This window comes from Clostridium carnis (genome assembly GCF_054657435.1).
Genome location: NZ_BAAHYS010000001.1, coordinates 576,715 through 807,400 on the forward strand (window position 1 = coordinate 576,715; position 230,686 = coordinate 807,400).

The window sequence follows — 230,686 nt, forward strand, 5'->3', positions numbered from 1 at the left end:
AAGTTTCCTACTGCTAATAACATTTTATGAAAGTCTTCGCCTAAAATTTCTTCTGCTTCAAATAACTCTTTTGCTTCATATGCTAATTTTTTAGCTAAATCTCTTGCTTTATAAGATAATTCTCTTATTTTTTCTATGTCATTTTTATTTTGTGCCTTTTCTAACTCTTTTCTTAATCCAAATAATTGTAATGGAATTAATGGGTACATCTTCTTTTCTTTAAGTTCTTTCTCTGTATATTCCCAGTACTTCATTACATCTACTTTATATATTATTTCTTGATTATCTGGAAATACTATTTTTAGATTTAAGGTATCTTTTATTTTTTTATTCTCTTCAAAAAATATTACCTTTTGTTTTGGAAAATATATAGTTCTTATTTCATTTTTTTCACTTAACTCTTTACTATTTCTTAGTTGTTCCTTACCTTTTCTAAATCCATACTCAAACATTCTAACTATCATAGTATTATCGTTTTTTGTTTGAAATTCAATATGATAACTTACTTTATCATTATATGTATTAAGCATGTCAAAGAACATATCTCCTCTTAGTATTCCTAAGTCATCTTCAACAAACTCATTATTGCTTACTATTAACTCTACTTCATTTACATCAAAGTTTTCTCCAAATATCCCATTAAGTAATTTAATTAAAACTTTATTAGAAGTTGAAAATAAAAACTTTAGTACTTCATCTAACTTAACTTTTTCTTTTGATATTTCCAAAACTTCACCTTCTTTCGTATATTTAAATTATATCCTAAAAATATAATTTTTAAAATATTCTTTTTAAAACTATAACTACCATTACCTGTATATATTACATCTATAATCTATTTACTTAGATTAAATATATATAATCTAAAAAAGTTTAAAATTTTAACAAAAATTTAAATTTTATATAATTTATGGTATAATTTTGACTATATACTTAACATTATAAAACCAATTTAATAAATCTTAACATACGCAAACTTAATACTACTAATATAAAGAGACAGGGGTGATACTATGGTTTTGCATAGCGATTATAAAAGAATTATATTAGAACTAACAGAGGAGGAGCTTATACTCCATAGATTCTTTTTTAAAACAAAAATTAAAATAGAAAATATAAGAAGTGCTTATGTATCTGAGAATCAACTTTCAATTTTATGTAATAATAATAAAATATACATTATTTCTATTGCTAACTTATTATGGAGTGATAGAGAGAAGCTTTTTGTAATTATAAATAAAATAACTAAAGAAAATATATTATTTCCTTCTAATTTTATGTCTAATTGGTTTTGGATAGTTATATTTTTTAATAGTATATTTACTACTATTAGAAATCTATTTAATTCAAATAAATATCTATATCTTAATATATTACTTATAATCTCCTTTATAGTAATAATTTATCTTTTTATAAAAGATTCTTCAAATTTAAAAAATTTATTTTATAATTTAGATAAAGACGGATTTGAAGTTATACGTAAAAAAGATAAAGAAATATTATTTATAAATAGAAGTGACATAGAAATTACAAATAAAAATCTTTCAGAGAATTATCCTTATCATCTTTTTAAATTAAACTTTAAAGCTAATAATAAACATTACTCAGTTTATATTAATAAAAATATTAAATTTCCTTCAAGATATGAGGAAGCTGCATTACAACTTGAAAATATGATAAAAAGTAAACTTACTGAAAAATCATTTGATTTTAAGTAAATATATTACTATTTATAGTACTTAATATAGAAATATTTATTATTTTCAATATAAAGAAGAAGGACAAGCTAAACTTACCCTTCTTCTTTATATTTTGTTATTAATAACTTTTTCAAATATAATCTAAAATAACTATTGTCTTTTCTATTATATAAATAAATTTACATTTGATTCATCTGCTTCTCCAAGATAGTATCCTACTCCACCATAGCTTACTCCATCTATTAATTCTTCTTTCTTAATTCCCATAACATCCATGGACATTGTACAAACTACTATTTCTACTCCATTTTTTATAGCGGCTTCCATTAAATCTTCTAATGATTGAATATTTTTATCTTTCATGACTCCTCTAATCATTTTAGAGCCCATTCCACCCATATTCATTTTAGATAAACCTAATCTTTTACTTCCTCTTGGCATCATAACACCAAAAGCTTTTTCTATAATATTTTTTGAAGTCTTGACTTTTTCTGGTTTTCTTAAAATATTTAATCCCCAAAATGTGAAAAACATTGTTACTTTTTTCCCCATACTTGCCGCACCATTTGCAATTATAAATGATGCAATAGCTTTATCTAAGTCTCCACTAAAAACTACCATAGTTTGACCATTAGAAGTAGAACATGACTTTGTATTTAATATTGCTGTTTCATTTTCTATTTCATCACTACTTTTTTTTATTGTAGCTTCTATTATACCTTTACTTTTTTCTACTGATAAAAGCTTATTATTAGTTTTCTTAGTCCAAGCTTCAATATCTCTACAAAAACCTTCATCTGATACTTTAACCTTTAATACTTCTCCATTATTCATATTATCCATTGTAGCTTTTACTTGCATTAAAGGTCCTGGACAGGAAAGTCCTGTTGCATTTAACTCTCTTATTTTATCTGCTGCTACTTCTTCTAATGCCATATTATCACCATTTCCATTATTATCATCATTATTATTTTCTTCTAAAATCTTAGCTTTATAATCCCAGTTTACATAAGATTTATATCCACCATTTAAGTTTTTAACCTTATATCCATATGACATTAATAATCTTGCTGCAATATATCCTCTTATTCCAACAGCACAGTAAATTAATATTTCTTTATCTTTATCTAACTTTTCTAGATTTTCTCTTAAATCATTTACTGGAATATTCATTGATTTATCTATTTTTCCAAGATCAACTTCTTGTTTATCTCTTACATCTAAAAGTATTTGCTTAGATGGATTAAAGTCTTTTAAATCCTCTATGTTTATAACTTCTACTAATCCTTTGTTTTGGTTTTGAGCAATAAATCCTGCCATATTAGCTGGTGATTTTGCAGATAAAAATGGTGGTGCATATGCAAGTTCTAGTTCTGCTAAATCTTCCATTGTTCCTCCAAATTTAATTGATGTAGCAATTACATCTATAAATTTATCAACACCTTCATATCCTAAAGCTTGAGCTCCTAAAACTTTTCCTTCTACATCATATAAAACCTTAATAGTTAATGGAGTTGCATTTGGATAATATCCTGCATGATTCATTGGATGAAGATATACTTTATTAAATTTAATTCCATATCTGTTTAATGTTCTTTCATTATTTCCTGTAGAAGCTGCAGTCATATCAAAAACTTTAATAATTGAAGTTCCAAGTGTTCCTTTATATTCAGAATCAATTCCATAAATATTATCTGCAACAATTCTTCCTTGTCTATTAGCAGGACCTGCTAATGGAATATATGCTTCCTTTCCATTTACATAATCTTTAACAGAAACTGCATCACCTACTGCAAATACTCCTTCTTTATTTGTTCTCATATGATTATCTACAAGTATATGTCCTCTTTCTCCAAGCTCTACCCCTGATTCTTTTATAAAGCTTGTATCAGGTGTTACTCCTATTGCAGATATAACCATATCAACTTGAAGATTTTTCTTACTTTCTAACAAAACTTTTATTCCTAAGTTATTATCTTCAAAGCCATAAACTTTATCATTTAATATTATACTTACTCCATTAGAGTTCATTTCCTTTTCTACTAATGCTGAAAACTCTGAATCTAAAGGTGCAAGTATATGAGGTGCTGCTTCTACTAAAGTAACATTAACTCCTCTTTCTTTTAAATTTTCAGCCATTTCTATTCCTATAAATCCGCCACCAATTACTACTGCACTTTTTACCTTTCCTGCATCTACATAAGATTTAACTTTATCTATATCTGGAACATTTCTTATAGAAAATATTTTATTACTATCTATTCCCTTTAAGTTAGGAGTTATTGGTTTTGCTCCTGGAGAAAGTACTAAATAATCATAGCTTTCTTCATATTCACCATCAGATAAAGACTTTACTTTAACTGTTTTATTATCAGTATCTATTTTAACAACTTCACTATTTACTCTTACATCTATATTAAATCTTGCTTTCATTTTTTCTGGAGTTTGAAGTAATAATGCATCTCTTTCCTTAATTACTTCTCCAACATAATATGGTAATCCACAATTTGCAAAAGATATATATTGACCCTTTTCAAATACAACAATATCTATATTTTCATCTAATCTTCTAAGTCTAGCTGCTGCTGATGCACCACCTGCAACCCCTCCAACAATTAAAACCTTCTTTTTCATTATAGATTCCTCCTTAAATGATTTATATTATTATTTCTTATTTCTATAACTTTAATACAACTATTAATCACTATATTCAAATTTAACGATATTAATCTTTTAAAATAAAGTGGCCAAGCCACTTTATAAATTAATATACTTAAATTAATAACTATTTTTTTATTTAGCTTTACTTTAAAATTGCATTTATAATTGCTTCTACTCTTTTATCTGCAATTTCATATACAACTTCTAAGCCATTTCTTTCACCTTTTATTATTCCAACACTTCTTAGCTTTTGTAGATGTTGTGAAATTGTAGATTGAGGCATTTCTAAACAATTTTGCATATTTGTAACATTACAGCCACCTTTTTCTAAAAGACCTCTTACAATACATAGTCTAACTGGATGAGCCAACACTTTTAAAAGTTCAGCTGCTTCTTCATATTGTTTATAGTTGTTATCCATATTATCACCTCGATACTCTTCACAATATTACTATATTCAAATTTTACGATATAGTTCGAAATTAGTCAATATTTTTTTACTTCACATAATTATTTTAATTCTTATATGTTAATACTTTTATAAATCTAAATTCTTTATTTTTATCTTTCCTCTTCCAAGCTCTAAAATTTCTTTTTTTTCTAAAGACTTTAAGCTTCTGCTTACAACTTCTCTTGATGACCCTATATCTGCTGCTATTTTTTCATGAGTTGTATATATTATTTTAGCTCCATTAGAATCTGTAATTTTAGTTTTTAAATAATTAATAAGCCTACTTTCAATACTATCAAAAGTTATTTTCTCAATTCCATCTACAACATTTTCAAACTTTTTATATAGGTTTTTAAATAAGTATTTTAAGAAACTAGGATTATTTAATATATATTTTTTAAATAAATCCATAGGTAAAATAGCTACTTTAGTATTTTCTTCTACATCAGCAAAAAAACTTCCTTCACTTTCTGTTAAAATACATTGAATTGTATTAAAGCAATTATCTCCCTTTTTTAGCCTATATAAACTTAATTCTTTTCCATAATCACCTATTCTATAAACTCTTATAGTTCCTGATAATATAAAAGAAAATCCTAAACAACTTTCTCTTGTATTAAATATACTTTCTCCCATTTTATATTCATTTATAAAAATTCTACTTAACAAGATATCTAATATTTCACTATCTAATTCTTTTAGAAATGGATAATTTTCTATTAAAACTTCTTTAAACTCCATAAACTATCCCCCTACTTTAATTCTATTATTTTAGTTTATGTTTTTATAAGTTAATTGCTATTATAAATTATTAAACTAAAAAAAGTAAAGCTATTTATATTTTAGCTTTACTTTTTTCATCTATCAATATTAAATTCCTAATAAATTATCTATTTGTTCTTTATCAAAGCCTACAACAATTTTACCATTAATATCTATTACAGGTACTCCCATTTGTCCACTTTTCTTAACCATTTCAAAGGCTGCTGATCTATCTAATCCTACATTTACTTCTTCATATTGCACCTTATTTTTACTTAAATAAGTTTTAACTTTTGTACACCATGGGCAAGAATTTGTTGTATATACTTTAACATTATTCATAATAAAATCCTCCTAGTAAATCTTTAAATTTCTTCTTCTTTAATATTAATATACTCTTATACTAGGTTTTTTACTGTAACAATGTTACAAAGATTTATTTTTGTTAGCCACTAATAAGAAGTTTTTTATCTCTTCTATATTAAGAGGTTTTGCAAAATAATAACCTTGAAAAAAATCACAATTAATTTCTTTTAAAGCATTATATTGTTCTAAAGTTTCTACCCCTTCAATAATAACTTTCATATTTAAAACATCAGCTATTTCTTTTATACTTTTTATAATTTTATAATCTTCATTAGTAGCTTTATCTATAAATAATTTATCAATTTTTAGAATATTGAATTTAAATCTTTTTAAATAACTAAATGAAGCATATCCACTTCCAAAGTCATCTAATGCTGTATGTATTCCTAAATTGCGTATCTTCTCTAAGTTGTCAATTACTATATAATTGTTTTCTAAAAACGCTAATTCTGTTACTTCTAAGCATATTAAATTGAAATCAATTTCATATTTTTTAATAATCATCTCTATATTTGATGCAAAGTTCTTTTCCATAAGTTGAATTGGAGAAATATTAATGCTTATTTGTAATCCTTTTTTATAATTATTACATATCTCTCTATACTTAATACATACTTCTTGAATAACCCAATATCCTATAAATATAATATCTCCGGTTTCTTCTGCATATTTTATAAAATCTAATGGTGACAAAGTACCATAGTTTTTACTTTTCCATCTTATTAATGATTCTAATTTACAAACATTTCCCTTGCTATCCATTACTGGCTGATAATATAATTCAAATTCATTATTTTTTAAAGCACTTCTAAGATTTAACTTTATATCTTCTATTTTTTTTATACTTTTATAAAAGTCTTCATGAAAAAATAATAATTCTTCTAAAGCTTTATTTCCCTTATTTTTATACATCATAAAGTCACTTTTCTTTATTAATTCATCAACATGATCTCCATCTTTAGGGTATATTGCAACACCTACTGAAAAGCTTACTTTAATACTTTTCCCATCTATTTGAATTGGTGTTTTAAAAGCTTCTAACATATTATTTTCATAAAATTCTTTAAGTTCCTCTTCTCCTTTATAATCAGTATATATAATTATAAATTCATCTCCCGAATATCTAGTAATAATTCCTTTATCCTTTATTGTATTTTTCATTATATTACTAAATTCCCTTAAAAGAGTATCTCCTGCTAAATGCCCTAAAAGATCATTTACTTCTTTAAACTTATTTAAATCTATAAATAATAATGCAAATTCTTTATTTTTTATAATTAACTCATCTGTTATATTTACTAGTTTTTTTCTATTAGGAAGATTGGTTAAATCATCATAAAATATATGTTTATTAATTCTACTATCAAAGGATTTACTTAATGCATTTGAAATAATTTCAAGTTCTTTAAATTCATCTTTACCATCTAACTCAAAATCTTTTTCTTCTAAATTTTTAAATAAGTGTTTAAATTTTTCTAAACCTCTTCCTATTGGCTTAAAAATTCTTTCTGTCATTAATAATAATGCTAGTGTTAATAATACTCCAAAAAACAAATAAAAAAATATTTGTTTTTCTAATATATTATAAAAACTTTTATAATATATACTAGACTTTTTATCAAATCTAAAAAGTATATCTAATCCCTCATCTAACTTTATATAATATTCATCTTTTTTTATTGATTCTATATCGGTAATTACTTCGTTACTTGAATAGTAAGCTCCATTATCTATTTTTATAAAGGTTTTCAAATTTCCTAAGTAAAATCCTGAATCAATTTCACTAAGCAAGTTATCTACTAATATGTCTACTATAGCAATTCCTATTGCTCTTCCATCCTTTGGAGAGTATATAACAGTAGCTATAGATATAGTTTGTTTCCCTGTATCAAAATCATTATGTATAGAAGAAGTTATAATCTTATCCTGTATATTAAAATATTCATCCTTAAACCAAGGTCTTTTTTTCAAATCAAAGTTTTTACTTATTTTATTATTATTAAAAAGGTACTTTCCACTTATGCTAGCAATTTTTATATTATTAATATAATCAAACTTATTTAATAAGCCTTCTGCCATATTTATTTCTGATTGAACTTTTTCAATTTCTTCTGATTCTAAGTCCTCATATTTAGAATTAGAATCTAATATATCAATTACTATTTCATTTTTAGCAACTTCTTTTGTTGTTGTTTTTATCCCATCTATAATTACTTTTAACTCATCAACTAATTCATTAGACTGTATTCTTGATGTATATTTTAAATTTTGGTCAAAATCATAATATAAAAATTGTATATTAACAGAAAATAAAACTAACATAAAAATTAATATTATTGCTGTTAGTTTTATCTTAATTTTTTTTAGTGAATTCACAGCCATGCCTCCTGTAAAATTTTCTTTTACTCCTCACTTTATACCTTTAACTTATTCTAAATAAACTTTAAATAAATTTCAACTAATAACCCTTATCAATGTTTGCTAAAAGGCTATATTAACTTTTCTATATTCTAGTTTTACATATTAATTATTAAATATATGAAAGTCTTTTTGGATTTTAATTAAAGATTTTTCACATAATCGTATATAAAGTGAATAATTTAACAATTTTAACAAATATAAAAAAAGACCTTTGAAATTAATAATTATCTTCAAAAGTCTTTTAAATTCATTCTAATCAATTTATTTAAATCTAAAGCTTACTCTAAAATTAATTTAGGATTGAAATTTATAAAATCACATGCTGTCATTATATATTCTATTCCATCTTTTTCACCATTTAATACATTTGCTAATGATGGTCCATGAAGATGACCATAAATTACTTTTTCTACTTTATATTCTTTAAACAACTCTGTAAAAGCTGAATTTTCTTGTTTTTCATTAGTTGGTGGATAATGTATCATAACAATAATTTTCTTAAATCCTGCTGCCTTTGCAGCATCTAATGATAGTCTTAATCTAATAAGTTCTCTATCATGTATCTTCTTATCTTTTGCTGTAAATCTTTCTGTTCCTTCACATATCCATCCTCTTGATCCACAAATAGCATAATCTTTATATGTATAAAAATTATTTTGTAGGAACTTAGTATTTTCATACATTTTATTTAATTTAGATATACTTCCCCACCAATAATCGTGGTTTCCTTTTGATATTATCTTTTTACCTGGAAGAGCCTCAATCCAATCTAAGTCTATTTTGCTTTCTTCTGCTCTCATTGACCAAGAAATATCTCCAGCTATTAAAATCATATCCTCTTCATTTATTTTTTCTATCCAATTATTTTTTATTTTTTCATCATGCTTAAGCCATTTTTCTCCAAAAATATCCATTGGTTTATCTGTTGTAAAAGCAAGATGAAGATCTGAAATAGCATATAAAGCCATCTATCTACTCACCTTTCTACAATTCTATCTAAATCTGTAATGTAGGCAATAACATGTGCAACTGCTTCATAAAGCTCTGATGGTATTGAATCTCCTACATCAACATTTAAAAGTAACTCTGTCAATTCCTTATTATACACTATTGGAACTTCATTTTCCTCTGCTTTTTCAATTATCTTATCTGCAATGTGTCCCATACCACTTGCAGTAACTATAGGTGCCACTAGATTTGCTTCATATTTAATTGCTGCAGCCTTTTTTCTATGGTTCACCTTTCTTCACCTCAAATCACTTCTTATACCTTAATATCTATAGATGAATTATTGTCTCCAAAAAACTCTCTACAGCTTGTTAAAGAAACTTCTTCTTCCTTTTTTATTACTTTTATATTAGTAATAAATCCTAATGATTGTATATTATTTGAAAGCTTTTCCTTTGCCATATTTACTATTTTAACAGAAGATTCTTCACATTTTAAGTCTATATCCATTCTTTTATCTAATACTTTTATATATCCATCAATTGTTCCTAAATTAGATGTCTTTACTGTAACTACCATTTTTACATTTGTGCTATCTATTTTTTTGCCATCTTTTCTATTGTCTTTTACTATAAGTTTACATGGATACTCCTTCTCCTTAATATTTAATGGAATATCTGTATAGTAATATTCTTGACTTATTTTATTAAATAATTTTATTTCATTTATATTATTTTTAATAACATCTACTATTTTATCAAAGGCTGGATTTTCTGAATTAAGCTTTGATAATATTTCCTTTACTACTTCTTTTCCTTCATTTTGCTTTGATATAAACATTTCTTTTACTAATTCTTGAGTACTTAAACCTTCTTTTATTATAGGCTTATTTATATCTTTAGTTTGAATTTCATTAAACTGATTTTTTATTAGTTCCTTTTCTACTTTATTTAACACTTCTTTATTATTAGAATTATTATTTGTTGATACTTCTTTATTTAAGCTTTTATTTTCTATATTAGCTTCTTTATCTAAAACTTTCCCCTCTTGTTTTAGAGTTTCATCTGGTTGCTTTGAAGCTTCACCTTCCTGTATTTTTAAATTAACTATATCCTTTAACTTCAAATATTCATCTTCTGTTAGTGAAATATTTTTCCCTGTAATTGTGGTTAATATTTTTTCCACTTCACTTTTTGGAAAATCTATAGCTTCAAATATACCTTTGCTTTCATTACGACTTTTATTTACATATTCATTAAAATCATCTACTACATCTTTATAACCTAATGAACTTACATCTTTACTTATATCTTTAATTAAGTTAATAAAATCTTCTGGCTTTATACTATTAATATCATTAAAGGCTTTTTCGAATTCTAAACTGGTAAATTCAGTTCTTCTGCTATTTAATATCTCCTTTAAAGTAATATTAACTTGATCTTCCCCCTTGCCTACAATAGACTTTAAAAGTGCTAACATACTAACCTTTGCACCCTTTGTATCTTGCTTTTCGTATATATCCTTTGCTATATTTCCATTTATATTATTGCTATTTTCCTTTGTAATAACTTCTGTTTCTTTACCATTTATATTAGTTTCTATAGTCTTTATATTTATATCTAGCTTATCCTCTTTAATATTTCCCTCAAACTTCATCCCTTTAGAAATTTTATTAAGAATATCTTCTAGCTTCCCACCATCTTTAAATATATTTTTATATCCCTCAACGTTTTCTTTAGTAAACTCTATATTATTTTCTAAAAATAATAATATATCTTCTTTAGATAAACTTTTAAACTCTTGGAAAAAAGACTTTAAATTATTAGAAATATTTTCTCCTTTTTCAGAAGACACATCTATTCCCTTACTATCTAAATATTTTTGAACAAATTCATCTATTTCCTTTGGATTTGCTTGTATTTTATTTAAAAACTGTATTAAACTCTTTACCTCTTTTATATTTTCCCTTGTAAGAGGTATATCATACTTAAGCATTTCTTTAAGTAATTCTCCATCACCTTTACTTAAGCCCTCATTAGATATTATTTCATTAAATTCGCCTTCTTGTATCTGACTTTCTGAAACATTCTTTGAAATAACTTTAAGTTTTAACTTTCCATTTTCAAAGCCATCAACTTGAAATCTTTGAAGCCCTTTTTCTAAAGAATCTATATCACCTTCAATTTCAGCATCAAATTCCCATCCATCTAAAAGTTTTATTGTAGCTTCATTTCCATCACCTTTTTTTACAACTTTTCCTGAAAATTTTTCTCCTACATCAAAAGCTAATTTACTTGTTACTTTTTTACTATTTATATTATAGGAATTATTTACATTCCAAATTCCTGGCATAATCTCACCTCTTATCTATACATTATTAATAATGTCGGATACTTTATATAAATTCTTTAATGGATATATCACTTTGCACCTTTGGAAACATATTGGAAATAACTATATAATCTTTAGAAATCTTTATTCTATAAAATATAACTATATTAATTAAAGGAGTTTTAAAATGAGCAAAAAATTTTTTATGTCACTACTTTGTTTAATTATTTTTATATTTTCAACTACATTAATATCCTGTGAAAATTCTTCAAAAAAAATAACTATATCTGATGATACTAAAAGCGAAATTATAGTTGAAGAAAATGAAATCAATAAAAACTTTAATTCTGGTGAAAAATCTCTTAATGAAGGTAACTTTGATGAAGCTAAATCTTATTTTAATAAAGCTATTTCACTAGATAAATTAAATAAAGATATTTATTTAAAGATAAAAGATAAATATCTATCTTTTAATAGGTTTGACGATGCATACTTTGTAATAAAAACAGCTTTAACGAATAATGTAGATGCTGAAAATATGAAATTAGTCTTAGAAGAAATTTCCGCTAACTTTGATGTAATAAAACTTAATACTTCTATTTATCAAAATTCTAGCTATATACTACCTACTGAAGTAAATACTTCTATAAACGGAGTTCAAATGTCACTACCTATATATTGGGATAACTCAAATGTTAATTCAACTACAGCAGGTACTTTTATATATAAAGGTTTAAATGAAGAATATGGTAGAAAAGTAGAAATGGAAATAACAGTTTTAGAAAATATCTATGATAAACAAATTGGATATATTAAAGATATTTATGAATCTAATGGAAAATTATATATGGATGTAGATTTAGTTGAATTTTACTTTGGACAAGAAGCTCTTAATGAGGCTATTAAAGATAATAATGCTGGAATAGATGAAAATGGTAAATACTTCTTGATGGATCCTTACTATATAAGAAATAGATACAGCAAAATAACCACTTACGAAATATCCTCTAATTGTTCCTTTGCATTATGTAGACGTGATGTTAAGGCTGATGTAAACAGCATTGAAAGTTCTTCTATAACAAGGTCTGTTTCTGTTACCTATGATGTATTTTTTGATTATCTTTCTAAAAGTAAAAATAATCAAGTACAACCTCTATTATCTTGGATAGAACTTAAAAATGGTTCTGCTTACTCTATATATAAGCAATATACACCTTAATAAATTATATTGAGGAAAAATATATAATTCATTTTCCTCAATATCTTACATAAAATTAATTATATATTATCTTTATTAAGGAGGTTTATATGGGTGATAAAATACTTATTATCGAAGATGATAAATCCATAAATGATATATTATTTCATACTTTAAAATCTGAGGGTTATAGTCCTTACAGTTCATTTTCCCTAGAGGAAGCTAACTTATTTTTAAAATCTAATTTACCTAATTTGATATTGCTAGATTTAAACTTACCTGATGGAAATGGATTTGATTTTTGCAAATATATAAATAGTAATTTTACTATACCAGTTATAATTCTTACAGCAAAATCTGATATATTTGATAAAGTTCTAGGGCTTGAATTAGGTGCTGATGATTATATTACTAAACCCTTTCATATTAAAGAGGTTTTAAGCAGAATAAAAGCTGTATTTAGAAGAATTGAAAAATCCACTTCAGATAATAATAAAGACTTTATAAATATAAATCCATCTATAAAAATTAATTTTAACAATAGAACTGTATTAAAAAATAATGAAATTATACAATTAAAACCTAAAGAATATGATTTACTTGAATTCTTTGCTCAAAATAGGAATAAAGTGTTTTCAAGAGAACAGCTTATAGATAATATTTGGGAACTTTCTTATGACGGTGATATACGAACTATTGATATTCACATAAGAAGGCTTAGAAGTAAATTAGATTCAAATAAAGAAACTCCTATAATAGAAACAGTATTTGGAATTGGATATATGATGAGGTAATTATGAAAATTAAATTTAAGTTTACTTTAATTATTACTATTACTTTGATTTTATTTGCAGCTTCTTTAAATATTTCTGTAAGAAAAATTTTAAAGAATAATATGGAAAATTCAATTACTACTTCACTAAAAGAAGTAATGAAAAGTACTCGAGAATCTATTAAATATACTTTATCTCAAAAAAGCTATAGTACCAATTCTAATGGTCTAGCTCAAGATAGTAACTATTTAATAGAATATCTATCATTAAATTATGATATTAAACTACAAATAGGTGATACAGAGGGTAATATACTTTCATCAAACTTAAAAGAAAGTAATAGTGAGTTTATAGATAACTTATCTGAAATTCAAGCTGGTAAAACTATAGTTAATATAAAATATAATAAAAATTACGTAACTTGTATGCTTTCTTATCCAATAATAATAAATGAATCATTTATTGGAATTATAAACTTAACTAAGGATTATAGCTTAATTTATTTAGAATATAGAAATTTAATAAACCTATTAACATATATAGAAATTGCTTTAATAATAATTATTTTTTTAATATCCTATATGTTAATAAATAAAATAGTTAAACCAATAACATCTTTAACAATCGCTTCAAAAAAAGTTGGAGAAGGTAATTATGATGTTAATATAAGCTATAAAGGCAATGATGAAATTTCAATTTTATCAAAAGAGTTTATAAATATGAAAACTAAAATTCAAACTCAAATTTTAGATATAGAAAATGAAAAAGAGAAGGTAGAAAAATTAGCCTTGAGTAGAAAATTCTTTTTTGATACTGTTGCGCATGAACTTAAAACCCCTTTAACTTCTATTATTGGCTATTCAGAAATGATAATAGATAATGTAGTTAATGATGAAGCTTTTAAAAATCGTGCTATTAATAGAATATACTCTGAAAGTGAAAGACTAAATAATTTAGTTCTAGAACTAATAAATATTTCAAAGGGGCTATCCTATATAGATGAAGATTTAGTAGAAATAGATATGTCCTCTATTATTACTCAAACTTGCTTAGATATGAGTATAAAAGCTCAAAAATATAATCTAAAAATTTCTTATATTCTAGAAAATGGATTAATTTTAGGTAAAATTAATAAAATAAAAGAAGTTTTAATAAATATTTTAGATAATGCAATAAAATACTCTAACAAAAGTTCTACTATAATCGTTAACTCATATTATATAGATAATTTTTATGTTATAGACATAATAAATTCCTCTAAGAGAATTCCAAATGAAATTTATAAACATATATTTGAACCATTTGTAAAATCTGATACTCCTAACAGTGAATATAGTACAGGTCTTGGGCTATATTTATGTAATGAAATTATAAGTAATCATAACGGAATAATAACTTTAGATAATGGTGAAGAAATAATTACAACAATTAAACTTCCATTTATTAATAAATAAAAAGTATTAGCTGTTAATTTTCTTTCTATGTTAAGACATATTATTGAAAATCAATATCTAATACTTTTATAATACTTTTAATTTATTAAGATTTTTTCTTTAATGCAATTATACAACCTATAATTACAATAATTGCTCCAAAACTTTGAATTATATTTATAGATTCTCCAAGCACTATATAACCAACAATAGCTGTTGATAATGGAATCATTAACTGAATAATATTAAATCTAACAACTCCTTGTTTTTGCACTATATAAAAGGCCATTAACATTCCTGTTAGCATTCCATACATTCCAGCTAAAATCAGTCCTATAATTAATCCATTTGAAACTTCATTTAATTGAACTATTTTTCCACTTTGTACTGCTATTATCATATAAATTATTCCTGATAAAGTTGCAGTTGAAGCACTTATAATTATACTATGTAATTCTTTTGCTACACTTTTTACTACTAAGTTTTGAATAGATTGAATTAAAATTGCTATTGTTAAAAATATTGCCCCTAGAATAAAATCCGCTGAACTTTGTCCACTCTTTGAGTTTGCTCCATTTAAAACAAATATTAATGAACCTGATATAGCAATTATACTTCCCAATATAAAATTCTTATTTTTTATACGACATCTTTCATCTTTATAAAAAATTCCTGCCATAATAGCAGCTACAGGCATTGCTAATATTCCGAATATACTTCCTGATAATGCTGTAGTTAACTTAATTCCATTAATAAAAAAATACATATTGCTTGTCATAAAACAAGCTAATATTAATAACTTAAAAATTATCTTAGGCTTTTCTATTATCTTTTTAACTTCATCTCTGTACTTAAAAATACAAATTACAATAAATAATATTCCACCTGATAAAAATCTAACAGCATTATTATTTATAGTATCAAAATTCATACTCATATATCTCATTATTGGAAATCCAAATCCCATAAGTACAATATATAAGGCTGCTATTAGTTGATTTTCACTGCTTTTAATATTTTTGCTCATAAAACTTCTCCTAAATTCTCAAATGTATACTAATTATATTCTATAAAAACAAAATTTAAAACCTTTTCAAGTAAAAACCTACAAATTTTAACAATATTCTTATATGAAATTATATATTCTTATAATAAATTTCATAAATAAAAATATCCCTAGTAAATAATTACTTTATTTACTAGGGATTAATTTAGATAAAATGTATATTACTCAACAACTATCTTGTTGTAGTTTTTCTTTCCTCTTTTAATTAAAGCTGAACCATCTTCTAAGTCTGATTCTTCTAGAGTTCTTGTTACTTCTGTAACTTTTTCCCCATTTAGTGATAATCCACCTTGTTGAATTAATCTTCTTCCTTCAGCTTTTGATGGTACTATTTTATTTTCTGCCATTATATCTAAAATAGTAGAGCCTAACTTTTCTTTGCTTATTGTAACAGTTGGAACATTACTCATATCTACTCCACCTGCAAATAAAGCTTCTGCTGCTGTTTTAGCTTTTAATGCTTCTTCTTCTCCATGAACTAATTTAGTTACTTCAAAAGCAAGTAATTTTTTAGCTTCATTTATAGCTGAGCCTTCTACAGCACATATCTTTCTTACTTCATCCATTGGTACAAATGTTAATAAAGCTAAACATTTTTCTACATCTGCATCATCAACATTTCTCCAGTATTGATAGAAATCAAAAGGACTTACCTTATTTGGATCAAGCCATAAAGCTCCTCCAACAGTTTTACCCATTTTTTGTCCTTGGCTATTAGTTAATAATGTGCAAGTCATAGCCATTGCTTGACCTTGAGCTTTTCTTCTAACTAATTCAACACCTGCAATCATATTTGACCATTGGTCATCTCCACCAAGTTCCATTTTACAGTTGTATTTTTGATTTAGTACATAGAAATCGTATCCTTGCATTAACATGTAGTTAAATTCTAAGAATGAAAGTCCTTTTTCTAATCTTTGCTTAAAACATTCAGCTGAAAGCATTCTATTTACTGAAAAATGAACTCCAACCTCTCTTAAAAAATCTACATAATTTAAATCTAGTAACCAATCTGCATTATTTACTAATATTGCTTTATCATCTGAGAAATCTATAAATTTCTCCATTTGTTTCTTTATTGAATCAACATTATGCTGAATTTGTTCCTTTGTTAACATTGATCTCATATCAGTTTTACCTGATGGATCTCCTACCATGGCTGTTCCACCACCAAGTAGTGCTATTGGTCTATGACCAGCTCTTTGCATATGTGCCATAAACATCATTGCAATAAAGTGTCCAACATGTAAGCTATCTGCTGTTGGGTCAAAGCCTATATAAAAAGTTATTTTCTCCTTTTCTAGCAATTCTCTTGTCTCATCTTCATGAGTAAATTGCTTTATGTATCCACGATCTAATAACTCGTCTAAAACATTAGCCATTCTACGTAACCTCCTATTTTTTTTACTCTTTATAGTATAACTTCAAATATTAATATTATCAACCATTTAAAGAAATTGCTAAGAAAGTTTCCACAAAATTTGCAATATTCATATTAACGAAGATGTCCACCACCGCTTACTCTTAATATTTCACCTGTTATAAAGGAACTTTCATCTTTCATTAAGAACATTACTGCATTTGTAACATCTTCTACATAACCTATTCTTTTTAATGGATAATTTGCTACTAATGCCATTCTAACATCATCTTTTTCTGGTTCTCTTCTTGTCATTGGAGTATCTATATATGATGGTGCAACTGCATTTACTCTTATATTTGGAGCTAATTCTAATGCAAGATTTTTAGTTAATTGACATATAGCTGCCTTTGCTGGTGAATATCCAATACATTTTGAAACTGCTTTAGTTCCAAGGCTTGAACTCATAGTTACTATTGAGCCTTCTTTTAAGTATTCTAAAGCTGCCTTTATTGTATTATAAGTTCCCATTACATTAACGCTAAATAATTCCTCAAATCTCTCTTCTGAAGTATTATATATATCTTCTGCTACTCCACATACCCCTGCACTTGTTAATAATCCATCTAATTTAGTTATTTTATTTTTTTCTAATATTTCCTTAAGCTTAACTTTTAAATTAGAACTTTCTCTAACATCTGCTTTAAAATATATAAACTTTTCATGATTATATCCTGGTTTTTCTTCTAATCCACAACCTATTACAATATTTCCACACTCTATAAGTTTTTTAGTCACATCTTCCCCTATTCCACTTGATGCTCCTGAAATTAAATATACTTTACTCATATAAATCCACCTTATTTAATATAAATTATATTTTTATCTAAAACTTAAGGATGTCTTATATAAAATAAGTACATCCTTAAAATTAATTTATTTACTTATAAGTTATTCTTAGTAAGCTCCTACATTGCTAATAACATCTTTAGCATTAATATCTTTTTCTAAAAGACCTTTTTCTTTTGCCCAATCCATAACTTTTTGAACCTTTTCTTCTGCTGGAAGGTAGTTCTTTTTAAATTGAGGTATTACTATTTTACCTCTCATATCTTCTGCATATCCAACTGTTTTAACTAAGATATCTTCATATTCCTTAATATCTGTGCTATTTAAGTAATCAACAGCTTTATCATAAGCCTTATAATATGACTTTATTTCATTTCTCTTTTTATCTATAGAATCTTGTAGAAAAGCTGTTACAGCTATCATAGCTTCATCATTAGATACTGTGCTTATTTCAACTCCACCGTCAGCAATTGCTACATCATTAAATGGCATTGCTAAAAGAGCTGCATCTATTTGATTATTTCTTAATGCTTCTAATCTTGCAGGCATAGCAGGTATAGCTACCTTTTCAACTTTTACTGAATTAGCTTTTGCTATATCATCAACTAAATAATCTATCATAGTTTTTTCTGATATTCCTACTTTTTTACCATTTAAATCTGCCATTGTTTTAACACCTGAATCTTTTCCAGCAACTATTTTCCAAGCTCCTGTAGTAGTTCCAGTTATTTTCATATCAACTCCTGAGTTTTGATAAAGTGAAATTGCAACTTCATCACAAAGAACTCCATCTACTTTTCCAGCTTGAAGTGCTGCATCTCTATCTTTTGCTGCTGTGAATATTTGTACATCCACATCTAGCCCTTCTTCTTTAAAATATCCTTTTTCATTAGCTATTACTATTGGAAGTGTATCTATAGATCCCATTACACCTATTGTTAATTTCTTATTTGATACTTCCTCTTTTTTAGCTGTTTCTTTAGGCGCACAAGCTGTTAAAGAAGCAACTAATAAAGCTGATAGTAAAACTGATAATTTTTTAAGTTTCATCTTTCCATCTCCTATTTCTATATATGTTAATATTTTGTCAACATTTGAGATTATATCATTATTTTTTGTTTTTTTCCATTTATAAATAAATTTTTTTGAATTTTTTATTAATTTAATTCAATTTATATTATAAAAACTACTTTCTCCAACTACAAAGTAAGGCTTCTAATAAATCAATAATTAAAAATAAAACTAGCCCTATAAAGCTAAGTACAACTATACCAGAGTATAAATCTATATAGCTTATTCTTGCCCAGGCATCTTGAATGTAATATCCTACTCCAAAACTAGTTCCAAAATTTTCTGCAAAGAATAATACTGATAATGCAGTACCTATAGATAATCTTAAATTAGTTAATATTTCTGGCATAATAGCTGGCACTGTAACATTTAAAAATATCTGTATTTTTGATGCTCCAAGGCTTATTAAAGGATTATAGCTTTCTTTTGGTATATTTAATATTGCATCTCTTACAGCTATAATTACTTGAAAAACTGTAATAAGAACAATTAAAGTTATTTTTGAACCATTTCCAAGTCCAAAAAGTATCATTACAACTGGTAATAAAGCCATCTTTGGAATTGGATATGTAAAATAAATTAAAGGATTTAATATTTTATTCCATACTTTAGAGTACCCCATTATAAGTCCTAAAATTCCTCCAATTATAATTGAAATAATTAAACCTAATCCTATTCTATTTATACTAGCTGCAATATGAAGATTAATATCCTTTTCTATAAGTTTAGGTAAGCTTCTATAAATCTCCATTGGTGCTGGAAGTGCTTTTGTATCTAGCATTAGTGAAGCTATTTGCCATAGTACATTAAATATAATAAATCCAAATATAAAGCTTCCAAACTTTTTTAATATCTTCATTATGCTTCCCACCCCTTCTTTATAAGTTCTCTTATATTTTTAGATAGCTCCTTATAATTTTCACCTTCTCTAAAATCCTTTTTATTAAATAAAGGGTTATCTATTTTTTCTATAATCGTCCCTGGGTGGTTTGACATTACTATTATTTTTTTACCCATATAAATAGCTTCTTCTACACTATGTGTTATAAAAACAGTAGTTGTTTTATATTTATTCCACATATCTAAAAATAACTCTTGCGCCTCTTCTCTTATAATTGTGTCTAAGGCTGAAAAAGGCTCGTCCATAAGAAGTACATCTGGATTCATAATAAAAGCCTTAGCTGTTGCTACTCTTTGTCTTTGTCCACCACTTAGTTCATTTGGATATCTATGTTTAAGTGATGATATATTAAGTTTATCAAATATATATTCAATTCTATTTTTAATATTATTATCTACTTTTCTTTTTTTTATCTTTAAAGGAAGCATACAGTTTTCCATACAAGTTTTCCATGGTAACAGTCCTGAATTTTGAGGAATAAGTCCTATTACTTTATTATAAGGTGTTAGTTTTTCTTTATCTAAAAGTACTTCCCCCTTGTAATCTTTAATTATTCCTGCAAGTACATTTAAAAATGTTGATTTACCACATCCTGATGGTCCTATAACTGCATATATATCACCATTTTCGATATCTATATTTATAGGTCCTAATGCATTTACTTCTTCACCTTTTCCGTTATATGTTACTGCTAAGTTTTTTATTTCTAGCAAAAAATCACCTCCTAAACTAAGTTATTTATCTTCCCATTTTTCAAAAAGTTTATTTTCAATGTTTAAATAATCTAATATCTTACCAACAACAAAGTTTACTAAATCCTCCATTGTTTCTGGGTGATGATAAAAACCTGGCATAGCTGGAATTATTGTAGCTCCTACCTTTGATAATTTAAGCATATTTTCTAAGTGTATAGTATTAAAAGGAGTTTCTCTTGGTACTATTACAAGGTTTCTTCCTTCCTTTAAAGCTACGTCTGCTGCTCTACAAAGAAGATTTTTTGATAATCCATTAGCAATTTCAGCTAAAGTTCCCATTGAACATGGTGCTATTATTACTGCATCATATTTATTTGAGCCACTTGCTACACCTGAGAATAAGTTTTTATTATTTTCAAGCTTAACATTATTAAACTTTTCTTTTAAAGAACTTATCCATGTTTCTAAGTCTAAACCTAGCTCATAGTTAAATACTTGTTTTCCAGTATCAGTACTAACTATATTAGTTTGTATTCCTGCTAAAACAAGCTCTTCTATTAATCTTTTAGCATAAATACTTCCACTTGCTCCTGTAATACCAACTACAATTTTATTAGACATAATAATAAACTCCTTTCTTTTTTATTTAAATTAAAGCATCTATAAGTCCAGTAATTAAAAATACTATACTTATAACTTGATTTACATTATAAGATGCTAATTTTACATTAGTTAAGTTATTTTCTGAAACTAATTTATGTTGAATTATAAATAATATTGATATTATAAATAATCCTCCAAAGTATATTACTCCAAGGTCTTTACTTAAGATACCAACTACAAATAAACAAGCTAAAGCTATTACATGAAATACTCTTGATATTAAAAGAGCATTTTTAACTCCAAATCTTGCTGGAATTGAATGTATTACATTTTTAGTATCGAAGTCATAATCTTGGGCACCATAAATAATATCGAAGCCAGCTACCCACAAGGTATTAGCAGCTCCCATAACTAATGGTAGTAATGTAATTTTTCCTGTAACAGCAAGCCATGCTCCAACTGGAGCTGCTGCTGATGTTATTCCAAGAACTAAATGACAACTCCAAGTAAATCTTTTTGTATATGAGTAAATAGTCATTAAAAATAATGCTATTGGAGATAATATTAAGCATATTGGATTTAACTTCCATGCTGCAAAAACCATTACTGCAAAACAAATTATAGTAAATACTATAATCTCATTTTTATTCATTAATCCTTGAGGTAATTGTCTTGTTGCTGTTCTTGGATTTTTAGCATCTATTTCTGCATCTATAACTCTATTTATAGCATTTGCTCCTGTACGAGCTCCCATAAAGGCTACTATTATCCAAAATATGGTATAAAAAGATAGTTTTCCTTCTCCTGCTAATAGCATTGATATTAATGCAAAGGAAAGTGAAAATATAGTATGGGAAAACATAACTAAGGTTCCATAGTCAGTTACTTTCTTTTTTATTTTATTAAAGTCCATATTCTTCCCACTTTCTACTAACTTTTTCTTTTATATCTTCTGACATTTCTATATCATCTGGCCATTCTCTATCATGTCCTTCACTCTTCCACTTTTTAGTTGCATCTATTCCTATTCTACTTCCATAGAAAGGTATATTAGCTGCATGATCTAAAGCATCTAAAGGTCCTTCTGATATTACTAAGTCTCTTTTTGCATCTATATTATTAAATACTTTCCAAGCTACTGTTGAAACATCTTGTGGATCTATATTTTCATCAACAACTATAATCATCTTTGTGTACATCATTTGTCCCATACCCCAAAGTGAGTTCATTATCTTTTTTGCATGACCTGGGAATCTCTTTTTAATAGATACAATTACACAACTGTGGAATACTCCTTCTAGTGGGAAGTTTATATCTATTATTTCTGGATTCATCATTTTAAGAAGAGGCAAGAATATTCTCTCTGTTGCTTTTCCCATATAACAATCTTCCATTGGTGGCTTACCAACTATAGTTGTTGGATAAACTGGATTTTTCTTATGAGTTATACAAGTTACATGGAATACTGGATAATCATCTGCTAATGAATAATATCCTGTATGATCTCCAAATGGCCCTTCTCTTCTTAAATCTTCATTTACATCTACATATCCTTCTATTACAAACTCTGCATCTGCTGGTACATAAATATCATTTGTAATAGACTTAACCATTTTTATAGGTGCTTTTCTTAAAAATCCTGCAAACATCATTTCATCTATCATCTTTGGAAGTGGTGCTGTTGCTGCATAAGTTATAGCTGGATCACATCCTAAAACTACTGATATAGGCATTTTCCCACCAAGCTTTTTATAACTTTCATATATTTCTCTTCCATCTTTATGCCAATGCCAATGCATTCCTGTAGTGTTTTTATCATAAACCTGCATTCTATACATTCCCATGTTTTGTATTCCTGTTTCAGGATCTTTAGTTGTTACTAATGGAAGTGTTATAAACTTTCCTCCATCATCTGGCCAACATTTTAAAACTGGAAGTTCATTTAAATCTGGATCATGATTTATAACTTCTTGGCAGGCTCCCTTAGTTGGTAACTTTATTGGAAATACAGTTGCCATTCTACTTAACCTTGGAAGTGACTTAAACTTATTCATAAGTCCCATATAATTAGCCATATCCATAAATTCTTCTATATCATTTCCAATATCATTTAGCTTTTCTACACCTAGTGCCATTGACATTCTTTCATATGTACCCATTGCATTAATTAATACTGGATATTTTGATCCCTTTACATTTTCAAAAAGTAAAGCTGGACCATAGCTTTTTGATACTCTATCAGTTATTTCAGTTATTTCTAAAACTGAATCTACCTCTGTAGTTATTCTTTTTAATTCACCTTTATTTTCAAGTTCTTTAATAAAGGTTTGTAGGTCTTTATATGACATAAAAATTCCCCTTACTATGTAAATTTTCTTTGTATTAAGCATATTTTGTTAATTACCTTTAATACAGTACTTTCAATTCTACTACTTTTTTTTCTTTGTTTCAATAAAGTATTCCTCAAGGTTTTACAAAATGTCTACATATATTAATTCCAATTTCCCTCATAATTTCCATATATATTTTAGCAATAAGAAAATATTTGTATAAATTTTATCAAAGTGCTATTATATCAATTGACTCTTAACATCTATTACATTATAACTTTAGAATATTCTGTATTAGTGGTTGTAGAGATATTATAAAATTAAACAATTAGAAAAATTAGTGAGGTTGCTATAAATGACTATTACAAAAAGTTTTAAAAACCATAAGATCCACTGTACTTATATAAAAATGGGTACTGATTATAATATATCAATTTTTGGTGGTGATAAACCGCATATTGGTGCAGTAGCTCTTGGAATTCCAAGACCAAGTTTATCTAATCCTAATAAAATTAGTTCCTCTGTTTCTATATTAACTATTACTGGTCATAAAGAGGATGAAATAGCAAGAAGAGCTGCTAAGGTTCTTTCACAAAAACTTAATGTAACTGTAGTTGTAAGCTGTGGAATTCATATAGATAACTTAACATTTGAGGATTTAAACTCTATAACATTAATTGTAGATGAGATATTATCAGAGTTTTAAATTATTATTTATAGATATAATATTATTAAAGGTTTTTTTACTATAACTTGGAGGTTTTATAATGAGTAGATATTTTAATGGACAAGAAGTTGAATTACTAGCTCCTGCTGGTACTTTCGAAATATTTAAAGATATTATAAAAAGTGGTGCTGATGCCGTTTATTTTGGCGGTAAAAAGCTTAATATGCGTATGCATAGAAAAGATTATAATCTTACAAATGAAGAAATAATTGAAGCTATTTCTATTGCTCACTCTTTAGGTAAAAAGGTTTATATTACAGTTAATAACCTTTTAAGCAATGATGAAGTGGAAGAAGCTAAAGAATATTTAAAATTTTTAGAAACTGCTAAACCAGATGCTTTAATAGTTCAAGATTTTAGTATTTTAGAACTAATAAAAGATTTAAACTTAAATTTGACTGTCCACTCTTCTGTAATGATGAATGTACATAATTTAGAAACTATTAATGCTTTAAAGGAACTTGGTGTTACAAGAGTAGTTACTTCAAGAGATATAGATTTAAATTTAATTAAATTACTTCATTCTAAAACTGATATGGAATTTGAATACTTTGCTCATGGCGATATGTGTGTAGCTCATGGTGCTCAATGTCTTTATAGCGGAATGTTATTTGGTAAAAGCGGTAGTAGAGGTAGATGTATGAAGCCTTGCCGTTGGCATTATGAAATGAAAAAAGATGGATTAGTTTATAAAACAACCTATCCTATGGCTGTTAAAGATATGTATATGTATGAGCATTTACCTGAAATGATCGAAGCTGGAGTTGTTTCTTTTAAAATTGAAGGAAGAATGAGAGATTCTGACTATTTAGTTAAGCTTATAAATCAATATAGTAATGCTATAGATAGATATATAGATGATCCTATTAATTATGATAGAAAGCTTCATTCTGAAGATATATTTGAAAATCGTAAGAGAGATTTATCTACAGCTTATGCCTTTGGAAATCCAGGACTTAAAAATATAAATACTCGTTACGAAGGAACTGGAAAATTCTATAGTACTGGTAAAGTATTTAGTACTCCTATAGAAGAAATAGAAATAAGTTATGATAGAATTAATTTAGTAAAAGATGATTTAGCTTCAAACTCTACTATAACTTCTTCTCCTAAACTTGCTATAAAGGTTAACTCAACTGAGCAAGCTTTAGCTGCAATAGAAGAAGGTGTAGATGCTGTTTATCTTTCTGGTGATGTGTTTATTCCAAATAAACCTTTTGGTAAAAATGATATATTAAATATAACTAAAAATAAAAAGAATACAAAGGTTTATTTAGGTTTACCTAGAATGATGTTTGAAGAAGATTTTTCAAAGTACACACATTTACTTAAATCAACTAATTTAAATATAGATGGAATATTAGCTACAAATCTTGGTGCTGCTTATAGATTTAAGTCTCTAGGGTTACCTATTATTGGAGATTACTCTATGAATATATATAATTCTGAAGCAACAAGCTTTTATAAAAAACAAGGAATTTCTATGGCTACTATTTCAGCAGAAACTCCAGCTAAGGATACAAAAGCTGCAATAGAAAAATCTAAAATTCCTGTTGAAGTAATTGTTCATGGTTCACCTGTTGTAATGTTTATGAGTCATGATTTATATGAAAATACTGAAGTTTTAGAAGCCTCTGGAAAAGAAGATAATAAGTATGTTAAAAATGAAGTTTTAGTTTTAGTAGATGAAAAAGGAACTGAACATCCTATTTATAAAGATAATACTGGAAAAAATCATATGATGTTAGCTAAAGAACTTTGCTATTTACCATTTTTAAAGGAATTCTCTTCTTTAGGTGTTGAAAGCTTTAGAATAGAAGGATGTCATTATGATATAGATACTTTAAGAGTTGTTGTAAAAGCATATAAGGAAGCTTTAAATAACTTAGATAAATGTGATGAAATATTTAATAATTTAAAATATAAAAATGCTGGTTTCACTTTAGGTGCATTCCAATTTAATTAAGGAGGAAATTATGAGTAACTTTATAGGACCTGAGAAAATAATAGAAAAGAAAAAAGAATATTTAATGCCTTGCTCTTATCACTTTTATAAAAATCCTCCACAAATAGTAAAAGGTGAAATGCAATATCTTTTTGATTCTAATGGAAAAAAATATTTAGACTTTTTTGCTGGAGTTTCTGTAATGAACTGTGGTCATTGTAATCCTGAAATATTAAAAGCAACTATAAAGCAAATGCAAACTTTACAACACACAACAAGTATTTACTTAAATCAACCTGTTGTAGATTTAGCAGAAAAACTTTCAAAAATATTACCTGGAAATATTACTCGTTCATTTTTCTGTTGTACTGGTTCTGAAGCAAATGAAGGTGCTATTCTTTTAGCAAGATTATATACAGGTAAAAATGATATATTATGTTTAACAAATGGTCTTCATGGAAGAACATTCTTAACTATGAGTGCTACTGCAATACCAATGTGGAGAAGCGATCCAAATCTTGATATATCAGTTACTATAGTTAAAAATTCCTTTGATAAAGAACTTTCTCTTGAAGAAGCTTCTGAAAACTCATTAAAGTCTATTGAAGATGCTATAAATGAAAAAGGTGCAGATAAAATTGCTGCATTAATTGCAGAACCAATTCAAGGTAATGGTGGAATAATAACTCCTCCGCTTTGGTACTTTAAAAAGCTTAAAGCATTACTTGAAAAAAATAATATCTTATTAATTATAGATGAAGTTCAAACTGGTTTTGCAAGAACTGGTAAAATGTTTGCTATAGAAAACTTTGATGTAGTTCCAGATATAATAACAGTTGCAAAAGCTTTAGGAAATGGTATGCCAATATCTGCTTTTTGTACTAATGATAAAATTGCAGCATCCTTTACTAAGCCATCTGCTTCAACTTTAGGTGGTAATCCTGTTTGTTCTGCTACTGCAATGGCTGTTTTAGACTATATAGAAAATAATAACCTTGTTTTAAAATCGAAAGTACTTGGAGATAAATTAAAAAATGAACTTCTTAAACTAAAAGAAAAATATCCAATTATTCATGATGTAAGAGGCCTTGGACTTATGCTTGGAGCTGAACTTACATTAGAAAATGGTGAAGCTGCAAGTGAGGAAACTGATTTAATATTAGAATCACTTAAAGATAAAGGAATACTAGTAGGTAAAAATGGAATAGGTAGAAACGTACTAGCATTCCAACCACCACTTGTTATTGCTGAAAATGATATTGACTTCCTAATAGGAGGATTAGATTCTGCCCTTAGTGAATTGTACTTATAATTCGAGATGCTATAAAGCTGAGTTAGACTTTTAAAAAATCTAACTCAGCTTATTTTTTAAATTCACTTAGTGGCTCCATTTGATATACTAATTAAGCAACATACTCTTTTATAAAGTCTGGTAGTTCTTCTCTGTCATCACAATTTAGGTTAATAAATAAATTCACTTTAAACTTATGTGAGAATTCCTTTAAGCGGCCAAATAGATGTGTAGCTTCATTAATGGAACAGTTTGCAATATTTGATAGACCATCTATATATATATTTTCTATATCATAGTTTTGAGAAATAACTCCACAAATTAATCCATAAAAACTTTCACAATCATTAATTCCTAGTTCTTTAGTATCTATAAATCTTATATCTCTTCTTAACTGTCTCATTGGTCGTGAATCATCATCAATATAAACAGATACTCCTTTTACTTCATTTAAATGATTGTTTGCAAGCTCTATTAATCTTTTAGTTTTTCCTGCACCTCTACTTGCACAAAAAATTTGAATCATTGGACCCACACTCCTCTTTAATAGAATTTTTTATTCCCTTGATTTATATATATTCTTTTGTTTTGAAAATATTTACAAATATTCTTATTTATTTTATTCTTTAGTCTCTTGTCATTTACTTTAATATTTTAAATATTTCCTTATTTTAATATAATTTTCTAAAGAAAAAAGGAGATGTCGCATTAAGATGCTACAATATATAGTGTTTTATAAATTTAAATATAACACTATATATTGTAGTATTTATTCTTAGGACGACAGCCCCTTACTTATTTATCTAAATAAATGTGAACTAATAACTTTATTTCTTCCTGCATGTTTTGCATTATATAACAGTTTATCAGCCACTTTTATTACTTTGTCTAAATTCTCTCCATCTTCAGGATAAAAGCTTAAACCAAAGCTTGCTGTTATACTTTTACTTATATCTTCCTTTGATATTATACTCTCCGAAATAGCTTTTCTTATTTTATCTATTTCTACATATACGTTTTCAAAAGATTCAACATTGTTTATATATAATATAAATTCTTCTCCACCATATCTAGCAATAATGTCTTTAGACTTTAACATTGACCTTATTAAGTTCGCTGTATTTTTTAAGGCTAAATCTCCAAATTGATGGCCATAGGTATCATTAGTTTCTTTAAAATTATCTAAGTCAATCATAACTAATGCATATTTTTCGTTTGCTTTTTCCATAATTCTTTTTTCTGCAACTTCAAAAAAAGTCTTCCTATTATATATTCCAATTAAAGCATCACGTCTTGCTGCTTTTTCTATCTTTCTATATAAAATGGAGTTTTCTATTGCTATTGCTATTTGACTTGCTATAGAATTTAAAAAGATTTCATGGAATTCTGTTAAAAAATTATATAATGTATGATCAGCTATTATATATCCAATAAACCTATCTCTTACCTTTATTGGAACTCCCATTCTTGAATGAATTTCTTTATAACTATCATCGCTTTTTACAATTGGCTCCTTTGAATTTATTATAAAGGTTTTATGTTTATTTATATATTTTTTACATTGATCTGTAAGAACTATGCTTTCTCTACTTCCATTTGTTGCTTTTATTACGAATTTACTACCCTCAAATAAGTATATAGTTGATTGAGTTACTCCTAGAATTCCTATAATCATATCATTTATCATTGGAATAATATTACTACTACTTAAATTAGAATTTACATAGTTACTTATTAATATTACATTAGAAAGCATATCTAGATTCTTTTCAAACTGAATATTCTCAGCACTTAACTCTTGAATTTTTTCTTCAGTTAATTTTTGATATCTTTGAAAAGTTTCTTTTAATTTGTTATACTTTTCCATATAATCGTCCATACTTCCCCCTATTGACAATCTACTCGTATGAATCGAATTCACCCATTTTACTCTCTCATATTCTCGCATATAAATTTTATATAATCTATACCATAATATTACTTTATTTCCTTTTAAATTTCAATAGATTGTTCTTTAAAGATTATTTCAATAACTTTTATAAACTATCCCTTATAACCCCTGTTCCTTCTATTAATAAATCTACATTTACTTCTAAATTGGTTATTCCAATAGGACTTGAAATATCCTCCTTAGGATAATGAATATCTACTAACCTTTCTATCCCAAATACATCTAAATTTTCTTCTTTATACTTTTTAAATATATAGTCAAGATGTCCTTGTATTTCTTTTTCCTTTATTTCTTTTATGTACTTTAAAAGTTCTCTATCTACAATTAATCTTTCTTGACTTTCTGCTACTGATACTTTCATTTCTATATTTTTTATTAGCTTTATTTCATTGCCATCATATTTTAAATCGCTTTGTGTTTTATTTGATAGTATTTCTAATGTTATAAATGTGTTTTGTGATTGTGGGTTTGGTAACTCTAAAGTTCCACCATTAACATTATCCATTAAAATATTGTAACTTAATGCATCACTAGTTGATATTTTCTCAACAAGAGCATTATTTTTTAAAATAGCCCCTCCTCCTATTTCAACTTTTTTATCTAAAGCATCTTTTCTTATTTCTATAACGCCTATAACTTCTGTATTACTTCCCATTAGTGAATTACTTAAATAATCATTTACATTTGCTTGCATAGCTCTAGGGTTTCTTTTATTTCTATGAACAAGTTCCTCTAAATATAACCCTAAATATTCTTCATCACTAGAAGTAACCTTTAATAATTCTTCAACATCTCCTGAATATAAGAACATATCGGGTTTTACTTGAAATTGTTGATTATTATTTATTAAATCTATATATTTTTTTATTCCTTTTCTTCCTGCTTTTTCTGTAAATATATATGCTCTATTTTGAGAATAATTTATTTCAAAACTTGATGCCATATTAATATCCTTTAAAGCTTCTAATGCTGTTTTACCAACACCTTTATAAATTATTCTTCGCCCTTTATCTGAGCTTTCATTTGTACTTCTATATGGCTTAACACAATCTAAATATACAACAGCGTTTCCAAAATCATCTGTGTCAAAGATTATGCTTGTTGCAAATGTTACTTTATTTATATCTTTATAATTAAAGCATCCACCAAGAAGTAATGGAATTAAAAATATAATAAAACATTTAGTTAGTTTCTTTATCTTCATCCTTTTTACCTCTTTTAATTATATTTTGTGAAATTCTATTTAATTTCCCTCTTAGAACTACATCTTTAAATTTATATTCACTAATTGTTCCAATTGGAAATAAAAATGGATATCCTACTGATTCAAGTTCTGCAAGTTGAACTGTTAAAAGTATTGCACCACATAAAAAACCTGGTATTCCAAAGGCTGCTGAAAAAATAACAAGTATTATAGCCCAAAATGATACTGCTCCATAAAGCTTAGGTATTAAGAAATATGCAAGGGTACTTAAAGCTACTATAATTATTGTTATTCTTGAAGCTATACCAGCTCCTACTACAGCATCACCTAAAATTAAGGCTGCAACTATACTCATTGCTCCTCCTATTGGCTGTGGCAATCTAAGCCCTGCTTCTTTTATAAATTGGAAAGCAAGCATCATTACTATTACTTCTAAAAATGTTGGAAATGGTACTCCTGCTCTTGATACTGCAAGTCTAAACATAAACATAGATGGTATCATTGCAAAATGATACGTCATTATAGCAACATATAGTGCTGGTACAAATGCAGCAATAAAAAATGCTGACCATCTTAACATACGGTTAAAATTTGTATAATATCTATTTACATAATAATCATCTGGCATTTGAAAGTTTTCTAGGAAAAAATAAGGTACTGTTATAACAAATGGTGTTCCATCTACTATAACTCCAACTCTGCCTTCTAAAAGCTTAGCACTAACTTCATCTGGCTTTTCTGTATATCCAACTGTATCAAAGAAGCTATTTTGTTTTTTTAAAGCATCTTCTATATAGTTTGTATCTAATATAAACCTTATATCTAGATTTTTAACCTTTTCTTTTATTTCATCTACTAAATTTGAAGGAGCAATTCCATCTATATAACATACTGCAACAGCAGTTTTAGATTTTTCTCCTACGACTATAGCCTCAAATTTTAAATCTGGATTTTTTATTCTTCTTCTTATTAACGCTACATTATTTACTATAAGCTCGTTAAAACCTTCTCTTGGTCCTTTTAAAACTGATTCCGTTTCTGGTGTACCAACACTTCTTACTGGAAATCCCTTTGCTTCTACATATAAGATTTCTTTAAATCCTTCAAATATAACAATTGGATCTCCTGATAATATATGCATTACTGCATCATCATTATCCTTTGCTATGCCAGCTGCATTTATATCTAATGCATTTTCTAAGACTTCTTGAAGAGAGTTTATTGATCCCTTATTTGGATATAACTCACCAAAGCCTCTTAATGGTAGAACTACGTATTCACTTATCATTTCGCTATTACACAAATCATCTATAAATACTAGTGTAGCTTTACCAAGTACCGTTTGAATAGACCTATATTTTACATCAAAAGAATTTTTAAGTTTTTCTTTTACATATTCTAAATTATTCATATACATCACCTAAAGATATTATCTCTTAAAATTTTGTTTAATATTCATTAATTTGCTAATACTATCTTTATGTAATAGAAAATTAAACGGGGTGAAGAAATGAACAAATTATCTAGTAAACATTTTATATTATTTATAATAGGCGTAACCTTTATCTCTTTAAAAACTTATCCATCAATATTTATTGAATTAGGGGGAAGAGATACTTGGATTGCAGCATTAGTAGCATCCATTGCCTTTACTGCATACGCTTTATTTGTAGTAAATGTTTGTAAAACTACTAACACATATGATTTTTGCAAAATAGTTACTAATTCTTTTTCAGGTATCTTAGGTAAGTTTTTACTTATGATATTTTGTATTAATTTATTTTTAACATCTATTGAATCTTGTGCTGTAGAAGCTAACGCTCTACACTCAACTATATTTTTAGATACTCCTGTGTGGTATGCTTTAATATTCTTCCTTATACCATCTTTATTTTTACTAAATAAAAAGCTACGAACTATTCTAATTTTTATTTTAGTTGGAGTATTTACTTTATTATTAAATTCAATAGTGCTTTTTGTATTAACTCAAAGGTATCAAGAAATAAATAATTTGCTTCCTGTTTTAGGAAAGGGTATAAATAATGACTTGATTTTTTCAGCTTTATTAATATTAGGTTCCCTTTCATCCTTTGTAATAGTACTTCCTTTTATGAAGCACGTAAAAAAATATCAACATATAAAATCTCATAGCTTTTATGCATGCATTATAACTTGTGCTATTGTTATTTTATCTATATTAGGGGTAATTACTGCCTTTGGACCAATTAGATCTTCTAACATATTTTATCCAGAATTTGTATTAAGCCAAAGAATTGAAGTTGCTGGTTTTCTTGAATTTGGAGAAATGTTTTTTATAGTTCAAATAGTTTTAGGCTTCTTTATTAAGTACATTTTATCAACTTACAGCATACTACTTATATGTGAAAATATTATTACTAATAAAAAACTATTTATTGGTATATATACATTTTTAGTATTTGTATTATCTAATTTTCTTGGACGCAATAATTATATACTTTATGATATTTTAAAATATGCTCAAGTAATTAATCTTATATGCTATTTTCTTATTCCTTTCATTATATTTATAACTTACTATATTAAAAATAATAAGAAGAATAATAGCAATAATGTTATATAAAAGTAAGAAAATTAATTAAATATAAATAATTAAATTAATTTCAAGTAAATGATTGCAATAATTTTTTTTTATGTTATAATAAACATGAAAATTTAAATATATAGGTAAAATTTCGATACTGATTCCTTTCCCTTAAAATTCAAAGGTCTAAGGTAAGAAAGTTATCAAGTTTAATCCCTATGAATTTTAAGGAGGATTTTAAAATGGAAGATAAGAAAATCATTTGTAAAGATTGCGGTAAGGAATTTGTTTTCACAGTTGGAGAACAAGAATTCTACAAAGAAAAAGGATTCGATAACGAACCAGTAAGATGCATCGATTGCAGAAGAGCTAGAAAAGCACAAAACAACAGAAGATAATTTCTGTTATTTTTAAAAGCTAACCCTAAGGTTAGCTTTTTTGTTTTTTTATATTATTTATCTTTCTTATTTTTCTTATCTTTCTTATCTCTCTTATTTTTCTTAAGAAATTATATTAAAACTATCTAAATTATAGCTAACTTAATCATTTTCTAAAAGCTACGTATGTTTACTTAAAGAATAAAAAATAATTGAATTAGGCAAACTATAGTTTGAGAAAGGTGGTGAAAACCGTTGTCTATTTAAAGTATTAACAATATAAAAATAAATTAAGTAAGAGTTTTAGATTTATGACAGCGGTTATTTAGTGAAATATTTAAATGTTATTTTAGCATTATTAGTAGCTTTTTTTATTATAGGAGTAATATTCAAATTTTCTATTACCTCTATAAATGTTATTTTAATTATTTCTATGCTTTTAGTTTTAGTAGATATATTTTCTCCAAATAAAAGTAAGATAAGATAATTACATTAATTTAAATATCATTTTGAACCAAGCAGTAGCATTACCTTATGTTGACATAAAAACTAGTAAAATTTATAATTAAATGTATACGTTAAATTGATTATAATTTTTACTAATGCACATATGAAAGGAGTGCTTATACGTGGAAAATACTATAGAAAACAAAAAGGTTATCTTTAGTGGAATTCAACCATCTGGAGAACTTACTTTAGGCAATTATTTAGGAGCTATAAAAAATTGGGTATCTCTTCAAGATGAATTCGATTGTTATTTTTGTGTAGTTGACTTACATGCTATAACTGTTAGACAAGAACCTAAAGACTTAAGAAAAAGAACACTTGAAGTTCTTGCTATTTATATAGCTTCCGGAATAGTTCCTGAAAAAAATACTTTATTTATTCAATCTCATGTTCCTGCTCATAGTGAATGTGCATGGCTTTTAACATGTAACACATATATGGGTGAACTTAGTAGAATGACTCAATATAAAGATAAATCTCAAAGATATGGTGATTCTATCTGTGCTGGATTATTTACTTATCCTGTACTTATGGCAGCTGATATACTTTTATATAATACTGATTTAGTTCCTGTTGGCCAAGATCAAAAGCAACATCTAGAATTATCAAGAGATATTGCAAATAGATTTAATAATACTTACAGTCCAACATTTAAGGTACCAGATCCTTATATTCCTAAGGTTGGAGCTAAAGTAATGAGTCTTCAAGATCCAACTAAGAAAATGTCAAAATCAGATGATAATGCAAATTCATATATATTAATTATGGATCCACCAGAAGTTATTAGAAAGAAGGTTTCTAGAGCTGTTACTGATAGTATTGGTGTTATAAACTACTGCGCTGAACAGCCAGGAGTTAAGAACTTAATTGATATTATTTGTGCAATAAAAGGTTCTACGCCTTCAGAGTTAGTTGAGTTCTATAAAGGAAAAGGCTATGCAGATCTTAAAAAGGATGCTGCTGAAGCTATAATAGAAGAGCTTGCTCCTGTTCAAGCAAAAGTTAATGAACTTCTTTCTAACAAGAAATATCTTGAAGAAATATATAAGTCTGGTGCAGATAAAGCAAATTATGTTGCAAATAAGGTTCTTAGAAAGATGCAAAAGAAAATTGGTTTAATACCAAGATAAAATAAAAGCAAGGCTTTATGCCTTGCTTTTTTATTAATCTAATATAGTAAGTTCTGTTTCTTTATCAAATAAATGAATAGCGCTTGTTTTTAGTGCAAAGTTTGCTTCTGAGCCTGATTTTAACTTAGTGCTTCCATTAACTCTTGCAGTCATTGAAACACCATCTTTTGTAATATAGATATAACTTTCAGCTCCCATTAATTCTGTAACTTCTACCTTTGCCTTAATAACACATTCTGGATGAGCTTTTATAAATGCTTCATCATCATCCATATCTTCTGGTCTTATCCCCATAACTATAGTTTTACCTACATATCCCTTATCTCTTGCTACCTTAGCCTTTTCTTCTGGAAGTAAGATAGATTCATTACCAAATTCTAATCTCATTTCTCCATTTTTATCAACTACCTTAACATCCATAAAGTTCATTTGAGGACTTCCTATAAAGCCTGCAACGAATATGTTTGCTGGATGATCATAAATAGTTTGTGGGCTAGCAACTTGTTGTACTAAACCATTTTTCATAACAACTATTCTTGTACCCATTGTCATAGCTTCTGTTTGGTCATGTGTTACATATATAAATGTTGTTTGTAACTTATTGTGTAGCTTTGCTATTTCAGTTCTCATTTGAACTCTTAGTTTAGCATCAAGGTTTGATAAAGGTTCGTCCATTAAGAATACTTTAGGTTCTCTTACTATCGCTCTTCCTAATGCAACTCTTTGTCTTTGACCTCCTGATAAAGCCTTTGGTTTTCTTTCTAATAAATGTTCTATATCAAGTATTTTTGCTGCTTCTCTAACTTTTTGATCTATTTCTTGCTTTGGCATCTTTCTAAGTTTTAATCCAAATGACATGTTTTCATATACAGTCATATGTGGATATAATGCGTAGTTTTGGAATACCATCGCTATATCTCTATCCTTTGGTGCAACATCATTAACTAGCTTTTCGTCTATATATAATTCACCTTTTGATATTTCTTCAAGTCCCGCTATCATTCTTAATGTTGTTGACTTACCACATCCAGATGGTCCTACGAATACTATAAATTCCTTATCCTCTATTTCTAAATTAAAATCGCTAACTGCAGTTACATCTCCTGAATATATTTTGTAAATGTGTTTTAATGATAAATTTGCCATTTCTCAATTCCCCCTTGTTTTAACTTATCTCTAAGTTTTATCTTGTCTTAATTGTAACCCTTTTCTAACTTGAAATCTATTCGCACAATTCACAAATTTGATATGTTTTTTTTGTGCAAACATATACATAAGTTAATCTTTTTATATTCTAACTGCATACATAATGTGAGCTATCTTCTGATTTATTGACATAAAAATTTATTAATTCTATAATTATAATAAATATCAAATTTAAGAGGTTTTTTAATTATGAATGTTTATAAAAAAACAATTAATTTATTAATTTTAATTTTTATTATGCTTTCGCCATTATTACCAAGTTATGGCAAAATAAGCTCTGATATAATCCTATATTTATTAGTTTTATTACAAGTTATAGGATTTGTAATATTTAAGAAGGAGCGTAAATTAGTTTTAAATAATTTAAAGATAATTTTTAAAGATAAAATTTTCTTAAGCTTATTAGTATTAAATACTCTTATGTATTTTTCAACTATAGTAGCTCTAGATAAAAGATCTTCTATTACACATAGTATAAGATTTACATTATATTTATTTATATTCTACTTAATTTCATATTCATTAAAGAATATGAAACAGCTTAGAGCTGTATTTTTTACATTTTTAACTACTTCTATTATTGTAAGTATAATTTCATTAATTCAAGTTGCGAGTATTATTATTCTTGGAAATCATGTAGATATGCATCATAGAATAACTTCTACACTTGAAAACCCAAATAATCTAGGTGCTTATAGTATTCTTTTAATATTTATTTTTATTATGATATTAATTAAAGCTAAAAATAGAAATATAAAAATAATATTTGGTATATCTACATTATTATTATTATTTAACATAATCGTATCACAATCTAGAAATGCATTACTTGCATTAGTTGCTGGGATTTTATTAGTATTTTTATTATATAATAAAAGATATATAATATTTTCAGTAATATTTCCTGTGATTTTATTTATTATTCCTCAAACACGAGTTAGAATTTTAGATATATTTGATATGTCTCAAAATAGCTCAAGATTAAATATATGGAAGCTTACTAAAATTATGATAAATAATGATAAGCAGTTATTTGGAATTGGATATGAGAATTATGGTTTTAATTATCCTATATATTTAGAAAGTAATCCTTCTTATTTTGTAAGAGAAAGCTTAAAACCACTTCACCCACATAATGCATTATTAAAATTTCAAGTTGAACTTGGTGTATTTGGATCTATAGCATTTATTTTATTTCTTGCTATATCAATTTTTACATTATATAAAATTATGAAAAATGAAAATGATGAACTTATAAAGGTTGTTCTTATTGGAGGCTTTGTAGGCTTTGTAGCTTTTCAATCCATGAATATTTTAGATTCATATTACGGTACACCTAAGGTTATGGTTACTATGTTTATCTTACTTGCTATAATTAATGGATATAAACGAATACGACAAAATAAAAGTAATATTTTTTGATAACAAAAAGGAGCATTAAAATGCTCCTTTTTTATTATTTTTCCCAAGGTTTTGAATTTAAATATTGAATAAATGATGCTTTTAATTCATCTCTTTTTAAAGCAAATTCTATAGTTGCCTCTAAGAAACCTAGTTTATCTCCAACATCATATCTTCTACCCTCAAAATTATATGCATACATAGCTTCATTTTCCATTAAAGTCTTTAATGCATCAGTAAGTTGGATTTCTCCACCTTTTCCTGGTTTAGTATTTCCTAGTATTTCAAATATTTGTGGAGTAATTATATATCTACCTAATATAGCTACATTACTTGGAGCTTCTTCCTTAGCTGGTTTTTCAACTAAATCTTTTACTTTGTACACTCTATCTTCTATATGAAGCCCATCAACTATACCATACTTGCTAACGTCTTCATTATTAACAGTTTGAACTCCTAGTATTGAAGTTTTATATTCTCTATAACAATCCATTAATTGTTTTAAACATGGAGTTTCAGAATCAACAACGTCATCTCCTAATAAAACTGCAAAAGGTTCATTACCTACAAAAGCTTTAGCACAATATATAGCATGACCTAATCCCTTTGGCTCTTTTTGTCTTATATAATGTATATCAACCATATCAGAAATATCTCTTACAAGCTCTAACAATTCTGATTTATTGTTTTTTTCAAGTTCCATTTCAAGTTCTACTGATTTGTCAAAATGGTCCTCAATGCATTTTTTATTTCTTCCTGTTATTATAAGTATCTCTTCTATACCAGATGCTACTGCTTCTTCTATAATATATTGTATAGTTGGCTTATCAACTATTGGTAACATTTCTTTTGGTTGAGCTTTAGTTGCAGGTAAAAATCTAGTTCCAAGACCTGCTGCTGGTATAATAGCTTTTCTTACTTTCATTACTATCCCTCTCATTTTCAATTATTCTTTACATAATATAATCATTTATAATACTACCATAAAATAGTATTATAAACAACTTTCACATATACAAACTATCTTATTTTTTTAACAAAATTTATAAATTTTTCATGATTTATTGCAAAATTCCCAGAAACTTTTTCACTATCCTTTAGCCCCTTTGTAACTACTGAGCCTAAACTAATACTAACCTTACTTCCAAGTACTAATCCATTAGAAATTATAGCCCCTAAACCTACCCATGAATCATCGCCTATTATAGTTCTCCCCCCAAAAGTTGTTCTTGAAGCAATTAAACATCTCTTTCCAATCTTTACACCATGTTCTATATGAACTAAATTATCTAACTTAGAGTACTCCCCTATTATTGTATTGTCCCAAGTATATAAAGCTTTATCTATACATGAATTATATTGGACTTCAACATTATTTTCTATAATAACTCCACCACAATGATTAACATTCATTACAATTCCATCTACTCTTTTATATTCATAACCTTCTCCACCAAGTATAACTCCAGCTCTAATTATTGCATTATCACCTATTACTGTATTTTCTCTTATTACTGCAAATTCTTCTATTTTTACATTGTTACCTATTTTTACATTCTTGTTACTTATAGATGCTAAATTACTAATGTTGCAATTTTCACCTACTATAGTTTCAAATTCTTCTCTAATATATTCTTTTCTTTTACTTAACTCATTATGAAGCTTAAAATAAGAACTTCTTGGAGAATCACATATTATAACTCCATATTTCTCTTTTAATTTTTCTCCAAGCTCTTTTGTAGTAATTAAACAAGTTATATTTTCTCCAAGACCACTTATATATTTTTCACTTTCTATAAATGAAAGTAATTTTTCTTCACATTTAGATACAGCTAAACCAAGAGATGTAAATTCTCCATCTTCTAAAAGATTTGCTCCATTTATTAATTTATGTATTCCAGATAATTTCATAAAATAACCTCCGTAACAGTTTATTAATTTTTATGCTGTTTTTTTATATTATTTTAATTATACCAATTATTTTCTTAATAATAAATCTAATAATTTGTTGAATTTGTTAGAAATTCGTGATAATATATCAATATGTTGTTTGACATTTGTTTAAAATAATTATACTTTTTTTAGTAATTTATCATTATATTCATGTTTTTTCTGATAGTTATTTCTACTTATAATTCTATTTTTAAAGAACTAATCTGAAAACTTTATATTTGTATTAAAGAAAAGTATTAATATTATTTATATAATTTATATAGGAAAGAAGGTAATTAACATATGAAGAAGAGTACACGTGACTCAATTATAGTTGGGTTTGCATTATTCTCCATGTTTTTTGGAGCTGGAAACTTAATTTTCCCTGGTTTTTTAGGAAACAAGCTGGGAAGTGAATTTTTTATAGGAACAATCGGATTTATACTTACTGGTGTTGGTCTTCCATTACTTGCTATTATTGCTTGTTCTAAAGGTGATGGAACCTTTGAAACTTTAGCTGGTAGAGTTGGAAAAAAATTTGCAATAGCTTGTACTGCCATGATATTTATAGCAATTGGTCCAATGCTTGCTATTCCAAGAACTGCTGCTACTACATTTGAAATATCAATTAATCCATTTTTCCCTAATATACCTGCTTTTGTAGTAATGGCTGTATATTTTTTAATTAATTTATATTTTGTACTAGGTAGTAAATCAATAATTAATACTATAGGTAAATATTTAACACCTGCTTTATTAGTTATTTTAACTGCTATTGTATTAAAAGGTGTCTTTATGCCTATAGGATCAATTGTGGATACTGGTGCTACTTCTGTTCTGCCAACAGCTTTACTTGAAGGATACCAAACTATGGATGCCTTAGCTGCACTATTATTTGCAAGTATTATTACTATATCTTTAAAGGAAAAAGGATATAAAGGTAAAGAAATACCTTCAATGATACTAAAATCTAGTTTAGTTGCAGTTGTTGGATTAGCCTTTGTATATGGCGGACTTATGTATTTAGGTGCTCAAACTGTAGAAATAGCTCCAAATGATATTGGAAAAACTGGTTTATTACTTTTTATTTCTAAATCAGTATTAGGTAATATGGGGTCTACTCTTATAGGTATTGCAATGGGCCTTGCTTGTTTAACTACTTCTATTGGATTATTAGACGCTGGTTCTACTTTCTTTGAAAGTGTTTCTAAAGGTAGATTACCATTTAAATTTAATGCTATTTTACTTTCAGTAATCAGTTTATTTATTGCTTGTCTAGGTGTAGATAAAATAGTTAAACTTTCTGTTCCTGTTTTAAATATTCTATATCCTGTAGCAATTACATTAATAGCTATAACTATTTTCTCTAAATATCTAACAAATTTAAAAGCTGTAAGATTAGGAGTTTATACATCATTAGTATTTGGATTGTTACTTGCTATTCCTGGATTAAACTTAAGCTTTATACCTTTAGCATCAATAGGCTTTGGTTGGGTTCTTCCAACTTTAATAGCTATATTAATAGGCTATATAGTTTTTAAGGAAAATAGTACTACAAAAAATATATAAGAAATAAAAATGCTATGAAGTTTAACTTCATAGCATTTTTATTTCTATATTAATTTAAATATAAATTCTCATATAATTCCAACAACTTCTTTTCCTCAGTGTCCCAAGAGAATTTCTCTTCAAATATTTTCTTATTTTGTTTACCTATTATTTTTCGCTCTTGCTTATTATGTATATAATAATTAATAGCATCTGCAATATCATTTATGTTTAATGGATCTACATATATTCCTACATCACCAAATAATGCTTTCCAATATTCAAAATTTGACAATACTACTGGAAGCTCACAAGCCATATATTCTATAACTTTGGTAGGAATTGATTTTTTATAATTTGGTGTTGGATGTAAAGTACTTATACCAAGATCAGCTGCTTTTACATAAGTATATAATTCGTTACTATTAAAAACTCCAAAATATTTTGTATATTTATATCCGCTAAGATTCTCACATTCTTTTTTCAGTTCTTCTGTTTCCCAAGTTCCAATTAACCATAATTCAACTTGTCCTTTAAATCTTTCTGTAACTCTTATAATTTCCTTTACACCTCTAATACGTGTTATAGAACCTATATATAGTATAACAAATTTATTAGAATCAATATTACGCTCTTTAGACTTAGATTTATATATTACATCCTTAATAGCATAATTTTTTATTGTTATTGAGTTACTATTATATAACTTAAACTTATCCTTCAATTCGTCCAATATAGTTACTATTCCATCAAACTTTTTTGCATTAATTTTTTCATATTTATTAAATCCTTTAGATATTATTTTTCTAATCCATAAAGGGCCTAAATAACTTTTAGATAATATTTGCTTCGGCATGTCTTCATGTACATCATATATTACTTTTTTACCTGCCTTTTTTAATTTTACACCTAAAGCTATTAATTCTGGATCATGAAAATGGTATATATCAGCATTTAATTCTAAAGCCTTTTTATAAGCCTCTTTTCTCTTAAAAAACATTCTATAAAGTCTACTACTATTATTTGTTAATGGAGTTATATTAACTCCATTAATTTTTTTTTCTTTATCACTAGTAACTATAAAATAAACATCATATCCTGCATTTTTTAGGCTACTACATTCCTTAAATAAAATTCTATTATCATTTTCAGAGTGAGCTGTGGAAATATGACATATTTTTCTTCTATTCATCCAATCACCATCCCCTTTCAATGCTGCCTAAAATATTCTAATATTACTTCATATCAGAACTTGAAAAGTTATTAAAAGGGAAATTTACAGGCATTCCTGTTTTTCTTGATTTATACGCTGCTAATATTATTGAAAGTGGTACTATTGCATCTTCTCCACTTACATATGGTTTTCTATCCTCATTTATAGCTTCTACAACATCCTTAAATAAAGGAGTATGACCTTTTCCATAAACGCTATCTATTTGAACTTGTAAATCAGATTTTGCAGCTTCTTCATCCTCGCCTTCAAATCTCCATGTCTTAAGTTCATTAACAGCTAATCCACCAATTACTACAGTACCTTCTGTTCCAAATACACTTAAAGTTTCTTCTAAGTTCTTAGGATATACTACTGCACTTCCTTCAACTATTCCTATAGCTCCATTTTTAAATCTAATAACTATAGCTCCAAAATCTTCTCCTTCTATAGGGTTTCTGAAAGTATCACATTCTGAATATACTCTTTCTACTTCTGAACCTACCATCCATTGAAGTAAATCAATATTATGTATACATTGATTCATTAAAGTACCACCATCTAAATCCCAAGTTCCTCTCCATGGAGCTTGCTTATAGTAGTTCTCATCTCTTCTCCAAAGTATTCTAGCTGTACCATTCATTATTCTGCCAAGCTTATTATTTTCTACTGCTTCTCTAAGCTTTTGTATAGGCTTATTAAATCTATTTTGATGAGCAACTGAAAGTTTTACATTATTCTTTTTAGCTACTTCTATCATTTCATTTGCATCATCTATAGACATAGCCATAGGCTTTTCTACTATTACATGCTTTCCTTTATTCATACAATATATAGCTATTTCTGCATGATAGCCACTTTCTGTAGCTATTGTTACTACATCAATATCTTCCTCATTAAGCATTACCTTGTAATCTTCATAAACACCAACATGTAATGAATCATCTTCCATCTTTGTTAAATATTCTGCTTTTTTAGCTTCTGCAAGTTCTACTTTCACATCACATGTTGCTACTAATTCTGCTATATCCTTATTTTCTACTAATCCTTCTACATGTTTATATGAAATTCTTCCACATCCAATTATTGCAAATTTAAGTTTTTTCATAATATATACCACCTTATATACATTTAATTATAGTTTTTAAAATTAACGCTATATCAAAAAATAAATTACTCTTTTCAATATACTCCAAATTTAGCTCTAGTTTATCCTTCATAATTACATTAATATAATACTCTTCAGGATTATCAACCTTTCCTAATATCTCATTTTCATCCTTATATCTTAAGGAAGCTAAATCAGTAATACCTGGTCTTACTAATAGTACTTTTCTTTGCTCATTATTATATAAAGCAACATATTTAGGAACTTCTGGCCTAGGTCCAACTAAACTCATGTCTCCCTTTAATACATTAAATAACTGTGGCAATTCATCAATCTTAAACTTTCTAAGAAAAGCCCCTGTCTTAGTTATTCTATTATCTTTTCCTACAGTAATTTGTTTTCCTAGCTTTTCTGCATCAGTAACCATAGTTCTAAATTTATAAATATTAAATTCTTTTCCATCTTTTCCAACTCTTTTTTGTAAAAATAATATTTCACCTTTAGAGTCAAGCTTTATAGCTATACTAACTACTATAAATATTGGTGATAATATTATTATCCCTATTAGTGATGCAACAAAATCAAATATTCTTTTAATAGCTTGATTAAATTTACTCATTAATTACTTCCTTTACCTCTAAGACTATATATTTAATAGGTTTTTCCTATTATTTATTCTTTTGCTTTTTTAAAACTTATTCAGTTATAGCCACTTCATTTACTTCTGAAGGCTCTTTATATGTAGGAACAATTTGCTTCATTTTTTCCTTTACAATTACATCATCCTCTTCTAATAAGCTCTCTAATTCTTTTAACTTCTTATTTAAGTTATCTATACTTTCAAAGGTTGGTTTACCTATATAAATCTTATTATGACTTGTATTTGTAAGCCCTTCTTCACTCATTAAAAGTTCTTCATATAATTTTTCTCCTGGTCTAAGTCCAGTTACTTTTATTTTAATATCTCTATTTAGTTCTAATCCAGATAGCTTTATTAAATCAACTGCTAAATCATATATTTTAACTGGCTTACCCATATCTAAAACAAATATTTCTCCCCCTTTTGCAAAACCACCTGCTTGAAGTACAAGCTGTGCAGCTTCTGGTATTAACATAAAATATCTTGTTATATTTTTATGAGTTACTGTTACTGGTCCGCCATTTTGTATTTGCTTTTTAAATAGTGGTATAACAGATCCATTACTTCCAAGTACATTACCAAATCTAACAGCAACAAATTCTGTTTCACTAATTGTATTATATGATTGAATAATCATCTCACATAATCTCTTTGTAGCTCCCATTATATTTGTTGGATTAACAGCTTTATCTGTTGATATTAATACAAGCTTTTCAGCTTTAAATTTAGCTGCTGTTTTAGCTAAATTTAATGTTCCAAACACATTGTTTTTTATAGCTTCCTTTGGACTGTCTTCCATTAATGGAACATGTTTATGTGCTGCTGCATGGAAAACAACTTGAACCTTATATTTTGAAAATATTTGTTCTAATCTTTTTATATCTCTTATAGAACCAATTAAAACCTTCATATCTATATCTGGATAATTAGCTTTTAATTCATTTTGTATATCGTAAACTGAGTTTTCATATACATCAAAAAGTATTAGTGTTTTAGGACCAAAAGCTATTATTTGTCTACATAATTCAGAACCTATAGACCCTCCTGCTCCTGTTACTAAAACAACTTTATTATTAAGATAACTTGAAATCCCTTTATTATCTAATACAATTGGATCTCTTCCTAATAAATCTTCAAGTTCTACATCTTTTATCTTACTAACAGTAGCTTCCCCAGAAATTATCTCATAAATTCCTGGTATTATCTTAATTTTACAATGTGTTTTTTTACATATTTCAAGAATTTCTCTTTTATTTTCGTTATCTATAGAAGGAATAGCAATTATTATAGTATCGATTTCTTTTTCTTCTGCAAGTCTTTCTATATCTTCTCTTCTTCCTTCAACTTTTACACCACTTATACGCTTACCTTGTTTGAAATCTCTATCATCTATTAAAAGAATAGGATTTAATTTTAAATTTCTTCTTGCAAGCATCTCATTAATAATCATAGTTCCTGCTGAACCGGCACCTACAATCATTACTCTTTCTTGATCTTTTGCATATTTATACGGCATATAAAGTAATGTTCTTCTATAAACTCTATATAAAACTCTATATCCTAATACAAATATACATACAAGCATTGTTCCTATTACAGATACATTTAATGGAATAGTTGCACCAAAACTTCTTGTATATAATATAACTATAGCACCTGCTAATATACCGCCACCAGCACCTAATAAGAATTCATCTGTTCCAGTTAAATGCCATAAGGAACTATACATTTTAAAAGCAGCAAAGCATACAATATAAACTAAAGTAACTACAAAAATATCTTCTTGATAAATTGTTGCTACCTCTGTAAATCTATCGAAAAATGTAATATTTATTGCAAGTAAATATGCCATATTTACTAAGAAAATATCAATAATAACAAGTAAAAAAGTTTTAATTCTATTCATATTTTACCTCCTCTTCTCTTTTAAAGAAGAATCTCTTATACAACTATTTACAGTTTAATTTTTATCTCTATAATTATACTACTAATAATACATAATTGTCTATAAAGTGAATTTCTAAAAGTATTTTTTTTAAATTATATAAATTAAAATATAAATTAAAATATAAATTTATATAAGAAAAGCCATAGGAAATCCTACAGCTTATTACTATTCTACATTATTTTACTTATTAATTCTTTAACCTTTACAGCTGCATTTCCATCACCAAATATATTTGGCTTTTCATCTTTAGGAGTAAAGTTTTTAATTGCATCTAATATCTTATTTTTATCTGTCCCTACTATTACATTCCATCCATTTTCTACTGTTTCTACCCACTCTGTTTCATCTCTCATAGTTATGCATGGCTTACTTACAAAGTATGCTTCCTTTTGAACTCCACCACTATCAGTTACTATTTTCTTTGAATTTTCTTCTAACATTAACATTTCTAAATATCCAATTGGATCTATAACCTTTATGTTACTATTAAAACTTAATCCATAATCACTAATAAACTTTTTAGTTCTTGGATGTAATGGTAATACTATTTTTTCTCCACTTTCATTTAAAGCTTCTATTATATTCTTAAGTCGCTCTATACTATTTGTATTTTCAGCTCTATGAATTGTAGTTAGTATATATTCTCCCTTTTTAAGTCCAAGGTCTTCTAATAAATTTTCTTTATTTTTAGCTAATTCCTTAAACATTAAAACAGCATCATACATAACATCTCCTATGTTATGTACACCATCTCTTATACCTTCATTTTCAAGATTTTTTTCTGCATCTTCAGTAGGTACTAGTAACAACTTAGATATATTATCTGTAAGTATTCTATTTTGTTCCTCTGGCATTTTTTTATTAAAGCTTCTTAACCCAGCTTCTACATGAACTACAGGTATAAGCAATTTACTTGCTGCTAACGCTCCAGCTAATGTTGAATTAGTATCTCCATAAACAAGTACACAATCTGGCTTTTCTTTAATATATATTTCTTCTAATTTACTTAACATTTCACCTGTCATTTTTCCATGACCACCAGATCCAATATGTAAATTATAATCTGGAGTTGGTATTTTAAGCTCTTCAAAGAATATTTTTGACATATTATCATCATAATGTTGACCTGTATGTATCAATATTTCTTCAAAGTTTTTTCTTAACTCTTTTGAAACTGGAGCTGCCTTTATAAATTGTGGTCTTGCTCCTACTACAGTTATTATTTTCATACTTCACCTCTATAAATATTACTATTTATTTTTCAATTTGCTTATTTGTTCTATTCTTTTATTCCAAGTATTATTAACTCTTGTTATTTCTACATTTCTTGAATATTCTTTAACATCATCTATTTTAATATTAACTAGGGTATTATATAGACTTTCTATATTATCATCACATATAACACCTATTTTATTTGAATTAATAAACTTAGCTACTTCCTTGCAATTTGTTGATATTATCGGTAATCCAAATGAGATATATTCAAATAGTTTAACTGGCATAGCAAAATCCATATAAAAATCTACTTTTCTAGGTATTATAGCAATATTTGCTTTACTATATATTTTTTTTAACTCTTTACCTGAAGCATGATATATCTTTAACCATTCTTTATCTTTATATTCTTTTATTTTTTCTGCATCCTCTTCTCTACATACTAAATGTAAATTCATTCTTTTATTATTGTTAACTTTATCTAGTGATTCTAATAATAACTTTCCACCATATTGTTCTGACATTCCACCTACATATATAATTTCAACTATATCACTATTTTTTCTCTTAACATCTAAAAGTTCACAAGCTGGAGGCAATGCTTCTTTACATTTAAAATCAAATAAATCTCCCATCATATCTGTTGGAAAAAATATTTTTTTGCATACATTTTTAATAATAAACCAATCAAATTTATGCATTGTATTTATTATAAACTTCTTTAATCCGCTTACTTCATACCAATCTGCAAACTTCCAGTAAGCATCTCTATAAAATAATCCAGTTGGAACCTTTTTTATTTTACTTATATAAAGTAAAAGTAAATGATCACTTAAATTAAATATTGGCCCTGCTGGAGGTTCTACATAACAAAACTCATACTTATTTTTTCTTATTTCTTTATAATACTTAAAGCAATTTTTCCATCTTTCAAGTTTTCTATTTTGCTGTCCTGTTAAAAGAGAGACATTATATCCTTCTTCTATAAATGCATCATATATCTTTTTAGGCCTTACTGATGACCCACTTTTTTGTTCATTAAAATCTACAAATGTTATATAAAGAATATTTTTATTCAATAATCTTCTCCCTCATTTCCTTATTAGTAATAGAAATAACATATATAACTGGTAACCATAAAGTAATTACAGAAACGCTGTTTATTAAATATGGCTCCATAAAATTAAATATTATAAATATAATAAAATATATTCTTATAATATTTGCTTCATTTTTTTCTAATTTAAAGGTATATTTAAAAACTATAATTATAATGCTTATAATTAGTATTAATCCTATTAATCCACTTTGTAAGAATAGTTCTAAAAAACCATTATGAGTATGTGATGCTATTCTTTCATAAATCGGAATTACCCTTCCCTTTAATAAATATGTTGTAGAATTAAATCCATTTCCTCTAAAAGGATTACTAGTTAATTTTTGAAGTGCATAATCCCATATATATCTTCTCCCACTAAAAGTTAGTGTTTTACCAAAAACTGAAACTATAACTTTATTTATTATTGGAGATGAAATATTCATAATTGGAAGTGCTATTCCAACTACCATAGCACTTTTTAAAGCTATCTTTGATACTCTCTTACTTTTTACTATAAATATTAACGGAATAAATAGTGACATAGTTACTATACCCGTAGAACTTTTTGAAATAACAATTAATACTATACTTAATATTAGCATTATAATTGTATTTCTTCTTTCTACTAAACTTTTACTTTTAATTATGCTTAAGCTATACATATAAATAAATATACAAAAGTTTAAATAAATAATCATTGTACTTCTACTTAGATGAATACCTCTTGCAACATGAGTACTTCCACCTTCACCCATGTATCCTACTTTTGTAAATATAGCTAATGCTAAAATATCTGTAATAACTAATACACTACAATATGACTTCAATATTTTTATAATTCTTTCTTTACTTGAAATACAGAATAATAAAAGAAAATAACAACAAGGTCCTAGTAAATTTATATAAAGCTTAATTCCTTCAAATTTTTCTGGTGCCCAAATTAATGTTATTCCTACAAAAATTATAAAAACAGCACTTAACGCATACCTTTTCATTTTTATTCTTTTAGTTAATAAATAATAAATAACCATTAATATAAAAATAAAATTACTAATAAGTCTAGCGATACTTATTAGACTTGGTGGTATAAAAAATGTTTTGTATAATATATCACTAACCGATGTATTTATAAATAGTATAAATATATTAAAATATATACTATTAAATATGATTTCTTTTGACATTAGTCTTCACCTATTACTTCATTATAAATCATTTCTATTTTTTTAGCCACAACCTCTTCTGAAAATGTATTTTTGCAATAATTTATAATATATTCTGTATTATATACATGCCTATTTTCAAACATAAATCTCATTGCTTTAGATAATTCACAAATATCATCTATCTCTACACTTATACCACATTTATCATTTATAAATGTATCTGGTCCACCAGTTTTAGTACTAATTACTGGCTTTCCATAACTCATAGCTTCTATAAATACTATTCCAAAGGTTTCAACTCTACTAGCTAATACAAAACTGTCACAATTTTGCATATAATACGGTACTTTTTCTCTTTTGACTTCACCAAGTAAAGTAATATTTCCTTGTAGATTCAAACTATTTATAAGCTCTTGTAATGGCTTTTTCTCTGGACCCTCTCCACCTATATAAAGCTCAACATCTTTAAATATATCTATATTTTCCCAAAAGGCCTTTATAAGTATATCCATCCCCTTATAACTATTTAAAAATGCTAAACTAAAAAACCTGTATCTTCTCTTAGTTTCATCTATTTCTTTTATCTCTTGGTTTACTGAAACCATATTAGGTATAATATCTACTTTATTTTCCCCCGAATACTTAGATATTTTTTCACCTAATCCCTTGCCTACAGCAATAACCTTTTTAGCTTTTGTAAATGTATCATATAAAAACTTATCTTCTATTTTATTTATTACATTTCTATGATATCTTGAAGAATGTTCTGTAATTACATATGGATGCCTATTTTTTATTTGTGAATAAGCTATACCCGCATCAAAAGCTGAATGAATATGTACAATATCTATCTTTCCTTCCTTATCTAAAATTATCTTCATAATTTTAGATATTAAGAAACTATAGTATTTTATATATAACCCGTACATTTTAGGAAACATATTATAGGTTTTATATCTATAAACCTTTATTCCATTTTCCTCTGATATTTCTAAACGTTTTTTAAACTTTACTTTACCAATACTGGTTATAGGACTCATATTAATATTTAATACAATTACATCAAGACCTGATTTTTCCAAAGCCTCGGCTTGTTCTTTAAAAAATATACCATTTAAAGGTTTATTATTATCAGGATACCATGAAGCTAATATTAGTACTCTCACAAAATCACCTCTTTAGCTTTATATTATTTAATCTATATCTCTTATAGCCTTTCTTATAAACATATAATGTATAGCAGAGGATATAATAAATACTATTAAAGTTGCATATGCAGCTCCTATACTTCCATATTTTATTATTAAAACAACGTCTAAAATTATATTTGCTATACCTGAAAAAACTGCATTTATAAAGTTTGCTCTAACTAACCCTAAGCTAGCTAATATATTTCCATATGGTATTCTAAATGTCCCTGCAATTATATAACCTACCATTAATACATTAAAACAATGAATTGCATCAAGATATTGTTTTCCAAATATTGATAATATAAATTTAGCAAATACTATTCCACCAATACCTATAACTACATTAATTAATAATAATACTTTTGTTAATTGATTTACTCTGTTACTTACCCATTTTTTATCTTTTCTATTTTGAGCAAAGTATGGGTATGCAAAAACCATTATAGAGGTTGGAATAAATATTAAATTAAAAGGAATTGTTGTTGCAACCTTATATGAAGCTAAAATAGCTTCATCCTTAGTAAAAATGCCTATAAGCTGAGTATCTAATAAATATAGTATTTGTGACATTGCATTAGTTAAAACTGTTACTATAGAGTACTTTAAAAAGTTTATTTTATTAAAATCACTTTTAATAGATATTTTCTTAGATGCGAATATATCTTTTCTTATAAACCATGTACCTAATATAATAGTTAATATATAAGCTATATACATTCCAGCTATTAATCCATTAACTTCCATAGTTAATGATAATGAAACTGTAAAAATAAAATATACAATAGTATTAAAACTTGTTAAAATACTAAACTCAGTATTTCTAAATGTTGATCTTAAATATACTTGTATTGCATTAAATACAACTGAAAAAATTGGAACACATGAAAGTAGCATTAAACTATTTCTACTTTGCTCTATAGGCAACTTCGCAAATAATGCATAAACAAAGACCCCGATACTTAATAGAATATTAACTAAAACTCCAATACCTATTCCATATTTAAAGACACCTATCTTTTCCTTTTCATCTTTGGTTATACTACAATATTGTAAAATCCCTGTAGTTACACCTGCTCCTTCAAATAATAAAACAAAACTCATAATATTTTGAGCATAACTAAAAGCTCCATACTCTGTTTTAGATATTATTCTAGTTAGTGCTACCATTGTAACAAATTGAACTATTTTATTAATTACATTTGCACTAAAAATTTGTATAAGACCTTTTTTTAATAATGATTTTATATCTTCTAAATTCATATCTTGTTTATCCTTTTTATAAATTGTATTAATGTCATTACCTGCGTTTTTTCAGTTATACTTCCATTTTGGTAAATTTCTTTACAATCATTTTTAAGCTCTACATATGGAGATAAAACATCAATATTTTCCTTTAAATACCCATTAATAAATTCTCTTAAACTTTCGTTATTATTATACCATTTATCAAATGGATTCATATTATTACTCTGTGAAGAATGCATTTGAATTCTTGCATCTAAAACTCTAAAAACCTTTCCTGCAAATGTACCCATAAACTTTGCATTAGCTGCTGTAGGTTTAAGATTCCATTTTTGCCATTTATATTGAGTAGCCTCTGGATAATGCTTTTGTATCATTTTTAAAAATATATTTTCTTTATACTTATATTTTGGCTCCATTCTACTACAGTATGAAACTGCATCATAATGAGTAAAAGGCTCACAAGTTTCTACTTCATCTAACATACTTATAGAACCATTATAAATAGCATTAATTCCTCTATTGTAAATAGCAAACTTTTCTTCATTTCCATACTTATTTCTTATTTCATCTTCAACATGTGCTACTTTATTAATTAATCTACTAGAGTATGCCCAATTAATCAATGAAGGCTTAGTATGATTAGTACCTTCAATATAATCACCGTGCATAACATCTGCTAGATTTCCATTATGTAAAAATCCATATGGTTTTAAGTTAATACTCCTTGTTGCATCTAAAAGATGTGCAGCTCCAGAATATATAATTTGTCCAAAATTAGCATCTACTGCTGATTCTATATCTTTTAGGAAATTACCATTATTTAGACTTTTAAATATACTTTCAAAATTTAAATCTGCTGCTATTTCTCTTGCTATTTTTTCATCTCTTGAATAGTTTTCAGAAAAAGTTAATGTAGTTATATCACTATAACCTAAAGATTTAGCCGCAACCCCAATAATTCTTGAATCTAGTCCTCCACTTAAATAAGATATATGCTTATATCCATACTCATTATCTTTATTAAAGGATTGTTTAATAGAGGTATTAAATAACTCATACATATTATCTATTATTTTATCTTCACTATCAGTTAGGTAGTTTTCATTATCTAAAAAATAATATTGATTTTTTATAATAGAATTATTTTTATAAGTTATTATAGTTCCTGGATCTATCTTTTTAATTTCTTTTATTAATGTTGTATCTAACAACATATATCCAAAAGTTAATAGGTAATAGGCTCCAAGCTCATCTAACGTAGCTTCTAATTTAAGTTCTTTTAATACCTTTATTAAGTCAAATAAATCACTACTAACAATAAAGGTTTTGCTTTTGTCATCAAAATATCTATATACAGGTTTATTTCCTAGATGATTTGTGAAAACATTCCACTCTTCTTTTTCATAATCATATATTAATCCATAGAAATTCCCACGTAATTCATCTACAAATTTTATACCTTGCTTAATATACATTTTATTTATTAGTTCAAAGTTATCTTTAGCTATATATTTCTTTTGTAATTCATTGTTATTTAATATAACTCCATCAATAGCTACTAATAAATTATTATCATCTTTAAATATTTTATCTTTATAGAATTTCCCGTTAAAATTTTTATATATTATAAAATTATCTTTTTTTATATAATCTTTAGTTAATAAATTTTCTTCATTAAAATCTATCTCTGTAACTACTAGCGTTGTACCTCTCATATAGCCCATCCTCCATTCTAAAATCCTTGGTCTTACTTGCCATACTTGTAATACTTATTTCTTATTGTATCTGCATAATTAAATACAATTCCACTTAGATTTCCTTGAACATTTCTAATTAATTCTAAGGATTCTCTAGCAATATCTTTTTTAATACTTTCTGCTTTAACTACTAATATAACCTCATCAGCCTTTGTTGATAATAATTTTGCATCTGTTACTGCTTGCAAAGGTGGAGTATCAATTAATATATAATCATACTTTTCTTTTGCTTCTTTAAGTAACTCATCCATTTCTTTTGAATCTAATAATTCTACTGGATTTACATTTTTTTCACCTGCTGTTATTATACTAATATTTTTATTTATATTTTTAACTACATTTTCAAAGGATTTTTCACCTAATAAAAGTTCTGTTAATCCATTAGTGTTTTCTACATTAAATAATTTATTTATAGATGGTTTTCTTAGGTCAGCATCAATAATTAATACATTTCTATGTGATGAACTTAATGCCTTAGCTAGATTTGCAGTTGTTACCGAACTTCCTTCACCTATAATTGAACTAGTTACTAATAACACCTTATTATCATTTGATTCTTTTTTATATTTAATATTGGTAGCTAAACTATTATAGGCTTCTGTAATAATTGTTTCTTCTCCATAACCATTTATAAATTCCATTGATTTTTTTGATTTAACATGTGGAATACTTCCTATAACTGCTACCTTCAATTCTCTTTCTACTTCACCTTTAGTTCTAAATGTCTTATTTATACACTCTAAAACAAAAGCTATAATAATTCCTAATCCTAGACCTCCAACTAAGCCTATTAATATAAGCATTTTATTATTTCTTATATCTGTTTTTTCTATAATTCCTAAATTTTCTTCTATAGATACTTTAGCATTTTTATTATATTCATTAGCTACATCAATAAATTCATCTCTAATAGCTCCTAATACTTTTTCAGTTTGAACTTTATCATCACTTACGTATTTTATTTGAATAAAGTCTGATTTATCTATGTTAACCAATGTTAATCCTGATAAAACTTGTTGTGGAGTTAACTTTAAATCAGTTCTTTTTAAAGCATTTTCTGCAAAATTTCTTGTTTTTATTAATTCTATGTAATTTTGAATCAAATTTTGATCCTTTTTAATTTCAATATTATTTTCAGTTATAACAGCTTCATTTTTTACAAAAACTTTGAAATTCCCTTGATATGTAATTACTTCATCTGAGTTTCTACTTACAAACATAGCTAATATCCCTGTAAATATCGCAAATATAACAATGGATTTCCATCTCTTTAAACATCCTATTAAAATATCTTCAAATTTAATCATTTCTGGTTCCAAATTTTTCATCCCCTATTCATAATTTTATAATTCTATCAATAAATTATTATAACATTGGAAATTATTTTATGTAAGCCTTTTAATAAATTTATAATTATCCTTTACACAATTATAATATTTCCATAAATATGTATATGTATACCTTTATTATCTTTAATATTCCCTATAAAATACAAAACAGGGGTAAACCTTCCCCTGTTTTAAAATTATATAACATCACTAACTTTTTTTATTAATTTAATGCAATTTTTTATTGTAGTATCTGTTTTATCTAATTCCGGATTAAATTCTACAAAGTCCATAGACTTTATAAGCTTAGTTTCAAAAATTCTACTTATAAGCTCTTCACCCTCTTCAATACTAAAACCATCTTTAACTGGTGTTCCAGTTCCTATAATTTCTTTAGGATCTATAGAATCAATATCATAACTTAAATGTATGTTGTTTATCTTAGTTTTTCTTAAACAATCATATAATTCCAGACATAGGTTATCTAATCCAATTTCTCTAATTTTTTTTCTACTCCATACCTTTATCTTTAATCTATCTATTAATTCAATTTCACCTGGATCTAAATCTCTAGCTCCAATTATAAATACATTTTCTGGTTTGACTTTAACTCCTTTAAAATATAAATCAGTTAATTTACTATCTCCAACCCCAAAGCAAGCTGCAAGTGGCATACCATGAACATTTCCTGATAAGCTTGTCTCAAATGTATTTATATCACTATGAGCATCAACCCATATAACTGCTAAATCATCTCCAAAGTACTTTGATACCCCTGCAATACTTCCTGCTGCTAAGGCATGATCTCCTCCAATAGTTAAAGGAAATGCTCCTGCTGATAAAGAAGAATATACTACTTGAGCTAAGTTTGTATCTATTTCTACTATTTCATCTATATATTTTGCATTAACTCCTGCTTCAAAAGGATTTTTTTCTATTTCATTATTTATATATATATCACCTAAATCATAAACATTTCTATCTTTCGATTTCAAAATATCCATAATACCATTTTCTCTTAAAACCTTAGGTCCATTTTCAACTCCACGTTTATCACAACCATAATAAAGTGGTACTCCAATTAAATTTATATCCATTATCAAGCCCTCTTTCAAATTTTATTTTTCTATTTTTCTTTATCTATTATATACTAAAACTATTTTTTTTAAAGATGTTTTTGATAATACCTAAATAATAATTTTCAAATAAAAATAAGAGAGCTTATAAACCCTCTTATCCTAACTTATTTATTTCTTTATGATGCCTTTATATATTTTATTTATATATTCAAAATTATCTTCTACATTATAATTATCTTCTACATATTTTCTAGCATTTAGTGACATTTTTTCTCTAAGCTCATTATTAATTAATATTTCTTCTAATTTATCTGCTAAATCATCAGCATTTTTTCTTTTAGCTACAAGACTTGTGAAACCTGGTTTTGTTGATTCCATAAGTCCCCCTACATCAGATACTATAACTGGAATTCCACAAGCTTGTGCTTCTACTGCTGCTACCCCAAAACTTTCACTATCTAAAACTGATGGAAAAACAGCTACATCAAAACTTCTAAAAGTTTCTGCAACTTTTTCTGGATTTAAAAAGCCTAAGAATTCTACTAAACTATCAATTTTAAGTTCCTTGCAAAGTTTTTTAAGTTCTGCTTCCTTACTTCCTTTGCCTGCAATTTTTAATTTTAGTTTAAGATTAGGATTTCTTTTAACAACTATTGAAAATCCTTTAATTAAATACTCTATACCATATTTATCTTCTAAAGTCTTAATTGTACCAACACATAACTCATCTTTTAATTTGTTATCTTTAGATGGCTTAAATTTATTAATATCTACTCCAAATGGTGTAACTAATATTTCTTTATCTGTATATTTTTTAGTTTCTTCTGCCATTGCCTTACTTGTAGATAAAATAGTATCTGCCTTTTTCAAATTATATTTAACTAATGATTTATGAATAAATGATTTCTTAGGGAAATCATATACATCACTTCCCCAAACTGAAACTATATATGGTTTGTAATTAGTTAGTGACCCCATAAGACCATAGCTTGTAGCATAATGAGCATGTAAGATATCTGGATTAATATCATTTACTATTTTTTTTATATTAGCTATATTCTTTAAATAATTTATTTTTAAAAATTCATTTTTATTTTTGCTAATTGTCATATCCATGCTATAAACTTTAACGCCTTCAATTTCTCCCTTATTTAAAGAGATTACTGATACATCATATCCTTTATCTCTAAAAAAATAACATAACTTTTTAGTATGTATACTATTAGCGTCACCTAAATAACATATCTTCATAATACACCTCTCTTAACTTAGAGAAGCAAATCTATTACCTATAAAAGTAATTTATTTGCCACAATTTATATAAAAATTATACTATTAATACTTTTGATTGTCCATTAACAAATTTATTTTTTGTTATTTTTTTCCATTTTTCTTTTTAAAACTTTATTACAAAGTGAAATTAATTTCCTTAAAATATCTCTATACATAAAAAACACTACTATAATACTAAATATAGAAATTAATATTATTCCTATATTAAATGTATTAACACTTGAATATGCTGCTAATATATATACAGCTATAACACTTACTGCAAACCTTCCCAATGCATAGTCAACCTTATAAAATCTTTTTGCAAAATATGTTCTAGCACTAAAGAAAACTACATATGATAAACCTGTAGATATTGCTGCTCCAGTAGCACCATATTTAGGTACAAGAATCAAATTTCCAATTACATTTGAAATTGCTGAAAATATAGCTATATAAATATGATATTTAGTTTTTTTCTTAAAGTTAATTCCTAAAACTGTTGTTTCTGATATAGTGTACATTATAGGCATTAGTACTAAAAATGGAAATATAAATTGTGCACCTGAATATTTACTACCTAATAATGCTACTATAATATCTTTACAAGATATTAATCCAATAGATAATACTAACATTGCTAAAGAAACTATCTTATTTACCTCTATAAAAAATTCTTTATTTTCTTTATCCTTTGAATATTTTTCATAAGCTACTGGAGTCCAAAAAACAGTAAATGCACTTTGAAATACATTTAATAATCCAATTATAGTCATTGCTCCAGCATACAATCCAATTTCCTCATATCCACTAAACATTTTTAATGAAACCTTATCAATTGATTGAAAGACCCATGTTATAGCCATAGAAAATATAAATGGATATCCATATATTATAAGTTCTTTGTTAGTAATTTTAGGTTTATTACCTTTATTAATTTTAAACCAATCATTTCTTTCATAAATTATTGCAACAATTCCCATAATAGCATTAGAAAATATTGCTGATAACACTAGTACAATATAATTATTTTTAAATATAGAAAATAATATTAATGTAAAAATTAGAAAACAACTTTTATTAATAACTGATAAAAATGAATATAATTTTCCTCTTTGCTTCATTCTAATATGTATCATAGAAAAATTTGAAATTATACTAAAAATGCTATGTAATAAAATTAATACTACTAATAAAAAAGATGTTTCTTCAATAATAAAATTAGAAACAAACTTATACATTATAAGTAAAATTCCTCCAACTATAAAATTAAAAGTTAATGGTAATTTTACACACTTTCTTAAATAAAGACCTATATCTTCACTACTTTCTTCATGATAATATCTTACATAAGCTTGATCTATCCCCATCATCATTACTAATATTACTAATGTTGTAACTGTATTAAATAAATCATACTTCCCGTACTCTTCTGGTAATATAAGTCTTGTAATTATTGGAGATGATATAAAGCCTAAAATAAGAATAAAACCATTTCCTATTGCAAATTCTAGAAACTTTTTAAACAAACTAGTTTCCTTCTTTTCTTCCATTAAATTAACCTCCAAAATTTATCTTAAAAGTTTTTATATTATCTTTTAATAACTTCTTTATATACATTCTCTAAACTATTTACTATTACTTTAGGACTAAATTTACCTTTTATATATTCTGAAATATACTTACTATCAAATTTTTTATAATCATTAAATACACTTGTCATAGCTTCTATAAGTGCCTCTTCATCTGATACATTTATTATATATCCTAGATTTTCATTAAAAAAATCTTCTGGCCCTCCACTTTTAGTTGCTATTATTGGTAAACCACAAGCCAATGCTTCTATATAAGCAACTCCAAATGTTTCATATAAAGTAGGTAAAACAAAACAATGAGCTTCATTTAAATATGTAGCTAAATTTTCTCTTTGAACGCTTCCTATTAATTTAACCTTACTTTCTAGCTTTAACTTAATTATTAAATTTTTAAGATTATCTTTTTCAAATCCATCACCAATAATATATAATTCTACATTATCCATATTATTAAAACTTTTAAAAAAAGCCTTTATAGTTAAATCAACACATTTATTTTTATTTAAAAAGGAAACTGATATAAATCTAAACTTATCATTCTCTTTGAGTCTTTTTGGAGTAAACTTTGTTGTATCTACTATATTCGGAATTACTTTTATATTATTATTGGTAAATTTTCTCATTTTATCTTTTAATTTTTTACTTACACTTATAAGACAATCTGCATTTTTGTACCCATTACATAAAAGCTTTTTATTATAACCATCAATATTATTATTTAAAACATTTGATGAGTGTTCTGTAATTACATATGGGATATTATATTTATCCTTTATTATTTTTGCAACATATCCACCATATAATCCACAGTGAGCATGAACTATATCTGGCTTTCCATATTTCTCAACATATACTTTAAAAAGTTTTATACTTTGCTTAATCCATAAATTTATCCCAATACTATTTCTCATCATAAAAATATTCCATCCATGAAGCCTAATAGTATTTACTCCTGATTCATTAGTTTCTGAAATCTGAAAGTGATTTTTTCTTACGGTATCTATATTTATTCCAGTCACTCTTCTTGTTTCACTATATATAACACCAACTTTATTTCCATGCTCTTTTATTGCAATTGCTTGTTCTTTATAAAAGGTGCCCCTAAGTATTGCATCTTCTGTTGGATAAGCTGATGGTATAATTAAAATATGCATAAATCCTTACCTACTTTCAATAAAAATTCATCTTTTCACCATAATTTTTCTTCTACAATTATAGCATATAAAAATAAATATGGTATTCTTTAAAACTTATATCACTAAAAAACATAAAAAGACTTAAGCTTTTTAATAAAGCTTAAGCCTTTAATAAGTAACTATCTTATTTCATTAATTCCTAGAGAATATAATATTGAATCTGCTATTAAAGCATTACTTCCTAAAACAAATACATCTGTTGCTTTAGGTCTAATTGTTTCAATTACTGATTTTACAACAGGTTCAGCACTATATCTATGTGTAAGTACAACAAAGTTTCTATTTTTACCTGCTAATGCTGATACTGATAATGCATCTGGATAATCTAATCCTGAAGCAATATATACTGTACTTAAGTTTAGTTCATCTTTAAATCTATTTAATATCTTTTCATTTGTTTCATATCTATCTCTTCCACCTAGTCTTTCTGTATTAGGAAGACTTTGTTGAACTCCATCTGAAATCACTCCACTTGATCCTATAATAAAGGTTTTATTTATACCTTTATCATTCATGTAATCTCTTACTTCTTGAGGTATAGCATTCTTTTCTGTCAAAAGTATAGGACTGTTTCTTGATGCTGCAATTGGTGATATTGATAATCCATCAGCAAAAGTTAATCCACTTACTATCACCGCTTCTCTAGTATCCGAATCTAGTTGTTTTGCTATTTCAACTGAGGTTTCATATCTATTTCTTCCACCTAATCTTTTACTTGATACTCCATTTTGTGAAAGTTCTTGCTCAACAACCTTAGGAATAACTCCTTCTCCGCCTACTATAAATACATTTTTCACACCTTTTCTTTTAATTACTTCAAGTAATTTAGGCTGGCTAGAAAGGCTTTCTTTTGATGATAATAATATAGGTGCTGAATATTTTTCTGCTAAAGGTGCTGCACTTAATGCATCTGGATAATCTAAACCTGATGCTAATACTATATTTTCTGATGATTCCCATCCTTTATCAAAAACATCATAAGAAGTTTCATATCTATTTTTACCAAATATTCTATCTGCTACTAATCTATTAGCTGGATTTAATTCTATATTTTTTCCTAAATAAATCATAGCTCCATCTGCCATAGCATTAGCTAACTTATCTTGATATTCTTTATTTTTCATATTGTTAGCTTCCTCTACATTAGTTAAGAAGCCACATTCTACTAAAGCTGCTGGCATATTAGTTTCTCTAATTACATGGAAATCAGCCCACTTTGGCCCTCTATCATTTGCCCCAGTATAACTAATTAACTTATTTTGTATTGTCCTTGCTAGTTCCTTATCTATATCTTTCTTATAGAAAGTTTCTATTCCACTAGCACTTGTTGGTTCTGCAGAATTAATGTGTACTGAAATAAAAATATCAGGATTTACAGCATTTGCACCTCTGCTTATATCTGCTAAAGAAACAAACACATCTGACTCTCTACTCATTAAAACTTGTACACCTTTTGCTTGCAATTTACCTTTTAAATTTTGAGCAATCTCTAGAGTTATATCCTTTTCTATAATTCCATTACCACTTGCTCCTGGATCTTTTCCCCCATGACCTGGATCAATATATACAACATATTGATCTCCAGCTCTTTGGCTTGGTGCCATATAAGCTTGTACCATATCCCTTTCATCAGCTACATATACTTCTTTAACATGGTACTTATTTTGTTTTTGACCTACTATAAAAGTAGTTCCCCCTGCTACTGCTATTAATTCACTATTATTCCTAATAGCTATAACATTTTCATTTTTTGTAACCCAAGCTATACCATCATTACTAATATTTAAACTTTCATTTACTCTCATAGAGATGCCATCTTCAAATATTATATTTTCGCTTCCATATTCTGAAATAATTTGTTTTAACATTTGCTCTACTTCATAAGAACTACTCCCAGCTTTCGCCAAAATAGTAAACATAGGAGTAATAAAGTTAAGACAAATTGCAATAATAATAGTCGATGCTATAAACTTAAATCTTTTCACATTTTTTTGCAAACTATCCCATCCCTTCCTAATTTTCATCATTTTTATATAAATACATTTAAATTATATCCCACAAGGTACTATTATTCAACCTAAAACCAATAATAAAAAATCTAATTTCATTGGTTATTATTTCATAAATTTTATAGTATAATTAAATATGTTAAATTTCTACATATTTATGTATTACATATTTTAAATTAATTAATCGAGGTATTATATATGAAAAGTAAACTAATTAAAGTTATTATAGCTACCTTTATACTATCTAGTGGACTATTTTTAACACCAAAAGCATTAAATTTAGACTATATTGCTGGGAAAAATAGATATGAAACAGCTGCTATGATATCAAGCAAAATGAATTATAACACCGCAATATTAGTAAATGGACTCGCTTTAGTAGATGGACTATCTGCAAGTGGTTTAAGTGGTGCTTTAAACGCTCCTATTTTATTAACAGATAAAAACAGTATTCCCGATGTAACACTTTCTCGCATAAATTCTACTCATACAATATATCTTGTCGGAGGTAATGGGGTAATCTCCCCTAGTATAGAACAAAAACTAAAAAGTATGGGGAAAGAAGTGATACGACTTGGCGGAAGTGATAGATACTTAACTTCCCATGTAGTTGCAAATGAAATTGAAAGAATTAAAGGAATTCAAGAATTATATTATGTAAATGGACTTACTGGACAAGCAGATGCTATGAGTATAGCTCCAGTTGCTGCAAGTACTGGAAATCCAGTAATTTTAACAAATGGGCAAGTTCCTGGATATTCTAGAAATGTATTCTCTTACTCTATAGGAGGAACAGGTGTATTATCCTTATCTTTTGATGCCTTTACCCAAAGATTTGATGGTAAGAATAGATTTGAAACTAATAAAAAAGTAATTGAAAGATTTTTTCCAAATAGAACTCATGTAAACTTAAGTAAATCTCTTGAATTAATAGATGCCTTAACAGCTTCAGCATTAAAAGAACCTGTAGTTCTTATAGATGATACATCTGATAAAACTCCAATTGCAGGATCTCATAGTGCAACTGTATTTGGAAACATTAGTCAAGTTGCTGTAAGTCGTGCAAAAAGTTATATTTATGGTGAAAAAGTTGTATTCTATGTTCAACATCAAGATGATGAAACAATCTTTGCTGGAAGTGCTATTGTTGATGCAATTGCATCAGTAGGTTCTGATAATGTATATATTGTTTTAGTTACAGAAGGTGAAAATACAGGTGTTTTCCTTCAAGATAGATATAAAAATCTTACAGAAAAAGAGAAAACTACTTTAAGAAATAACGAGTTTTTAGCTGCAATAGAACGTCTTGGAATAAATAAAAATAATATAGTTTTTCTTAACCAACCTGAAAATAATATAGATAATACTGTTATTATTAATAAAGTTTTAGAGTTTGAAAATAATTTTGATAATGTTTCTCATATTGCTCATAGCTATAAAAATGATATACACCCTCAACATCTTAAAACTGGAACTTTGGTTTATGATCTTTATAAGAAAGGTTTAATAAAAGATGTTAGATTCTTTGGTAGAAAAACTTATGATAATCAAAAAAGTAATCTTTTAATCGAAAGTGTTTCTGATAATGAATTAGAAAAACAAAAGGTTTTGAATGCTTGTGAAGAATATAAACTTGATAATAAAGATATGGTAAGAGAGGGTATTGGTTTTAAATCTGTTTCATCATTATTTCTTCCACTTATGAACAGTTCTAATGTTCCATCATACTTGCATGAACCTGATCCAATTAACTAATAATATATTAAATATCTTGTAATTATTTATTACAAATTAACTATATAATTGCAAGATATTCTAACTATATGGTAAAATTAGACTTTGAAAGGAAGTGTAATAAATGTCACGTGTAGAAAAGAGTACTAAAAACAATAAAAGAAAAAAGAAAAAATCAGTAGGTTTTAAAATACTAATAGGCTTCTTATGTGTAATACTAGCTATTGGTGTAGTTGGAGGTGGGTATTTTATAGGACTTCTTAATAAAATGGAAAGCGTAAAATTAGATAATAACGATCTTGGAATATCAAAAGATGAATTTGATAAATATGAAACATCATCAAAAATAAAAAATATAGCACTATTTGGAGTTGATGCTACTGATGGAGAATCAGGTAGATCTGACTCTATAATGATAGCCACTATAGATCCAGTTCATAACAAACTAAAAATAACATCAATTATGAGAGACTCATATGTAAATATAGCAGGTCATGGAATGGATAAAATAAACCATGCATATGCCTTTGGTGGCCCTCAACTTTCTATTAAAACTTTAAACGAAAACTTTGGTTTAAATATAGAAGATTTTGCAACAGTTAACTTTTCATCACTTCCAGTTGTAATAAATATCCTTGGAGGTATTGATTTAGATATAACAGCAGATGAATTAAATTATATTAATAGCTATGTAGATGATATAAATGTAAAAGACGGAACTAACTCTCCTCGTATTGCAGCTCCAGGTATGCAACATGTAAATGGAGTTCAAGCTTTAGCTTATTCAAGAATTAGATATACAAGTGGTGGAGATTATGAAAGAACACAAAGACATAGAACAGTTCTTACTGCACTTTTTAATAAGTTAGCAAGTACCCCTGTTTCTTCATATAATTCAATTTTAAATGAATTATTACCATATGTTCAAACAAGCTTATCAGCTACAGACATAGTTTCACTTGGAACAAAGGTTTTAAGTACAGGAACAAACTTAGAACAAGAAAGATTCCCAAGAGATGGTTTTGGAGAAGGAGCTAATATAGATGGAGTTTACTATTTAACTTTTGATAAAGATGTAACTGTAAATCAAATTAGGGAATATATTTTTAATGATAAAAAATAACTATTAACGTTTACTTATACTTAATTGCAAAAAAAATACTGGAATTTGTAATTCCAGTATTTTTTTTATTAATACTAATTATATTATTACACTATTTATGAAAATAATTATATATCTTTTCTAATATTTTTTCACAAGCTTTCCCATCTCCATATGGGTTGCTTGCATGTGCCATATTATTATATTCACTCTCATTTCTTATTAGATTATTAGCTATTTCAATTATATCATTTTTATCTACACCTGATATCTTTACTGTTCCAGCTTCTACAGCTTCTGGACGCTCTGTTTCTGTCCTTAATACTATAACAGGTTTCCCCAATGCAGGGGCTTCTTCTTGAATACCTCCAGAATCAGTCATTATGAGAAATACTTTATTCATGAGATTTGCAAAGTCTATATATTCAAGAGGCTCTATTAAATGAACTTTATCCTTTAATCCATTGAATATTTCATTTGCGGCACTTCTTATACTAGGATTTTTATGCATTGGAAATATCACTTTCACATTTTCATTATCTTCTATTAATTTTCTTATTGCTAAGAAAATATTTCTTATAGGTTCACCCCAGTTTTCTCTTCTATGAGCTGTTAATAATATAACTTTATCCTTCTTGAAATCAATATTATTTAACTCATTATTTTCAAATTCATGCTTATCATTAATAACACTTAATAATGCATCTATAACAGTATTACCTGTTATATAAACATTTTTATTAATTCCTTCTAAGTTTAAATTTCTTTGATTACTAATTGTAGGTGCAAAGTGAAGTGTTGCAATATTTCCTGTTAGCTTTCTATTAGCTTCTTCAGGAAATGGAGAGTATATATTACCACTTCTTAATCCGGCTTCTACATGTCCAATAGGAGTTTTATTATAAAAAGCTGCTAATGCTGCATTTAGTGTTGTTGATGTATCTCCATGAACAAGTACTATATCAGGATTACAATCTTTAATAACTTTGTCTACTCCTTTTAGAACTTTACTAGATATATCAATTATTGTTTGTCCTTGCTTCATTATATTTAAGTCATATTGTGGATGTACATTAAATATGTTTAAAACTGTATCTAACATCTCCCTATGTTGAGCAGTAACACAAACTATAGATTCAAATCTCTCATCTTTCTCTAACATTTTTACAACTGGACACATTTTTATCGCCTCTGGTCTTGTTCCAAAAACTGATAATACCTTAATTGACATTAAAATCTCCCCCCATTTTATCTTATTAAATTATAATAACTATTCTACTATGTATTTATCTAATTTATCTAAGATATCCTCCCAATAAAAGTTTTTATATGCATAATTTCTAATGTTATTATATAAATTTTCATTAAAATTAATTTTATTACATGCTATTATTAACTTATTTGCTAGCTCCTCTACATTATCTATTTCAAATATATCTCCTACAATATCATTTTTTACTATAGTCGTTGCAGACTCATGATTTGATGTAATTATATAACATCCTTCCATTAATGCCTCTACTAATACTAATCCAAAACTCTCACATCTAGAAGGTAAACAAAATATTTTACTTTTTCTATAATACTCTCTAATTTCTTTAAAATCATCAATTTTACCAATAAATTAAATTTTATTTAGTAAATTTTTATACTTGCTATTATATTCATTTAAATATTTTTTAAATTCATTATCAATATCACCAACAATTATAAGTTTCCAATTCTCTATCTTATCATTACATTTTGCAAATGCTTCTAAAAGTATATCTGTAGCTTTTTGATAAGTTCCTATTCTTCCTACTGTTAATATAATATTACTTTTATTACCAAAGTCAGTCGATACTTCATCATTATCATAAAATCCATTAGGTAAAAATTTCACATCTATTTTCCACTCTTTTTCTATATAATCTTTAATAGTATAATTCTCAACTGTAATTAAATCTACTTTTTTTAAAATATAGTTCTTTAATTTTTGTTTAATAGAATTTTTATTAAAATCATACAATTTTATATTATTATCCGCATCTAACTTTAAAAATACCTTACCCTTGTTATTTAATATTTTATATAACATAATCCATCTAAAATTTCTAATTGAAGTAATATGATATAAATTTAATACATCTATTTTTCTTGCATTTTTTATTAAATATAGAGAAAAATCTATAATAACTCCATACTTTTTTTTAATAAATTCTAAATCTATGCTATTCTTGTCATAATCATATACTTCTTCATTCTTATAAGTTACTATTTTTACATCATAACCTTTATACTTTTTTAATAAAATTGGAATTAATCCAACATCCTTTTTTAAATGAAAACTTTTTAATTCCGGAAAAAATGTTACAAATCTCATATTTATCTCCTACATTTTATTAATAAAAATGCCAAGGTAAAACCTAAGCATTTTTATTAATGTATCTATTTATACATTTTCTTATAATAATTTTCATATTCACCTGATGTTATATTATTCATCCATTCTTTATTGTCTAAATACCATTTTATAGTTTTAACTATTCCAACTTCAAATGTAGTTTCTGGATACCAGCCTAATTCTTCTTTAATCTTAGTTGGATCTATTCCGTATCTTCTATCATGACCTTTTCTATCTTCAACAAACTTCTTTAGGTTTTCTGTTACTTCTTTATCTACATTTTCATTTAAATATGAAATTACTGTATCAACTATTTGTATATTTGTTCTTTCATTATGTCCACCTACATTATAGACTTCACCTAATCTACCATTGTTTATTACCATATCAATAGCTTTAGCATGATCTTCTACAAATAACCAGTCTCTTATATTTAATCCATCACCATAGATTGGTAAATCCTTATGAGATAAACAGTTATTTATTAAAAGTGGTATTAATTTTTCTGGGAATTGGAATGGGCCATAGTTATTTGAACATCTTGTTATGTTAATTGGCATTTTATAAGTATCACCATATGCCTTAACCATCATATCTGATCCTGCTTTACTTGCTGAATATGGGCTATGTGGGTCTAATGGAGTTGTTTCCATAAAGTATCCTGTATCTCCAAGTGATCCATATACTTCATCTGTTGAAACATGTAAGAATTTAACTCCTTCTTTAAATCCACCTTTAACTTCCCATGCATTTTTTGCACAATTTAAAAGATTAACTGTTCCTAATACATTAGTCTTAGCAAATACTTCTGGTTCTTTTATACTTCTATCTACGTGAGATTCTGCTGCAAAATGTGCCACATAATTAATTTCATATTTTTCAAATAGACTTGAAACTAATTCAGCATCGCATATATCTCCTTGTACAAATATATGTCTTTCATCATTTTCTATTGATTTTAGATTTTCTAAATTTCCTGCATATGTTAACTTATCTAAATTTATTATTCTTATATCTTCATATTTATTTAACATATATAATACAAAGTTTGATCCTATAAAACCTGCGCCACCAGTAACTAAATATGTTTTCATTATTTATCTTCCCCTTTTTAATACTAATTTAAATTACTTATAAAACTTTTTAAAGCTTCTTTCCAATCTCTCATCTCATCTCCAACAGTACATCTAAGCATCATATTATCAAGTGATGAATATTCTGGTCTTTTTGCTGGAGTTTTAAATTCTTCTGAAGTACATGGATTAACGATACACTTTCTTTCTGATAATTCCATAATAAGTTTTGCAAAGTCATACCAAGTACATTCACCTTTTCCTGTACAGTGATATATACCGTATTCTTCTGTTTCTATTAACTTAAGTATATGATATGCTAAATCATTAGCATGTGTAGGATTTCCTCTTTGATCATTGACTACATTTAATGATTCTTTTTGTTCTCCTAAACTTCTCATTGTATAAACAAAGTTTTTTCCTATATATCCATAAAGCCATGCAGTTCTAACAATATAGTATTTTGAAGAAAACTCCCTTACAAACTCTTCGCCCTTTAACTTTGTTTTACCATAAACACTATAAGGAGCTGTTAAATCATATTCTGTAAGTGGCACTTCCCCTACTCCACTAAATACATAATCAGTTGAAACTTGAACTAATTTAGCTCCAATTTTTTCACAAACTATAGCTAAATTTCTTGGACCTATAGCATTGATTTTAAAAGCTAAATCTCTATTACTTTCACATCCATCTACATTTGTAGCTGCTGCACAGTTAATTATCACATCTGGATTAACATTATTTAAAACGTCCATAACCATTTCAAAGTTTGTTATATCTAAATCTTCAATATCTAGTGCTACTACTTCAGAAGATTTTATTGTATCACTAACTTCTCCAATTTCTGATCTTCCTTTTTTTATTATATCTTGAAGCTCATTTCCTAACTGTCCCTTTGAACCTGTTATTAATATTTTCATATTTATTGGTCTCCTTTTAAGTGAAACTTTGTTTTAAATTAGTAAACAAAAGGTACATCTAATTCTTTTAATGTCTTTTGTTTTTTATCCTTTTCTGATAGTAAAATTTCTTCTATTCCTTCTAAAGGCCATTCTACTCCAACTTCTGGATCATTCCATAAAAGTCCACTATCATATTCTGGTGCATAAAAATCTGTACATTTATAATTAAATGTTGCTGTATCAGATAAAACTACAAATCCATGTGCAAATCCTTCTGGCACATAAAATTGTCTTTTATTTTCTGAATTTAAATAAACACCTTCCCATTGTCCATAAGTTGGTGATCCTTTTCTTAAATCAACAGCAACATCAAAGACTTCACCTTCTGTTACTCTTACAAGTTTTCCTTGAGTATGTTTAGTTTGGAAGTGTAACCCTCTTAAAACACCTTTTTTAGATTTAGATTCATTATCTTGAACAAAAGTCATTGTTAAACCAGCTTCATCAAAAGCTTGTTTATTGTAACTTTCCATAAAATAGCCTCTATTATCTCCAAAAACTTTAGGTTCAATTATATATAAATCTTTTATTTTAGTTTCAATAAAATTAAAATTACTCATTTTTTTCACCTCTTACTATCTTGTTGTTGCTACTTCTCTCATATGCTTTGCTTCAACTTCTTCAACTATATCAACTAAATATTTACCATATCCAGTTTTCATTAATGGTTTTGCAAGTTCTATTACTTGACTTGCTGATATCCAGCCTTGTCTATAAGCTATTTCTTCTAAACAAGCTATATAAGTTCCTTGAGTATTTTGAACTGCTTCAACAAAATTTGATGCTTGTAACATAGATGAATGTGTTCCTGTATCAAGCCATGCCATTCCTCTACCTAATAAGTTTACTGTTAAGCTTCCTTCTTCCATGTAAACTCTATTTAAATCTGTTATTTCTAATTCACCTCTTTCAGATGGCTTTAAAGCTTTTGCTTTTTTAACAACTGAATTATCATAGAAATATAAACCTGGAACTGCATATTTAGACTTTGGATTTTCAGGCTTTTCCTCTAGTGATATAACTTTACCATAATCATCAAACTCTACAACACCAAAAGCCTTAGGGTCTTGTACATAATATCCAAATACCATAGCACCTTTTTCTAATTTTGCAGCTTCTTTTAAATGGCTACTAAAGTTTTGTCCATAAAATATATTATCACCTAATATCATTGCAACATTATCATTTCCAATAAACTCTTCACCTATTATAAAGGCTTCTGCTAATCCATTTGGTTCCTCTTGAATTGCATATTCTATATTTAAACCTAGCTCTGATCCGTCTTTAAATAGCTCTTTAAAATTAACTATATCCCTTGGTGTAGATATAATTAATATATCCTTTATTCCTGATAACATAAGTACTGACATAGGATAATAAATCATTGGCTTATCATATATTGGTACCATTTGTTTTGACATTGCCTTTGTTACCGGATAAAGACGTGTTCCTGATCCCCCTGCTAAAATTATTCCTTTCATTTTACCTCTACTCCTTTTTATCATTTACTAATTTAGTATATATCTCCATCAAATTATCACAATATTCTACCAAAGAAAACTTTCCAGCGTGTTTTACACAATTATTTGACATCTCTCTATATGAAGTATCATCCAAATTAAATATCTTATTTATAGATGTTGAAATTTCCTCAATATTAGTTGGATCAAAACAATATCCATTAATGCCATCTACTATATTCTCTTTAATTCCCCCTAAGCAACTTCCTAGAACTGGGGTCCCTAATGCCATAGATTCTATTACTGTTAGTCCAAACGTTTCATTCCACACAGAAGGTATTATTGTACATCTACTTCTAGCTATCTCTTCATATAAACTTTTTCCACTCTTAAATCCCATTAATCTTACATTAAGTAAATTATTATCTCTTATATACTTTAATATCTCTTCTTCTTGTGGCCCAGTTCCTATAATTTTCACACTTATATCAGGGTGAATATATTTTACACTTTTTAAGAATTGTATTATACCTTTTTCTTCTGATAATCTTCCATAATACAAAACTTGTTTCTCTTTGTTCACTTTAACATCTATATCCTTTATATCTATTGTAAGAAAATTTTGCATTGTTTTGATTTTTGATTTCTCTATTCCAGCCTTTATTAGCTCGTTCTCTACAAAATAACTTGGACAAATTATAGTGTCTATAGCTTTATAGCTTTTAATTATTTTATTCATATAAGCTTCTACCGTAACTAATGTACTATTAAATAAAGAGTTTTTATGACATCTTTCCTTTATACAATTGTAAAATTTACCATTATAACATTTATTACATATTCCATTACTATATGTTTTATAATTTGGACAAATTATTTTATAATCATGTGATACATATACTATTGGTATATTATATTTTTTTAATGCATGTATTACTGATAAAGATAATTGATGATAGACTAAATTAATATGTGCTACATCTGGTTTTTCAATTTCTATCAATTTACATAATTTATTATATGCCTCTTTAGAATAAATTAATTTAATAGCATTTTTAACTTTTTTTGAGTTATTTGAATAATCTACATTATCAACAAAATATTTTTCCCAAGGAGAATATAAGTTTTTTTCATCCTTCATAGAAAAATCTATTATCTTATGTCCCCTTGACATTAGTTCATTTCTTAACTTAAAAAAATAAGTTTCCGATCCACCTTTAACATAAAAATACTTATTTAAAAATAGAATTTTCATTTTAATTCTCCTTGAACATATTTCATTAATTCAATATATCTTTTTTCCCAAGTATTATTAGCCGCATACTCAATATATTCTTGTTTCTTATGGTTTTCTCCTACTATATTTTTTACTTGTTGTACAAAACTCTCTTTACTATCATAATAATAAATAGGTGCATTCATATTTTTAGTTTCATCTAACTCTCTTGAAAGCGCTGGTATTCCAGCTGCTAAATATTCATATATTTTTAAAGGATGAATTGAATTCGTAAGATTATTATTAATAAATGGCATGATTCCTAAATTTGCATACTTTAGATATTGAGGTATTAATTTATGATCTTTTCTTCCTAGTAATTTAACATTATTATTTTTCTTGCTCAGCTCTTTTATCTTTATATTTTCATTACCTATAAAAACAAATGTACAATCCTTAAGTCTTTCTATAGCATAAGATATTGTTTCAAAATCAAACCATTCATGAATAGCTCCTACATATACAACAATTGGACTGTTTATTTCAATATATTCTTGTGGAATTTCATATTCAATTTCAAATCTACTTATATCCACTCCATTAGGTAAATAAATAACATTTTTATTATCTTTATAAACTTTATCAATTAAAGTTTTAGCACTTACTATTACTAAATCTGAATTCTTCACTACCTCTTTTTCCATATCTATCATAGTTTTATACGCATTAGGAAATCCTGAAAAATCATCTGCCATTCTATGAATACTATATCTATAATTAAGTTTTTTTGTATAATATAACATTTTTACATTAGTAAGCCATAGTATATCCCAATCAGTATTTCTTATTTTTTTATTGAATTCAATAGATGAAAAATCACAATATCTTTTAGCCCAAAATTTACTATCAAAAAAAGGTAAGTTAGTCATTGGCGCAATAACTTTTGGTATAATCTCCCCCTGACTTTCTTGATCTCTATTAGTAAATAATTCTGGTTTACTTATCCATACTGTATCATTCTCTTTATCAAAACATTTATTATAATAATGACTTCCAACTTGAAACACTTCATTCTTCCTTAAATATTCAAACATTATAACGTTCATATATAATATTCTTCCTCTCCTTAAATAAGCAATTTATCTTTTATTTTATCTTGACTTAAAGTATTAACCATAAATCCTATTAAAGCTACTTGTAACATTGCATCTGAAAAAGTTGTTATTGCATTATTTGTATTAATAAATAAAATACAGCTTAAGTAATAAATAAATAACAGCTTATTTTTTTTGAATATTGCTATGGAAGGTAAAATAAAAGCTAATATATATATAAATATAGTTCCTATTATGCCATAATCAAATGTAAACATAATAATCGGATATTCAAAATTAGTATAATTAGTACTAATTTGCTTTACTATATCTCTTGAATTTTCAAATCCACCACCTAATATTAGTGGAATATCAATATCGGACTCCTTTAATTCTCTTAGTACTATAGTTCTGCCATTTGCGATATCTCCCTTTTGGAATCCATCTATAAATCGTTGTACTAAATTATCTCTTACTATAGGTATATTAACTATTATTAATCCGCTTATTAAACATATTCCCAATACACGCTTCTTATTTTTTATATCTTTACTAAATATTAAATCAAAAATAAAAATTACCATAAGCAATCCAGTTCCCATTTTACTCCCTGATAAAATTATCCCTAAAATAACAACTACTAATTTTAACACTCTATCATAATTATTTTTATATCCACAATATCTATTTAATAGCATAAAATAAAAACAATATCTTGCTAGTGTTAGTGGGTGACCTAAAATAGAATAAAATCTATAAATTCCCCATCTAATTTCCATAGCAGCTAACTCTGATAGTTGACTATAGTTACCAACAAATAACTTTTCCGCTAAAATACCTTGTACTATATTATTATTTAAGTAATCAATTATCCCTAAGATAATAATAATATAAAATAAAGTATTAAAAATAATTCTGACATTGCTTAAAGATTTTTTTACTAAATTTTCTTTTACTGTAAAACACAATAATGTTAATGGAAAGCACATATAAATATTTACATATATAGTATTTCCTATACTTCTATTTAAGATATTTGATATTGTAAATAAAACTACAACTGCTACAAGAAAAATCACTCTAGTCCTATATATTTTTATTTTTCTTTTATAGAACAATATTCCTAATAGTAATACATATATAATAATAAATATGTAATTAAACCTTGTTGGTAAAAATCGCTCACGAATAATATCCGGAGTAATAAATACTACTAAGAACATTATTGTAATTAATGTAGATATTATAAAATCGTCTTCTATTTCATCAAATCTTTTTAATATGTTTATCATAACTCCCTCCATTTATAAATAAACTTAATAAACCTTATGATTATTTTCATTTCTGTAATATAGTAATTTTCCTGGAACTCCAACTATAATAGAGTTTGGTTTCACCTCTTCTATAACTACTGAATTAGCTCCTATAATGCTTCCATCTCCTACGTTAAAACTTCCTAAAAGCCTTACCCCTGGTGAAATATAAACATAGGTGGCACTCCATAATCTCTTCTTCCTCCAATTGTTATTCCTTTACCTAAAACATAATTTTCTCCAATAATAGCTTTTTTATGTATAACAACACCTATTCCTCCATATCCAAAATAAGAATCCTTTCCTATCTTCGCAGTATGTGGAATATATGAGTTATGCCAAAAATTATTTATCTTTGTAATGTCCCATGCTAATGGCTCTAATTTATATTCATGTAACTTTCTTGCAACTCTATATAATTTTATTGCATTCATGGTGACTCTCCTAATAAATGTTATCTAAATTATACTACTTTATAAGTATTATAATTTAAATCTATAGTTACAATTCCATCAATAATCTTATACCTTTTACCTGATTCATCTATTAATGCATTTCCTTCTGAAATCTTTAACGTTATCTCTTTATAACATATATTCTTTTCGTTATCTAGATTAATAAAAATTTTATCCTCTTCTATTTTAATCTTTAGATTATCCCTATAATACACATATGATGCTAATTCTGTTCCTGTACAATACCAAACGTTTTTTTTCTTTAAATATTCAAAAATATATTTTAAACTTTTTGAATCTGTAAATATATTAGGATATTGAATTTTACCATCATTTCTAGCAGGAGAAATATGTTCTTGTATTGATATTACTAAATTATTATTTATTAATCTATCTATAGTATCTAACTTTTTCTTTAAAATTATTTTTTTTAAAATTTTCTTTATTAATGCCTTAAATGTAAATGTATTAGAATTTAATATAGATGTAAAAATCCCTCCATTTAATGTTGTTGGTATATCAATCACTTTATTTTCTCCAAAATATTTTATATCCATATTAGAAATAAAATTATAATCTTCACCATAAAGCCACTTGCTATTTGGTTTAGATTTATCACTTTTCTCAGTTTCCATATTACAATATCTACACCACCATAAAAATTCATTTTTATCTATACTATTATCTGAAAATTCATTACTTTGATATCCACAATATTTTCCACCTAAAGGATATACTGTTACTGCATCTTTAAATATGTCCATTCCTTGTCTTACTTTATCACAAGCCTCATTATAACTAGTATATAATTGCCATTCCTGCTTAAAATTTTGTCCTATATCACTTACTTCACCATGAGTAATTCCATGATATGCCAATTCGTATCTTTTATTGAAATGTAGTTTTTTAAAAAACTTTTTACTTTCCTCATCATGATTTATTGGATATGAGTACATTGGAATATCACTATTTTTTATAATTCCAACTCGTTCTCCAACTGGTACAAAAAAAGTTACTTTTATCTCATCATTTACACTTAAAATATTTTCTTCTAAATATCTTATTGATGAATTTTCACTTTCTCTCCAAAATCCCCAATCTTCACTTAAATTCACTTTAGAATCTTTATTAACGTCAACCCAAGAGTTTGCTAAATCATCTATCATAAAAATCACTGGACTATTAGAATTATTTTTCCATTTACAAATTTCAACCCTCATTCTGTACACCTCTATTATTTAATTTTTTTAAATATTTTCTACAATATACATAAACAATGTCTTTATCTATTATTTTTAAAATCAGTATTCCTATCACCCATAATATAAACATTATTATTTCTAAAGCTATCTCTTTCCAAAATAACATATTATTTATCGTCAAAAAGTAATAAATAATATAAATGAAAATTGATATAAAATAACATTTCATTATTTTTAATGTAGTTTTAAATTTAAATTCACATACCTTATTAGATAAGTATTTAAAACAAATATTAATAAACATATATGATAATATTGTTGCAAGAGTTGCTCCATACATATTTAATTTGGGTATAAGTAAAATATTTAAAACTATATTTAATATACCACCACTTATCATAATATATGGATCATAATAAACTTTATTTTTAACATATATACCTAAACTAAAAAATTCAGATTTTCCATAAATAAAGTACGAAATTAATATTAGAGGTACGATTTTATATGCATCTATGAAATCATTACTAGAAAAAAGCATTACCATACTCTTACTGAATATTGCAATTAATAAAATTATTGATATTCCTAATATATGATATTTTTCATACCATATATTTAACTTTTCATTTGCATCGTCTTTATTCCATACCTCATACTTAAATGGAGTAAATGCTTTTTTAAAAGGTGTGACAAAAACCGGATCTATAAGTATTCCAAATTTATAACCCAAAGAATATACTCCAGTTATAGATAGCCCCACAAAATATTCTAATACATATCTATCTGCTAAATTTAAGATAACTGCCGCTACTCCAGATGGTAATAATTGAACACTATACTTAAACATTTTTCTTAGCATTTTTTTATCAATTTCAAACCTGATTTTTTTATAATATTGTTTTAATAATATTATTAAAACAATAAAATTGCTAATTACGTATCCTTTATACATTCCTAAAATTTCTTGGTCTCTAAATGCTACATAATATATTACAAATAATAAATTCAATACTAACTTTATTAATTCAAATTTCACTACTTTTGTGGCTTGAAATGTCATAGAGTAATTAATTAATAATAAATATGAAAACTGCTCAACTGACGCTCTTAAAATTATTAATAACATAATATAATAAGCATTATCAATTTTCAATAAAGTATGGGAATAAAATGGAGCTAAAAATAAATTTATTATAAATATAGCAACCATAACTATTAAAGCAAACGTAATAGCTGTGTTCTTTAGTTTTTCTCTTTCCTTATCATATTCATTATAATACCTAATATATCCTGATCCAATTCCTAAAATAACAAAAATACCTACAAGACTATATATCATATCAACTAAAGATAATTGTCCAAAACCTTCTGTTCCTAACTTATATGTATATAAAGGAACTAATAAAAAACTAATTAATTTATTTAATATTTGTCCTATTGCATATATTACAGTTACTTTTTTATACTTAACACTCACTTTATCTATTTCCCTTCATAAAGTCTAATTATTTCATCACTAGAATCCTTAACATTGATATCTTTTAACTTAGTTTTATATACATCATTATTACATATTAAATCCTTCATCTTTTCATAAAACTCACTATTATTATTAACATTAAATAAAATTGTTCCTTTTGGTCTTTTGCATACATTTGTTGCTAACGCCGGTGTTCCTACAAATAAAGCCTCTGCAATTGATACTCCAAATCCATCTACAATTGTAGGTCTTATAAATAAATCACTATTATTAACTATAGGATATAGCTCTGTATTTTCCACTTCATAAATAACAACATTTTCTTTCATGTTATTTTCAACTATAAACCTTTTTAATTTATCATAATATTCTTTTTGTTTACTATTTAGATTTTTACTATCTAAAATAGCAATTAGTAGTATTATTTCCTTATTATTTACACCCTCATCTAATAAACATTTTAATATTTTTAGTGTTTTATAAAAACCATATACTTCGTTATCATCATAAAACGCTATTGAACCATTAATTACTATTTTAAGTTTAGGCGAATTCATGAATTCATTAACAATATTAGGATACACTTCTTCCTTATTATTTTTATAAGGAAAAATGAATGAAGGTATATATACTATTCTATTCATATCGTATCCAGAATCTCTTAAGAATTTGACATTTTTTTCATCTACAAAAATTGTATTATCAATTTTTTGTAATGTATATACTAACATTTTTTTTATTATAAAATTACTTTTTTTCATTTGATCTAAATAGCTCTGTCCATGAACTGTTAAAATTATTTTTTTATTTGTTATAAATTTAAAAATCCATAAAATAGATCTAACTTTATAATTAATCGTATGAAAATGGATTATATCACTATCTGATTTTAAAAGCTTAATAAATAAACTCACATAACTTTTAATATTATGAATGTTCTCTCCTTCGCTTTCTTCTTTGCTTTCGTTATATAGATTTACTTCATATCCTATACTCTCAAGATATTCTTTTAATCTCTTAATATGAATAGATATACCTCCTATTGGAGGTGGGTACAACCCTACAAGTGAAATCTTCTTCATTATACTTTGCTCCTTAATTTATTTAAACTAGATTATTTATTACTAATCTATATTTTCCTGATTTTGTTCTCTCTATTTCCTTTTCTAATATTATTTCTATGTCAAAGAATTCTCCCCATCTTTCTTTTTGAGCAGCTAATATTTTTTGTTCTATCTCATTTGAATAATTTTCTTTAACTTTCAAATGAAATTCTACCTTTCCAATATGATTCTGTATTATCTGAAAGCATTCAACATAAGTCCATACAAATTTATCTATAGAAATTGTAAATCCTGGAATTTTGTCTCCACTTTTAGTAAATAAAAACTCTTGATTTCTTCCATCTAAATGTTGGATTACTAAATCATTAATTCTTCCAAAATCTTGTGTTCTATATCTTATAAATGGCATAACCTTATTCCAATAACTAGTTCCAACAATTTCATAATTTCCATTTTCATCAATATAATTTTCACTAAATCCATATATAGTATCACATTTATAGCTTATTTTTTTGCCATCATATATTCCCCATGCACAATTACTTCTTTCAGTCATTCCATATTGAAAAACTACTGGGACTCCTAAAACCTCTTTAATATTATCTAGTACATCTATAGTTACCATTTCAGATGCTAGAAAAACAGCTTTTATATTTGGTAATTTAAGCGAGTTCTCCTTCATATATCCTAACAAATAATTTATATTAGATGGATATGCATGAAAAAATTCTCCATTAAATTTTTTTATTTCTTCATATATAGTTTTAATCCACTCATTATTTAGGTGATATGGAGATATAAATAATCTATTTCCTCTTATAGTACATGGAAATTCATTCTTTTTTTTCATTCCATCGGATCCCATTCTAATTATTTTTTTATTTGGTTTATATCCAAACTTACCCCATTGATAATCAAAAAATGCCCACTCTAGTCTATTTTCATTTATAGTTCTATATACTTTTATCCCATTTCCAGTTGAACCACCACTTGTGCTCATTTTTAATTTATCTATTTTAAATTTATCTGAAATAAAATCTAAAGGTCTATCCATTATTGTTTTTTTATCTAAATACGGAAATCTCTTCAAAACCTCTATAGCATTTTCCTCATTTATATCCTTACTGTCTATACCTAAATCCAAATTTCTATAATAAGGAACATTATTTAAACAATTCTTAAGTTGTTCTGCTAATAACCTCTTAGCTTGTTTTTGTTTATCAACTTCACTCAAATTTAACATTTTTAATATATCATTATAATCATTTCCATAGTAAATCTTTCTTGGAATACTATTTCTTAAATATATAGCTTTATTAATCATTTTTACCTCCAATTGATTTATTTTTAAATAATAATACTTTTGTAAGAAATAAATTTATTTTTATACTTGTCCACTAATATTCAATATTAAACTCAATAGATCTACTTTCACTAAATCTATAAGTTATTCTCTTACTTTTCGTCAATACACCATAAGATGGTGATATATTAACTTCTTCTATTTTAGGTAATATAGATAAGCTGTTTGTCATTTTTATAATTTTCCCATTTACATTTATCTCAATATAATTTTTAATTTGTTCAATATTATGGTTTTTACTTAGTATGAAATTAACTTCAAATTCTAAATTTTTAATATTTCTTTTTTCTTTTATTTCTATATCATCTCTAATTACTATCCTTCTATTCAATAGTTTAACTTCTCTATTATGTATAGCTCCATACTTTTCCAAATATCCACTATGACTTCCAAAGAATATATTTCCATTTAGTCTTCCACTTGCTTTACACCTATCCCTAAGTTCGAAAATACTTTTCTCATTAAATTTGTTTTGTTCTTCTCCATTAATATTTAATGTATTATGCATAAAAGTACTTCTATATAAATTTCTCATTTTATAGTTTGAAGTATATACATATGTCCCTGGGTCAATAAATATATCTTCATTAAATATTGAAAGTTCAAAGGATAATTGTTCATTATGACTATGTCCACCTTGACCTCTAAAAGATAATTCACCAGCCCTTATTAAACAATAAACTTCTTTATTTCTTAGTATGAAGTATCCCCCTTTATCATATTCTAACATTTCTTTATCTTTTTTCGTTACTTTAGTTCTTTCTTTTCTACCCCAGATTATATGACATTCCTCAGTAGATACATTATCTTTTAATAAAATTTCATATAAATAAGATGCTATATCTAATAAGTAAAGTACTTCTTTTCTATTCCAAGAATAATATTGTGATAATATTATTACTCTTCCATCATCATTATCTCCTATAAAAGGTATGCAATAATTATCTTTACTCACATTATTTAAGAAATTACACATAGCTTCTAATTTTTTATTTAACTCCACGGAAAATTCAATTTGATTTTTCTTTGCATATATAACGGTATATAAATATAACTCTGTTACTAATTTATGATATGATGTTGATCCTTCATAAGTTGTACCATCATAATTTACTTGTTCTGTAATTTCTTTTTCTAAATTTTCCTTTGCAAATAAAAGCCAATTTCTACTTTCATCTGATATTTCACCAAAATATATACCTAACCATAATAATCCACATAAATCAGAAATATAGTGATTTGATTTTACCTCTCCTTTATTTTCTAAATTTTTCCATATGTAAGTTCCATGCTTATATAATAATTCATTATATTCATCCCAAAATATATTACTTATTTTATTGCTATAAATAAAAAATTCCTTTGCTAAAATTAAATTAATAGCTCGAATAGCAACTTCCATAGCACAAGTCCAATTTACTGACATATTATATGGATTTTGTATTTTCCATGATTCTATTTCTTGTATAAATTCATCACTATATTTCTCATCTTTAGTTACAATAAAAGCTTTTCCTAAAGTTATTAAATGCTGGAATCTAGAAAGTTCCCATGGTAATTTAACATCTATATTCTTATTTAGATCTATAATCTTAATCAACTTATAATATTTATTTTCCCATGTAAAATTACTTACATAATCTCTATTCCAGTCTATATTTTCACCTAAACTTTCACCTGACATCCCCAAAAAATTAAACTTATGTAACAAAATTTTATTTGAATCTAAAATTAGGTTATCTTTATCAATGTAATTATTTTTATAATATTCCTTAACCCCATTTATATCGATGAAATTATTAACTTTATTTAATTTTAACTCTCTTATAAAATATTTTTCTTTAGTTAGTTTATTTCTATAAACTACATCTAATAGTAGCCATTTTATTTTCATTAATGGATTTCTAATAGTCTTATAAAATATTTTTTTTATAAGATATTTTACCCCTTTAGTCTTTAGCTTATATAAAAGTTTTTTAACCATGAATACTCCTTAAATAATCTACTCTTTAAAATAACAGTAGGCATACATACTTATACCTACTGTTATTTTATTATATTTTATAAATTTTCTTTCCAAAATTTATAACATTTCTTGTATCATATATTATTTTTTCATTAAGTAACTCTTGTTTTTCTAACAACTCATTATGAGAAACTAAAACAATTATTATTTCGCAACACTCAACAAACCCTTCTAAGCCAAAATGTTGATTATTAAACATTTTATTCTTAATATAAGGATCGTAAATTTGTACATTATCTATATTGTATTTATTAAATATTTGTAATAACTGTAATGTAGGACTTTCCCTCATATCATCAACATTTTCCTTATACGTTAGTCCATATAATCCTACCTTAGAATAATCTTTAATATTATTTTCTTTCATTATTCTATGTAATTTATCATATACATATTTAGGCATAGCATCATTTACTTCTCTTGCACCTAGGACTACATTTACTATATCTGGATAGTCACCAACTAAGAACCATGGATCAACTGATATACAATGTCCACCAACACCCGGTCCTGGTTGTAAAATATTAACTCGTGGATGTTTATTAGCTATGTTTATTAATTCATAAATGTCCATATTTTCTCTATCACACATTTTTGCTAACTCATTTGCGAAAGCTATATTTATATCTCTAAATGTATTCTCAACAACCTTGCTCATTTCAGCTGTTTTAATATCAGTAACTACTATTTCCCCTTTACAAAAGCTCTTATACCATTCTTTTATTTCATATCCAATATCACGTGAATCTGCTCCTATTGTTCTTGAATTATTCTGAAGCTCATATACCATATTTCCAGGTATTATTCTTTCTGGGGCATGCGCTATATTAACATTTTTGCCCGTTTTAAGTTTATTCTCATCTATTAATGGTCTTATAAATTTGTCAATTGTACCTGGAGATATTGTAGACTCTATAGCTATAATCGCTCCATCCTTACATACCTTAAGAACATTTTTAGTTGCTTCTATAACATAAGTAGCATCAATTTTTTTACTCTCCTCCATATACGGAGTTGGAACTGTAATTATATACCTATCTGTTTCTATATATTCTGTAGAAAACTTTATTCCTTTTTCTAATGCTTTTTTAAAAATATTTTCTAATCCATCCTCTTTGAATGTTAAATTACCATTATTTAATGTATCAACTAAATCTTTATTTATATCAGTTCCTACTACTTCTACATCATTGTTTGCAAACATTAATGCTGTTGGTAAACCTATATAACCTAATCCGATAATATTTAAAGTACTCATTTAAAATTCCTCCGTTTACTGCATATTATTTTCTATTTTGAAATTCATTAATTCTATTATCAATGATTTTTCCATCTTTTATAATCGTTGCAGACTTAATTATATCGCACTCTCTATTCTCTATTAAAATATCTAAATATTTTACAACTTCATTACTAATAGCACTTGTTGAAGTTTTATATAATATACTTGGTGTATGATCAACAACATAGTGAAGTACATTTTCAGAATAATAAACAGGATTTTGAATAGTTGTTGGTATGCTTGTCTCTATAGCTCCAGATTTATCACAACTAATATCAATTATCATAGAGTCTCTTTTCATTCTCTTTAAATCTTCTCTATATATAATATGATCCTTCCTCTTAGTATCCCATAAAATTGCATTAACAACTACATCATATTCTCCAATCCTATCTCTTAACATTCTTTCCATCTTTCTATCATATACTTCTACCTTTGCACCTAATGACGTAAGTGTAGTTAATGCTCCTCTTGCACTATTTCCTTTGCCTATTAATGCAACACTAGTCTCATATGGTAACCTTCCATAAATACTATATGCATTGAATATAGCAGCCTCTCCTGCAATTTCATTATTCCTCCAAAAAGAATGTCTTCCCATTTCATACATATCTTCCCATGCAATAGCTGTTAAATTATTATTTATAAACTTATCTGTTATTTCTCTATTTTGAACAGCATGTATCCATCCAAAAACAATCGTTCCATTCTTCAGGCTAGATATATATTCTGAATCACCCGCCTTAGGATCACATATAATATCTTGCAAGATAGCCTCTTTTTTCTCAACTACATTAGCTCCTGTTTTTAAAACTTCATCATCTGAGATATTAAAATTTTCAAAGTAACCTTTTTCAAAAAATAAACAATTAATATTTTTCACAGATTTAATATCGTCAAAATGTATTGCTATTCTTTTTTCATTTTCCTTAGTACTCTTTAAAAAACCTACTGTTTTCATAAATACACCTCTTATTTTGAATGATATAAAATATAATTTATATACTTGTAAATAAATATTCGTATTTATTTACTATTTTTTCCCACCTAAAGTTTTCTTTTATTCGTTCTCTTGCTTTATTAGCTAATTTGTCCCTTTTATTTTTACTAAGTTCGTCTAATTCATCTAATAAATTTGCAAGCATTTTTTCTTCCTTATTAAAATATATCGCTCCATCTTCTCCTACTTCTCTATTAAATCCCACATCTAATAAAATATTTAATTCTGTAGATGCTAAAGCTTCTAAAAGTGATGGATTAGTTCCCCCTACTTCATGTCCATGTAAATATCCATAAGCATTTTCTCTAATTTTCTTTAATAACTCTTGATCATATACAGTCCCTACAAATTTTATTCTCTTATCATTTTCAAAATTTGTTGTTCTTTTTAGTTCATCATAAAACTTATTTTTCTCTTTATTAGTTATAATTACGAAATCTTTTTTTGTATTTGATTTCATGAATTCTCTTATCATAAGCTCATAATTATTTTCAGGAACAAATCTTCCTACAACTAGATAATACTCTTTTTTAATAACATGTTTACTTCTGTACCATTCTGTTAAATTTACATCATCATCACTTAACTCTGATAATTTCTCATCTGCACCATATGCAATATAAGTTGTTCTTGGATTATATTTTTTATAATCATCTTTTATATAACTTTCAATATTAACCGAATCACATACTAATAAGTCAGCATTTTTAACCATAAGTTTTTCGGATATCTTCCAGTACTTCCTTATCAAAAAGTTCCATTTTGCTCTTTTCCATTCATGTCCATCTGGATTTACAAAAATCTTTACGCCCATTTTTTCTGCAAGTCTTTTATATGGTTTCATAAATGGCCCAATCCTACAAGCTAGTATATAAATAATACAATCAGTCATATTATTTTGTTTAATATATTTTAAAGATAATTTTAATGCTTTAATATCATAATATACAGCTTTTGCTGCTCCTATATTAGGTACATTAACATTAAAACATCTAGCATCATTATATTCAAATTCCTTTTCATCACTCGCCATACAAGAAACATGATACTTAATTTTTTCTGACTTTCTATACTGTGTTAACTTATCTACAAATGTTTCAAATCCACCATAATTAGCTGGTATTCCTTTGGAACCTATAATAAAAATATTTTTCATCTCTTTTTACTCCTATATTTATCCATATAATACGTATCCTTATAAAATAATCCTAAATAAAATTTAAAGATTATATCTTATAGTTATTTATGATGCATTTCTATCTCCAAATAAAACAAAAAACGTCTTAAAAATAAGCTTTATATCTAATAAAATGTTTCTTTCATTTACATATTTAACATCAAGCCTCATCCATTCTTCAAAACCTATAGCATTTCTCCCTGATACTTGCCAATAACATGTTAATCCTGGTTTAGTTTCTAGTCTTTTAAGCATCCATGGTTCAAATTGTTCTACTTCTTTTGGAAGACTAGGTCTTGGTCCAACTAGGCTCATTTCTCCTTTAAGAACATTAATTAGTTGTGGTAGTTCATCAATGCTTGTCTTTCTTATAAACTTACCAACTTTCGTTATTCTTGGGTCATCTTTAATTTTAAACATAGGCCCAGACATTTCGTTTTGATCTTTTAGTTTTTCTTTTATCTCTTCTGCATTTAATACCATAGATCTAAGCTTGTACATTTCAAATTCTTTACCATTTAATCCCACTCTTTTTTGGGCAAAAATAATAGGGCCTTTTGATTCTAATTTTATTAAAATTCCTACTATAATTAGTATAGGACTTAATATTATTAAACCTACTGCAGCTCCTAATATATCTATTATTCTTTTAAAAAACTTATAAATATCACTACTTTTTTTGGTAGTGATTTCAACCTGAGTTGCTAAATCCGCTTTCATGAATTATGGTCCCCCTTAACATAAATCTTTTAAATCTTTTTTATATTTATAATAATTCATAGTTAAAACTTAAAATTTTCATTTAGACAAATTGTATTATATCATACTTTTTATATTCCTTAAATCTCAATTAACTGGCAAATAAATATACTAAAATTTCTATTTTTTTCTTTTTTTTAATTAATTCGCTAAAAAAATATGATTTTTAAATTTATAATACATTTTTACCCTTTTTTTTATATTATACATAACATATAATTATATATATATTAAAAACTTTTCTTCTAGTATTATTTTGTTTAGTCGAAATTAACAGAACGATAATATAGTGTTAACAGTTATTTTTTCCATTTTTTCTAGTATTTTAATTAAATTAGATATTAAATATATTTATGTAAATTTATGATATAATTAGTAATATAATTTATACTGGAGGATTATAAAGTGAAGAAATTATCTTTAAAGAAAAAAATATTAATAACTATTTTATCTATACTAATTATAATAATAAGTTTTGGTGTAATTTATACCACTTATTTATCAAATAAGGTTAATAGAGTTGAAGTAGATAGAAGTTCTATTACTGATACTGGAAAGGAAGCCCCTAAGGAAGCTGAGGATGTAATTACTGTAGCTCTTCTTGGAACTGATTATTCTGGTGATACTATTGGTGCTTCTGACTCTACTATGATTTTGGCTATTGATACTAAGTTAAAGAAAGTAAAGTTATGTTCATTAATGAGGGATATTTATTTAGATTTACCTGATGGTGGTAAGCAAAATCTTAATTATACAATGGTTGATGGTGGACCATCTTTAACATTAAAGACTATTAATTTTAATTTTAACTTAAAGGTTGATAAATTTGTTCAGGTTGACTTAAGACATCTTCCTAGTGTTATAGATACTTTAGGAGGAGTTATTCTTGATATAACTCCTGATGAATTTACTCATATAAATGGATATATTGATGGAATAAATAAAGAAAATGGTACAAGCTCTCCTCATATTAATTCTCCTGGAAAGCAAGTATTAAATGGAACTCAAGCTGCAGCTTACTGTAGAATAAGATATACAGCTGGAAGGGATTATAGAAGAACTGAACGTCAAAGAGATGTACTTTCTGCATTATTTGATCAAGTAAAGGATACTAGTTTTTCCGAAGTACCTGGTGTTGTAAATAGTCTTTTACCTTTAGTTAGTACAAATCTTACTAACTCTGAAATTCTTTCAATAGCATCTAAAGTATTATCAATGGGTGTTTCTAATATAGAACAAGGTAGATTCCCAGTTGATGAAGATCATACTGCTGAATGGACTGATATGTATCATATGATAATTGATGTAGATGCAACTACAAAAAAACTTCATAACTTCTTATATTCAACTAATGAGTAAATATTATTAAAAACCTTAGATAAATTTGTATTTTTTTAATTTATCTTTTATGTTTCTTATTTAAGTTTTATATTTACTTTTTAGGGTTTGTATTTGTTTTTAAAATTTTAGGGATGTTAGATATACTTATTTAAAGTTATTATATCTAACATCCCTATTTATATTTTTATTTTAAACTTGCTTTTAATGAGTTTATAGCATTTCTTGAAATTCCACCACCAGCTTCATAAATTGTATTAGCAGTTTTTGAATCTAATATATTTCTTTGCTCTTGTGTTAAATCATAATCACATAAAACAACTGCTCCGCCACTTAATGCTGCAATTGGACCTGATGTTAATGCATCTACTAGTACTAATCCTTTTGAAGCATAAACTTTATTTAAGTTTTCTCCATAGAATTTTCCTATAACCATAGCATTTGTTGCATATCTATCTCTTCCACCCAATCTATTATTGCTTATATCTGAGCTTGTTATAGCATTTGTTTTATTTAATATTTCATTAGATAAAACTCCTGTTCCTCCAATAATATATGCATTATTTAACGCTTTACCTTTTAACCAGTTATATATGCTATCTTTATATCCATTAACTTCTGATAATATAATTGGCATTTTTTCTCTGCCTGCAATTGCCGCTATTGAAAGTGCATCTGCCTCTCCTAATCCATTGCTTACTACTATATTTTCAACATCATATAAATTTGAATCAATATATTTTGCAATTTCTAAAGATGTATCGTATCTATCTCTTCCACCTAATCTTTTTACAGAGTTAATTCCAAGACTTCTAAGTTGATCTTCAACACCTTTTTTAACTACGCCTTCTCCACCAACTATTATTGCATTTTTTGCTCCTAATCTTGATATTTCACTTTTTGTTACTTCTGGTAAAACATTATATTCTGATAATAATATAGGTGCATTTAAATTGGTAGCTAAAGGTGTAGCTGTTAAGCCATCTGCTAACGCTAATCCATTAACTATTATAACTGTATCCGCCTTATTAAATTGAGTTTGACTTAATTTTGTTGCAGTAGCATATCTATCACTACCTATTAATTGTATAACTGGAACTGTTAATGAATTTAAAAGTTTTTCTCTTACACCTTCAGAGTTATTTTTTATATCACGGTATGAGAAGAATATACTTCCTTTTACATTAGGATATTGTCTATTTAAGTTTATTTGTTTATCTAGTTCTCTTGCAACTACTGGCTTATAAATACCTTGTCCAATATATAACTTTACATTTGTTCCGTTTACTTCATTTGACCACCATGGTACTAGTTTAGAATAATCAGCAGCACCATTTCCTATTTCCCAATATATTTGTGGTGCAACATAGTCTAACCAGTTGTTTTTTATCCATGTTCTTGTATCACCATATATATCGTAATAGCTTTGTGCTCCGTTAGTAGGTGAACCTGTTGGATCACTTGATTGATTTTTCCATATTCCTCTTGGGCTTATTCCAAAGTCAACATTATTTTTTATGCTCTTTATTTTATTATAAACAGCTTGTACCATTTGATTTACACTGTTTCTTCTAAAATCTCCTCTATCAATACCATTTGCATATTGATTATAGGCTTCATCATCATTAATATCATTTCCTGGATAGAAATAATCATCAAAATGAATTCCATCTACATTATAATTTCTAACTACTTCATCTACAGTATCAACAATGTGCTGTCTAACTTCTGGTAAGCCTGGGTTATAGAATAAAGCCTTACCATTAGAAATTACTGTTTGTGGGTTATTTTTAGCAAAATGATTATCAGCTAATGCATTTACATCTGTTCCACTAGTAGTTACTCTATAAGGATTAAACCATGCGTGAACCTTAATTCCTCTATTATGAGCTTCATCAATTATAAAGCTTAAAGGATCATATCCAGGATCTTTTCCTTGAACTCCTGTTAAAACATCTGACCAAGGATTTATATTAGATTTATATAATGCATCACCTTTTGGTCTTACTTGAACTATAACAGTGTTTAGTCCAATTGTTTTTACATCTTCTAATATATTTATAAACTCTTGCTTTTGTAATTGAACATTATTTCTTGATGCTTGGCTTGGCCAATCTTGATTATATACAGTAGTTATCCATACTGCTTGCATATCTTCATTTGTGCTTGCTTTAACCTCTGTAATACCTAAAAGACTTAAGCATATAAAGGATAAACATAAAATTTTTGAAACTAATTTCTTCATATTATCTCCTTTCTATTCTACAATTTAATTTAAATTTCACTAAACATTTTACCATATAATACAATTTATATCAATTTATTCTATCGCATATTTATGTGTTTGCTTCATTATATTATTGTATTCATATAGAAGGTTCCACTTGTTTTAATTTAATATAACTTTTAGTAAGTTAACTGCTTCTTCTGAAACTCCTCCACCAGCTTGTATTACTTTATTAGCTTTTTTAGATACTAATGTATTTCTTTGTGTTTCTGTTAAGTTTCCATTTGCTAATACAACAGGAGCTTGTCCTACTGCTGCTACTGGACCAGCTGTTAATGCATCTATTAATACTAACGCCTTAGCTACATAAACTTTATCAAGGCTATTTGAATAGAATTTACTAATTACCTTTGCATTAGTTTCATATCTATCTTTTCCACCTAGTCTATTTTCACTTATATTATTTTTTGTTATTCCGTTTACTAAATTTAAAACAGTATTATTAACTACGCCTGTTCCACCTATAATATAAGCATTTTGTAAATCTTCATTTTCCATCCAATTATATACTTCACTTGGAATCATATCTTTCTCTACTAATATTATTGGCATTTTATCTCTTCCTGCTACTGATGCTATTGAAAGAGCATCTGCTTCGCCAACGCCACTACTTACTATTACATTTGAAACATCATAAAAGTTTCTATCAATATATTTTGCAATTTCTAAAGAAGTACTATATCTATTTTTTCCAGCAATTCTTTCTACTGTGTTTATTCCTAGTGATTTTAGTTTATTAACTGCATTTTCTGATATTACTCCATCTCCACCTGCAATAATTGCTTTTGTTGCTCCAAGTCTTCTAATTTCATTTATAGTTTCATCTGGAACTGTATTTTTATCTGCAAGTAAAATAGGCGCTTTTAAATATGTAGCAAGTGGCGTTGCTGTTAGTCCATCAACAATTGCTGATCCATTTACTATAACTACTGTATCTGATTTATTAAATTCAATTTGACTTAATTTAGTAGCAGTATCATATCTATCTCTACCTATTGATCTTTCTAAAGTAATTGGTAGTTTGTGAACTATTACCTCTATAGCTTTGCTTACTTTATTTCCATCTTTATCTGTAACTTCATAAATTAAATTATACTTTCCTGCTACCTTGGTATTAATATCACCAATTACTTTCACTTTTGAAGTAATATCTCCATCTTCCTTATCCGTTGCCTTTACTCCTGCCATTTTATCAAAATCATCATAAGCTTTAATAGATTTATTTTCTACATTTATAACAGGCTTTTCATTGCTAGGATTAACAACTATTGGTGGTTGTACTACTGATTTTAAAGTTAATTTAGCTACTGCTTTTAATAATGAATTTTTAGCATTATCTATCTCTTCTTGAGTTGCTTTTTCATTCTTAGCTACTGTTTCCGCATTTAATAGTTCTTTTTCTAGCTCCAATACTGATTCATTTGTATATTTACTTTTATCTATTGCTTTTACATTATTAATTTCAGTATTTAAACTAGTTCTATCAATAACTCCACCTTGAATATTTATAACTGTTTCAACTATAACTTTATTTGTTCCAATTGTAGTTATATGTTGAAGAATAGTTTGTCCTTCTTTATTTTTAGATGTTAAAGCTCCATTTGTAACTGTTGCCAAAGCTTCATCTAAAACCTTGAATTCTTTATTTACAACTGCATTACTTGGAATATATTCAACTAAATTTTCAATAGTTTTATTTGAGTTTATATCTAATTTCTCTGGCATCTTAATTCCAATTAACCCATTAGTTGTTTCTCCATTACTTCCGTCTTGAGCTGAAGCTTTTATTTGCCCTGTTTTTCTAACATCAAAATAGTTATTTCCACTACCTTCTTTTGGAGAAATATATCTTCCAAATAGACCTCCTACAAGACTACCTTCTTCAGCTTGTATTTTACCATTTGCAAAATTATTAATAGTTAAGCCTTGATAGTTTTGTCCTGATATTCCACCTATTAAAGGTTTGCTATATCTACTTCCTGTAGCTGTTGATACAATATTTACAGATGAAATACTATTTTCAATAGTACCTTCAAAGCCTACATCCCCTGATATCCCACCAGTTGCTCTATTACTTGAAGATTGTATATTTCCAGTTACTTTAACATTTTTTATTATTCCATTATTACTTCCTGCTATAGATCCTATTTCTGCATTTGAAGTTATATTTACATTTTCTAAATTTAAATTATAAACTTCTCCACCTTTATCTATTGAACCTATTAACCCTACCTCTGAATTTACAGAATTTAAGTTAATTGTCATATTTGATATAGTGTGACCATTACCATTTATACTTCCTGTAAAGCTACCTACATTTTCTAGATTTCCTGCTATTCCAATTGGAACCCAGTTTTCTTTTGATAAATCTATATCATTCATTAAAATATAATGCTTGTCCAGATTACTTGTTACTCTTTTTAAATCTGAAGCATTATATACTTTAAATGGATTCTCCTTACTTCCATCTCCATTTAAAACTGGAAAAGTAACTTTAAAGCTTATTTCATCTCCACTTGAACTTCCAATTTCAGATATTACTATTCCACTATTATCTCCATTTTGGAAGTATAAGGAATTAGCATCAAATCCTAAATTTAAATTTGAATTACCTATAATAGTTCTTCCTGACTCCTTAGATAAAAATGCATTATTTAGATTTCCATTTCCATCAATGCTATTAGTTACACCTGGTCTAAATACATATAAATGATCTGGTGATCCATTTTTATTTCCACTAAAAGCATTTACAGCTTCATTAACTCTATAAACAATTAATCCTGAACCAGGTAATACTTCATCCCAGTTTCCTTTATTTTTTCTATATTCAACCATAAAGTATTCATTAGTTGCTAATGGTGATTTTATTTTAAATGCAAGTAAATCATTTTTATTAGTACTTCCTGAATATTTTATTTTATATGTTCCATCTTTAGTTATTTCACCTATATTTATTCCCATATTATTATATAAATTTCTAGTATATATTAACGGAAGTTGTCCAACTCCAGTTGTCGATGACATTATATCCCATATCCCAACTGGATTTCCACTTCTTGAATATCTATAAAGATCAGGTAAATGAAGTGAATGTAAAAATTCATGATTAATAACACTTAATAAAGTCTTATTAAACACACTATTAAATCTAGATCCTGAATATATAATATTATATGTTCCTAAACTTTTCCCATTTACAGTTGAATATCCTGAGAATTTTGTTTTATGAGGCCATAGCATATTCTTATTATTTAACGTAAATCCATTATAAATAAAAGTTACATTATCTATTTCCCCATCATTATTTCTATCTAATTCACTTGATGATAACTTCACTTCATTCTTAATTGAATTAAATGCCCATTTAATAAAATCTCTTTCAGTATTACCTCCCATTGGCATACCTTCATAATACTGTTTTGTTTCTGGAGCTGTAATTGATATATATGAAGTTCCATTACTGCTTCTAGGATAAAATGTACTATTTACTGCTGTTCTTCCATATGTAAAATCATTTATATATGATTTTAAAGAAATTGATCCTAAATCTGCAAATCCATCATTATCATTATCTACAAATTCATTATATGTACTTTCTATTTGTCTTGACTTTTCTTCAGTCATAAATTCTTCTTCATCCTTAAACTTTATAAGAACAACAATATTATTTAGATTTCTTGGTATGTCTGGTTCCTGTGCTGAATACTGAATTTCTTTTTCTTCAATATTAAAATTATCAGCACCAAAGGTTGTCTCATTTTCCATCATCATATCAAAAGTTGCTTCTTTAACTTCTTTATTTTCTGTATCAGCTAAAGGTGATATTGATGGTATTAAAAGAAATACTGATAAAATTATTGAAAATAACTTTTTCACCTTCTCATCTACTCCCTTCTATTTTCTATTTTCTCTTATATTTTATCAATTTTTTCCATCTTCTTCAATCTTGTTCTAAAAATATTTTTATTGTATTATATTTTAAATTAAATATAATCAATTAATCTCATGGTACTTTTAAATTTTTTAAATATAGTAAGATTATATTTAAACATCATAAAAAAAAGACAGTATATAAATTTGTCTTTTATACACTGCCTTTTGTATTTAATTTAATATAGCTTTTAGTGAGTTAACTGCTTCTTCTGAAACTCCCCCACCAGCTTGTATTACTTTATTAGCTTTTTTAGATGCTAATGTATTTCTTTGTGCTTCTGTTAAGTTTCCATTTGCTAATACAACAGGTGCTTGTCCTACTGCTGCTACTGGACCAGCTGTTAATGCATCTACTAATTCTAAAGCCTTAGCTACATAAACTTTATCAAGACTATTTGAATAAAATTTACTAATTACCTTTGCATTAGTTTCATATCTATCTTTTCCACCTAGTCTATTTTCACTTATATTATTTTTTGTTATTCCGTTTACTAAATTTAAAACAGTATTATTAACTATGCCTGTTCCACCTATAATATAAGCATTTTGTAAATCTTCATTTTTCATCCAATTATATACTTCACTTGGAATCATATCTTTCTCTACTAATATTATTGGCATTTTATCTCTTCCTGCTACTGATGCTATTGAAAGAGCATCTGCTTCGCCAACGCCACTACTTACTATTACATTTGAAACATCATAAAAGTTTCTATCAATATATTTTGCAATTTCTAAAGAAGTACTATATCTATCTTTTCCTGCAACTCTTTCTACTGTGTTTATTCCTAGTGATTTTAGTTTATTAACTACATTTTCTGATATTACTCCAGCTCCACCTGCAATAATTGCTTTTGTTGCTCCAAGTCTTTTTATTTCATTTATAGTTTCATCTGGAACTGTATTTTTATCTGCTAGTAAAACAGGTGCTTTTAAATATGTAGCAAGTGGTGTTGCTGTTAATCCATCAACAATTGCTGATCCATTTACTATAACTACTGTATTTGATTTATTAAATTCAATTTGACTTAATTTAGTAGCTGTATCATATCTATCTTTTCCTATTGATCTTTCTAAAGTAATTGGCAGTTTGTGAACTATTACCTCTATAGCTTTACTTACTTTATTTCCATCTTTATCTGTAACTTCATAAATTAAATTATACTTTCCTGCTACCTTTGTATTAACATCACCAATTACTGTCACTTTTTTAGTAATATCTCCATCTTCCTTGTCAGTTGCCTTTACTCCTGCCATTTTATCAAAGTTTTCATAAGCCTTAATAGATTTATTTTCTACATTTATAACAGGCTTTTCATTGCTAGGTTTAACAACATCTGGCTTTACAACTGGTGGTTTAACTTCATTCGGTACAACAGCTACTGGTGGTACAACAACATTCGGTTTAACAACCTCTTCTTCTTTTACCACTTCTTTATGATTTGCTTCAGGTTCTACTGGTATAGCCACTTTCGGTTCTGGTACTACTTCTTTAGCTGCTTCTTTAACTACTACTTCAATTGTCTTACTTACCTCATTTAAATCTTCATCTAAAACTTTATAAGTTAAATTATATTTTCCTGCTTCCTTTGTATTAACCTCTCCAGTTACTTCTACTTTTTTAGTAATGTCTCCATCTTCCTTATCAATTGCCTTTACTCCTACCATTTTATCAAAGTTATCATTAATATTAATAACCTTATTATCAGCTTCTATAACTGGTTTTTCTCCTTTAACATAGAATAACAAGTTATCAATTTTCATTAATCCAACTGGACTCTCATTCTTATTAACGCGAATTCCTATATATCTATATGATTCATTATTATTATCTAAATCAAAAGTAATTTCTCTTACTTTATTCTCTTTGTCAACAATAGTAGGATTTATATCAAATACAATTTCTCCAACTGGTTTTCCATCCTCTATACGATTAAAAGCTATTAACTCTACATTTTCTGGATTATATGTAACATTATTCATATAGCGCTCTTTTTCATCCAAAATACGTAAATATTCTTTTTGTAAATCAATTATATCTCCCTGAGTGGAATAAGTAACCTTTTTTATATTTACTCTTCTTGATGTTTGTGCATACATATCTGCATAAACAAATTGATCATATATAGACTCTGCCGGTGAACTTATCCAGCATAATCCATCACTAGCTCCTATTAGATTCATCTCTCCATAGTCGTTACCTGCTTTAATTATAAAACGTGACCTAGCCTTATAGTGACTTCCAGATCTAGAATATTGGCTATATATAAGTTCACCTTCTTTAGCTTGTACTGGAATATTCCCCCCTATTAGAGTTACACCCCAAATTGTCATAATCATAAATATTAATTTTTTCTTCATCTAATACCTCCTTAAAATGTTATTATACTAATTATTATATCATAATATTAAATATTTGTAAAATTTATAATGTTTTATTAATACTTTATCAATATTTATGTATATTATGTGCATTTCGCACCTTTTATTTTATAGTAACCATTTTATCTAATTATAAAAAATATTCACACTTTATTAATAAATAATCAAAAAGATATTATCTCAATTGAAATAATATCTTTTTGAACTATATTAATGTTTGCATACGTACCTTTTCTTTTTTAATACTAATATACCAGTAATTACTAATATTAATGCACATATTAATACTATATTTGTATTAGTTCCACCTGTATATGGTATTTTATCTTTTTCATTATTATTATTTGGATTTTTATTGCTTATAACTGGAGCTTCTTTCTTTTCTTCTTTCTTTTGAATAGTAGTTTTCTCTTCATTTTCTACTGTATTTTGTTGTATATTTTCCACAGCTACTTCTTCTTTATCCACTATATCATCTACTAGTTTTGTTACTTCTTTGTCTTCTATATTATCTGCTGGTTTTGTTACTTCCTTATTCTCTGTAGTAGTTTCTGGTTTTAAAGGTTCTTTACTTCCTGATTCTAAGTTTATTTTTACACTTGAAGTTATATTTTCTAAAAGTGAAGTTTCTTTATTTTCAATTCCTATAACATCTCCAATAATATTGTTTCCTTTAATTGAAGTAGAATTTATATTACCTGATATTTTTATGTTTCTTACTTTTCCCTTATTTTCAGCAGCAAGTCCACCAATTGTTCCATTTGAATTTATATTTATATTTTCAAGGTTTAAATCATGTATTTCTGCCGTTTCTCCAATACTAGAAAATAACCCAACATATGCTTTTTCACTATTTGAAACTATTTTCATATTTGAAATAGTATGTCCATTTCCATTTAAGCTTCCAGTAAAGCTATTATAGGAATCTAGTCTTAATCCAATTCCTATTGGATTCCATTCTATATTAGATAAATCTATATTATCCATTAAAATATAATGCTTGTCTAACTTGTTTGAAATTCTCTTTAAACCTTCTGCATTATATATTTTATATGGATTTTCTTTACTTCCATCTTCAGTTATATTTGGTAGTTTAACGCTAAAGCTTATTGTATCTTTAGCACTACTTCCAATATTATATATTTCTATTCCACTATTGCTTCCATCTTGAAAATATATAGCATTTGAATTAAACCCTGAATCAATATCTGCATTTCCAATTTTATCTCTTAAAGATTCTTTTGATAAAAATACATTGCTTACATCTCCTATTGCAGATCTTCCATCTGTATCACCTGGTCTAAAGATATAAATATGATCTGGAGATCCATAAATATTCCCTCTTAAATCATTAACTTTATCATCTATTCTATATACTATAAGACCTGAACCTGGCAGCCTAGAATCCCAATTTCCTTCTGCCTTTTTAAATTCAACCATAAAGTATTCTGTATCTGATAAAGGTGATTTTATTTTGTAGGCAACTCTATCTTCTTTATTACCACTATTTGATTTTTTTAACTCATAAGTTCCATCTTCTTTTATTTCACCTATATTTAATCCTATTTTCCCATAATGCTCTTTAGTATATACAAGAGGCATTTGCCCTGGAGTTAATGTATTAGCCATAATATCCCACATTCCTACTGGTCTTCTATTTCCATATATTCTATAAAGATCTGGAAAATAATATAAATGTAAGAATTCATGAATTATAGTTTCTAATGAAGCTTTATTAAATATATTACTTTCTGCATTTCCTGAATTAACTATATTATATGAAGTTAATTTTTTACCCTTTAACTCTGCCTCACCTTTAAAGACTGTTTTATGTGGCCATAACATAGTATTGTTACTATTAGCTTCTCCATTAAATACAAATGTAACATTATCTATTTGTCCATCACCATTTCTATCTAGTTCATCACTTGATAAATTTATCTGATTTTTTACAGAATCAAATGCCCATTTTATAATTTTATTTTCTTCATCTCCACCCATAGGTTTGTCCAAATAATACTGTTTATTATTCTCTGTTACAAGTGAATAGTATTTATTTTCACCTGTGTTAGCTGGATAAAAATTAGTATTTATAGTTGATTTTCCATATGTTAAATCGTTAATATATGATTTTAATGATACTGAGCCTTTATCTGCTATTTTATCATTATTAGCATCTATAAATTGATTATATGTACTTTCTATCATTCTAGAATTTTCTTCATTTAAAAATTCTTCTTCTCCATTAAACCTAATAAATATAACTATATTACTTATACTATCTGGTATTCCCCCTATACTTAAGTTTTCATTTGCCATAACAGGACTAAAGCTAGTAAACATTAATGCTACAACTAGCGCCGTTATAAATTTTTTCACCCTAATACCCCCTGTATATTTTACTTACATTAATTGTATCTTTTATTATACATAATTTATAAGATATTGTGAACATTCCATTAATAATTAATCTTTAGTTTATACTCTATATATTTTATCAATTACATTAAATAATATATATAAAATATAATAACTATATCAAAAGCGTGTTACTAATTAAATAGGAGTATATAGAATAATGATTACATTATTCTATATACTCCTTTAAACCTAACTTAATTATATTAAATTTTATGTTGTTATCATAATGCACTTTTCATTAGGATTATTATACGTCTTTATAAAAACTAACGGTAATCCAGTTTTATCTGCAATTAAACTTTCTATCATTATAATAGGAGTATCCATTTTTACTCCTATTAAACGCATATATTTTGTAGGAACTTTCATTGGTATAAACTTCTGAACAACACTTCCATTATTAATTAAATCAGTAAAATCAAGATTCTTTTTAATATCTATCATATCTTTTTTTACAGATCTATTTCGTGGCATATATATCTCCTCTAAATCTTGTACCACATTATTTTTTAAATTTAATCTAACTACACGAATAATCTGTTCATTAATATCTAAATTTAATTCCTTAACTATATATTCATCTCTTATATCACTTTTAACATCAAAATATATAATCTTCTGCGTTATTTTATCTTCTAATTTAAAGCTATGATTTAATGAAGTATTTGTTTTATGCATTTTTTCATCTGCAACAAATGTGCCTCTATTTTTATCTCTATATAAATATCCATTATCTACTAAAATATTTATAGCTTTTCTAGCAGTCATTCTACTTGTAGAAAATCTAATTGATAATTCACGTTCAGAAATAATAGGCGTATTGGCAGGCATTTTCTCTATTTCTTTAGTAAGTTCCTCAACTATATTTTGATAAATCGGCTTCGCCATATAATACGCCCCTTTCTTTTATCCTAATCTTTCACCATAATTTTTTATCCTAATCTTTTATATAATTCAATAAATTCAGTAGCTGTTATTTTAAATCCTTCAGCACTCATTAGCTGATCTTCAGCATGTAATAAAATAAGTGATACATTGGTAGTTTCTCCTTTAGCCTCATTTTGAATTAACTTCATATGAGCATGATGGCCATTAAAAAAAATCTTACTACCCTCTTCGATAAGATCTTCTGCAGCTTTAAAATTTTTCTTCTTTGCTTCCTGTATTGCTTCTATATACATTGATCTTGCAGTACCAACTGAAGAAATTATTTCAAAACAAATCATTTCTAATTCATTCATTATTTTTCCTCCAATAATTTCAATGCACTATCAAGTACCTTTTCCCCATTCATTGTCCCATATGCTACCATATCAATAGCAGCTACTGGCTTTCCATTGGCTTGTCCCTTAATTTTTGATAATAAGAATTTTACTTGTGGCCCTAATAATACAATATCTGCTTTTGGGATATTTAAACCAGATTCTGCGTCTCCTACTGCCCAAATATTTGCCTCTATATTTTTAGCTTCTGCTGCCTTTTGCATTTTTGTAACTAATAAGCTAGTTGACATTCCTGCTGAACATATTAATAAAATATTTACCATTATTACCCTCTCCTATTCCACAATCTTTGTTTTTGCAACCTTTTTTAACCAAGTCGCTGATTCTTTCTCTACTCTTTTATAATCATTATCTAATTCTACTCTAATAAATCCATATCTATTTTTAAAGGCATTGGCCCAAGACCAATTATCTATAACTGCCCAATAATGATATCCTCTACATTTTACACCATCATTTATGCTTTTTGCAATCCATTCCAAATGTTCTTTTACAAATTCAATTCTATATTTATCTTCAATTATATTATTTTTATTTAGAAACTTTTCTTCATTTGCAACACCTATTCCATTTTCTGAAATAAAGAATTCAAGATTTGGAAATTCTTCTTTTATTTTCATACCAAAATCATAAATCCCCTTTGGGTATATCTCCCATCCCCTATATATATTCATTTTTCGTTTACTCCATATATATGGCTTATAAAATACTGGATTACCATGTTCATCAAATTTTTCTGTTGTTGCTTGAACTCTATTAGGTTGATAATAATTAACGCCTAGCCAATCAACTTTACCTAATTTTATTATTTCAAAATCTCCTGGGCGAATATTTGGACTTATATTATTTTCTTTTAAAGTATCAAGTATATCTATTGGTAATCTCCCTTTACTTACTACATCTAACCACCAGCGATTATGAATTCCATCTGTAATTCTAACTGCCTCTAAATCCTCATCTGTTGGCTCTTCTCTTGTATAAGAAGGACAAAATGCATTTATTAATCCTATTTTAGTTCCTTTTTGAAAATAATTTTCTTTATTTAGTTTTCTAAACTCTTCAACAGCTAAACAATGTGCTAATGTTATATTATATTGAACATTAATTGCACGTTTTAAACTGTGCAATTTAGGATACCATATTCCTTGTTCATACATACACATAGGTTCTACTATTGGTTCATTAAATGTAAACCAATGCTTAACCTTCTTTCCAAATTCTTTAAATGCTATTTTAGCATAATTTACATATGCCTCAATAACCTCTCTATTTTCCCATCCACCTTTATCAAATAAATGAGATGGCATATCAAAGTGATATAAATTTATAAATATATCTATACCTTGTTCATTTGCAAAATCTATAACTTTATGATAAAACTTTGCACCTTCTTTATTTAAATTTCCATTTTTATCAATTAATCTACTCCATTGAATTGATGTTCTAAAAGATTGTAAATTTAAGCTCTTTAATAATTTTATATCCTCTTCATAGTTATAATAAAAATTATTACCATTATATGATCCTACTTTATTATAAAATGAATTAATATCTATATTACTCCACTTATCCCAAATTGATGGCAATCTATTATCTAATGTATATGCTCCTTCTGTTTGTGGCCCTGACATTGCAGCCCCAAAGAAAAAATCATCTGGTAACTTTATCATATTTTACCTCTCTTTATTTTAAATCAGTTTAGTGAGAGCATATACAACTCTCACTAAATTAATTTATATTTATTTTATTCTACATAATCGGTTTTATTAGCTAATTTTACAAATGGTAACCAAATAAAGAATGCAACTGCAACATTTAACAATGAAACTGCCCCTGCTAATAAACTTCCTCCTGTAGCTAAGAAAGCATAAACTCCTGGTGGCATAATCCAAGGAACTGATACAAATACAGGTGGTATAACGCCTAAGCTTGTAAATAAATACCCAATAGTAACGCATATAGGTGGTATAATTAACCACGGAATTGCATATATTGGATTTAATACAATAGGAATACCAAATGTAATTGGCTCATTAATATTAAATATTCCCATTGGAGCACCAAGCTTTGCAATTTGTCTTTGATCTTCTCTTTTTGAAGCAATAAATATTGCAATTATTAATGCTATTGTAACTCCAGAGCCACCCATTTGTGCATATGCATCAAATGAACCACGAGTCCAAAGCCAAGGTAATTGTGAAATATCATTTGTATTTTGGAAAACGGAAATATTTTCATTTAAAGCTGTCATGTACACACCATCCATTATAGGGGCTAGTACATTATGACCATGTAATCCGAAGAACCAGAATAATTGAACTAAGAATGTTATTAATATTACACTTCCTAATCCTTGTGATAATCCTAATAATGGCATTTGAATATATTTTAACATTAATTCATTTATTGAACTTCCAGTAAAGTTTTGTACTAAATAAGTAATAATAGCAACTGAATACATTGCAATCAATCCTGGAATTATAGCTGCAAAAGCTTTATTTACAGCTGGTGGTACTGAGTCTGGTAATTTTATTACTATATTATGTTTTGTAATAAATACATAAATCATAGTAGATATAAGTCCAATAAATACTGCTGTAAATAACCCTGTTGCACCACCATATCCTGAAATATTTAGATATCCCCAACTTTCAGCTGAATCTATTTGTGGTGTTGTCATTATTAATGACGCAAATGCTATAATTCCACCTGCTATTGGATTAATATCATAGCTTTTTGATAGATTATAGCCTAATGCAAATACAAAAGCTAATGCTATAATTGAAATAGTTCCCCAGTATACAATACCATTAATAGTAATAACTGGTGACATAGATGCAACAAAATCTGTCATTCCCCATGTGGTAGGTAAATCTCTGAAAAAAACATTTAATAGTACTGCTATTGATCCAGCCATAGTAATTGGCATAATTGCTATAAAAGCATCCCTTATAGCACATAAATGACGTTGCGATCCAAATTTAGCAGCAACAGGAACAAAATGTTCCTCCATCCAAGTTGTTAATTTGTTCATATTTTCTCCCTCCCCATGCGATATTAAACCACATATTAAATTTAGAATAATTTCTCCATGGTATATACCACTTTGTAACCATATAATAACATACTAATAATATTTTTACAATCGTTTTCAAAAAAAAGATAATACAAATTTTGTATTATCTTTTTAATGGTTTTATTTTTTATTTCTATTCTCAGTAATCCAACGCTCCATATTAGCTAATGTTTTTTCTGCTCTTTTAAAGAATTTCTTTTTATAAAATCTTGATAGGATATTATAATTCCAATTATTTATTTTAGAACTCCCCTTAAATTCTTCTATATATTTTACTTCTATTTTATCTTCATTTATCTTTTTTATTTCATACCGTAAATAATTGTCACCTTGTCCACTTACAAATCTAGCTGCATAAACCTTAGGTTCTGTTAATTCTTCAATAATAACTTTAACATTTCCTTTTGAAAAAGCTTTTGTGTTCATTTCTTTAACATATGAGTACCCACTTTTTAATTTCTTCTTTGATATATTATTTTTTGTTGTTTCATTAATATCATACAAAATAGAATCAACTATAGCATTATATAATTCATTATCACTAATATTCATTATTTTTATAAATTCCACTATTTTTTCTCCTTTGCTATGTTCTTTTTTCTCTTTCTCAATAAGAAGTATCCTACTAATACTATTAAAGCACCTTCTATAATTAAAATATATTGAATACCTTTTCCTAAACTAGCTGATACTGCTATAAGTAAAAAACCAATACTAATTAATGCTAATAACCATCTTTCCATCTACATCCCCCCAAATATATTATAAGTTTAGATGTTGTTTATTATTAATACTCAATTCAGAATATTTGCGTAATATAATTTTATAATAAAAGATGGTTCTATAGCAATAAATATAATAAATTTAACAAATTCTTTTATTTATATCAATTAAGTCTCCTACAAATTTATTAATTTCTTCTGGTTTATATATTAATAGCCCTGCTCCTGGAGTAAATGTTAATTCTCCAAAATAGACTTTATCTTCCACTGAATATAAATCTACTCTTACAAATTGAAATTTATTACTTAGTTTTTTTGCAAGTTCTATCATTTTATCTAAGTTCTTTGGTTTTTCTATTTCATCTTTATATTTTTCAAACCCATATTCCCAATTTAATTCATTCCATTCTAAATCATAGTATTTTTGTTTATGTTCACTATATCTACATAAATCTACTTGAATAAATTTAGGCTCACCATTTGAACAAGTAAATTTATAGTCCATTAAATCTCCTGATTTATCTTCAAGGTATTTTTCGCATATAATTAAAGGTTTGATATTTTTATATTGAATTTCTCTAAATCTATAGTAAAAGTCTTCTTTTAACCATCTTGTTAAATACTTTTTTGCGGCTTTCTGGTTAAACTCTTCTTTATTTTTACAAATTATATTTTGACCACAACTATGGTTAACTTTTAAAACAAATTTTTCTGGTAATTTGTTAAAGTCTATATCATTAAAATTATTATATACTCCTATTAATGGAACTAAATATTCCTCTCCTATTTCACTTGCAATATATTCTCTAACTTTATATTTATCTACATATTTACTATAGCCTTCAAAGGCTTTATTAATTTTTAAGTATTGCATTTTATCGTAAGCTGTAATTGGATTTTTAAGTTTTGGAATTCTCTTGGTTTTTATATATCCACTTATTAAAATATATGTTTTATGTCCTACTATATATTTTAATGCTTTAATTAGTGCATATTTCATTTTAAACCTCCAAATAATATCTGGTGTACTTTCTTGTACACTACTTTAATTTACCTATTTTATACGTAGACTACATCTCAAGAATGTAGCCTACTTTTTTAATATAATTTAACTGTAACAACTTTTAATTGTCCCTTGGTTTTTTTAACTTTTCTATAAAAATAACAATTTCTTTTATAATATTATCTGTGTTAGAGTTATACTCTTTAAGGTTTATATTGTCTATATTTTCTATAGAATCCATTAGCATTTCAATATCTATAACCGCATCTATAAATCCAATAGCTTTAAATTGTGAAACTATTTGTATTTGATGATCATCTACATGTTCTCCAAATTTTTTTAATCTTGGAACTGCAATTACTCTTTTGCCCTTTTTTACTGCTCCTACAATTGCGCCTGTTCCACCATGAGTTATTACTTTATTGCATTTCTCCATTATATTAGAAAATTCATCTCTATCTAAAAAGTTTTTATAATTATAGTTTTTAGGTTTATAATCACTATATCCAATTTGAGCAAATACTTCTTCTTTAATCTTTCCTTGATAAATTAATTTATCTATTTCTTCAAGTAATCTATTAAATTGAAATTTTTGAGTTCCTACTGTTATAAATATCACTAAAGTCACCACCTTTATGCTGTAATAGATATCTTTTTTATTTAATATCCTATTTTATAATTATAAATATCTATCATATTTGCTATTTTTAAATCCCACTCTCTTGGATAAAATTTATCTGTGCCATTACCTGGAGTAAATGTAAGTTCACCAAAATATATTTTGTCTTTTACTATATAAAAATCTACTCTTGCATAAGTAAATCCACTAGATAATTTTTCTGCAAGGTTAATTAATTCTTCTAATTTTTTCGGCTTATCTATATGGTCTACACGTAACTTTATATCGCCTCTAAACTCTGTTTCTATCCAATTTGGATAATAATAATTTTCTTTATGATCTTTAAATCTATCTGTATGAACTTCAATAAATTCAACTTTCCCATTAAAGGAATGTAGCTTATAGTCTCTTAAAGATCCACTTTCATCTTCTAAATATTCTTCACATACTATAATTGGTTTTATATTTTTATATTGAAACTCTTTTGTATATGAGTAGAATTTTTCCTTTTTCCATTTATTTAATTTTTTACTTGCTACATCTTTATCTAATAATGATTTATCTTTGCATATAATATTTCCCCCTGAACCATTATTTAATTTTAGAACAAATTTATTTGGGAGTTTATCATAATCTATTTCATAAGGATTTTCATATTTGTTATATAATTTAGGTAAATATTTAGCACCTATTTTTTCTTCAATATACTTTCTAACTGAATATTTATCTACTAATGGAGCAAGCTTCTCTACTTGTCCATTTAGCTTTATCCATTGTATTTTTTCTCCATAATATTTAGGATTTTTAAGGTTTAAAATCCTTTTATAACTTCTAAGAATATCTAAATAAACAACAAATTTGGATGGTAAAAAAGCACATATTTTTCTTAAATGATTTTTCAATATATCCCCCCCTTATAAATAGCTTTAGGATATACTTTAAGCATTTCCTCCCATTGAACATAAAATTGATCTGCAAATTTATATAATAATTTTCCTGTTAATGTAGGGGTAGTAATCTTTGCAAAGGATTCTATAAATATAAGTTTTTTTCTAAATACTTTAGCTATTATACATATTGGTATAGTTGCTAATGCTCCTGTTGATATAACTATATCTGGTTTTTCTTTTATATATATTTTCAAGCTATTTATTGTATTTATAATCATTTTAAATACCCATGTTTTTTCTTCTCTATTTACTTGCTTTAAATAGTAGGTTTTTCTTTTATCTTTTATTGATTTATAAAGTGTTTTTTCAGTTATAATAAAGCTATCATACTTATCCATAATTGGCTTTAACATCATTAGTTGCTCAAAATGTCCCCCTGTTGAAGCTATAAAACAAATTTTTTTCACTATAAATCTACCGTTCTACTTTCACATTGCTTTAAATCTATAATTTCTTCTATTTCAGTCTTAACCTTTCTGCCTGAAGATTTAAGAATTTCTTTTCTTCCTACTGAATAATAATCTACTTTAGTATCTTTTATTTCCTCTAAATCATAACAATTTCTACCATCAAATATTATTGGAGTTTTCATAAGTTTTATATATTTATCTATTTTTATTGATTTTATTTCATTCCATTCTGTAAAGATAAATGCTATTTCGGCATCCTTTAATGCTTCATCAACTGTATATACATAATTTATACCTTCACTAAATTTTTTCTTAAAATTATCTATTCCAACAGGATCATAAGCAAAAATTTCTGCTCCTTCATCTAATAATCTCCTTATATTGGGAATTGATGGAGCTTCTCTTAAATCATCTGTTCCTGGTTTAAAGGTTAATCCAAGTACTGCAACCTTTTTCCCTTTTAGATTTTTAAACCTTTGTTTAGCCTTTCTAAACATTTTAAATTTTTGATTTTCATTTACTTCTATAGCAGCTTTTATTGTTTTTATTTCATATCCATTATCATTTGCAAGCCAGTGAAGAGCTTTTGTATCTTTAGGAAAGCATGATCCACCATATCCAAGACCAGCATTTAAAAATTTATTACCTATTCTTGGGTCATAGCTCATTCCTTTTGAAACCTCTTCTATATCAGCTTCAACAATTTCGCACACATTTGCTATTTCATTTATAAAGCTTATTTTTAATGCTAAAAAATCATTTGAAGCATACTTTATCATTTCTGCACTTCTTCTATTTGTACAAACTATAGGTTGATTAAATTTTTCATATATTCTTCTTAATATATTTTCTGCTTCTTTTGATTCAACTCCAATAACTATTCTACTTGCCTTTAATGTATCTTCTACAGCTGTCCCCTGTGATAAGAATTCTGGATTTGATGCTACTTCAATTTTTACATCATTAATTATATTTTCCTTTAAAAACTCCTCTACTCTATCATTAGTTCCTATTGGAACTGTTGATTTAACTACAATTAAGCAATTATTTTCTATATTTTCAGCAATTTCCTTACATACATTAATACATAATCTAAATTAGCAGAACCATCTTCTCTTTCTGGAGTTCCAACTCCAATAAATACTACATTTGCATTTTTGTATGCATTTTTATAATCTGTGGTAAAATTCAATTTTCCAGCATCGAAATTTTTTTTAATTAATTCATTTAAACCTGGTTCATATATAGGAGAAATGCCCTTTTTCATTATTTCAACTTTACTTTTATCAATATCAATACAAGTTACTTCATGTCCAACTTCTGAAAGGCATGCACCTGTAACTAAACCAACATATCCAGTTCCAGCTACTACAATTTTCATATTTTCTACCACTCCCTGAATTTCTGTATGATTCAACATTTATTTTAAAACTCTTACTTTTAATAATTTATAACTTTTTTCAATGTGTATTTTTCTTTTTTACCTTATAACTTATTTAAATTTATATTTTTATCTTTATAATATTCTCTATCTTAATGTGCATTTTTATCTCCAAATAGTAAGAAAAATGTTTTAAATATAAGCTTTATATCAAGCCATAAACTTCTATCATTTATATAATCAATATCAAGCTGCATCCATTCTTCAAACCCTATATTATTTCTTCCTAACACCTGCCAATAACAAGTAAGTCCAGGCTTTGCCTCTAATTTTTTTAACATCCAAGGCTCAAATTTACTAACTTCTTCTGGAAGATTTGGTCTTGGTCCAACTAAACTCATATCGCCTTTTAAAACATTTATTAATTGTGGTAATTCATCTATACTGGTCTTTCTTATAAATTTCCCCATTTTAGTTACTCTAGGATCATTTTTCATTTTAAACATAGGCCCTGACATTTCATTTTTATCTTCTAAAGCTTTTTTAAGATTTTCTGCATTTTCTACCATAGACCTAAATTTATATATTTTAAATTCCTTTCCATTTAAACCTACTCTAGTTTGAGAAAAGAATATTTTCCCCTTAGATTCTAGCTTTATTAAAATTGATATAATTACTAATACTGGACTAAATATAACTAATCCTAAAACAGCTCCTAAAATATCTATTAATCTTTTAACAGCTAAGTAACTTACCTTATCTTTTTTTGAAGTACTTTTTATTTCTTTAGCTCGTCCCTTTCTGTCAAAATCTTTCATCATTGCCCCCTTAAATTTTCATAAAATATCAAGCTGTTTTTTCATATCAGCTTAATAAATTTATTTTTATAATACTAATTCAAGTAAAAACTCCTCCTTATCTACAATGATTGAAATTTAAAATTCATTTATTCTATTTCCAATTATTTATTACATCACAAACGTACCTTAATTCATCATTAGTAATGCCATACCAAATTGGTAAGCTTACAATCTCCTTTGAGTATTCTTCTGCTTTTTTATAATATTCATTATTTAATTCTTTATAAGCTTCTTGCTTATTTACTGGAATTGGATAATGTATTAACCCTTCAACACCATTGTCTGATAGGTATTTTATAAATCTATCTCTTTCCTTTACCATTATTACATATAAATGCCATGAAGATTTATACTCTTTATCATGCTTAGGCAATATTATTTTTTTATTTACTATATTTTCATTATAAAATTTAGAAATATTTTCTCTCTCTTTATTCCATCTATCCAAATGTTTTAATTTAACTCTTAAAAATGCTGCCTGCATTTCATCTAGTCTTGAATTAACGCCTAAATATTTATGATAATATTTTTTCTTAGCTCCATAATTTCCAATTGCAGAAATTTTCATAGCTATATCTTTATTATTAGTTACTACAGCTCCACCATCACCTAAAGCTCCTAAATTTTTACCTGGATAAAAGCTAAAGGCTGCTATATCTCCTAAATTACCAACTCTTCTACCTTTATATGTTGCTCCATGACCTTGTGCTGCATCTTCTATTACTATTAAATTATGCTTTTTAGCAATTTCATTTATCTTGTCCATATCAGCTGGTAACCCATATAAATGAACAGCAATTATAGCCTTTGTTTTTTCTGTAATTTTCCCCTCTATTTTTGTATAGTCAATGTTGTACATATCATTATTGTCCACAAGAATAGGTTTAGCCCCTACATATGATACTGCTAAGGCTGTTGCAATAAATGTATTAGCTGGTAAAATAACCTCATCATCAATACCAATATCATAAGCTCTTAATATTAACATTAAAGCATCTAATCCATTTCCACATCCTATGCAATAATTAGTGCCACAATATTTTGCAAATTCCTTTTCAAATTCTTCTAAATTTTTTCCTTTAATAAACCAGTTTGAATTTAGTACATTATTAAAAGCTTTCTTTAAATCTTCTTCTACTTCCTTATGCATATTATCAAAACTTGCAAATGGTACTTTCATAACTTCAGCTCCTAAAATAATTTCTTTGCTTCTTCTAAATAATCTGAATAATCTTTTAAATAATCTTTAGCATCGTAATATTCTGATGCTAATACTAGCAAAACTGCACCTTTAGAAAAATCAAACATTTCTCTCCAAATCATAGGGCCAATATATAAACCATAGGAACTATTATTTAATTCAATAATTTCTTCTTCTTTAGAGTTTTTTACTCTTATTTTAACTGTCCCACTTATACAAATTAATACTTGATGTAAAACTCTATGTGAATGAAAGCCTCTAGTTACTCCATTTTCTACATCTTTAATGTAATAAATCCTTTTAATTTCAAAGGGTATATCTTTTTTTCCTTCTATAGGTACTAAAGCTCCATAGCTTTCTCTTATATCCTTCATATTTTTAAACTTTATTAACCCACAATTATACATAAAAACTCCTTTATTATTCCTCAATAACATCCATTAAATATTTACCATAATCACTTTTCATTAAAGGTTTTGCTAATTTAATTACCTGCTCTTTATTTATCCATCCTTTTTTAAATGCTATCTCTTCAATACAAGCTATATAATTTCCTTGTGTTGTTTGTACTGCTTCAACAAAATTAGCAGCTTTAAGCATAGATGAATGTGTACCTGTATCTAACCAAGCAAGTCCTCTTCCTAATAACTCTACCTTTAGCTTATTTTCATACATATATAATTTATTTAAATCAGTAATTTCAAGCTCTCCTCTTCTAGAGGGCTTTAATTCCTTAGCTTTTTTTACTACAGTATTATCATAAAAATATAATCCTGGAACTATATATTTTGATTTAGGATATTTAGGCTTTTCCTCTAGTGATAATACCTTTTTATTTTTATCAAATTCTACAACTCCAAAATCTTTTGGATTATGTGCAAATTGACCAAATATAATTGCACCTTCTTCAAGCTTTGCTGCTCTTTCTAAATATGGAGTTAAGCCTCTTCCGTAGAATATATTGTCTCCTAAAATTAATGACACCTTATCCTTTCCAATAAATTCTTCTCCAATTATAAAAGCTTCTGCTAAACCATTTGGTTTTTCTTGAGCTTTATAAGTTATTTCTAATCCATAATCTGATCCATCTTTAAATAAAGCTTTAAAATTTAATAAATCTCTTTCTGTTGATATTATTAATATTTCTCTAATTCCAGCTAACATAAGCACTGACATTGGATAATAAATCATTGGCTTATCATAAATTGGCACCATTTGTTTAGACATAGCTTTCGTTACTGGATATAATCTAGTTCCAAAGCCTCCTGCCAATATAATTCCTTTCATATTTTCCTCTATCTCCTTTTTAACCTTACTTTTTCTAATATTTTTTTCACATTAAATCTATCTATTAAATACTTAAATTCCTTTGTATTTTTAAAGGATATTAAAATTAATATATTTGGAATACATACACAAATAAAACACTTTAATATAAATCCTATAATTTTATTTTCTATTACAAAGAAATTCGCTAAAAAGTACGTTATAACTAACATTACTAATGCAAAAGAAACATATTTTATATATTTTTTATAATAAGTTTTAGATGATATTTTAAATACGTATTTATATACATTCCAAGGCAAAACAAATACAGTTACAAATGTACTTATTGATGTTCCTAAAAACACTCCTAACATTCCCATTTTTAATGTCCCTGCTAATATAATAGATGCTAGTAAATTTACACCACCTTCAACTAATTCCCAATATTTAAAAAATGGATATGGACTATATAATCCTGCACTATTTCTTACAAGTTCTATTGCATTTGTCATACTTCTTGAATGAAAATTAAATACTATAATAAACACCGCTATAATAGGAAATAACATTTCTTTTCCTAACCAAAGCTCTACAAATGGATTTAGTAAAACTGCTAATGATATTGCACAAAAGGTTGATACCCAAAAGTTTATAAAATATAGTACATTAAATAAAAAATGAGCTTTTTCAATATCTTCTTCTACTAAAAAATTTCCAAAGCTAGCTTTTATTCCATTAAATACTTGGCCTATTAAATTATTAATAGTGTTTATTACTAAAACATAATTTGAATAAATTCCTACAGTAGCTACTCCAGCAAAGGCTGATAATAAAATATTATCTGTTCCAAAAACACAGTAAATTGAAATATTTACAAAAAATAATGCTTTTGCATTTTTAATTATCTCTTCCTTTGTTAATTTATCTAAAGGTTCCACTTCTTTATTTTTTAAATATGGATATCTATTATTAGTGACAAAATATATAATTACATTTTGTATAAAAATTAATATGACCTTAATTAATAGATAAGCTATATAATTTTTAGTTGTTATTATCACAATTATTTGTATTAAACTTATACTTACTGAAAAAATTGCTGATAACTCATTTATTACATAGTTTTTTTGATCTGCTGATAAAATATTTCTTCTATATGCTAAAAAATATGAGATTACAGAGTCAGTTAAAAATATTAAAAATATAAATTTTACATACTCTTGAGATATATCTGTATTTACAAAATACCTTAAAAATGGCAACATAATTAATCCAAGAATCGCTACTACTACCCCTATATACTTATAAAGTTTAGAATATAGGTGCATAATTGCATGTACTTGGTTATTATCTTTTTTTGCTAAAGGTTTATATAAACTAAAATAAATTGCCGAACCAATTCCAAGTTCAACTAAACTTAGCATAGATAATATATTTGTTAAAAGTCCATTTATCCCTAATAGCTCTAGCCCCATATTATCTATAAAAATCTTCCTTGATATAAAGCCTAAAAATACAGTAATTACCTGTAACAATACTCCTGTTACTATATTTTTTATTGAATTACTTGTCCTCATTACTAGCTTTAATACCTTAATTTTTCAATTAATATTTCTATTTTATTTATAATAATTACATCAATATTTGATATTAACTTTATAATTTTTTTTATAGTTGAGTATTCTTTAAACTTATATTTTTTAGTAAATCTCCATTTAGCATTTTTATAAACAAAATATCCTAGTTCTTTTTTATATGGTAATACATCTTTCTCATAGCACTTTATCATATCCTCAATATATATTTTATTTGGATTTTTAGAGCTACTAACTCCTACATCGTATCTATATTTAACAGATATAATATCGTAATAATCTATTTTACATCCTTCTCTAGATAGCCTTAGCCACATTGGCCAATCTTCAAGAAGCTTATAACTTTCATCAAATAATCCATACCTTTTAAAAAGATCTTTATCATATAAAACTCCTGAAGCACCAATTCTACAATTTAAAGCTGACATTTTAAAGAATACTTCTGGATTTACTCCTAAAGGTAATTCTCTTCTAAACTTTTTAATTTTTTTATTTGCTATATCAAGCTCATTTAAATTTTCATCACAAAAAAGAACATTGGTCAGAATAATCAAACTATTTTCCCTATACATATAATCAACCATTTTAGAAATTGTACTATTTTCATAAAATGCATCATCTGCATCAATAAACTTTATATATTTACCCTTTGATAAAGTTATTGCTTTATTCATATTTTTAGTAGTTCCTAAATTATTTTCATTTGTATATATAATAATATTTTTGATATTCCCATTATTTTTTTTATTTATATAATCTAAAAATATACTTTTATTAAAATTCTCTGTTCCATCATCTGCAATAATTAATTCTATATTAGGATAGTTTTGAATAATTACAGAATCAATTGCTTGAAAAATATATTCTAAATTTTTATAGGATAAAAGTATTATAGAAATTAATTTATTATCCATATTTCTCCCTCTTATATAAAGCTTAAAATTTTATATCCTTAAAGCCTATATTATTTTTTTTATTAACAGCTTTGGAATAAAAGTTATTATATATTTAGAGTTTGTATATATTCTTCCTAGATAATAGCTTTTATTATATAAACTTATTTTTAACTTTGTTTCTAAACTTGCTTTCTTACATATTTCTCTATAATAAATACTGTTACTTTTATCAAGTTTTATCCCTTTTTCCTTCCATTTATAATAAAGCTTTTTATGTATATCCATAACATAATTAGCTCTAATAATTCTATAGTAATATAAATGAATAAAAGCTAAGTAATTAAAACCTTCTCTAAAGTCTTCCATTATCTTTTCATTTTCTAGTAATACTTTTATATAATCAATAACACTTTCAACTTCAAATACCTTATTTGAAATCTTACCAGTAATGCTTCCTGCTCTTTGAAAATAGTAATACATTTCTTTATTTAAATAAGCTACCTTTGGTTTTTTTATAGCTAAAGTTACTGTTATAGCTAAATCCTCCCCATATGAAACATTTGAAGGTAATATTATATTTTTCTCTTTTAAAAAATTACTTCTTATAAACTGCAAAAAAACATTTGCTCTAATTTTATTTTCTAAAACTAATGTTAAATATTTATATTCATCTACTAGTCCAAAATCAAAGCTTTTATCTTCTATTAACTTATTATTTTTTGCAATAATTAAATTATAATAAACTATATCTACATCAGTTTCTTTTGCTTTATTATATAACTCTTCACAACAATTTTTTTTAAGCCAATCATCACCGTCAACAAATAATAAATATTCACCTTTAGCATTATTTAAACCAGTTTTTCTAGCCTCTATTAAACCTTGATTTTTCTTATTAATTACTTTTATTCTATAGTCTTTTATTTCATAATCTAATATTTTAGCTAAAGTATTATCTTTAGATCCATCATTTACTACAATTATTTCTATATCTTTAAGTGTTTGATTAACTAATGATTCCATGCACCTACTTATAAAATCTTCTATATTATATGCAGCTACAATAATACTTACTTTTGGATTTTTATTTATATCATTGCTCATAATAAACTCTCTATTTCATTAATTATTTCTTTATAATTAAATTGTAATTTTCTTTTTTTACTTCTATTTTCATATTCAATTAATAACTCTTTATTTTTTAATACTTTTTCAATATTTTTTTCAATATCTTCTACATTACATTCACACATTATTCCACTTTCTCCATAATTTAATATCTCTTTATTTCCTGTAACATTTGTAGCAATTATTGCCTTTTCTAAAATTACAGCTTCTAATAATACTAAAGGATACCCTTCTGTTCTTGAGCTTGATACTATTAAGTTTGCTGCCTTAATGTATGGGTAAGGATTATTAGTAAAGCCTTTTAAGCTAACTGTATTTCTTACATTTAAGCTATTAATTAAATTCTCAATTTCAAGCCTTTCTTCTCCTTCTCCAAGTATAAGTAAATTATGGTTATACTTTTTAACTAAATTAGCATGTGCCCTTATTAACAAATCATATCCCTTTTGTTTATTTAATCTTCCAACTGAAACTATTGTAAATTTATCAAATTTTATTTCTTCTTTATTTGCTAAAGCTATAACCTCCTCAGTTATAATTGGATTATATATTATTTTTTTATTAGCATTTTTAACTTGAAATAATTTTTCAAAGGAATTTAAAGAATCCTTTGAAACAAATATTATTTCATTAAATTTATTATAGGAATTTTCTTCTCCTTTAAAAAAATATAACTTTTTAGTCCAATGTTTTTTTAATAAATCTATATGAATCCATGCTATTTTTTTACTTTGCTTATTATTTGACCTAGATATTAACTTAGTGCCTAATCCCTCTAAAAATGCTATTTCTACATCATACTTTTCTTTAATTTTCAACTTATAATATAGCCTTGGAAAAAATACTATTAAATATTTTTGTAATTCTAGCATTATTTTATTACTAGATGTTAATGCTTTAATGTTAATATTCTTATTTATTTTATTTAAATACACCCCTTGCTTATTTAATAAAATTAATGTGATATTAAATTTTTTTGTATCTAATTTATTAATTATATCTACTAATACTTTTTCAGCTCCTCCCCCCTTAAGGTTTGGAATTAAAAACATTACTTTTTTCATAAAACTCCTTTTTTCTATTTATAAATTTCTTATTTTCATTACTTTGAAAAGTTAAAACATAAACTATAATAGGTATAAATACTATTATTTTCCTGTAAACAAATACTCCATTAAAAAAGGCTGCTAAAATTAAAACTATTCCCCAAAATATATTTTTAACTTTTTTAATCATAAATGTAATAGCTAAAATATATAAAGCCATTCCATAATAGCCTATTCCAACTAAAATTTCTAAAAAATCATTATGTGCCCATAGTAAATTTCCTGTAAGAACTTTGTTTATAGATTGTGTGAAAAATGTTCCTTTGCCAATAAATTTATTAAAGGTTGTAAATGACATATCGTAGATATATAAAATATTTTCCCACATTATATCTCTAGAGCTTGTAATATCTCCTCTACTCATAGTTACAAAAAACTTATTTATTATAGGTAAGTTATATATAAATTCTATTTTTATTTTGTTAAATAATATTGCTATTAATAAAAGGCCTATTGGTATTGTAATAATAAAATAAATTATCATATATTTTTTATATGTTACCTTATAAATAAAATATAAAAATAAGAAAGCAGATACTATAAATGGAGTTCTTGCATTTGTTAAAAGAGCAAATATAAAGAATATAGTATTTGCAGCAAAGCATATTACCTTATTACTTGTTTTTTTCAATGTAAAATAAAAGAAGATAAAATATCCCTGCATTCCAGCAAAAAAATAACAAGCATCATGGGGAAAAGATATAACTCCAATGAACTGCTTTCCTTCCCATAAATATATCCAGCCTGTACCAGATAAGAAGGAAAATAAAAATATTAAAAGTATAATTAGACATGTAATATATATTGCATTTTTATATTGAAATAAAATTTCTTTAAGTAAATTTATCCCTTTATTTGTAACGCTATAGATAATTATTAAAATAAAATCGCAATATAGCATTAATTCATTTAAATCTAACATATCTTTAAGATATATAAATTGAGTTAAAATAATTAAGTCAGTGAAAAATAAGATTACAATGTTTTTTTTATTTCCTGCTACTATTATTAATACATTTAATATAAAAAACGCTATATATGGTAATTTACAATCTATTTTAAATATGGAATCAATAATAATCATTAAAGGAAGCATTAGTATTAATTCCAACATACATTTTTCTATTCTTTTTATAAATACCAAGCTCCTTTCTAAAAACATTATTAACTACTAAATAAAATTTGCTTTTATTATCTAAATTTATATAATATATAATTTGCAATTAATCTAAAGTATTTTATAGAAAATCCATATAGCTTTTTATATTGAAGTATGTCCTTTATTTTTATATTTTTATATCTAATAAGGTTAGTCATTATTAATGATCCCCTAGAATTAATTAGCTTTACTAATTGTTTATTTTCTAAATTATTATTTTTTATTTCACTAAATTGCCATAAAATATATTCATATGATTTTAATGACTTTATATTTTCGTATATATGCGTACTCATAATAGAATCACTTCTATATCTTCTTATGTATAGCTGTTTATTACAGTATCCAACCGTATTTAAATATTCATAAGATGTCATACTAAATAATTCATCTTCATGCAATAAGCCTTCCCTAAATCTTAAGTTATTTTTATTAAGAAATTCTCTTTTATAAAAATGAAATTGACTGTGTAACATTCCCTTTTTTATTGTTCCTTTAAAATACTCATCTTTATTAAGAACATTATTTTTAAAGATTTTCTCTCTACAATATTTTTTCTTATCTTCTTTATTATTTATTTCATCTATCCTAAAGCCATCATAAACTACTAAATCTAAATTATTTTCATTAGCCAATTTATATAAAGTTTCTATTGCATCTTTTCTTAACATATCATCCGAATCTAAAAAAAGTATATAATCACCTTCAGCATTATTTATACCAATATTTCTTGAAGCAGAAAGACCAGAATTTTCTTGATTAATTATTTTAATTCTTTGAAACTTATCTTTATAGCTTAATAATATTTCTAAAGATTTATCAGTTGATCCATCATTTATAGCAACTACTTCATAGTCATTTAAGGTTTGCTGTAAGATAGAGTTTAAACATTCTTCTAAATATTTTTCTACATTATATATGGGTAAAATTATAGTTACTTTATTTTGCATTATTACTATCAATTCCTTTTCAATATAATAAAGTTAAATTATAGTTATCCTATTCCTTTTGCTGCTATCAATCTATTTATTAAATATCCCCATAATGATAATAGATATCATCTTTACTATTTTCTTCACCATTTAAAACTGTTCCAATTATATTAGCATTAACCTTTTTAAGTAATCCAATAGAATTTTTCAATTCATCTTTTTTAGTTTTTTCAGCTCTAACTACTAATATAGTTCCATCTGCCTTTGTTGAAAGTATTTGTGAATCTGTAACAACTTGTATTGGAGGGGTATCTAAGATAACATAGTCAAATTCAGTCTTTAACCATACTAAAAGCTTAGCCATTTTTTCTGAAGCTAACACTTCTGCTGGATTCGGAGGAATATTACCAGCTGTTAATATAGTCATGTTTTCTTTATAGACTTTTGATGCTGTAGAAAAATTTTCTTGCCCTATTAATACATCTGACAATCCAGTTCTATTTGAAATTTTAAATACTCTATGGACTGAAGGTTTTCTTAAATCACAATCTATTAAGGCAACCTTCTTTTCTCCCTCTGCAAGGCTTAATGCAAGATTTGCTGATATTGTTGTTTTCCCTTCTCCTGGATTTGAACTAGTTATTACAATTATTTTGTATTCTTTATCTAAAGATGAATACTGTAAATTTGTCCTTAAGGTTTTAAATCTTTCTGAAACAACTGATTTAGGTTCTTTTTCTACTATTATCATGATGTCCCTCCTTACTATCTTCCATATTTGGAATTGATCCAATTACAGGTATTTCAAGTTCTAATTCTAGTTGCTCCTTTGTTTTAATTGTTTTATCTAAAATTTCTAATAAAAATGCTAACCCTATACTGCTTATTAAACCTAAGAAAAAAGCTATTAAGATATTAATCTTTTTATTAGGGCTTACTGGTTTCTCTGGAACTCTAACTTTCTCTAAAACTTTCACATTTCCACCTGGAACTAAATCCTTTGATATTTCAATAAACTCTCTTGTAATTCCTGAAATTAAATCCTTAGCTTCCTTAGCATCCTTACTTTTAAACTTAACTTCTAATATTTGTGTATCTGAAATTATAACTACACTTAATTTGTCTAAAACATCCTTTGCCTTTAAATCAACCTTAGCCTCTTTTATGGACCTTTCAATAAAATCATTTGTTTTTATTGCTTCAGAGTAAGTCTTCATTAATGTTTGATACATTAATACATCATTTTGACTATATCCCTCTTTATCTCCTGATGCTTTTCCTACAAAAAACTTTGTACTTGCTTCATATTTGGGACTAATTATAAAAAAACTTAATATGGCAGAAACTAATACAAAAGATAATGTTATTATTGCTATAATTTTCCGCCTTTTCTTTATAATATCTATAATTTCCTCTATACTTATTTCCTTCTCTTCCAAATTGCCCTCCCCCAATCCTATAAACTGATAAATTCTTTTTGGGATTTATTTAGATTATATGATTGCACTAAATATTAGGTACCCTACGCCAAATTACATCTCTTGACTCTTATTTAGTTTTTATCTGCTTTTTAATTCTTTTTCTCAAATTTATTTATATAATTTTTAAAACGTTAATTTCCTTATTTTTTAAAACTCTATATTATATTAAAAATATTGCTATAAATTTTAATATACCTTTTCACAAAAACTCGAAATATACACCCATTAACTTTCAGTAAAGGAATTAAAATAAAGTTCATAGTTCCACTACCTTGTAAAAGCTATATTTATATTTTAAGAAACATAATTTTTTAGATAAATATACTTTTCTAAGGAATAAAAAAATAGTAGATATAGCTGTTACATAAAGAAATTTAAATACAATATTACTGTGTTAAGTTATTTAAACACTGTATATTGAATCTATCTCTTTAATGCAACTACTATATCTACTATCACTATAGTTTCATAATTTTAATTTTTAACTTTTCTTTTATTTATCATACATTTTCTTATAATAATTTATATTTATTTTTTCTTTCTTCTAAACATAGATGTTCCTGCTGCTGTTAATAGTCCACCTATTGCAGCTAAGGCACCTCCACCTATTATAGCTCCTGTATAAGGTATCTTTCCTGTAACTGATTCATTTTTTGAAGTTGTTTCTTCGTTTGAAGGTTTTTCTTCTTTTGAAGGGTTTTCTTCTACTATTACCTTAAAGGTTTTTTCTGCCTTTAAGCCTTTGCTATCACTAACTTCAAAGGTTACTAAGTATTCCCCTTTTTCTGTAACTTTTGAGTTATTATCTAGTTTTATATTTTGTTCTTTTATTTTAACTTTACTAGTTAAACTTCCATCTTCTTTATCTGTAGCTACTATTTTATGAAGATCTTTATTCCAAATGTCTCCAACATATAGTTTTACATCTTCTCCATTAATTACTGGTGCTTCATTTTTTGCTTCAACAACTGGTTTTTCTGGTTCTGCATCTTTTCCAAGCTGAACTACTAATTCAAAAGTAGCTCCTTTAGCTCCTGCTGTATTTACATCAAAAGTTATTTTTCCATCTTTTAAATTAACATTTGATATTTGTCCATCAGCTTTTACTATTTTATTTGCTTGTTTTGCTATTTCTATTGAAATAGTATCTTTTTCAAATGTAGGATCTGAAACAGCTATTGTTAATGTATTATCATCATTTTCTTTTGTCATAACTGATGCTGTCCCTGATGATGTTATAGTTCCTGATGTAGCTTTATTTGATACCCAGAAGTTTGCACCTTCCATTTTTAGCTTTTTATTTTTAACTCCATGTGCAAATTCATCATTTCTTATAATTTCAATATTTGAATTCTTAGAATATGCTTCCACTTCTTCAGCTGATTTATTTGGCAATAAAACATAACTATAATTTTTATTTTCTATGTTCTTTCCATGGTCTATATACATAGTTAAGTAATTATTTGTAACTACTTTATCAAGATTTCCATCTTTACCTTTATTAGCAGAATTTATATCTCCCCATGTTCCTTCTCTATTATCTCTTAGTAAGTTTATATTTGCTCCATCTGGGAAATAATATCCAATGTTTGCTCCTTGTACATTACCTTCTAAATAAGCCCACTTAGCACTATTAACACTATCTTTATCGCCTAAAGCTTGTACTTTTTCTGCTCCATCAACAATAAATTTATTTGAGCCATCTTTTCTTATTTTTCTATTTTCAACTATTGTTTCTGTTTCAAATTCTTCTGGATTAGTAATTCCTGATCCTAATGCTACAACTTCATCATCAAACATAAACCATGATTTATTAGCTTTTAATGAATCATATTTATTGTCTATCTTCATTCCTGAAACTCCATAAGTTCCAAGCTTAGTTCCACCTGACCAATTACTATTTCCAAGTTCATAGTAAATTTCATTTTGCTTTGTAGCACCTGGATCTAGGCCTGGAATAATTTCTTTATCTTTTCTTACTCTCTTATCTATAGTTGTTCCTGGCATTCTATATGGATCTATTGTAGGCCAGAAATCATCTGAGAATTGAGTTAAATCATTATTATGAAGATATGTCATACCATCTCCTTGGAACCAAGGCTTTAAGTTTTCCTTATTCATAAATTCATATTTAGTTATTCTACTTGAACTTCTTGCAATAGCTAGTCCATAATCTGCTCTTTCATGAATAGTTTTATCCATCATATTTAATGCATGATGCTCTGCTCCTTGCACTCTTGGAACAATATTTGGGTTATTCATCATTTCATAGAATTTATCTATTGCATTTATTGATTTAAATTTAGTTCCAAAATCTAATACGTCCTTTCCTTCTGTTGCCCATTCCTTTACTAAAGCTTGTATTTTATTTGCCATAGCTTCATCTGAAATCATTGAAATTTTAATCATACCTTCCATTATTCCAGCTGATTGCATATATCCATTTCCATTATATCTTGATATTGATCTTCCTCTAACCATATCCATAACATAACCTTTGTAAATTACTGGGTCAAAGCTTTCAAATATCCACTTATAAATGTTATTTTTACTTTCTGATTTTACAGCCCACTGTGTTCCTTCAAGTAAGAACATGATATTTGATATTTTATCTATTAATACATTTCCATAAGAACCTGTATATGCTACTATTCCATGTTGAACATATGAGCCATCTGGATAAAATCCATCTCCACTAGTTACATATTCAAAAACACCAGCTATATCTTCTGAAGCTTCTTTAATTTTTTCTGGGTCCTTTGAGTTAACCCCTTGAAGTAATTTATTTACACATACATCTGCAAGGTTTGCTCCTGTATGATACTTGCTTCCTGGTTCAATATTTGGTAAGAATTTTTGTATTGCATCCATATAGCTTTTTATTTGAGCTTCATTTAAATCATCATACATTAATATAACAACATTGTTTAATCTAGCAGGTATTCCAATCATCCAATCCCACCAGTTTCCATATTGATTTATTTTATCATTATAGGCATTTTTATTTATCCAATCTAATGCATAAATTATCTTATTTTTTAAATCTTCATTTTTATAATATTTACTATTAGGTAAACTATATGCCATAGTCATATCTACTATATTATTAAACATAGAAGTTATTCTAGCTGGATTTTCCTTATAATCCTTTAAATCGTCCCATAGATAATCCTTAGCATTATCCATATTCATTTTTGGTAATAAATTATCTGTTTTCGTTGCATATCCAGATACTTTCTTAGCTATAGTTGGATTATTTAAATCAATGTTTTTACCACCAATTAAATCTTCCCTCCACTTTAACCTAATAGATTGAATTAAATTATTTACATCTCCATTTGCAATACTAACAGAACTTCCTACTGGATTTCCATCTACTGTTACTGCACTTACAGTAGTACCTAAAGCTGTTGTAATAATCATACTTCCTGCTAAAGCTGATACAATTATTTTCTTAGTTGCTTCCTTACTTTTTTTCATAGAATACATCCCCTTATCATCTATTTTTTTCCTAAACACCCAATTTTAGTAAACCGTTTTACTACTTATTATAACAATATTATACGTTTACATGGTATATCTTGTCAATAAATTCGTTGATTTACTTAAAAATTTTTATGATAAATACTTTTGTACAAGAAATATTTTAATAAACCTATTTATAGTAGTTTCTCTAGGTTTTCTACTAATTCACCAATAGCTGCAACATACTTATTTACTATTCTATCTGCCACTTCATCAGAGAGACTTTCGTTATAAATATGTAATGTAGAATTTCTATCTTCTAACAAATTAATCCACACTTTATCATCTGAAATTAAATTATTGACATATGCTTTTTTAAATATAGTACGTGGAAATGAATTTTCTAATGTTACTCCTAAATATTTCATAAACTCTTTAAGAGTTTTATGAGTAAGTTCATATGTAAATTCAAATCTTTGTATTAAACTGTCTCTTATTATATCATTTTTACCATCATATAATTCACTTACTTCTTTCAGTCTTGTATATGCTTTTTTTAAGTTCATATATTTAAAATCAATGCTTCTCATATATAACAATTCCCTCCTTATTAACTTGTTCTATAAACAATTCATCTTTTATTATATTCATATCAGAAAAATCGAACTCTAATAAAGTACTAGTATTATTCTCAATATCATAAATAAAATCTAATAAAGACCCATCTGAATATATAGCTAAATCAATATCACTTTTTTCTAAATTATCACATCGTGCCCTTGATCCAAATATAACTACTTTTTTAATTTCAGGATATTTTTTAGATATACTATATATTTCTTCTACTATTTTTTTATCTAAGTTAAAATTTATATTGTTAATCAAGTTATCACCTCAATAAAACTATGTCCTATAATCTAAAATCATAATAGATTTTTGTAGATTTATTTTATCATTTATAGCTTTTAGTAATTATATACTATTTTTCCTTGTTTATAAATATTAATAACAAAATTAATTATATAAGTAAATAATTATAGCCTTTTAAATAACTGCTTTCTTCTTACTTGCTTTATTTAAATTGCCTTTACTAACCTTAGTTAAACTTCTTACATTAAATATAGAATACATGCACGTTCCTATTATTCCACCACAAAAATCTATTAGTACATCCTTAACGCTAGATGTTCTACCTAAAATATGTAATTGATAAAATTCATCTAATACAGCAAAAAACAATACAAAAAATAAAGAATACATAATAATCTCTCTTGCTTTAAAATTAAAACAACTTAAAGCAATTAACAACATAATTGCTAAAAAACCAAACTCTATAGAATGAGCTGATTTTCTTAAAATAAAGTTTAATTTATCTAATATTTTATCCTTATTTAAATCCTTATCCAAATATGTATTAGCCTTTGATATTATCTTAGTAGCTACCTTTGAATCCATAACTTTGTTTATTATACCTTTACTTAAATTATTTGATTCATTTCCAACCTTACTTGAATTATAAAATATAAACCCTATTGCAAAAAATACTAAAACTATTGATACTAACTTTTTCTTCAAATTCTTCACCCCTTTAATTTAGTTAATTGTAATTTATATACAATTAATTTGCAATATATAACAAGATTATATTTACATATTTATTTAATTTTTCTATAAAATATAAAAGCAGTAAATATATACCCAAATATATTTACTGCTTTTTCTTTATTTAATTATCATTAAATATATACTCATAAATAGAATTTTTAACATTTTCTCTATCAAATGTTAAGTAATAAATTCCATTAATAAGTTGTCCTGCACATTGTTCATCCTTTGGAAATCTATCTAATTCTAATCCACTTGGAATAAGGTCTGCAAAATCTATAGATAACTCTAATAATTCCATAGAAGACATATTTGTTTTAACATATGGTAAAAATTTATTTATAAGAGAATTATAGTTAGATATTGATGTATTTTTAAGCTTATTAAAAACTCCTTCAATAATAACTCTTTGTCTTTCTGTTCTCTTATAGTCTCCCCCTGTAGCATATCTTATTCTCGAATAATCTAAGGCTTGAGCTCCAGTTAAATTATATAACCCTGGAGATGATATACCTTCTATATGCTTTACCTCTTCATCTGTTATATTAACTTCTACTCCACCAATTTCATCTATTATAATAGGTAAAGAAGTAAAGCTAACAGACATAAAATCCTGAATATTTAAATTAAAATTTTCATTTATAGTTCTAATTGCTAACTCTGGTCCCCCAAAAGCATGTGCATGATTTATTTTATCCATATACATATCTGGAATATATACATATGAATCCCTCATAATAGAAGTTAACTTCATTTTATTGTGTACACTATCCAAGGTTAAAACCATAATAGCATCAGACCTACCAACTTCTCCATCCTCTGCATCAATACCAAATAAAGCTATGTTTTTAACTTCCTTATGCTTTTCTGCTACTTCCTCTGCAATACCAAGCTTTTCTGGCTCCTTTTCAATTTCAATAGTTTCTACTTTAGAAATAACTTTATTAAAACAAAAATATCCAATTGCAGCTGAACCTATTACAATAAATAATATAAATACTATACAGCCTATAACTATATTTTTAGTAGTAAAAAACTTTTTAGGCTTCTTTTCCTTATTTTCTTCAGACATTTTATTATCTCCTCACTATTTTGCTATATAATATCTTATTATTTGAGGATGTAATAATTAACTGAAAAATTAGAACTTATTGTTAATATTTAATTTCATTAATGCTTTACTTAAAATATTAATATTTCATCTTTATCTTATAGCATAAAAAGCAGTAGACATATCTCTAAATATATCTACTGCTATTAATAGAAATAATATAATTCCTTAAACTATATTTCTATTAATCTTTTAATTTAACAATATAATTAAATAAGTTTAATATAATCCAAGAGTATATATGAATTGCTCCCTCTATAGTTACAGTTTTATTATTTCAACTGTTTCCTATAAAGAGAGCATATCAATAGTAACTGTTTGGACTAAAAGTGTCTATTTACAACTATAATAATTAATATACCAATCTGTAAAGTTTTGCAAACCTTGTTCTATACTTGTAGAGGGTTTAAACCCTATCACTTCCTGTAATTTATCTGTAGAAGCATAGGTTGCTGGTACATCTCCTGCTTTTAGAGGTTCGAATATCTTTTTGAATTCAACTTTTCTTCCTAATGAATTGCTTATAGCTTTCTCTAGAGTCAAAATAAAAGTCATTAACTTTTCTGGACTATTATTTCCAATATTAAATACTCTGTGGGGAACCATTTTTCCATCTTTTTCATTAGAGGTTTCTCCTGAAGTTTCACTTGGTGGATTACTTAATAGTCTTTCAATTCCTTCAACTATATCATCGATATATGTGAAATCTCTATATAGATCATTGTCAAAATCACCATTATTAAATATTTTAATTGCTTCATCATTAAAATACTTATTAGTAAAACCAAAGTAAGCCATATCTGGTCTTCCCATAGGTCCATAAACTGTGAAGAATCTTAGTCCAGTAGACGGAATCTTGTAAAGATGACTATAAGTATGAGCCATTAGTTCATTTGATTTCTTTGTAGCTGCATATAAAGATACTGGATGATCAACAAAGTCTGATTCTTCAAATGGTACTTTTTTATTAGAACCATATACAGAACTTGATGATGCATAAACAAGATGTTCTACAGCATTATAGCGACAAGCTTCAAGGATGTTAAAAAATCCAACGATATTGCTTCCTATATATACATCTGGATTTTCTATTGAATATCTTACCCCTGCTTGAGCTGCTAAGTTTACTACAATATTAGGTTTATACTCTTCAAAGGTTTTCATTATCATATCCTTATCTGAGATATCTCCTTTGATAAATGTAAATTTTTCAAAAGGTTTAAGCTTTTCTAATCTTTCATATTTAAGATTTACGTCGTAATAATCATTTATATTATCAATACCAACTACTATGCAACCTTTTTCTAAAAGCTTCTTGGATAAATAAAATCCAATAAAACCTGCTGCTCCAGTAATTAGATATATTTTACTTGTATCTAATATTTTACAACTCAATTTTATACCTCCTTAGTTGCAGCTACTTCTGACATCCCCTCAAGAACTTTAACTTGTGGCCTTCCAATAGAATAGTACTCTACTCCTGATGATTCCATATCTTCAATACTATATAAATTTCTTCCATCATAAACTAATGGGTTTTTCATAAGCTCTTTATAAGCTTCTGGCTTTATAGCTTTAATTTCACCCCACTCAGTAAATATAAAACAAACATTAGCTTCTTTTAAAGCTTTTTCTATACTATCTACATATTTAATAGAACCTTGTCCATTTTTTCCTTCTGGATATATCTTGTTAAAGTTCTTCTTACCTACTGGATCATAAGCATAAATATCTGCTCCAGCTTCTAATAATAATGGTACATTTTCTAGAGACGGTGCTTCTCTTAAATCATCTGTTCCTGGTTTAAATGTAAGTCCAAGAATCGCTACCTTTAATCCACTAAAAGTTATAAGACGTCTACAAGCTTTTTTATATAACATAGTTTTTTGGTCTTTATTTACATCTATTGCAGCTTTAATAGTTCTAAGTTCATATCCATTTTGTCTTGCAAGATATTCAAGAGCTTTTGTATCCTTAGGGAAACATGAACCACCATAACCAATACCAGAATTTAAGAACTTGGCTCCAATACGCTCATCATAACTCATACCTTTAGCTACATCTTGAATATTAGCTCTTACGAGTTCACAAAGATTTGCTATATCATTCATATATGATATTTTAAGAGCTAAAAAGTCATTAGATGCATACTTAATCATTTCAGCCGAGCGCCTATTTACAGATACTATGGGAATATTGAAAGGTTTATATATATTCATAAGCATATCTTCTGCCCACTTACTTTCAGTTCCAATAATAATTCTTGCAGCATGAAGTGTATCATGTACTGCTGTACCTTGAGCTAAAAATTCAGGATTAGATGCTACCTCAACTTTAACATCATTAACTAAAAAGTCTTTTATAAACTGTTCTACCTTATCATTAGTACCTACTGGCACTGTAGACTTTACAACTACAAGACAATCTTTTTCTATAGTTTCAGCTATCTGTCTTGCAACCGTAGCTATATAACTTAGATTGGCTGACCCATCTGGTTGTTCTGGAGTTCCAACACCAATAAATATAGCATCTGCTTCTTTATACGCTGACTTGTAATCTGTTGTATAATGAAGCTTACCTTCAGCATAATTTTTTTGCATTAACCTTTCTAAATCAGCTTCATATATTGGAGATACTCCACTCTCCATTAACTTTACTTTATTTTCATCGATATCTACACAGGTAACGTTGTGACCAACTTCAGCAAAGCATACCCCTGCCACAAGCCCTACATAACCAGTCCCTGCTACTGCTATTTTAAACATAATTAAATCCCCTCTTTGATTATAATATAAACTTAATTAAAACTTCATACAATTTTAATAGTTATCACCTTTAATACAAAAAATAATTATTTTTTGTATGCTTAAAATTAAGTAATTAACAAAATTATAGTTCAAAAAACTGTTCTTTATCTTTATAATTTATTTAACTTTAGTTTTAGCTTATTCCTTATATACATCTTATTCTTTTAATAATATTCTAACTTTTTCGACTGTTTTACATATATCTCTCCAATTAGTTAAAATATAAATGCTATAAGCTACTAAATATATAGCAACACCTTTCCAAGAGCCAATAACCCAACTTGAAATTACAAATATTATAGTTAATATCAATTCCATTATAATATTTCTATTCAATGAAATATTAAGCTCTTTAGCTATATATATTTCTGCCCAAATACATCTAAATGCTAAAAGAAATAAAATACATAATACCGATACTGTTAGATTCTTTAAATAAAGTGCGAAAAATCCAGTGAGTAACAAACTTAAACAAAATGTTAATGCATTAATAATCATAAGTGTTATCTCTTTTCTTAAAGCTTTTAAATATGTATTTACTAATAAAGCCATTTTCCCTTCAAATAAGCACATAGGAAAAATTAAAGCCATATAAACTAAACTTTCAGAATACTTTGGTAACCAATAAGTTAAAATGACCCTTAGAGGATAATAAAATACAATTATCCCCAATAATATAACGGTAAGTATTGTTCGCAATGTCGTATATATTTCAGGTAATCTTTCTTTATTAGCTCTCTTCAATAATGGAAATATAATTAAACCAACTGCATTTATAAATGTCATCATCATATTAGCTACACTCAAAGTTAATGAAACTTTTCCAAAGGTCTTTATATCCCACGTATATTCAATTCCAAACCTAACAGTCCCAACTATTAATGAACTGGCTACATACGCCAAAGCAACATTTACTCCGGCTTTAATATTTTTAAAAGTTTCATTAAAGCTAAAAAAGAAAGTTTTAAAACTTTTAAATACAATATCCCTACAGTTTATAGCAACATATATCATAGATATTCCTTTACCTATTATGTCTGCAATAATTAATAATTTATATTCTTCAATTCGCATAGTAAGAAAAAATATTATTAGTATAATATATACTATTTTCTCGATAATAGTTGCTATTGCATAGTCTTTTATTCTATTTGTTCCTTGGAGAATAAATAGAAGCATTCCTCTTGGAATAACAAGTAGTGAAGAAGTAAACATCATCCTAAGAACAAATATTTTATCATAGCTACTAATAAAAACACCAACAAAATTATAAGTAATCAAAGTAATTATTAATTCAAAAATAACTAACATCCAAAACTGTGAGAAAAAAAGCCTTTTATCTAATTCTTGGTATTCCTTACCTCCGTATCTTAGATATATACCATCATTCCATCCCAAATGAAGTAATGCTGTATATGATGTATACAAAATATATAGTTGCCAATATCCATACTCCTCAATTCCCAATATCTTTGGTAATATTAACGTAACTAACGTTGATATAATTAAGACAAGTAAATTAGAAATAAATGTATAAAAGAAATTTTTAATTAAATTCTTTGTTTTATTGTTCATTTTCTAGTCTCCGTATACTATCTTTAATAGTTCAATAAATTGATAAATTAAATATATATTTTATTAATTTTTCGTAAATATTGTTAATTGATTTAAATTCTAGTTTGATAATGATACTTTCCAAAAACACCCTCCATTTATAAACAATCTAAAATATGTTATTATATTTAAGTTTGATGAATGTTTTAAATACTCAAAGAATACATATTTTAAAATACTACAATTTCTATAAGACCATTACACCTATTGAGTTTATTGTAAATTTTACAATATTAATGCAATATGTGAATTATCAAGGATAACCTATCTGTTATATTTTTGAAAGGACAACATATTATTTAATCGTCAATTAATTCTTTATAGATATTGAAATTAGTATTACTACATGTCTTGTGATATATTTCCTCAGATGGACTGATAGTGTTTTTATTGTAGTAATTAGAAACAATTTTGTGAATAGCATTATATATACTATCGAAAGTATTATTGCAAATAGTACATGCCTTATATGTATTTAATATATTAGTAATCTCCTCATTGACTTTATTTTCAATATACAGAATCTCTGATTTAACACCAATATAATCAAACATTTTAACTGGTATCTGTAGATTTGAAGTATTTCCAAATAAAATGTTAATTCCTTTTGATGATGCAATTTCTAACATTTTTGTATATGGCACTGGTATTTTAATTTTAACTATTTTCTTTAATATATCTGATTTATCTACTCTTTTATAAATTTTCTCATGAGAAGGATCAGGTATTAAATAAAGTTCAAGAATTATTTTATCTATATACTCTTTATCATCTAAAACATCTAAAAAAACAAATGGATTTCTATGAACACTCTGCAAAGCTCCAAAATATCTAAATATGGCTATATCTGTATCATTATTTGATCTTATATTACTAAAATTCACATTATGCCCAATATAATAATAATTCATTTTTCTTGAATATTGAGGAAATATTTTTTCATAATATTCCTTAGCATTTTTAGTTACCATTAAAATATGATCTGCATTTTTTAAAATAGAATTTTCAATTTTTTTCTCAACATATTTTCTTATATGACTTCTTTTCCTTGAAATTTCTCCATACCAAGGATCTGCATAACAAACAATAAATTTTGGTTTTTGTAAATTTCTATGCATTTTTAGAAATTTATTACCTATCAATAAATCTGTATACGGAGTTGCAATGCTGATAATAATATCATATTTGCCTAAATTTTTTTTTAACCAACGTCTAGCTACAAAATACCAATCGAATGTAGGATCAGGTATCATTCTTCCTTTGATATATGCAAGAATTTTACTTTTTGTACCTTTTTTTCTTTTTGCATTTTGTATTCTAACATCATTATTTTTAACACGATGTAAAAGACCAAATGAGGTATTATGAACAGTTAATTTTTCGTTTAAATTGATATCTTCAACTTTACCACTCCAACTTGTGGTTAGTATTGATACATTGTAATAATCGCTTAAATAATTCCCTAAATTTTTCACATGTTCTGCTTGTGAACTTGTAGCTGGTGGATATAAGTAGCTTATCAGTAAAATATTCTTCATAAATTATCTCTCCTTAGCTTTATTTTTAACATTCAAATGTGTAACTAGCCACAAGCTTATAAATACTACATAAAAATATATCAGTACATAATCATTTTGTCTAAATGACAAAAAAGCGCATGCTATTAAAAACGGTTTTATAATTATATTAAATTCCGTACTGTATGATGAAATTGTTTCATTAAAAATCATAATAAAAGATAACATAAAAAAACAAAATAATAATCCACCATCACTTAAATAATATGTAGGAAATGCTATAGTATTTGTTCTAAATAATCCATTTACAAAAAATGGATTAGGAATATTGGGAGGATTACAAATTCCAATAGTATTAAGTATGGAATAAACGGGATAAAGTGTTTTTTCCAAAAAATATGTATTTGGTGGAATTTGCTGTACGTACATATCTATATTGCTTATATTTCCAACAATATAAATCAACGGATCTAGTATAATTGAATATAATCTGGAATGAACATTATCATAAGTTAAAATTAACACATTATAAATAGTCTTATTTAATAATGTCTGTGTCAAATTAAAAAATAACAAAAATAATATTCCAATAATTAACATATATTTTTTACTTATTTTCTTTTTAATATGAGTAAAATTTATAATCACTAAAATAAATGCTGACATAATAAAATATAACCTTCTTGTATACAATAAATAAATAAATAATATATATGTAGTTATTACCTTTTTATACTTAATATTAGTAAATGGTAGTAGTAAAATTAATGGAATTCCTAACATAAATAAATATCCCCATAATCCAGCTATAATTTGTGAACTATATTTAGCTGCATTAATTACATTTAATTGAAAGTCTAATTGTATTAATAATGGAATATAGTTTTTTAAGAAATAAATTGTAGATATTATAAACAAAATAAGTAATATCTTAAAATTATTCTTTTCAACTGAAATACTATTTAAATTATACTTTAATTTATCTTTTTTACTTCTAATCCTAAATATCATACTAATAAGCGAAGACAATGTCACAACTACAATCATCCTAAATGAATATATTCCTAAGTCAGTTTTGGTTATCATTAATGCGTAAATAAAGTCACTTAATAGTGCAATAATCCATCCAATCAGTAAAAAATAATTTATTGAACTTCTATGTTCTTTACCGATTACCATTTTTCGAAATAAAATGGTGAAAATTAATAGTATTATACTAAATAAATAAAAATTCATATTTCACCTCATAAGTTAGAAAAAAATTAAAATATTAATCAATTTCACAATTAATATAACATTTAAAAGAAATTTTTATAATTTTTTTTATTTTAGTTATACTAATGAAATATTCAATTCATACTTTATCGTAATTACCAAATACACCACAAATAAAATTAACAATCTTCAAATATTTATTATTCATAGGATTGATAGTAAAAATATTACAAAATAACCTCATATACTTTCTATTTTGTAAATAATAAATAGAATTTTTTGTATCATCAATAGTTTTTTTTAAATATATAAAGTCTCTATTGCTTAATACATTTCTATTTTTATAATAATTATAACAAGTTGTTAATAAATTCAAGTAAACTTTTCTTCCTTTAATATGATATGGAATATTAGATATTCTTGATTTTATTGTGTATTTAGGTGCCGAAACATTTTTTTCATGTACTCTTCTATAAACTAAAGTTTCGCATAACCTATAAAATCCATTTTCTGCTGCTAAAAACAACCCAATAGGTACATCATGCGAAAGATTATTATCTAATATTATTTTTGAAAGCCATGCTATTTCTTTAGACTTAATAGCTAACGTTAATCCTCCGCAATAAACATTTTTTACTTGTAAGTAAAAAGGTACTTTATAAAATTTACTTTTTTTTCCTTTTCTTAAATTGTTTAGCAAAGTATTACTTTCTTTTTCATCTGAATCAATACATGAAAAAGAACATAATAAACCTCTAACATTAGCATTTTCTTCGAACCTTTCCATCATCATAATAATCTTTTTCTCATCCCATAAATCATCTTGATCTGAATAGAAAATCACATCTCCACTTGTCATTAATGCACAATCAAGAAAATTTTTAATATACCCCTTATTAGATTCATTTTGATATAAGTGCCAACACGAATTAAGTTTATGTTCATCAATAAATGATTTAATAATATTAACTGTATTATCAGTTGAACAATCATCACAAATTATAACTTCATCTGGTCTTCTTGTTTGATTAAATATAGAGTCTAATTGTTGATAAATATATTTCTCTCCATTATATGTAGCCATTGCTACTGACGATTTTAAAGTTTTCATCTTTCCTCCTATAAATTATAGATATTCATTTGACAACTTAAATTTATCCCCCATTATAAAATCAAATTCATCAGGTTCATAAGTTTGATAACCACTTCCATCAAAGAATGTTAACTCCCCGAATATAATTTTGCCTTTTACATTGTATAAATCTACTCTAACATGCGGAAAATCCTCAGATAATTCCTTTGCAATATCTATCATCTGTTCAAAATTTTCTGGTTTAGTAGGTGATTTTAACATTCTATTCTCATCACCCCTAAAGTACGGTAATTGATTATATTCTAAATCAAATATCCCAAGTTTAATTTCTTCTCCAAGTCTTCTTCCGTTTATAACATATAAATAATGCGGCTTACCATTAAAACAGAAAAATTTATAATCTATTAGATCATCATTTTCAGATTCAATAAACTTTTCTGCTATTATACGTGGCTTTATTTTGTAATAAACCCACTCACGACCTCCACCATTATTTTTTACTTCTGTCCATGTTTTCATCTTCTCAATGGCATTTTTTATATCAAATCTTGATTTATCTTTACAAATTAATACATCATTACCGCCACCACCATTTGTTCTTTTTAAAACAAATTTATTTGGAAGTTTATCAAAATTAATATCATTTGGATTATCATAAACATCATATATTTCATTTAAAATACTCTCTAATCCTTTACTTTTTACATATTCATGGACAGTATATTTATCAGCACACTGTGCCATCACTGAATCCCTATAATAAATCTTGTACCATTGGAGTTTCTCAGTATATCTAGTAGGATTTTTTAGATTTAGTTTTCTTCCTGTTTTTAATTTATATTGAAATTTAATCATTTCTTTATCTGGTATCCAATTTAATAGATATAGAATTTTAAGTCGCATATTCCTATCTTTAATTAGTTTCTTATAATCCATACTAACTTTTCCTTTCATTAACAGACTTCGAAGTTAACTATTTATCTCTATATTTTTTTATTCTTTATAGAAAGTTTAGTGTTTGCATTAATCTTATCTATCTCATCCATATAAGCCTCAACCACAATTTGTCTATCAAATTCTTTATCAACCTTAGCCCTACCAGTTAACCCCATCTGTTTTTTCTCTTCATAGCTTAGTTTTAAAAACTTCTCAATCTTATCTATTAAATCTTTACTATTCTGTTGCTCCACAATAAATCCATTAAATCCATCATCAACTACTTCTCTGCATCCACTTCTATCAGTTGTAATAATTGGTCTACCACATGCTGAACTTTCAAGAAGAACATTTGACATTCCTTCGGGATAATATGTTGGATGTATTGTACAATGAGTTTTAGCTAATATTTTTCGTACATCTCTTTGCATACTATGATATGTAACAATTCCTTGCTCTTGTAGTTCTTCTAATATATCTTCATATGCTTCTTCAGAAAATCCACATATATGGAATCTTGTATTTGGATATTTATTTCTAATAAACTGTGCTGCTTCTATATATTGATCTATTCCTTTTTCCTTCATTATTCTTGAAATAAAAACAAATTCTACAGTTTCATCAGTTGGATAATCTAAAACACTAAAGTGTTCTAAATTAACACCTGAGCCTGGAATCAATCTATGTTTGTCCACCGCAAGATTTTTATCTATAAAAAACTGTCTATTTTCATTGTTCTGAAAAAACAAACATTTAATTTTCTTAAATGCAATTCTATAGAGAATCATCGTTATATTCTGCATTAATCCCTTATGCTCAACTGCTGTACCTAAACCAGTAATATTAGCTATGTATGGAACTTTTAATATTCTACATGCCATTCCACCATAAATGTTAGGCTTAATTGTATATGATAAAACCACATCTGGTTTAATTTCTTTTATAATTTTCTTATAGTAATTTAGTAATTTTAATTCTTCTATTACATTTGTACCGTGCCGAGCAATCTTTGCTTCGATATGCTTACATCCAATTACTACTAAATCATCAATACGTTCACCATATGGTGAGGAAATATATACTTCATATCCATCTTTTAAAAGTCGCTCTACCAGTTCTTTTCTAAAATTATAAATTACCACATCATGATTAACTAATATTAGAACTTTTTTCATGCTGCAACACTACCCTTTCAGTTTCTACTTCAGTCACCCTAACCGCTTCCTTCAAATCTCTAACTCTATACTCAACCTTATACTCACTCATACTCTTCTCATAAACCAAATTACCAAATGCCTTATTAATTTGTCCTACAAAATTACCAATTAATCTCAAAGCAGGATTAAATACTCTCGTAAGCACTATCCTCTTACCATGAACCCCAGCAATTAATTTAACTAGCTCACTTGTTCCAACATACTCATCATTTTGAGGGTAAAATACTCCATTTTCTTCATTAACGATCATAAGTTTAATAAATTCACAAAGGTTATCTATATGAAGCATACTTCTTTCATTCTTAATATCAGGAAATATTGGTAACTTCTGAGCCATCTTAGCAAGTTTAGGATAATTACCTTTTGAGCCTTTTCCAAATATCATAGGTGGTCTTATAACTACTACATCGAAATTATCGTCTTGTAATGGAAGTATTCCTTCTTCAGCTTGTAGCTTACTTATGCCATAGAAGTTTGAAGGGGTAGGTACTGTATTTTTATCAATAACACGTTTTTTATTAATATGACTACTATCACCATAAACAATAATGCTACTCATAAAAATAAACTGCTTAACACCTTCATTTTTTGCTTTTTTAGCAACTTCTATAGTAAGATCTCTATTAACTTTATAATATAACTCTTCCATTTTAGGATCTGTAGAAACATGAGCTATCCCTGCAACATGAAACACTACATCAAATTCTGAAAAATCTTTATTACTCCAAGTTCCATCTATCATGTCAACTGTTTCAACTTTATAGGCATCTGGCCATTGCTTTACCCACTTCTCAAAGCTTGTACCAATATAACTATTTGCTCCAGTAATAAGTATTTTCTTCATTTTATAACCACCTTCTTTCTATTACATATAGTTAATTAGTTTTACTAACTTACTAAATGCTTATTTCATCTTTTCTTTGACTTGCTTCTATTTGTATCTTTTTCCCTTCAACTATACCTTCCGCTCTTAGAACTTTAAAAAATGTCATAAATGTTATTTTCATATCTAATTTGAAAGATTTATTTTCTAAGTAATATTTATCTAACTCTGTTTTTTGGAAATCATCGTTATGGTCTCTGCCATTTATTTGTGCCCATCCTGTTATTCCTGGAAGTAGTGCATGTACACCTGCTTTTGTTCTAAGTTCTTTTAGGTTGTATTGATTGTATAGTGCTGGTCTTGGTCCAACAAATCTCATATCGCCTTTGATTATATTTATTAGTTGTGGAACTTCATCTAAGCTTGTTTTTCTTAATATTTTTCCAACAGTAGTTAAGTAATTTTGTGAATTTCCTAGCTTGTCTGTTGCTAGATTTGGAGTTCCAACCTTCATTGTTCTAAATTTATAAAGTTTAAATAAATTGTTATTTTTACCAATTCTCATTTGAGTAAAAAATACTGGTCCTTTTGAATTTAGTTTTATTAGAATTGCTACTATAACAACTATTGGTGAAAATATTATTAATAATATAAAACTAATTACAACATCAAAAATCCTACTCATAATCCCTCTATTCCCCTCTTTAATTTCTAAAAAGCATATCTATTTTTTAGAAAACGTATCCTTCTTTTAAAAAGTATTTCTCCTTTAATACGCTTCCTGATTTAACACAAGCTGCTGCACCCACTGTTGATAATTCTCCTACTTTCACCATACTTCTAACAACTGCACCTGATGAAATATGAACACCATCTGATATTTTACAGTCGTGATCTATGGTTGAATTAATGTTTATAATGCAACCTTTTCCTATAGTTGTATTTACATTTACTACAGCATTAGCTAAAATAATTGATCCTAAAGCTATATTGCTATATTTGCTTACTGATGCCTTTGGATGAATAATAATTGGCACTTTAAAGCCTACCTTTATAAGTTTATCTATAAGTTCTAATCTTTTTTCATTGTTTCCAATAGCAACAAATGCATATTTATAACTATTTAACAGCTTGTTGTATTCGTTAATTTTCCCAATAATTTGAAAATTGCAAATATTATTTATATATTCTCTATCATCAAGAAATGATATTTTATTGTATTTCATTTCAAGTTCAGCAGCTTCAGCTACAACTTTTCCATGGCCTCCAGCACCTAATATTAATAAATTTTCCATAAAAACATCACACTCTTTCTACCATAAGCCCTATACTTTTTTTATCCATCTACTGCAACTTCATCTAATTGCTTTCTAACATAAGTTGGAACTATTTCTTCAACTTTTAAAATTAGCTTTTGAATATTATTTTCTTCAATAATATTATGTAAATCTTTCATTGAATTTTTTAATTCATTTATATCGCTAAAGATTGGCTTACCAATAAATATTTTTTCATGTTTTGTATTTGTTAAGCCTTCTTCACTCATTAAAAGTTCTTCATATAGTTTTTCTCCTGGTCTAAGTCCTGTTACTTTAATTTTTATATCTTCATTTGGTTCAAATCCTGAGAGTGTTATTAAATCACATGCTAAGTCATATATTTTAACTGGCTTACCCATATCTAAAACAAATATTTCTCCACCTTTTGCAAAGGCACCAGCTTGAAGTACTAGTTGCGTAGCTTCTGGTATTGTCATAAAGAATCTAGTTATATTTTTATCTGTTACTGTAACTGGTCCTCCATGTGCTATTTGTTTTTTAAATAGTGGTATAACTGAACCATTACTTCCCAAAACATTTCCGAATCTTACTGCTACAAATTGTGTGGAGCTTATTTCATCCATAGATTGGACAATCATTTCGCACATTCTTTTTGTAGCTCCCATAATATTTGTTGGGTTTACAGCTTTATCTGTGGATATTAGTACAAATCTTTTTGCTTTAAATTTATTTGCACATTCTGCTACATTAAAGGTTCCAAATACATTGTTTTTAATGGCTTCAATTGGACTATCTTCCATAAGTGGAACATGTTTATGTGCTGCTGCATGGAAGATTACTTCTGGATTGTATTCTTCAAATATATGCTCTAATCTTTTTTTATCTCTTACTGATCCAATTAACACTTTTAAGTTTAGCTTTGGATATTTATATCTAAGTTCATTTTGTATGTCATAAGCATTATTTTCGTAAATATCAAAGATAATAAGGCTTTTAGGATTAAATCTAGCAACTTGTCTGCATAATTCTGACCCTATTGAGCCTCCCCCTCCAGTTATCAAAACACACTGTCCATCTATATATTCTGATATTCCTTTCATATCTAGTTCTATAGGCTTTCTTCCAAGTAAATCTTCAATATCAACATCTCTAATTTGATTTAAAGCTACTTTTCCATCAATAACTTCATAAAGGTTTGGAACTATTTGAACTTTGCACCCTGTTTCTTTACATATATTTAAAATTTCTTTTTTATCATTTTCATCAATAGCTGCAATTGTTATTATTATATTTTCTATGTTCTTTTCTTTAGCTATTTTAGGAATATCTTTTCTTGTTCCTAGTACTTTTACTCCTAATATACTTTTTCCTACTTTATTTTTATCATCATCAACTAAAGCTATTGGAGAATATTTGCATTGTTTGCTGTTTTTCATTTCTTTTATAACTAAGGTTGCAGCCTCTCCAGCACCAATTATCCTAGCTCTTTTTAATTGATTTTTATTGGCATTGTAATCGAGTATATTGGTAAATCTATTGTAGATTCTAAAGGATATTCTAAATCCAAATATGAAAAGTATGCTAAAAGCACAGGAAATTATGCTTACTCCATAAGCAAAACCATAAGACATAATACTAGTTGCTGCTATTGTTAATAAATTTGCAGTTAAACAAGCACCTATAGCTAACATAAATTCGTCTATGCTGGCATAACTCCAAATACTTTCATATAGCTTAAATATATAAAAGCAAACTATATATATAATTGTTACTATTATTGCTATTTCTTTATAATTTGATGATAATTCCCTAAATGTACTGTAGTTATACCTAAAATACATAGCTAATATATAAGATAAATTTATAAGTACTGCATCTATTAGTATTAATATTGATTTTCTATACTTACCTAAATCTTTAATATGTCACACCCCCTTTATTACCATAAGCATTTCAAAACAATTGAGTTTATTCTCTTATTGATTTATATTATTTTTCTAGAAATAACTTATCCTTTTCTTATAAAGCTAAATAGTCCTTTTTTTTCTTTAATTAATTCTCCAGTAAATTTAATTTCTTCATTATTTAAAAGCTTTTCTCCAAATTTCTTTAGTTCTTTCACATAGTTTTTGTCTGTTTTTTTTATTATTTCTAATCCTTTAGTCATATCTGTTGTTCTTTTTTCATCTCTATGAGCATCGGAGCCTATAAAGTTATATATTTTATTTTTTATAAATATTTCTGCTGTTTTTTTGACTTCTGACCCAAAATCTCCAGTTATACTTCCTGTATTAAGTTGAAATAAGAAGCCTTCTTCTATAAATTTATTTACTAATATATTCTTTTTTATAAATATATGGTAACGTTCAGGATGTGCAATCACTGGTACTATCCCCTTAAGCTTTAATTCATAAAGGTTTTCTAAAACCTCTGAAATAGAAAAGTTTTTCATATTAAATTCTATAAGCATATATCTTGAATTGTTTATTGTTCCTATATATCCATTTTCATAGTTTTCTAATATATTACTTGTGTAGTAAACTTCTTGTCCTTGATATATTTCTATATCTAAATTATTTTCTTTAGCAAGAACCTTAACTTTCTCTATTTTCTCTTTAACTTCTTCATAAGTAGTTTCATAATGTCCTGGTATATAATGTGGAGTGGAAACTATTTTTTTAGTTCCACTTTCCACAGCTATTTTTAACATATTAAGAGTCATTTCTTTTGATTTTGAACCATCATCTATATCCCATATTAAGTGTGAATGTATATCTACCATACACTCACCTACTTTTCACCATAGTAGTAATAATATTTATTTCTACTATTATCTACACTATTTAAAACTGTTCCAATTATATTAGCATTAACTTTTCTAAGTAATCCAATTGCATTTTGAAGTGAATCTTTTTTAGTTTTTTCTGCTTTAACTACTAATATAGTTCCATCTGCCTTTGTTGAAAGTATTTGAGAATCTGTAACAGCTTGTACAGGTGGAGTATCTAATATAATGTAATCAAATTCTTCCTTTAATGTTTCTAAAAGTTTAGTCATAGCTTTAGAGCCTAGCATTTCTGATGGATTTGGTGGTATTTTTCCTGATGTTAATACAAACATATTTTGATTATATCTATGAACTGCTGTTGTTATTTTTTCTTTTCCTATTAATACATCTGACAAACCATTTGAATTAGAAATTTTAAACTTCTTATGAATTGATGGTTTTCTTAAATCACAATCTATTAAAATAACTTTTTTTTCACCTTGAGCAAAGCTAAGTGCAAGGTTTCCTGCTGTTGTTGACTTACCTTCTCCTTGTTCTGAACTTGTTATTACAATTACTTTATATTTCTCATCAAAGGAGGAATATTGCAAATTAGTTCTTAGTGTTCTATAACTTTCTGAAGCAATTGCTTTTGGCTTTTTTTCTACTATAAACATGTTTTTCCTCCTTATATTTCATCTATAGTTGGAATTACTCCAATTACAGGTATATCTAATTCTCTCTCTAATTGTTCCTTTGTTTTAAAGGTGTTATCTAAGAATTCTAATAATAAAACTAACCCTACACTTACCATTAATCCTAGTAAAAATGCTATTGCAATATTCATTAATTTATTAGGACTTACTGGCTTTTTAGGAAATTCCACTTCTTCTATAATCTTTATATTTCCATTTGGAACTAACTCTTTTGATGTAGTAATAAATTCATCTGTAATAGCTCCAATTAAATCTGCAGCTTCTTTAGGATCTTTACTTTTAAACTTTATTTGTAATATTTGTGTATCTGCTACAGGTACTACAGTTAAATTAGAAAGTACTGACTCTGGCTTTAAGTCGACTTTAGCTTCCTTTGTAGCTTTAGAAATTAAATCCTTTGTCTTTATAGCTTCTGAATATGTCTTCATAAGTTTTTGATACATTAATACATCATTTTGGTTATAGCTTTGATTTTCTCCTTCTTCTTTCCCTATAAAAACCTTTGTGCTTGCCTCATATTGTGGCTTAATTATAAAAAAGCTTAATATAGCTGAAGCTAATATTGCTACTAATGTTATTATTGCTATAAATCTCCATCTTTTCTTAAGAGCCTCTAAAATCTCATCAATACGTATTACTTCTTCATTCAACTTAATCTACTCCTTCAATCTGTAAGTTAATTTCTTTTAAGATTATATCATCTAATTAAAGATTAATTACGCTGAAAAATTACATTTTACTACTTGTTCATATTTAAAAACCTATTATTCGACATATATATTTCATTTAATAAACCTTTCTTAAATTTAGATTTTATTTTTGGTAAAAATTCATTTTTTATTAAAAATATTCTCGAAATTCCAAGTAATAATTTTGTCGAATTCACTAAATATAACTCTATAAACTTTATGTAAATAAATTAAGATAAATTTTACAGATTATTAGCAATATTTTCTACATTTGTAGTAAAAATCTAAATAAAAAAAAGACAATAGATAGATTTACTTTTAAAAATCTATCTACTGTCTTTTCTACTTGTCATTAAATATATATTCATACATGGAATTTTTAACATTTTCTATATCAAATGTTAAATAATAAACTCCATTAATCATTTGTCCTTCGCCTTGTCCATCTCTAGGAAATCTCTCTTGATTTATTCCCCCTGATACAAGACCTGCAAAATCTGTACCTAATTTTAATAACTCCATAGAAGACATATTAGTTTTAACATAAGGTAAAAATTCACTTATAAAAGATGGGTAGTTAGAAACTTGTGTATTTTTAAGCTTATTAAAAATACCTTCAATAACTACTCTTTGTCTTTCTGTTCTCTTATAGTCTCCCCCTGTGGCATATCTTATTCTTGAATAAGCTAAGGCTTGAGTTCCAGTTAAATTATATTTTCCTGGTGACGATATTCCACTTACATGACTTACCTCTTCATCTGTTATATTAATTTCTACTCCTCCAATTTTATCTATTATATTAGGTAGAGAAGTAAAATTAACAGCCATAAAATCCTTAATATTTAAATTGAAATTTTTATTTATAGTTTTAATAGATAACTCTGGTCCACCAAAAGCATAGGCATGATTTATTTTATCCATACCTCTACCATCAATATCCACATATGAATCCCTCATAATAGAAGTTAACTTAATTTTATTATGTGTACTATCTAAAGTTAAAATCATAATGGCATCTGATCTTCCTACTTCACCATCTGGTGCATCTATTCCAAATAATGCAATATTCTTAATTTCTCCATGCTTTTTCTCTAGCTCTGGCTCTATTCCTAATTCTTCTGGAGTAGACTCAATTTTTACCTGATCCACTTTTCCAAGTAAATTATGAACATAAAAATATCCACCTGCTACTGCTATTACTAGAAATAATATGATTCCTATAGCTATCTTTTTACCAACAGATACTTTCTTTTTATTTTTATCTCTTCTAGACATATGTATCTCCCCATTAAATATATCAACCTATTAAGTTTTATATGAAAATTAGTCTTCTAAACCTTATATAGTAAATTGATACTTTTCATTATATATTAAGCTCTTTTTTATAAAAGTCTTTTAAAAGATTTTTAGCTTCATCATTCATATGTAAACCATCTGTTGTATATTCAAACTTAAGTTTATTATTAACACAAACAACTTCATTTGGATTTATTATAGTTATATTTTTTTCCTTAGCTAATTTATCTAAATATTTATTTAATTCTATAATATCTTCATTATCTACTTCTGCTCTAAATATAGTATAAATTATTTTTGAAAGTGTAACTTTAATATTTTTATCCAATAAATTTGAAATTAGTTTTTCAAATTTATCCTTTATTGATTCTATACTATATTTTGTTATTAAATCATTAACTCCTAGTGTAACTAAAGCTTCATCAAAATTTCTATTACTAAGAATTAAATCTATATTTTCATAAACTGTATGTAGTGTGATTCCACCTACTGAAATATTACTAAATCCATTTAAATTGATTTTCTCCATTCTAGAATCACCAATTATTAATTTATTATGTAAAAGTTCATTGCTAAAATTAATGTATTTTTCTTTATAAAAACTTTTGTTATCTATTTCTCTTTTTTTATAATCAAAATAAATACTTCCAACAGCTCTGATAAAATCATCTTTATCGTCTACATCAATGGATTCTCTTTTATCCATAATAAAAGCTTTTGTATTTTTAGTAAAAAAACTTTTATTTTCTATATATTCTTTCTTCTTGCTAATATAAATAGCTCCATTACTATAATAATGCTTCTCTGCCGCCTGTCTTCTATATCCATTGTCTACTCCGATCATATCCGCTGGACATCCATCTTCACCTATTTTTGAAAATAGCTTTAATGCTTTATCAGATTGAGAAAAGCTTACTAAATTATCACAATCACTATTTATAAAATCCTCATATGCCTTTATAATAGTTTCTCCAGTTCTCAATGGAGAGGTTGGTTGACATAATACAAAATTTATATTATCATCAAAATCTTTAAAGAAATCCTCTAAGACATCAAATGTTGTAGATTCGTCTGTTGCTAACTTCGGATCTCTTAACACTACTTTTATAGGTCTATTAGCTTCAAGTATCTCTTTGTATTCTAAAGAATCTGTTGAAACATATATATTTTCATTCTTAAATAATCCTGATTCTATTGCAGCATCAATAGTATGAAAAATTAATGGCTTTCCTGCAAGGTATAACATATTTTTACTCTTTAATCCCTTTGACCCTGCTCTAGCTGGGATAATACATATTAAATTCTCAATGGCTTTTTCCATATGTTCCTCCTTAATACTACTTTATTTTTTTTACAGGTACTCCTACATAGGTACCACTTTTATGTAAAGATTTCACAACAACTCCACCGGCTCCTATAGTTGTCCATTTAGGTATTTCTATTAGCTGTATTACTACACTTTTACTTCCTATATAATTTCCTTCTCCTAAAACGCAATATCCATTAATAGTAGCTCCAGGTGATATATTACAATGTTTTCCTATAATGGTATGATGTTCTACTACTGCATTTGTGTTAACTATACAATTATCATTTAGTTGTACTTTAGCACCTATAAAACTTCCATGTCCTAAAAATATTCCTTTTCCTTTTATACTTTCAGGTGTTAATACAATTGCATTTTTGCTTATTACATTAATTAATTTATCATAATGCTTTTCTGCTACCATATCAAAAATCTCTTTACGTTTTTCATTATCTCCAATTGTAATTAAAACACAATCAACTTCTTTTTTATCTAGAAAATTAATAACATCTTTAATTTTTCCTAATACTGGATACCCATCTCTTTCCTTATTATCCTTATCATCAAAATAACCAATAAACTTATATTCAAGTAAATCTACCATTGGCAAAACGGCATCTGAATGACTTCCAGCACCTATAAATGCTAATCTCTTCATTTTTCCAACTCCAATCAATTTATCTTTTAATAAGATATTTTCTTTTGAGTAAGCTTATTATTAATATCAAATTCTGATAATATTTTAGCTATTCTTTCCCCTGTTTTTCCATCTCCATATGGATTTTCACAGCTATTTACCATTTCTATAAATTCTTTATTATATAGAGCTATTTCTATTGCAGATTTTATCTTATTTTTATCATAAGTTACATTTATTATGTTTGTAGACTGTTGTCTTCCATCTTGTCTTGTACCTATATTTATTACAGGTAAATTATAAGATGGAGCTTCCATTATTCCACTACTTGAATTTCCAATCATTAGGTCTGCATACTTTAATAAATTTAGATAATCTTCAAAATTAATATTTTTGTATGTAGTTAAAAAGTTAAGATTTTCATATCTGTTAATTACAGATATCATTTCTCTTCCACCAGCATCAGCATTAGGATAAATTAATATTGTTTGTTCTTCTATTTCCTTTATTGCTTCCATTGTTTTAACCATTTGTTCTTCTGATTCATCTCTTTGAGTTGTAACTGGATGTTGTGCTACTATTATTAATTTTTTAGAAGTATCCAATTTGAATTTTTTGAATATTTCTTCTTTTGTATTGTATTCTCTATTTAATATTGAATCTAACCCTGGAGAGCCAACGTTAAATACATTTTCACTTATTTCTCCTAATTTTAATATTCTTTCTTTACTCTCTTCTGTTGCTGCAAAATGTATATGTGAAAATTTCGTTATAGCATGTCTAATTGATTCATCAATTGTCCCTGTTACTTCCCCACCATGTATATGTGCAACTGGTATGTTCATATGTGCACCAATAATAGCTCCTGCTAAATCTTCATCTCTATCTCCAAGGATCAGTATTACATCTGGATTAATATTTTCTATTGCTTGTGTCATACCAATTAATCCAAGACCTAATGTCTTACACATCCCTGCTCCTGTATCATTAGAAAGATGCATATCAACTCTAGCATCTATAGTATATCCGTCATTTTCTATCTCCTGTACTGTATATCCAAATTCCGGAACTAAATGCATACCTGTAACTATTAACTTTAATTCTAGCTTAGGATGTTTTATTATTTCATTCATTACAGTTTTTAGTCTTCCATAATTGGCTCTAGTTCCTGTTATTACACATATTTTTCTCATAATAACTCCTTAAATCATATCTATTGTAACAATAGAATCTTCTTTTATATCTACTTTAGCTTCTCTTCCTATAACTAAGTCTAGATATTTAGGCTTTATTCCTCCACCTGGTCTTTTTACTGTTACCATATCCTTTGTTATTATAGTTCCCTTCTTTATTTCTTTTAAAGCTACTATACTTTTTTGCGCCACATGTTTTACTTCTAATTCAGATTTATTAGGTTTTTTTATTGGTGAACCTAATGCCCTTTCAACAGCTCTTATTCCATCAACTAATTCCTTTAACTCTTTAGGTTCTAATGATGCACTATGATCTGGCCCTGGTAAACTTCTATCTAAAGTAAAATGCTTTTCTATTATTACAGCACCTCTTGCTACGGCTGCTATAGATACTGCTGTACCCATAGTGTGATCTGAATATCCTGTAGGTAATTGGAATGCTGTCATCATTGTATTCATTGCTTTTAAATTAACATCATCTTCATTTGTTGGATAATTAGATGTACAGTGCATTAAAATTATTTTCTCGTTTCCTTCACTTCTAATAGCTTCTAAAGCATCTTCAATTTCTCCTAACGTTGACATTCCTGCTGAAAGAATTATTGGTAATCCTTTTTTAGCTATTTTTTGTAGCATAGGTATATTAGTTATATCTCCTGATCCTACCTTATATGCTTTTATTCCTAAATCATATAAAAAATCTACACTTTCATCATCAAAAGGTGTAGCAAAAGCCTCTATTCCCTTAAACTTTGCATAATTATATAGCTCTTGCAAGCTATTTTCTGAAAGCTCCAACCTTTTTAACATATCAAACTGTGATTCTGATGCGTCTGTCGTCACTTCTTGATATTTTGCTTTTGGTGCTCTTTTAGTAACTAATGCTTCTGTTTTAAACTTTTGGAATTTTATAGCGTCTACCCCTGCTTCACTCGCTCTATCTATAAGCTCTTTAACTAAATCCATATTCCCATTATGATTTACCCCTAATTCAGCAACTATATATGTAGGATTTCCTTTTCCTATTTTTTTATTTCCTATTGTAACCATATTAAAATTCACCTTCCTATCTATTGCTTAATACTTAACTATATATAATGCTTTATATACTCTCTAAAAATTCAAATCCTAATCTAATTTTATTTTTAGCAAAGTTAACCCCATTTATAGAACATGATGTTACAGTAATAATATTCTCAACCTTAACATCACTATTAAAATTAAATATTTCTATTGGTATTTCTTTTGTAATACTTAATACATTTTTAAAATTATATATAGTATTATCTCTTGGATGTGGTTTTATAATAACTACACTATCTTCATTAGAAAATTTACTCGCAATATATCTATATATCTCAATTTGTTTTTTTTCACTCTTAACTAAATTATCTTTATATAAAGGTTGCGTAAGTATTAGGTTAATATTTGGGCTTTTCTTTAAAGTATCAATTGTTCTTATATTATCAATAAATATATTATAAATAAACTTTTTATCCTCTTCAGTTAATTGTTCCACAAGATTCTCTCTTGGTAATTCTACAACTTTATTTTTAGGTATTTTTAGTTCCTTTAAACTATTAACTTCAATAGATTTAGCATATTTAGATTGGCCAAAGGGTAATATATTTAAATCAAAAAAGTTTAATATTTTTCCCTTTATACTTTTATCTATATTAGCTTGCTTATCTATAATAGTTAAAGAATCTAAACCATCCTCAATTAGGTTATACTTTATTTTTCCTGTTATTAAATAATATCCTACTTTAGTCCAATCATTGAATATATAAATCTCATCATATTCATTGTAGTTAAAATTTATATGATTATATACTCTTTTATATATTTCTTTATTTTTACTTAATTTCTTTAATAAATTATTAGAAGCTATATTAATATCTATATTTTTTTCTTCTATAACTTGTACATTATTAAATCTTTTTGTTTCTAATAACTTTTTCTTCAATTCATCATATTTAGGTATACTATCAATTAATATTATATCTATTACATTATTCTTTTTTATTTCTTTTAATAGCATTATGTAAACATGGTATACAGTATGACATATATATAATTTTTTCATATATCCTCCTAGATTGAATACTATTTCTTATTTAATTTACTCTTTACAACATTTATAATGTATAATCTCTCTAACTTATCAAATAAGAAGAAATAATTTATTATACTACCAATAATAGTGCATACTGCACCACTTAGTATAAATTTAATCCAGCTATATGAGTTAATATTTATTGATATAACTTCAAAAACTACTATAACTATTATTGATGAAATCATATATCTAATAATAGTTCCATAAAAAGTCTTCATAGAAACCCCTAAACATTTTGCAGAATACATAGGTGTAAATGTTAAGTTTCTAATTAATGCAGTAGTTGTACTTACTCCTGCTACTGCTAATATACCTAAATTGGTAGTTTTAATTAATATAAAAACTATTATTGTATTCAATAATCCATTTGCTAAAATTACAAATGAATTTACTTTTAATTTATTTGTTAAGCTAAACACTCCAAACAGTGTATTTACACCTCCACTAACAACCAATCCATAAATTGTAAATATAGATGCTTTTTGTATTAACTCAATATTTTCTCCCGGTACCCATAGTGAATAAAACATCATTCCAAATGTTATTGTAAAACCTAATGCAATATTAGTAAAAAAACCTGATATTTTCATAGAAATTTTAATATCTTTAATTAATTCCTTAATATTTCCTTTAGCATAATGTATAGTAAGTTGAGGTGAAAATACTTGTGTTATTGTCACCAACAAATTACCTATAGCTGATGGAACTGTCTTTGCGATAGCTAAAATCCCCATAGATGCCGAATCTATAAATAGATTGGTAATCAATAAATCTATTCCATCAGTTAATATTTGTCCTAATTTTATAATAACATGCCATATACCTGATAAAATTAATTCTTTTAATGAATAAAAATCAAAATATTTTTTCTGTATGTTTATTTGAGGTAATAATACCTTTTTATAATGTATGTTATATACACTTATAAATATTGTACATATTAGAGAAGATAATCCTAAATACCATACAGATGGTTTTAAAACAGAAAACATAACTATTAATATAATTACTTTTAAAATATTAGATTGTATATCTCTTATAGAAGATAAGTCTAGTCTATTTTTAACAAATGTAGCTATACTAAATGTTGCTGTAATTAAACTTACTAAAAAGTTAGCAAATATAAATATCCATAATAATTGAACATCTTTTAATATTCCTTGCGGTATATTTATTATCCTATTCATAAATACTATTACCAATATAGATGGAATTAACATAGTAATAGCCATTAGAGTATTAGCTATAACTACTGATGTAAAGTATTTATTTGCTCCTTCATTATCATTTTGATGTATTTTTATTGTAATAAATCTACCAGCCATTGAATTTAAAGCTAAAGTAACTAATTGAGCATAACTTACAAAATTATTTGCTAATCCTACAAAGCCATATGCCTCTTTTCCTACAGTTCTTATTATATATGGGGATAGAAAAAAGTTTATCCCCATAGTTACAATAAATGATATTATATTAGCTAGCATATTTATTGCTAATCTTTTTTTATTCATTTTATCCTCCTAATTTGAGAAAAAAAGTATACTAATACTTTATATAATTCAGGAGAAAATTTAAATATTAAAATTTGAATTTTATTCTTACTATACATATTAATATAATCATATTTCATTTTTGCTAAGTCATTATTTAATTTTTCCATAACTTGAAATTTATTATCTATATTGCTTTCTTTAACTTTATAATAAAATTTAATTAAAATTGAAACTTTGGTTGCTACAGTTTGTTTATATAAATAGTTTAAATTATTACTTTTAAAAAAGTTAATTCTATTATCCAAAGCCTCTAAATAATCTAATCTTGTAATATTAAATTCCCTATTCATTATACTATTAGGAGTTTGTCTATAATATATTAGTTCCTTCTCTATATATGAAATTTTATTTGCTTTATATAGTATAATAGGTGTTAAAAACTCATCTTCATGTATTTTTCCTTTTGGATATCTTAAGTCATTAAATATTTCTCTTTTATATAATTTATTCCAAGCAACTATAATTTGAATATAATTTTTATCATATATTTGTTTCATAGCATCTATGTTAGAATATACTATTTCCTTATATGAATTATTTAATTTTTCTTCTTCATTATGACAATATTTAAAATTGCAAATTGATATATCTGAATTATATTTTGTTGAAAGTTTATATAATGTATCGTATAATTCCTTATCTACCCAATCATCACTATCTAAAAAAGCTATATAATCTCCTTTAGCCACATCTAAACCTGCATTTCTAGCTTCAGATAGTCCACCATTTTTCTTATGTATAACTCTTATCCTATCATCCTTTAATTTATACTTATCACATATTTCTCCAGATATATCTGTTGAGCCATCATTAACTAATATAATTTCTAAATCCCTATATGTTTGATTTATAATAGAATCTATACATTTAGATAAATACTTCTGAACATTATATACTGGAACTATAACTGTAATCACAACTTCACCTCATTTTAAAACTATACTTTTGCAATATATTTAAAATCATATTTTTTATACTTTTCTCTTAATTTTACATCCCTGCAATATTCCAACAAAAAGCCATAATATATAACACTTTATTCCGGGTCCAAATGGAGCAAGCTCTTCAAATAATCCATTTAAAATTATAACTGCCCATATTATGAATAATATAATTCTTATATTTGAACATTTTTTTTCATTCTTAGCTTTTATAAAATCTACTAATGGTAATAAAGACATAATAAATATCGGAATAGAGCCTATAATACCATATGACATAAGACTTGCTAATGGAAATGCCTCTAAATAAAATGATCCTCTTCCAATTAAAGGATTTTCTACAAAAAGATCTTTAAAAATATTTAAATGCTCTTGTCTTCCTGATGAAATAGCATCAATACCATATTTAGCTCTATTATTAAGAAAAATATTAAAAATTAAATAATCTAATAAATTCGTATACTTATTAATAAAGAAGATAGAGATAATAACAATAAATATTGTTATTATTTTATGTTTTAATTTTAATTTCAAAAAAAAATATATAAATACTAATATAAGTCCAACAAGTGCTGCTCTACTTTTTATAATTACTAACATTATAGAAAAGTAAACTATTAATATATTTGTCCATAAATTTTTTTTAAATTTATGGACAAATATTAATAAAATTATAGATAGTAAAAACACCATACTTATGCTATTTTTTTGAACAACAATTGTATCCATTGAATTAATCCAATTAACACCCATAAAATAGTTTATATATATCAATAAGCTAAGTATAAAACTACTATAAATGTACCATTTAAAATAAAATCTCAATTTGTTTTCGTTAATATTTATCCCAATATATGAACCAATAAATATAATAAAAATACATAAATTAATTGGATAAACAAATCGTGAAAAAACATAATTTTTATCTGTTATAATCTCTAAAAATAAAATATATACATCAAAACTACATATACATGCTATATATTTGATAATTCCTCTATTAACTATTCTATTTTTAAATATCAATACTAAAAATAATAATATCCAAAGCATTCTAGTAATAATATTTACTAATTCTATTGAGGTAAAAAAAGGATAATAAGTTATATTTGAATAGAAAATAACCATTGCTAAAAATATGTCTGTTTTACTATTTTTTGTATTGTAAAATTCACTTATTTTCATAATATATCCCTTCAATTAATTTATTTGTATTTTTTTTCTAATTTTTCTATATATCGATTCAAATTTATATCTTATAAAAAATAAAATAGTATAAACTAAATTGAATATTTTTACATTTTTGATCTTACACATTATTAAAAATAATTTTGTAATAACTCCAAATTTACCATCATATAATCTTATATATTTTTGAAGTTTTTCATCATCTAATATTCTCTTTATACTTATTTCTTTTTGTTTTTTACTCATACAACAATTACTTCTATATAAATTGGGTACACATGTTGCAATATAATCTATATAAGATCTAGCATATAGCATTTCATATTTTCCATAATTCATACTATAAAATTCATAAAGATTATATCTTGCTATGTTACATTTATTAACCATCTCTATTAAGTTTTCTCTATAGGTATTTACTAGTGATACTTCATCTCTTCTAACGTAATGATAAATAATATCTTTTAATAGTAATAACCCTCTTATATTTTTTATATATTCACAATTAAATACTAAATCTTCTCCTGTATTCAATTTCTCATTGAACAAAATATTTTTCTCTTTTAATATTCTTCTTCTATATATTTTAGATACATTTACATTTAGTAATGCATTATAATCTAATTCATAAATTCCATCTTTTATTTCATTACTTTTTATATATTCTTTATTTTCCGGCAGACTAATATTAACAAAGTAATTATCTTTTAAATATTCAATTACGAAACCACATGCTACTAAATCAATATTATCATTTATATTATTTATAAGAGTACTAATATAATTTGAATCAATATAATCATCAGAATCAACAAAAACTATCCATTCTCCTCTAGCTTTTTCAATTCCCATATTTTTAGCTGATGAAGTTCCACCATTTTCTTTATTAAATACCTTAATATAGTTATATTTATTATCATATTCTTTACATATTTTATATGAAGAGTCTTTACTTCCATCATTTATTAAAAGTACTTCGTAATTATCAAAATTTTGATTTATTAATGACTGTACACATTTCTCAAGATATTTTTCACTGTTATATATTGGAACAATTATACTAACTAAAATATCATTATTTTTATCATTATTCATATTTTTCACCTATATATTTTTTGAAATTCTCAATATCTATTTTTGAAGAATTTTCTATAGAATATTTTTTTATTTTATTTATATTATTTTTTCCCATATTATATCTTAAATTTTCATTAACAATTAATTCCCTTAATGCTGATTCTATTCTATTCGAATTATTTATTGGTACTATAAATCCATTTTCTTCATTTTTAATCATACTAATCCCAGCTAGACACTTATCTGTTGTAATAATAGGTAATCCATACGACATAGCCTCACCTATTACAAGGCCCCATATATCATATCTTGTTGGTAATACAAATATATCACTTGCACAATAATATTCTTTTAATAACTCCTTATTACAAAAATTAATAAAATGTACCTTATCTTCAATTCCTGTTAATAACTCACTATACTCTTCATTTTCATTACCTCCAATTATTAATACCTGAATATCTTCTTTAATATTTTTAATTGAGTTAAGTAAAATATCAAATCCTTTTCTATGCTCATATCTACCTACGGAAACTATTGTAACTTTGTTCTCTAACCCAAGCTTCTTTTTATAAATATTTTTATCTATATATTTTATTGGGAATTTTAATATATCTTCTTTATGTACATAAGAAAAGTAATGTCTATATATTTTATTTACATCTGCTCCATAGTGTTCTAAATATTTATCTGTAAATTTTGATGTACTAAGATAATTACTAGGAGATGATATTATTATTTTTTTAAAAAATCTTTTTAATTTATTTTCTTTTTTATTTATAAATCCTCCATCAACAGATAATATATATTTTCTTTTAAGTAATTTTAATAATATAATTAATATTACTTGGGCAATAAAACCATACCCATCAATTATTAATACATCTACTTTCTCTTTTAATATTTTTTTATAATTAAATAACTTGACTTTCCTTAATATATTTATTGATATATCTTCACATTTATCTATATTCGGAGTAAAGTTTGTATATTTACTATTTACAATCTTTTCATATTCATTAATATGATATACAGTTATATCTGCATACTTGGATAATTCATTTACCCATTCCATACGAAATGGAGCTAAATTTTGAGTTATTAGCATAATTTTCAATAGTTATCACTCCTATATTTAATTTCTATATTCACCCATTTTACCTTTTCTAGCATCACAAATTCCTCTATATATCATTTTAAATCTTTCAATTTTTTTATTCTCATAAAGAAATATTTTTGTTACAATATATAATAAATTTACATTTGAAAAATTTTTATATTCTTTATTATACTTATTAATTAAATAAAAATGATTTCTAAATAAATAATATGTACGTACAGGTTTGTCAAATAATGGATGAACTTTTTTCATTAAAAAATTTTTTTCTCGAGAATTACCTTGCCTTTGATATATAATTGAATCACTTAATCTAATTATTTTTAATCCCAAATTTTTAAACTGCATTCCTATATCTATATCAATATGCTCGATAAATAATTTTTCATCAAACTTATTAGTTAACTTAAAATTCTCAGTTTTCATAATACTTCCTGAAGTCATTACCCAATTACAAATTTTATTTTTGTTATCCTTAATTATTGTGTAACTTTTATTTTCTGGATATAAAAGACAAACATTTGGAGCAACAATTGCATATTCATTATTAGAATTTTCAATGAAATTTTTCATCTTCTTTACTGCATTTTCTTTAAAATAAGAATCTTGATCAACTGTTAATATATAATCACAATTATCATTTATTGCATTATTACAACCTATATTTAATGCTATCGCTAATCCTTTATTATTATCTAATGATAAATATTTACACTTTTTATTTTCTTTTATACATCTAATTAACTCTGTATTTATATTGTTAGAATTATCTATTACATATAGAATATCTAATTCATCTATATAAGTTTTTATATTCTTTAATACCGAGTTATCTGGATTATATAATACGACAACTCCACCATATTTTTTATTTTCCATTTCTCACCTCTTAAACTTTTCATGAAATTAAATTTTTTTAAATATCTTATAAAAAATTTTAGGATTAATATAAAGAATACTTACTAAAATTCTTATCTTAATATCTGGAAATCTAAGTAGTTGCTTTACAATTTTCTTATAATTTAACTTATTAATCATATCTAGATAATCATTATAATTTTGAACTTGTTTTGTAAAAGAATGAATACATCCAAATTCTATCCTTGGTTGTAGATATTTAAATATATTAATATATTCTGGATATACTTTTTTTAACTTACTTAATATCCTATTCATCTCTTTTTGTAAAATTAGTACCTTATTTATATTTTGATTAGTCATTAAAGAATTAGATCTTATCAAATATTTATAGTCTTTTGAATTAATATGTCCTATTTGAGTTAGTATTGGAAATAATCTCCACATAAATTGTACATCTTCACCATATTTTAATTCTTCATTAAAGTATAATGAATTATTTTCTAAAAATGCCCTCCTAATAAGTAATGTACAACAATGAATCTTATACTTTCTTATTAGAGCCCCTTTTAATAAGTCTTTTATTTCTATTACTTCATTTTTATAAGTTTTTTTATTTATTCCATAGCGATTTTCTATTTTAGTTTCTTCAAAATCACAAAAACATACATCTAACTTATTTTCAATTATATATTCATACTGATTCTTCAAAAAGTTTTTTGAAATTATGTCATCTGAATCAATAAAACATATAAATTCACCTTCGGCCTCCCTTATTCCAGCATTTCTCGCTGCAGGTAACCCTAAATTATTTTGATTTATTATTTTATAAGCTCCATCATATGTTTTTAATATTTCATCAATAATCTCCATAGAAGCATCTTTAGTCCCATCATTTACAATAATTATTTCAAAATCATTAAAATTTTGTTCACAAACTGATTTTAGAGACTCTTCAATATATGCTTCAACATTATATATTGGAATAATTACACTAACCTTTGGCATATTATCGACCTCCTGTTATTAGACTATAAAATCTAGAAACTTTTTCTCTACATAAATTTCCTAAACATAATATAATTGCAATTGTAATTATAGGCATAAATAGAAAATCAATTAAAGCCATAAAAGCACTTTTACCAAAAATAATTAAAAAAAGTTTCTCTAATGTCTCTTGCAATAAGTAATGTCCACAATATACTAAAAAGCTCATTTTCATATACTTATTCACTGAATATTTTGATAAATTCAAAATATCAAAAGCATACCATCCACTTAAAGAATATGGAATAAAATATAAAATCCCAAAATTAATTGAATCAGTAACATGAAAAGAATAATTTATTGCAGTCAAAAAAATAAATAACACTAAAGATACTATGGATTTTCTCTTAGTAATTCTATTTGTAAATAGTTTTTTACTATGAATTCCAAAGTAACCTCCAATTGTATAAAATATAGTTGAATACAATATTGAAAATTCATCATAAGGATGAAAAATCCAAGTGAAAATTAAAATTAAAAATAATATTATACCTCCAATTTTATATTTTAAAAATGAGTAAATTAAAGGTGATATAGCTACTATTATAATTAAATTCTTCACATACCATAATGGTGTTTCTGAACCATCTATAAGAAAACCTAACCAACTAATAAATGAAAGTTCTTTATTATTGCTATTCATTGCTGATTTAAGTTGTGGTATACTTATTAACAATACTAAATATATCCACATTATACTTTGCCAAAAAATATATGGTATTACCAATTTTCTAAATCTATTTTTATATTTATCTACAGTTTTACTATAATTATAATTTTTAAAGAAATTAAATCCTGAAATTATTAAAAATGATGTTACTGCAACACGTGATATACAAAAATGTAAATATTCAATATTAAATACAAATTTACCTAAAAATCCATATTCTGTTCTAATTGGGTATACTTTATAGTTTAATGCATGTATATATACAACCATTATTGTTAGAATAACTGAATACATTGTACATTTTTTACTATAGTATTTCCAATCTATCATACCTTCACCCCTCTATATAAATACTTTTTAAACTATATATCTAACTAATAGTTTCAAATGTTCTATCAAATTATATCTTTATCTTTTTATAAAGCTATATCTCACTATTAATAAAACTTTTTATTCTATTTATCCCAAACAACTCTATTCACATAATCAGTATAAGATAATATTATTCTAAGTACTTTATCTGATACATTAGGCATACTATAATCTGCTACTCTTCTTAAAGTATCTATATCTTGACTTTCAAGTACTTCTAACCCCTGTAATATTCTCTCTTTTTCAAGTCCAACCATCATAACAGAAGCTTCTTCCATTGCTTCAGGTCTTTCATGAGCTTGTCTTATATTAAGTGCTCTAAATCCTAAAATTGATGATTCTTCACTTATAGTTCCACTATCACTTAGTGTTGCCTTTGCTTTTGTTTGAAGCTTTACATAATCATTGAATCCAAGTGGCTTCATAAGTGATATTAAAGAATTAAATTTAATTCCCATTGAATCTATCATTTTTCTAGTTCTAGGATGTGTACTTACTATTACAGGCATATTATATTTCTCTGCTACTGCATTTAAGCTGTCAACTAAATTTAAGAAGTTTACTTCTGAACTTATATTTTCTTCTCTATGAGCTGATACTACAAAATATTGTCCTTCTTTTAAATTTAATCTTTCTAATACATCTGATTTTTCTATATCTTCTTTTCTTGAACTAATAACTTCAAACATAGGGCTTCCTGTTTTTATTACTCTATCTGCTGGCAATCCTTCTCTAAGTAAATATTCTCTTGCTATATCACTATAAGTTAAATTTATATCTGATGTATGGTCTACAATTTTCCTATTAGTTTCCTCTGGTACTCTTTGGTCAAAACATCTATTTCCTGCTTCCATATGGAATATAGGAATGTGTCTTCTTTTAGCTGCTATTGCAGTAAGACAACTATTGGTATCCCCAAGTACTAGGAATGCATCTGGTTTTACTTCTTCCATTATTGGATCTATTTTAACAAGTATATTTCCTATAGTTTCTACTGCTGTTCCAGTAGCTGCATTAAGAAAATAATCTGGTTTTCTTAATTTAAAATCATTAAAAAATACTTCATTTAATTCATAGTCATAATTTTGACCAGTGTGAACTAATATATGTTCAATAGCTTTTGATTGTTCTAATTTATTTATAACGGCAGCTAATCTAATTATTTCTGGTCTTGTACCAACTACTGTCATTACTTTTAACTTCTTCATTTTATACCTCCAAGAAATAAGTATCTGGTTTTTCTGGATTAAATATTTCATTTACCCACATAACAGTTACCATATCTGTTTCTCCAGTATTTATAATGTTATGAGTATATCCAACTGGAATATCCACGACTTCAAGCTTCTCTCCACTTACTTTATACTCAATTATTTCTTCACTATCAATTCTTCTAAATTGAATAACACCTTGACCACTTACTACTAAGAATTTTTCATTTTTAGTGTGATGCCAATGATTTCCTTTTGTTATTCCTGGTTTAGATATATTTATAGAAACTTGTCCTCTATCTGAACTCTTTAAAAATTCCGTAAAAGAACCTCTATTATCTATATTCATTTTCAAAGGATAACTAAACTTGTCAACTGGAATGTAGCTTAAATAAGTACTATATAAATTTTTAGTAAAATCATCTTCTAAGTTAGGTACCATTAGAGTCTTTCTACTTTCTTTAAAATCATATATTTTCCTTGCAAGTTCTCCTAATGTAACTTTAAAACTTACTGATATTTTATAATAATATTGCTTTAATATATCTTCTTTATTTTCTTCTAAATAATCTTCCATAGTTGAAATAAACTTTTTAACAACATCATCAATATAAACTAATTCTAGTTCTTTATTTTCATCATTTATAGTTATTTCAATATCATTAGCTATATTATTACAAAATGTTGCTACTACTGAGTTATAATTAGGTCTACACCATTTCCCAAAAACATTAGGTAATCTGAATATATATACTGGAGCTAAATTCTTCTTACTATATTCAATAATACTTTCCTCTGCTTGCTTTTTACTTATCCCATATGCATTATCTAATTCTGCTTGTATAGATGATGTAATTAATATTGGTATATTTTTATTAAAGCTTTCTAATTTACTAATTATTTTTTGTGTTAATCCAACATTACCAACTGTAAATTCTTCATCATTTTTAGGTCTGTTTATTCCTGCTAAATGAAATATGAAATCTACTTCTTTTAAATAAGTTTCTAATGTTTTATCATTATCTTCTGTATCAAAAGTTTTAACTTCAATATCATTATTCAATTTTAATGTAGATACTAAATTTTTACCTATAAAACCTTTTGCTCCCGTAACCAATACCTTTTTCATTTTAAGACCTCTTTTTTCCTAAATATTTTTAGTTGATGCAACTTCATCTATTGCATCTCTTATAATTTCAAAACTTTTTAGTTCCTTTTGAATATATGGTAATTTTAAAAGCATCTCCTTAATTTCTTCTACAGAAACTCTCTTAGTATTATCTGAATTATATTCTAATTGATCTTTTAATTCTTCATTACCTTCTGTAAAATATTTAGCATAATTTAAATCTCTATTGTCTGCTGGTATTCTAAAATAGTCTCCTTCATCTGAAGATTTCACATACTCTTCTCTTGTCAATAAGGTTTCATAAGTTTTTTCTCCATGCCTTGTTCCTATGATTTTAAAATCACAGCTTGAGTTAAATAATTCTTTTAAAGCTACAGCTAATTCCTTAACTGTAGATGCCGGAGCCTTTTGAACAAATATATCTCCTTGATTTCCATTTTCAAAAGCATATAAAACTAAATCCACTGCTTCCTCTAAAGACATTAAATATCTTGTCATATTAGGATCAGTTAAAGTTAAGTCTTTTCCTTCTCTCATTTGATCAATAAATAAAGGAATTACCGAACCACGTGATGCCATAACATTACCATATCTTGTTCCACAAATAATTGTTTTATCAGCCGAAACTGTTCTAGACTTTGCTACAAAAACTTTTTCCATCATAGCTTTTGATATACCCATAGCATTTATAGGATATGCCGCCTTATCTGTTGAAAGACAGATTACCTTCTTTACTCCATATTCTATAGCTGCTGTAAGTACATTATCCGTTCCAATTATATTAGTCTTTACAGCCTCTATAGGGAAAAATTCGCAAGATGGAACTTGTTTTAATGCCGCTGCATGAAATATGTAATCTACACCATGCATAGCATTTTTTACTGAAGCTAAATCTCTTACATCACCTATGTAAAATTTTATCTTATCGTTTTTATATATTTTTCTCATGTCATCTTGCTTTTTTTCATCACGAGAGAATATACGAATTTCACCTATATCTGTATTTAAAAATCTTTTAAGTACCGCATTACCAAATGAACCTGTTCCACCTGTTATAAGTAATGTTTTTTCTTTAAACATATCTTTTCCCTCCACTATTAAAATCTATTTAAAATATCCATCAATTTCATCTAACAATCTTTCTTTATTAAAATTATTATCACAATATTTTTTTGAATTAATCCCCATTTGTTTTAGTTGATTCTCTTGCTTATTTACTAATTCATTAATAATCTCTGAAAGTTTTTCTGCATCTCCAGCACTAGAACAAATTCCACAATTAGCTTCCTTTATTATTCTAGCTGTTTCTCCATTAGCTGAAGCAATAATCGGTATACCGCAAGCCATATATGATTGAAGTTTTGCAGGAATCGTCATTTCAAACAATGAATTATCTGCCAAGCTTAAAAAAGCTGCATCATTAGATGCAATAAATTCTGGAATACGTATAGCTGGCTGTTTTGGAATAAAATTAAATATATCTGATACATTATTTAAGTTTACCATTTTAACCAAATTATCCTTATATCTTCCATCACCAACAATATTAAATTGAATCTTTTTCTTTAATTTTTTCTTCTTCAGTAACACTGCAACTTCAGGTAATATATCTAACCCTTGAGCACTTCCAATATTACCAGCAAAAATTATATTAAAAGCGTTATTATTGGGAATCTCTTTAATATTTCTTTTCTCTAATGGAAAATAAAAATCTTCAGCATATTGTGGCCAATATTTAATTTTCTCTTTTAATACACCACGTTTTTCAATTGAATCTACAAAACTTATAGATGTTGTGAAGATATTTGTACATCTAGCATAAATATAATCTACCATTTTACCAATTAATCCAATAATGTATTTATTAGTTATACCTGTTATTATTTCAACATTTTCTGGCCAAAGATCTTGTACATAGAGATAACATGGGATTTCTCTTTTTTTCGAATACCAAATTCCTGGTAAAGCCTGTGTCATTGGTGATACTTCAAATATAAACACATAGTCAGCTTTTATTCTAGTAAACACCTTCCAAAAGAATCCAGATACAACAAATGATAAATAATTTAATGCAAGCATTATCGCATTCTTCCCTCTTGGTATTAATGGGATTCTAATAATCTCAACACTGTTATATGTTTCTTTTCTCTTTTTAAAAAGTCCATAGCCTGGATAATATTTACCTTGAGGATAGTTTGGAATACCTGTAATAACTGTTACTTTATATCCTCTTTTTACCCATTCAGTACAAATATCATTTATTCTAAATTGCTCTGGATAGAAATATTGTGCTATAACTAAAATATGCTTTTTCAAATCTTTGCACCTCTTTCATTATCACCTACATTAATTTCCACCTCAGTTGCTCTAATCGATTCTCTTAAATCTCTAATTATATAATTCTCTTTATATTCACTCATATTTTTTTCATAAACTAAATTTCCAAAGGCTTTGTTAATAATTCCAATAAAATTTCCTATTAACTTTAATAGGGGGTTAAATACTTTTGTAAGAATAATCTTCTTTCCATGAGCCTCTGACACAAGTTTAACTAACTCACTTGTTCCAACATATTCATCATTTTGAGGGTAAAATACTCCACTTTCTTCATTAACGATCATAAGTCTAATAAACTCACAAAGATTATCTATATGAAGCATACTTCTTTCATTTTTAATATTAGGAAATATCGGTAACTTCTTTGCCATTTTAACAAGTTTTGGATAATTACCTTTAGATCCCTTTCCAAATATCATAGGTGGTCTTATAACTACTACATTAAATTTATCATCCTGTAATGGAAGTATCCCTTCTTCAGCTTGTAGCTTACTTCTACCATAAAAGTTACTTGGCTTAGGTACTGTATTTTTATCAATAACTCTTTTGTGACTTATATGACTACTATCACCATAAACAATAATACTACTCATAAAAACAAATTGCTTAACGCCTTCATTTTTTGCTTTTTTAGCAACTTCTATAGTAAGACCTCTATTAACTTTATAATATAACTCTTCCATTTTAGGATCTGTAGAAACATGAGCTATTCCTGCTACATGAAATACAACATCAAATTTCGAAAAATCTTTATTACTCCAAGTTCCATCTATCATGTCAACTGTTTCAACCTCATAGGAGTCTGGCCATTGCTTTACCCACTTTTCAAAGCTTGTACCAATATAACTATTTGCTCCAGTAATAAGTATTTTCTTCATTCTCTAACCACCTTCTTTCATTTCATATAGTTAATTTAACTTACTAAATGCTTAGTTCATCTTTTCTTTGACTTGCTTCTATTTGTATCTTTTGTCCTTCAACTATACCTTCCGCTCTAAGAACTTTAAAAACTGTCATAAAAGCTATTTTTATATCTAATTTAAAAGATTTATTTTCTAAATAATATTTATCTAATTCTGTTTTTTGGAAATCATCGTTATGGTCTCTGCCATTTATTTGTGCCCATCCTGTTATTCCTGGAAGTAATTTATGTACACCTGCTTCTGTTCTAATGTCTTTTAAATGATATTGATTATATAAAGCTGGTCTGGGTCCGACAAATCTCATATCACCTTTGATTATATTTATTAGCTGTGGAATTTCATCTAAGCTTGTTTTCCTTAATATTTTTCCAACAGTAGTTAAGTAACTTTGTGAATTTCCTAGCTTATCTGTTGCTACATTTGGAGTTCCAATCTTCATTGTTCTAAATTTATAAAGTTTAAATAACTTATTATTTCTTCCTATTCTCATTTGAGTAAAAAATACCGGCCCTTTTGAATTTAATTTTATTAGTATTGCTACTACTAAGAATATTGGTAATAGTATTATTAGTAATATAAAACTAACTAAAACATCAAGAATTCTACTCATAAGTTTTTATTCCCCCTTCAAAATTTTCTTAAAAACACTTCCTTCTTCTAAAAAACATTTTTCTTTCACTATGCTTCCTGATTTAACACAAGCTGCTGCCCCTACCGTTGATAATTCTCCTACTTTCACCATACTTCTAATAACAGCACCTGATGAAATATGAACACCATCTGATATTTTACAGTCGTGATCTATGGTTGAATTAATGTTTATAATGCAACCTTTTCCTATAGTTACATTTACATTTACTACAGCATTAGCTAAAATAATTGAACCTAAATCTATATTGCTATATTTGCTTACTGATGCTTTTGAGTGAATAATCTTTGGAACCTTAAATCCTGCTTTTATAAGTTTATCTATAAGTTCTAATCTTTTTTTATTGTTTCCAATAGCAACAAATGCATATTTATAATTATCTAAAAATTTGTCGTAATCATTAAGTTTTCCAATAATATCGAAATTTAAAACTCTTTTTACATCTTCTCTATCATCAAGAAATGATATTTTATTATATTTCATTTCAAGTTCAGCAGCTTCAGCTACAACTTTCCCATGGCCTCCAGCACCTAATATTAATAAATTCTCCATAAAAACATCACACTCTTTCTACCATAAGCCCTATACTTTTTTATCCATCTACTGCAACTTCATCTAATTGCTTTCTAACATAAGTTGGAACTATTTCTTCAACTTTTAAAATTAGCTTTTGAATATTATTTTCTTCAATAATATTATGTAAATCTTTCATTGAATTTTTTAATTCATTTATATCGCTAAAGATTGGCTTACCAATAAATATTTTTTCATGTTTTGTATTTGTTAAGCCTTCTTCACTCATTAAAAGTTCTTCATATAGTTTTTCTCCTGGTCTAAGTCCTGTTACTTTAATTTTTATATCTTCTTTTGGTTCAAATCCTGAGAGTGTTATTAAATCACATGCTAAGTCATATATTTTAACTGGCTTACCCATATCTAAAACAAATATTTCTCCACCTTTTGCAAAGGCACCAGCTTGAAGTACTAGTTGCGTAGCTTCTGGTATTGTCATAAAGAATCTAGTTATATTTTTATCTGTTACTGTAACTGGTCCTCCATGTGCTATTTGTTTTTTAAATAGTGGTATAACTGAACCATTACTTCCTAAAACATTTCCGAATCTTACTGCTACAAATTGTGTGGAGCTTATTTTATCCATAGATTGGACTATCATTTCACAGATTCTTTTTGTAGCTCCCATAATATTTGTTGGGTTTACAGCTTTATCTGTGGATATTAGTACAAATCTTTTTGCTTTAAATTTATTTGCACATTCTGCTACATTAAAGGTTCCAAATACATTGTTTTTAATGGCTTCAATTGGACTATCTTCCATAAGTGGAACATGTTTATGTGCTGCTGCATGGAAGATTACTTCTGGATTGTATTCTTCAAATATATGCTCTAATCTTTTTTTATCTCTTACTGATCCAATTAACACTTTTAAGTTTAGCTTTGGATATTTATATCTAAGTTCATTTTGTATGTCATAAGCATTATTTTCGTAAATATCAAAGATAATAAGGCTTTTAGGATTAAATCTAGCAACTTGTCTGCATAATTCTGACCCTATTGAGCCTCCCCCTCCAGTTATCAAAATACACTGTCCATCTATATATTCTGATATTCCTTTCATATCTAGTTCTATAGGCTTTCTTCCAAGTAAATCTTCAATATCAACATCTCTAATTTGATTTAAAGCTACTTTTCCATCAATAACTTCATAAAGGTTTGGAACTATTTGAACTTTGCACCCTGTTTCTTTACATATATTTAAAATTTCTTTTTTATCATTTTCATCAATAGCTGCAATTGTTATTATTATATTTTCTATGTTCTTTTCTTTAGCTATTTTAGGAATATCTTTTCTTGTTCCTAGTACTTTTACTCCTAATATACTTTTGCCTACTTTATTTTTATCATCATCAACTAAAGCTATTGGAGAATATTTGCATTGTTTGCTGTTTTTCATTTCTCTTATAACTAAGGTTGCGGCCTCTCCAGCACCAATTATCATAGCTCTTTTTAATTGATTTTTACTGGCATTGTAATCTAGTATATTGGTAAATCTATTGTAGATTCTAAAGGATATTCTAAATCCAAATATGAAAAGTATGCTAAAAGCACAGGAAATTATGCTTACTCCATAAGCAAAACCATAAGACATAATACTAGTTGCTGCTATTGTTAATAAATTTGCAGTTAAACAAGCACCTATAGCTAACATAAATTCGTCTATGCTGGCATAACTCCAAATACTCTCATATAGCTTAAATATATAAAAGCAAACTATATATATAATTGTTACTATTATTGCTATTTCTTTATAATTTGATGATAATTCCCTAAAGGTACTATAGTTATATCTAAAATACATAGCCAATATATATGATAAATTTATAAGCACTGCATCTATTAATATTAATATTGACTTTTTATATCTACCTAAATCTTTAATATTTCTCCCTCCTCTTTATTACAATATTTTTTAATATTACTTTAATTATCTCTTGCTAAATATTGATAAAAACCCCTTTTTTTCTTTAATTAATTCTCCACTAAAATTAATTTCTTCATTATTTAAAAGTTTTTCTCCAGATTTTTTTAGTTCTCTTGCATATTTTCTATCTATCTTTTTTATGACTTCTAGACCATTAATCATATTAGGTATTCTTTTTTCATCTCTATGAGCATCAGAGCCTATAAAGTTATATATTTTGTTCTTTATAAATATTTCTGCTACTTTTTTAACTTCTGATCCAAAATCTCCAGTTATACTCCCTGTATTAAGTTGAAATAAGAAACCTTCTTTTATAAATTGGTTTATCAATGTTGGTTTATCTTTAAATATATGGTATCTTTCTGGATGTGCAATTACTGGAACTATTCCCTTAAGCTTTAATTCATAAAGGTTTTCTACAACATCTGAAATAGAAAAGTTTTTCATATTAAATTCTATAAGCATATATCTTGAATTGTTTATTGTTCCTATATATCCATTTTCATAATTTTCTAATATATTACTTGTATAATAAACCTCTTGTCCTTGATATATTTCTATATCTAAATTATTTTTCTTTGCTATACCTTTAAGTTCCTCTATCCTTTTTTTAACTTCATTATAAGGAACCTCATAATGACCTTGTATATAATGTGGAGTGGAAACTATTTTTTTAGTTCCACTTTCCACAGCTATTTTTAACATATTAAGAGTCATTTCTTTTGATTTTGAACCATCATCTATATCCCATATTAAGTGTGAATGTATATCTACCATAACTTTACCTACTATTCTCCGTAATAGTAATAATATTTATTTCTACTGTTATCTACACCATTTAAAACTGTTCCAATTATATTAGCATTAACTTTTCTAAGTAATCCAATTGCATTTTGAATAGAATCTTTTTTAGTACTTTCCGCTTTAACTACTAATATAGTTCCATCTGCCTTTATTGAAAGTATTTGAGAATCTGTAACGGCTTGTACAGGTGGAGCATCTAATATAATGTAATCAAATTCTTCCTTTAATGTTTCTAAAAGTTTAGTCATAGCTTTAGAACCAAGCATTTCTGATGGATTTGGTGGTATTTTCCCTGATGTTAATACAAACATATTTTGATTATATCTATGAACTGCTGTTGTTATTTTTTCTTTTCCTATTAACACATCTGATAAACCACTTGTATTAGAAATTTTAAACTTCTTATGTATTGATGGCTTTCTTAAATCACAATCTATTAAAATAACTCTTTTTTCACCTTGAGCAAAGCTAAGTGCAAGATTTCCTGCTGTTGTTGACTTACCTTCTCCTGGTTCTGAGCTTGTTACTACTATTGTTTTATATTCCTCATCAAAGGAGGAATATTGCAAATTAGTTCTTAGTGTTCTATAACTTTCTGATGCAATTGCTTTTGGCTCTTTTTCTACTATAAACATTTTTCTACCCCTTATTCTTCATCTATAGTTGGAATTACTCCAATTACAGGTATATCTAATTCTCTTTCTAATTGTTCCTTTGTTTTAAAGGTGTTATCTAAGAATTCTAATAAGAAAACCAATGCTATACCTATGATTAATCCTAATAAAAGTGCTATTGCAATGTTCATTTTTTTATTAGGACTAACTGGCCTTTCTGGTAAAGTTACATCTTCTATAATCTTTATATTTCCATTAGGAACTAATTCCATTGATATATTAATAAATTCATCTGTAATAGCCTTAATTAAGTCTGCTGCTTCTTTAGGATCTTTACTTTTAAACTTTATTTGTAATATTTGTGTATCTGCTACATGTACCACTGTTAAATTAGAAAGTACTTCTTCTGGTTTTAAATCAACCTTAGCTTTCTTTGTAGCATTTGAAATTAAGTCCCTTGTCTTTATAGCCTCTGAATATGTCTTCATAAGCTTTTGATACATTAATACATCACTTTGATTATAACTTTGATTTTCTCCTTCTTCTTTACCTATAAAAACCTTTGTACTTGCTTCATATTGTGGTTTAATCATGAAAAAGCTCAATGTTGCTGAAACTAATGTAGCTAATAATGTTACTATTACAATAAATCTCCACCTTTTCTTAAGAACTTCTAAAATTTCATCAATACGTATAACTTGTTCTTCCAAAATATATTTCCTCCCAATTTTATAATTTTCTTAACAATTAATATTCTTCTGTAAATTTCTTTTATAAATTTTGTTAATTTATATTATATTAATTAAATTTTCGTTATATTTTTGTAAAACTAAATTTAATTTCTACATAATAATGCAGTATATATTATAATTTTGTATATTTCATTAATTTTTTATTAACTTCTACTTATTATGTTTATCATATTTTTACATTTTTATCAAGGTTTTTTGACAATCCAATAATTTCATTTGAATGAAATTAATTACTAAAAAAATACTTTATTTTATAAATTAATAAAATATATATATTTTTTTTATTAATTAGGTTATTTTTCTATTATTTATAGTATTAATTTCAGTGTAAATTTTTTATATTTATTTTTATTAATTTCTCTTATATTGGAGTATTTACTTTATGAAATGCTAATTATAAAGGAGGAAATTTATATGAATAACTTACATGAAGTACTTACTTTAGCTAAAGCTGGGAATTCTACTGCAAAAGAAGAACTAATAAATTTATATTATCCACTAATATTAAAGGAAGCTAAAAAGATTTATTTAAGAGAGAGAACCTTTGATGATTTAATTCAAATAGGAATTACAAATTTGTTAATGGCAATAAATAAATTTGATATGAATAAAGGAATATCTGCTTTTTCATCTTATGTACAGTGGACTATGATAAATAACTTTAGATATCTTTGTAGAGGAGAAATAAGATACAATTCTGAATGTAGTCTTAATGCGCCTAGCCCAACTGGAGAAGATTTGGGACATAGTATTTTAGATAATGTAGATGTAGAAAATTCTGTTCTTCAAGATATGTTAATTGAAAGACTAAATGTTGCTCTTAAAACTCTTTCTGTTGAAGAGCAGGAAATTATAACTTATTTATATTATTCAAACACTAAAACTAATCTTTCTAAATATTGTAGGGATACTGGGAAGGACTATTATACTTGCTGCAATATTAAAAAGTCAGCTTTAAGAAAATTAAAGATATCCTTACTATAAAATAAAAAAGCTGTGTCATAATAAAATTAAAATACAATATTTTAGTTTTAAGTTTATTTTAAAACTCTATATTGCATTTATATCTTTTATGACACAGCTTAATTTTTCTTATAAAAATTTCTTATGTATTTTATATCATAATTTTTAAATATTTCTATAAAAAATAAAAATGATGTTGCTACATATATAATGTAACAACACCATAAAAATTATACCTCTTACCAAATCAAATATTTGGAGCTTTTTATATGAAACTCCTCTTCACATAATTTTAGGAAACTCCTTCTCACATCCGTTCCAATGAGTAAATTCCACTTGCAAAATCTTAGATTTTGAGTGTCATTTAAGTTCAGCTAACCAAATCAAAGATTTGGAGCTTTTTATATGAAACTCCTCTTCACATTCGTTCAGATGAGTAAGTTCAGCTAACCAAATCAAAGATTTGGAGCTTCACTTACATTGTGACTTTTGTTGCTTCTCTTGTGACTACTTGGGCTTCTACTTTTTCTTTAAGATCTCCTGCTTCTGTTTTTATTAACTTATTTGTTATAATGTTATCCATTAAAGAAGATATATCACTGTCTTGTACATCCTCTTTAACATGTTTAACTGATAAGTTAAGCTTTTTTCCGCTTTCGTCTTTGAAAGACATTACAACTGTTCTTTCTAACATATGGTCCCCTCCCTTTTATATTTTATTTTCTTCTTAAATTCTAGCTTTTATTTATCTAGTTATTAAGAAAGTTTGTTGCTTTTTGATAGTTCCAACGGTATGGTCTAAAAGTGCGCCTATTCCATCTGATAATCCGATTAAATTATCATCTGTAGCATCAGCTGAGATATTTTTAAAGTTTTGTGTTTTAAAAATATCTTTACCTTCATCGTTTACTCCTACCTTGTACTTAATTGACATTACATTACCTGTTAATACTGAACTTGCTGCCATGTTCATCACCTCCTACATTTATTAAATATGCAGTTGTGATTATTTTTGAAAAAGTTTTTTAAAATTCCATTAGATAAAATAGCTTTTCTATTATTTTTTTATGGAGATTTATTACTTTATAATATGGCATTTCTAAGCTTCTTGAATACTCTGCTATTGTTATGTTATCTATATATATTTTATTTAATAGAGCTATTTCTTTATTATCTAGAACCTTAAGAGCCTTTGATAATTTCTCTCTATTTATATTGTTTACTACCTCATCTTCTATTGCTATTTTATGGACTGCTTCTTCTTTAATTCCTTCTTCATTATCTTCTTTAATTAATTTATATCTTTTTGTAGCTTTTTTAACTTCAGTAGCTAATGTATTTTTTACAATTTTAGCTATATATGCAGGAAAATATTTTAGTTTTTCATTATCTATTGATTCTATCCCTTTAAGTATTGCAAGCTTTGCAATTTGCCTTATATCTTCTTGATCATAATCAAATATATAGTAACTTTCCCCAACACTTATTATTAAAGGATTAAATATTTCTAATAATGTCTCCTTTGCATCTACGTTTCCTTCCTTTGCCTTTTTTATTATCTCTATCATTCCCATCTCCCCCTAAACGTTATTAATAATATACTTTATTTATATCCTATCTAGTCTTCTAATTTATATCTTTTTATAGACAACTTTTGCTGCTATATAAATACTTTTTACTTTATTTAGGCTTTAAAACATAGCCTCTTTCTCTTTTAACAAAAGTTGTATTCTTATTATAGTTTCATTATATACAAACATACGTTCTTATTCAACATTTTATTTTCTTCATTTTTAGACAATTAACTCCAACCTAATAGCTGCCATTCTAGCTTTTCATAATCATAATTACGAGGTTTAAAGTTATTAAAGCCTTTTAATTCTATATCTTCTTCCACATATCTATAAAAGTTATCCCCAAATAATGTTGATGGTCTTAAATATTTATGAAATTCTGTGTTGTTCCATTGGAAAGTTTTATTTTCTATTACTCTAAATAAATCTTCTTTTGTAAAACCTTTATTTAAAAGTTCCATAATTAAAGAAATTGCTTTTTTATCATCTTTTTTATAATTTTTATTTGCTTCTTTATTTAAATATTCTATAACTTTTTCTGATATATATATTATTTCTTTATTAGTGTAATTTTTTATAGAATTATTTTTATTAGTATTATCTTTTGTTTGGGTTTCTTTTCCTAACCCTTCACTTTTATATTCCGCACTCTCATCGTTTTTTACACCGTACCCCCTATTAAAATTAGTACCTTCTGATGTTTCACTTTCTATATACTCTGCTGGTATTCTTTCAGAACCTCTAATGTTCTGTTTATAGTTTGATGTTACATTATTGAAACTTCTGATGTCCTGAATATTATTATATGATGTTATATTTTTAGAACTTCTCATATTCTCATTTTTACTATTTGATGTTACATTTTTAGAACTTCTGATGTTTTCATTTTCACTATTTAATGTTATGTTTCTAAGATTACTTCTACTTTGGTTTTTACTAAAGGATATTATCTTTTTAGAATTTCTTTTACTTTTTACTTCTTTACCTTTGTTTAATAGATTTTTAAATTTTTCTCCTAGAGCATAAAAAGAAAAAGTTCCACCAACCTTCTTTGTATAATGCTTTAAAACCCCTTTGTTAACCATTTTCTTTAATCTTCTATATACACCATCTTTTTTGAGTCCAAGTATAGGTAAGTTTTCTATTAAGCTTGAATAATCTATCCAATAAAATATATCTTCCTTTACTTTTTCTGTTATCATTGATCCACTATCTATAAAGTCTACAAGATATCTAAGTATTAAAACATCACTTGTATCCATGTCCATTTTTATTAACTCTTCTTGATTAAATCCTAATATATTAAATTTCATATTAACACTCCCCCTGCATAAAATCCTCTTCGTAAGGTAAATACACAGAATATAGAAATTTTAATAAAAATTTTTTATATTTTTTATTTAAAAATAATTTTAATGTTTTTTTGAGGTATAATAGTTCATAGAAAGCGAGGTATTGTTTTATGGAAAAGATAAAATTAATATGTATTGATATGGATGGAACCTTACTTAATTCTAAGCATGAGGTTAGTGAAGAAAATAAAAATGCTTTAAAACAAGCTAAAGCTAAGGGAATAAATGTAGCTATAACAACTGGGAGACTTTTTGCTTCTGCTAGATATTATTCTAACTTAATTGGAATAGATGCTCCTGTTATTGCTTCTAATGGAGCTTATATTAAAAATAAATATAATGATATTGCTATTTTAGAAAATACTATTTCAACAGATGTATTAATTAAAATATATGAAATAGTTAAAAAATATAATTTATTTATTAACTTTAATACTTGGGATACTGTTTTAAGGGAAACTGATCTTCCATCTACTCATGCCTATGTTAAGATGAATGAAATGTTAGTTCCAAATGAAAGAGTTAAGTTTGTAATTAATGAAGATTTAACTGAAAGCATTAAAAAGCTTGATGGCAAGATAATAAAAGGTATAGTTATAGAAGATTTTGATAAAGAAAAGCTTCTTGCCTGTAAAGAAGAGTTAAAGGAAACCTTTGGTGAAAAGCTTCATGTAGTTAGTTCTGGAACTAATAACTTTGAAATAATGAATGGAAATTCTTCTAAAGGAAGTGCTGTTGCCTACTTAGCTGACACCCTTGGAATTGACGCATCTAATGTTATGTGTATTGGTGACTCTGAAAATGATATATCAATGATACAATATGCAGGTGTTGGAGTTGCTATGGGTAATGCCCTTGATATAGTTAAAGAAGTAGCTAACGATATCACTTCAACTAATGAAGAAAGTGGAGTTGCAAAAGCAATTTTAAAATATATATAACTCCTTTTTTAATTAAGTAATATACTTTCTATTAAGTTAAATAAAAAAATTAAGGCTATCTTACAAGAAAATTTAGGTACAATAGAGGCTGTAAAAAACTTTGTGTATCTGAAATTTCTTCTTAGAAATAATTAAAGAAATTTTGATTTATATTGTGTCTTCAAGTCATTGTATATATTCACCAATTAAGGTGAATAATATAGGTAGATAGAAGATTTCTTTTAAAAGAACTTTGACATTTGGAAACCTTTGTTGAAGTTTTTTTTATGCTCCTTTTGAAAAAGTATCGGAGAATATTATTTTTAATTCATTGATAACTAAATCCCAGTTTGCATAACTTCTAGTCCATTTAGCATGAACTCTTTCAGTAGCTAAATATAACATTTTTAATAGGCTTTCATCAGTAGGAAATATTAGTTTAGTCTTGGTAACTTTTCTAAATTGGCTATTTAAACTTTCGATAACGTTAGTTGTATAAATTATTTTTCTTATATATGGTGAAAATTCGAAGAACGTACTCAAGTTATCCCAATTGTCTTCCCAACTTTTTATTGCATTAGTATATTTGTTAACCCATTTTTCTTTTACATCTATAAGATTTTCCATAGCTTCGCTTTCGGTTACAGCTGTATAAATAGTTTTTAAATCAGCAACAAAAGCTTTTTTATCTTTATAAGGTACATACTTCATACTTGATCTTATTTGATGTATTATGCATCTTTGAATTTTAGCAAATGGGAAAGTAGCTCCGATAGCTTCTTTGAAGCCATTTAACCCATCTACACAGAATATTAAAACATCTTGAACTCCTCTATTCTTAAGGTCATTAAGTACTGAAAGCCAAAATTTACTACTTTCATTAACGCCTATCCATATTCCTAAAACTTCTTTATTTCCGTCTAAATCAACGCCTATAACTACATATGCACCTTTAACAACCACGCGTTTATCATCTCTAACCTTATAATTAATAGCATCCATAAAAATAAATGAATAAGTCTTTTCTAATGGTCTATTCTGCCATTCAGACACTAATGGTAAAATTCTATTAGTTATATTAGATACTGTTTCAGCACTTATTTCAACATCATATAGTTCCTTTATTTGCTCTGATATGTCTCTAGTAGTCATTCCTTTAGAATAAAGGGATAATATCTTATCTTCTATGCCATTAACGTTTCTTTGATGCTTTGGTACTATTTGTGGTTCAAATTCGCCGTTGCGGTCGCGAGGTATGTTTAATGCTATTTCTCCTAGTTCTGTCTTAATTGTTTTCTTGGAGTATCCGTTTCTACTATTCACTTTTTCACTTACTTCATGCTTTCCGTACCCAAGAGTTTCATCTAACTCAGCTTCTAAAGCTTCTTGTAATACATCCTTAAATAATTCTTTTAATGAAGATAGAACCTCGTTAGGATTAGTGAAATTTTGTTCATTAATATAAGCTCTTAATAATTCTTTTGATAAATCTGACATAATAAAAGACTCCTTCCTGTTAATTAATTATTATCTTAATTATCGCCAAGAAGAAGTCTCCCTTATTCAGTTTACACAAAATTATTTACATGCTCAAATTTAGGTACAATATTTTATAGTGTTAAGTTTATTTAAACACTATATCGTATCTATATCTTTTTGATTCGATAGCCTTATTTTAATTAAATTCTATAATTTACTTTTATTTTTATCTTTATAGTATCTTGCTATACGTAGTATATAATACCCACCCATTATAACTCCATATAGGTTGCATAATTATTAAACTTCCAGCTAGGCAATATAGCATACCATAACATAAGTACTTTATTGGTTTCCTACTTCAATTTAATTATTTTGACTTCTCGTAGTCTGATAAGAATTTCTCTATTCCTATATCTGTTAGTGGATGTTTAAGCATTTGAATTATTACGTTATATGGAATTGTTGCAATATGTGATCCTGCCATTGCACATTCTAATACATGAATTGGATTTCTTACGCTTGCTGAAATTATTTCTGTTTCTATATTGTGTATTTCAAATATTGCTGATATTTCTTCTATAATATTTATTCCTTTGTTTCCTATATCGTCTAATCTTCCTAAGAATGGGCTAACATAACTTGCTCCAGCTCTTGCTGCAAGTAATGCTTGTAATGGTGAAAATATAAGTGTTACATTTGTTTTTATTTTTTCTTTACTTAGTATATTTACAGCTTTTAATCCTTCTTCACACATAGGTATTTTTACTACTATATTTTTATGAAGTTTTGCTATTTCTCTTGCTTCTAGTACCATATCTTCATGATTTAATGAAATAACCTCTCCACTTATAGGTCCATCAACTATACTACAAATTTCTTCTATTACTTCTTTTAAGTCTCTTCCTTCTTTAGCTATTAGTGATGGGTTTGTAGTAACCCCTGCTAATATTCCAAGTTCACTTGCTTTTCTTATTTCTTCTACATTAGCTGTATCTATAAAAATTTTCATTTAAAATCCTCCCTAAATATTTATTATTTTATTGTAAAACTAATAATCTAGCTTACTTTAAGTTATCTAGATATTGCTTTTATTTAAAATTATATTAATATTACTTTATATATATCTTGTAATACTCCACATAAAAAACTAATATTACTTTTTAAAGAATAGTTTTTACTCTAAATACTATTTCTTTAGCTGTTAATTTGTATTTTTCCATTAATTCATCTGGAGTTCCTGACTCTCCAAAAACATCATTTATCCCAACCTTTTCAACTTTAGTTGGAGCATATTTACAAACTACTGAAGCTACCTTTTCTCCAAGTCCTCCAATAATTGAATGTTCTTCTGCTGTAACTATTCCTTTAGTTTCTTTAGCTGCCTTTATAATAATTTCTTCATCTATTGGCTTTATTGTAGCCATATTTATTACTCTTGCATTAATTCCTTCTTCCTTAAGGATTCTTGATGCTTCTACAGCTTTTGATACCATCATTCCCGTTGCAATAATTGTTATATCATTTCCTTCTACAAGAGTGGAACCTTTACCAATTTCAAACTTATAATTTTCATCATATAAATCTTCCGTTGCACATCTACCAAATCTTAAATAAACTGGTCCATCTATTTTTGAGGCTGCCTCTACAGCTGCCATAGCTTCCTTATCATCAGCTGGAACTATTACTGTCATGTTTGGAAGTGCTGTCATTAAAGCAATATCTTCTATTGATTGATGTGAGCCTCCGTCTTCTCCTACTGTTATACCTGCATGTGTTGCTGCTATTTTTACATTTAGTTTCGGATAACAAATTGAATTTCTTATTATTTCAAAAGCCCTTCCTGTTGCAAATACAGCAAAAGTGCTTGCAAATGGAATTTTACCTACATTAGATAACCCTGCTGCTACTCCCATTAAGTTTTGTTCTGCTATTCCTACATTAAAAAACCTTTCTGGAAATTCGCTTAAAAATACATTTGTCTTAGTTGATTTTGAAAGGTCTGCATCTAAAACTACTATATCTTTATTTTCTCTCCCTAGTTTAGCTAATGCTATTCCATAGGATTCTCTAGTTGCTTTTCCCATACTATACCTCCAAACTTTCTATTTCTTTTATTGCTAAATCTCTTTGCTCATCATTAGGTGCTTGTCCATGCCAGCCTGCTTGGTTTTCCATAAAGCTAACACCTTTTCCTTTTATTGTTTTAGCTATTATCATAACTGGCTTATCCTTTACTTCATCTGCAGCCTTAAAAGCTTTATCTATTTCCTCATAATTATGTCCATCACAAGAAAGTACATGCCATCCAAAGCTTTCAAACTTTTCTTTTACTGGAGATATCCTCATTACATCATCATTTTTACCATCTATTTGAAGTCCATTATAATCTAAAATTGCTACTAAATTATTTAGTTTATAGTGAGCTGCACACATTGTAGCTTCCCAAACTAATCCTTCTTGTATTTCTCCATCACCTAAAAGACAATATACTTTGCTATTTTCATTAGATAACCTTAGTCCTAAAGCCATACCAACAGCATTTGATATACCTTGTCCTAACGATCCTGTTGATACATCTACTCCTGGTACATGTTTTGAATCTGGATGACCTTGTAATAATGCTCCTGTTTTTCTTAAACCATTGAATTCTATTTTATTAAAAAAACCTTTTTCTCCAAGAACACTATAAAGAGCTGGAGCTGCATGTCCTTTTGATAAAACAAATCTATCTCTACTTTCCATTTTAGGATAATTAACATCTATATTCATTTTTTCGAAAAATAGATATGTTATTATATCTGCACAAGATAATGATCCACCTGGATGTCCTGATTTTGCACTATGAATCATGTCTATAATATTCTTTCTAACTTCTTTAGATGTATTTATTAAAAGATTTTTATTCAATTCTATTTTCCCTCCCCTTTATCTAATGCATTTTGAAATTTACTATTCATAAATTCTCTTGTATTTTTAATAACCTCTTTCCAATTATCATTTCCAACATACCAAAATTCTGCTGTAAACTTTCTAACTCCAAGGTTCCATGAGGTTTTTATTATTTCTTCAAAATTTACATGACCTGTACCAAATGTTATTTCTCTAAACTTTCCTGGTACTGTTTCTTTTAAATGTACAGCTGCTAAATGTCCCTTTCCAGTAATAAAATCATCACAAGCTGTTTTATCACTATCTAATACTGCGTTTGTTACATTTCCACAGTCTGGATAGACTTGAAGATATGGAGAATTTATTAAATTAACATATTTTATAGCTTTTTCTACTGTATTTAAAAACTCTGTTTCCATAGTTTCAAAGGCTAATATTATTCCCTTTTTAGCTGCCATTTCCACTGATTTTTTTAGGTTTTCTAAAAATAATTCTCTAGTTTTTTTGCTACCTGCTTCATAATAAACATCATATCCAGCTATTTGAATTATTCTAATTCCAAGGTCATAAGCTAAATCTATAGCCTTTTCCATTATTTCTAAACCTTTATTTCTCGTTTCTTCATTTATACTTCCTAGTGGATATTTTCTATGCCCACTTAAACACATTGTTCTTATAGGAACTCCAACTTCAAACATAGCTTTTACTATTTCAAATTTTTCTTCCTTAGTCATATCAAGTCTTGATAATTTTTCATCTGTTTCATCTATGCTTATTTCCATATAATCAAAGCCACATTCTTTAGCACATTCTAGCTTTTCTTTAAAGGTTAATGTATTTGGCATTGATTTTTCATAAAGACCTAACATATAATCTTTTCTCATGTAAACTCCTCCTAAAGCTATGTTTTAATTTGTACCTTGACCATAGTAAGCATTTGGACCATGTTTTCTCATAAAATGCTTGTCCATAAGTTCTTGTGGCATTTTTTGAACATTATATCCTGTTAATACCTCTGTATTCCAAGCCATCATTGCAATTTCTTCTAATACTACTGCATTATGAACTGCATCGTTAGCATTTTTACCCCATGTAAATGGCCCATGATTTCTAACAAGTACTCCTGGTACAAATTCTGGATTTAAATTTTTAAAAGTTTCTACTATAACCTCTCCAGTGTTGTATTCATAATTAGTTCCTATTTCTTCTTTTGTCATTGCTCTTGTACATGGAACTTCATTATAGAAATAATCTGCTTGTGTAGTTCCATAAGGTACTACTCCTTTTCCAGCTTGAGCAAAGATTGTTGCCCATCTTGAATGTGTATGAACAACTCCACCTATATTTTTAAATTCTTTATAAAGTCTTACGTGAGTTGGTGTATCTGATGATGGTTTGTATTTTCCTTCTACAACATTTCCTTCAAGATCTACAACAACCATATCTTCTGGCTTCATTTCGCTATATTCCACACCTGAAGGTTTAATTACAACTAGTCCACTTTCTCTATCAATTGCCGAAACATTTCCCCATGTAAATGTAATTAAATTATATTTTGGAAGTAACATATTAGCTTCATAAACTTCTTTTTTTAAATTTTCTAACATAATTTTTCCTCCTTTTTATTTAAATCACCTATTTTTTTCCTAAATTTAGAGGTATAGAACTTTACTTATAAAAAAGCTCTTATACCCCCAAGTTTCATGTCTATTATTTTGTTACAAAGTATAGAGCTGCTTCTCCAAGTTCTCTATTTGCTGATATTATAATATCTCTATCTTCTTCATTTACTACAGCTACATTACTAGGTCCTACTCCAGCTTCTATAACTTGTGTTTTAAATGTAAGTTTTTCTTTATCTTCACATTGTATAATAAATAATTCTTTTTCATTTCTTCTGTAACCACCAATTATAGTTGGGATTCCTCTTAGTTTTCCTCCCCATACTACATGTCCAAAATCCATTTCCTTTGGATATTTATATACAACCTTATATTCACCATCAATTTTCTTATTAATTAAGAAGTTTCCTCCATGGAAGTCTTCTATTGTAACTAATTCATCTTCTCCATCTTCATCTATATCTACAACAGCTATATCACTTGTTGGTCTATTCATTATTTTTTCTACTAACCACTCTTCATTTTCACTTTGTGGTGGTGTTACTAAAAATACTCCTTCTTCTGAAGTAACTAAACCTGACATTTTTCCATTCCATGTTGTTCTACAATATCCATGATTTTTAGTTAAACCTTCTTTAATTACCTTAAATTCAAATGGAGTATTTAAATCCTCTGGAATTTCTGCTATATATATCTTACCTGGATTACTCCAATCATCTTTAAATTCCTTTGTTGTACATAAAGTTGCACCTAAGAAATAATGTTTATCTCCAGCTGTTAATATATCAAATCTGTGAAGATATGGCATTTTAAATAAAGTTTTAACCTCAAAAGCTCCATTTTCTGTTGGCTTTGCCCATACTATAGTTGCATTTTCTGATTGGAATGTTGGGAAAAAGTTTTGTACTGCTAAAAAGTCTCCATTTTTCCCTGGTACAGGTATCATTGACATTGTTCCACCTGGTCCATCCCATACTGTACTTTGCTTAAAGTCCTCTCCTGTATAGCTATAGCAAGGTCCTTCTCCTTCTGTTGCTAATAAAATATGTCTTTCTCCATTTACAACTGTACTACTTGTTGCATAACATCTATGCAAATTAGTAAGAAACTTCTTTTCAAACTTCATATTCCTTCCCCCTATATTACTACTATTTCTATAGCTTACCTTTAGCTATTACTTTTTATTAACTACTTGATCCATAATTTTTTGTTCTATTTCTTGTTCTGATAATAAATTTCTTAAACCTATAACTATAGTTCCTGCTTCCTCTGCTCTCTTAAAGTTTGATTTTAAAGCATCTGAGCAAAATACTACATCATAATTAACTGCTTGTGTTTTTGCTTCCCCTACACTTGAGTGCTTTATAGTCACTTGAATATTTAACTTTTTAAATATCTTTTCAATTTTCATCTTTATAATTTGACTTGACCCCATTCCACTTCCACATGCTGCTATAACTTTTAACATAATATATCCCTCCAAAATTCATTTCTTATTTTTAAAATTATTTATGTAAATTATATTGTTTTCAAATTTAATTTTTATAATTTTACTAACCACAACCCTTTAGGATTTAAACCTTAAAATAAAGTGCCATAATATCAAAGGAGTATTTGATTGTGGTTAGCATTAAAGTATTAATAGCTTATAATTTTTACTATTAATGAAAGATAACTAATTTTTATTGTTATTTTTATCATTAATTACTGATTATTATTCATAAAACTTATATTTAAGCTTGTTCTTGAAGATATTCTTCATAATTTTCTGCTAATTTAAAGTAGCCTTTTTTATTTTTTCTATATTGAATTTGTGGTATAGCTAGTAATGCTATTATTGCAATACCAACACCTACATATTGTAGTTTATCCATTAATAACCCAATTACTGGCCAAACTGTTGCAAAGTCAAAGTTTCCATGCCATCCCCCAAATTGTGCTAACTTAAAGTAGTGTGCCGCAAATGCTCCACCTAAAACTTGAATTACTCCTGATGCAAAAGGAATAATCATTGCTGCTCTTAATCCACCTTTTTTATTTGCAAATACTGCGAAGGTAGCATTATCAAAGAATACTGGAACGAAACCAGTTATTATTAATACTGGACTATTAAAGACTACAAGTCCTAGTATTGCTATAAATTGACCAATTGCTCCAAATATGAAACCAATTGTTACTGCATTTGGATGTCCAAATCCATATACTGCTGCACAGTCTACAGCTGGCATTGAACCTGGAAGAATTCTATTTGATATACCTTGGAATGATTCTGTAAGCTCTGATACGAACATTCTAACTCCAAGTTGTAATATACTTAAATAAACTGCAAAGTTAAGAGATTTTTCTATTACATAGAAGAAGAAACTTCTATCTGCCTTAAATCCTTTGTCTATTTCATGTAATAAATCTGGTCCTAATATAGCCATTATAATTCCAAAGAATATAATCATTAATGTACCAGTTGCGACAACGTTATCATTAAAGATTGATAAAAATCCTGGTAATTCTAAATCTTCAATTGATTTTTCTTTATTACCAATTTTACCTGCAATTTTATCTGTTAACCAAACTCCAAACATTTGTTGGTGTCCTATTGCAAAGCCACCACCTTCTGTAAGTTCTTGACATGCTTCAACTGTAAGATTTGATGAAACAGCCCAATAAGTACCTAAAAGTAATCCAAGCATTATTACTACTTTTGTATCTTGTAATTGTGGGAAACAGAAAAGTACTAACCATAAAACTGTTGATGATTGTTGAACCATTATATGTCCTGTAATAAATACTGTTCTAACTTTAGTTACCTTTCTAAATAATACAAGTACTATGTTAAATATAAATGCTACAAGTAATACAAGCATCATCATTGAGAAGGATCTTCCTACACTCTCAACTGCTGATTGTGCTGCTGTTTGACCAAAGTATGGGTCAATAACTGCGGCTGTCAAATTAAAACGATCTTTTAATCCTGCAAGTATTGGACGGAAATTGCTAACTAATCCTGATGCTGCAACATTAAGTATTAAATAACCAACTGTTGCTTTAATAAATCCAGCGAAGGCTTCATATATTGGCCTTCTTAATAATAGATACCCTATAAGTACGATAAATCCAACGAAGAAAGCAGGTTGAGTTAAGATATTAATTTGGAAAAAGCTCCAAATTGAAATTAAAAAATCCATAAATTTTCCTCCTTTATAAATCTATTAAAAATTCTTCAATTGAAAAATTTTATAATAACATTTTTAAATCTTCTACTGACTTTGCCTCTAATAATTTACTTACAACATCTTGATCCTCTACAAGTTCACACATTCCCACTAAGTTTTGCATATGTTTATCATTATCTGTTGATGCTAATACAAAAAATAATCTTGCATCTTGTTCTGGATCTTCACTAAAATGTACTGGTTTATCTGTTTTCATAAAGCAAATTGCTGTTTCATTAACTCCTACCCCTTCTTGAGCATGAGGAATGCATATATTAGGTGCAATTACTATATAAGGACCAAACTTTTTAACATTTGCAATAATTGAGTCTACATAGCTTTTTTCTATTACACCTTCTTCTATTAAAGGTTTACATGCAGCCCCTACTGCATCTTCCCAATTATTAAATTCTTTATGGAATGAATATCTTTTTTTATCTATTAACTCTTTAAGCATGTCATTACTCCTTTTTTCATTGTAAGCTAGAATAAATCTAGCTTACAATTTTTAAAATAGTGATGGTTTATAAAAATGAATTATATGGAGTGTTTATATCCACGGAGAAGCAATCATCAAATCCTCTTGGATAGTGATATTCTCTATTATCCTTATCCATTGGATAAACAAATTTTCCACCTACTTGCCAAATATATGGTGTGAATTTGTATTGTAATCTATATTTCTTCATATCGTATAAAGCTAATATTTCATTAGTATCGGCTTGGAAGTTAGACCAAATATCGTGATGGAATGGAATAACAACCTTTGTGTTTAATCCTTCTGCCATTCTTAATATATCAACTGATGTCATTTTATCTGTAATTCCTCTTGGGTTTTCACCATATGATCCTAATGCTACATCGATTTTGTGGTCATTTCCATGTTTTGCATAGTAATTAGAATAATGTGAATCTCCTGAGTGATATATATTTCCACCTGGAGTTTTAATTAAATAGTTTACAGCCTTTTGATCCATATCTATTGGCATTGTTCCTACTAAGTTTCCCTTTGGAGGAGCTGTTATTAGTGCTGTTCTATCAAATGATTCTAAAGCAACTAATTCTATATCCTTAACCTTAACTGTATCTCCTGGTTTAACTACTATACATCTTTCTTTTGGAACTCCCCATCCAATCCATTTATCTACACAAGCTTGTGGTCCTATAAATGGAACTGATGGATCACAATTTTGCATTACAGCTGCTGCAACGTTTACATCAATGTGATCGTTATGATCATGAGTGGAAACTACAGCATCAATTTGTTTTATAGCAAATGGATCTAATACAAAAGGTGAAACTCTTAAATTAGGTTGTAACTTCTTACCTCCACACATTCTTGCCATTTGATGTTCTGGATCTATGTAAGGATTCTTTTTACTCTTCTTTCCACTTCCACACCAGAAATCTATACATATATTTGTGCTTCCTTCAGTTTTAACCCATATTCCTGTACAACCTAGCCACCACATTGCAAATGTTCCTGGTTTTACAACTTCTTGTTCAATTTCTTCATTTAACCATGTTCCCCATTCTGGAAAAGTATTTAATACCCATGATTCTCTTGTAATTTTTTCTACTTGTGACATTTTTATACCTCCTAAGATTTATATATATTTATGTTTGTTAATTTTTCTTTAATTTTTTGCTTGTCCATGTTTATATAATAATCTATATTTTCAGAAAAATCAATAGTTTTTTTATTTTCTTTTTGTTTTAATTGATTTTTTATGTTCATTTGAATTATAATGTAAATATAAATCAATCATTTATGATTATTTTATATTTTATTGTTCATTAAATGATTGTTTAGTAAACATAATTGTTCATTTAAATTATTAAATACTTTCTTAGGGGGATTGTTTATGTATAAAAAATCAAAATACTCTTTAAGTCCTAAAGGAAAAACTTATTTTAATTATTGTATCTATGGAGTTTTTGTTATTTATGTTTTATACCTAGCATTTAATTCTAATACATCTTATATAAGAGCTTTTTACTTATTATTTGCAAGTATCATTTCAACATTTGTTTTTTTACATGAATATTTAAATATATTGTATAAAAAGGCTATAGAAAAACTTACAATAGAATGTGACCCTATAGTCGGCTTGGAAATTTCATCTAAAATAGAAAGACTTGATATTTTTAAAAGCTATAAAAAAAGTTTATTAGTTTTTAAACTTCTAGCTTATAGTGATTTAAATAGATATGAAGATATCTTAGAGCTTCTTAATAAAGCAACAATAAAGCCTTTTAGCTCTTCTTATGATTTGCTTTTAATTTATTATTATAGCTTATTTTTATCATATATAAGTCTTGATGATAGGAAAAATGTTAAAGAATATTATAAAAAATGTATAGAACTTCAAAATAAAGGCTCTGGAAAAAATAAAATAGCTCCTATACTTTCTTGGAATGAAATAAAAGCTATTTATTATATTTATCAACAAGATTATATTTTAGCTAAAAAGTACCTTAGAAAGGTTAATATATCTCAATTAAATAATAGAGAAAAATATTTACATTTAATGAATTTATCTCTGCTTGAGGTCTATGATAATAACTTCAATGGTGCTAAAATTTATTTAGAAGAAATAATTATCGGCGCAAATAAGATGCAAATTAAAGAAAAAGCTAAGCTTATTTTTAAAATACAACCGAAAAGATTGGAGGATATAAATGAAAGACTTGTATAACTCACTATCATTACGTCAACAAAAGATAATGGATTATTTAAATGAACATAAAGAGGCAAAAACTGAAGAATTATCAGAACTATTTAATACCTCATCTATTACAATTAGAAGAGATTTAAAAGATTTAGAGGCAGCTGGTTTAGTGCTTCGTTACTATGGTGGAGTAAGAACCTTAAAACCAGAAACAATTACAGATAATGAACTATTAGAAATAAAAAAACAAGCTATTGCAAAGTATGCGGCATCATTAGTTGAAGATGGAGATACTATTTTTATTAATTCCAGCTCAACTGCTATTTCAATATTAGATTATTTGGGAAATAAACGCGTTACAGTTGTAACAAATAATGGTAAATCTTTGCAAAAGGATTTAGATTCAAACATATACTTAGTTTTAACTGGTGGCGAGGTTTATGGAAGAAAACAATCTATGGTAGGGGACTTAGCTATGCAGGTTTTATCTAATATAACTGCTACTAAATGTTTTGTTGGAGTTTCTGGAATTCAGCATGATTCTGGTATTAGCACTTCCGTACTACAGGAAACTACTATAAATAAAGAAATGATAAATCGTTGTACTGGCCCTGTTTATGTAGTTACAACAAGCTCTAAGCTTGGAATACATCACAACTTCTCAAGTGGTAATATTTCAGATGTTGATTACCTTATTACAGATTTAGATGCAGATTCAAAAGAAATAAATGCTTTAAATAAAGCCGGAGTTCAATCAATATTAATAGATTATAATGAGGATACTATTTAAAATAGTATCCTTCCTTCTATAAAATAATTACTAAAAAAATAAAAAATAGCACTACAATTGATTTCTCAAGTGTAATGCTATTTTTTTGTTTTTCTATAACTTAAATATTTTTTCTCTATTGTTTACAACGTTCTTAGTAGCGTTTCTTGTATCATATACAACTTTTGCTCTACTTACTATTTCATCATAATCATATGCACTATGGTTTGTAGTAATAACAACTATATCTGAATCGTCAATTACTTCTTTCCAATCTACTGAATAGTACTTTTTACCTTTGTATTTAGCTACTTCACAATGAGGATCGTTAACTATAACTTCTGCACCATTCTTTTCTAGTAATTCTATAACTTTAAATGATGGTGATTCTCTATAATCATCGATATCATTCTTATAAGCTAATCCCATAACTAATACTTTAGCACCATTTAATGCTTTTTTATGTTTGTTTAATATCTTCATGATATTTTCTAAAACAAAGTCTGGCATTGAATCATTTATTATTCCTGATGTTTCTATAAGTTTAGTATGGTAATCATATTCTTTAGCCTTCCATTCTAAGTAGAAAGGATCTAGTGGAATACAGTGTCCACCAAGTCCTGGACCTGGGTAAAATGGCATAAATCCGTATGGCTTAGTTTTTGCTGCATCTATAACTTCCCATACATCTATTCCCATTCTATTACATAAGATAGCCATTTCATTAGCTAATCCAATGTTTATATTTCTAAAAGTGTTTTCTAGAATTTTTTCCATTTCAGCTACTGCTGGTGAAGAAACTCTATGTATTTCACCTTCTAATACATTTTCATATAATGCTGCTGCAATTTCTGTACAAGCTTCTGTACATCCACCAACAACCTTTGGTGTATTTTTTGTGTTAAAGCTCTTATTACCTGGATCAACTCTTTCTGGTGAGAATGCTAGGAAGAAATCTTCTCCACACTTTAATCCACTTTCTTCTAATATTGGCTTTAATACTTCTTCAGTAGTACCTGGATAAGTAGTACTTTCAAGTATTATTATCATACCCTTATGCATGTATTTAGCTACATCTTTAGTTGAGTTAACAACATATGATAAATCTGGTTGCTTATATAAATCAAGTGGAGTTGGTACACATATACAAACTGTATCTACTTCTTTTATAAAGCTAAAATCTGTTGTAGCCTTTAAAGCACCTTTTTGAGTTAATTCTTTTAATTCTGCATCAACAACATCACCAATATAGTTTTCTCCATTGTTAACCATATTTACTTTTTCATCTTGAACATCAAAACCTATTGTTTGGTACCCAGCATTAGCTTTTTCTACTGCTAAAGGTAATCCAACATAACCTAATCCAACAACACCTACTTTAGCTGTTTTATCATTTATCTTTTTTAATAATTCTTCTCTTAAAGTTGACATACTTATTCCTCCAATTCTTTAATGGAAATACATTTAATTACTTAATGCTATTTATAATATATTTAACTTGTTCTTCTGTAAGTTCTGGATATACTGGTATAGCAAATGTTCTATGTGAAAGATATTCTGAAACTGGCATATCCCCTTCTTTATATCCTAAATTCTTATAAACCTTTTGAAGATGTAGAGGTACTGGATAGTAAACTCCAGTTGCAATTCCTGCATCCTTTAACTTAGCTATAACTTCTTCTCTATTTTCTGATTGTAGTATATACATATGATATACATGTTCATTTTCTTCTTTACAAATTGGAGTTACTAAATCTTCATTTTGTAAAGCTTCATTGTATATATTAACTATTTCTCTTCTCTTTGCATTCCAACCATCTATTTCTTTTAACTTTACTCTTAAAATAGCAGCTTGCATAGCATCTAATCTTGAATTATATCCAATTAAATAATTGTAGTATTTTAAAGGATTATAAACTGTATCGTTTGCTCCTTCTGCCTTTTTTATTTCTTCTTCTATATTATTTAATAAATTATATGCTTTTTGACCATTTTCTCCACTTCCATGAGCCTTTAATGCTCTTGCAATAGTAGCAATTTTATCATTATCTGTTACTATCATTCCGCCATCGCCAGCACAACCTAGATTTTTAGTTGGGAAAAATGAGAAGCAAGCAACATCTCCAAGAGAACCTATTTTTCTTCCCTTGTATTTCCCTCCTATAGCTTGACAAGCATCTTCTATTACTAGTAAGTTATGCTTTTTAGCTATTTCATTTATTGTATCCATTTCTGCTGATTGACCAAATATATGAACTGGCATTATTGCCTTTGTTTTTGAAGTTATCTTTTCTTCTATTTTAGTTACATCTATATTAAAAGTTTCTTTTTCTGCGTCTACAAATACTGGAATAGCTCCTACTGCTGAAATACTTTCTGCTGTAGCAAAGAATGTAAATGGTGAAGTTATAACCTCATCTCCTTCTCCTATTCCCATAGCTTTTAGTGCAATTACTAAAGCATCTGTTCCATTTCCTACTGATATAGCGTGTTTTACACCTATAAATTCTGCAAATTCTTTTTCAAATTCTATTACATTTTTACCCATTATATAATTAGCAGATGAAAGAACATCAAGTGTTGCTTTACTTAATTCTTCTGCTAAAGATTCATATTGAGCTTTTAAATCTATTAAAGGTATATTCATTATTATACGCTCCTTTTATTATTCTAATTTATAGAAAACTAACATTAATATTTTACCACAATTATTGTCATATACAAACTTTTTTAGATTAATTTTATTATAATCTTGTCTATTTTAGTAGTAAATATACTATTTATTAATTGAAATGCACCACAAATTTTAATAATATTTGCGGTGCACCTTAAATTAGTATTCATCTTAACAAAATATATTTTTTACTTCTTTAATTAATTCTTTTGCTATAAACTCTGCATCCTCTAATGCTAATGTACTGTATACTGGTAATGTTATTTCATTAATATACTGTGCATAAGCATTTGGATAGTCTTCCATCTTATATCCTAAATTTTTATATAAAGTAAACATAGGTAATGGCTTATAATGAACATTAGTTGAAATTCCTTTTTCAGCTAATCTCTCAATTAATGTATTTCTTTGTGTTTCTGTAAAGTCTTTTATTCTTAATGTGTATAAATGATATGAAGTTTCTGTTCCCTCATCATTTCTTGAAAAAGGAATTATTGCAAAATCTTCTTTTTCAAGTATATTTGTATAAGTATCAAATATAGCTCTTCTATGCTTTAACATATTTTCATATCTTGTAAGCTGAACTCTTCCTATAGCTGCATTTATATCTGTCATATTACATTTGAAACCATCTGTAATTATATCATAGTCCCAAGCTCCAGCTTTCATCTTTGCTAACGCATCCTTTGATTGACCATGTAATGATGTAAATTTAAGGTCTTGAAGTAAGTTTTCTTTTCCTTTAAAGTTATTATCATTGTAAGTTATTGCTCCACCTTCAGATGTTGTAAAGTTTTTAACTGCATGGAAAGAAAAGGTATGGAAATCACATTGTGCTCCAACTCTTTGACCTTTATACTTAGCTCCAAATGAATGGGCTGAATCTATTAATAATATTATATCTTCTCTATTTTTTTCTTTTAAAACAGCTTTTATTGCATCGTAGTCACATGGAACTCCACCAAGATCTACTGGCATAATAACTTTTGTTTTATCTGTAATTAACTCTTTTAATTTTTCTAAATCCATAAAGAAAGAATCTTTTGCTACATCACAAAAAATTGGCTTTATACCTCTATGAACTGCAACGCTTGCTGTTGCTGTATATGTGTAAGGAGTTGTTATTATTTCATCTCCCTCTTTTATATCAAAGACTTTTAATATAAGCTCCATTGCTGCTGTAGCACTATTTAATGCTATAGCTTTATTAGCTTCACAATACTCTGCTAATTCCTCCTCAAATTTTGCTAAAGTTGGACCTGATGTTATCCAACCTGATCTTAAAACCTCAGCAACTGCATTTACTTCTGCTTCAGTTATATCTGGAGGAGAAAATGGTATTTTTCTTATATTATCCATAATATTTCATCCCTTTCAACTACTATCTAATAACGTTATTTACCATTATACATTTTTAAAATTTAATAGTCTAGCAGTTTTATAAAATGTAAGATAATCTTAAAATAAAAAGCCTTGAAATTTTAATTAATTTCAAGGCTTTTTATTCTAAAATATATAACAATTAGCTTATTGAGTTCTACTTAATAAATCTCTTAAGCTTTCTACTACATTTTGTGCTACTCCATATCCTGCTTGTACTATTACATTTGTGCTTCTTTTTGAAAGTATATCTCTTTGCATAGGTGTTAATTCATTTCCAGCAAGAACTACTGGTGAATTATTTAATGCAGCTATTGGTCCTGAGCTTAATGCATCCACTAATCCAAGTCCTTTTGCTAAATATACTTTTTCTGTTACATTTCCATAGAATCTTTCAATAACGCTAGCATTTGTTTCGTATCTACTTCTTCCGCCTAATCTATTTCCTCCAATGTTTTGTGCTGTAATTCCATTTATTATATTTAAAACATTATCAGTTAAAACTCCTGTTCCACCAACTAAGAAAGCATTATTCAAGCTTTCAGCTTTTAACCAATTATATACATTGCTTGGTACATTGTTGGCTTCTACTAGAATTATAGGCATTTTATCTCTTCCTGATACTGGTGCTATAGATAAAGCATCTGCTTCTCCAACTCCATTAGTTACTACTATATTTTCTACATCATAACAATTTTCATCTATATATTTTGCTACAAATAATGAAGTATCATATCTATTAGCTCCACCAAGTCTAGTTATTTTAGCAATTCCTAAATTACGTAATTCATTTTCAACATTTTGATTTATTACACCAGTTCCTCCAACTAAAATAACACTTCTAGCACCTAATCTTCTTATTTCATTTTTAGTTACCTCTGGAATAGTATTAGTTTCAGTTAATAATAATGGTGCCTTATGATATGATGCAATCGGAGTTGCAGTAAGTCCATCTGCTAATGCATATCCATTTGCAATAACTACTGTTTCTGCATTATTAAAAGCACTTTTACTTAATTCAACTGCAGTATCATATCTCTTACTTCCACCTCTTACATCTACTTGTGGTTTAAATACATTTATTAAACTAATATTTGAAGAAGCTATATATGCTTTTTCATTCCAATTATAGTTTCCATGATATTTACCATCTGTAACAGGTGTATTTCTTTCTGGATATATTTCGTAAGAACTTCTTCCACTTATGTTAACTTGTCCAATATTAGAAATAATAAAAGGAGTGTTTATATATCCACCATATGCACTTGTATCATTTGTAACATTATATAATAATGTACCATTACCATTTACAACGCTATTATTAGATCTTGCCATACCAATTTGATAAGCATTAGTATCTTTTAAATTATTTACCCCACCAGATAGATATTTATCTATTCCATGGGCATAGCTTGCTGCTTTTTCTCCCCAAAATGGGTCTGATGCATATTTTACATTGGCTCCTCTATATTTATTTCCTAAATACCCACCAAAATATCTCCAGTCAGCTGGATCTGAGTATCCTCTTGATATATAATCTCTAGTAAAATCTAGTACAGAATCTCCTGGTGTTCCATATGATGAAGCTCCATCTGTATTTGAGTCAAATGCTTTTATTCCAAATAAGTTGTTTTTACTTTGAGAAATTATAGACATTCCCCAACCTGATTCATTAATAGCAACTCCTAATGTTAAAAGTGCATTTACTCCATATCTGTTTTCTGCATCCTTTAAAGCTCCACCAATATTTCTTAGCTTAGAATTTCCTTGTGCATTATCATTAATATATCTATTTAAGTCATCTGCTGAATAATTAGTTTTACTTCTAAAAGGTAGTGTATTGTAATATAAATAATGTGGATTACCAGAATTTACTGAGTTATTTCTATTTCCAGCTTTATAGTCATTTATTAAGTTATTAAGTCCATTTTCTATATTGCTTCCATCATAAAAATGTATTCCATCATAACTTAAGTACTTAACACCTTGTCTTAAATAGCTTGGTGCTTTTCCTACGATAATGCTATGACCTTTATTTCCTTTTAAATCACTACTTATATAATGATATAATTCTCCATTATTTACACTATAGTAACTTGGATTAGTTACTTGATTTAGTGGAACTACAATAATATCATAGTTTCCTGAAGCTACATTTTTGTTCATCCAACCTTCAAAGCCACTAATTAAAACTTTTGCAGAATTACCTGCATCTTCTAATATAGGTACATCATCAACATATCCTTGATTAACATAAGTAAATGCTTTTGAAAGTGATGAATCAGTATATACATTACTGTTTCCTGAGACATTAGTTCCATCTTGATATTTTATAACTCTAGCCATTGAATTAGTTGAATAAACAACTTGTCCTAAATTGTTAACTACAGCTGGAAGTACATCTTCTGGTATATTTGACACAGATTTAGTTTTTGCTGCATCTATAGCCGAATCTAATGTATCAAAAGAATTTACATATGAATAACTTCCATCATTATATGATAAAGCTAATTCATAATTTGATTTTGTCATTGGCTCTAAAAGTGTAAGTTCTTCAAGTGCTTCTCTTTTAAGCTTAAACTCTATACGATTTTCCTCATCGTTTGCTACTTCTGAATATGCCATTGGCATAATAACTGGAACTTTTTTAGAAGTATATTTTTTCCCTTCAAAGCTTTGAGACTTGTCTTCTTTTTTTGATTCTAATTTTGTTGCGTCTTGTACTGGATTTGTTTCTGATTTTACTTCTTCTTTTGCCTCTTGCTTTATTTCAGATTTTACTTCTTCAACTTTTTCATTTTTAATTTCAGTATTTTCTTTTGTAGCTTCATTAAGTTTTTGGTCCTTTTCTTGAGATTGCGTATTTGGGTTTTCCACACTTTTTTCTTCATTTTTCGTGGGACTCCCCAATTCTTGTTGAGTCTTATCAAGATTTTTATTATCTACAGATTCAACTTGAGTTTTTTCCTGCTGAGCCATTGAATTCACATCATTTGTAATTGCTTTTGCAGTTACATTAGGTAGCATAATTGCTAAAACTAACATCTGTGCCACTATTCTTTTTAAATTTTTTAACGACACAGTTCTCACCTCCTTTTTCCTCCTTTTTAGATTACCAATTTTAATTTGTTTTTTCAACTTAATATGAAATAATTTAAGAATTTATAAACTATTTTTAAATTACTTTTTTAATACAACTTTAGTATATTAAACTTAAAAAGAGATAAAATTACAATATTCCTTGATTTATCCTCTAATAAAGTAATTTTATCTCTTTTATTTTATATTGTTATAAATTATTTAAATACACCTCTAATAAATCCTATTCCAATGCTACAATGAATAGTTAGATATAACCATAAAAGCTTAAATGGATTTTTTCCAAAAGCATATTTAAAATAGAAAATTATAAATAATAGTAAGTATGGAACCATACTTAACATTATTGGTATTAATGTTTTAAATGATGCTAATAAAGCTATTATATTATATATTACAAATATTGATGGAACTAAAGTAAATATGCTAAATTGCTTTTTATCCTGTTTTATTACCTTGGCTTCCCAGAAACCATAATTATACATTTGAGTTCTTATACCTTTATAAGTATCTCTAGTAAAATAAGTAAATTTTATTACTGGATCAAAAAGAATTTTTCCCCCATTAGCTATAATTCTTTTATTTATATCATTATCTTGATTTTTTACAAGTTCTTCATTATACCCACCAACTTCTTTAAGGGAAGATGTTTTATAACATCCAAAGCTTGCAGTATCAACTAATTGCTTCTTATTTGAATATCTATATGAAGATACTCCTCCACCAAATAATGTACCTCTTGCTAATGCATAATATTGACCAATATCTGTTTTAGCATCAAACTTAATTTTTCCACCAACACATTCTACATCATTTTCCTTTATTGACTCTACACTACTTTTAATAAAGTCATAATCATATTTAGCGTGAGCACCTATTACAAAAGCATATTCTGTATTTGCATTTTCGATTCCTATATTAAAAGCTGCTGCTTGAATTCTTTTAGGATTATTAAATAATTTAACATTACTAAATTCTTTCATTAATTTCTTAACTACTTCTTTAGTTTTATCCTTTGATTCTCCATCAATTATAAATATTTGATATTTATCTTTTGGATATGATTGATTTTCAAGAGTTCTTATACATTCCTCTATATATTTTTCTTCATTGTATGTGGCTATTATTATAGTAGCTTCCATCGCTAAACTTCCTCACTTATAGTTTTAATTTTAGTCTTCGTTTTTACCTACTCCAGATAAAACTAAGCCCTTATTATGTTCTAAAGCCCAATTTATTCCCCAGTCATTTTGGAATATAATTATGTTTCTATCTTTAAAGTCTTTAACCTTCTTAGCATCTGATGTAAGATTTAATTTTTCCATATCTACATCTTTGTTTTCTACCCATCTTACATATCTAAACGGAAGTCTATCCATTTTTATATCTACGTTGTATTCATTCTTTAGTCTGTATTCTAATACTTCAAATTGTAGCACCCCTACAACTCCAACTATTATTTCTTCCATACCTATATAAAGTTCTCTAAATACTTGGATTGCTCCTTCTTGTGCTATTTGTGTAACACCTTTAACGAATTGTTTTCTTTTCATTGTATCTACAGGTCTTACTCTAGCAAAGTGTTCTGGTGCAAATGTAGGTATTCCTTCAAATTTGAATTTCTTTGATGGTGAACATAGTGTATCTCCAATTGAGAATATACCCGGATCAAATACCCCAATTATATCTCCTGCATATGCTTCTTCAACTATTTCCCTATCTTGAGCCATAAATTGTTGTGGTTGAGCTAGCTTTAGCTTCTTTCCACCTTGCATATGGAATACATCTGAACCTTTTTCGAATTTACCTGAACATATTCTCATAAATGCAATTCTGTCTCTATGAGCTTTATTCATATTTGCTTGTATTTTAAATACAAAAGCTGAGAATTTATCTTCAAATGGATCTATTTCTCCTGCTGTTGAATTTCTTGGAAGTGGTGCTGTAGTCATTTCTAAGAAATGTTCTAGGAATGGCTCAACTCCAAAGTTTGTTAATGCAGATCCAAAGAATACTGGTGTTAATTCTCCAAGTCTTACCTTTTCTAAATCTAGTTCATCTCCAGCTATATCTAAAAGTTCTATATCTTCCATTAGCTTTTCATGTAAAGCTTCTCCTAATATTTCTCTAAATTTAGGATCATCTGGTGAACCTTCTACGGCTTCTACTGCACTTTGACCATGATTTCCTGCTTTAAAGGCTATAATTCTATTATTATCTCTTTCATAAACACCTTTAAAGTCTTTACCTGATCCTATAGGCCAGTTCATTGGATATGTTTTAATTCCAAGTTCATTTTCTATATCTTCAAGTAAACCAAATGGATCTTTAGCTTCTCTATCCATCTTATTTACAAAAGTAAATATAGGCATTTCTCTAAGTGATGCAACGTGGAATAGCTTTCTTGTTTGATCTTCTATACCCTTAGCAGCATCTACAACCATAACTGCACTATCAGCAGCCATTAGTGTTCTATATGTATCTTCTGAGAAGTCTTGGTGACCTGGTGTATCTAATATATTTATACAGTGATCATTATAGTTAAATTGCATAACTGATGATGTAACTGAAATACCTCTTTGCTTTTCTATCTCCATCCAGTCTGATACTGCATGAGTTGAAGCCTTTCTAGCCTTAACTGACCCTGCAAGTCTTATAGCTCCTCCATATAATAGGAACTTTTCCGTTAATGTTGTCTTACCTGCATCTGGGTGAGAGATTATGGCGAAGGTTCTTCTTTTCTCTATTTCTTTTATAAAATCTGCCAAAACAGCTTCCTCCTCTATTAATTCATTTCCTAATTATTCATTATAACCTAATATGTTATAACTTAAAAGTGGAAGTTATTGATTTTTTCTTACTTATAAAGACTTCTATATTTTATCTTCTAAAGACTTCTATATTTTATCTTCCTAAATTAATAATAAAGTAGTTATCCATGTTAAAAACAAAAAATCAACTATATATTGCTACTTCAACTAATAGCAGAATGATAATATACTCTAAAACTAATAACAAAATAATAATATACTCTAAAATTAACTTATCCATATAATTTTCTTAGAAATAAATAAAAGCCATAAATTTAACTACTATACTTAAATTTATGACTTCTATACTATTTACTTCTTCATATACTATTTACTTATTCTATATTATTTACTTCTCTATACTATTTACTTCTTCTAATTTATTAATCCTTCTGCTTGTAAAAATTCAACTGCTACAGCCTTAGGATCTCTTTTATTTACATCTACTTCATAATTAAGTTTTCTCATTTTTTCATCTGTTATCTTTCCTGCAAGGCTATTTAAAACATCTTTAAGCTCTGGATATTTTTCTAATGTTTCTAGTCTTACAATTGGTGCTGCATAATATGGTGGAAAAAAGTTTTTATCATCTTTAAGTAATTTTAAATCAAATTGCTCTATTAACCCATCTGTTGTAAATGCATCTATTACATCTGTTTCATTATTTACAAGTGCAGTATATCTAAGACCTCCATCAATAGGCTTTACAGCTTTAAAATTCATATTATAAGCTTTATTTAAACCTAATAAACCATCTTCTCTATTAGCAAATTCTATAGTTGGTCCAGCTACTAACTCACTTGATACATTAGATAAATCTGATACTGTATTTAGATTATATTTTTCTGCTGTTTCTTTTTTTACAGCCATTGCATAAGTATTATTAAATCCTAATGGCTCTAAAAAGCTTACTTTATAATCACTTATAAATCTCTTGTTTACAATATTGTATATTTCATCTGCATTTGTATTTTTCTCTGTAATATTTAATATATTTACATATCCTGTTCCTGTATATTCTGGATATATATCTATGCTACCAGATTTTAAAGCAGAAAAGGCTATTTGGCTTCCACCTAAATTTAATTTTTTATCAACTTTAATATCTGTTTTATTTTCAATTAATTCTGCCATAACATTACCTAGAATAAGCTGCTCTGTAAAATTCTTTGAACCAATTACTATTTTTTTCTCAAACTTTGAAACTATTCCACTTATAGCTATAGCTGATGTTATTAATATTACTATAGTTAAAGCAGCATATTTTTTCTTTTTACTAAACTTACTTTCACCAGGTCTTTTAACTTTCATAGTTCCATCAGATTTTCTTATTCCATTTGGCATAACTGAATTTTCTATTTTTCCTGTTATATAGTCAATTATTAATGCTAATATAGCAGCTGGTATTGCACCAAATAATATTAGATTATTATCAACTGTTTGAATTCCTGAGAATACAAGATATCCAAGTCCACCAGCCCCTATAAAAGCTGCAATTGTCATAAGTCCAACAGCTGTTACTGAAGCTATTCTAACACCAGCCATTATTATCGGCATTGCTAAAGGTATCTTTACAAGCTTTAAAGTTTGTCCACTTGTCATTCCAAGACCCTTTGCAGCTTCTAATGTATCTGGATTTATATTACTTATACCAGTATAGGTATTTTTTATTATTGGTAACATTGAATATAAAACTACCATTGTAACTGCTGGAGCCGATCCAATTCCTATTACAGGTATTAAGAAACCTAAAATAGCTAAACTTGGAATAGCTTGAACTAAGTTAGCAAAGCCAATTACTCCCTTTGCTAATTTTTTATGGTTTGTTATAAATATCCCAAGTGGTACTCCTATTATAACAGCTATTAATACTGCCATTAATGTAAGTTGTAGATGTTCCATTAGAAGAGTAAATATTTCACCTTTTTTTATTGATAATTGCAATAAAAATTCATTCATTAAATATCCCCTCCTAGTTCTATATCTAGTTCTATATATTGACTGCTTAACACTGATATTAAACTACTTCTTGTTACTAAGCCCTTTAATATTCCATCAGCATCACAAACTGGTAAATATCCTCTTTTCATTCCATTAAACTTTTCAAGTAAATCAAGTAAATTAGTGTCAGTATTTACGTATTCTGGTTCACTATTCATTACTTCTTCAACAAGGGTAGTTTTATCTTCTACTCTTTGCATATTAGCTAAAGTTATATATCCTAAAAGCTTTCCTTCTTTATCTGTTACTAATAAACTATCAACTTTCTTATCTCTCATTCTTTCTCTTGAATGTAGTAGATTTCTGTTTTTACTTACTGTAACTGGATTATTAATCATTACATCTTCTGCTTTAATAAGTTCTGGCTTAGACCATATCTTATTTTTACCTACAAACTCCTCTACATACTCCCCTGCTGGATTTTTAAGAATGTTTTCTGGAGTATCATATTGTATAATTTCCCCACCTTTAAGAATACATATTTTATCAGCTAAGTTTATTGCCTCATCCATATCATGAGTAACAAATACTATTGTCTTTTTATATTCTTTTTGAATATTAAATAATTGTTCTTGAAGCTCTGCTCTTGTTATTGGGTCTAAGGCACTAAATGGCTCGTCCATTAATATTATTTCTGGATCTGTTGCAAAGGCTCTTGCTACACCAACTCTTTGTTGCTGTCCTCCACTTAGTTCTGCTGGATATCTATTAAGATACTCTTCTTTATCTAAACCAACCATTTTTAATAGTTCTTTAGTTTTCTTTTCTATTTCCTCTTCTGACTTTCCATTTAACCTTGGTATTATTTCTATATTTTCCTTTACAGTCATATGTGGAAATAAACCAGTTTGTTGTATTACATATCCTATACTTCTTCTTAGTTTTATAGGATCTAATTTATTAATATTTTTTCCATTTATTAATATTTCTCCTGAAGTAAAAGGTATTAATCTATTTATCATCTTTAATAACGTAGTTTTTCCACATCCACTGGAACCTATTAATACTACTAAATTACCTTCATCTATTTTAAGATTAAAGCCTTCTAGTATATTTTTGTTTTTATAACTCTTTTTTACATTTTTGAATTCTATCAAAATTTTCACTCCCTTTATACTGACAACTTTATACTAACACAAAGTTGTCAATTTAACAAGGATTTTCTGGAATTTTCCTAATATTTTCTATGTATATTTATGGAAATAGACTATATTTACTATAAATAACCTATAGTTTCTTAATCTTTTTATTTAAATTCATTATATTCTTTTCTTGAATATTTATGATGTTCCATACAAGCAATTAAAGGTATTTCATATTTATCTTCATTAAAATTAATTTCCGTAAGGCTTGTCTGTTTTATAAATGGAGGTTCCCATAAAGTATCTATATCTCTTTTTTCAAGAGCAGATAAATATGATTTTAATGTAATTGTATGAGTTACTATTAAAATAGTTTTTCCTTTTTCTTTTTCTAATATCTCATTTATTGCATTAAAAGCTCTTTCTCTTACTTCTAAAAAGTTTTCTCCATTTCCAGTTGGAATATATTTTGATGGCACATTCCAAAAATTATAATAATTTTCTTCTCCCATGGCCTTCATTTCTTCTTGATCTAAGCCTTCCCATCCACCAATTCTTATTTCTTTTAGTCCATCATGTGGTATTAATTCTATGTTTCTATCTCCATTTACAATCTTTGCAGTATTATAAGCTCTTCCTATAGGGCTTGTATATATAACATCTATATGTATATTCTTCATTCTATCTCTTAGCCACTCTGCTTGTTCTATACCTAAATCTGTTAATGGAGAATCTCCCCACCCTTGCATAATTCCTTTTCTATTCCACTCTGTTTCACCATGTCTAGTTAAGTATAATTTAGTCACATTCCCATCTCCCATATCTTTTTATTACAAAACTATATGAAGCATTAATAAAATACTTTAGTCCATTCTCATATATTGTTATTACACTAAATAAACTTCTATTTTATTTAAATTCTACATTATCCCTCTTATATTTAACTAACTTTTTATAAAGAGGTATTTTTATAAATTTAAATTCTACATTATTCCTCTATATTTGGCTTTATTTCCTGGGAAATCCCTACTATATCTAAAATTCTTTCTGCTCTTTCTTTAGTTGACCCTGTTATTACTGTATATTTTACATTTTCCGCATCTAAAAAGCTTAATATAGCCTTATCTACTGCTCTTGCAACTTCTTCATCTTGCCATCTTACTCCATCCTTAGAATAACCAAACTCTCTTGGAACAAAGAATATATGGTCATACTTTGGTAAATCTCTTAAAGCTAGTACATATAAATCCTTTAATATTTCTATTTCCTTAGATGTTCTTTTTTTATCTCCTAACATAAATCTTGCATATATGTATGGTACAAAGGTAGCATAATCTGTAAGTGCATAATCAAAAACATTTAAACTTTCTTCAATATGTAACTGACCTAGGTATATTCCATATTGCTCTGCAATATTTTCTATCATACCCTTATCTCTTAAATAATCTGTGCTATATTCAGTTGCAACTCCAACATTTAAATCTCTTATTTTCATATCAACATATAATTGTTGTATTAATGTAGTTTTTCCGCATCTTGGTCCACCTAAAATGGCTATTCTCTTTGGCATTGAAACTCCTCCAAAATCTATATAAATATTTATTTTTTTATTTTAAATAGAGATTATATTATATCAATATTAATATTTTATTTCAATGTATAATCTATGGAAGAAGGCTCTACAGCTCTTTTAAAGTGTCAAAAGCTCTCTCATTTATTTCTATGAAAGAGCTTTGAAAACTACCATTTTAGCATTTGCATACAGTAGTCAGATTTGTTTTAACACTTTTAACTGTAATTTTCTTTCCTCTATAAAGCCTATATGGAATATTTAGCATATATTCCCCTCTGCTACCTGTAAAGGAATGACATATTGCTTTTGATTCACCATCTACTTCATAGAAAGCTGTAACTATTGCACATTGTACTGGAGAACCATTACAATTTAAAACTCTTCCATAAATTATAATATCTTCAACATCTTTAATTTTAATATTACAATTAATTTTACTTACATTACAATCACAACGTCTTAATCTTTTATCTTTAAAGTGTAAAATTACAATATTTTTTTCTCTAAAAATCTTATAAGAAATATTTAATTTATATTTTCCACATCTATCAGTTGATGAACATGCTACTGGAACCATAGCGTTATCTTCTCTAACAAAGGCTATAACTACGCCTTCAGCAATAGGCCTATTATCTTCATCTAATAATATCCCTGTAACACATATCTTTTCAACAGCTCTAACTTCATATGGTTTTTTAACACACTTACCATTCAAAATATATGACATTTTAAAATCTCCTTTATAAAATCATTATATTTTAATACCATCCCAGCTTTTTTAATATATCTAATCCCGCCTTTAAAGTAAGCCTTGGATTTTCATCTAAAATAGATGATAATAAATATTTAATTTTAAAAATATCTGGTGGATAAACAATATCATAGTTTTTACTTTCTATATAAATATTGATATCTTCATTTTTACTTTCACTTAATAAATTAACCCACTTATTTTTATATGAAAATAAAAGAGAGTTGTACTGATTTTTAAACTCTAAATAATTCTTAGGATTACTTGGTAGATATAAGGAAGGCCCCTTATTTACTCCTTTAGGAATATTTAAAAAAGCAGGATATACAATTATTCCTTCAAGTAAATTTGCAATAGATTGGATATATTGATATGACTTTTTAGACTTAATATTAAATATAGAATATAAATCTATAAAGCTTATAAAAGAATTTTGATATTTACTATTATAAAAAACTTCTATTTCATTTATAACATTAATATTATTTTCTATAATAAATTCTGCTAATTTACTTACTTCACTTTTTAATTTAATAAAGTAATCTTTATTTAACTCAATTAGAAGAAGTTTATTTTTAGTTTCACTTTTATTATTAAAATCCTTAGTAATATTTTTAAGATTATCTCTTAAATTCTTACTATCCTTTATCTTATCCTCTAAAAAGCCTATCAACAAATTATATGGAATTCCCTCTAAAAGAACATCATCTTGAGGTACCATAATATATTTTAAAGGCTTATATGGTATTAATGAGAATTCATACCATAATTCCATTGTATACATATAGCAACTATCTAATACTAAACAATCTATACTTTTTCTTGTTATTTGATAACTTTGATAGATAGAATTTACTATTCCATCAAAGCTCATCATATATGGAGTTTTATAGCTTAAATCTGTCATTGCCCCAATGAATCCCGCTCCATGACCTGATAAAATAACCATTATATTATCTGAATTATAATTAGTAATCCCCCAAGTTAAAAAATCAACTAAGGTTTTGGGGTCTGCCATATTAACATTTCCCATATTACTAATAAGCTTAGCTCCATTACTATTTATAATGTATCTTCTAGCTCCTGACCAATTATCATATGAAACTATATTTTCTGATGGTCTTAAGACTTCAACTATATTTTTAGATACTCTTGCTAACTGAACTACTATCTTAATATTCTCTCCAAGGTTTAATAATTTTACCTTTTTAAATACACTATATATCTCTGGTTCTAATTCATTATTTCCATTTGCATAAACTAATACAGTCCAGCTATTTTTTAAAGTTTCCCCACCAGTATCCTTCATCTTAATCCAACTTTCTTTTTCAGTATATTTTTAATAAAGAAAGGGAAAGTTTAAAATTAACTTTCCCCATATTTCTTACCTACTTTAAACTATTGTGCTGTAGGGAATTTAAACTACTCTGCAGTTGTTGCACAAATACAATTTGCTGGTTTATTTGTTTTTACTGCTTTAATTACAATTGTTTTTCCTGCAACTGAAATTGGTAAATTAAATAAATATTGTCCTCTAGTATCTGTATAAGTGTGAGCATATCCTTTTCCATCTACAAATACCTTTACTAATGCACAAGCTACTGCATTTCCTGAACAGTCTTTTATTACTCCGTGTATAATTATATCTGAAATTTCTCTTATTCTAATATCTGGAACATCAAGTTGACCTTCTGCAGGTGTATTTGCAGGTATTGGAAAATCTCTAAAGTTTACAGCATATGACATTTCTTAAAAACCTCCTAAATAATATAAAGTTTCTTATCCATGCTATATACTATTTTTATTAGTCTAAAATTGTTACAATTTGTCATATTATAAATTATAATTTTATTTTTCCATATCTACTTCCATATTAACTTCTATATTATTACCACTACTTAAATCTATCTGCTCCTCAAATAATACTTCTTCATAATTATTAGAGCTAATAGTATTACCTTTACTACTATCTACTTTTTTATTAACTTTTACATAACTAACATCTTTATTAGCACTTTCATTAGTACCCTTTAAACTTTCATCAATATTCTCTTTATTTTTTATTTCATTTAACAAAATTGTTATATTGTCTATTTTTTTATTTATCTCTAAAATTTCCTTTGTTGTCTTTGCAAATATTTCATTTGCTTGGTTTAAATATGAATTCAATATTAATATTAGTTTATCTTCAATCATAATTTTCTCCTCTTATTAAATATTTACTAATATTATATTTATTAAGCTTAAAAATGTACTCTATTCATTAGAATTTCCTTTTGCTATTGTAACCTCAACATAATTTCCATCATATATTATATAAAAACAAATGAAAAATCATGGAGGATATATATATGCCAAACGAAAAATTATACACGTTAAATTCTGATTTTGATGAAGGTATTTTAAATGGTGTTGAACACGATACAGTGCCAAATCAACTTCAGCTTTCTAAAATAAATACGTCATTACCTTTTATCTGGGTTCCTAATAATAATGGTACTATTTCAAAGGTTGATACTAATACAGGTAATGAGTTAGGCCGTTATATTGTATGGCCTAGCGGAAGTCCAAACCCAAGTAATAGTCCATCAAGAACAACAGTTGATCTTAAAGGAAATTGCTGGGTTGCTAATAGAGGTTTAGGAACAGTAGTTAAAACTGGTCAGTTTGAAACTGGTGAATGGGAAGATAGAAATGGTAATGGAATTTGCGATACTTCAAATGATGCAAATGCAGATGGTAATATTAGCACTAGTGAAATGCTTCCTTGGCCTGATGATGAATGTGTTTTAAAAGAAATTATTTTATTTGGAGCAAGTCCTGCTGCTTATACTCCTGGGCTTTATACTGGAGGATATGATGGTGGAATATTTCCAAGAGCATTGGCTGTTGATAAAGATAATAATATTTGGGCTGGAACCTACTACACTAAAAAATATTATAAACTAAATGGTGATACTGGTAATATTATTGCAACAATTGATTTAAGCACCTATAATCATCATCCTTATGGTGCTGTTGTAGATAAGTATGGATATTTATGGTCTGTAAGTGGTCCTGAGGCTCCTAATCATCTTTTAAAAATAGATACTACTACAAATAATGTAGTTGCAATTATAAGCTTGAATTTTTCCTGTTATGGTATAGCCTTAGATTATAATGATCATATTTTTGTTTCAGGATGGACATCTCAAGCCCTTGCTAGAATTAATATTATTACAGATACCTTAGACTGGGTTAAATTTGATCCTAATCATTTATCCTCTAGTAGAGGTGTTGCATGTACAAGTGATAATAATATCTGGGTTGCTAATAGTGGTAATAATTCAGTTACTAGATATGATAATAATGGTAATTTTATAGCACAAATTGATGGTGGTAATGTTCCTACTGGCTTATCTGTTGATAGTAATGGAAAGGTCTGGGCTTGTAATTTAAATGATGATTATATTTATAGAATCAATCCTGCTACTAATGCCATTGATTTAAGTAAAGCAATTTTAGGAAGTGGTGGACATTATTCCTATAGTGACATGACAGGTATTGTTGCAAGAACAATAACTACTAGACTTGGAACTTGGACTGCTATATTTGATAGTGAAGCTTTAGATACTCCATGGGGAAACGTATCTTGGAATAGCTTAGAACCTACTGGAACCTCTATTACCACAAAGGTTAGAAGCTCAAATGATAAAACTACCTGGTCACCATGGGAAAGTGTAGTAAATGGAGTAAACTTATCTACTACTCCAAATGGACGGTTCCTAGAAATAGAAACAACTCTTAAAATGGACTCCGGTGAAACTTCTCCTATTTTATATGACTTACTTGTAAAAGCACAAATTCAAATTACTAGAGGTATAATTTTTTAATCTCTAATACTATTAAAATAAAAACAGTAGATACATTTGATTTTATATAAAAGTAATCATAGATGTCTATAACAAAAGCTATTTTTATCCATGCTTATATTTTACAAATCTATCTACTGTCCTTACTTATAAAAAATATTTATCCCAAAATTATTTAATTTTTATATTTCTTAATCTCATTAATTTTTTCTATAGCTAAATTAGTTATATTTGAAATAAATTCTACATCCATTCCTTGGTCTAGCATATTTTTAGCTATTTCTATTCTTTCTTCCTCTTTTCCTATTTCTTTTCCTATTTCTTTCCCTATTTCTTTTCCTTTTTCTTTACCTTTTTCGTAGCCCTCTTCCATAGCCTCTTCTATTCTAGTAGCTTCATCATGAAGTGCCATTTCACGTGAAAGGTATTCTGCTCTTGATTTTTTATCTTGACTCATAGTTGTTAAAACATGCACAGCTTTATCAATGTTAGGATTTACTTTTGCCATACTTTCTAAAACCTCCTTTGAATCTGCTTTTATAAAGTTTATCCATTGGGATAAATCATCATTTTCATTATAGCCTTTTAATTTTTTCATTTCTAGAAAATGTATTTCTAACAAATCAGTTAATATGTAATTTTCTTCATCTTCTTTTATTTTAAATATACTATGATATTTTTTTGTATTTAGTGTATCAAAGTCTAATATATTTATACATACTGTCTTTTTTAGTTTACTATATTTTGCTCCAGCTTCTAATTGCTCTGCATATATTTTTGACCAGTAGTAAAGGCTTCTTTGAGGCATATAAATTGTTCTTGCAACCTGTATTTCTATATCAATTTCAATATTATTATCAATAGTTGCCCTAATATCTAATATACTCTTTTTATCTTGTATATTTTCTTTTGGAAGTTCACTATTAAGAATTTTTATATCCTTAATATCTATTTTTAAAACTGATTGTAGAAATGATATTAATATATCTTTGTTTTTTTCATCTCCGAAAATTCTTTTAAAAACATAGTCGTTTTTGGGCTTCATTAAAAAGCTATTATCATTTATATCTATTTTCATAAGTCCTCCGAAAATTTTATCTTTAGTTTAATTATTTACATTGTTTATTGTAATTATATCATTAATTTTAATTATCCATATATAAATCTTTTAATTTTTTACTTGCTTAGATAATTATAATAAACTCACCCTCTAATTTAACTATATATGGTAAATTGTAAACTTTATAGTAATATTTATCAATAAATTTATGCAAAAAGGCAGTAGATAATTTACATCACCTACTGCCTTTTATATATAGTTTTTTATTGCTTACATATTGATTTTTAGTGTTTTATATTTTATCTATACTAATTTTTTTGCCTTTATTTTATCTATATTAATTTTTTTGTTGTGTTTATATTTATTTTATTAAGTAATAACTATTTATTTTTATTTGCTTTGTAATAAAGCTAGAGCTACTGCCCCTACAACGCCTGCATCTGTTCCTAATTTAGCTTGTGCTATTTCACATCCATTATATATAGCTGAAAGGGCTCTTTCGCTAGCAACTTCCTTTACTTTATCAAATAGAATTGCTCCTACTTTAGTTACTCCTCCACCGATTACTACAATATCTGGATCGAAGGTATTTATTGCATTAGCAACTCCAACTCCTAAATATGTTAATGCTTTATCTCTAATTGAAATAGCAACTCTATCTCCATTTGCTGCTTCTTTAAAAACTTCAGCAGCTGTTAAAATGTCATAATTCTTTAAGCTTGTTTCTACATTTGTAGCAACTGCTTCTTTTGCTCTTTTTGCTATTGCAGTACCAGATGAAAATGCTTCTAAGCATCCTAGATTTCCACAATTACATCTTACTGTGCTTATTGGATCTACTGTTGTATGTCCAAGTTCTAAGGCATTGCATGTTCTTCCTCTATAGATTTCACCATTTAAAATGGCTCCTCCACCAACACCTGTACTAACTGTAAAGTAAACTAAATTTTCTTTTCCTTTTCCAGCTCCAAAAAGAAACTCTCCTATTGCAGCTACATTAGCATCATTATCTAAATATACAGGAACCTCAAATTTGTCCTTTAAAGGTGTTACTATATCAAAGTTTCTAAATGGAAGATTTGCAGGATCTATTATAACTCCTGTTTTTGCATTTAAAGGACCTGGAGCCCCTATTCCTATAGCTCTTACATCTTTTATAGTTTTATTTCCTTTTTCTATTACAGCTTCTATAGCATTTATTATTCTATCTAAAACTGCATTTTCTCCATCTTGTGCATTAGTAGGTATTTCATGCTTTTCTATAACATTTCCTTCTAAATCTGCTAAAGCACAATTTATTTTTGTTCCACCTAAATCTACTCCAACTAAAAATTTCATTTTACCTTCTCCTTTCAACTCTTATAATATATATTTAAAATTACTTTCTTCTTCCTTAACGCCCTTATTAATATATTCAATATATGCTTCACCATTAATAGCTTCAATTACTGATAAATTATATTTTCCATTTAAATATTCTAAGGTTTCTCCATCATCATAGTAATGGAAGCCTTGAGCTTCTTTTCCATAAACCTTATAAGTAACTGTATCTGGTCTACTTTTAACATTCATAAAACTTTCTTCATAAGTAGGTAATATACTTCCTTCTTTAACAAATATAAGTATTTCATCTAACTCACATTGTATTTTATAAGTCTTTTTACCTTCTAGCTTTTCATTACTAAAATAATTATACCAATTTCCTTCTGGTAAATATACTATTTTACTTCTTTCATCCTTATATAAAACTGGAGCTATTAATAAGTTTTCTCCTAACATAAATTGACTTTTATTATTTAAAAGATTTTTATCCTTTGGATATTCCATTATCATAGGTCTAAAGATTGGTAGTCCTTCTTTATAAGATATATAAAATAAATCATATATATATGGAAGTAATTCATATCTTAATTTTATAGCTTTTTTAGCTATAGATTCTGCTCTACTTCCAAAGGCCCAAGGTTCTTGTCTTCTTGTATACATATTAGAATGATTTCTAAATATAGGTAAGAAGGTTCCATTTTGCATCCATCTTATAAATAACTCTTCTGTTGAATCTAATCCAAAGCCTGAAACATCATTTCCTACATATGAAAAACCACTTATACCTAAGTTAGCATTCATTGATATAGACATTCTCATTTGACTCCAAAGACTCATATTATCGCCTGTCCATACTGATGAATATCTTTGCCCTCCAGCGTAAGTTGCTCTAGTCATTGAAAATTCTCTTTTATTATTATTTAGCTCCTTTTGAGCTTCGTTTGAACATCTACTCATTTCAAAACCATATCTATTATGGAATTCTTTATGAGTTATAACTCCATAATCACTATTATGAATACAACTATCTAAAAGAGTTTTATGATCATTGTTAAATACGCATGGCTCATTCATATCATTCCATATTCCATCCATTTTGTATTCACCTATAAACTTCTTTAGTTCACTTTTCCACCATTCTCTACAATCTTTATTTGAGAAATCAGGAAAAGCACTATCCCCTGGCCAAACTGCTCCAATAAATATTTCTCCATCTAATTTTTTAGTAAAGTGGTTTCCTTCTTTACCTCTTTTATAGACTCCATAATTTTCATCAACCTTAACACCTGGATCTAATATTGTTATTGTTCTTATTCCCTTATCTTTTAAATCCTTTATAAGACCTTTTGCATTATCAAAGTGAGGTGTTTTAAAAGTCATTACTCTAAAGCCATCCATGTAATCTATATCTAAATAAACTACATCTAATGGTATTTGTTTTTCTTCAAATGTATTAACTAATTCTCTTACCTCTTCTTGAGTAAAGTAACTAAATCTACATTGTTGATATCCAAGGCTCCATAGTGGTGGCATTTCCATTTTACCAGTTAAATTTGTATATTCCTTTACCACACTTTTTATATCATTTCCATTAATAAAGTAATATTCTATTTGCCCACCAATTGCACCAAAGAAAATTCTATCATCATAGCTTTTTCCCATATCAAAATAGCTTCTAAAGCTATTATCAAAGAATATTCCATAAGCTGAATCTTCTTTTAATCCAACATAGAAAGGTATAGTTTTATAATAAACTGTTGAGTTATCATCTGTTTCTGGGTCATCTGTATTATAATTTTCTGTATAACAGCCTTTTTTATTAAGTTCTCCACCTTTTTCTCCTAAGCCATAATATCCTAAAGCATCATTAACTTTACTAATAAATATTTCTCCATTTTCACTTTTAAAGCTTGGCTGAAAATCTTCACAAATTATATTTCCATTTAAATCTTTAAATATAATTTCACTAGTTTCTTTACTTACTAATGTTACTACTTTCTCTCCTATAATTTCTATATAACTTGTATTTTCTATTACTTCAAAGCTTCCTGAGTTTACTTTTTCTAAAACGGCTCCTGTCTTTATAGGTTCTTCATATTTATCTCCTATAAATATCTTTACAATATCTTTTTCTAAGTAAGTTACTTTAACCTTTACTGATGAAAAGTATATTATTATATTATTTCCTTCAACTTCAAACCCTTTATAACTTCTTGTATTATCTTTAAAGCTTTTAAACTTTATATTTAGGTTTTCTCTATAATTTAATTGCTTCATTCTACACCTCTCTATAAAATAGACTCTATGCCCGAAACATAGAGTCTATTTTCTAAAACTAAATCTTATTTATTTGCTTTCCAAGCATCGATTTGACTTTGCATTTCTGCTATAACCTTATCTATACCTTGTTCTTTTAACTTGTTATTTAATTTTGTTAAATATTCATTTACGTCAACTGAACCACTGTATATTGTTGATTTAAATTCTTCTAAAACATTATTCATAGCTGCAATTTCATTACTTACTTTAGCTGGATCAAATTTAAATCCTAAAGCTGGTGATTCTTTAGCTGCATTATTAAACTTTTCAAACTCATCCCATTTGTTAGCTGGTTCTTGAATTAATGGATAAGTAATAAATAAGTTTCCTAATGTGTAGTATCCAACGCTATAATCTTTAGCTCTATCAGTTGTTTCTATTTGATTGTCTCCTGCTTTATTGTAGTGAGTTCCTTCAATACCATAGTTTAATAAGTTTCTTATATATTCATCAGTATTTAAAAGGTTTAAGAATTCTACTGCTTTTTCTGGGTTTTTAGAATTCTTTGAAATACCTATCATTGATCCTGTTGTAGAACCATTAGTAATATAAGTATCCATTATTGGTGTAGCAACTACATCATACTTTAAGTCTTTTGACCAAAGAACTTCTGCATAAGGTTGACCATCACCCTTAGTAACAAATCTCTTAACAGCTTTATCATCTTGAGCTGTAGCTGAATCTGCATTTATATAACCTGCTTGATAGTATTTTCTTAAAGTTTCTAATTGGCTCTTCATTTTATCTGTTTCAAACATATTCTTAATCTTTAAGCTATCATCACCAAATTCAACACCAATTGGATCAACTAATTGATCAAAGTATGCTGGAGCTGAGAAACCTTTTGTAATATAAAGAGGTACTACATCTGGTTCATTTTCCTTTATAACTTTAAGCCATGGTTCTAAATCTTCTAAAGTGTGAAGATCTTGGTATGGTATGTTGTATTTATCAACATATTCTTTAGTAAATGCCCACATAGGTGCTGTTGATATTTCTTTTTGGTTTGGAACAGCATATATCTTTCCATCTATAGTAGCACCATCCCAGAATCTTTGGTCTATTATAGCTTTCATATCTTTTCCTGTAGTATCTAAATAATCATTTAATTCTAAGAATGCACCTTTTCTAGCATTTCCTAGATAATCTCCTGCCCATGAACAAGTAAATGCTAAATCAAAAGCTTCCCCTGAGTTTATAATTACTGATAGCTTTTGAGTATAATCACCATAGTCAATAAATTTCATATCTATAGTAGTATTTATTTTTTCTGTTAAATATTTATTAGCTTCATCAACTACTAATTGTAAATCCTTAGGTTCTTGTCCTATTGTGTACCAAGTTAATTTTACTGGCTCACCATCTTTTTTGCCTGTTCCTGAACTTGAACTTCCACATCCAGTTAATAAAGCACCTGTAGTTAATATTGCACAAGTTGCTAATGCAATTAGTTTTTTAACCTTTTTCATCTTAAATCCTTCCTCTCTTAGTAAATAAATCATCTTGCAAACATTTAATAACGTTTACAAGATGATTATAAGCTATATAGATTTGTATTTATAGTGAATTTATTTCATATTTACTTGACTAAATCTATATACCTTCTAATTCTTCTAAAAGTTTAGTTTTTTCTTCAAAAATCCCTTAATTTTTTAGTAGTATATTTTATTATTTCTTCTATTCTCTTTAATTCACTTTCCTTATTCTCTTTTCTCCATATATATGAATAATCATAAAACCACTCTTCAAACTCTTGTGCTAATGTTTTATTTTCACTTTTAGCCTCAATATCTTTAACTTTAAACTCATTTTTTAGAATTAGTAAGAAAAAATTATTAATAAGCATTATTCCTCTTGCACAGACAACAAATTCTTGAATTGTTTCTTTATCATAGACCTTATCTAAAAGATTAGTTAATTCTAGTTCTATTTCGTAAGCTTTATTATATGCTTCATTAATATTCTTAGGATTTAAATTTTTAATTTGTTCTCTAATATCATTATTTTTATTATATAATTCCTTCCATCTTACTAAATCTGACCAGCTAACTACTTGAGTATTTGATAAATCTCTTAATAAGGAAACTAATTTTAAAGATTTATCTCCATATTCAATAATTGATAAAGCCTTATATATTTCTTCATTATTTTTTTCTATATCTGGATTCCATGATAAAGAAGCCCCATATGCCATTAGTGGTATTGAGCTTTTTAATAGATTTATATGACCATAGTCACCCCAATCTGTATTTAAAACTCCCGTTGCCCCATATTTTACACCATAACTTATCATATTAGTTATATTATTAAATCCTGCATCCATTAAATTCATAAGATGGCTCCAACCAGCTACTCCTGGACATACATACTGTTCCCTTCCAGCCTCCTGTATCATCTTTGTTCCATCTTCTGTAGCATTTGAAGCATAATTCCAATTTAAACATATAACATCTTTTGGTATTTCATCTATTAAATCTTTATGGTTTAATATAACATCGCCCCAAAACATAACTTTTTTATTATACCCTTTTACAATGTTGATAATCTTATTTAAAAAGCTTGTATAAAGCCTTCCCTCTCCTAACTTCTCACTAAGTTTTTTGCTTCTACCTTTTCCTAAATCAAAGGTTTCATCACCACAAATATTAAACTTATCACTGCTAAAAAGAGGAATAAATTCATGTATCATATTTTTTATAAGTTCTAAACTTTCTTCATTACTCACATCTAAAGTATGATGTGCCATTCTATCAACAAAAGAGTATTCTTCATTTTCCATATTTTCTAATTCGCATAAATTCTTATAAGATTTTGTACGAAGTACTTCATATAAATGTCCAAAGGTTGCTATAGATGGTATTAGTTCAATATGGCGCTTTTTACAGTAACTATCTAATATTAATATTTCTTCTGATGTTAGTGGATCTTTGTCCATCCATACTTCACTCATGCCTTTAAAAGCAAAGGTATGTTCTATATACAGCTGTATTTGATTTATTTTGTAGAAAGCCGCTTTATCAACTAGCCATTTTAAAGTTTCTAGTGTTGGTACCTTCCCCCTTGTTACATCATGATAAAACCCTCTATTTTTAAAATAGGGCTCATCTTCAATAGCAAGGTTTGCTAATATGGCTCCTTCTTGCCTTAATATTTGCATAAAGGTTTGTATTCCGTAAAATAATCCAGAATCTCCATAACCGATTATACTAACACCTTTACTTTCTATAATTAATCTATAAGCTTCCTCGCTATTTATGGTGTCCAATTTTATTAGATTTATTATATTTTTAGAGTTATTATTTATAAATTCTTTATTTATTTTTAAGTTAAATCCTAGTATATTTTTTATTTCATCTTTTAGCATAATTGCTGACTCAAGATTATTAAAATCACAGTTATAATTTAAAACAATTTCTGTATTTCTTTTAATTATAAATTTTCCTTCATTTTTTAAAGTTTTTCTTGGATTTGGTATTAAATACATTCTTAGTACTCCTTTCTTTTATAAACAAGTTATTGCATCTACAAACATAAAAGCTGGTCCTTCACCTTTCATTATGCTCCATTTAGGACAAACTTCTTCACTCTTTGCAAAAATCCTTATATACCTTACTTTACTATTATTTTTTATAGATATATTCTCTATTCCTACTTCTTGTCTAGGAACTCTATTTTTATAATTTATCTTATCTATTTTCTTAAAATTTTCACCATCAACTGATGTAAAAAACTCTACATATCTTGGGTAGTATATCCATGCCCTTGTATCTTGAAGAAATCCTACTGTTATCTTATTTATATTTAAAACTTCTCCTAAATCAACTACAACATCCATATCATCAGTGTACCCAAGCCATCCACCTTCTTTATAATCTAATGTTCCTTTTCTTCCATCAATAAGATCATAAACTCCATTTTTATTATATTTTTTGTTATCTGTAGGTCTTGTAAAGCCCTTAATATCTTTTATAGGCAGTGTTGTATAAAGCTTTCCTTCTGATATATTGCTTGCATTTAATTTATCACTACAAGCTATTGCCTTAATTGTTATTTCTCCTTCTACATTTATAGGCTTATTATAAATATGTGAATTTTCACTTGGTTCACTTCCATCAAGGGTATAATATATATTTCCATTTTCATTAGGATTCTCTATTGTAAAGGTTCCTTTATAAGGTGCTTCTTTTAACATAACCTTTGGAGTAATTATAGGTGAAAATGCCCTTGGCTTTACTTTAGATTTACTATTAATTCTTTTATATTTAGGAATATATGAATCTATTTCTTCTTTATTTTTTATATATTCATTATTAAAAAAATCATTTTTATTTATAGTGCAGTTATTATTAAATGAAATATTTATTTTATTATTATTTGATAATACTAAAATGCTAGAATTCTTTTCTAATTTAAACTTACCCTCTATAGCTTCTAAATTATATTTAAAGTTATTGTGACAACAAGTTAAAACTTTATTGTTAAACTCTTTTAAAACTGGTAAAGTCTTAATATATAAGCCTAAGATTTTATTACTTTTAACTTCTTCTTTTAACTCAAAGCTTATATTGTCTTCATTACAAGTAATATAAATCTCCTTACCGCTGCATTTTAATTTAATCTTATAAATTGAATCATCTTCTAATAAAACTTCTATATCTTCATCTTTTACATACCTATCTTTTATATTTCTATCTTTATCTTTTATATATTCATTTTTTATATCTTCACATTTTATATCTTCACCTTTTCTATCTTCACATTTTATATTTTCATTTTTTATGTCTTCACCTTTTATATCCTCAATATTTCCTTCTTTATCTATTAAGACTAAATCTATTGATGCTCTTGAATTTTCATTGCTCCAATAATGATCATTTAAAATAGGTAAAGTATCAAAAATACTTTCATTATCATTTAGTACATTATTTAAATATCTTGATTTATAATTTTCATTAAATAAATGTAAATCTCTTATAGATAGTCTATTATTCTCTATAAGGAAGCTAACTCTATAAAAACGGCTATTGTACCAAATTGTCTTTAGATTCTCCTCTTTGTTCCAATCTTCTAAAGCTGAAACTGTAGTTGCTGGCGTTAACTTATATCTTTTTTTAAACCAGTTTCCAGACTCCTCTAAAGTTTCCACTCTAATTTTTCCTTCCTTTGCAAGCTTAGCTACATAAGGTATTTGAATTTCGTATCCTTTAGCCATTGTATTCCATAAAAATGTATTTTCTTGGCCAACTTGAGCATAAGAAAATCCTAGGTTATTTTCCTTTGTTAATCTATCAAAAAACCACTCTATCCACATTTTATTTGAACCAATTCTACCTGCTGGCTCTAAAGTATAAACATCATTAATTCCTTTTCTTAAAGCATCTTCAAAAGAATATATTGGATCTGGTCCTAAAAGCCTAAAAATAGGTAAGTCTATTTGATTTTCTTTATTTTGTGCTGGCATATATTCATTTACTTTACTTGGATAATATCCTTGATTAAAGTATCCTCCCCATAAGGTAAATCCATCTGTCCCAATTTGATCTCTACATATGGCAGCCGCAACTACATCATACTTTTCCTTAAAATAATTTAAAGTAGTTATATCAATTACCCATGAACCTACAGATTTTGGGTAATATCCAAATACATCTTTAAAATCTGTCATATATATATCTACCATTTTTACTCTATCTTCTTTTGAATATCCTAAAGAATATCCTATATTTACATGATCATCTACAGGAGTTTCTCCCCTCCATTTCACCCCTGCTTTTTCTGCTAGGTTCTTATCAATTTCCCACCATACTCCAACTTCATCATATTCATCTATACTATTTTTAATTAAATTGCTATACCTTTCATCCATTAAAGCATCATACTTTAAAGCAAAGGTTGAAGGTAGCCCGTATTGCTTTAAAATCTCTATTTGTCTTACTACAGTTTCATAATCATCTAAAACAAATTCTCCACTAGGATATACAGTTTTTCTTATAAAATTATAAATATTTACTATAGATAAAATTTAAATCACCTCTATTTTTCATATATTTAAGAAAAATAAAATATCAAGGATATTTTAACTGAATTCTATTTAGTAGATAATACACTATTGCTTTAAGCTTTTTCTACCTAATAGATTAAAGTTTACAAATCCTTGATATTTTATTTAACAAATCAACTTATATATTATTTATTTTCTTTTTTCCATTCATCTAATTGTTTTTGCATTTCTGCCATAACTTTGTCCATACCTTGTTCTTTTAACTTAGTATTTAATTTACCTATATATTCATCAATATCAACTGATCCACTAAATATTAATGCTCTAAATTCTTCATAGGCATTACTTATTCCAGCCATTTCATTAGTTACTGGAGTTGGATCAAATTTAAAGCCTAAAGCTTCAGATTCCTTTGAGTTCTTATTAAATTCTTCAAACTCTGCCCATTTTGTTTCTGGTTCTGTATCTAAAGTATAAGTCTTAAATAAGTTTCCAACTGAGAAATATGCAACACTATAATCAACACTTCTTGGTAATAACTTAACTTGCTTGTCACCAACTTTTTCATAGTGAGTTCCTTCAACACCATAATTAACTAGGTTTCTTAAATGTTCATCAGTATTTAAAAGATTTAAGAATTCAACCGCTTTTTCTGGATTTTTTGAATTCTTTGAAACTGCTATCATTGATCCAGTTGTTGATGCACTAGTTATATGTGTATCCATTATTGGTGTAGCAACTAACTCATATCCTACATCTTTTGCCCAAAGGCCTGCTGCATATGGTTGTCCATCTGCTTTAGTTACAAATCTCTTAATAGTCTTATCATATGGAGAAATTGCAGAATCAGCATTTATATATCCTAAATCATAATATTTCTTTAATGTCTTTAATGTGCTCTTGAATTTATCTGTATTAAATATACTTTTTACTGTTAAGCTCTTATCACCATATTCAACTCCAAATGGATCTGATAAGAAATCAAAATATTGTGGTGGTGCTAATGTTTTATCTATATAATATGGAACTATATCTGGTTCCTTTTCCTTTATAAGCTTAAGCCATGGTTCTAAATCCTCTAGTGACTTAATGTCTTGATATGGTATGTTATATTTATCTACATATTCTTTAGTAAATACCCACATAGGTTGTACACCAAGTTCTTTTTGGTTTGGTACAGCATAAGTTTTCCCCTGAACTTTTGCTCCATCCCAAAATCTTTCATCTATGGCGTCTTTCATATCCTTTCCTATTGTATCTAAATATGGATCTAGTTCAAGAAAAGCACCTTTTCTAGAATTTCCAACATAGTTTCCTGCCCAAGAGCAAGTAAATGCTAAATCATAATCTTCTGCTGAATTTATAACTACAGATAACTTTTTATCATAGTCACCAAAATCTGCAAACTTCATATCTATATTGGCATTTATTTTTTCCTCTAGATATTTATTTATTTCCTCCTGAACTATACTAAGGTCTTTTGGTTCTTGTCCAATTGTATACCATGTTAATTTTACGGGTTTATCGCCCTTCCCCCCAGATGATGCATTAGAATTTCCGCAGCCTGTTAAAATTAGAGATGCTGAAAGTATCCCAGAAGCTGCCAAAGCTATTAACTTTTTACCCTTTACCATAATAAATCCTCCTATACCGTTTTTTAAACCTTTACATTCCAAATTATAACATTCATTCCAAATACTTTATAGTGGACTTTTTTTATTTTTATTGTACTTATTCTATATGTAATAATCTTATCATATCTAGTTTAGAAGATTTTTATTATGTTAATTTATATTAATTTTACTCTTAACACTTCTAATTTATATTATTATTATTTTATTCTTTTTTATAACACTATAATATAACTTCACAATTCCTTTATATATTATACATATTTTGGTATAAATGTCAATATATCAGCTACTCAATTTTAACCAATTCTTAACTCTTTCTTGAGTCTTATTAGCTAATAAGGTTATTTTCTACTTCTTATATTCTTAATATATTTTCCTTGATAATTTATTAATTTTATGTAAATATATTAATCATAAATATCTTTATGTAAGGAGAATTAAATTGGAAATATCAAAAAAAAATAAATATATTCTAACCGTAACTATTATATTATGTGCTTTATATTCTTATCCACTTGGACTTAATAGAAATGAAAGATTGTCTGCTGGTTTTATATTATTGTTTATTCCAGTGGTAACTCTTTATGTTTTAACAATGGAAAATACTAAAACAAAGAAAATAATTCTTTCAATATTATTAGCACTTGGAGTTTTATTTATTATTGCAGCTATATATTTACTAATTATATCTGGTAGATTTGATCAAGTAGATGATAGGTTTAATTTACTAGTATGCTTAACATTTTCTGCAGTATTCAGTCCAATTCTTATATCATACGGAGTATTATGTAAAACTTTATATAAAGAAATTATTTAAATTTATTTTTATTCTTTAGAATAAATTACTTATATTTTTTAATATGTTGTACTTATCCACAATCAGTCTGTAAATATAATTTACGAATAAAAAAACTGGCCTAAAAGCCAGTTTTTTTTTGGATTTATTTTAATTTAAACTTAAATGTCTTAATTTCATATGGTTTAATTGTAAAATCAATTTTATTTCCATTTGCTTTTATAACTTCTAAGTCTCTTTCCATTAAGTTACATTCACATATTTCTTCAATTTCTTTAAAGAATTCTAAAGTAGCCTTTGCTCTCTTATTATGGAATTCATACATTCTCACTATTAAGTGGTCTGTATCTTCAGCCTTTTTAATAACTTCTATAATAATATTATCTTTATTTACTTTTACTAAGCTCATATTATCTTCTAGTTCTCCAGCATGAGCTTCTTCAACAGTAGTATATAAAGGCACATTTAATTCATATGCTTTATTAGCTGTTTTAGCTTCCTTCCAGTTTCCTGCATGAGGATATAATGAGTATGTGAAGAAGTGTTCTTCTTTATCTGCATCTGGATTTGGATCACAACTTGACTTAAGAAGTGTAAGTCTCATATTTCCATCTTTTATATCATATCCATATTTGCAGTTATTTAATAATGATACTCCAAAATCTCCTTCTGAAAGATCTGCCCACTTATGTCCACACACTTCAAATTTAGCAACATCCCATGATGTATTGTTATGTGTAGGTCTTGTAACATTTCCGTATTGGATTTCGTAAGTTGCTTCACTTGCATTTATTTCTATTGGGAATGCTGCTTTTAGTAAAACATCTCTTTCCTTCCAATCTGCATATGAATCAAAGTCTATTCTTGCTATATCGTTATATACATATATCTTTTGAATTATAGTTGATTCTAAGAACTTTCTTTCTATTTTTAATGTACTTCTCACTGGTCCTTTTTCTATTACTTCAATGCTTCTTACATCATCAATTTTCCACATCTTTTCTTTGTAATATATATCTATATCCCAGTTATCAAAGCACATTGGCTTATCTTCAAAGGCTTGAATTTCATTTGCTATTTCGCCATCTTTTAATATTTCTCTTTCAGTTTCTTTTTCTATAAAGGAGATTATTTGTCCCTTATCGTCAAATTTAACTTTAAAGAATTTATTTTCTGCTTCTTTATCAGTTAATTTTACATTTTCATTTGAAATCTTAGTAGCTTCAACTATTTTAAATGCTTTGTGTCCATTAGCTGGAATTCCCTTAGCAAAGAATATAGCCTTATTTCCTTCAATCTTTTGACAAACTATTTCTTCATTATTTTCATCTATTACAGCAGGATTTGTTATACCTTCTGGTATTTCAAATGTAGCAATATCATCTCTTTCAAAGCCTAAAGTATTTGTTACAATAACACTTCTATCTTTTAAGTTTATTTTACTTGCTATATTTTCTACTGCATTGTTAACTAGTTTATTACCATTTTCTATTAACTCTTTGTATTCTACAGCTGTTACATCATAAACTTCCTTTATTGATGAACCTGGTATTATATCATGGAATTGATTTAATAAAACTGTTTCCCATGAAGCATTTATATTCTTTTGTGGATATTCATATCCATATAGCATTGATAAAGAATTTACTTTTTCTGCTGAAGTATATAAATTTTCGCAAACTCTATTATCTCTCTTATTTCTTGCCATTGAAGTATATGTTCCTCTATGGTATTCAAGATATAATTCTCCAACCCACTTAGGTAACTTCTTAGCTCCACCAACTTTTTCTTCTAATCTCTTAAAGTAATCAAGTGATGTACCCATTCTAACTCTTGGAGCTCCTGGTATTCCTTTTGCAAGTCTTCTACCATGTTCTAACATTTCTAAAGTGGCACCACCACCACCATCTCCCCATCCGAATGAAATTAAAACGTCGTTGTTTAAATTCTTGTTTTGGTATCTTCTCCAAGCTCCCATAACTGCATCTGGTTGAATATGTCCATTATAAGTTGTAAAGTGTGATGCTCTATCTTGTCCTGGACCAGTTGTAGTTATAAAGTGAGTTAATACTTCTGTTCCATCAATACCTTGCCACATAAATGTATCATTTGGAATCTTATTAAATTGGTTCCAAGCAATTTTTGTTGTCATAAAGTAATTAACATCTGACTTCTTTAATATTTGAGGTATTGCTGCTGAGTAACCAAAAACATCTGGTAACCAAAGTATTTCATTATCTACATTAAATTCTTCTTTAAAGAATCTCTTACCATGTACTATTTGTCTTACTAGTGATTCACCTGAAGTAACGTTACAGTCTGCTTCAAGCCACATTGCACCTTCTGCTTCCCAAACACCTTCTTTGATTTTTTCCTTAACTTTAGCGTATATTCCTGGATGATCCTCCTTTAGGAACTTATAAAGTTGAGGTTGTGATGACATAAATATATATTCTGGATATTCTTCCATTAGTTTTAATACTGTTGAGAAACTTCTTGCAACCTTTTCTCTAGTTTGAGCTACAGTCCATAACCAAGCTACGTCAATATGAGTGTGTCCAACACATGTTGCTATTACATCTTCATGTCCACAAAGTTCACCATAGAATTTATCATTTAAGAACTCATTTGCTAATTTTACACTTTCATCATATTCCTTTGACTTTGGTCTTCTTAAGTCTACTAAGTTTATTGCATCATTTAAAACAGTAATCATATCTATTCTGTTTTTATCTTCTTTATCTAATTCCTTACAAACGTCTACTGGAACCTTTAAGTTAAAGTATAATTCTCTTGAAGCCATATCTATAACTACTAATTTACCATGTAATGTAGCTTTTTTATCTGCAAGCATTCCTGCATAAGCATGAAGATCTATTTCATACTTTGTTCCTGGAACTGCATCATGTGTAAGTATTATTTCTCTATGATTTATATCTACACCTTGGATTTCTTCTCCATTTACATAAAGTATAAATTGAGGATTTGTTGCATCCCAGCCTTCTTCAAAAGTATGGAAATTTAAAGCAATTGTTTGTCCTGCAAAGCTTTCTGGAACTTCTACTTGGCATTTAAACCATCCATGACAGTCTTTTCCTCCCCATAAATCTCCTGTTTTAAATTCTCTAAAGTCTTCTATATTGACATCTTGAATTAAATCTATATTATGATAATTTCCATCTATATATAAATAATTTTCAAGATCTATCTTATCTCTATATATATTTTTTGAAATTTCACCACAAGTTTTGTCTATTCTTTCTAATAAATAATACATATTTGCACCTCTTTTATTTTTTAATATACATTTTTACTTTTGTATTATAATCAAATGACTAGATCTTTATTCTTTAACAGCTCCTATAGTTAATCCATTTACAAAGTATCTTTGGAAGAATGGATAAGCAAATATTATAGGAAGTGTTGTTATTACAACTATAGCCATTTTAGCTGTATCTTTTGGCATATTTGCTGCTGCTTCTATGGCATTTGCTCCCATCATAGTTGCATTATTTGCAAGGAACTCCATAGATGTTTCTAATCTTATTAGTAGGTATTGTAGTGGAATTAAATTGTTTTTATCTATATATAACATGGCATTAAACCAGTCATTCCAATATCCAAGTGTTAAGAATAGTCCTATTGTTGCAAGACCTGGAACTGATATAGGTAAAACTATTTTTAGGAATAAAGTCCATTCTGATGCACCATCTATTTTTGCTGATTCTATTACAGCATCAGGTACTGTTGTTTTAAAGAATGTCCTTAATATTATTATGCTAAAGGAACTAACACATAATGGAAGTATTAATGCCAAAATGTTGTTTTTTAGTCCTAAGAACTTTGTTACTACTAAATATGATGCAACCATACCACCTGAAAATAACATTGGTATAAATATTAGCTTTGTAAAAAACTTTCTATAAGCAAAGCTTTTTCTTGATAAGGCATATGCATACATAGACATTATTGTAAGTCCTAGTAATGTTCCTGTTATTGTTACTGTTATTGTTATTCCATAAGCTCTAAGAATTTGGCTTCCTGATGAGAATATATGCTTATACGCTGCTAAACTCCATTCATCTGGAATAAATCTATATCCATTAGCTTGAAGAGCTTGCTCACTTGTTAATGATATTATTAGAACAAATATAAATGGGATTATACACATAGCTGCTAATGCTCCAAATAATATATTTAACCCAAAGTTTGTTTTTTTAGATATAGAATTAAATCTATCAACCTCTTCTACTTCTTTTTCTTTTTTGTTTCTTTTAGTATTAAATTTCATTTTTCTATTTTCTATATTTAACATCCTTTGCACCACCTTTCATTTTAGAAGAATGCATTTTCTTTATCTACTTTTCTAACTATTCCATTTGTAACTAGTATTAATACTAATCCTACAAATGATTGATATAATCCAGCAGCTGAACTCATTCCTATATTACCTAAATTCATAAGACCTCTATATACATAAGTATCTATAACGTTTGTTACTGGATATAAAGCACCTGAGTTTTTAGGTAGTTGATAGAATAATCCAAAGTCTGCTCTAAACATTCCTCCAATAGCTGTTATAAACATTATTATTAAAATTGGTTTTAATAATGGAATTGTTATATATTTTACTTGTTGCCATTTATTTGCTCCATCAATCATAGCTGCTTCATAGTAGCTCTTATCTATACCACATATTGATGCTAGATAAACAACTGTTCCATATCCTATACCCTTCCATTGACTCATAAAGATTATTATAAATGGCCAATATTTAGGTTCTGTGTACCATGACACACTATCCATTCCAAATGATGTTAGTATTCCATTTAACAATCCTTTTGATGGACTTAAAAATGCAAATAAACAATAACTAACTACAACCCAAGATAGGAAGTATGGTAAAAACATTGCACTTTGATAAAATTTAGATAACCTCTTATTTAAAAGTTCCTTTAGTAGTATTGCTAATGTTACTGGTAGCACTATTCCAAGAACAATAAATACTAAGTTATAAAGAACTGTATTTCTAGTTATTAACCAGGCATCGCTACTTTGGAATAAGAACGCAAAGTTATCAAAACCTACCCATTCACTTTTAATTAAGCTCTCTAAGAACCCCCCATGTATCCTCCAATCCTTAAAGGCTATTATAACTCCAAACATTGGCAGGTAAGCAAATATTAAAAACCATACTGCACCTGGAATGGTTAAAAGCATAAGCTCTTTATTTTCTCTAAATCTTTTGAATCGTGACTTTTTTTCCATCTTATACTCTCCTTCCTTTTGTAAACGTTTCTCTACATGTCTAAAATATATCATATATATATGTACAATTTATAGTTGAATAACTTTAGATTTAATGTATAAATTTTATATATTATTTCATTTTATATTTTGTTAAAAAATTTTTAAAAGAGTAGCTATAATTTTAGTAAATACAAATATCTTTTATAAGATATTAGATCTACAAAATATAACTACTCCTTTCAGTTATACTAAATTATTACATTAGTATATTTTTATTATTCTAATCCATAAATTCCTATTTCATATATTCTTGCTGCGGAATCTGAACCTTGAGTTGCTTTTAATACACTTAGCTTTACATATCTAGCTTCAGTTGCTTTAAATGCATCTACAGTCTTTCCAGCTGAGTTCTTTATAACTTCAACAACTGGTGTAAATTCTACTCCGTCTGTACTTACTTCTAGTTTATATTCTGAAGTATTCATATTAGGATTTTCTCCACCAGCTTCTGCATGAGCTATATGAAGTTCACTAATAGTTTTTACTTCTCCAAGATCTATAGTTATATTATGAATATCTGATCCTACAGCACACCACTTAGTATCTAATTTATCATCTACAGAGAATTGTGGTGCTTCATTATTATTAACAAAGCTTGAAGCTTCTGCTTTTTTATTTAATGCAAGATTTTTAAGTCCACTCTTAGCTTTATCAGTTACAGTTATAAGTTCTTCAGAAACCTTAACGTCTTTACCTTTTTTATTTTTAGCTGTTAAAGTTACTGAATAAACACCTTCTTTTGAGTATTTAACAACTGGATTTTTTTCTGTGCTAGTTTCTGTGTCTGCACCTTCAAATTTCCATTCAACATTTTCTGTTACTAAGTTGCTAGTACTTTCAAAAGTTATTTCTTCACCAGGTGCAACTAATGTTTTTGATACTTTAAAGTTTGCTTTTGGTTTACTATTATCTGGCCATTCAATTTTTGCTGTAGCTGATTTTCCTCTAACGTTACTTTCATTTACTGCAACTACTTCAAAAGTTGTTTTATTTGAATTATCTTCTCTCTTAAGAGAACTTACATAGAAGCTATTATTTGGTGTAGCTCCTAAGAATGATTTAGTTTTATCTTCATTCACTCTATAAACTTCATATTGTCTTACTTTTTCGTTATCTTTTCCATCCCAGCTAAGTCTTACACCAGTGAACATATCATCTTCTACAAAGATAGTATCTTCAACTTTAAGATTTTTCACATTTACAGCTGATTCATTTTTACCATTATTTATTGTTATGTTACCTAGGTTAATTGCCATGTTTTGTTTGCTTTCATCACTTGTAACTTTATAAGATATTGTCTTTATTGACTTACCATAAGCATTTTTCAAATCATAGCTTACTGTTGTCCATTCTTTTCCAATAACTTCACTTGCTTTTATTGTTTCAGTTTCTCCATCTTGGAATTCTAAAACTAAATCAAGGTTTATAGGTGATTCTGCTTTAGCTGTTGTTGTAAACTTTGTTCCCTTTTCTAGTTGCATATCAGCACTGAAAAGCTTTATAACTGATGATTTATTAGCTTCTAAGTTTCCTGAGAACTTAATAGAGTTTCCTCCATAGAAAGCATTTGAGAAGTCCATTCTAGCTTTTAACTTATTATTTCCTTCATTTTCTATTATCCATCTATAAGTTGGCATTACATCTGCAAGACTTCTATTATTCCAATCTAATTTAGATACTACTTCTCCATTTATAAAGAAATTATATCCATTACCAATATTAAAGTTAGTTGTAAATGGTAGTGAGTTTACTACTGTTTTTTCAATAGCATATTTTGAAACTCCTCTCCATTCCTTATCTTTTGCTTGAGTTTCCATAGTAGGATCTCCAAACTCATTAACCCATAATCTACTTTCTTTATCTTCATATTCTTCTATTGTTTGAGAAGAGAAGAAAGTCCAGCTTGGGCAGTAAAGACCTAATGAAGTATATGGTTTACCTTCAGAATCTTCAAATAATCCCCAGTTAACCTTAGTTCCAGTTCCGTTTGCTTGAACATCTATACCAGCATAAAGGTCATATGGGTTTACTCCTACTTCTTCTGCTTTTTGCTTAGATTTTTTAAGTAATTCTTGTTCTGCATACTTTTTATAAGTCCACCAGAAGTTTAAGAACATGCTATCAGCAACGCTTTCTTTATCTCCATCAATTAAGAAGTAATCATTTTTATCTGTAAGAGCATTTTGCCAATCCATTGCTCCATCTTTTGTCATTGAGTCATACCACATTATTTCTAATGTATTTTCAGATTTTTTCTTAAACTCTTTTATAAATTCTTGCATAAGTGCAGCGTGTTCCTTTGTTACAGGAGCCTTTTCTGTTGGTTCTGTTTCTTGATTTATAAACCAACCATCAAAATTATAAGTTTTACATACTTCTATTAGCTTATCAACCATAGGGAAGTTTCCATTACTATCTTTTTCTAAGAATTTATTAAGCCATTCTATTTTTCCACCATGTTCTGTCATTGGGAAGAATACTGTACCTAATACCTTAACTCCATTTTTATGAGCAGAATCTGTAACATCTGGACTTGGTGGAACTATAATACCTTCCCCTGATGATCCGCCCCAATAAACAAGCTTATCTATGTATTGCCAATATGAAAATGTGTTTGCTGCAAATTTATTTGATCCTTGTGATGGATTTCCACTAGTACTAGCATTCATAATTGAAATTGCTACAACATTAGTATCTTTATTTTGTGTTTCATTAACAGGTGATAAATTTTCTTTATCTACTCTCTTTGCTAGTGGAATAACACTTTTATTGTAGTTAAAATCTTTATCTTCATTTGGGTTCCATTCTAAAAGATCTTCTGGAAACCAAAATGATGATATAGGAGCATTTAGCATGTCTACGTTTACTCCCTCTTCTGTAACCCTGTAGTTAGCCTTTGTAGTAGCTCCATTTCCTGTACATGAAATTAATCCCATACTCATAGTACATAATAAAGCTGAGGTAACTGCTAATTTCTTCTTCGTTGTTAAATTCATATTTACCCTCCTCAGAATTTTAATTTAAACCTTTTCATAAGAAATATTAGCATACGATAATTTTTCTTGTAAGTGGACTAAATATATAAATACTGAAAAATTTATATATTTATAGTTATTTTGTACAATTTATTTTTTATTATGACTATTCAGTATATTTATTTCTTTAGGCTAAATACCTTATATTTCTTAAAATGTTGTATTTCTCCACAATTAGTCTGTAAATATAATTTCCTATACATTAAAAAAGGATGCTTCTTGCATCCTAATAATTTTTCATTTCTCTAAGAGTTGATGGACATACACCATAGTATTTTTTAAACTTTCTGTAAAAATAACTTGTATCTATATATCCAACTTCTTTAGCAATATCATTTATTCTTTTATTCGTATTTAGAATTAAATCCTTTGCCTTTTTATTTTTTACTCTATTTAAATAATCTGAAAATGAATATCCAACTTCTTTTGTAAAGATTTGTCCTAAATATGAACTATTAATATTATATTGCTGAGCAAGTGTTTTAAGACTAAGCTCTTCATAGTATCTTTCATTTATACAATTAATTATTTGAGATACTACAGGGCTATATTTTATTACTCCTGCATTCATAAGGCTTATTAGTTCTTCTAATTCACTTATTATAAATGATTTTACATTATCTCTTTTACTTTCATTACAAAGCTCTACTATTGTATCGCTTAAACCATAATTGCTATATTTTTTATCAATTTTAAACTCTTCTGATATTTTATTAATAAGAATTATTATTTTTATTGATAAATCATATATATTTTTAGGTGTTAAATCATAGTCATCAAATATTTCGCTTATATATTTTTTTATTTCTTCTTTATTTTTTTCTATAATTAAACTATTTATATTTTCTATTTCTTTAGCGAAGTTTCTATTATTTTCTTTTATTGAGCTAATTTTTTCACTACATAAACATACATTATACCCATCTGTTAAAATATATTTTTTTAATTTAACTGCTGATTTATAGCTTAGGTTTAATTCATCTATACTTTTTACTGAATCTCCAATGCCAATAAATATTTCCTTTTCATGTTCCTTTGCTAATAATTCCTTTACTTTTTTAAAATAACTTAGCACTTCATCTCTTGAGTAAGTATTTTTAAATGCATTTATAACTACTAAGCTTCCATCAAGTTTATAAACACATTCATATTTTATATTTAAATCTATATTTAATATTTTATTTATATTTTTATCTATTTTAATTTCTTTATTACTTGGAACTATGACACTTACTGTATAGTACATATCTTCTGAATTGGACTTAGTTATACTTTGTATATATTTATTCTCATAATCTATTGTTTTAGCTTCTAAAAAGCTAATTAAACTTCTATTTCTATCTAATAATTTACTCTCATTTTTTCTCTCTTCATCTATATCATTTCTAACTTTTATTAATGCTTCTTCTAGTTCCTCTTCATTAATTGGCTTTAAAATATAATTTTCTACCCCTAGTTTTATAGCCTTTTTAGCATATGAAAATTCATCATATCCACTTAAAATAATAAACTTTACATCCTTATTTTCATCTTTTATTGATTTTAAAAGCTCTAAGCCTGTTAGTCTTGGCATATTTATATCAGTTACTATAACATCTACAGGTTCTTTTTTAAATAATTCTAAAGCTTCAACTCCATCTTCTGCCATATGAACTATATTAAACCCTAACTCTTCCCATTCAATAATATTTGATAATCCTTGTAATATTAATTTTTCATCATCAACTAACATAACCTTTTTCATTTATTCCACCTCTTTACACGGCAGCTTAACTTTAATTATAGTTCCGTTAACTACCTCTTCTTCTATTTTAATGCCGTAATTCTCTCCATATGTTATAACTATTCTTTCATGTGCATTTAATATACCTATAGATTTTCCACTACCATCTCTTGACTTAAGCCTTTTATTTATTTCATTTATTTTATCTTTATCTATGCCTCTTCCATTATCCTTAATACCTATTATTATATCTTCATCTATTTTTTCTATAACTATAATTAACTTATTGTCTTTATTTTCAAGTCCAATTCCATGAACAAAATAATTTTCAATAAGAGGTTGTAATGTAAACTTTATTATTTGTTTATTTAATAACTCATCTGGGCATATAACTTCAAACTCAAACTTTTCATCATATCTAAACTTAAATATTTCTAAGTATTTTTTACAGTATTCAAGTTCATTTTTTATAGAAATAATGTTTTTTTCCTTTAACTGACTTCTAAATAAAAATGCCAAAACATAAAGCATTTTTCCTACTTCTTTATCACCATTACATATTGCCTTCATTCTTATAGACTCTAATGTATTATATAAAAAGTGAGGATTTATTTGATTTTGTAGTGCAATAAGCTCTGCCTTTTTCTGATTTATCTCTGATTCCTTTTGACTTATCTCAGCTAAATAACTTCTTTTAATATAATCATTTAACTGTTTACACATATCATTAAATCTTTCTGAAATTAAACTTATTTCATCCTTTTCATTACCTAAAGGAATTGAAACTTCTACATTTCCTCCTTTAACTTCATCCATTACAACTAAAATTTTATCCATTCTATCACTTAATTTTTTAAACTTTATAAATAAAATATATTCTACAATTATGAAAAGTAGAATATCTACAAATATTATGGAGCCATAAAATTTAGCTGCTAACCTTCCTGCTTCTTCTTTTTTAATTTTTCCAACTGTAATTAAACCAGAACTATCAGAAAGCTTTGAAATATAGTAGGGTTTTTGAAGACTTACTTCTGATATTCCAAGCATTAAGTTATCAAAGTATGGATAATATTCATATTCATATTTCTCTAAGGAATCATAAACAACATATCCATTTCCTTGTAGTATCATTACTTCAAATAAATCATCATATTTATTTATTATATTGTTTAAAAACTCTAAATTATATTTAAGAATTATAGCTCCCTGTGGCTTTAAGTTAATAGGTTCTCTTATTTCTCTTATATAATTAATTGTATTTTTCTCACAATATAAATTAGTTCTTGAATATTCTTTTGTTAAACTATTTGTTTT

196 protein-coding genes and 2 pseudogenes (2 of these 198 running past the window's edge) are annotated in these 230,686 nt (G+C 26.9%); 22 read left to right on the forward strand and 176 right to left on the reverse strand.

Annotated elements, in window-relative coordinates:
• A protein-coding gene (locus ACYQ1T_RS02845; RefSeq protein ID WP_459831518.1) for an RpnC/YadD family protein crosses the window boundary here: on the reverse strand, positions 1 to 728 show its 5' portion. Its footprint begins 271 nt before the window's first position; 728 of the gene's 999 nt are visible here — the first part of the coding sequence; its start codon is at positions 726 to 728; its stop codon lies beyond the left edge, outside the window.
• Positions 729 to 1,013: 285 nt separating this feature from the next.
• Between ACYQ1T_RS02845 and ACYQ1T_RS02850 the strand changes: the two genes are divergently transcribed.
• Complete coding sequence (locus ACYQ1T_RS02850; protein WP_459831521.1) at positions 1,014 to 1,718, forward strand: hypothetical protein; 705 nt, start codon at positions 1,014 to 1,016, stop codon at positions 1,716 to 1,718.
• A gap of 147 nt (positions 1,719 to 1,865) precedes the next feature.
• Here the strand turns inward: ACYQ1T_RS02850 and ACYQ1T_RS02855 are convergent, their stop codons facing one another.
• From ACYQ1T_RS02855 to ACYQ1T_RS02890, 8 genes are all read right to left on the reverse strand, one after another.
• Positions 1,866 to 4,334, reverse strand: coding sequence for a DsrE/DsrF/DrsH-like family protein (locus tag ACYQ1T_RS02855; protein ID WP_459831523.1), 2,469 nt, complete (start codon positions 4,332 to 4,334; stop codon positions 1,866 to 1,868).
• A 169-nt stretch (positions 4,335 to 4,503) separates the two neighbouring features.
• Positions 4,504 to 4,782, reverse strand: coding sequence for an ArsR/SmtB family transcription factor (locus ACYQ1T_RS02860; RefSeq protein ID WP_459831526.1), 279 nt, complete (start codon positions 4,780 to 4,782; stop codon positions 4,504 to 4,506).
• A gap of 117 nt (positions 4,783 to 4,899) precedes the next feature.
• Positions 4,900 to 5,553, reverse strand: a complete 654-nt coding sequence (locus ACYQ1T_RS02865) for a Crp/Fnr family transcriptional regulator (RefSeq protein ID WP_459831529.1) — start codon at positions 5,551 to 5,553, stop codon at positions 4,900 to 4,902.
• A gap of 129 nt (positions 5,554 to 5,682) precedes the next feature.
• A complete protein-coding gene (locus ACYQ1T_RS02870; protein ID WP_459831532.1) occupies positions 5,683 to 5,916 on the reverse strand; it encodes a glutaredoxin domain-containing protein in 234 nt (77 codons plus the stop codon).
• An 84-nt stretch (positions 5,917 to 6,000) separates the two neighbouring features.
• Complete coding sequence (locus ACYQ1T_RS02875) at positions 6,001 to 8,316, reverse strand: bifunctional diguanylate cyclase/phosphodiesterase (protein ID WP_459831535.1); 2,316 nt, start codon at positions 8,314 to 8,316, stop codon at positions 6,001 to 6,003.
• Positions 8,317 to 8,639: 323 nt separating this feature from the next.
• Complete coding sequence (locus tag ACYQ1T_RS02880) at positions 8,640 to 9,329, reverse strand: metallophosphoesterase (RefSeq protein WP_459831538.1); 690 nt, start codon at positions 9,327 to 9,329, stop codon at positions 8,640 to 8,642.
• A gap of 8 nt (positions 9,330 to 9,337) precedes the next feature.
• Positions 9,338 to 9,601 carry an EscU/YscU/HrcU family type III secretion system export apparatus switch protein gene (locus ACYQ1T_RS02885; RefSeq protein WP_459831540.1) on the reverse strand — a complete coding sequence of 88 codons (264 nt, stop codon included), beginning with the start codon at positions 9,599 to 9,601 and terminating at the stop codon, positions 9,338 to 9,340.
• A gap of 23 nt (positions 9,602 to 9,624) precedes the next feature.
• Positions 9,625 to 11,661: a hypothetical protein gene (locus ACYQ1T_RS02890; RefSeq protein ID WP_459831543.1), complete on the reverse strand. Its 2,037-nt coding sequence runs from the start codon at positions 11,659 to 11,661 to the stop codon at positions 9,625 to 9,627.
• 166 nt (positions 11,662 to 11,827) lie between these two features.
• Between ACYQ1T_RS02890 and ACYQ1T_RS02895 the strand changes: the two genes are divergently transcribed.
• The 3 genes from ACYQ1T_RS02895 to ACYQ1T_RS02905 all read left to right on the forward strand — a co-directional run bounded on the left by ACYQ1T_RS02895 (position 11,828) and on the right by ACYQ1T_RS02905 (position 15,065).
• The gene (locus ACYQ1T_RS02895; RefSeq protein ID WP_459831544.1) at positions 11,828 to 12,859 is read left to right on the forward strand and encodes an Ig-like domain-containing protein; all 1,032 of its coding nucleotides are present in this window, start codon (positions 11,828 to 11,830) and stop codon (positions 12,857 to 12,859) included.
• A gap of 89 nt (positions 12,860 to 12,948) precedes the next feature.
• Positions 12,949 to 13,632 (forward strand): response regulator transcription factor, encoded by a 684-nt coding sequence (locus ACYQ1T_RS02900; protein WP_459831546.1) that lies wholly within the window; start codon positions 12,949 to 12,951, stop codon positions 13,630 to 13,632.
• 2 nt (positions 13,633 to 13,634) lie between these two features.
• Positions 13,635 to 15,065: a HAMP domain-containing sensor histidine kinase gene (locus tag ACYQ1T_RS02905; protein ID WP_459831547.1), complete on the forward strand. Its 1,431-nt coding sequence runs from the start codon at positions 13,635 to 13,637 to the stop codon at positions 15,063 to 15,065.
• Positions 15,066 to 15,150: 85 nt separating this feature from the next.
• Here ACYQ1T_RS02905 and ACYQ1T_RS02910 read toward each other — a convergent pair whose 3' ends face one another.
• From ACYQ1T_RS02910 to ACYQ1T_RS02950, 9 genes are all read right to left on the reverse strand, one after another.
• Entirely contained in the window at positions 15,151 to 16,071 is a 921-nt protein-coding gene (locus ACYQ1T_RS02910; RefSeq protein WP_459831549.1) for a DMT family transporter, read from the reverse strand.
• Between the two features lie 200 nt (positions 16,072 to 16,271).
• On the reverse strand, positions 16,272 to 17,492 hold the full coding sequence (gene tyrS, locus ACYQ1T_RS02915) for a tyrosine--tRNA ligase (protein WP_459831552.1): 1,221 nt from the start codon (positions 17,490 to 17,492) through the stop codon (positions 16,272 to 16,274).
• A 113-nt stretch (positions 17,493 to 17,605) separates the two neighbouring features.
• A complete protein-coding gene (locus ACYQ1T_RS02920; protein ID WP_459831555.1) occupies positions 17,606 to 18,319 on the reverse strand; it encodes an SDR family NAD(P)-dependent oxidoreductase in 714 nt (237 codons plus the stop codon).
• 108 nt (positions 18,320 to 18,427) lie between these two features.
• The gene (locus ACYQ1T_RS02925; protein WP_459831559.1) at positions 18,428 to 19,369 is read right to left on the reverse strand and encodes an ABC transporter substrate-binding protein; all 942 of its coding nucleotides are present in this window, start codon (positions 19,367 to 19,369) and stop codon (positions 18,428 to 18,430) included.
• A gap of 136 nt (positions 19,370 to 19,505) precedes the next feature.
• The gene (locus ACYQ1T_RS02930; protein WP_459831562.1) at positions 19,506 to 20,249 is read right to left on the reverse strand and encodes an ABC transporter permease; all 744 of its coding nucleotides are present in this window, start codon (positions 20,247 to 20,249) and stop codon (positions 19,506 to 19,508) included.
• Positions 20,249 to 21,004 (reverse strand): ABC transporter ATP-binding protein, encoded by a 756-nt coding sequence (locus ACYQ1T_RS02935; protein WP_459831565.1) that lies wholly within the window; start codon positions 21,002 to 21,004, stop codon positions 20,249 to 20,251. Before ACYQ1T_RS02935 ends, ACYQ1T_RS02930 begins: the two co-directional genes overlap by 1 nt.
• Positions 21,005 to 21,025: 21 nt before the next feature.
• Entirely contained in the window at positions 21,026 to 21,607 is a 582-nt protein-coding gene (locus ACYQ1T_RS02940) for a UbiX family flavin prenyltransferase (RefSeq protein ID WP_459831568.1), read from the reverse strand.
• A gap of 25 nt (positions 21,608 to 21,632) precedes the next feature.
• The gene (locus tag ACYQ1T_RS02945) at positions 21,633 to 22,502 is read right to left on the reverse strand and encodes a UbiA-like polyprenyltransferase (RefSeq protein ID WP_459831571.1); all 870 of its coding nucleotides are present in this window, start codon (positions 22,500 to 22,502) and stop codon (positions 21,633 to 21,635) included.
• Positions 22,492 to 23,937: a menaquinone biosynthesis decarboxylase gene (locus ACYQ1T_RS02950; RefSeq protein ID WP_459831573.1), complete on the reverse strand. Its 1,446-nt coding sequence runs from the start codon at positions 23,935 to 23,937 to the stop codon at positions 22,492 to 22,494. The genes ACYQ1T_RS02945 and ACYQ1T_RS02950 overlap by 11 nt, the downstream gene beginning before the upstream one ends.
• A 337-nt stretch (positions 23,938 to 24,274) precedes the next feature.
• Between ACYQ1T_RS02950 and ACYQ1T_RS02955 the strand changes: the two genes are divergently transcribed.
• The 3 genes from ACYQ1T_RS02955 (at position 24,275) to ACYQ1T_RS02965 (ending at position 27,903) form a co-directional block, all read left to right on the forward strand.
• Positions 24,275 to 24,625, forward strand: coding sequence for a proteasome assembly chaperone 4 family protein (locus ACYQ1T_RS02955; RefSeq protein WP_459831576.1), 351 nt, complete (start codon positions 24,275 to 24,277; stop codon positions 24,623 to 24,625).
• A gap of 61 nt (positions 24,626 to 24,686) precedes the next feature.
• Positions 24,687 to 26,612 carry a peptidase U32 family protein gene (locus ACYQ1T_RS02960; RefSeq protein WP_459831579.1) on the forward strand — a complete coding sequence of 642 codons (1,926 nt, stop codon included), beginning with the start codon at positions 24,687 to 24,689 and terminating at the stop codon, positions 26,610 to 26,612.
• 10 nt (positions 26,613 to 26,622) lie between these two features.
• Complete coding sequence (locus tag ACYQ1T_RS02965) at positions 26,623 to 27,903, forward strand: aspartate aminotransferase family protein (RefSeq protein ID WP_459831582.1); 1,281 nt, start codon at positions 26,623 to 26,625, stop codon at positions 27,901 to 27,903.
• Between the two features lie 91 nt (positions 27,904 to 27,994).
• On the opposite strand, the gene ACYQ1T_RS02970 is transcribed toward ACYQ1T_RS02965, so the two are convergent.
• The 4 genes from ACYQ1T_RS02970 to ACYQ1T_RS02985 form a co-directional block, all read right to left on the reverse strand.
• Positions 27,995 to 28,408 carry a hypothetical protein gene (locus tag ACYQ1T_RS02970; RefSeq protein ID WP_459831585.1) on the reverse strand — a complete coding sequence of 138 codons (414 nt, stop codon included), beginning with the start codon at positions 28,406 to 28,408 and terminating at the stop codon, positions 27,995 to 27,997.
• Between the two features lie 273 nt (positions 28,409 to 28,681).
• Positions 28,682 to 29,761 carry a sensor domain-containing diguanylate cyclase gene (locus ACYQ1T_RS02975; protein WP_459831587.1) on the reverse strand — a complete coding sequence of 360 codons (1,080 nt, stop codon included), beginning with the start codon at positions 29,759 to 29,761 and terminating at the stop codon, positions 28,682 to 28,684.
• A gap of 157 nt (positions 29,762 to 29,918) precedes the next feature.
• Positions 29,919 to 31,037: a Ger(x)C family spore germination protein gene (locus ACYQ1T_RS02980; protein WP_459831589.1), complete on the reverse strand. Its 1,119-nt coding sequence runs from the start codon at positions 31,035 to 31,037 to the stop codon at positions 29,919 to 29,921.
• Positions 31,015 to 32,448, reverse strand: a complete 1,434-nt coding sequence (locus ACYQ1T_RS02985; protein ID WP_459831591.1) for a spore germination protein — start codon at positions 32,446 to 32,448, stop codon at positions 31,015 to 31,017. Before ACYQ1T_RS02985 ends, ACYQ1T_RS02980 begins: the two co-directional genes overlap by 23 nt.
• 99 nt (positions 32,449 to 32,547) lie before the next feature.
• Between ACYQ1T_RS02985 and ACYQ1T_RS02990 the strand changes: the two genes are divergently transcribed.
• The 4 genes from ACYQ1T_RS02990 (at position 32,548) to trpS (ending at position 35,614) form a co-directional block, all read left to right on the forward strand.
• Positions 32,548 to 33,639, forward strand: a complete 1,092-nt coding sequence (locus ACYQ1T_RS02990) for a GerAB/ArcD/ProY family transporter (protein WP_459831594.1) — start codon at positions 32,548 to 32,550, stop codon at positions 33,637 to 33,639.
• Positions 33,640 to 33,842: 203 nt separating this feature from the next.
• Positions 33,843 to 33,998, forward strand: a complete 156-nt coding sequence (locus tag ACYQ1T_RS02995) for a zinc-ribbon domain-containing protein (RefSeq protein ID WP_008677523.1) — start codon at positions 33,843 to 33,845, stop codon at positions 33,996 to 33,998.
• 307 nt (positions 33,999 to 34,305) lie between these two features.
• Positions 34,306 to 34,464, forward strand: coding sequence for a hypothetical protein (locus ACYQ1T_RS03000; RefSeq protein ID WP_459831597.1), 159 nt, complete (start codon positions 34,306 to 34,308; stop codon positions 34,462 to 34,464).
• 142 nt (positions 34,465 to 34,606) lie between these two features.
• Positions 34,607 to 35,614 (forward strand): tryptophan--tRNA ligase, encoded by a 1,008-nt coding sequence (trpS, locus tag ACYQ1T_RS03005; protein WP_459831599.1) that lies wholly within the window; start codon positions 34,607 to 34,609, stop codon positions 35,612 to 35,614.
• Positions 35,615 to 35,647: 33 nt separating this feature from the next.
• On the opposite strand, the gene ACYQ1T_RS03010 is transcribed toward trpS, so the two are convergent.
• Complete coding sequence (locus tag ACYQ1T_RS03010; protein ID WP_459831601.1) at positions 35,648 to 36,760, reverse strand: ABC transporter ATP-binding protein; 1,113 nt, start codon at positions 36,758 to 36,760, stop codon at positions 35,648 to 35,650.
• Between the two features lie 249 nt (positions 36,761 to 37,009).
• On the opposite strand from ACYQ1T_RS03010, the gene ACYQ1T_RS03015 reads away from it, so the two are divergent.
• A complete protein-coding gene (locus ACYQ1T_RS03015; protein ID WP_459831604.1) occupies positions 37,010 to 38,242 on the forward strand; it encodes an O-antigen ligase family protein in 1,233 nt (410 codons plus the stop codon).
• Between the two features lie 34 nt (positions 38,243 to 38,276).
• Here the strand turns inward: ACYQ1T_RS03015 and galU are convergent, their stop codons facing one another.
• Complete coding sequence (gene galU / locus ACYQ1T_RS03020) at positions 38,277 to 39,146, reverse strand: UTP--glucose-1-phosphate uridylyltransferase GalU (protein WP_459831607.1); 870 nt, start codon at positions 39,144 to 39,146, stop codon at positions 38,277 to 38,279.
• 95 nt (positions 39,147 to 39,241) lie between these two features.
• A complete protein-coding gene (locus ACYQ1T_RS03025; RefSeq protein WP_459831609.1) occupies positions 39,242 to 40,132 on the reverse strand; it encodes a DapH/DapD/GlmU-related protein in 891 nt (296 codons plus the stop codon).
• Between the two features lie 324 nt (positions 40,133 to 40,456).
• On the opposite strand from ACYQ1T_RS03025, the gene brnQ reads away from it, so the two are divergent.
• Positions 40,457 to 41,722, forward strand: a complete 1,266-nt coding sequence (brnQ, locus tag ACYQ1T_RS03030) for a branched-chain amino acid transport system II carrier protein (RefSeq protein WP_459831611.1) — start codon at positions 40,457 to 40,459, stop codon at positions 41,720 to 41,722.
• Between the two features lie 49 nt (positions 41,723 to 41,771).
• Here brnQ and ACYQ1T_RS03035 read toward each other — a convergent pair whose 3' ends face one another.
• The 16 genes from ACYQ1T_RS03035 to ACYQ1T_RS03110 all read right to left on the reverse strand — a co-directional run bounded on the left by ACYQ1T_RS03035 (position 41,772) and on the right by ACYQ1T_RS03110 (position 62,782).
• A complete protein-coding gene (locus ACYQ1T_RS03035) occupies positions 41,772 to 42,893 on the reverse strand; it encodes a glycosyltransferase family 4 protein (protein WP_459831613.1) in 1,122 nt (373 codons plus the stop codon).
• A gap of 43 nt (positions 42,894 to 42,936) precedes the next feature.
• Positions 42,937 to 44,019 (reverse strand): Gfo/Idh/MocA family protein, encoded by a 1,083-nt coding sequence (locus ACYQ1T_RS03040; protein WP_459831616.1) that lies wholly within the window; start codon positions 44,017 to 44,019, stop codon positions 42,937 to 42,939.
• Positions 44,020 to 44,032: 13 nt separating this feature from the next.
• A complete protein-coding gene (locus tag ACYQ1T_RS03045; RefSeq protein ID WP_459831618.1) occupies positions 44,033 to 44,638 on the reverse strand; it encodes a sugar transferase in 606 nt (201 codons plus the stop codon).
• Positions 44,639 to 44,714: 76 nt separating this feature from the next.
• On the reverse strand, positions 44,715 to 46,565 hold the full coding sequence (locus tag ACYQ1T_RS03050; RefSeq protein WP_459831621.1) for a polysaccharide biosynthesis protein: 1,851 nt from the start codon (positions 46,563 to 46,565) through the stop codon (positions 44,715 to 44,717).
• 212 nt (positions 46,566 to 46,777) lie between these two features.
• Positions 46,778 to 47,836, reverse strand: coding sequence for a non-hydrolyzing UDP-N-acetylglucosamine 2-epimerase (gene wecB, locus ACYQ1T_RS03055; RefSeq protein WP_459831623.1), 1,059 nt, complete (start codon positions 47,834 to 47,836; stop codon positions 46,778 to 46,780).
• 21 nt (positions 47,837 to 47,857) lie between these two features.
• Positions 47,858 to 48,904 carry a glycosyltransferase gene (locus ACYQ1T_RS03060; RefSeq protein WP_459831626.1) on the reverse strand — a complete coding sequence of 349 codons (1,047 nt, stop codon included), beginning with the start codon at positions 48,902 to 48,904 and terminating at the stop codon, positions 47,858 to 47,860.
• Entirely contained in the window at positions 48,897 to 50,108 is a 1,212-nt protein-coding gene (locus ACYQ1T_RS03065) for an O-antigen ligase family protein (RefSeq protein WP_459831629.1), read from the reverse strand. The genes ACYQ1T_RS03060 and ACYQ1T_RS03065 overlap by 8 nt, the downstream gene beginning before the upstream one ends.
• Complete coding sequence (locus ACYQ1T_RS03070; RefSeq protein WP_459831631.1) at positions 50,108 to 51,256, reverse strand: glycosyltransferase; 1,149 nt, start codon at positions 51,254 to 51,256, stop codon at positions 50,108 to 50,110. Before ACYQ1T_RS03070 ends, ACYQ1T_RS03065 begins: the two co-directional genes overlap by 1 nt.
• Before the next feature lie 27 nt (positions 51,257 to 51,283).
• On the reverse strand, positions 51,284 to 52,543 hold the full coding sequence (locus ACYQ1T_RS03075; protein ID WP_459831633.1) for an oligosaccharide flippase family protein: 1,260 nt from the start codon (positions 52,541 to 52,543) through the stop codon (positions 51,284 to 51,286).
• Positions 52,540 to 54,243: an asparagine synthase-related protein gene (locus tag ACYQ1T_RS03080; protein ID WP_459831636.1), complete on the reverse strand. Its 1,704-nt coding sequence runs from the start codon at positions 54,241 to 54,243 to the stop codon at positions 52,540 to 52,542. The genes ACYQ1T_RS03075 and ACYQ1T_RS03080 overlap by 4 nt, the downstream gene beginning before the upstream one ends.
• 32 nt (positions 54,244 to 54,275) lie before the next feature.
• Positions 54,276 to 55,604: a tyrosine-protein kinase domain-containing protein gene (locus ACYQ1T_RS03085; protein WP_459831638.1), complete on the reverse strand. Its 1,329-nt coding sequence runs from the start codon at positions 55,602 to 55,604 to the stop codon at positions 54,276 to 54,278.
• A gap of 206 nt (positions 55,605 to 55,810) precedes the next feature.
• Positions 55,811 to 56,710 (reverse strand): arginase, encoded by a 900-nt coding sequence (gene rocF, locus ACYQ1T_RS03090; protein WP_459831640.1) that lies wholly within the window; start codon positions 56,708 to 56,710, stop codon positions 55,811 to 55,813.
• 150 nt (positions 56,711 to 56,860) lie between these two features.
• A complete protein-coding gene (locus ACYQ1T_RS03095) occupies positions 56,861 to 57,943 on the reverse strand; it encodes a glycosyltransferase (protein WP_459831643.1) in 1,083 nt (360 codons plus the stop codon).
• Positions 57,944 to 58,056: 113 nt separating this feature from the next.
• The gene (locus ACYQ1T_RS03100) at positions 58,057 to 59,517 is read right to left on the reverse strand and encodes a lipopolysaccharide biosynthesis protein (RefSeq protein ID WP_459831645.1); all 1,461 of its coding nucleotides are present in this window, start codon (positions 59,515 to 59,517) and stop codon (positions 58,057 to 58,059) included.
• 38 nt (positions 59,518 to 59,555) lie between these two features.
• Complete coding sequence (locus tag ACYQ1T_RS03105; protein WP_459831647.1) at positions 59,556 to 60,713, reverse strand: glycosyltransferase; 1,158 nt, start codon at positions 60,711 to 60,713, stop codon at positions 59,556 to 59,558.
• Between the two features lie 161 nt (positions 60,714 to 60,874).
• Positions 60,875 to 62,782 (reverse strand): cell wall-binding repeat-containing protein, encoded by a 1,908-nt coding sequence (locus ACYQ1T_RS03110; RefSeq protein WP_459831649.1) that lies wholly within the window; start codon positions 62,780 to 62,782, stop codon positions 60,875 to 60,877.
• Between the two features lie 180 nt (positions 62,783 to 62,962).
• On the opposite strand from ACYQ1T_RS03110, the gene ACYQ1T_RS03115 reads away from it, so the two are divergent.
• Together ACYQ1T_RS03115 and ACYQ1T_RS03120 are read left to right on the forward strand one after the other, a co-directional pair.
• Positions 62,963 to 64,519 carry a cell wall-binding repeat-containing protein gene (locus ACYQ1T_RS03115; RefSeq protein WP_459831651.1) on the forward strand — a complete coding sequence of 519 codons (1,557 nt, stop codon included), beginning with the start codon at positions 62,963 to 62,965 and terminating at the stop codon, positions 64,517 to 64,519.
• A 103-nt stretch (positions 64,520 to 64,622) separates the two neighbouring features.
• Positions 64,623 to 65,621, forward strand: a complete 999-nt coding sequence (locus tag ACYQ1T_RS03120; protein WP_459831653.1) for an LCP family protein — start codon at positions 64,623 to 64,625, stop codon at positions 65,619 to 65,621.
• Between the two features lie 91 nt (positions 65,622 to 65,712).
• On the opposite strand, the gene wecB (ACYQ1T_RS03125) is transcribed toward ACYQ1T_RS03120, so the two are convergent.
• The 19 genes and pseudogenes from wecB (ACYQ1T_RS03125) to ACYQ1T_RS03215 form a co-directional block, all read right to left on the reverse strand.
• Positions 65,713 to 66,831, reverse strand: coding sequence for a non-hydrolyzing UDP-N-acetylglucosamine 2-epimerase (gene wecB / locus ACYQ1T_RS03125; RefSeq protein WP_459831655.1), 1,119 nt, complete (start codon positions 66,829 to 66,831; stop codon positions 65,713 to 65,715).
• A 39-nt stretch (positions 66,832 to 66,870) separates the two neighbouring features.
• Positions 66,871 to 67,962: pseudogene (locus ACYQ1T_RS03130) on the reverse strand (glycosyltransferase family 4 protein).
• 65 nt (positions 67,963 to 68,027) lie between these two features.
• Positions 68,028 to 69,077, reverse strand: coding sequence for a dTDP-glucose 4,6-dehydratase (rfbB, locus tag ACYQ1T_RS03135; RefSeq protein ID WP_459831658.1), 1,050 nt, complete (start codon positions 69,075 to 69,077; stop codon positions 68,028 to 68,030).
• A 23-nt stretch (positions 69,078 to 69,100) separates the two neighbouring features.
• Positions 69,101 to 69,979, reverse strand: a complete 879-nt coding sequence (gene rfbD / locus ACYQ1T_RS03140) for a dTDP-4-dehydrorhamnose reductase (protein ID WP_459831661.1) — start codon at positions 69,977 to 69,979, stop codon at positions 69,101 to 69,103.
• 38 nt (positions 69,980 to 70,017) lie between these two features.
• Positions 70,018 to 70,581 (reverse strand): dTDP-4-dehydrorhamnose 3,5-epimerase, encoded by a 564-nt coding sequence (gene rfbC / locus ACYQ1T_RS03145; protein ID WP_459831663.1) that lies wholly within the window; start codon positions 70,579 to 70,581, stop codon positions 70,018 to 70,020.
• A gap of 15 nt (positions 70,582 to 70,596) precedes the next feature.
• Positions 70,597 to 71,502 (reverse strand): glucose-1-phosphate thymidylyltransferase RfbA, encoded by a 906-nt coding sequence (rfbA, locus tag ACYQ1T_RS03150; protein ID WP_459831665.1) that lies wholly within the window; start codon positions 71,500 to 71,502, stop codon positions 70,597 to 70,599.
• A gap of 7 nt (positions 71,503 to 71,509) precedes the next feature.
• The gene (locus ACYQ1T_RS03155; protein WP_459831667.1) at positions 71,510 to 72,736 is read right to left on the reverse strand and encodes a glycosyltransferase; all 1,227 of its coding nucleotides are present in this window, start codon (positions 72,734 to 72,736) and stop codon (positions 71,510 to 71,512) included.
• Positions 72,733 to 73,803 (reverse strand): glycosyltransferase, encoded by a 1,071-nt coding sequence (locus ACYQ1T_RS03160; RefSeq protein WP_459831669.1) that lies wholly within the window; start codon positions 73,801 to 73,803, stop codon positions 72,733 to 72,735. The genes ACYQ1T_RS03155 and ACYQ1T_RS03160 overlap by 4 nt, the downstream gene beginning before the upstream one ends.
• Positions 73,804 to 73,823: 20 nt before the next feature.
• Positions 73,824 to 75,083, reverse strand: a complete 1,260-nt coding sequence (locus ACYQ1T_RS03165; protein ID WP_459831671.1) for an O-antigen ligase family protein — start codon at positions 75,081 to 75,083, stop codon at positions 73,824 to 73,826.
• 173 nt (positions 75,084 to 75,256) lie between these two features.
• On the reverse strand, positions 75,257 to 75,538 hold the full coding sequence (locus ACYQ1T_RS03170; RefSeq protein ID WP_459831674.1) for a hypothetical protein: 282 nt from the start codon (positions 75,536 to 75,538) through the stop codon (positions 75,257 to 75,259).
• Positions 75,539 to 75,567: 29 nt separating this feature from the next.
• A complete protein-coding gene (locus ACYQ1T_RS03175; protein WP_459831677.1) occupies positions 75,568 to 76,779 on the reverse strand; it encodes a hypothetical protein in 1,212 nt (403 codons plus the stop codon).
• Positions 76,769 to 78,241, reverse strand: coding sequence for an oligosaccharide flippase family protein (locus ACYQ1T_RS03180; protein ID WP_459831680.1), 1,473 nt, complete (start codon positions 78,239 to 78,241; stop codon positions 76,769 to 76,771). Before ACYQ1T_RS03180 ends, ACYQ1T_RS03175 begins: the two co-directional genes overlap by 11 nt.
• 5 nt (positions 78,242 to 78,246) lie before the next feature.
• Positions 78,247 to 79,326, reverse strand: a complete 1,080-nt coding sequence (locus ACYQ1T_RS03185) for a glycosyltransferase family 4 protein (protein ID WP_459831682.1) — start codon at positions 79,324 to 79,326, stop codon at positions 78,247 to 78,249.
• Positions 79,327 to 79,348: 22 nt separating this feature from the next.
• Complete coding sequence (locus tag ACYQ1T_RS03190; RefSeq protein ID WP_459831685.1) at positions 79,349 to 80,632, reverse strand: phenylacetate--CoA ligase family protein; 1,284 nt, start codon at positions 80,630 to 80,632, stop codon at positions 79,349 to 79,351.
• A gap of 73 nt (positions 80,633 to 80,705) precedes the next feature.
• Positions 80,706 to 82,655, reverse strand: coding sequence for an alginate lyase family protein (locus tag ACYQ1T_RS03195; RefSeq protein ID WP_459831687.1), 1,950 nt, complete (start codon positions 82,653 to 82,655; stop codon positions 80,706 to 80,708).
• A gap of 70 nt (positions 82,656 to 82,725) precedes the next feature.
• The gene (locus tag ACYQ1T_RS03200; protein ID WP_459831690.1) at positions 82,726 to 83,955 is read right to left on the reverse strand and encodes a nucleotide sugar dehydrogenase; all 1,230 of its coding nucleotides are present in this window, start codon (positions 83,953 to 83,955) and stop codon (positions 82,726 to 82,728) included.
• 25 nt (positions 83,956 to 83,980) lie between these two features.
• Positions 83,981 to 84,940: a N(5)-(carboxyethyl)ornithine synthase gene (locus ACYQ1T_RS03205; RefSeq protein ID WP_459831693.1), complete on the reverse strand. Its 960-nt coding sequence runs from the start codon at positions 84,938 to 84,940 to the stop codon at positions 83,981 to 83,983.
• A 37-nt stretch (positions 84,941 to 84,977) separates the two neighbouring features.
• The gene (gene cps2T, locus ACYQ1T_RS03210; RefSeq protein ID WP_459831696.1) at positions 84,978 to 86,135 is read right to left on the reverse strand and encodes a beta 1-4 rhamnosyltransferase Cps2T; all 1,158 of its coding nucleotides are present in this window, start codon (positions 86,133 to 86,135) and stop codon (positions 84,978 to 84,980) included.
• 87 nt (positions 86,136 to 86,222) lie between these two features.
• Positions 86,223 to 86,876: a sugar transferase gene (locus ACYQ1T_RS03215; RefSeq protein WP_459831699.1), complete on the reverse strand. Its 654-nt coding sequence runs from the start codon at positions 86,874 to 86,876 to the stop codon at positions 86,223 to 86,225.
• A 444-nt stretch (positions 86,877 to 87,320) separates the two neighbouring features.
• Here ACYQ1T_RS03215 and ACYQ1T_RS03220 point away from each other — a divergent pair, with 444 nt between their 5' ends.
• Positions 87,321 to 88,274 carry an LCP family protein gene (locus ACYQ1T_RS03220; RefSeq protein ID WP_459831701.1) on the forward strand — a complete coding sequence of 318 codons (954 nt, stop codon included), beginning with the start codon at positions 87,321 to 87,323 and terminating at the stop codon, positions 88,272 to 88,274.
• Between the two features lie 166 nt (positions 88,275 to 88,440).
• On the opposite strand, the gene ACYQ1T_RS03225 is transcribed toward ACYQ1T_RS03220, so the two are convergent.
• The 73 genes and pseudogenes from ACYQ1T_RS03225 to ACYQ1T_RS03585 all read right to left on the reverse strand — a co-directional run bounded on the left by ACYQ1T_RS03225 (position 88,441) and on the right by ACYQ1T_RS03585 (position 169,453).
• Complete coding sequence (locus ACYQ1T_RS03225) at positions 88,441 to 90,498, reverse strand: family 10 glycosylhydrolase (RefSeq protein WP_459831703.1); 2,058 nt, start codon at positions 90,496 to 90,498, stop codon at positions 88,441 to 88,443.
• A gap of 144 nt (positions 90,499 to 90,642) precedes the next feature.
• A complete protein-coding gene (locus ACYQ1T_RS03230; protein ID WP_459831705.1) occupies positions 90,643 to 94,416 on the reverse strand; it encodes a cell wall-binding repeat-containing protein in 3,774 nt (1,257 codons plus the stop codon).
• Positions 94,417 to 94,644: 228 nt separating this feature from the next.
• Positions 94,645 to 96,834, reverse strand: coding sequence for a cell wall-binding repeat-containing protein (locus ACYQ1T_RS03235; RefSeq protein ID WP_459831708.1), 2,190 nt, complete (start codon positions 96,832 to 96,834; stop codon positions 94,645 to 94,647).
• Between the two features lie 231 nt (positions 96,835 to 97,065).
• Positions 97,066 to 99,234 (reverse strand): hypothetical protein, encoded by a 2,169-nt coding sequence (locus tag ACYQ1T_RS03240; RefSeq protein ID WP_459831711.1) that lies wholly within the window; start codon positions 99,232 to 99,234, stop codon positions 97,066 to 97,068.
• Between the two features lie 252 nt (positions 99,235 to 99,486).
• A complete protein-coding gene (locus ACYQ1T_RS03245; RefSeq protein WP_459831713.1) occupies positions 99,487 to 100,164 on the reverse strand; it encodes a GntR family transcriptional regulator in 678 nt (225 codons plus the stop codon).
• Between the two features lie 44 nt (positions 100,165 to 100,208).
• On the reverse strand, positions 100,209 to 100,517 hold the full coding sequence (locus tag ACYQ1T_RS03250) for a PTS sugar transporter subunit IIA (RefSeq protein WP_459831716.1): 309 nt from the start codon (positions 100,515 to 100,517) through the stop codon (positions 100,209 to 100,211).
• Positions 100,517 to 100,822, reverse strand: coding sequence for a PTS sugar transporter subunit IIB (locus tag ACYQ1T_RS03255; RefSeq protein WP_459831718.1), 306 nt, complete (start codon positions 100,820 to 100,822; stop codon positions 100,517 to 100,519). The genes ACYQ1T_RS03250 and ACYQ1T_RS03255 overlap by 1 nt, the downstream gene beginning before the upstream one ends.
• Positions 100,823 to 100,834: 12 nt before the next feature.
• Entirely contained in the window at positions 100,835 to 102,229 is a 1,395-nt protein-coding gene (locus ACYQ1T_RS03260) for a glycoside hydrolase family 1 protein (RefSeq protein ID WP_459831721.1), read from the reverse strand.
• Between the two features lie 74 nt (positions 102,230 to 102,303).
• Positions 102,304 to 103,593: a PTS sugar transporter subunit IIC gene (locus tag ACYQ1T_RS03265; protein WP_459831723.1), complete on the reverse strand. Its 1,290-nt coding sequence runs from the start codon at positions 103,591 to 103,593 to the stop codon at positions 102,304 to 102,306.
• A gap of 162 nt (positions 103,594 to 103,755) precedes the next feature.
• The gene (locus ACYQ1T_RS03270) at positions 103,756 to 104,205 is read right to left on the reverse strand and encodes a DUF3284 domain-containing protein (protein WP_459831725.1); all 450 of its coding nucleotides are present in this window, start codon (positions 104,203 to 104,205) and stop codon (positions 103,756 to 103,758) included.
• Entirely contained in the window at positions 104,205 to 104,378 is a 174-nt protein-coding gene (locus ACYQ1T_RS03275) for an LPXTG cell wall anchor domain-containing protein (RefSeq protein WP_459831727.1), read from the reverse strand. Before ACYQ1T_RS03275 ends, ACYQ1T_RS03270 begins: the two co-directional genes overlap by 1 nt.
• A 121-nt stretch (positions 104,379 to 104,499) precedes the next feature.
• Positions 104,500 to 105,357 (reverse strand): ATP-grasp fold amidoligase family protein, encoded by an 858-nt coding sequence (locus ACYQ1T_RS03280; protein ID WP_459831730.1) that lies wholly within the window; start codon positions 105,355 to 105,357, stop codon positions 104,500 to 104,502.
• Between the two features lie 124 nt (positions 105,358 to 105,481).
• Positions 105,482 to 105,979, reverse strand: a complete 498-nt coding sequence (gene pssE / locus ACYQ1T_RS03285; RefSeq protein WP_459831733.1) for a PssE/Cps14G family polysaccharide biosynthesis glycosyltransferase — start codon at positions 105,977 to 105,979, stop codon at positions 105,482 to 105,484.
• A gap of 41 nt (positions 105,980 to 106,020) precedes the next feature.
• Positions 106,021 to 106,881: an ATP-grasp fold amidoligase family protein gene (locus ACYQ1T_RS03290; RefSeq protein WP_459831735.1), complete on the reverse strand. Its 861-nt coding sequence runs from the start codon at positions 106,879 to 106,881 to the stop codon at positions 106,021 to 106,023.
• A complete protein-coding gene (gene pssD / locus ACYQ1T_RS03295; protein ID WP_459831738.1) occupies positions 106,878 to 107,336 on the reverse strand; it encodes a PssD/Cps14F family polysaccharide biosynthesis glycosyltransferase in 459 nt (152 codons plus the stop codon). Before pssD ends, ACYQ1T_RS03290 begins: the two co-directional genes overlap by 4 nt.
• A pseudogene (locus ACYQ1T_RS03300) lies at positions 107,336 to 108,759 on the reverse strand (UDP-glucose dehydrogenase family protein). The gene pssD and the pseudogene ACYQ1T_RS03300 overlap by 1 nt, the downstream one beginning before the upstream one ends.
• Before the next feature lie 113 nt (positions 108,760 to 108,872).
• Positions 108,873 to 109,538 carry a sugar transferase gene (locus ACYQ1T_RS03305; RefSeq protein WP_459831740.1) on the reverse strand — a complete coding sequence of 222 codons (666 nt, stop codon included), beginning with the start codon at positions 109,536 to 109,538 and terminating at the stop codon, positions 108,873 to 108,875.
• A gap of 133 nt (positions 109,539 to 109,671) precedes the next feature.
• Complete coding sequence (locus tag ACYQ1T_RS03310; protein ID WP_459831742.1) at positions 109,672 to 110,760, reverse strand: DegT/DnrJ/EryC1/StrS family aminotransferase; 1,089 nt, start codon at positions 110,758 to 110,760, stop codon at positions 109,672 to 109,674.
• An 11-nt stretch (positions 110,761 to 110,771) separates the two neighbouring features.
• A complete protein-coding gene (locus tag ACYQ1T_RS03315; protein WP_459831745.1) occupies positions 110,772 to 111,188 on the reverse strand; it encodes a sugar 3,4-ketoisomerase in 417 nt (138 codons plus the stop codon).
• A gap of 13 nt (positions 111,189 to 111,201) precedes the next feature.
• Complete coding sequence (gene rfbA, locus ACYQ1T_RS03320) at positions 111,202 to 112,068, reverse strand: glucose-1-phosphate thymidylyltransferase RfbA (RefSeq protein WP_459831747.1); 867 nt, start codon at positions 112,066 to 112,068, stop codon at positions 111,202 to 111,204.
• Between the two features lie 8 nt (positions 112,069 to 112,076).
• Positions 112,077 to 113,627, reverse strand: coding sequence for a lipopolysaccharide biosynthesis protein (locus ACYQ1T_RS03325; RefSeq protein WP_459831750.1), 1,551 nt, complete (start codon positions 113,625 to 113,627; stop codon positions 112,077 to 112,079).
• Between the two features lie 8 nt (positions 113,628 to 113,635).
• Positions 113,636 to 114,559 carry a glycosyltransferase gene (locus tag ACYQ1T_RS03330; RefSeq protein WP_459831753.1) on the reverse strand — a complete coding sequence of 308 codons (924 nt, stop codon included), beginning with the start codon at positions 114,557 to 114,559 and terminating at the stop codon, positions 113,636 to 113,638.
• A 45-nt stretch (positions 114,560 to 114,604) separates the two neighbouring features.
• The gene (locus ACYQ1T_RS03335; protein WP_459831756.1) at positions 114,605 to 115,645 is read right to left on the reverse strand and encodes a glycosyltransferase family 2 protein; all 1,041 of its coding nucleotides are present in this window, start codon (positions 115,643 to 115,645) and stop codon (positions 114,605 to 114,607) included.
• A complete protein-coding gene (locus tag ACYQ1T_RS03340) occupies positions 115,642 to 116,733 on the reverse strand; it encodes a glycosyltransferase (RefSeq protein WP_459831758.1) in 1,092 nt (363 codons plus the stop codon). Before ACYQ1T_RS03340 ends, ACYQ1T_RS03335 begins: the two co-directional genes overlap by 4 nt.
• Positions 116,699 to 117,889 (reverse strand): hypothetical protein, encoded by a 1,191-nt coding sequence (locus ACYQ1T_RS03345; RefSeq protein WP_459831761.1) that lies wholly within the window; start codon positions 117,887 to 117,889, stop codon positions 116,699 to 116,701. Before ACYQ1T_RS03345 ends, ACYQ1T_RS03340 begins: the two co-directional genes overlap by 35 nt.
• A 77-nt stretch (positions 117,890 to 117,966) precedes the next feature.
• A complete protein-coding gene (locus ACYQ1T_RS03350) occupies positions 117,967 to 118,884 on the reverse strand; it encodes a glycosyltransferase family 2 protein (RefSeq protein ID WP_459831762.1) in 918 nt (305 codons plus the stop codon).
• Positions 118,885 to 118,963: 79 nt separating this feature from the next.
• Positions 118,964 to 119,617, reverse strand: a complete 654-nt coding sequence (locus tag ACYQ1T_RS03355) for a CpsD/CapB family tyrosine-protein kinase (protein ID WP_459831763.1) — start codon at positions 119,615 to 119,617, stop codon at positions 118,964 to 118,966.
• Positions 119,592 to 120,305, reverse strand: coding sequence for a YveK family protein (locus ACYQ1T_RS03360; protein ID WP_459831766.1), 714 nt, complete (start codon positions 120,303 to 120,305; stop codon positions 119,592 to 119,594). Before ACYQ1T_RS03360 ends, ACYQ1T_RS03355 begins: the two co-directional genes overlap by 26 nt.
• Positions 120,306 to 120,875: 570 nt before the next feature.
• Positions 120,876 to 123,827, reverse strand: a complete 2,952-nt coding sequence (locus tag ACYQ1T_RS03365) for a polysaccharide lyase 8 family protein (protein ID WP_459831769.1) — start codon at positions 123,825 to 123,827, stop codon at positions 120,876 to 120,878.
• A 179-nt stretch (positions 123,828 to 124,006) separates the two neighbouring features.
• Entirely contained in the window at positions 124,007 to 124,402 is a 396-nt protein-coding gene (locus ACYQ1T_RS03370; protein ID WP_459831771.1) for a nucleotidyltransferase substrate binding protein, read from the reverse strand.
• Positions 124,389 to 124,697 carry a nucleotidyltransferase domain-containing protein gene (locus ACYQ1T_RS03375; RefSeq protein ID WP_459831774.1) on the reverse strand — a complete coding sequence of 103 codons (309 nt, stop codon included), beginning with the start codon at positions 124,695 to 124,697 and terminating at the stop codon, positions 124,389 to 124,391. The genes ACYQ1T_RS03370 and ACYQ1T_RS03375 overlap by 14 nt, the downstream gene beginning before the upstream one ends.
• A gap of 159 nt (positions 124,698 to 124,856) precedes the next feature.
• Entirely contained in the window at positions 124,857 to 125,387 is a 531-nt protein-coding gene (locus tag ACYQ1T_RS03380) for a VanZ family protein (protein ID WP_459831776.1), read from the reverse strand.
• A gap of 151 nt (positions 125,388 to 125,538) precedes the next feature.
• Entirely contained in the window at positions 125,539 to 126,489 is a 951-nt protein-coding gene (locus tag ACYQ1T_RS03385) for an LCP family protein (RefSeq protein WP_459831778.1), read from the reverse strand.
• Between the two features lie 372 nt (positions 126,490 to 126,861).
• Complete coding sequence (locus tag ACYQ1T_RS03390) at positions 126,862 to 127,923, reverse strand: GDP-mannose 4,6-dehydratase (protein WP_459831781.1); 1,062 nt, start codon at positions 127,921 to 127,923, stop codon at positions 126,862 to 126,864.
• Positions 127,924 to 127,925: 2 nt separating this feature from the next.
• Positions 127,926 to 129,293: a UDP-glucose dehydrogenase family protein gene (locus ACYQ1T_RS03395; protein ID WP_459831783.1), complete on the reverse strand. Its 1,368-nt coding sequence runs from the start codon at positions 129,291 to 129,293 to the stop codon at positions 127,926 to 127,928.
• A 198-nt stretch (positions 129,294 to 129,491) separates the two neighbouring features.
• Entirely contained in the window at positions 129,492 to 130,910 is a 1,419-nt protein-coding gene (locus ACYQ1T_RS03400) for a lipopolysaccharide biosynthesis protein (protein WP_459831786.1), read from the reverse strand.
• 338 nt (positions 130,911 to 131,248) lie between these two features.
• Positions 131,249 to 132,487, reverse strand: coding sequence for a glycosyltransferase family protein (locus tag ACYQ1T_RS03405; protein ID WP_459831789.1), 1,239 nt, complete (start codon positions 132,485 to 132,487; stop codon positions 131,249 to 131,251).
• A 3-nt stretch (positions 132,488 to 132,490) separates the two neighbouring features.
• Complete coding sequence (locus tag ACYQ1T_RS03410) at positions 132,491 to 133,477, reverse strand: O-antigen polymerase (RefSeq protein WP_459831792.1); 987 nt, start codon at positions 133,475 to 133,477, stop codon at positions 132,491 to 132,493.
• 343 nt (positions 133,478 to 133,820) lie between these two features.
• Positions 133,821 to 134,792, reverse strand: coding sequence for a glycosyltransferase (locus ACYQ1T_RS03415; protein ID WP_459831795.1), 972 nt, complete (start codon positions 134,790 to 134,792; stop codon positions 133,821 to 133,823).
• 15 nt (positions 134,793 to 134,807) lie between these two features.
• Complete coding sequence (locus ACYQ1T_RS03420; protein WP_459831798.1) at positions 134,808 to 135,728, reverse strand: ATP-grasp fold amidoligase family protein; 921 nt, start codon at positions 135,726 to 135,728, stop codon at positions 134,808 to 134,810.
• Between the two features lie 29 nt (positions 135,729 to 135,757).
• A complete protein-coding gene (locus tag ACYQ1T_RS03425) occupies positions 135,758 to 136,885 on the reverse strand; it encodes a glycosyltransferase family 4 protein (protein WP_459831800.1) in 1,128 nt (375 codons plus the stop codon).
• Positions 136,860 to 137,771 carry an NAD-dependent epimerase/dehydratase family protein gene (locus ACYQ1T_RS03430; RefSeq protein ID WP_459831802.1) on the reverse strand — a complete coding sequence of 304 codons (912 nt, stop codon included), beginning with the start codon at positions 137,769 to 137,771 and terminating at the stop codon, positions 136,860 to 136,862. The genes ACYQ1T_RS03425 and ACYQ1T_RS03430 overlap by 26 nt, the downstream gene beginning before the upstream one ends.
• A 52-nt stretch (positions 137,772 to 137,823) precedes the next feature.
• Positions 137,824 to 138,435: a sugar transferase gene (locus tag ACYQ1T_RS03435; RefSeq protein ID WP_459831804.1), complete on the reverse strand. Its 612-nt coding sequence runs from the start codon at positions 138,433 to 138,435 to the stop codon at positions 137,824 to 137,826.
• A gap of 46 nt (positions 138,436 to 138,481) precedes the next feature.
• Entirely contained in the window at positions 138,482 to 139,045 is a 564-nt protein-coding gene (locus tag ACYQ1T_RS03440) for a NeuD/PglB/VioB family sugar acetyltransferase (protein ID WP_459831806.1), read from the reverse strand.
• A gap of 41 nt (positions 139,046 to 139,086) precedes the next feature.
• A complete protein-coding gene (locus ACYQ1T_RS03445) occupies positions 139,087 to 140,871 on the reverse strand; it encodes a polysaccharide biosynthesis protein (RefSeq protein ID WP_459831808.1) in 1,785 nt (594 codons plus the stop codon).
• A 167-nt stretch (positions 140,872 to 141,038) separates the two neighbouring features.
• Positions 141,039 to 141,812, reverse strand: a complete 774-nt coding sequence (locus ACYQ1T_RS03450) for a tyrosine-protein phosphatase (RefSeq protein WP_459831811.1) — start codon at positions 141,810 to 141,812, stop codon at positions 141,039 to 141,041.
• An 8-nt stretch (positions 141,813 to 141,820) separates the two neighbouring features.
• The gene (locus ACYQ1T_RS03455; RefSeq protein WP_459831814.1) at positions 141,821 to 142,474 is read right to left on the reverse strand and encodes a CpsD/CapB family tyrosine-protein kinase; all 654 of its coding nucleotides are present in this window, start codon (positions 142,472 to 142,474) and stop codon (positions 141,821 to 141,823) included.
• A gap of 11 nt (positions 142,475 to 142,485) precedes the next feature.
• Positions 142,486 to 143,163: a YveK family protein gene (locus ACYQ1T_RS03460; RefSeq protein WP_459831817.1), complete on the reverse strand. Its 678-nt coding sequence runs from the start codon at positions 143,161 to 143,163 to the stop codon at positions 142,486 to 142,488.
• Between the two features lie 381 nt (positions 143,164 to 143,544).
• Complete coding sequence (locus ACYQ1T_RS03465; protein ID WP_459831819.1) at positions 143,545 to 144,477, reverse strand: LCP family protein; 933 nt, start codon at positions 144,475 to 144,477, stop codon at positions 143,545 to 143,547.
• A gap of 88 nt (positions 144,478 to 144,565) precedes the next feature.
• Positions 144,566 to 145,819 (reverse strand): cytidylyltransferase domain-containing protein, encoded by a 1,254-nt coding sequence (locus tag ACYQ1T_RS03470; protein WP_459831821.1) that lies wholly within the window; start codon positions 145,817 to 145,819, stop codon positions 144,566 to 144,568.
• A 16-nt stretch (positions 145,820 to 145,835) separates the two neighbouring features.
• On the reverse strand, positions 145,836 to 146,462 hold the full coding sequence (locus tag ACYQ1T_RS03475) for an acetyltransferase (protein WP_459831824.1): 627 nt from the start codon (positions 146,460 to 146,462) through the stop codon (positions 145,836 to 145,838).
• Positions 146,463 to 146,488: 26 nt separating this feature from the next.
• Positions 146,489 to 147,634, reverse strand: a complete 1,146-nt coding sequence (gene neuC, locus ACYQ1T_RS03480) for a UDP-N-acetylglucosamine 2-epimerase (RefSeq protein WP_459831827.1) — start codon at positions 147,632 to 147,634, stop codon at positions 146,489 to 146,491.
• Positions 147,635 to 147,643: 9 nt separating this feature from the next.
• Positions 147,644 to 148,684: an N-acetylneuraminate synthase gene (gene neuB / locus ACYQ1T_RS03485; RefSeq protein ID WP_459831830.1), complete on the reverse strand. Its 1,041-nt coding sequence runs from the start codon at positions 148,682 to 148,684 to the stop codon at positions 147,644 to 147,646.
• A 52-nt stretch (positions 148,685 to 148,736) separates the two neighbouring features.
• Positions 148,737 to 149,720 carry a polysialyltransferase family glycosyltransferase gene (locus tag ACYQ1T_RS03490; RefSeq protein WP_459831832.1) on the reverse strand — a complete coding sequence of 328 codons (984 nt, stop codon included), beginning with the start codon at positions 149,718 to 149,720 and terminating at the stop codon, positions 148,737 to 148,739.
• A 20-nt stretch (positions 149,721 to 149,740) separates the two neighbouring features.
• Positions 149,741 to 151,264 (reverse strand): lipopolysaccharide biosynthesis protein, encoded by a 1,524-nt coding sequence (locus tag ACYQ1T_RS03495; protein ID WP_459831834.1) that lies wholly within the window; start codon positions 151,262 to 151,264, stop codon positions 149,741 to 149,743.
• On the reverse strand, positions 151,261 to 152,223 hold the full coding sequence (locus ACYQ1T_RS03500; protein ID WP_459831836.1) for a glycosyltransferase family 2 protein: 963 nt from the start codon (positions 152,221 to 152,223) through the stop codon (positions 151,261 to 151,263). The genes ACYQ1T_RS03495 and ACYQ1T_RS03500 overlap by 4 nt, the downstream gene beginning before the upstream one ends.
• Before the next feature lie 54 nt (positions 152,224 to 152,277).
• Positions 152,278 to 153,432, reverse strand: a complete 1,155-nt coding sequence (locus tag ACYQ1T_RS03505; RefSeq protein ID WP_459831838.1) for an O-antigen ligase family protein — start codon at positions 153,430 to 153,432, stop codon at positions 152,278 to 152,280.
• Between the two features lie 15 nt (positions 153,433 to 153,447).
• Positions 153,448 to 154,530, reverse strand: a complete 1,083-nt coding sequence (locus tag ACYQ1T_RS03510) for a glycosyltransferase family 2 protein (RefSeq protein WP_459831840.1) — start codon at positions 154,528 to 154,530, stop codon at positions 153,448 to 153,450.
• Positions 154,523 to 155,620 (reverse strand): glycosyltransferase family 4 protein, encoded by a 1,098-nt coding sequence (locus tag ACYQ1T_RS03515; RefSeq protein ID WP_459836439.1) that lies wholly within the window; start codon positions 155,618 to 155,620, stop codon positions 154,523 to 154,525. Before ACYQ1T_RS03515 ends, ACYQ1T_RS03510 begins: the two co-directional genes overlap by 8 nt.
• Positions 155,621 to 155,647: 27 nt before the next feature.
• Positions 155,648 to 156,508 carry a glycosyltransferase gene (locus ACYQ1T_RS03520; RefSeq protein ID WP_459831842.1) on the reverse strand — a complete coding sequence of 287 codons (861 nt, stop codon included), beginning with the start codon at positions 156,506 to 156,508 and terminating at the stop codon, positions 155,648 to 155,650.
• Between the two features lie 27 nt (positions 156,509 to 156,535).
• A complete protein-coding gene (locus ACYQ1T_RS03525) occupies positions 156,536 to 157,495 on the reverse strand; it encodes a glycosyltransferase family 2 protein (protein WP_459831845.1) in 960 nt (319 codons plus the stop codon).
• A 1-nt stretch (position 157,496) separates the two neighbouring features.
• Complete coding sequence (locus ACYQ1T_RS03530; RefSeq protein WP_459831847.1) at positions 157,497 to 158,534, reverse strand: acyltransferase family protein; 1,038 nt, start codon at positions 158,532 to 158,534, stop codon at positions 157,497 to 157,499.
• 125 nt (positions 158,535 to 158,659) lie between these two features.
• Positions 158,660 to 159,784 carry a non-hydrolyzing UDP-N-acetylglucosamine 2-epimerase gene (gene wecB, locus ACYQ1T_RS03535; protein WP_459831850.1) on the reverse strand — a complete coding sequence of 375 codons (1,125 nt, stop codon included), beginning with the start codon at positions 159,782 to 159,784 and terminating at the stop codon, positions 158,660 to 158,662.
• 1 nt (position 159,785) lies between these two features.
• Complete coding sequence (locus ACYQ1T_RS03540; protein ID WP_459831852.1) at positions 159,786 to 160,916, reverse strand: polysaccharide biosynthesis C-terminal domain-containing protein; 1,131 nt, start codon at positions 160,914 to 160,916, stop codon at positions 159,786 to 159,788.
• 18 nt (positions 160,917 to 160,934) lie between these two features.
• Positions 160,935 to 161,996, reverse strand: a complete 1,062-nt coding sequence (locus ACYQ1T_RS03545) for a polysaccharide biosynthesis protein (RefSeq protein WP_459831855.1) — start codon at positions 161,994 to 161,996, stop codon at positions 160,935 to 160,937.
• 24 nt (positions 161,997 to 162,020) lie between these two features.
• Positions 162,021 to 163,232 (reverse strand): glycosyltransferase family 4 protein, encoded by a 1,212-nt coding sequence (locus tag ACYQ1T_RS03550; protein ID WP_459831858.1) that lies wholly within the window; start codon positions 163,230 to 163,232, stop codon positions 162,021 to 162,023.
• Positions 163,229 to 164,131, reverse strand: a complete 903-nt coding sequence (locus ACYQ1T_RS03555) for an NAD-dependent epimerase/dehydratase family protein (protein ID WP_459831860.1) — start codon at positions 164,129 to 164,131, stop codon at positions 163,229 to 163,231. Before ACYQ1T_RS03555 ends, ACYQ1T_RS03550 begins: the two co-directional genes overlap by 4 nt.
• Before the next feature lie 43 nt (positions 164,132 to 164,174).
• Positions 164,175 to 164,786, reverse strand: a complete 612-nt coding sequence (locus ACYQ1T_RS03560; RefSeq protein ID WP_459831862.1) for a sugar transferase — start codon at positions 164,784 to 164,786, stop codon at positions 164,175 to 164,177.
• A gap of 6 nt (positions 164,787 to 164,792) precedes the next feature.
• Positions 164,793 to 165,377, reverse strand: coding sequence for a NeuD/PglB/VioB family sugar acetyltransferase (locus ACYQ1T_RS03565; RefSeq protein WP_459831865.1), 585 nt, complete (start codon positions 165,375 to 165,377; stop codon positions 164,793 to 164,795).
• Between the two features lie 40 nt (positions 165,378 to 165,417).
• Positions 165,418 to 167,202, reverse strand: coding sequence for a polysaccharide biosynthesis protein (locus ACYQ1T_RS03570; RefSeq protein WP_459831868.1), 1,785 nt, complete (start codon positions 167,200 to 167,202; stop codon positions 165,418 to 165,420).
• A 126-nt stretch (positions 167,203 to 167,328) separates the two neighbouring features.
• Positions 167,329 to 168,102 carry a tyrosine-protein phosphatase gene (locus tag ACYQ1T_RS03575; RefSeq protein WP_459831871.1) on the reverse strand — a complete coding sequence of 258 codons (774 nt, stop codon included), beginning with the start codon at positions 168,100 to 168,102 and terminating at the stop codon, positions 167,329 to 167,331.
• 11 nt (positions 168,103 to 168,113) lie between these two features.
• Positions 168,114 to 168,764 (reverse strand): CpsD/CapB family tyrosine-protein kinase, encoded by a 651-nt coding sequence (locus ACYQ1T_RS03580; protein ID WP_459831874.1) that lies wholly within the window; start codon positions 168,762 to 168,764, stop codon positions 168,114 to 168,116.
• 11 nt (positions 168,765 to 168,775) lie between these two features.
• Entirely contained in the window at positions 168,776 to 169,453 is a 678-nt protein-coding gene (locus ACYQ1T_RS03585; RefSeq protein WP_459831876.1) for a YveK family protein, read from the reverse strand.
• A 456-nt stretch (positions 169,454 to 169,909) separates the two neighbouring features.
• Between ACYQ1T_RS03585 and ACYQ1T_RS03590 the strand changes: the two genes are divergently transcribed.
• Positions 169,910 to 170,479: a sigma-70 family RNA polymerase sigma factor gene (locus tag ACYQ1T_RS03590; protein WP_459831879.1), complete on the forward strand. Its 570-nt coding sequence runs from the start codon at positions 169,910 to 169,912 to the stop codon at positions 170,477 to 170,479.
• Positions 170,480 to 170,933: 454 nt separating this feature from the next.
• Here the strand turns inward: ACYQ1T_RS03590 and ACYQ1T_RS03595 are convergent, their stop codons facing one another.
• The 4 genes from ACYQ1T_RS03595 to ACYQ1T_RS03610 form a co-directional block, all read right to left on the reverse strand.
• A complete protein-coding gene (locus ACYQ1T_RS03595) occupies positions 170,934 to 171,152 on the reverse strand; it encodes a DUF2922 domain-containing protein (RefSeq protein ID WP_459831881.1) in 219 nt (72 codons plus the stop codon).
• A 51-nt stretch (positions 171,153 to 171,203) separates the two neighbouring features.
• Positions 171,204 to 171,425, reverse strand: coding sequence for a DUF1659 domain-containing protein (locus ACYQ1T_RS03600; RefSeq protein WP_459831884.1), 222 nt, complete (start codon positions 171,423 to 171,425; stop codon positions 171,204 to 171,206).
• A gap of 58 nt (positions 171,426 to 171,483) precedes the next feature.
• A complete protein-coding gene (locus ACYQ1T_RS03605) occupies positions 171,484 to 172,026 on the reverse strand; it encodes a sigma-70 family RNA polymerase sigma factor (protein WP_459831886.1) in 543 nt (180 codons plus the stop codon).
• A 233-nt stretch (positions 172,027 to 172,259) separates the two neighbouring features.
• Positions 172,260 to 173,345, reverse strand: coding sequence for a conserved phage C-terminal domain-containing protein (locus tag ACYQ1T_RS03610; protein ID WP_459831889.1), 1,086 nt, complete (start codon positions 173,343 to 173,345; stop codon positions 172,260 to 172,262).
• 149 nt (positions 173,346 to 173,494) lie between these two features.
• Here ACYQ1T_RS03610 and ACYQ1T_RS03615 point away from each other — a divergent pair, with 149 nt between their 5' ends.
• The gene (locus ACYQ1T_RS03615) at positions 173,495 to 174,325 is read left to right on the forward strand and encodes a Cof-type HAD-IIB family hydrolase (RefSeq protein WP_459831892.1); all 831 of its coding nucleotides are present in this window, start codon (positions 173,495 to 173,497) and stop codon (positions 174,323 to 174,325) included.
• A 264-nt stretch (positions 174,326 to 174,589) separates the two neighbouring features.
• Here the strand turns inward: ACYQ1T_RS03615 and ACYQ1T_RS03620 are convergent, their stop codons facing one another.
• The 12 genes from ACYQ1T_RS03620 to ACYQ1T_RS03675 form a co-directional block, all read right to left on the reverse strand.
• Complete coding sequence (locus ACYQ1T_RS03620) at positions 174,590 to 175,801, reverse strand: IS256 family transposase (RefSeq protein WP_459831895.1); 1,212 nt, start codon at positions 175,799 to 175,801, stop codon at positions 174,590 to 174,592.
• A 352-nt stretch (positions 175,802 to 176,153) separates the two neighbouring features.
• Positions 176,154 to 176,795, reverse strand: coding sequence for a fructose-6-phosphate aldolase (gene fsa, locus ACYQ1T_RS03625; protein ID WP_459831898.1), 642 nt, complete (start codon positions 176,793 to 176,795; stop codon positions 176,154 to 176,156).
• Between the two features lie 151 nt (positions 176,796 to 176,946).
• A complete protein-coding gene (locus ACYQ1T_RS03630; protein WP_459831900.1) occupies positions 176,947 to 177,870 on the reverse strand; it encodes a transketolase family protein in 924 nt (307 codons plus the stop codon).
• 1 nt (position 177,871) lies between these two features.
• Positions 177,872 to 178,693, reverse strand: coding sequence for a transketolase (locus ACYQ1T_RS03635; RefSeq protein ID WP_459831902.1), 822 nt, complete (start codon positions 178,691 to 178,693; stop codon positions 177,872 to 177,874).
• A gap of 2 nt (positions 178,694 to 178,695) precedes the next feature.
• Positions 178,696 to 179,559, reverse strand: coding sequence for an L-ribulose-5-phosphate 3-epimerase (locus ACYQ1T_RS03640; protein ID WP_459831905.1), 864 nt, complete (start codon positions 179,557 to 179,559; stop codon positions 178,696 to 178,698).
• Positions 179,560 to 179,583: 24 nt separating this feature from the next.
• Complete coding sequence (gene araD, locus ACYQ1T_RS03645; protein WP_459831907.1) at positions 179,584 to 180,282, reverse strand: L-ribulose-5-phosphate 4-epimerase; 699 nt, start codon at positions 180,280 to 180,282, stop codon at positions 179,584 to 179,586.
• 103 nt (positions 180,283 to 180,385) lie between these two features.
• A complete protein-coding gene (locus ACYQ1T_RS03650) occupies positions 180,386 to 181,423 on the reverse strand; it encodes a hypothetical protein (RefSeq protein ID WP_459831910.1) in 1,038 nt (345 codons plus the stop codon).
• A 48-nt stretch (positions 181,424 to 181,471) separates the two neighbouring features.
• Positions 181,472 to 181,765 carry a PTS sugar transporter subunit IIB gene (locus tag ACYQ1T_RS03655; protein ID WP_459831912.1) on the reverse strand — a complete coding sequence of 98 codons (294 nt, stop codon included), beginning with the start codon at positions 181,763 to 181,765 and terminating at the stop codon, positions 181,472 to 181,474.
• Between the two features lie 265 nt (positions 181,766 to 182,030).
• Positions 182,031 to 183,479: a PTS ascorbate transporter subunit IIC gene (gene ulaA, locus ACYQ1T_RS03660; protein WP_459831918.1), complete on the reverse strand. Its 1,449-nt coding sequence runs from the start codon at positions 183,477 to 183,479 to the stop codon at positions 182,031 to 182,033.
• A 49-nt stretch (positions 183,480 to 183,528) separates the two neighbouring features.
• Entirely contained in the window at positions 183,529 to 183,963 is a 435-nt protein-coding gene (locus ACYQ1T_RS03665) for a PTS sugar transporter subunit IIA (protein ID WP_459831921.1), read from the reverse strand.
• Positions 183,964 to 184,030: 67 nt separating this feature from the next.
• Complete coding sequence (gene ulaG, locus ACYQ1T_RS03670; RefSeq protein WP_459831923.1) at positions 184,031 to 185,095, reverse strand: L-ascorbate 6-phosphate lactonase; 1,065 nt, start codon at positions 185,093 to 185,095, stop codon at positions 184,031 to 184,033.
• A gap of 11 nt (positions 185,096 to 185,106) precedes the next feature.
• The gene (locus ACYQ1T_RS03675; RefSeq protein ID WP_459831926.1) at positions 185,107 to 185,244 is read right to left on the reverse strand and encodes a hypothetical protein; all 138 of its coding nucleotides are present in this window, start codon (positions 185,242 to 185,244) and stop codon (positions 185,107 to 185,109) included.
• 127 nt (positions 185,245 to 185,371) lie between these two features.
• On the opposite strand from ACYQ1T_RS03675, the gene ACYQ1T_RS03680 reads away from it, so the two are divergent.
• Together ACYQ1T_RS03680 and ACYQ1T_RS03685 are read left to right on the forward strand one after the other, a co-directional pair.
• Positions 185,372 to 186,205, forward strand: a complete 834-nt coding sequence (locus ACYQ1T_RS03680) for a hypothetical protein (protein WP_459831928.1) — start codon at positions 185,372 to 185,374, stop codon at positions 186,203 to 186,205.
• Complete coding sequence (locus ACYQ1T_RS03685) at positions 186,189 to 186,968, forward strand: DeoR/GlpR family DNA-binding transcription regulator (protein WP_459831930.1); 780 nt, start codon at positions 186,189 to 186,191, stop codon at positions 186,966 to 186,968. Before ACYQ1T_RS03680 ends, ACYQ1T_RS03685 begins: the two co-directional genes overlap by 17 nt.
• A 93-nt stretch (positions 186,969 to 187,061) precedes the next feature.
• Here ACYQ1T_RS03685 and ACYQ1T_RS03690 read toward each other — a convergent pair whose 3' ends face one another.
• From ACYQ1T_RS03690 to ACYQ1T_RS03755, 14 genes are all read right to left on the reverse strand, one after another.
• On the reverse strand, positions 187,062 to 188,378 hold the full coding sequence (locus ACYQ1T_RS03690) for a nucleotide sugar dehydrogenase (RefSeq protein WP_459831932.1): 1,317 nt from the start codon (positions 188,376 to 188,378) through the stop codon (positions 187,062 to 187,064).
• Between the two features lie 37 nt (positions 188,379 to 188,415).
• A complete protein-coding gene (locus tag ACYQ1T_RS03695; protein WP_459831934.1) occupies positions 188,416 to 189,594 on the reverse strand; it encodes a DegT/DnrJ/EryC1/StrS family aminotransferase in 1,179 nt (392 codons plus the stop codon).
• A gap of 198 nt (positions 189,595 to 189,792) precedes the next feature.
• The gene (locus ACYQ1T_RS03700) at positions 189,793 to 190,971 is read right to left on the reverse strand and encodes a DegT/DnrJ/EryC1/StrS family aminotransferase (protein ID WP_459836441.1); all 1,179 of its coding nucleotides are present in this window, start codon (positions 190,969 to 190,971) and stop codon (positions 189,793 to 189,795) included.
• Between the two features lie 177 nt (positions 190,972 to 191,148).
• Positions 191,149 to 194,082 (reverse strand): cell wall-binding repeat-containing protein, encoded by a 2,934-nt coding sequence (locus ACYQ1T_RS03705; RefSeq protein WP_459831936.1) that lies wholly within the window; start codon positions 194,080 to 194,082, stop codon positions 191,149 to 191,151.
• Between the two features lie 215 nt (positions 194,083 to 194,297).
• Entirely contained in the window at positions 194,298 to 195,242 is a 945-nt protein-coding gene (locus tag ACYQ1T_RS03710; RefSeq protein ID WP_459831939.1) for a glycosyltransferase family 2 protein, read from the reverse strand.
• A 30-nt stretch (positions 195,243 to 195,272) separates the two neighbouring features.
• Complete coding sequence (locus ACYQ1T_RS03715; protein WP_459831941.1) at positions 195,273 to 196,868, reverse strand: peptide chain release factor 3; 1,596 nt, start codon at positions 196,866 to 196,868, stop codon at positions 195,273 to 195,275.
• Positions 196,869 to 197,285: 417 nt separating this feature from the next.
• On the reverse strand, positions 197,286 to 198,869 hold the full coding sequence (locus ACYQ1T_RS03720) for an ABC transporter permease/substrate-binding protein (protein WP_459831943.1): 1,584 nt from the start codon (positions 198,867 to 198,869) through the stop codon (positions 197,286 to 197,288).
• Positions 198,869 to 200,008, reverse strand: a complete 1,140-nt coding sequence (locus tag ACYQ1T_RS03725) for an ABC transporter ATP-binding protein (protein WP_459831945.1) — start codon at positions 200,006 to 200,008, stop codon at positions 198,869 to 198,871. Before ACYQ1T_RS03725 ends, ACYQ1T_RS03720 begins: the two co-directional genes overlap by 1 nt.
• Positions 200,009 to 200,157: 149 nt before the next feature.
• Entirely contained in the window at positions 200,158 to 200,799 is a 642-nt protein-coding gene (locus ACYQ1T_RS03730; RefSeq protein WP_459831948.1) for a histidine phosphatase family protein, read from the reverse strand.
• A 182-nt stretch (positions 200,800 to 200,981) separates the two neighbouring features.
• Positions 200,982 to 201,563 (reverse strand): AAA family ATPase, encoded by a 582-nt coding sequence (locus ACYQ1T_RS03735; RefSeq protein WP_459831950.1) that lies wholly within the window; start codon positions 201,561 to 201,563, stop codon positions 200,982 to 200,984.
• A 178-nt stretch (positions 201,564 to 201,741) separates the two neighbouring features.
• The gene (locus ACYQ1T_RS03740; RefSeq protein WP_459831953.1) at positions 201,742 to 202,293 is read right to left on the reverse strand and encodes a hypothetical protein; all 552 of its coding nucleotides are present in this window, start codon (positions 202,291 to 202,293) and stop codon (positions 201,742 to 201,744) included.
• Between the two features lie 31 nt (positions 202,294 to 202,324).
• On the reverse strand, positions 202,325 to 203,626 hold the full coding sequence (locus tag ACYQ1T_RS03745) for a clostripain-related cysteine peptidase (protein ID WP_459831956.1): 1,302 nt from the start codon (positions 203,624 to 203,626) through the stop codon (positions 202,325 to 202,327).
• 113 nt (positions 203,627 to 203,739) lie between these two features.
• Positions 203,740 to 204,063, reverse strand: coding sequence for a hypothetical protein (locus ACYQ1T_RS03750; protein ID WP_459831959.1), 324 nt, complete (start codon positions 204,061 to 204,063; stop codon positions 203,740 to 203,742).
• 102 nt (positions 204,064 to 204,165) lie between these two features.
• Positions 204,166 to 204,513 carry a hypothetical protein gene (locus ACYQ1T_RS03755; protein WP_459831961.1) on the reverse strand — a complete coding sequence of 116 codons (348 nt, stop codon included), beginning with the start codon at positions 204,511 to 204,513 and terminating at the stop codon, positions 204,166 to 204,168.
• A gap of 155 nt (positions 204,514 to 204,668) precedes the next feature.
• Here ACYQ1T_RS03755 and ACYQ1T_RS03760 point away from each other — a divergent pair, with 155 nt between their 5' ends.
• The gene (locus ACYQ1T_RS03760; RefSeq protein ID WP_459831963.1) at positions 204,669 to 206,189 is read left to right on the forward strand and encodes an NHL repeat-containing protein; all 1,521 of its coding nucleotides are present in this window, start codon (positions 204,669 to 204,671) and stop codon (positions 206,187 to 206,189) included.
• Between the two features lie 154 nt (positions 206,190 to 206,343).
• Here the strand turns inward: ACYQ1T_RS03760 and ACYQ1T_RS03765 are convergent, their stop codons facing one another.
• The 7 genes from ACYQ1T_RS03765 to ACYQ1T_RS03795 form a co-directional block, all read right to left on the reverse strand.
• Positions 206,344 to 207,246 (reverse strand): Rpn family recombination-promoting nuclease/putative transposase, encoded by a 903-nt coding sequence (locus ACYQ1T_RS03765; protein ID WP_459831966.1) that lies wholly within the window; start codon positions 207,244 to 207,246, stop codon positions 206,344 to 206,346.
• Between the two features lie 372 nt (positions 207,247 to 207,618).
• Complete coding sequence (locus tag ACYQ1T_RS03770) at positions 207,619 to 208,566, reverse strand: ROK family protein (RefSeq protein WP_459831969.1); 948 nt, start codon at positions 208,564 to 208,566, stop codon at positions 207,619 to 207,621.
• A 21-nt stretch (positions 208,567 to 208,587) separates the two neighbouring features.
• Complete coding sequence (locus tag ACYQ1T_RS03775) at positions 208,588 to 210,828, reverse strand: glycoside hydrolase family 31 protein (protein WP_459831971.1); 2,241 nt, start codon at positions 210,826 to 210,828, stop codon at positions 208,588 to 208,590.
• A 65-nt stretch (positions 210,829 to 210,893) separates the two neighbouring features.
• Entirely contained in the window at positions 210,894 to 212,339 is a 1,446-nt protein-coding gene (locus tag ACYQ1T_RS03780) for an ABC transporter substrate-binding protein (RefSeq protein ID WP_459831974.1), read from the reverse strand.
• A gap of 164 nt (positions 212,340 to 212,503) precedes the next feature.
• The gene (locus tag ACYQ1T_RS03785; protein WP_459831977.1) at positions 212,504 to 214,354 is read right to left on the reverse strand and encodes a beta-N-acetylhexosaminidase; all 1,851 of its coding nucleotides are present in this window, start codon (positions 214,352 to 214,354) and stop codon (positions 212,504 to 212,506) included.
• Between the two features lie 18 nt (positions 214,355 to 214,372).
• Complete coding sequence (locus tag ACYQ1T_RS03790) at positions 214,373 to 216,736, reverse strand: FN3 associated domain-containing protein (protein ID WP_459831979.1); 2,364 nt, start codon at positions 216,734 to 216,736, stop codon at positions 214,373 to 214,375.
• A gap of 320 nt (positions 216,737 to 217,056) precedes the next feature.
• The gene (locus ACYQ1T_RS03795; protein ID WP_459831982.1) at positions 217,057 to 218,505 is read right to left on the reverse strand and encodes an ABC transporter substrate-binding protein; all 1,449 of its coding nucleotides are present in this window, start codon (positions 218,503 to 218,505) and stop codon (positions 217,057 to 217,059) included.
• A 442-nt stretch (positions 218,506 to 218,947) separates the two neighbouring features.
• Between ACYQ1T_RS03795 and ACYQ1T_RS03800 the strand changes: the two genes are divergently transcribed.
• Positions 218,948 to 219,322 carry a hypothetical protein gene (locus tag ACYQ1T_RS03800; protein WP_459831984.1) on the forward strand — a complete coding sequence of 125 codons (375 nt, stop codon included), beginning with the start codon at positions 218,948 to 218,950 and terminating at the stop codon, positions 219,320 to 219,322.
• 124 nt (positions 219,323 to 219,446) lie between these two features.
• Here the strand turns inward: ACYQ1T_RS03800 and ACYQ1T_RS03805 are convergent, their stop codons facing one another.
• The 6 genes from ACYQ1T_RS03805 to ACYQ1T_RS03830 all read right to left on the reverse strand — a co-directional run.
• Entirely contained in the window at positions 219,447 to 222,578 is a 3,132-nt protein-coding gene (locus ACYQ1T_RS03805; protein WP_459831987.1) for an alpha-mannosidase, read from the reverse strand.
• A 66-nt stretch (positions 222,579 to 222,644) separates the two neighbouring features.
• Entirely contained in the window at positions 222,645 to 223,592 is a 948-nt protein-coding gene (locus tag ACYQ1T_RS03810) for a carbohydrate ABC transporter permease (RefSeq protein ID WP_459836444.1), read from the reverse strand.
• A 44-nt stretch (positions 223,593 to 223,636) separates the two neighbouring features.
• A complete protein-coding gene (locus tag ACYQ1T_RS03815) occupies positions 223,637 to 224,623 on the reverse strand; it encodes an ABC transporter permease (protein ID WP_459831990.1) in 987 nt (328 codons plus the stop codon).
• Positions 224,624 to 224,826: 203 nt separating this feature from the next.
• Positions 224,827 to 227,607, reverse strand: coding sequence for an endo-beta-N-acetylglucosaminidase (locus ACYQ1T_RS03820; protein ID WP_459831993.1), 2,781 nt, complete (start codon positions 227,605 to 227,607; stop codon positions 224,827 to 224,829).
• Positions 227,608 to 227,872: 265 nt separating this feature from the next.
• Positions 227,873 to 229,390, reverse strand: a complete 1,518-nt coding sequence (locus ACYQ1T_RS03825; RefSeq protein ID WP_459831995.1) for a response regulator transcription factor — start codon at positions 229,388 to 229,390, stop codon at positions 227,873 to 227,875.
• Positions 229,391 to 230,686 carry the 3' portion of a sensor histidine kinase gene (locus tag ACYQ1T_RS03830; protein WP_459831997.1) on the reverse strand. 459 nt of this gene lie beyond the right edge of the window, so 1,296 of the gene's 1,755 nt are visible here — the last part of the coding sequence; its start codon lies off the right edge, out of view; its stop codon occupies positions 229,391 to 229,393.

Coding starts and splice junctions, on each gene's coding strand:
- ACYQ1T_RS02850 (WP_459831521.1), top strand. CDS start 1,014: ATGGTTTTGCATAGCGATTATAAAAGAATTATATTAGAACTAACAGAG.
- ACYQ1T_RS02855 (WP_459831523.1), bottom strand. CDS start 4,334: ATGAAAAAGAAGGTTTTAATTGTTGGAGGGGTTGCAGGTGGTGCATCA.
- ACYQ1T_RS02860 (WP_459831526.1), bottom strand. CDS start 4,782: ATGGATAACAACTATAAACAATATGAAGAAGCAGCTGAACTTTTAAAA.
- ACYQ1T_RS02865 (WP_459831529.1), bottom strand. CDS start 5,553: ATGGAGTTTAAAGAAGTTTTAATAGAAAATTATCCATTTCTAAAAGAA.
- ACYQ1T_RS02870 (WP_459831532.1), bottom strand. CDS start 5,916: ATGAATAATGTTAAAGTATATACAACAAATTCTTGCCCATGGTGTACA.
- ACYQ1T_RS02880 (WP_459831538.1), bottom strand. CDS start 9,329: ATGGCTTTATATGCTATTTCAGATCTTCATCTTGCTTTTACAACAGAT.
- ACYQ1T_RS02890 (WP_459831543.1), bottom strand. CDS start 11,661: ATGCCAGGAATTTGGAATGTAAATAATTCCTATAATATAAATAGTAAA.
- ACYQ1T_RS02895 (WP_459831544.1), top strand. CDS start 11,828: ATGAGCAAAAAATTTTTTATGTCACTACTTTGTTTAATTATTTTTATA.
- ACYQ1T_RS02900 (WP_459831546.1), top strand. CDS start 12,949: ATGGGTGATAAAATACTTATTATCGAAGATGATAAATCCATAAATGAT.
- ACYQ1T_RS02905 (WP_459831547.1), top strand. CDS start 13,635: ATGAAAATTAAATTTAAGTTTACTTTAATTATTACTATTACTTTGATT.
- ACYQ1T_RS02910 (WP_459831549.1), bottom strand. CDS start 16,071: ATGAGCAAAAATATTAAAAGCAGTGAAAATCAACTAATAGCAGCCTTA.
- tyrS (WP_459831552.1), bottom strand. CDS start 17,492: ATGGCTAATGTTTTAGACGAGTTATTAGATCGTGGATACATAAAGCAA.
- ACYQ1T_RS02920 (WP_459831555.1), bottom strand. CDS start 18,319: ATGAGTAAAGTATATTTAATTTCAGGAGCATCAAGTGGAATAGGGGAA.
- ACYQ1T_RS02925 (WP_459831559.1), bottom strand. CDS start 19,369: ATGAAACTTAAAAAATTATCAGTTTTACTATCAGCTTTATTAGTTGCT.
- ACYQ1T_RS02930 (WP_459831562.1), bottom strand. CDS start 20,249: ATGAAGATATTAAAAAAGTTTGGAAGCTTTATATTTGGATTTATTATA.
- ACYQ1T_RS02940 (WP_459831568.1), bottom strand. CDS start 21,607: ATGTCTAATAAAATTGTAGTTGGTATTACAGGAGCAAGTGGAAGTATT.
- ACYQ1T_RS02945 (WP_459831571.1), bottom strand. CDS start 22,502: ATGGACTTTAATAAAATAAAAAAGAAAGTAACTGACTATGGAACCTTA.
- ACYQ1T_RS02950 (WP_459831573.1), bottom strand. CDS start 23,937: ATGTCATATAAAGACCTACAAACCTTTATTAAAGAACTTGAAAATAAA.
- ACYQ1T_RS02955 (WP_459831576.1), top strand. CDS start 24,275: ATGACTATTACAAAAAGTTTTAAAAACCATAAGATCCACTGTACTTAT.
- ACYQ1T_RS02960 (WP_459831579.1), top strand. CDS start 24,687: ATGAGTAGATATTTTAATGGACAAGAAGTTGAATTACTAGCTCCTGCT.
- ACYQ1T_RS02965 (WP_459831582.1), top strand. CDS start 26,623: ATGAGTAACTTTATAGGACCTGAGAAAATAATAGAAAAGAAAAAAGAA.
- ACYQ1T_RS02970 (WP_459831585.1), bottom strand. CDS start 28,408: ATGATTCAAATTTTTTGTGCAAGTAGAGGTGCAGGAAAAACTAAAAGA.
- ACYQ1T_RS02975 (WP_459831587.1), bottom strand. CDS start 29,761: ATGGACGATTATATGGAAAAGTATAACAAATTAAAAGAAACTTTTCAA.
- ACYQ1T_RS02980 (WP_459831589.1), bottom strand. CDS start 31,037: ATGAAGATAAAGAAACTAACTAAATGTTTTATTATATTTTTAATTCCA.
- ACYQ1T_RS02985 (WP_459831591.1), bottom strand. CDS start 32,448: ATGAATAATTTAGAATATGTAAAAGAAAAACTTAAAAATTCTTTTGAT.
- ACYQ1T_RS02990 (WP_459831594.1), top strand. CDS start 32,548: ATGAACAAATTATCTAGTAAACATTTTATATTATTTATAATAGGCGTA.
- ACYQ1T_RS02995 (WP_008677523.1), top strand. CDS start 33,843: ATGGAAGATAAGAAAATCATTTGTAAAGATTGCGGTAAGGAATTTGTT.
- ACYQ1T_RS03010 (WP_459831601.1), bottom strand. CDS start 36,760: ATGGCAAATTTATCATTAAAACACATTTACAAAATATATTCAGGAGAT.
- ACYQ1T_RS03015 (WP_459831604.1), top strand. CDS start 37,010: ATGAATGTTTATAAAAAAACAATTAATTTATTAATTTTAATTTTTATT.
- galU (WP_459831607.1), bottom strand. CDS start 39,146: ATGAAAGTAAGAAAAGCTATTATACCAGCAGCAGGTCTTGGAACTAGA.
- ACYQ1T_RS03025 (WP_459831609.1), bottom strand. CDS start 40,132: ATGAAATTATCTGGAATACATAAATTAATAAATGGAGCAAATCTTTTA.
- brnQ (WP_459831611.1), top strand. CDS start 40,457: ATGAAGAAGAGTACACGTGACTCAATTATAGTTGGGTTTGCATTATTC.
- ACYQ1T_RS03035 (WP_459831613.1), bottom strand. CDS start 42,893: ATGAATAGAAGAAAAATATGTCATATTTCCACAGCTCACTCTGAAAAT.
- ACYQ1T_RS03040 (WP_459831616.1), bottom strand. CDS start 44,019: ATGAAAAAACTTAAATTTGCAATAATTGGATGTGGAAGAATTTCATAT.
- ACYQ1T_RS03045 (WP_459831618.1), bottom strand. CDS start 44,638: ATGAGTAAATTTAATCAAGCTATTAAAAGAATATTTGATTTTGTTGCA.
- ACYQ1T_RS03050 (WP_459831621.1), bottom strand. CDS start 46,565: ATGAATAGAATTAAAACTTTTTTACTTGTTATTATTGATATTTTCTTA.
- wecB (WP_459831623.1), bottom strand. CDS start 47,836: ATGAAAATAATAACTGTAGTAGGAGCAAGACCACAATTTATAAAGGCA.
- ACYQ1T_RS03065 (WP_459831629.1), bottom strand. CDS start 50,108: ATGTCAAAAGAAATCATATTTAATAGTATATATTTTAATATATTTATA.
- ACYQ1T_RS03075 (WP_459831633.1), bottom strand. CDS start 52,543: ATGAATTTAGAAGATATAAAATCATTATTAAAAAAAGGTCTTATACAA.
- ACYQ1T_RS03080 (WP_459831636.1), bottom strand. CDS start 54,243: ATGAGAGGTACAACGCTAGTAGTTACAGAGATAGATTTTAATGAAGAA.
- rocF (WP_459831640.1), bottom strand. CDS start 56,710: ATGGATATAAATTTAATTGGAGTACCACTTTATTATGGTTGTGATAAA.
- ACYQ1T_RS03095 (WP_459831643.1), bottom strand. CDS start 57,943: ATGAAGATATGTTATTTAGGTGACGCTAATAGTATACATACTAAAAAG.
- ACYQ1T_RS03100 (WP_459831645.1), bottom strand. CDS start 59,517: ATGGAAGAAAAGAAGGAAACTAGTTTGTTTAAAAAGTTTCTAGAATTT.
- ACYQ1T_RS03105 (WP_459831647.1), bottom strand. CDS start 60,713: ATGCATATTTTAATTATACCATCAGCTTATCCAACAGAAGATGCAATA.
- ACYQ1T_RS03110 (WP_459831649.1), bottom strand. CDS start 62,782: ATGATGAAAATTAGGAAGGGATGGGATAGTTTGCAAAAAAATGTGAAA.
- ACYQ1T_RS03115 (WP_459831651.1), top strand. CDS start 62,963: ATGAAAAGTAAACTAATTAAAGTTATTATAGCTACCTTTATACTATCT.
- ACYQ1T_RS03120 (WP_459831653.1), top strand. CDS start 64,623: ATGTCACGTGTAGAAAAGAGTACTAAAAACAATAAAAGAAAAAAGAAA.
- wecB (WP_459831655.1), bottom strand. CDS start 66,831: ATGTCAATTAAGGTATTATCAGTTTTTGGAACAAGACCAGAGGCGATA.
- rfbB (WP_459831658.1), bottom strand. CDS start 69,077: ATGAAAACATATTTAGTTACTGGTGGCGCAGGTTTTATAGGATCAAAC.
- rfbD (WP_459831661.1), bottom strand. CDS start 69,979: ATGAAAATATTAATAACAGGTTCAAAGGGACAGTTAGGAAATGAGCTT.
- rfbC (WP_459831663.1), bottom strand. CDS start 70,581: ATGAGTAATTTTAATTTTATTGAAACTAAAATAAAAGATTTATATATA.
- rfbA (WP_459831665.1), bottom strand. CDS start 71,502: ATGAAAGGAATAATTTTAGCAGGGGGATCAGGAACACGTCTTTATCCG.
- ACYQ1T_RS03155 (WP_459831667.1), bottom strand. CDS start 72,736: ATGAAAATTCTATTTTTAAATAAGTATTTTTATGTTAAAGGTGGATCG.
- ACYQ1T_RS03160 (WP_459831669.1), bottom strand. CDS start 73,803: ATGAACGTTATAATGTTTGAATATTTAAGGAAGAATGAAGTGTTTCAA.
- ACYQ1T_RS03165 (WP_459831671.1), bottom strand. CDS start 75,083: ATGATAAACATATTAAAAAGATTTGATGAAATAGAAGACGATTTTATA.
- ACYQ1T_RS03170 (WP_459831674.1), bottom strand. CDS start 75,538: ATGAATGCAATAAAATTATATAGAGTTGCAAGAAAGTTACATGAATAT.
- ACYQ1T_RS03175 (WP_459831677.1), bottom strand. CDS start 76,779: ATGAGGGTTGAAATTTGTAAATGGAAAAATAATTCTAATAGTCCAGTG.
- ACYQ1T_RS03185 (WP_459831682.1), bottom strand. CDS start 79,326: ATGAAGAAGATTTCACTTGTAGGGTTGTACCCACCTCCAATAGGAGGT.
- ACYQ1T_RS03190 (WP_459831685.1), bottom strand. CDS start 80,632: ATGATTAATAAAGCTATATATTTAAGAAATAGTATTCCAAGAAAGATT.
- ACYQ1T_RS03195 (WP_459831687.1), bottom strand. CDS start 82,655: ATGGTTAAAAAACTTTTATATAAGCTAAAGACTAAAGGGGTAAAATAT.
- ACYQ1T_RS03200 (WP_459831690.1), bottom strand. CDS start 83,955: ATGAGTACTTTAAATATTATCGGATTAGGTTATATAGGTTTACCAACA.
- ACYQ1T_RS03205 (WP_459831693.1), bottom strand. CDS start 84,940: ATGAAAACAGTAGGTTTTTTAAAGAGTACTAAGGAAAATGAAAAAAGA.
- cps2T (WP_459831696.1), bottom strand. CDS start 86,135: ATGAAAAATATTTTTATTATAGGTTCCAAAGGAATACCAGCTAATTAT.
- ACYQ1T_RS03215 (WP_459831699.1), bottom strand. CDS start 86,876: ATGAAAGCGGATTTAGCAACTCAGGTTGAAATCACTACCAAAAAAAGT.
- ACYQ1T_RS03225 (WP_459831703.1), bottom strand. CDS start 90,498: ATGAAGAAATTAGTTTCAAAAATTTTATGTTTATCCTTTATATGCTTA.
- ACYQ1T_RS03235 (WP_459831708.1), bottom strand. CDS start 96,834: ATGAAGAAAAAATTAATATTTATGATTATGACAATTTGGGGTGTAACT.
- ACYQ1T_RS03245 (WP_459831713.1), bottom strand. CDS start 100,164: ATGGCGAAGCCGATTTATCAAAATATAGTTGAGGAACTTACTAAAGAA.
- ACYQ1T_RS03250 (WP_459831716.1), bottom strand. CDS start 100,517: ATGAATGAATTAGAAATGATTTGTTTTGAAATAATTTCTTCAGTTGGT.
- ACYQ1T_RS03255 (WP_459831718.1), bottom strand. CDS start 100,822: ATGGTAAATATTTTATTAATATGTTCAGCAGGAATGTCAACTAGCTTA.
- ACYQ1T_RS03260 (WP_459831721.1), bottom strand. CDS start 102,229: ATGATAAAGTTACCAGATGATTTTTTCTTTGGGGCTGCAATGTCAGGG.
- ACYQ1T_RS03265 (WP_459831723.1), bottom strand. CDS start 103,593: ATGAACAAATTAACAACTTGGATGGAGGAACATTTTGTTCCTGTTGCT.
- ACYQ1T_RS03275 (WP_459831727.1), bottom strand. CDS start 104,378: ATGGAAAGATGGTTATTAGCATTAATTAGTATTGGTTTTTTACTTATA.
- ACYQ1T_RS03280 (WP_459831730.1), bottom strand. CDS start 105,357: ATGAAATATGCACTAATTAAAGCATTAAAATATATAGTAGGACATAAA.
- ACYQ1T_RS03305 (WP_459831740.1), bottom strand. CDS start 109,538: ATGAAAGATTTTGACAGAAAGGGACGAGCTAAAGAAATAAAAAGTACT.
- ACYQ1T_RS03310 (WP_459831742.1), bottom strand. CDS start 110,760: ATGAAAGTACCATTTGCAAGTTTTGATAATATGCATAAGGAAGTAGAA.
- ACYQ1T_RS03315 (WP_459831745.1), bottom strand. CDS start 111,188: ATGTATAATTGTGGGTTAATAAAGTTTAAAAATATGAAGGATATAAGA.
- rfbA (WP_459831747.1), bottom strand. CDS start 112,068: ATGAAAGGAATTATATTGGCAGGAGGCTTTGGAACTAGATTATATCCA.
- ACYQ1T_RS03325 (WP_459831750.1), bottom strand. CDS start 113,627: ATGAGGACAAGTAATTCAATAAAAAATATAGTAACAGGAGTATTGTTA.
- ACYQ1T_RS03330 (WP_459831753.1), bottom strand. CDS start 114,559: ATGGATAATAAATTAATTTCTATAATACTTTTATCCTATAAAAATTTA.
- ACYQ1T_RS03335 (WP_459831756.1), bottom strand. CDS start 115,645: ATGAGCAATGATATAAATAAAAATCCAAAAGTAAGTATTATTGTAGCT.
- ACYQ1T_RS03340 (WP_459831758.1), bottom strand. CDS start 116,733: ATGAAAAAAGTAATGTTTTTAATTCCAAACCTTAAGGGGGGAGGAGCT.
- ACYQ1T_RS03345 (WP_459831761.1), bottom strand. CDS start 117,889: ATGTTGGAATTAATACTAATGCTTCCTTTAATGATTATTATTGATTCC.
- ACYQ1T_RS03350 (WP_459831762.1), bottom strand. CDS start 118,884: ATGCAAAATAAAGTAACTATAATTTTACCCATATATAATGTAGAAAAA.
- ACYQ1T_RS03355 (WP_459831763.1), bottom strand. CDS start 119,617: ATGATAATAGTAGAAAAAGAACCTAAATCAGTTGTTTCAGAAAGATTT.
- ACYQ1T_RS03365 (WP_459831769.1), bottom strand. CDS start 123,827: ATGAAAAAAAGTAAGGAAGCAACTAAGAAAATAATTGTATCAGCTTTA.
- ACYQ1T_RS03370 (WP_459831771.1), bottom strand. CDS start 124,402: ATGAGAAGCATTGATTTTAAATATATGAACTTAAAAAAAGCATATACA.
- ACYQ1T_RS03385 (WP_459831778.1), bottom strand. CDS start 126,489: ATGTCTGAAGAAAATAAGGAAAAGAAGCCTAAAAAGTTTTTTACTACT.
- ACYQ1T_RS03395 (WP_459831783.1), bottom strand. CDS start 129,293: ATGTTTAAAATAGCAGTAGCAGGGACTGGTTATGTAGGGCTTGTGGCA.
- ACYQ1T_RS03400 (WP_459831786.1), bottom strand. CDS start 130,910: ATGAACAATAAAACAAAGAATTTAATTAAAAATTTCTTTTATACATTT.
- ACYQ1T_RS03405 (WP_459831789.1), bottom strand. CDS start 132,487: ATGAAGAATATTTTACTGATAAGCTACTTATATCCACCAGCTACAAGT.
- ACYQ1T_RS03410 (WP_459831792.1), bottom strand. CDS start 133,477: ATGATATTTAGGATTAGAAGTAAAAAAGATAAATTAAAGTATAATTTA.
- ACYQ1T_RS03415 (WP_459831795.1), bottom strand. CDS start 134,792: ATGAAAACTTTAAAATCGTCAGTAGCAATGGCTACATATAATGGAGAG.
- ACYQ1T_RS03420 (WP_459831798.1), bottom strand. CDS start 135,728: ATGAAAGGAAAAGTTAGTATGGATTATAAGAAACTAATTAAAGATAGG.
- ACYQ1T_RS03425 (WP_459831800.1), bottom strand. CDS start 136,885: ATGAAAAAAGTTCTAATATTAGTTAATCATGATGTGGTAATTTATAAT.
- ACYQ1T_RS03430 (WP_459831802.1), bottom strand. CDS start 137,771: ATGAAGAAAATACTTATTACTGGAGCAAATAGTTATATTGGTACAAGC.
- ACYQ1T_RS03435 (WP_459831804.1), bottom strand. CDS start 138,435: ATGAGTAGGATTTTTGATGTTGTAATTAGTTTTATATTATTAATAATA.
- ACYQ1T_RS03440 (WP_459831806.1), bottom strand. CDS start 139,045: ATGGAAAATTTATTAATATTAGGTGCTGGAGGCCATGGAAAAGTTGTA.
- ACYQ1T_RS03445 (WP_459831808.1), bottom strand. CDS start 140,871: ATGTATTTTAGGTATAACTACAGTACATTTAGGGAATTATCATCAAAT.
- ACYQ1T_RS03450 (WP_459831811.1), bottom strand. CDS start 141,812: ATGGTAGATATACATTCACACTTAATATGGGATATAGATGATGGTTCA.
- ACYQ1T_RS03455 (WP_459831814.1), bottom strand. CDS start 142,474: ATGTTTATAGTAGAAAAAAAGCCAAAAGCAATTGCTTCAGAAAGTTAT.
- ACYQ1T_RS03465 (WP_459831819.1), bottom strand. CDS start 144,477: ATGTCTAGAAGAGATAAAAATAAAAAGAAAGTATCTGTTGGTAAAAAG.
- ACYQ1T_RS03470 (WP_459831821.1), bottom strand. CDS start 145,819: ATGGAAAAAGCCATTGAGAATTTAATATGTATTATCCCAGCTAGAGCA.
- ACYQ1T_RS03475 (WP_459831824.1), bottom strand. CDS start 146,462: ATGAAGAGATTAGCATTTATAGGTGCTGGAAGTCATTCAGATGCCGTT.
- neuC (WP_459831827.1), bottom strand. CDS start 147,634: ATGAGAAAAATATGTGTAATAACAGGAACTAGAGCCAATTATGGAAGA.
- neuB (WP_459831830.1), bottom strand. CDS start 148,684: ATGGTTACAATAGGAAATAAAAAAATAGGAAAAGGAAATCCTACATAT.
- ACYQ1T_RS03490 (WP_459831832.1), bottom strand. CDS start 149,720: ATGAAAAAATTATATATATGTCATACTGTATACCATGTTTACATAATG.
- ACYQ1T_RS03495 (WP_459831834.1), bottom strand. CDS start 151,264: ATGAATAAAAAAAGATTAGCAATAAATATGCTAGCTAATATAATATCA.
- ACYQ1T_RS03505 (WP_459831838.1), bottom strand. CDS start 153,432: ATGAAAATAAGTGAATTTTACAATACAAAAAATAGTAAAACAGACATA.
- ACYQ1T_RS03510 (WP_459831840.1), bottom strand. CDS start 154,530: ATGAATAATGATAAAAATAATGATATTTTAGTTAGTATAATTGTTCCA.
- ACYQ1T_RS03515 (WP_459836439.1), bottom strand. CDS start 155,620: ATGCTAATAACTCAAAATTTAGCTCCATTTCGTATGGAATGGGTAAAT.
- ACYQ1T_RS03520 (WP_459831842.1), bottom strand. CDS start 156,508: ATGGAAAATAAAAAATATGGTGGAGTTGTCGTATTATATAATCCAGAT.
- ACYQ1T_RS03525 (WP_459831845.1), bottom strand. CDS start 157,495: ATGCCAAAGGTTAGTGTAATTATTCCAATATATAATGTTGAAGCATAT.
- ACYQ1T_RS03530 (WP_459831847.1), bottom strand. CDS start 158,534: ATGATAGATTGGAAATACTATAGTAAAAAATGTACAATGTATTCAGTT.
- wecB (WP_459831850.1), bottom strand. CDS start 159,784: ATGAAGAAGTTAAAAGTAATGACAGTAGTTGGTACAAGACCAGAAATA.
- ACYQ1T_RS03540 (WP_459831852.1), bottom strand. CDS start 160,916: ATGAAAAAGGTATTGGTTACGGGAGCAAAAGGTTTTATAGGTAAAAAT.
- ACYQ1T_RS03545 (WP_459831855.1), bottom strand. CDS start 161,996: ATGTTTAAAGAAAAAACATTACTTATAACAGGTGGAACAGGTTCATTT.
- ACYQ1T_RS03555 (WP_459831860.1), bottom strand. CDS start 164,131: ATGAAGAAAATACTTATTACTGGAGCAAATAGTTATATTGGTACAAGC.
- ACYQ1T_RS03560 (WP_459831862.1), bottom strand. CDS start 164,786: ATGAGTAGAATTCTTGATGTTTTAGTTAGTTTTATATTACTAATAATA.
- ACYQ1T_RS03565 (WP_459831865.1), bottom strand. CDS start 165,377: ATGGAGAATTTATTAATATTAGGTGCTGGAGGCCATGGGAAAGTTGTA.
- ACYQ1T_RS03570 (WP_459831868.1), bottom strand. CDS start 167,202: ATGTATTTTAGATATAACTATAGTACCTTTAGGGAATTATCATCAAAT.
- ACYQ1T_RS03575 (WP_459831871.1), bottom strand. CDS start 168,102: ATGGTAGATATACATTCACACTTAATATGGGATATAGATGATGGTTCA.
- ACYQ1T_RS03580 (WP_459831874.1), bottom strand. CDS start 168,764: ATGTTTATAGTAGAAAAAGAGCCAAAAGCAATTGCATCAGAAAGTTAT.
- ACYQ1T_RS03590 (WP_459831879.1), top strand. CDS start 169,910: ATGAATAACTTACATGAAGTACTTACTTTAGCTAAAGCTGGGAATTCT.
- ACYQ1T_RS03595 (WP_459831881.1), bottom strand. CDS start 171,152: ATGTTAGAAAGAACAGTTGTAATGTCTTTCAAAGACGAAAGCGGAAAA.
- ACYQ1T_RS03600 (WP_459831884.1), bottom strand. CDS start 171,425: ATGGCAGCAAGTTCAGTATTAACAGGTAATGTAATGTCAATTAAGTAC.
- ACYQ1T_RS03605 (WP_459831886.1), bottom strand. CDS start 172,026: ATGATAGAGATAATAAAAAAGGCAAAGGAAGGAAACGTAGATGCAAAG.
- ACYQ1T_RS03610 (WP_459831889.1), bottom strand. CDS start 173,345: ATGAAATTTAATATATTAGGATTTAATCAAGAAGAGTTAATAAAAATG.
- ACYQ1T_RS03615 (WP_459831892.1), top strand. CDS start 173,495: ATGGAAAAGATAAAATTAATATGTATTGATATGGATGGAACCTTACTT.
- ACYQ1T_RS03620 (WP_459831895.1), bottom strand. CDS start 175,801: ATGTCAGATTTATCAAAAGAATTATTAAGAGCTTATATTAATGAACAA.
- fsa (WP_459831898.1), bottom strand. CDS start 176,795: ATGAAAATTTTTATAGATACAGCTAATGTAGAAGAAATAAGAAAAGCA.
- ACYQ1T_RS03630 (WP_459831900.1), bottom strand. CDS start 177,870: ATGGGAAAAGCAACTAGAGAATCCTATGGAATAGCATTAGCTAAACTA.
- ACYQ1T_RS03640 (WP_459831905.1), bottom strand. CDS start 179,559: ATGAGAAAAGATTATATGTTAGGTCTTTATGAAAAATCAATGCCAAAT.
- araD (WP_459831907.1), bottom strand. CDS start 180,282: ATGTTAGAAAATTTAAAAAAAGAAGTTTATGAAGCTAATATGTTACTT.
- ACYQ1T_RS03650 (WP_459831910.1), bottom strand. CDS start 181,423: ATGAAGTTTGAAAAGAAGTTTCTTACTAATTTGCATAGATGTTATGCA.
- ACYQ1T_RS03655 (WP_459831912.1), bottom strand. CDS start 181,765: ATGTTAAAAGTTATAGCAGCATGTGGAAGTGGAATGGGGTCAAGTCAA.
- ulaA (WP_459831918.1), bottom strand. CDS start 183,479: ATGGATTTTTTAATTTCAATTTGGAGCTTTTTCCAAATTAATATCTTA.
- ACYQ1T_RS03665 (WP_459831921.1), bottom strand. CDS start 183,963: ATGCTTAAAGAGTTAATAGATAAAAAAAGATATTCATTCCATAAAGAA.
- ulaG (WP_459831923.1), bottom strand. CDS start 185,095: ATGTCACAAGTAGAAAAAATTACAAGAGAATCATGGGTATTAAATACT.
- ACYQ1T_RS03675 (WP_459831926.1), bottom strand. CDS start 185,244: ATGAACATAAAAAATCAATTAAAACAAAAAGAAAATAAAAAAACTATT.
- ACYQ1T_RS03680 (WP_459831928.1), top strand. CDS start 185,372: ATGTATAAAAAATCAAAATACTCTTTAAGTCCTAAAGGAAAAACTTAT.
- ACYQ1T_RS03685 (WP_459831930.1), top strand. CDS start 186,189: ATGAAAGACTTGTATAACTCACTATCATTACGTCAACAAAAGATAATG.
- ACYQ1T_RS03690 (WP_459831932.1), bottom strand. CDS start 188,378: ATGTCAACTTTAAGAGAAGAATTATTAAAAAAGATAAATGATAAAACA.
- ACYQ1T_RS03695 (WP_459831934.1), bottom strand. CDS start 189,594: ATGAATATACCTTTAATAGATTTAAAAGCTCAATATGAATCTTTAGCA.
- ACYQ1T_RS03710 (WP_459831939.1), bottom strand. CDS start 195,242: ATGGAAGCTACTATAATAATAGCCACATACAATGAAGAAAAATATATA.
- ACYQ1T_RS03720 (WP_459831943.1), bottom strand. CDS start 198,869: ATGAATGAATTTTTATTGCAATTATCAATAAAAAAAGGTGAAATATTT.
- ACYQ1T_RS03735 (WP_459831950.1), bottom strand. CDS start 201,563: ATGCCAAAGAGAATAGCCATTTTAGGTGGACCAAGATGCGGAAAAACT.
- ACYQ1T_RS03740 (WP_459831953.1), bottom strand. CDS start 202,293: ATGTCATATATTTTGAATGGTAAGTGTGTTAAAAAACCATATGAAGTT.
- ACYQ1T_RS03745 (WP_459831956.1), bottom strand. CDS start 203,626: ATGAAGGATACTGGTGGGGAAACTTTAAAAAATAGCTGGACTGTATTA.
- ACYQ1T_RS03750 (WP_459831959.1), bottom strand. CDS start 204,063: ATGTCATATGCTGTAAACTTTAGAGATTTTCCAATACCTGCAAATACA.
- ACYQ1T_RS03755 (WP_459831961.1), bottom strand. CDS start 204,513: ATGATTGAAGATAAACTAATATTAATATTGAATTCATATTTAAACCAA.
- ACYQ1T_RS03760 (WP_459831963.1), top strand. CDS start 204,669: ATGCCAAACGAAAAATTATACACGTTAAATTCTGATTTTGATGAAGGT.
- ACYQ1T_RS03765 (WP_459831966.1), bottom strand. CDS start 207,246: ATGAAAATAGATATAAATGATAATAGCTTTTTAATGAAGCCCAAAAAC.
- ACYQ1T_RS03770 (WP_459831969.1), bottom strand. CDS start 208,566: ATGAAATTTTTAGTTGGAGTAGATTTAGGTGGAACAAAAATAAATTGT.
- ACYQ1T_RS03775 (WP_459831971.1), bottom strand. CDS start 210,828: ATGAAGCAATTAAATTATAGAGAAAACCTAAATATAAAGTTTAAAAGC.
- ACYQ1T_RS03780 (WP_459831974.1), bottom strand. CDS start 212,339: ATGAAAAAGGTTAAAAAACTAATTGCATTAGCAACTTGTGCAATATTA.
- ACYQ1T_RS03785 (WP_459831977.1), bottom strand. CDS start 214,354: ATGTATTTAATACCAAATCCAAGAAAAACTTTAAAAAATGAAGGAAAA.
- ACYQ1T_RS03790 (WP_459831979.1), bottom strand. CDS start 216,736: ATGGATGAAAGGTATAGCAATTTAATTAAAAATAGTATAGATGAATAT.
- ACYQ1T_RS03795 (WP_459831982.1), bottom strand. CDS start 218,505: ATGGTAAAGGGTAAAAAGTTAATAGCTTTGGCAGCTTCTGGGATACTT.
- ACYQ1T_RS03805 (WP_459831987.1), bottom strand. CDS start 222,578: ATGTATTATTTATTAGAAAGAATAGACAAAACTTGTGGTGAAATTTCA.
- ACYQ1T_RS03810 (WP_459836444.1), bottom strand. CDS start 223,592: ATGAAATTTAATACTAAAAGAAACAAAAAAGAAAAAGAAGTAGAAGAG.
- ACYQ1T_RS03815 (WP_459831990.1), bottom strand. CDS start 224,623: ATGATATATTTTAGACATGTAGAGAAACGTTTACAAAAGGAAGGAGAG.
- ACYQ1T_RS03820 (WP_459831993.1), bottom strand. CDS start 227,607: ATGAATTTAACAACGAAGAAGAAATTAGCAGTTACCTCAGCTTTATTA.
- ACYQ1T_RS03825 (WP_459831995.1), bottom strand. CDS start 229,390: ATGAAAAAGGTTATGTTAGTTGATGATGAAAAATTAATATTACAAGGA.